Here is a 230,686-nt window from a genome sequence, read left to right as displayed (position 1 = left end):
AAACTTGGTCTATAACTAGCTTCTGGCTGGCGGACTTTCAAATTAATGAAACCCGTTCGCGGGATTGAAACTATTTTGATTCAGCCGGTGGACTGGTTGCTTATGGCCTTTCAAATTAATGAAACCCGTTCGCGGGATTGAAACCGCTATCAGGTATTTGGGATAACATTAATGGGAACTTTCAAATTAATGAAACCCGTTCGCGGGATTGAAACGTACTAGGTAAGGGCGACAAGCATCCCAAAACCAACTTTCAAATTAATGAAACCCGTTCGCGGGATTGAAACAAGAATGTGATTATGAGGGATAACGGGCGGATGCACTTTCAACTTTCAAATTAATGAAACCCGTTCGCGGGATTGAAACCTACAGGCTGTAATTCAACAATTTCATCAGCTTCATCGCTTTCAAATTAATGAAACCCGTTCGCGGGATTGAAACATCCCCAATTACAACCAGCCATACACCCGCATTGTTCTTTCAAATTAATGAAACCCGTTCGCGGGATTGAAACAGTTCCTTAATTCATTGAAGCAATCCCTAAATAGGACTTTCAAATTAATGAAACCCGTTCGCGGGATTGAAACACTTTTTTATCATCGAATATTCTGCTGATAGCAACTTTCAAATTAATGAAACCCGTTCGCGGGATTGAAACAGCATGGCTTTGGCTGTGGCTGATAAATAGTTTCTGCTTTCAAATTAATGAAACCCGTTCGCGGGATTGAAACTCCATATTTTTATTGAATCCCTATAACGGGATTATACTTTCAAATTAATGAAACCCGTTCGCGGGATTGAAACATTCCATAGTGCCGCAGAGTCTTTTCAAAAGCCGAAGACTTTCAAATTAATGAAACCCGTTCGCGGGATTGAAGCTTCCGTCAAACTGATTTATAATTTTTAGATATTCATCTTTCAAATTAACAAAACCCGTTCGCGGGAAACTGCACCCAAGAGTGGGTGGAGAGGGAGAGAAGCCGCCGAGGAGGGGCATAGGGCATACATAGGGCATTGGTTACTCTTCCCCATGCTCGATGCTCTAAAACTCCACCCAAGAGTGGATGGAGTTTTTCATTGACTTTTTGGAGGTAGATAAATGATTCAATCGCTACCAATGACGATTTCTGTTGACCAGTTTCTAGACTGGTATCCTGCTAATTCAACACAGTTGCGTTACGAACTGCATAATCGATTTATCAAACAAATACCACCACCAACAGGTGATCATGAATTACTTATCGCATTCTTAATCCAGCAAATTTTGCAGGAGTGCGCCCGGATTTCAAAACCCTATTTGATTCCTAAAATGGGGTTTGTTCAATCAACTGAAAGTGAATCTACTTTCTTACCTGACATACTGTTGTTGAATCGCCCCAACTTAGTCAATGAGCCAAAGTGGAGAAATAAATCAACAGTTAGTCAACCGTCATCAATCCCATTAGTTATAGAAGTTGTCAGCACGAACTGGCGTGATGATTACTTTACCAAACTTGGTCAGTACGAGGCTATTGGCATCCCAGAATACTGGATTGTAGATTATGCTGCTAGTGGTGGTAGAAAATTCATTGGTAATCCTAAACAACCAACTATCTCGATTTACTCGTTAGTTGAAGGGGAATACCTTGTTAAGCAATTCCGAAATGGCGATCGCATCGAATCCCTAACTTTTCCAGACTTGGCTCTGACTGCTGAACAAATTTTTCAATCCGCCAATCCACTGACATAGCTACGTGATGAACGTTGCGCCCCCGAAGCTCATTGCACCACAATAACCGATTGACACCCATTTTATCCCAATACGGTTCAGTTAAGGAAAATTGTCGTAGGGGCACGGCACGAATAAAATTGTCAATTAGAAGAAAAAATTTTGGATGCCGTGCCCCTACAGTGTATATCATTCGAGCCTAACTGAACTGTATTGCATTTTATCCGCCATGTCAGGATGATTCTCCGTAGGGGCGCAAGGCCTTGCGCCCCCCAAGGCCTTGCGCCCCCGCAAGCCATAGATAGAGTTCGCTTACACCTCAGCCGGCTGTTGTTCCTGTTCCTTCTCCACAAATATCTGCACGCGCTTACGGTAATGTCTTAAAGTCTCATCGACCCAATCGCGCTCATTGCTATTAGCATACAAATGCACTACCGGTTCACTAGCATCGGGTAAAACTAGTAGCCAACTGTCATCGTAGGGCTGACGAATTTTCACCCCATCGATTAATTCTAGATTTTGCGCGGGGTTAGTTTCCACCAAATGACGCATCAGCGCCCCCTTAACACTCCAGGGACAGCGGACTGTATAATTTTTGTGAACCACACGGGGTAATTCTGAGCGCACAGCCGCAAGCGATCGCTCTTGTATTGTTAACATTTCAATGAGCTTGGCGATGCAAAACATCGAATCAAATCCCGGATGCAGTTGTGGGAAAATAAAACCAGTCTCCCCACTACCTGCCAATACCACATTTGGGTATTTTTGGGAAGCCTCCATCAAGGCTGTGGGATTGGCTTTGGTGCGAATTACCTTCCCATCATGGCGACGGGCGACTTGTTCCACCGCACTAGAAGCATGAACTGGCACCACTACAGCCCCTCTGGGGTTAGACATTAAGATCATGTCTACCATCAGGGCGGTGAGGGTTTCCCCCCGAATGGGAATACCAGATTCATCGACTAAAATAAGTTGTTCCCCATTTGCCGATACTTGCACACCAAAATTAGCCTTTAACGCCTCGACTACATGACCAAGTTGAGTCAGCAATGTTTCGCGGTCAGTAGTAGACATCGCCGTTTTATTCAAACTGGCGTTTAGCACCACTGCATCCGCCCCAAATTTATGTAACATTTGGGGTAATACAGCCCCAGACACCGCATAAACATAGTCTATGACGATTTTTGCCCGACTGTTACGCAGGGTGTCAACGTGCAATAGCTTCTCAAACGCCTTGCAATAAATGTCACTAACTTGACTGGGGTAGGCGACATCACCAATTTCATGAATTTGCGATCGCCGCATATCTTCCTTAAAATAAGCCCCCTCAATTTTCTTTTCCTGCCCTTTAGAAATATTAATCCCTTTGGCGTCCATAAATTCAATCAGGATGTAATCAGCACGGTCTGGGTGTACCCGCACATGAATACCGCCAGTTATCCCCATTTTGGGAATAACCGTCCGCGCCATAGGAATCGCCGTAGCATCGAGGTTTTGAATATCAACCCCCACCGACATCAGACCAGCAATCAGCGATCGCGTCACCATGCGCGAGATATTCCGCTGGTCACGGGAAACTGACACTTGAGAACCTGGTTTTAAAGTAGAACCGTAAGCAGCACCCAACTTCACCGCAAATTCTGGGGTGATGTCAATATTAGCTAAACCTTGCACCCCACGCTGTCCAAATAGATTCCGTTGGGCGGTATTCCCCCAAATCAAGTTAATGTTTAAAATCGCACCAGACTCAATCTTTTTACTAGGCCAAACCCGCACACCAGGGCTAATTTTGGCTTCTTCACCCACCGTAGAAAGCGAACCAACTACAGCCGCTTCCAACACATGAGCGCGGCGGTCTACACGGGTGCCACGAGAAATTACACAAGCAGATAAATGGGCTTCTTCGCCAATAATTGCCCCATTCCAAACAATCGGACGCTTGAGATTAGCATCACCAGCAATGGTAACATTATCTCCAATGACGGTACCTGCCTCAATTTGGACTCTAGCCCCGATGCGGCAATTATTGCCAATCACTGCTGGGGTTTCAATCATCGCTGTTGGGTCAATATAAGTGTTTTGTCCCCGCCATAAACCAGGAGAAACTTCATTGTAAGCAACATCGAGGTTTACCTGACGATATAGGGCATCATACTGAGCTTGACGATATGCATCCAAGTGACCCACATCGCACCAGTAACCTTGGGCAATATAGCCATACATTGGCTCATCTTGTTGCAGCAATAACGGGAATAAGTCCTTAGAAAAATCGCATTCTGTGTGTTCTGGTAGGTATTGTAAAACTTCCGGTTCGAGAATGTAAGTACCAGTATTGACGGTATCAGAAAAAATTTCACTAGTAGAAGGTTTTTCTAAAAATCGCCGAATTCGACCTTGTTCATCGGTAATCACCACCCCAAATTCAATAGGATTGGGGACTCTGGTTAAAATTAAAGTAGCTTTGGACTTTTTTTGTTTGTGAAATTCAATGGCTGCAGTCAGGTCAAAATCCGTGACACTATCGCCGCTAATCACTAAAAAAGTTTCATCTAAAAGTTCGGCAATATTTTTTACACAACCCGCCGTCCCCAGGGGTTGGTCTTCCTCCACCGCGTAGGTCATCTGGACACCAAAATCGTCACCATCTTGAAAATAGTCTCGCAAGACATCAGGTAAATAATGCAATGTCGCAATTACTTCCGTAATTTGATGTCGTTTGAGGAGATTAATAATGTGTTCGGCAATTGGGCGATTGAGAATGGGTACCATAGGTTTGGGCAAATCGCAAGTTAACGGGCGAAGCCGCGTTCCCGAACCGCCAGCCATTAGTACTGCACGCATAATTCCTCCTTAGCTGTTTGCAGCATTTGCTGCATCAAGACCCGCAAGATACTTTGTGTTCTTCTTACACGATAGTGCGCCAAGTGAGATAGATTACTATTTAGATTAATAAATTCAGAAAAAATTCAGCGTGTAATATCAAGTCTTCCCTGTAGCAGCTTCCGGCTTCCCTGTAGCAGCTTCCGTCAAGACGTTTCCGTGTTCCGCGCAGTCTGTAGCAGCTTCCGCCTTCCCTGTAGCAGCTTCCGTCAAGACGTTTCCGTGTTCCGCGCAGTCTGTAGCAGCTTCCGCCTTCCCTGTAGCAGCTTCCGTCAAGACGTTTCCGTGTTCCGCGCAGTCTGTAGCAGCTTCCGCCAAGACGTTTTTATGTTCCGCGCAGTCTGTAGCAGCTTCTGCCAAGACGTTTTTATATTTTACGCACTTATTATTTACAGCGATTTTCATTGATTTGAACCACAGATCCTCGTAGGGGCGCAAGGCCTTGCGCCCCTACCGCGTGGTCTATTTACCTGAAAACTGCTGTAAGCTCCGCGTTATACCATTTCACTTTAAGTATGATACAAATACGTTGGTAGGGGCACGGCATTGCCGTGCCCTTACGGGAAACCTTATGTGATCAAGAAACTGTATATAGCGGTTCTTGGTTGAGTCCAATACACTCGTAAGGGCACGGCAGTGCCGTGCCCCTACACGCGACAATATAATTTTGTGTATATAGCGGTTCTTGGTTGAGTCCAATACACTCGTAAGGGCACGGCAGTGCCGTGCCCCTACACGCGACAATATAATTTTGTGTATATAGCGGTTCTCGGTTGAGTCCAATACACTTGTAAGGGCACGGCAGTGCCGTGCCCCTACACGCGACAATATAATTTTGTGTATATAGCGGTTCTCGGTTGAGTCCAATACACTTGTAAGGGCACGGCAGTGCCGTGCCCCTACACGCGACAATATAATTTTGTGTATATAGCGGTTCTCGGTTGAGTTTAATACACTCGTAAGGGCACGGCAGTGCCGTGCCCCTACACGCGACAATATAATTTTGTGTATATAGCGGTTCTCGGTTGAGTCCAATACACTCGTAAGGGCACGGCAGTGCCGTGCCCCTACACGCGACAATATAATTTTGTGTTGCATTCAACTGAGAACCGCTATATTGCCTGTTCCCTGTTTCCTGTTATTCAAATTTTAGGTTTTTTAACAAAAATCAACAATTTTACGTATGACAACTGTTTAAACCATTGTCCACTATAGAGTTATCCAAAATGTGGAGAATGAGTATTAATTATGCCAAGACCAAAACGCAGTTCACGTACTCTCGATAAAGCTCAGATTCGTCTAGCAAGCGTTAAATCTATCAGTCAAACTCTAGATATCGGAGAAGGATTGACAGTTACAGAATATACTGATAAAATAGAAACCCTGCGTAAAATACTGGAAACGTACAATAGCAACCTTTCTAGTATCGATATCTTATTAACCCAGATTATCGAACAAGAACAAGATTTAGCAGATTATTCTGAGAAAATCTTGCGTGGTATTGCTTATAAGTTTGGTCACGATAGCCATGAGTATCAGATGGCTGGAGGTACTCGCAAAAGCAACCGCAAGCGTACTGTGCGTCAAAGTGTAGCTTTGCCTACTACCTAAAGCTACTTACAGGGATTTTCTGGTAAATAGACCACGTGGTAGGGGCGCAAGGCCTTGCGCCCCTACGTTCCCCTTGCGCCCCTACGTTCCGCTTAATTGTGCCTACCTACTTATCACACAATAAATTATTTAGAGTCACCCCACGTCCCTGAGTACCTGCATTTCTCACAAATAGGGTCAGGTTCATAAGGATCATCAATTATTAACGAGGATATCGCGCTCACCCGCCCCTACGAATTCGGGACATAGAGAAAGCAACGGTCAGAAAAATCTGGTGAGAAATCCGAGAGTAGAACTTTTTGCAAATATTTTCTCAATATCCGATATAAATGTTCTATACACATTTCAGAGGATTAACGATGGAACCTATCTCTCTGATTCTTGCTGCATTGGGTGCAGGCGCGATCGCTGCTACTAAAGAGACCGCACAAACAGCAGTTAAAAATGCCTATCAGGGGTTGAAAACCTTGATTAAAAAAAAGTTTGCTGAACAGGGTAAAGAAGATGACAGCGATATTGTAGATAAACATGAGAAAAAGCTGGATTCAGAAGCGTTTAAAGCATTGCTTAAAGAAGAGTTAATCAATTTAGGAGTTGATAAAGATACGGAAATTATTAAGTTAGCGCAGGAGTTATTGAAACAAGAAAAGCCGGAAGAGTCAGCTTGGCAAGAGCGACTGCGTTCAGCCAAGGGACAATGGGAAGCAACGAAGCAAGATTCTGGTTCATTGTTGCGGGGTGCGGCTTTGGCGGAAGCAGAAGAACAACTCAAGGAACGCCCAGAAGACTTAATTGATGAGCAAGAATTTATTGAGCAGAGTATCCAAGAAGGAAATCGCCTCCAACAAGTCGAAGTAGCCAGCAGGAAACGCGAAATTAGAACCGCCTGGGGAATTGCTGCGGGTTCGTTGGTGGCGGTGATGATTAGCGGTGGGTTGGCTTTGACTGCATGGAATCAGACAAAGCAATCGGAACTCAATGGAGCCGAATCTCTTGCTAGATATTCTTTATTATTATTTAATGAACATAAAGAATTGGAGGCTTTTGTCACAGCAATTAAAGCAGGGAAAATCTTCGGGAAACACAACACAACTAACCCACAGCAATTAAATGCTTTGCAGACAGTTCTTACTCAGGGAAAAGAACGCAACCGCTTAGAAGGGCATCAGGGTTATGTCTTTAGTGTGAGTTTCAGCCCCGACGGCAAAACCATCGCTACCGCATCAAATGACAATACAGCGCGGTTGTGGAACTTGCAAGGGCAACTGCTCCAGGAATTTAAGGGGCATCAGGATCGTGTCTTTAGTGTGAGTTTCAGCCCCGACGGCAAAACCATCGCTACCGCATCAAATGACAATACAGCGCGGTTGTGGAACTTGCAGGGGCAACGGCTCCATGAATTTAAGGGGCATCAGGGTTATGTCTCAAGTGTGAGTTTCAGCCCGGACGGCAAAACCATCGCTACCGCATCCTTAGACAATACAGCGCGGTTGTGGAACTTGCAAGGGCAACTGCTCCAGGAATTTAAGGGGCATCAGGGTTGGGTCACGAGTGTGAGTTTCAGCCCGGACGGCAAAACCATCGCTACCGCATCCTTAGACAATACAGCGCGGTTGTGGAACTTGCAAGGGCAACTGCTCCAGGAATTTAAGGGGCATCAGGGTTGGGTCACGAGTGTGAGTTTCAGCCCGGACGGCAAAACCATCGCTACCGCATCATCGGACGGGACAGCGCGGTTGTGGAACTTGCAAGGGCAACTGCTCCAGGAATTTAAGGGGCATCAGGGTTGGGTCACGAGTGTGAGTTTCAGCCCCGACGGCAAAACCATCGCTACCGCATCATATGACAATACAGCGCGGTTGTGGAACTTGCAGGGGCAACTGCTCCAGGAATTTAAGGGGCATCAGGGTGAAGTCTGGGGTGTGAGTTTCAGCCCCGACGGCAAAACCATCGCTACCGCATCAACGGACGGGACAGCGCGGTTGTGGAACTTGCAGGGGCAACTGCTCCAGGAATTTAAGGGGCATCAGGGTGAAGTCTGGGGTGTGAGTTTCAGCCGTGACGGCAAAACCATCGCTACCGCATCATGGGACAAAACAGCGCGGTTGTGGAACTTGCAGGGGCAACTGCTCCAGGAATTTAAGGGGCATCAGGATGATGTCACGAGTGTGAGTTTCAGCCCCGACGGCAAAACCATCGCTACCGCTTCAGGGGACGGAACTATTAAACTCTGGGATATGGATTTCGACTCTTTAATGAGGCGCAGTTGTGATGTGGTACGCGATTATTTAACTTATAATCCTTTAAAAAATAATCCTGATGTCAGCGAGAGTGACAGGCACTTGTGCGACGGTATTGGCAGGGAAAAATGAAGCTGACTTTTTGCGTTATGTGGAAAAACCAACGCGAAACCTAACCCCCCTACCCCCCTTACAAAATTGAATGAATCATGGTATGATTTGACCAGAATAGGTCATTTCAGGCTTTGATTAATCATTGCTTCGACGGTAAATAGATCCGCGCTTTGCGGGTTTAGCGGTAGGGGTTTAGCAATGCTAAACCCCTACGAGAGACTTACGCAACTGGCACAATAATAATCGTAGGGTGCGTGACGCAGCGATAAATATTGTACGTAGTCACAAGACTTGTGGCGTCACGCACCATTCTTTGACGGTAAATATAGCGGTTCTCAATTGAATGCAATACAAAATTATATTGTCGCGTGTAGGGGCACGGCACTGCCGTGCCCTTACGAGTGTATTGGACTCAACCGAGAACCGCTATAGATCCGCGCTTTGCGGGTTTAGCGGTGGGGGTTTAGCACTGCTAAACCCCTACGGGTGCGTCAGACCGAAAAAATTCAAATCAAAGCGCATCAGTTGCGTGTTTCGCTGACGCACCCTACAAAATTTCTATTCGTTAACTAGTAACTAGCGATGATGTGCAAGCCTCATCTACACTGGAATGAGATAATGTATCACCAAGTAACTCAGATGCCGAAGTTTGAGGAATTTAGTCCCAGCTTCTCGGTTTTGGTGATGATGTGCCTAAATGGTGTAGGAATACTCAAAACAAATTCTGTCAGTTACTAACGGAGTCAATAGGAATGGTTAAATTAATTATTTTCGCGTTAATCGCAGCTTACGGGTACGGCGCTTGGAAGTTTTGGAATGGGTTTGAGCGGACTAATTTTAGTCAAACTTTACCCAATCGTATTGGTTTATCCTTGTTATGGCCTGCTTTGTGGATTACTAATAAATCCTATCGTCGCAACTTTCAAAAGGCTTTGAAAGGTCAATAATTAGCATTAAGTTTCGATTTATTACAGTCGCGAAATAGACCAGGCTTTTGGGGCGCAAGGCCTTGCGCCCCTACAAATACGAAATAGACCAGGCTTTTGGGGCGCAAGGCCTTGCGCCCCTACAAGGATCTCTTGACTTTTGTTAAAAAGCTTGAATCCACTCTTTCACAAAATATTCAGTCCAAATCCCATTTTTCCAATATGGGTCAGCTTCAATCAATTCGCGGACAGTGGCTTCATCTTCGGCTTCATAAATGCCAAAAACTTTCGTCACATCTTTGGTAGGTCCAATAGTAATCAACACACCAGATTCTTTCTGTTTTGCTAATCCGTCTAAATGGGCTTGACGGTAAGGTTCGCGTTTTGTTAAAACGTCTTCGCAGTAACTTCCCCAGAGGATGTATTTTGTCATAGTTCAATAATTAAAAATTCAAAAATTCCAGAATGAGTGCTGAGTTCTGAGTTGTGAGTAAAAAATTTGAAGAATATTTTCGACTCCCAACTCCCAACTCCTCACTCCTCACTCATTACTCCTCACTCCTCACTCCTCACTCATTACTCATTACTCATTACTCATTACTCATTACTCATTACTCATTACTCATTACTCCTCACTCATTACTCATTACTCATTACTCCCAACTCCTAACTCCTAACTCCTAACTCCTAACTTCTCAAACTGACACCGAATTTCTCCACCAAAGCTTCGCGGACTTTATTGTGTACTGGTTCAACTTCTGCATCGGTGAGGGTGCGATCGCTCACTCGATAGACTAGGCGAAATGCTAAACTACGTTGTCCGCTTGGGACATTTTCACCGCGATATTCATCAAACAATCCCACTGATTCCAACAAACCTTTACCTGCTTTGGTAATTGCTTTTTCAATTTCGACCACTGAGACTTTCACGGGTGCGAAAAAGGCGAGATCGCGATCAGCCGCTGGATAGGTGGAATAAGGATGGAATACTGGTATGACAACTTCATCTTGATCTAGAGCATCTAAAAGTACATTAGCATCCAATTGGAACAGATAAACTGATTCGGGTAAACCTTTGTCTAGACGCTGTTGGGGATGGAGTTGTCCAAAGATACCGAGTCTGTTACCCCTCGTCCACAGGGAAGCAGTGCGTCCGGGATGTAGGCGTTCGTCGCGGCAATCGGGTTGATATTCTACTTGTAGCCGCAGATTGTGGAATACGCTGTCTAAAATGCCTTTGGCTTCAAACCAAGTCAGGGGTTGTTCGCGTCCGCTTGTAGACCATTTATTCACGCGGGTATCACCACCGATAATTCCAGCGATGACATCTGTTTCTTGTAACCCTTCTTCTTCTTCCCAGAATATGCGCCCAATTTCAAAGCCGTTGAGTGAACCGTTTCCCTGCTCTAAATTATATTGAAAAGCGTCAATCAAACCAGATAGCAAATCGGTTCGCAGGGCAGAATATTCCCCAAATAAGGGATTTGACAGCAATATCTGTCTATCTTCCCCTGGTTTAACTAAGGAGTAGTTGATTAATTCTGTTAATCCTTCCGCCCGCAGGGAAGCACGCAATTTGCGAATTAATTCTTGGTCTAGAGGCAGATAGCCAGCTTCGGCTTTTTGTGGTAATGTATCACAAAAATTGTCGTAGCCATAGAGACGGGCAATTTCTTCAATCAGGTCAATTTCCCGTTCTAAGTCGCGGTAACGATAGGGTGGGACGGAAACTGTCCATTTACCAACGCCAGTAGAAGTTAGCTGACATCCTAATGCAGTTAAAATGCGTTCAATGTCTCGTCCTTGTAGTTCTCCGGTGTCCTCTCCCAAATCGATTGGTCCGAGGACTTGATTCACTCTGTCTAAGCGCAGAGAAATGGAACGACTCCAGGTAGCAGGATCGGGGCGAGTGTCGCCTATTTCTTGTTGGACAATGACGCCATGTGCCAATTCGTTAATCAGAGACAAGGCGCGACGGGCGGCGATTTCTAACTCAGCCCGATTCACGCCCCGTTCGTATCTCCCAGAGGACTCACTTCTTAATCCCACACTCCGGGAAGAACGGCGAATAGCCACGGAATCAAATAAGGCTGCTTCTAAAACTAGGCTTTGAGTTCCTTGATGAACTTCAGTTTCTTCTCCACCCATAACTCCCGCCAGTGCTACGGGTTTCTCGTTAGCGGTGATTAACAAATTTGGGGACCAGAGGGTGCGAGTTTGTCCATCTAGGGTTTTGAGGGTTTCCCCAGCATTGGCAAACCGGACACCGATAGTTAAATTTTCACTCCCACCAACAGATTTTAAGCGATCGCGGTCAAAGGCGTGTAGTGGCTGTCCCCATTCCAACAAAACGTAGTTAGTAATGTCCACGACATTATTTATGGGACGCACTCCTGCAGAGCGCAACCGTTGTTGTAACCATTCAGGTGATGGAGCAATTTTTACTTGTTCAATTACCGTACCAATATAGGCAGGACAAACTTGAGTATCGGCGATTTTTAAACTTAAATTTCCCGTAGCGTTGGGAATCGTCACCTCCGGTGGTGCGGGAATGCTCAACTTAGCATTTGTCAAGGCTGCGACTTCCCGCGCTATACCTACCATACTCAATGCATCAGCGCGATTGGCGGTAGCAGTCAGGTCTAAAATTACATCATTTAGACCCAACAGGGGACGCACATCACTACCCAATGGGAGATTTTCTTGAGTAAAAATATGAATCCCATCGACATCGGTGGGTAAACCGAGTTCCTTTAAAGAACAAATCATCCCCGCAGAAGGGACGCCGCGTAATTTCGCGGGTTTAATCTTCAAATCAATCTGCGGTAGGTAAGTACCTGTAGTAGCCACTGCTACATAAATATCTGCCCGGACGTTAGCCGCACCACAGACAATATTTAAAGTCTGTGATCCACCGATATCGACTTGGCAAACACTTAATTTATCAGCATTGGGGTGGGGTTGACGTTCAAGCACTTTCCCCACCACTACGCCATTTGCCCAAGTGCGGCGATCTTCAATTTCTTCGACTTCAAACCCAGCCATTGTCAGGGTTTCGGCTAGTTCTTCTGGGTTTAATGTAATTTCTACTAGTTCACGCAGCCAATTGAGAGAAATACGCATGGAGTGTGCTGTTTTTAGGACTCGTCTTTTGTTCTAATTTTAGGGCGTCGATCAACAAGCGATGGCGACTCACTGATTCACTTTAACAATCCTACTACGTTGAACTAGCAGAACATCTGATTTTCTGTTTTTTAACAAATATTACTTTGATGGTAAACAGACCCGCGTTGTAAGGGTTTAGCAATGCTAAACCCCTACGACATCTCCGGTTTTTTGGCAGCCCATATTTTGTGTTTTTTGTCAATGCGTAAGTCCTAGCAATGTCTCGCTCCCATGCTCTGCGTGGGAGCGAGATATAGTGGGCTTCCGCCTCAAGGACGGATGAGTTGAGGCAACATTTGGGGGGCTTTGTTGGGTTTCGTTCCTCAACCCAACCTACGATTTTCCTTAACCGAGCAGTATTGGGACGCATGGTCTATTTACCTGACAATAGCTGTAACATAACTAGTTAGAGATTGGCATCTACTCAGTTCCATCACCAAAGTATGCAAGTTAACACTCTGTTATTTAAGTGCTTATGCTATTCTCTTTGATACGTCAACGTTTGCGATCAATTAAGCGTCTGTTACCAATCCTGTTTGCGATATCATTTGCTACCGCGTTACTCCTAGAAAACTTCACTCCTGCAACTGCTCAACTATCGCAACCACTCCGTCAAGAAATTCGCGGGGTTTGGCTGACAAATAATGACTTTGACATTCTTCGGAATCGCGCTAGGGTACAGGACACAATTGCTCAATTGCGGCGATTGAATTTTAACACAATTTATCCCGTGGTTTGGAATGATGGCTACACAAAATACCCCAGTGCCGTAACTCAAAAAATGGGTATCCCTTTTTTCTTCAAAGGTACAGAGGGACAAGATGTGGTTGCAGATATGATTGCTCAGGGCCGCCGTCAAGGGTTGCTTGTGATTCCTTGGTTTGAGTTTGGGTTTATGGCTCCCCTGACTTCAGAACTAGCATCAACCCATCCCGATTGGTTGACACAAAAGCTGGATGGGACGCAAACTTCGATTACTGCTGCAGGTGAGGTGGCGTGGTTGAATCCCTTCCACCCAGAAGTGCAACAGTTTATTACTGACCTTGTAATGGAAATCATCAGCCAATATGACGCTGATGGTATTCAATTTGACGACCATACAAGTTTGCCTGTGGATTTTGGCTACGACAAATACACGATTAACCTATATACTCAGGAAACCGGGAATCCGCCACCGCCTAATCCTCAAGCCCAAGCATGGGTGCGATGGCGAGCAGATAAAATCACAGCCTTTATGGTGCAGCTATACCAAGCTGTGAAAGCAAAAAAACCAAACGCAATTTTTGCGGTATCTCCTAATTACTATGACTTTGCTTACAAATTTCAACTGCAAGACTGGCTCAATTGGGTACGTTTGGGGATTGTAGATGAGCTTGTAGTACAGGTTTACAGAAATGATTTACCAAGTTTTGTTAGTACAATTTCTACACCAGAAATTATAGAAGCACAACAATTAATACCAGTTGGCATAGGTATTATGACAGGGTTGAGAAATCGCCCAGTTTCCCTACAACAAATTCAGTCTCAAGTCCGAACTGCTCAAGAACGAGGTTTAGGTGCGGTCTTTTTCTATTACGAAAGTCTTTGGGACTACGCACCAGAACCAGTAGCGCAGCGACAGGCTGGATTTCAAGAAGTTTTTCCTAATCCATCTGTGCGTGATACTGCCGAAATCATACCCCGAAAACCGAGTTTTGATACGATATCAGTTCCCTTGTATACAAGAGGTGCAGCTAGTCAAAGCGGACGTGCATACTTTCTTGAGGTAGCAGTGGCAGGTGGTCAGCCTAGACGTATTTTAATGGATACAGGTTCTGCAGGGCTAAGAGTTCCTCAAGAGTTTTTGGGAAATGCTCCGATTAATTCAACGGGTCAAGTTGTCAAGGAAGTATTAAGTGATGGCACTATCTTAGAAGGAGAGATAGTTTACGCTAATATCCGCATAGGACTGATTCCCACAGCAGAACCAGTTCCCGTCCAAGTTGTTACCAGTCGCCAATGTCTACCCGATAAACCTAATTGCTCGGCAAAAAATGGGCAGCCGTTTTCTGGTATAATTGGTGTGAACTATTCAGAAGAGACACTCCCCTATAACCCATTGAGAAAACTACCAGGAAACCTGAATAACGGATTTATCGTTACTGGTAATGGCGGTAGTAACAACAGAGGTACCCTGATTCTGGGCTTGACAGCAAAGAATCGAGAAGGATTCAAGCTGGCTTCCCTGACTCCACAACCTGTGATTAATGGTATACCTGGCAATATATGGGACTCTAGACTTAACGGAGTTTGTTTGACTATCTCAGGAAGTGCTATAAAAAATAGCTGTAACGGTAGAATGTTAGCGGATACTGGCACCAGCAATAGTTTTATTCACTTTAAGTCTGCTTCCCTCATGGGTAAACTGAAAGCAGGAAGGTTACGCCCAGAAAATACTGTCAAGGTAACAATTCCGGGGATATTAAATTACAGCCTTGTCCCAGGAAACCGCAATGGGTTTAATTTGTGGAACATCAATGTCTTACCACAAGCAGAGCAACCTGTAATCGTGAACAGTGCGATCGCATTTTTCGACAAGTACAATGTACTCTTTGACCCCATCAATGGGCAACAGGGTTTTCTTCCTCGTACTTAAGTACAGCGTTTCCTAAATTCGTGGCGTTTTGGTTCGTAATTGTCCAAGGCTAACGCCACGCTGTGCGAATACTCCCTTCCCGGTCTAAGATTACCTATAATTTTCCTTCTTCTCTGCGAGACGCTCCGCGAATGCGCCTTCTCTGCGAGACGCTCCGCGAATGCGCCTTTGCGTGAGCTAAAAATTATTTCCCTACGGGACGCTCCGCGAACGGTAATCTTCCAGCGGGAAGGGAGTAGCTACGAACGATAGACTTTATTTTCATTTCGTCACGAATTTGTGCAATCCTGTACTAATACCAATTCAAAAAATCTTTGCAACACATCGATAATTTGTAAGGGCGCAAGGCCTTGCGCCCCTACCGAGTTTTTTCGTTTTTTCGCGTTACCTTAGCTCAACCAACTTCTGAAACTGAAGATATTTCTTGTTGGATGATCTTCAGTAAATGTAAAGATTTTTCGTAGGCGAGTTTGTCTCCCTGATGGACAAATAAATCCGCCGCTTTTTGTAAGTCTGAGATCGCCCCTTGATGATATCCTAAATTATATAGAGCTACTGCCCGGTTAACGTAAGCCATTGCCTGAGTTGGATTCAGCCTGATTACTTCCGAAAAATCACGCACTGTACACAGATCATCCCCATTTCTGCCGCAAATACAACCCCGGTTAAAATAAGCTCTATCATCGTTAACATTGAGACGAATTGCTATACTGAAGTCGTCCATAGCAGCTTCTAGGTCTGACAACTCAAACCTCGCTAAACCTCGGTCATTGTAAATATCTGCAAGCAGTAGACTCATGGTCTGGGGAATTTGAGTTAAGGCGCGATTGTAATCAACAATCGCCTCTAAATAATTACCATTGTCAGCATGGGCTAACCCTCGGTTGTAATGAGCGCGAAAATCAGAGGGTTTGAGTGCAATTACTTGATTATGATCGACAATCGCGGCTTGATAATTCCCTAGTCTGTAGTATGCGATTCCCCGATTTAGGTAAGCCTCAATATTATCTGAGACAAAATTTATGGCTTGAGTACAATCTGCAATCGCTTCATGGTATTGTTGTAATTGGAGATACGCCAGACAGCGATTGCTATAAGCTCCAGCCAAATCCTGTTTGAGTTCAATCGCTTGATTGAAACTCTCGATAGCTGCTTGATAATGCTCATGTCGCATCTTATCTACACCCAATTTCAAGAAATCACTCCCTTTGACTTGGGTGTTTGATGTAGGTGAAGAATGGGCAACAGGTATTGGCAAAAAAGTCAGAATAAAAGCCAGAATCGTAATCAGAACTAATTGCCTAAAATAAGTCATAAGGGAACTCCAAAAAATAACAATAATCTCTTGAAGTTGTTGACTGTTAATTGTTGTGATTTGACAATTTCGGCCTCTACACAATTAGCGGGACAAAAAGCCCCGCTAATTATTAATTGTGCAAATGAGATATAGCTTTACTTCTTCGGCCAGCCTTTATCTGCTTGTTCAAGCACGTAAGCAGCTACATTTTCAATCTGGTCTTTTTTCAACTTCCTACCAAAAGCAGGCATAGCACCTTTACCCTTGGTAACTTGGTAGATAATTTTGTCTGCTGAGTACATGCCATACTTTTCCAAAGCTGCCTTTTTTAAGGTTTTGGCACGGTTAACTATATTACCACCACGTGCATGGCACTGGGCACAATTAGCTGTAAATATAGCCGCTCCCTTAGCAGCCTCTGCAGCCAAAGCTGAATTACTGAAGGAACAAGTAAAGATTGTTACGCACAACAGTAATACTGATAAAAATTTTCTCATTTCGTGTTCCCTCTGCGACAAAAATCAATTCGGTGCAATATCCTCCACAATTGTCAATTGAGCTGTTTACCTTCGTCAAAAGACAGGCTGTCATACTTCGGCGAAACGGCTTACTATCATAGGTTTCCAGGTTTTTAATTTTAATCCAATTTTTTGGGAAAAGGCATCTATCAAAAAAATGTAACTTTTTGTAAAGCTGGATACTAAATAGTCAAAAAATAATAAAATCTTAACGAATCGCGGAAGTCCCCACCCTCAACTCGTGAGTTCGGTGGGGATAGGGAGTGGGGGATGAGAATTACATCTGGAATTGATTTTTTACCTGGTAAAAATAAATTCTGGATGGATGACGAATCCCTAGGATTTTCTGCTAATATATTTAATGTCTTGACCATCAATGCCATAAGCGAAAACCAAGCTAATAGGTATATGTTGCAAGAAGAAGATTTGGGTCTTGGGAATCAGGACTCCTGCCCTTGGAGGGAATGTCAGACCAAGAGAACTGCGGAGTTTTTGAGGCTATTCCTGATGAATTGGGAGAGCTACAGACTTCAGCCGTAGGCAAGTCTGAGTAGTTCACGATGGTTGTCATTTGTCATTTCTCACTACTTTTGACTCTTGACCCTTGACTCTTGACGGAATGGCACTAAGGAAAGCCCAAAGGCTTGTGTCGTCTTCCAGCCTCATGGCTGGGAATGTAATGTCATAGGCTCTGCCTTTTGTCAAGCTACTGGAGGCGGAGCCTCCCAGAATGGTTTCCCAGTCTAGAGTCTGGGAACCAGTGAAACTCCTTACTCCTTACTCCTTACTCCTTACTCATTACTCATTACTCATTACTCCTAACTCCTAACTCCTAACTCCTAACTCCTAACTCCTAACTCCTAACTCCTAACTCCTAACTCCTAACTCCTAACTCCTAACTCCTAACTCCTAACTCCTAACTCCTTACTATTTTGGTCAACCCTGCTTCGGTGACGCGACAAATGCGCCAGTCATCTAAAATTGTGGCTCCCATGCTGCGGTAGAAGGCTTGGGCTGACACGTTCCAATCTAAAACGGACCATTCCAAGCGCCCGCAATCGCGCTCTACAGCTATCTGGGCTAATTTAGTCAGCAGTGCTTTACCAATACCTTGACGCCGATATTCTGGTAAAACAAACAAATCTTCCAGATAAATTCCTGGCTTTGTCAGAAATGTGGAATAATTAGGAAAAAATAGGGCAAAACCTACAGCTTGCCCCGCATACTCTGCTAAAATCGCTTCAACGTATCTTGGTGAGCCAAATAGATGCTCCTTGAGCGCCATAACATTGCCAGTGACGGCATGAGAGAGTTTTTCATACTCTGCAAGCTGCTGAATTAAGTCAAACAGCACGCCACAATCATCTGGTTCAGCAAAACGCAAATTCAAATCCATTAGTCCATAGTCCAACGTCCATAGTCCATAGTCTATAATCAACAGTGCAAAGTTTTTTAACGGATGACTGTTGTCAGTCTTCAGTGGTAACTACTTTTGACCCTTGACCAAGCCAATTTTAGATTTTAGATTTTAGATTTTAGATTTTAGATTTTACATTGTTTCGGTACAACCCCCGCTCCGCAGAACTTTAGATTTTAGATATTAGATTTAATCCAAAATCCCAAATCCAAAATCTAAAATTGTTTGTCCCTTGTGGTCGGGGTCAATCCAAAATCCCAAATCCCAAATCCAAAATCGTTTGACCCCTTAGCTGTTCAAATCAACCAACCCTTCAAGCGTTTGGCTATGTGAGGACGGCGCAATTTCCGCATGGCTTTGCTTTGAATTTGGCGGACTCGTTCACGGGAAAGATTGAACATATTACCGACTTCTTCTAGGGTACAGGGTTCGCTAGTTGTTAGCCCATAACGCAAAGAAATTACGTCTTTTTCTCGCGGGGTTAGGACATCACCCAATACTTCCCAAATCTCCTGGCGCATCATATTTTCGTTCATTTTGGCTTCTGGAGATTGGTTATCTTCATCTTCTAGCAAATCCATCAATTCCGTGTCTTCTTCTTTACCAACGCGGTGGTTAAGAGAAAGTGCTTGACGCCTTAGTTGTTGTAGTTGGCGTAGTTGTTGGACATTAATTTCCAACGCTTCGGCCATTTCGGCTTCCGTAGGATTACGGCAAAGTTTTTGTTTGAGTTCTCGTTGCGCTTTCTTAAGTTTGTTAAGTTTTTCAACAATATGAATGGGTAAGCGGATTGTGCGTGCATCGTTGGCGATCGCCCGTGTTATAGCTTGTCTAATCCACCAATAGGCGTAGGTAGAAAACTTATATCCTTTATCTGGATCGAATTTTTCCGTTGCTCGATTTAAACCCATTGCGCCTTCTTGGATTAAATCCAGAAAAGGGACTCCACGATTAAGATATCGCTTGGCGATGGACACGACTAACCGGAGATTCGAGCGAATCATTTTCCGTTTTGCTACGCGACCTTGATACAATCGGCTTTCGAGTTGCTTATCGGTCATCTCTAGCTGGGCTGCTATTTGTGCCTTGGTCGGTTGATTTCCTAGGGTTGTGTGTAAGGATTCTTGGATTTCCCTCACTTCCTCTAGAAACCTAACTCGCCTTGCTAATTCTACCTCTTCATCGGGTTTGAGTAGAGGATAACGCGCCATTTCCTTAAAAAAGGCGCCTACAGCATCATCATGCTCGGTTTTATTGTATCCCGACGGTCGGGCCGCAGCCATTTCATCTCCATCGCGTTCCTCTGATTCCAGATGATCTGGAATTGGGGAGTCTTCCTCTGCTACTGCTGCTAAACTATCGAGTGATTGTTCTTCATCAGCAGCATTCTTGAGTATTTCCATCGTTCCCAATTCAGCAATATTCATAGTTTCCTCTAGGGATGGTTTTGCTTTGTTTGGTACATAATTCAGTGACAGCTGCTTCTTTGAGGTTTGGTAGTATTCTCGTGAGGACAAATGCACCCGTTTAATAGCAAAATAGAAGTCTCTGCTAATCTCTGATCACAAATAAAAATCCGTCTTATGCTGTCAGTCCTTAATTCCTGCTAGATTTAACTTCTAACCCATACTGGCTTTTGCACCCACAAGCCATTTTCCAGGTTGCTGACCCATATATTCTTCATTTTTTGGTTAATCACGAAATATGTCAAACACCCTCAAACTTTCTCAACCTTAACCAATATAAAATTTCACGCCAGCCATTCCTAGTTCTTAAAGATTCATATATTTTTATAAAGTTTTTGAGGCTTTATCGATTGAGAATCATTTAAGACCTTGGAGTTTTCGTGATTGTGATAGTTTTATGCACCCCTGATAAATTTGGGTAAATGATACAAAATCTGTAGTGTAAAATTCGGAAATATCATGTTTGTATAAAAGCATGTCATAGACATAAAGGATTGAATATCTATCAAGAGACGGAAAAAGGCTACCTCCTATTTAGGAGATGGATGAACCGATGCAAATAAGACCAGTGAAATGATTTTTTTGTGTATAGTAGACATCCAATATTTATGGCACGTATAGTTGTGAGAAGTTTGTCTAGTAGATTACATAAGAGGAAACTTATCAAGTATTATGGGTGATAAAAGTATTGCGAAATACAGTTTAGACCGGAAACCGGAAAAACTTACAAATGAGCCAGGAAGCTGCATTGTGAGTAACTACGTGAAGGAAATAGAAATATCTATCCATTAAATCAGAAAATATGTATATTAATGACGTAAATTTATCCAATTTTGTGGTGAATGAGCCGGGGGAATCCTATCAGTTAGGGACAACAGCCAATCGGTGGATCGAAGTCCTAGTAGACTGTCCAGGAAACTTAGAACTGTTTACATACCGATTACCAAGCCACTTGGAAGTAAAACCAGGTGATATTTTAACTGTACCGTTTGGCACACAACAACTAGGAGCGATCGCTATCCGTCTTTTGGCTCAACCAAGTGACGATTTACCACGTGAAAAAATTCGGGATGTAGAAGATATAGTCAGTGGAGGGTTTTTTCCCACAAGTTATTGGGAATTGCTCAATCGAATATCAGCATACTACTACACGCCTCTAATTCAGGTAATCAGGGTAGCCTTACCACCAGGGTTGCTGGGGCGATCGCAGCGTCGCATCCGCTTGAATTCCCAAGCATTGGAAACAGAGGGAGATCAGATGAGTATCAATTCTCCCAATGCTTCTGCTCCAGATTTCCTCACTCCGGTAGCGCAGCAAATTCTGTCACTTTTACAAGCGCAACCAGCAGGAGACTACAGTTTCGCCTACCTCCAACAAAAAGTCAAATCAGCCTATCGTGGAGTCAGAGAGTTATTGCGATTTGGTTTAGTCGAAAGCTACTTAGAACCTCCCAAATTACCTCGACCAAAATTGCAAAAAGCAGTCACCCTTATTGGGACAATTGACAATGATTTAACCTCTCGCCAAAGAGAAATTCTCGAAGTATTGCGGCGGCGTGGTGGTGAATTGTGGCACAATGAATTATTGCAAATTTGTAACGCTAGTTCCTCTACCCTGAAGACCTTGGCAACCAAAGGCTACATCGTCATTGAAGACCGGGAAGTATTGCGAGCAGAACAAGGCCCTGTATTAGCTGGCGATGGACATAAATCCTTAACTGTAGCCCAAGCTAACGCCTTGGAGACGATACAAGCCCTAAATGGATTTGCTCAAGTTTTGTTGCATGGGGTAACAGGTTCCGGCAAAACAGAAGTATATTTACAAGCGATCGCCCCTTTGCTCCATCAAGGCCAATCCGCCCTCGTCCTAGTCCCAGAAATTGGACTCACACCCCAACTAACAGACAGATTCCGCGCCCGTTTTGGTCAAAAAGTCAGCGTTTATCACAGCGCCCTTTCCGACGGTGAACGGTACGACACCTGGCGCCAAATGCTCACAGGCGAACCCCAAGTAGTGATTGGTACCCGCAGTGCCATTTTCGCCCCATTACCCAGCCTGGGTTTAATTATCTTAGACGAAGAACACGACAGCAGCTTTAAACAAGACTCCCCCATCCCCACCTACCACGCCCGTACCGTCGCCCAATGGCGAGCCGAATTAGAAAATTGTCCCTTAGTTTTAGGTTCAGCGACCCCTTCTTTAGAAAGTTGGGTCAGCGCCGTAACCTCACCCCCTAACCCCCAAGAAGCCAGCACAGAGGGGGAACAGGAGAGAATTTCCACAACTTATTACTTAAGTTTACCAGAACGCATCAACTCTCGCCCCTTACCACCAGTGGAAATAGTGGATATGCGGCTAGAGTTACAGCAGGGAAATCGTTCGATATTTAGTAGATCGCTACAAACAGCTTTGCAACAGCTCTTAGAAAGAGAACAGCAGGGAATATTATTTATCCATCGTCGCGGACATAGTACATTTGTATCTTGCAGAAGTTGCGGATATGTGATGGAATGTCCACACTGTGATGTGTCGCTGGCGTATCATCACACCGAAGCGGGGGCGCCAGAATTATTGCGTTGTCATTACTGTAATTATGGGCGATCGCATCCCCGAAATTGCCCCGAATGCAGTTCGCCTTACCTGAAATTTTTCGGTAGTGGAACCCAGCGAGTCGCCCAAGAATTAACCCGACAGTTCCCCCAATTAAAATACATCCGCTTTGATAGCGATACCACCCGCAACAAAGGCGCACACCGCACCCTACTCACCCAATTTACCAACAAAGAAGCCCATTTATTAGTGGGGACACAAATGCTCACCAAAGGCTTAGATTTACCCCAGGTGACACTAGTTGGTGTTGTCGCTGCTGATGGACTGCTGAATTTATCAGATTATCGCGCCAGTGAACGCGCATTTCAAACCTTAACCCAAGTCGCTGGCCGTGCTGGTAGGGGGGAAGATCCAGGGAGAGTAATTATGCAAACTTACACCCCAGAACATCCGGTAATTGCAGCAGTCAAACATCACGATTATCTATCTTTTTCTCATACCGAATTAGAGCAAAGACAAGCACTTAATTATCCCCCCTATGGTAGGTTAATTTTGTTGCGATTGAGCAGTTTAGATCCCATACAAGTACAAAACACCGCGCAAATCATCGCCACAGCATTAGGTACGGGAGAAGGATTTGAGATATTAGGCCCAGCACCAGCTAGTATTTTACGGGTAGCTAATCGCTATCGTTGGCAAATATTAATTAAACTGGCTCCCGATGCATTACCACAATTACCCGATTGGGAAGATGTGCGATCGCTCTGTGCAAATTCTGTCAGTTTAACGATAGATGTAGACCCCATCAATATTATGTAGACTACTTTCAATTAAAAAAATATCCCATCCTAGGGGCGCAAGGCCTTGCGCCCCTACAAATGTACAAATATGCGGGATAATTTATTTATTTTTCGTCAGTCCCTAAGAGGTTATTTATAAAGTGGGATGTCTACGACGGGTAATGCGTAATTCCTGCTTTTATTTGGGTAATATCGCCCAATACGGTTCAGTTAAGAAAAATTGTAGGTTGGGTTGAGGCAATGCATTACCCAACAAACCCGCCAAATGTTGGGTTTCGTTCCTCAACCCAACCTACATGGGTCAAGGTTTTTGGCTCTAACACCAAGCGTATTGTAACCCACATTCCGCACCCTAGGGTGTCACATAGTTTAATTACTTAAAATATTCTATTTTTACAGCTATAAATTATGCCTTGCAAACATGCTTTATCCGTTAATATAAGGGGAATTAGTATATTATACTACTTTATTTCCTGATAAAAAACAGTAAAATACGATTGTGACAGTTGAGGGTGCGGAATGTGGGTTGTAATATAGCCTGAGAACTTAATCACCATTTAAATAATGAGATTTTTATTCAAGTTGATTGGTTTAGCATTACTACTAGCCGGAGTTTACTTTCTCGGCCAAAATATTTACTTCACTACCAATGTACATCCCTATTGGTGGCGTGGTATAGCTGCTGATGCTTCTATACTCTGTCTAACCTCTGGGATTCTTATGTTATTTTTCCTACACCGTCAGGAGAAGAGTTTAGGTTGGGTGGTGCTGGGAATAGGTATTGTTCTAATTTTTCTCAGCAGCAGCGCTATCCTCAACCCTACAAGTCTCTGGCAATTTTCTCTTTCAATGGCTTGTTTTGTCGGAGGATATCAATTGTTGACTACAGGGCGCCTCAATATTTAACCATTATTTACAGCAATTTTCGGGTCAATGAGGTACACGAGTAAATACAATCTCTGAGTAAGCATATTGTTGACTAATTATGCAATTTGTCAAGTAGCCAAGCCACAGCACTTTTAACATCTGAGACTTGCGCCCCTGGTGGTGTGGCTTTCCGGTTTACCATCACGACTTTAACGCCTAATTCCCGTGCGGCGATAATTTTGGCATAGGTTGCATCACCACCGCTATTTTTGCTCACAATTGTATCAATGTTGTGGTGAATGAGGATTTTTCGCTCATTCTCCAGAAAAAATGGGCCGCGATCGCACAATAGCAAACCTGGGGGTATCAAAGCATCAGGGCTGGGAGGGTCAATCATCCGCATCAAAAACCAGATATCCTCTAAATGGGCGAAGGCTGCAAGTTCTTGTCTACCGACGGTTAAAAATACCCGCTGTGCTTGATTTGGCAGTACCGCTGCTGCAGCTTCCGTGTTCTCAACTTCAATCCAGCGATCGCCTTTTTGCTGCTCCCAAGGCTGGCGAACTAACATGAGATGGGGTATTCCCACTTCATTCGCAGCCATAGCCCCATTGCTGGAAATCTGTTGTGCGAAGGGATGGGTAGCATCAATTAATACATCAATTCTCATCTGACGCAGATAATTAGCCAATCCAGCCGCACCACCAAAGCCCCCAATTCGCAAATCCCCCAAGGGAAGAGATGGTTCACGGGTGCGACCGGCTAAAGACGAAATCACCTCAAAGTGTGGGATAGCAGCAACTCTAGCAGCTAGTTCCCCTGCATCTCCGGTTCCCCCCAAAATCAAAACCCGCACCATCATCCTAGAGCTAAGGGGGGAATTTTGGCTAAAATGCCTTTTTTCAAGGCTTCCGGGCGTGCTGACCAAGGTAGTAAACCCTCAGCTTGAGTGTAGTATTGACTAGCACATTCTAAAACCGCAGATGCACTCTCATCAACGGCTAAATCACCAAAGAGATATGTGATTTTACCAATACCTGCAAAAGCGACCACGCAAGAACGGTTACAAGCACTCATACATTCCACTTCTTGAATGGGGAATTCAGCTTGTAAATCCCAATCTTGTGCCAGGTGCTGAAGCTGTTCTAGTAGTTTTTGACCCCCACTTTCACCGACACGCTTTCCCTGTTCCCAAACGCTGGCACAGGTTTTACAGACAAATAAGGTATGGGAGGCCACATCCAAGGGGCTAGTTATGGAAATATTCGCAGCAGCAGTCATCCGTACCTCGCAGATGTGTAGAATTGATCGGTCAACCTTGGTGGGCGTTCTGACTAACTCAAATTGTAATTTTAGATCACTTAACTCGCGCATCTAAAATTGCAAATTGGCTCACAGTTGCGGGACAGTGCCGGACTTACACCGAGCTTTCCCCGTTACCTCTGATGGCTGTTCCCCACCAGAACCTGATGACTCGTTTGATTATACACTAGCGCGTGTTTTCAAACTATTTGTTTGGCCGGATAAATTTTTAGATACCCCTAAATCCACACGATATGATACCAGATGTAGGGGCACGGCAATGCCGTGCCCCCACTCGCTCCTACATGTGTCAGCGTTTTAGTGGTATTGTATAAGACTTTGAAATCGCGGGACTAGGGGGATACAAAAAAATAGTGTTGGTGATTGATGGACTGGAAGTCTGACCCCACAATAAAAATGGGAAATTTTTTGGGAAGTCCCTGGTTGTTTTCGCCTTGTTCGTAACCCGAAATAGGTGATTTTGTGCCTTAATTTTCAGCACCTGACAAAATCGCACTGCTGCTGTTAATTAATTAGGTGTCTGATTCAGAAAAAAGGTTGTGCTACTGGGAATATAGAAGATCCAAATGAAAAAGCTTGTCTATCGTCATTGAGAATAGTACCTACTCCCCGATCATCAGCTATAGTGGCATTTGTTGCCCCAAATAGATTGACCGAAAATGTCTCGTTCGCTTCAAATTTGTTATCGCCTCTAACGCCAATGCTAATAGTTTTCTGGGTTTCACCAGGATTGAAAATTATTGTCCCTAATCCAGGAATATAATCCAGATCAGAAGTTTTGGCAGTGCCATCACTACTATTGTAATTAACGATAATCTTCTCATAACTGGGGTTGGAGAGAGTGACTGCAAAGTTAGCATTATTATTTATAATGCCTATGTTGCCTTCTTTGACAGAGACATCTGAAATACTAATAGTGGGTAGATTGTCATCGTTTATAATGTCTATATTAGCTTGACTGGTAGTGATTGCGGCAGTTTTAGTAGTAGATGTTTTGCCATTACTCAGGGTAACAGTAATATTTCTGTCAGGTTCAAATGTTTGGTCACCTAAAATATCCACTGTAATTGTCTTTATCCTTTCCCCGGTTTGAAAATTTAAAGTTCCAGATAAAGTACCATCCATAAACTGACCTACGTTACTTGGTGTAGTAAATTCTTCAGTTTTAATTAGTATATTATCATAGTCCTTGCCCAAAATTGCACTACCGCCAAAGGCATAATCAACACTACCCGCTACCTCAGTATTACTACCAATAGGACCACCACTATCACCACCACGGTAGACAGTAAAAGTAACAGTTTGCCTACCACTATTACCTTCATCAATAGTTGGAGTATCTGTAGAAATCGTGTAAATAACATTACGCAAATTTGTAATCCACGTTGTGTTCTTTCCAGGATAACCTGCGCCTGGAGTAGCTAATGTAGATGCAGCATCAGCAGACCAAGCGGGATTTTTAGTATTTTTAGCATCCGCTGCTGAGTCACCAGTATAAGCACTAAATCTGCCGGCGCGTGGAGTCATAGCGCGTGGATAAGCAAATATTGTAGCATCACCAGAATTTCGCAAAACGGGAATATCTTTATCCTGGCTGTTGTTAAAAGCAGCAGCTGTGGTACTCCAGCCTTTTGTACGAGTAACTGCAAATCTACCACTATTATTCAGAGATGATATCTGTAGTACATAATCTCCAGTTAATGGATCGTAATTTAAGTCTTGGGAAAGAATCTTGCCATCGCGATCACCGCCGTTATACAGCACTATTAAAGTTCCAGCTTTCAACGATTTAAAGCCATCACCAGATAAGATGATCTCCAGAGTATTATCACCATCAATTAATTTGACATTTTGCAGATTTAGTTTATCGGTAACAACAAGAATTTCAACCCATTCTTTAGCACCAGTACTACCTTGGGAAAATTCGTTGATAATTAGATCATTGTTTAGCAGATTACTATGAATTAGATCAGTTTCTAGATTACTCATAAGTCCTAGATTTTCAAGCACTAAAGTGTTGACTACGAAACCATCAAAATTAATGAGACGCAGCACTAGAACAAATCTACTATTCTCTTCACAGCGCCTCGGATAATTAGTAGTAATATATATTACGTTACACGAAATTAATACCGTGGTTTCACGCAAAAATATGGAGATGACTCAAGATTGAGACGGAATTTGCTTTTGATAATTTAAGGTAAGCTTTTAAGAACTTCTTTTCTAAAGGTGCAGTCAATCTAATTAATCAACAATTCTGACGCCACTAATCCTTGTTGAATCGCTAAAACTGCAGCTTGAGTGCGATCGCGCACCTCTAACTTCTGTAAAATGGTATGGACATGAACCCGCACGGTACCAGGGGCAATGTAGAGAATTTCCGCAATTTCTTGATTGCTTTTGCCAGCTGCTACCAGCGCCAAAATTTCTTGCTCTCGCTTGGTTAAGGGATTTTCTAAGGCTTCAGTAGTTTTTGTGGGCAACACTGCTGTAGAATTACCCTCAAAAGCTGCCCTAATTTCTGTAGTCGCCGTTTTATCCCACCAAGAAGCCCCAGTCGCCACTGAACGCAAAGCCAATATCAGAGACTCAGGGGCAATACCCTTGAGACAGTATCCTTGGACACCTACAGCAATTAACCGTGCAATCAGGGGCTTTTCTGAACGAGACGTTAAAACTAAAATTGGTAAACTTGGGTGCTGCTGCTTAATTTGGCGACAAGCTTCTATCCCACCAATTCCCGGTAAACCGATATCCAGCAAGACCAAATCCAATGGATAACGATTTGCTAATTCTACAGCTTGTTCCCCATCCTGGGCCTCTGCTAAAATCTCCAAACCCGACTCCTGCTGTAACCGCATCCGCAGTCCCAGACGAAAAAGTTCATCATCTTCAACAAGTAAGATTCTGATTGCAGTAGCAGGTTTTGTCATTTGTCAGTTGTCATTTGTCGTTACTCCCGTTTTCACCCCACAACAACAGAAGCAGCGAGTTTGAAACCAAATAATGCACCGCGTGGGGAACGATTCTCTGCCCAAATTGTACCTCCATGTGCCTCTATGATTTGCCTACTTAAGTAAAGTCCCAATCCAGAGCCAGGAACGTGGCGATCGCTATGGCCTTGATAAAATCGCTCAAATAGGTGGGGTAGCTCTTCTTGAGTAATACCAGGGCCACTATCGAGTATTTTCACAATTTGCTCCCCATAATTACTTTCCAATACTACTTCCACTTTACCGCCACGAGGAGTATGATTAATACCATTAATCAAAAGATTGCTGAAAACTCTCCCAAGTTGCAAAGCATCGCCATTTACCCAAAAAAACCGCCGAAAATCTGATTGGCTATCGTTAAGAGAAACGTATACTTGACGTGTTCTTGCTAGTTCAATTAGGGTGGCAATTACTTCTTCTGCTATACTCACTAAGTTAACAGGCGATCGCTGTAGTGTCAGTCCTTCTGCATCATTGCGGTACACGTCTAACAGAGTTTGTACCAGTTGCAGTGTGTTGCGATGACTGCGAGCCATTGTTTGTAATACTTTTTCTTGCATGGGGGTGACTTCGCCAAATTCCCCATTTTGAAAATATTTTAGGGTTTCAATTGCGCCTAATAGGGGTGTTTTTAAGTCATGAGTCAGAGTAGAAACAAAATCTTCACGCATCAGAGCCAGTTGTGTTTGGGAGCGCAATTGTGATTGCGTATAAGCAATCGCCTCTTCATGGCGACGGTTGCGATCGCTTAACCACCCTGTTACTAATAATGCTATTACTGCTATTAATCGATTTGCCAAAGTAGGCGGATCAGTGACTTCCAAATGTGGAATTAACAAATTTAATAGCGTTAATCCCGCAGATGCTAGGGTGACACCAAACACGGCGGACCGATTTAATCGGTAACTGGCTAACAAAATTGTCCCGGTGTAAAGGTAGCCAAATACATACTGAGGCGGTGTCAAATATTCCAACAATATCACTACAGCAAAGGCAATAGATATTAGCCAGTAGGTCCGCCAATGTTTATCTGGGTTGAAAATACAATTTTCGATAGTCAATAATCCAGTTAATATCCTCATATTTTTCTAAATTATTTGAATTAGATAAGCGAAGGGAATCCATCATTTCAGTGGTAGCTTGAACTCTGCACTGATGTAGGACTACTAAATTAAAAATTTAGTGCTTGCTTCCATTGTTTAATTATAAATTCTCAATCATGAATTGATAATTATATGCTCATCTATATCTGCAAGTATAAGCCCTATATTTTGATGTATATACCTTAGTCATGCATAAAATCGTAAGTTTTGTATGTATCGTTTACCGATAAAATATATCTAAAATGCCATTGATTTTTCAACTTATCTATGTGATATTTATGATTGATTTTCGTCAGCAACAGGAGTATAGCAATCCGGTTTGAAGCTTGAAAATATCGACTGGGGGCTAGAGAAATAGATTTTCACGATTTTTCCCAAAAATCTTAAATATGCAATATAATTCTTTTCTATGTTTAGTTATCGTTAGAGGTGAGTAGATTAAACTGTGTAAAGTTATACTATAAATGAAACCTGGTAAATTTTGTCAGACAATTATCCAACTATTGATATATATTCAAAATTACCAACCTTTCAGTATGTATTGTATAAACAAATCATATTAACAAGTGAGATAGATGGAAAACCGGAAAAATTAAATATTTTTGACAGAAACTTCAAAAAACATCTGGATAATAGCAAAAAAATGATAATAGTAAATCTAGATGAACGAATTGAGGTTATATGAAACATCGCCAAATCCCTTGCAGTCAGATTGCCCAGTAGTTGATCTGTTAGTTGTAAGAACTGGTTATCTAACACTTAAAATTTAATTGAGCGCGAAATAGATGGGACAAGGTATTTTACAAATTGGGTTAACACTGTGTATCGTTATTGCCATGACTCCGGTTTTAGGAAGATATATAGCCCGTGTGTTCTTGGAAGAAAAAACACTGCTTGATACTCTCCTGAACCCTATAGAACGGAGTATTTACGTACTAGCAGGTGTTCGTAGCAAAGACTCTATGACAGGTTGGCAGTATGCACGGGCAATACTATACAGCAACCTCCTCATGGGCATTACAGTATATTTACTGATAATGTTCCAGAGATTCTTCCCCTGGAATCCCAATGGCTTAGGTGCGCCTACCTGGGATACTGTACTACACACCGTCATTTCATTTGTGACGAATACCGACCAACAACATTATGCAGGAGAAACAACCTTAAGTTATTTTAGCCAAGTAGCGGCTTTAGGCTTTTTGATGTTCACCTCAGCAGCCACCGGGTTAGCGGTAGGAATTGCGTTTATTCGCGGGTTGACAGGGCGACAACTGGGGAACTTTTACGTCGATCTCACCCGTGGGATCACGCGGATATTATTGCCCATTTCCGTCATTGGGGCGATCGCTCTACTAATATTAGGTGTACCACAAACCTTAGCCGGAACTCTAGTGGTGAAAACCTTAGAAGGCGGAACACAGTATATTGCCAGAGGACCAGTGGCATCCTTTGAGATAATTAAAATGTTAGGCGAGAACGGCGGCGGTTTTTTTGGCGTTAATTCTGCCCATCCCTTTGAAAATCCCAATGGCGCCTCTAATTTAATCGAAATGATCGCCATGATTTCTATCCCAGCATCCTTAATTTACACCTACGGTGTATTTGCCAACAACATCAAACAGGCTTGGCTACTTTTCTGGATGGTGTTTGTAATTTTTGTGGTATTGGTAGGAGTAACAGCCCTGGGAGAATGGGAAGGTAATACCCTCATTAACCCCATCTTCGGATTAATAGAACAACCCAATTTAGAGGGTAAAGAACTCCGGTTTGGCTGGGCACAAACTGCGCTTTGGGCAGTCATGACTACTGCTACAATGTGTGGTGCCGTCAATGGAATGCACGATTCCTTAATGTCCCAAGGATTATTTTCTACCTTATTTAACTTATTTCTTCAGATTATCTGGGGAGGTCAAGGAACAGGAACAGCTTACCTATTTGTTTACCTAATTCTCACCGTATTCCTGACAGGATTAATGGTAGGACGTACCCCGGAATTTTTAGGGCGCAAAATCGAAAAGCGGGAAATTGTCCTCGCCAGCGTCATCCTGCTAATTCACCCCATAGCAGTTTTAATTCCCAGCGCCATTGCCTTAGCTTACCCCATTTCCCTGTCAGGAATCACCAACCCTGGCTTTCACGGCATTTCCCAGGTAGTTTATGAATATGCCTCCGCTGCAGCTAATAACGGTTCCGGTTTAGCAGGATTAGCCAATACCCAACCCGCACCCACAGCATTGTGGTGGAATCTGAGTACCTTATTCCCCCTGTTAGCAGGACGCTACATCCCAATTATCGCCCTCCTGCTGTTAGCTCAGAGCATGTCTGGCAAACAACCAGTCCCGGAAACCCCAGGTACCCTCAGAACCGATTCTCTGCTATTTACTACTGTGACAGCTGGGATAGTTCTGATTTTGGGAGTCTTAACTTTCTTCCCCGTTTTAGCTTTAGGACCAATAGCCGAAGGTTTTAAACTAGCCTCTAGGAACTAACTCCCTGCACACAAAAATAGTATGAATCGAGTTGCAACTACCAAACAAAAATCCTCGCGTTCACGTCCAGGCGATCGCCGCCAATCAAACAAAAAAGCCAAGGTCAGTACCAAAGGGTTATACTTAAGAGCAGTAGGGGATGCTTTTGTCAAGCTTAATCCTCAATATGCAATCAAAAACCCGGTGATGTTTTTGGTTTGGGTGGGCACAATCATCACCCTGTCGGTAACGATTGATCCCAACCTGTTTGGGACAACTACCCAAAAAAACCCCCAACTGTTCAACGGCTTATTGACGGGGATTTTGTTCTTTACCGTTTGGTTTGCCAATTTTGCTGAAGCAGTCGCCGAAGGACGGGGTAAAGCCCAAGCTGATGCTTTAAGGTCAACCAAATCAGAGACAAACGCTAAAAAACTTGCCCCTGATGGCACAATTACTGACGTTCCTTCTACCAGCCTCAGACAGGGCGATACTGTCTATGTAGTTGCTGGTGATATCATTCCCGCTGATGGCGAAGTGATGATGGGTGTCGCCTCCGTCGATGAATCCGCAATTACTGGCGAATCAGCACCAGTACTGAAGGAATCAGGCTCAGATGTTGCTAGTTCCGTAACAGGTGGCACCCGCATTATCTCTGATGAATTGATCATCCGCATCACAGCCGACCCAGGTAAAGGATTTATTGACCGCATGATTGCCTTAGTGGAAGGCGCAGAACGTACCAAAACACCAAATGAAATTGCCCTGACGGTATTATTGGCAGTTCTTAGCCTAGTGTTTATGTTTGTTGTGGCAACTCTGCCAGCCCTAGCTTACTATGTTAACAGTCCCGTTACTGTGCCAATTTTAGTTGCTTTGTTGGTAGCCCTGATCCCTACCACCATTGGCGGTTTACTCAGTGCCATTGGCATTGCTGGTATGGACCGAGTAGCCCAATTTAACGTTATTGCCACTTCAGGACGAGCCGTAGAAGCCTGTGGTGATATTAACACCCTCATCCTTGACAAAACAGGTACAATTACCCTTGGCAACCGCTTGGCGGAAGAATTTATCCCCATCAACGGTCATTCTTTAGAAGATATTGCGAATGTGGCTTGGGTAGCTAGTATATTTGATGATACTCCTGAAGGCAAATCAATTGTCCGACTGGCAGAAAAATTAGGCGCAAAAGTAGATCTAGACCGTAACCAGTCCCAAGGAGTGGAATTTTCCGCCAAAACCCGGATGAGTGGCACAAACTTACCCGGTGGGCGAGAGGCTCGAAAAGGCGCTGTAGGAGCAATTAAAGGCTTTGTACGTTCCCGCAACGGGCGCGAAACCCCAGAACTAGACACCGCCTACGAACGAGTTTCCTTACTTGGCGGTACACCCCTAGCAGTTTGCTTGGATAACGAAATTTACGGCGTTGTCTATCTCAAAGACATTGTTAAACCAGGTATCCGCGAACGTTTTGACCAGTTGCGCCGCATGGGAGTACGTACCATCATGCTGACTGGAGACAATCGCATTACCGCTGCTGTGATTGCTAAAGAAGCCGGAGTAGATGACTTCATCGCAGAAGCCACACCAGAAGACAAAATCAGGGTCATTCAAGAGGAACAGGCAAAAGGTAAACTGGTAGCCATGACGGGTGACGGGACTAATGATGCACCAGCCCTAGCACAGGCTAATGTAGGCGTAGCTATGAATACGGGTACGCAAGCAGCCAAAGAAGCCGCCAACATGGTCGATTTAGACTCAGACCCCACAAAGCTTATCGATATTGTCAGTATTGGTAAACAATTACTAATTACTCGCGGCGCGTTGACAACATTTTCCCTCGCTAACGATATTGCTAAATATTTTGCAATTATTCCGGTGATATTTGCCTCTGCTAATTTGCAAAGCCTAAATATTATGCAGTTGACCAGCACTAATTCGGCTATTCTATCGGCGCTAATTTACAACGCTTTGATTATTCCAGCCTTAATTCCCCTCGCTTTGAAGGGTGTGGAATTTAGACCCCTGACAGCTAATCAACTTCTCCAACGTAATATCTTAATTTATGGTTTAGGAGGGGTGATTGCGCCGTTTATCGCTATTAAATTGATAGATATGCTAATCACAGTAGTAGGATTGACTTAAGCAATTAAACAAGAGTCAAGAGTCAAGAGTCAAGAGTCAATAGTTAAGAGTTAAAAGTCAAATGAACCAACGAATTGATTTACTAGGAAAGTTTTTACTAATGGATGTGGTGCCGGCAATATCTTTTATTTGGTCAAGATGGCGTAAACAAAAGATACCACTCGCTATTTTTATCATTCTGTGCTTTAATTTGGCAATTTCCCCAGTTGTTTATGCAGCCACTGATGGCATCTTAGAACGCCGTTCTACTTGGGCAATTGGTATCTTGGGATTTGTCACTGTAGCCCTTGTATTTTACTTATTTGTTGTTGTTTTTCAACCAGAGCGCTTCTAACAATTCAAAATTAAAAATTCAAAATTAAATACCTTCCAGTCCAATTTCCAATTTCCAGAGTCAAGAGTCAAGAGTCAAGAGTCAAGAGTCAAGAGTCAAGAGTCAAGAGTCAAGAGTCAAGAGTCAAGAGTCAAGAGTCAAGAGTCAAAATATTAACCCTAATCCCCAATCCCCAATCCCCAATCCCTCATTAAATTCTCAAAAAAAATTGAAAATTATTTATGTCTATATTTAGAGAAATTTCCAGAGCAATTCGCATCACTTTAATTCTCTGGTTGTTAACAGCAATTATCTATCCTTTGTCAATTTTAGTGGTAGGTCAGGCTCCATTTCTTCCCCTCCAAGAAAAGGCTAACGGTAGCATCATCGTGAATATCGATGCACAACCAATTGGTTCGGCTTTAATTGGTCAGTTGTTTACATCTGAAAAGTATTTTCAGGGTCGTCCCAGTACGGTGAGATATAGCCAAGGAAAAAAAGCCAAGCCAACTGGAATATCTGGCGCTAGCAATCTTGCTCCCAGTAATCCAGCACTAAAGAGTCGAATTATCGAGCAAGCAACCCAATTCCGAGACGAAAATATTCAACCTACCCCTGATTTAATCTACACTTCAGGCTCTGGATTAGACCCACATATTTCCTTAAAAGCCGCCTTCCAGCAATTGGAACGGGTTGCGCGTGCCCGTGGTGTCAAAGCGGATGATATACTACCTTTAATTAATAAGTATACTGATGGTCGATTTTTATGGATTTTTGGTGAGCCTGGAGTCAATGTTCTGCGCTTAAATTATGCTCTCGATCTATTAGAGCTTAACCGTCAACAAAATCAATAAAGGGGATGGGGGTATGGGGATTGGGGAATATAATAATTAGCGATGCCCAATGCCCAATGCCCAATGCCCAAAAGCAGTTATGATTATTGACATACCTCCTCGTCCTAAAGGAGCGAGGATTCCTTGACACTTCGCGCTCGTTGCGCCACAAGTGGTCTTACCATCCCTCCATGTCCGTTTAAAGTCTCCCAATGCCCTATGGCGACTATACCTGAATTTTATCATAAAGCCGTCCTAGAAGGACGGGGCTTGAATCCCATTTTTTTGGTTATGATTAGTCAGCATGAGATTTTGAATAAAACTAATACGAATGCAGATGGCACTCAATATTTAACCTCTGCAAGTACTACTATTCATCCGGCGCGACGAGGTAAACACAAAATCTTTATTGGTATGGCTCCTGGTGTGGGTAAAACCTTCAGAATGCTCGAAGAAGGACACGCACTCAAGCATGAAGGTATTGATGTCGTCGTTGGTCTGTTAGAAACCCACGGACGCAAAGAGACAGCACAGAAGTCCGAGGGACTGGAAATTGTACCCCGTCTGCAAATTCCTCACGGTAGCTCATCCCTGACGGAAATGGATACAGATGCAATTTTACAGCGATCGCCCCAATTGGTGTTAATCGATGAACTCGCTCATACTAATGTCCCCGGTTCCCCACGGGAAAAACGCTACGAAGATGTAGAACTCATTTTGGCTGCAGGCTTTGATGTCTACTCTACAATGAATATTCAACATCTCGAAAGTCTCAATGATTTAGTCGCAAGAATTACAGGTGTAGTAGTACGTGAGCGTGTCCCTGATAGGATACTGGAAGAAGCAGACGAGGTAGTGGTAATTGATGTTACACCAGAAACCCTGCAAGAACGGTTGCTAGAAGGCAAAATTTATGCACCAGAAAAAATTCAACAATCCCTAGATAACTTTTTCCAACGCCGCAATCTGATTGCGTTGCGGGAGTTGGCGTTGCGGGAAGTCGCAGACAACATAGAAGAAGGTGCGATCGCCTCTTCACCCAACGGCGAATTCTGTAATATTCACGAACGGGTTTTGGTCTGTGTATCCACTTATCCCAATTCAGTACAGTTGTTACGCCGGGGTGCTAGGCTGGCTAGCTACATGAATGCGCCTTTTTATGTTTTATTTGTCGCCGAGCCAGAACGCTTCCTTAATAAGGAAGAAAGCCTACACATCGACACTTGTCAGAAGTTGTGTAAAGAATTTGACGGTACTTTTATTCGGGTGAGCAACGGTAACATTGCCAAAGCAATCGCCGAAGTCGCCCAAAAATACTATATCACCCAAATAGTCATCGGTGAAAGTCAGCGATCGCGCTGGCAAATACTCTTCAAAGGATCTTTAACTCAAAAATTGGTGCGCTTGGTCAAAAATGTCGATTTACATATCATCGCCAGCGATAAAAAATCCTCGTCTAAGCGCTTATCCTAAAACCTAACAAACAAGCGAAGTATCTCCAAAAAACTTCGCTTGTTTAGCTATGATAAATTGTATAGGAGCTAATTTTTTGACATGGGTGGCAACATGAATTAAACTACCCCATGCAATCAACAAAATTATCTCTGTCAATGTATCCAACTGAACAAACTGCCGTTTCTTTAGGACATCAGAGTATCACCCGTGTGATTGGTTTAATTAGTGGTACCTCTGTAGATGGTATAGATGCTGCTTTAGTAGAGATTTCCGGTACAGATGTAGACCTAAAAGTTGAGTTAGTCGCGGGAGCAACATATCCTTACCCCATCGACCTCAGAGCCAAAATTTTGACAGTTTGTGCTGGTGCTGCCATTTCAATGGCAGAATTGGCTCAAATAGATGATGCGATCGCTCTTGCTTTTGCTCAAGCTGCTCAAAATATTCAAGTTGGTCATCAGCCAGCCACTTTAATTGGTTCCCACGGTCAAACAGTTTACCATCGACCACCTCAGAACCAGGGACTGGGTAATTTTCCCAATTCCCAATCTCTTGGCTACACCCTACAGCTAGGTCGTGGGGCTGTAATTGCCGGTCTGACAGGAATTACAACTGTGAGTAATTTCCGTGTGGCGGATATCGATATTGGTGGTCACGGTGCCCCTCTGGTACCGAGAGTAGATGCCTTTTTGCTTAGTCATCCCCAGGAAGGGCGTTGTATTCAAAATATTGGTGGTATTGGTAATGTTACTTATATTCCTCCCCGTCGTGACAACTGGCTCCAAAAAATTCGCGGCTGGGATACAGGTCCAGGAAATAGCCTCTTGGATCTGGCGGTGCAACATTTAACTGCTGGTGCTAAAACATACGATGCAGCAGGGGAATGGGCTGCAAGTGGTACTCCCTGCGAACCTTTGGTAGAAAAATGGCTCAATCAAGACTATTTTCATCTCCCACCGCCTAAATCAACGGGTCGAGAGTTATTTGGTGTAACTTATCTGCATCAGTGTTTAGAAGACGCCGCAGCATACCAACTTAGTCCCGCTGACCTGCTGGCGACTCTCACCGAACTCACAGCGGCTTCGATTGTTCACAGCTACCGTACTTTTTTGCCACAAATGCCAGATCGCGTATTATTATGTGGTGGTGGCAGTCGCAATCTTTATTTAAAACAACGAATACAGTTATTATTAGCATCAGTGCCGGTTTTAACTACAGATGAAGTTGGCTTGAGTGCAGATTTTAAAGAAGCGATCGCCTTCGCAGTTTTAGCCTATTGGCGACAGATGGGTATTCCTGGTAACTTACCATCTGTCACGGGCGCACCTCAAGAAGTGCTTCTGGGAGTAATCTCCTAGTAGTGCTAGGGGACTTATACCGTCTCACTTTAAGTATGATACAAATACGTTGGTAGGGGCACGGCATTGCCGTGCCCCTACTGGCTTCTATATGTATCATAGTTTTGGTGAAATGGTATTACAGCGATTTTCATTCATATGAACCACAGATCTTCGTAGGGGCGCAAGGCCTTGCGCTCCTACCCTATGGTCTATTTACCTGAAAATGGCTGTAATTTGTAGGGTGCGTCAGCAGCGAGAAAATTTGGGAATAGCAAGAGATTATTGGTATTGACGCACCCTACGGAGTAAAGTAAGGGCGCAAGCCTTGCGCCCCTACAAAGCTTACTGAGGATGCTTTTAACCCATTTCCATAGGTTTAAGCTAAAAGCTAGAAATTTATTTCCCGGCTCAAAATCTACCCAGTATTGCAAATCGATCAAGACAAGGAACATGCTAAGTGGCTCACACTTTTTTGATGGAACCCGGACGCTGGAAAATACAAGGAAATTGGCTTGAAGGTAATGATATGCCAATTAGCGTCAAAGGTATGACCTTGGTAGCTTGGAATCGAGATAACTGGTTCACTATGGCGACAAAGTTAATATTTCCTCAAGGCGATCGCCCCGATATCTCTTTGCAATATAAAGGACGTTTGCATGATGGAGAGCGTCAGTATACCTTCTTAGTTCAGCATAATCTTTTTGGGCAGATTGAAGGAGAGGGCTGGATTGGTTTATCTACGATAGTGCAGCATTACTGGGTACTAGGCGATCGCCAACGTCGTACTGGTTTTGAAACTTTACACCGCATATCCGACGATACATATTATTTAAGTAGCGCGATTTTGGCTGGCCATTTTTTAAACATTATCATAGAAGCCAGCCTAGAGCGTCAGCAAATATAACAGTCAACCGTCAAGGGTCAAGGGTCAAGGGTCAAGGGTCAAGGGTCAAGAGTCAAGGGTCAAGGGTCAAGGGTCAAGAGTCAAGAGTCAAGGGTCAAGAGTCAATATTTTGACTTTGGACTCTTGACTTTGGACTCTTGACTTTGGACTTTGGACTTTGGACTCTTGACTTTAAACTTTTGACTTTTTACTTTAAACTATTTGGCAAAAATTGGGCAAACTAAATCAGAATCAAAGTACAGAATTTTACAAAATATCAGATGACTTTAGCAGTTATCTTTATTTGATTATTGGAGTCGAATTTTCTATGTCAGACCCCAACATTGGGCGCTTACTCTGCAAACGTTACCAGATACAGGAGTTAATTGGTGCTGGAGCAATGGGTCGAGTTTATTGTGCTAAGGATCTTTTGTTGGGTGGTGTACCTGTGGCTATCAAGTTTCTCGCTTTGTCGATCCAAACGCAAAAAATGCGAATGCAAGAACGTTTTGAGCGAGAAGCGAAAACCTGTGCGTTATTAGGTCAAAAAAGTATTCACATTGTCCGGGTCATGGACTATGGGGTAGACGACAATAACACTCCGTTCTACGTAATGGAATACTTAGAAGGAGATAGCCTCAGTAATATTATTCGCCAACAAAATCTATCTGTACCTAGATTCCTGAGTATGGTACGTCAAATCTGTCTGGGGTTACAGTGCGCTCATGATGGTATCTCGGTTGAGGGGAAAATTTGCCCAATTATTCATCGCGATATTAAGCCGAGCAATATCATGGTGATTCAAGACCCCAGTTTTGGTGAGTTGGTCAAGGTTCTAGATTTTGGCATTGCTAAGTTACTACAGTCAAATAGTAATGTTACTAACTATTATTTGGGCACTTTGGCTTATTCTTCTCCTGAACAAATGGAGGGTAAGGAACTAGATAATCGCTCGGATATTTATAGTTTGGGTGTGATGATGTTTGAGATGCTTACTGGGAAAATGCCACTATTACCACAAACTTCATCTTTTGGGGCATGGTATAAAACACATCGTTATCAACAACCACGTTCTATTATGGAGGTTGCACCGCAATTACAATTACCAAAGGATGTGGAAGATTTGGTGATGAGTTGTCTAGCTAAAACACCAAGCGATCGCCCTCAAAGTATCAGTGAAATCCTCAGCGTTTTAGCATCTCTAGAACAGCATTACTATCAGCGGTCAATTCGGCAAGAAAGTCATGTGCTAATTGGTGCGACTACTGGTAAAACTCAGTTTGAACATAATACTCAAGCCGATTTACCGACTTGTATTGTCAATCAGGATACTACTAATAGTATTTCCTGGCCACAAAATAAACCGATAGCCGATATTGTTTTTCCCCAACCCATCCATATTGATGGGGAGATTGTACCAGCTTTGTGGGTGATGCTCCCGCAATCGGAAATTCTCAAGCGCTTAGTCTGTATCCGCTATAATCAATTTCTTTTCCTCACTCTTCCCCACCCCATGCTGCTATGGATAACTGTCATCTACAACCGCAAACATGGACCTAAATGGTTGCCTTACTACCTTGATCTTAAAACCAGTGTCGGTCAAGAAATTGTTAATTTACTGGGACAAGCAGGTTCCTATCGTTTATTATTGTTTGCCAGGGAAACACCAAATCACTGTTCTCATATCCTCATATCCAGTATCGCCCCTGTCCAACGCGAAAAATTCCAGCAGTGGGTCGCCAGCAGTAAAATGTTGGTTTCAACTACCGACGCCCAAATTAGCAAAGGTTTACTCAAAAGCGAGTACGAAAAGATTAAGCCCCTAATTCTTACTAAGCTGGAAACTCTGGATGCAGATTCCCCACACGACCTTTCCGGTGATTCGTGACTATTAGGTTTCTCTACTAGGCTGATTGCCCTTGATTACATGTAGTATTCATCATACAAAAATCAAAGCGGGAAAATTGTAACGTTTTATCAACAAACTTCCCAATCTAGTTGTAAGTTTTATTTATCAAAAATATAATGGTTGACGGTGATGGCTGCAAGACATGCTTTTGCTAGAATCTCCGCAATTGTTCTTCTGTACTCAGTGCAGTAGGCGATAAATTGTGAGCATGTCTGACTATCACGGTAGCCAACAGTAAATCAGTTTGGCTAATGCTGGTAGTGAATATGTTCTCAAGGCTGCAGTACATTAGAAGCACAAAATATCTGTAGCCGAAAGGCTTGTGATGTTGAGGTTTCGAGGTTGAATTGTTTTGTTTTCCATCGCTGATCGAAGTTGACGCCCCAGCATCCCCAGCTCCTTTCCTCCTTGGAACCGAGCAAGAGAAGGAGGTCGCCCACTGCGACAGTAGAACGACTCTATGCCATAGTGGAGCCAGGATCTAAGCCCCACTGGTGCTTGAGCAACTCTTTATAAGTTGCCTCGCGCACTACCATTTGCTCATAGAGTTTGACCAAAAAGTCTTTAGCTTGTTCATGACTCATGTGCTGCACTTGGGCTGCAAATGAGTGTATATTGAACTGCTGTTCTAAGGACAATTGGATTGGTTCGCTCATGGTTAACTCCAAAAAATACAACGTGTAAAAGTTATATCGTCCACAGAAGTCCCAAAGGGATAGTAATTGGACTTATGTTTGTCTGCCAATTGTTCCTCTGTATTAAGAAAGATAACAATTGTTTGACAAATTGCCCATGTCCTTTTGGCTATATTTTGGGTTTTGGCATCTTGTACCTCACCCTACTGGTATAGAACCCAAGTTTGCAGCAGCGCATTCCTAAAAAATTGACACTGTGTCAACCTGAGTTGGCAATAATACCGTTATTTAACCCCTACCTTGATTAATCTCTCTTTTCCAGAGAGATTAATAGTGGCATGGAGCAATGAAGGGTATTTAGTTTGAATTATATTTCCTATACCTCATTATGTGCAAGATGTCAATTTACCAATTTGTGTAAATTTAACCTCCAAAGTTACTTATGGAGGTTAAATTTAGTTGTATCAAGTTGTAAATAGGAAAAATGCTCAGGCTGAACAAATTGCTGAGTATATTTACTAGAAAAAGTTAGGAGTAAGGAGTAAGGAGTAAGGAGTTAGGAGTAAGGAGTAAGGAGTTAGGAGTAAGGAGTAATGAGTAAGGAGTAAGGAGTAAGGAGTAAGGAGTAAGGAGTAAGGAGTAAGGAGTAAGGAGTAAGGAGTAATGAGTAAGGAGTAAGGAGTAAGGAGTAAGGAGTAAGGAGTAAGGAGTAAGGAGTAAGGAGTAAGGAGTAAGGAGTAAGGAGTAAGGAGTAAGGAGTTAGGAGTAAGGAGTAAGGAGTAAGGAGTTAGGAGTAAGGAGTAAGGAGTAAGGAGTAATGAGTAAGGAGTAAGGAGTAAGGAGTAAGGAGTAAGGAGTAAGGAGTAAGGAGTAAGGAGTAAGGAGTAATGAGTAAGGAGTAAGGAGTAAGGAGTAAGGAGTAAGGAGTAAGGAGTAAGGAGTAAGGAGTAAGGAGTAAGGAGTTAGGAGTAAGGAGTAAGGAGTAAGGAGTAAAAAATACTCCCCAGACCCCAGTCCCCAGACCCCAGACCCCAGACCCCAGACCCCAGTCCCCAGACCCCAGTTCCCAGACCCCAGACCCCAGACCCCAGACCCCAGACCCCAGTCCCTAATCCTGGTCTTCGACGGCGATGATCACGACTGTAATGTTATCGTGTCCACCTTCGCTTTTAGCCGCCGCAATGAGGGAGAAGACAGCTTTGTCAACGGAAGGATTGTTTTGCATGATTGCAGAAATCTTGTGATCGACAAGTTCTTCAGTCAGACCATCAGTACATAACAGCAAGCGATCGCCAATTTGCACATCGAGTGGTTGTACGTCTATCTGATGTAAGTCTTCACGTCCCAAACAGCGCGATAACACATGGCGAAAAGGATGAATCCTTGCTTCCTCGACAGTGATATCGCCCAATTTGATTGCTCTGGCGACCCAAGTATGGTCTTCGGTAATTTGTTCTAGTTGCGATTTTCTCAAGCGGTACAGCCTAGAGTCGCCAACATGGGCGCACCAGGGAGACTCTGGTTCGCGAAAAAGTACTACTACAGCCGTTGTTCCCATATCAGCACGTTCTGGATGATTTTGCTGATCGTGCAAAATCCCTTCATTAGCCTTCCACAAAGCTTGGACTAGCAATTCCTGGGAAGATTGAGAGGATTGCCAATTTGCTACTAAATACGCCTGAATTTCGTGAGTAGCAATGCGGCTAGCTTCCTCACCCCCCGCATGACCACCCATACCATCGGCGACGATGAAAAATCGCCCACCAGGGTCGTCGATATAGTGAGCGTCCTGGTTATTAGAACGAATCAGTCCCGGATCGCTAACACCGATGAAGTTAAGTTTCATAAATTTATAAGGCAGCAATTATTACATACGGTCATAACGGTCGAGACGTAAAAGCATCCGGATAAGTATTCCTGAGACTGCGACGGCGATTAAACCAGCTAGCAGTGCTAACCACACATAATGATTAACCAATAAAATTGTGGCTGAAAGCGTAAAACCACTGATGATTAAAGCGTAGCTAATTCCTATCTGTATATTGCCCTGACGGCGTAGCAGACGCTCAGTTTCTACAGAACGAACCCGCAGACGCATGTCTCCCCGCTCTAGTTTTTCTAGTGTATCTTCTAATCTACGTGGTAGACCAAATGCACTAGTACTAACCTGAACTGCTTGGCGACTTAATTCGTTGAGGAAAGTATTCCCCTCAGAACCATTCATATTGCTCATAAGCTGCATTGCATATGGTTGGGCAACTTCCATAAAATTAAATTCGGGATCTAAACCTTTGCCTACCCCCTCAAGAGTGGAAAAGGCTCGCATCACAAAAGTAAAAGTTGCTGGAAATCTAAATGGCTGATTATAAGCTATTTCGTACAAGTCGTCACTGATCGCTGCAACCGATTGGTTCTCAAAAGGCTTATCCATGAAATTATCCAGCATGTACTGGACAGAACGCCGCACAGGTCCGATATCATCGACAGGTGCGATCGCCCCCAAATCTATGAGAGACTGAACAACGCGATCGCCATCTTTTTGGGCAATACCAAACAGCGTTTGCATCAGTCCTTCCCGCACGTTGGACTTAATTCGCCCCATCATGCCAAAATCGTAGAATATTAAGGCACCACTCGGACTGACGGCGAGATTACCTGGATGAGGATCGGCGTGGAAAAAGCCATTATTCAGTAGCTGATGTAGATAGGCTTGAGCGCCATAACGAGCGATCGCCTTGCGGTCTATACCTGCTGCTTCCAAGGCTTCGTATTGGCTAATTTTAATCCCAGGGACATACTCCAAACTCAGCACGCGGGAGGAGGCGTAGCGCCAGTAAACTCGTGGAACTTTCACCCAGTCATATTCGCGAAAATTCCGCCGAAAAGCGTCGGCGTTTCGACCTTCATTCAGATAATCAATTTCTTCCCAAAGAATGCGACAACATTCCTCATAAATACCCATCCAATCCCTTCCCCGTCCCCATTTGGGATGGTTTTGAAAGTAACGGGCTATTCCCTTGAGAATCTTTAAATCAATTTCAAATAACTTTTTCAGTCCCGGACGTTGTACCTTAACAACAATAGATTCCCCAGAATGCAAAACAGCTTTGTGTACTTGTCCTAAACTAGCAGCAGCCAGAGGAATCGGGTCAAAACTATGGAAAAGTTCGGGAATTTTTTTACCTAATTCTTGCTGAACAATTCCTTCTACTTGCTCATAACTAAAAGCTGGTACTCTGTCTTGCAACTTGGCTAATTCTTCTACATATTCACCAGGGAATATATCAGCACGAGTGGAGAACAGTTGCCCAACTTTGATAAAAGTTGGACCCAAATCGAGCAAAGTATTACGAATCCAGACAGCTTGCGCCTTGCGTCTTGCAGCTTGCTGTGTCTCAGTTATACCTCCTGGGTAACTCCAAGACTTGTTATACAGCCAAAGCTTGAACATTAAGGTCAAAACAAAAGACCAAATGTCCACAAACCGCCGTTTACTGGAGTAATTTTCCCGATTCCAACGGTATGCCTGATCTGAATAACCTTTTTCCATATTTTTTGCGTACCGTTGGTTTGTAATCGAATTACCTGGAAGGAAAGACACTCTGATTTCTCATGTTATTTGTCATTTGTCATTTGTCATTTGTCCTTTGTCCTTTGTCACTGGTTCATGACTAATGACTAATGACCAATGACCAATGACCAAATTTAAACTTAATTGCTGCGATACTTTTTTAATTCAGTTCGCAACAGGGCAATTTCTGCACGTAGTTCATCAATAGTGGTTTGCACGTCCCCGGATTCAGAACCGGGTTGTCCTGTAACAGGTTGACCCACATCAGCAGCTTCTGCAGCCCGATTTGCCCGCTGTATCACTTCATCTGTAAACTGGCGCAGTTGCTCTCTAGCTTCAGCGTCAAACTTGCCCAGTTCGCTCAAAGCATCAGTTACAGCGACTTCCAGGCGTTCATTAATCACTTCAGCTACGGCTCTGCCTACGAAAAAGGCTTGTACAAGGGGATTGCTCATAAATTTTTGTTACGTTGCTCCGCAAGAGAATTATAACCTGCCCGTATGCTTTGCGGCTTTTCTTATCGAGTTTGCTGTGGCGTCTACAGGCTAGCTATTTTGTGGCTCGTGATATGGCTATATATCTATATATCTATATAATGATTTTTATCATAAATAAAGATGCTCGGAATTAAGTCAGGACTTTCCCAGATGGGAAAGTCTTAGGGGGATGGAGACTGGGCGTGTGATTTTATACTTGATTTCGAGGCTGTAGAGACGTTGTACATAACATCTTTACATCTATTGGTGAATGAACTAAATTTTTAACCTTTTATACCAATCTTCACGCAATAACCACAGATATTCGTAGGGGCGCAAGGCCTTGCGCCCCTATAGCGTGGTCTATTTACCTGAAAATCACTTCATGAACTGCATACACCAGGAAACATGAAAAAACTTCTTATTCCCCTCCTCGCTTGCGGGGAGGGGCTAGGGCGTGTTTTCAAAGTCTTATACAATACCATCAAAACGCTGATACATGTAGATTTCGCGTAGGGGCACGGCATTGCCGTGCCCCTACAGCTGGTATCATATCGTGTGGATTTAGGGCTATCTAAAAATTTATGCAGCTAAACAAATAGTTTGAAATCGCGGGACTAGGGGTGGGGTCTTATTTTCTCACCTTTCTGACTCGTAAATCAAATTTCTGACTCGTAAATCAAATTTCTGACTCGTAAATCAAGTTTACGACTTGTCAATCAAGTTTCTGACTCGTAAATTAGGTTTACAAGTCATAAATCTCTCACTCTAACCAAATTTCAGCCCTATGATAAAATAAACCTATAACTACTTGATGCCGTATCAATTCTATGACCATTGCCCAAGAATTAGATTCACTAGAAGGCATCTCTCAAGATGTTATCTTTCCCCCTGGTGATTTATTAAGTGACGAGCCTCCCTTGGAAACAGAACTGCATCTGCGACAAATAATCCTACTTTTACAATGTCTGGAATGGCTGTGGCGAGACAGAAATGATTTCTACGCAGCGGGAAACCTGACCATTTACTACAGTCCGCGCCAACGCAAATCAGAAAAGTTTCGCGGTCCAGACTTTTTTGTGGTGCTAGGAACTGAACGCAAAACTCGCAAAAGTTGGGTAGTTTGGGAAGAAGATGGCAAATATCCCAATGTAATTCTCGAAATTTTGTCTGACTCCACAGCTAATACAGACAAAGGTTTGAAAAAAGAAATTTATCAAAATACCTTCCGCACACCAGATTATTTTTGGTTCGATCCATATACACAAGAATTTGCCGGTTTTCATTTAGTAGATGGAGAATATCAACCTCTACAAGCTAATGAAAAAGGACATTTGTGGAGTCATCAACTAGGATTATATCTGGGAATTTATCAAGGATTATTGCGCTTTTTTACAGCAGATGGTCAACTAGTTCCCACACCAGAAGAAACAGCACAACAAGCAGAACAAAAAGCGGAACGTTTAGCAGCAAAATTGCGCGAGTTAAATATTGACCCAGATACAATTTAAATAAATGCGATCACTCTGATAATTTACCCAGATTAAATAAGTGCGATCGCACTATGATAAAATAAACCTATAACTACTTGATGCCGTATCAATTCTATGACCATTGCCCAAGAATTAGATTCACTAGAAGGCATTTCCCAAGATGTTATCTTTCCCCCTGGTGATTTATTAAGTGACGAGCCTCCCTTGGAAACAGAACTGCATCTGCGACAAATAATCCTACTTTTACAATGTCTGGAATGGCTGTGGCGAGACAGAAATGATTTCTACGCAGCGGGAAACCTGACCATTTACTACAGTCCGCGCCAACGCAAATCAGAAAAGTTTCGCGGTCCAGACTTTTTTGTGGTGCTAGGAACTGAACGCAAAACCCGAAAAAGTTGGGTAGTTTGGGAAGAAGATGGCAAATATCCCAATGTAATTCTCGAAATTTTGTCTGACTCCACAGCGAATACAGACAAAGGTTTGAAAAAAGAAATTTATCAAAATACCTTCCGCACACCCGATTATTTTTGGTTCGACCCATATACACAAGAATTTGCCGGTTTTCATTTAGTAGATGGAGAATATCAACCTCTACAAGCTAATGAAAAAGGATATTTGTGGAGTCATCAACTAGGATTATATCTGGGAATTTATCAAGGATTATTGCGGTTTTTTACAGCAGATTGTCAACTAGTTCCCACACCAGAAGAAACAGCAGAACAGGAAGTGCAAAGGGCACAACAAGCAGAACAAAAAGCGGAACGTTTAGCAGCAAAATTGCGGGAGCTAAATATTGATCCAGATACAATTTAGACTAGGGACTGACAATTAAATAAATATCAAATTTGTAGGGTGCTTATAGCGCAACACATTCAGATGCGGCTGAAAATTAATTATATCGTGGGGGAAGGGGCACGGCAATGCCGTGCCCCTACGGGTTTACTCAATAGGTCAGGAATAGCGCAACACATTATATCGTGGGGGAAGGGGCACGGCAATGCCGTGCCCCTACGGGTTTACTCAATAGGTCAGGAAACGCTATATAAGTTATTATTCTTCGCCTAGCTCAAAATTAACTCCTTCATAAATATCATTGAAGGGAATTTCAAATTCTACCGATTTGAGAAATAACACCGCATCCGCTGATTCATACTCGGTTAATACCCATTGACCTTCAGAATTTTTAGCAAACTGCTCAATTAGATATTCATATTGGTCAATCATAATATATTCTTTTAAAGTTGATATAGAGCGATAAAATCTAAATTTATCTGTTCTGTCATAGTTTTTTGTTGAGTTAGACAATACCTCAACAATCATTAAAGGATTTGTCACTGTAGTAGTACCAGTTCCCTCATATATTGGTTCTCCCTCAATTACCATCACATCTGGATAAGTGTAGATGCGATGACGGGGTATCGATAATTTGACACCGCCCATATATATTTTGTAATTTTTACCCCGCATTGTAAATTTAAAATTAGCGGAGAAATTACCAGCAATTTCGTTGTGATTAGTCGTACCGGAATTTATGGCAATAATTTCCCCATCTCGATATTCATTTTTAAATTCTGCTGTTTCTTCTAATTGCAGATATTCCTCTGCGGTGTAATACCTTTGTGGTGTTTGGATTTGCATAAAGACCTCATCTGTAAACTATATTTGTGAACTATAAATTATAGAGGATAATTCTGGGCTAAAAATGCTTGGGCTTGTGTAATATCTTGAATGACTCCATCCAAAGTAGCCTTAAGTAAATCATCGATAATTTTGCGAAATTGAGGACTGGGTTTGTAACCTAATTTCTGCAAATCATTGCCATTTAACAGTGGTTGCACGTGACGCCAAACTGTTAAATATTGCCAAATATAACGCCTAATTCCCCTTGGACTTTGCAAGGCAATTAATATTAACATTTGCCAGTCATATTTTCGCAACAACTCCACCACTTGACTAGGGAGAATATTCTCACCCCTCTCCGCTTGCAAAGAGGGGCTGGGGGTGAGGTTATTCACTTCTGTTTGCGCCTGGGCTAAATTTTTCAATCTCGCAATGCTATCATCTTGTAATTGCAGATTTTTTGCCACTTTCACCCGATATTTAGGTGCAAGGTGGGCAATTAAAGCCTCTAAACGCATTTGCCAATGGATGAGGGTTTGTTGGCTATCAAATCGCCGTAAACAGCGTTCTAGTAACCGGAGTTGTCGCAGCAGTTCCTCATCTAGTTTGAGGGTGACATGGATACACTGTAACGCCCCTAAGTTATCGAGTAATTGTAAAGCAGATTTCCAGTAAGGGGCTTCGAGAATATGTTTTAATTCTGCCTTGAGTCGAGTTTGTAGGGCGGGAGTTTTGCTATTTTCTTGAGCAGTGCGATCATAAATACCACTGTTAATGGCATAACGGATATATGCTTCAGTTTGTGCTTCAATTTCCAAGCCAAAACGCACTGCGAAACGCACACCGCGATAAATGCGGGTGGGGTCTTCAATAAAACTATTAGCGTGTAAAACTCGAATTTGTTTGGCTTGTAAATCTAGTAAACCGCCAAAGAAATCTAATAATTCACCAGCACGGGGTGAAGTTAGACGTAAAGCGAGGGCGTTGATGGTAAAATCTCGACGATACAAATCTTGCCGAATTGAACTCGCCTCTACTTCTGGATTTGCGGCTGGGTAAGGATAAAATTCTGTTCTAGATGTGGCAATATCTACCCATAAAGAATTTAATTCTGGGTCTTTGTGCCACAATAACGCTGCAGTTTGAAAAGCTCCATGAATTTCTAAGCGGGCACTTGGATAAACTTGTTGCAGTTCTTTTGCTAATTCTACACCAGCACCGACAGATGCTGATTTGTGAAAGCCATCAACTACAAGATCAATATCTGTAATCATTAAGGTGCCAGGTACAGCTTCAGCTAATAATAAGTCTCGCACTGCACCGCCGACTAAATAAAGATGCCAACCTCGTTTTTCTGCTGCTTGTGATGCTTTAGTCAGCAATTTCCACAATTGGGGAGTCAGACGATTTTGCAATTCAACTAAGGTCGAGAATTTCTCTTCCCCCTCTCCCCCTTTCTCCCTCTCTCCCTCTCCTTGATGCAGTTCCCGCAAAACATCTGTACGGGTGACAATACCAATTAACTGTCCATTATCCAATACTGGCAAGCGTCCGATATCATAAGTCACCATCAAGCTTTCAATTTGTGGTAATATGGTATCTGGTGTAATTGTTTTCAGATTTGTGGTCATGTAGCCCTTGACTGGGGCATGATTGAACCCGTGATGTAAAGCGATATCGATATCTCTGCGGGAAATAATGCCGACTAATTGCCCTTGAGTATCAACTACAGATAAACCAGAGTGTCCATAGCGTAATAATATCCGCTGTGCTTCGGTAATTGTGGTTTCCGGGCGAATGGTGCGGACGGGAGAGGACATCAAATCTCTGGCTGTGGGAGGATGGGGAATAGTCGCCTTGAAACTGTCTACGAGTTGTTTTAAGATTGCCTGGGAATCAACTTCGCGCAGATTAACAGATGCGGCTTGAGAATGACCACCACCGCCTAAAGGTTGGAATAAAAGGTTAAGATTTGTACCAGAAATTTGCGATCGCCCAATCACTGTTAACCGTTGAGAATTACTTTCACCAAAGGGATATTCATTAGCCAGTAATAAGGCGTCAATTTCCGTTAACTCCAAAATTTGCGACGCTAAACTGGATAACCCAGGGACAAACCCCTCAGTTTGCAACAGTACCCAGGCGATCGCATATCCGCGAATACATATATATTGTAATTTGTCCAGTCCCTGGGTTAATAACTGTTGTAATTTCGGAGATAAACCAGGGTCAAGGTAAGTGGTAATCACTGGTAAACTGGCACCTTGTTGCATTAACCAAGCCAAAGCTAGGGCGTCCCTGGGTGTGGAATGATCATAGGTGAGAGAGCCAGTATCAACATGGATACCCAAAGCCATGACAGTAGCTTGGGCTGGCGTCAGAGAGATTTGCCTCTGTTGCAATTGCTCAACCATTAAAGTTGTCGTCGCCCCCACAGGAGAAACATACAATTGCGTCGCGGGAATATCCAGTGCTTGCCCTAGGTGATGGTCATAAACTATGATGTCTTGAAGATGGGGGAGATCTAACCATTCAGCAGCCTTACCCAGGCGATCGCGCTTTTGGGTATCCACCACAGTCAGAGAACGAATTTTTTCTGGATTGACAGAACGACGTTCAATTAGCGGATACTCATCGCGATGCAACGCCAAAAAATCCCGCACAGGCGGATGAGTTCCCCCAGTCAACACAATTTTACTACCAGGCAGTAGACAAGTTAAGCCTACCGCCGCTCCGAGGGCGTCAAAATCTGCTGTAGTGTGGCAAAGAATTAAATCCATATTTGTCAATGGTCAGTGGTCAGTGGTCTGACTGTTCACGGTATCTGGAAAACCTCGCTTCCATTCCTCTCCCCTACAAGGATACTGGCTTTGAATTCTCCCCCTTACAGCAATTTTCACTCATTTGAACCACAGATCTTCGTAGGGGCGCAAGGCCTTGCGCCCCTACCCTATGGTCTATTTACCTGAAAATGGCTGTAAGAGCAATTTTCAGTTCATTGAACCACATATATATATTGTAGGACGCCGGCAAAACGTGCCCTCACCGCTTTCACAAAGATGGTTGACAAGCTTTACCTATGTAATTATACTAGTTAATGTAGATTTTATTAGTAGTAATTACCTAAGTCAACAAAAAAAAATTCTGCAAAAGCCTTGTCATCAAATCATTTCAAATTCAGATCTAAGTAATATTGTCTATTTAGTTTTTAATCGGTTTTATTTTTGACAAAGAAATAAAAAAGCATTAAGCAATAAAGAATACAATACACGTAGTTCTGGCATCCTGATTTATTACTACCATTCTTGACAAGTTAAGCCGATACAATTTGTCAAACCTCAATAACTGGACTTTGGGCAAATCTAATTTGGTCTTAACTTGTCATGGATAGTGTTAGGGGACTTTTGCAAGAGGTCTTTTGAACGCAACTAATTACCGCCAAGACACAATGCAAACTACTATCGAAAGAATTGAGGCGATAGCCCCAGTCCCTAAAGACGCCTACACCCTTGTCTTGATTGACTCTGGGGTTGATGACTATGAGATGCTACTGCAGGGTATCTTGCCAGATGCCCGTGGCATTGTGCTCAACCGGGAATTGGATGGAATTGAGCAAATTAGCGCGATTTTAGGCAGTCAAAATGTTGACAGTCTCCAGATTATCGCTCATGGTAGCCCTGGTAGCCTGCAACTGGGTAACACTGTACTCAACGCTGAGAATATTCACAAATACCGGCAGCAACTGCAGCAGTGGCAAGTTAGAGACATCTTGATTTATGGTTGTGAAGTGGCAGCCACAGCACAAGGAAAAAGCTTTATCAGTCAAATACAGCAACTGACTGGAGCAAATATTGCCGCATCTGAGCAAAAAGTGGGCAGCAGTCAACAAGGAGGAACCTGGGAATTAACAATCCAGCAAGGGGAAATTTCCTCAACCCTAGCCTTGGAGTCAGCAGTCACACAAGCATACCCCGCCCTTTTAGCTGACGATGTAACTTACGCCTGGGCGAAAAATTTGGGGGGGAGTAGTAGCGACCAAGGCTATGGCATCGCCGTGGATAGTGGGGGCAATGTCTACACCACTGGCTATTTCGTTGAGACAGCCGATTTCGATCCTGGTGCTGGCACCGCTAACCTCACCAGTGCTGGCTCTCAAGACATCTTCATCTCCAAATTGAATAGCGATGGCAGCTTTGCCTGGGCGAAAAAATTGGGGGGGAGTAGTCTCGACCAAGGCCAAGGTATCGCCGTGGATAGTGGGGGCAATGTCTACACCACTGGCTATTTCTTTGGGACAGCCGATTTCGATCCTGGTGCCGGCACCGCTAACCTCACCAGTGCTGGCATTAATGACATCTTCATCTCCAAATTGAATAGCGATGGCACCTTTGCCTGGGCGAAAAAATTCGGGGGGAGTAGTAACGACATTGGCTATGGCATCGCCCTGGATAGTGGGGGCAATGTCTACACCACTGGCTATTTCTATGGGACAGTCGATTTCGATCCTGGTGCTGGCACCGCTAACCTCACCAGTGCTGGCAATAATGACATCTTCATCTCCAAGTTGAATAGCGATGGCACCTTTGCCTGGGCGAAAAATTTGGGGGGGAGTAGTGACGACATTGGCAATAGCATCGCCGTGGATAGTGGGGGCAATGTCTACACCACTGGCTATTTCTTTGGGACAGCCGATTTCGATCCTGGTGCCGGCACCGCTAACCTCACCAGTGCTGGCTCTCAAGACATCTTCATCTCCAAATTGAATAGCGATGGCACCTTTGCCTGGGCGAAAAATTTGGGGGGGAGTAGTACCGACATTGGCAATAGCATCGCCGTGGATAGTGGGGGCAATGTCTACACCACTGGCATTTTCCAGGGGACAGCCGATTTCGATCCTGGTGCTGACACCGCTAACCTCACCAGTGCTGGCAGTTATGACATCTTCATCTCCAAATTGAATAGCGATGGCAGCTTTGCCTGGGCGAAAAATTTGGGGGGGAGTAGTACCGACATTGGCAATAGCATCGCCGTGGATAGTGGGGGCAATGTCTACACCACTGGCTTTTTTAGCTGGATAGTCGATTTCGATCCTGGTGCTGGCACCGCTAACCTCACCAGTGCTGGCTCTCAAGACATCTTCATCTCCAAATTGAATAGCGATGGCACCTTTGCCTGGGCGAAAAATTTGGGGGGGAGTAGTTTCGAGCAAGGCAATAGCATCGTCGTGGATAGTGGGGGCAATGTCTACACCACTGGCTTTTTCTATGGGACAGCCGATTTCGATCCTGGTGCTGGCACCGCTAACCTCACCAGTGCTGGCTCTGATGACATCTTCATCTCCAAATTGAGTCCCACCAACTCATCTCCCACAAACTTGACATTAAGCGCCACCACAGTCAACGAGAATGTCGCCGCTAACACTGTCATTGGCAGTTTCACCACCACTGACCCGGATGCAGGTAACACCTTCACCTACAGTTTAGTCGCTGGTACTGGTGCAGATGACAACAGCGCTTTCACCATCAACGGGAATCAGTTGCAAATCAATGCTTCCCCTGATTTTGAAACCAAGTCCAGTTACAACGTCCGGGTGAGAACAACAGACTCTGGTGGGTTGACGTTTGACAAGGCGTTGACTATCGGAATTAATGATGTCAATGAAGCCCCGACAGACTTGACATTAAGCGCCACCACGGTAAATGAGAATGTCGCCGCTAACACTGTCGTCGGCACCTTCACCACCACTGACCCGGATGCAGGTAACACCTTCACCTACAGCTTAGTCGCTGGTACTGGTGCAGATGACAACAGCGCTTTCACCATCAACGATAATCAGTTGCAAATCAATGCTTCCCCTGATTTTGAAACCAAGTCCAGTTACAACGTCCGGGTGCAGACAACAGACTCTGGTGGGTTTACGGTTGACAAGGAGTTGATTATCTCTGGTGGGTTGACGGTTGACAAGGCGTTGATTATCTTTGGTGGGTTGACGTTTGACAAGGCGTTGACTATCGGAATTAATGATGTCAATGCTTACAGCTTCAGCGTCAGAATAAAAGACTCTGGTGGGTTGACGTTTGACAAGGCGTTGACTATCGGAATTAATGATGTCAATGAAGCCCCGACAAACTTGACATTAAGTGCCACCACAGTCAACGAGAATGTCGCCGCTAACACTGTCATTGGCACCTTCACCACCACTGACCCAGATGCAGGTAACACCTTCACCTACAGCTTAGTCGCTGGTACTGGTGCAACTGACAACAGCGCTTTCACCATCAACGGGAATCAGTTACAAATCAATGCTTCCCCTGATTTTGAAACCAAGTCTAGTTACAACGTCCGGGTGCAGACAGCTGACCAAGGTGGGTTGATTTTTGAGAAAGAATTGACTATCAATATTAATGATGTCAATGAATTGAACGGTAGCAATACTCGTGATCCGTTAACAGGTAGTGCTGGTAATGACTACATTACAGGTAGCGTCGGTGCTAAAACCCTCACAGGTGGTGCTGGTAATGACTACTTTATTTACAACAGCCTCCGAGATGTCGGTCACACCATCACCGATTTTACCGTCGGCTCAGACAAACTTGTTTTCACCCAACTGCTTGATAGCCTAGTCACTGGTGGTTATAACGGCACCAATGCCATTGCTGATGGTTATGTGAAGATAGTTCAAGGTAGTACAGCTAACAGTGCCGTTGTGCAAATTGACCGCGATGGTATTAGCGGTTCTGCTGTGTTCCGAAACTTCATTACGTTGGACAACATTACTTCAACTCAGTTGGACAACGTTACTAACTTCGTTTTCTAGAAATTCGTAGTCAGGATTGTACTCCTGACTACAAAGTTGTTTTTTCTCTACCAACCAGAATAGCAAAAAATTAACATCTCATGCTGACTAACATCAAACACTCTCTTCTAACTGCAGGCGCTACCAGCTTATTAAGTTTCGGCACTTTCGCCGTTGCTAGCCCAACTTATGCTGCTAATATTGAGCTGGGTTCTTGGACTTCAATTGGTGATGCTAGCACTACATCAACCACAGCAACTATCAATTCAGGCACTGATTATACCGCTTTCACTGGCGGTGGTGCTGATTCTGTAGAAGACTTTCTGGGTATTACTCCTGCTAGCCTAACTAACGCAATTCCTAATAACCAGTATGGTTCTGCAATTAAGAATACTTTAGGTGTCAACGCTGGTGATGTTTTCAGCTTCAACTGGAATTTTGCCACTACGGACGCTGACAAAGCTTTTGTCACAATTAATAACGCAGTTACCCAGTTGACAGGAACCTCTCCTTTCACCTACAGCTTTGCCACTGCTGGTAATTATAATATCGGTCTTGGCGTTGTCGATGTAGATGATAGTATTGGCACCTCGACTTTGACTGTCTCTAACGCCAAGATTCAATCAGTTCCCGAACCAGTGAGTATTTTTGGTTCAGTGGTAGCGTTGGGGTTTGGCGTCCAACTCAGGAAGCGCTTTGGGAAGAAAGCTGCTGTGTAAATCATAAAAAACTCCACCCCACCCACAAGGGGATGGAGTTTTAGGACATGGGGGAGCCATTGCGGTGGACGGGTTCCCCGGCATATAGCAAGTGGCGTCATGGCAAAGATTCACCAATGCCCCATGCCCTATGCCCCATGCCCAATGCCCCATGCCCTATAATGAAAAGTCTGGTCAGTGGTCAGTGGAAAATACAAACAACCTAAACCGAGAACTGACCTGACTAAAATGTAGCAATTTCTGCTAGGTTAAAAAATAAGCAAAAAATTAAAGTGTCTTCGGATCGGCATCACGAAGACGTAAATCAGCCTACAACCTACAGATTGCTGTTGGTGTAGAAGATGTCAATATTTAACTGTGTTGGGAGAAAAAAATGACCATAGTATTCCAAATTTCTTTGTTAGCCTTAGTTCTTGTGTCTTTTGTCCTAGTGATTGGCGTCCCCGTTGCCTATGCTACCCCGCAAAATTGGGTTGAATCGAAAAAGTTGTTGTGGGTTGGTTCTGGAGTTTGGATCGGCTTGGTACTTTTAGTAGGTGTGTTAAACTTTTTCGTGGTTTAAGGGACTTCCAAAAAATAAATTATCCTAAATCATCTGTACATTTGTAGGGGCGCAAGGCCTTGCGCCCTTACGAGATGTCACTTATCAGGCGTATGCAGGGGAAAAAGCAGCCCCAGCATACGCTTTTGAGCAATTAACCTGGTGTTTATCGTCAGCAAGCGGCTATATGATAGCTGATAACTCCACTATTTAAGCGTGTCCATGCTGAAAGTAGAGTCGCTTAAAGCTAAATTGCATAAGTCTGACTATATTTGACCATGTGATTTGGAACTATATTGGCTAAGAAGTATAGTGGATTTCAGAGACAGTTATGGCAGTTTTTGAGGGAAATTTTACGCAAACCGAACCTTTGCGGTTTGCATTGGTAATTGGTCGATTCAACGACCTAGTTACCGTAAAGCTGCTAGAGGGATGTCAAGATTGCTTGAAACGTCATGGTGTAGACACCAACCCCCACGGTAGTCAGGTAGACTATGTTTGGGTACCGGGAAGTTTTGAAGTGCCCGTAGTCGCTCGCCAGCTGGCACTTTCTCAACGCTATGATGCCATAATTTGTTTGGGTGCGGTCATTCGGGGACAAACACCTCATTTTGATTATGTCTCGGCTGAAGTCGCCAAAGGCATTGCTGCCGCCAGCTTTCAAACCGGTGTACCTGTAATTTTTGGCGTTTTAACCGTGGACACCATGCAGCAAGCCTTAGAAAGAGCAGGTATTAAAGGCAATCACGGTTGGGAATACGCCATGAACGCCCTAGAAATGGCTAGCCTGATGCGGCAATTGCGCTCTAACCTCTCAGAGCCATACACTCGTAATAGCCAATCTTTGCCAGCCGCTTTTGATGGTGCCAGCATCGGCACTTTTGCTTCTGAGTCAGAAGAAATCAGTTAGGAGTTAGGCGCTAGGCGCGTCATTAGTCAGTGGTCAGTGGAAAATACAAAACAATTCACCACTGACCACTGACAATTGACAAATTCAGGGCTTGACAAACCAATATGGATATGAGAAACTTATATTTAGTTAGAAGATGCGGGTATAGCTCAGTGGTAGAGCGTCACCTTGCCAAGGTGAATGTCGCGCGTTCGAATCGCGTTACCCGCTTAGATAAATTTATAAGTGTGTTTAGCTGAAAACGTTTGATGAGGATGTTTGAAAAGTTTTGTGCGAATATAATTCGTTACTACACTGGCATTGTCCACCGACCTGGACTAACGCAAAATCAAGATTTTCAACCCAGGTCGCTGGGTTTTGTCCGTGTAGCCGCGATTTATAATCGCCAGGGCTGGTATGGTGAATTTAGAATCCCCTCGGCTTTAGCCAGGGGAGTGTGAACAACACGCTCAAGTTATTAGAACGCTTGTGCAACCTCAAAAACCTGAAAAAATCGATTTCGAGACGGAATATAGCTGTCCCTGCCGTCGTCGGGGACGGTTAATTCCCATTACACTCACAGAAGCATTTGGTTGCGATCGCTGTCAACAAATATTCGTGGTGGAAGATAATGGTTATGTTCTAGAGCAGCTTTCTACAACCTATCCCTACAAGCGTGCTTGGCGCTGGACGGGAAATAGTTGGCATGTGGTCCATCCGCGACTAGGAGAAAGCTATTTGCCGATAGCACTGGGCATTATTGTTGTGTTAGTGATTATATGGTTACCATTGGCACTACGATTAGCAAATAATGGTTCCAGCATTATTGCTTGGGCAATGGTGGCGGTGCTATTGGCTATCCTGCCAGCACTTATGGTCTGGCTTACATACAGACGTTAACTCAATGACCTCTGAAGCTATTGATGATTACCCCGAACCAATGAACAGCGCTAAACGCGCTTATCAAGCTTCCCTAAAGTTGGGAATTGCCAAGGGAGTAGACCGCAGTCGTGCTGTTTTGGCAATGGCACGGGGGCTGGAACGTTCATTTGACGACATTCTCGAAGCCAATACCTTGGATTTAGAAGCAAGTCGAGAAATGGCGGTACCAGAGTTAATTTTGGATTGGCTGAAGCTAACTCCCACTAGGCTAGAGACAACAGTAGGAATTCTCCAACGATTGGGGGAATTATCAGATCCGCTGCGGCGAGTAAGAAACGCTGAGTATCAACAGGAAGACTCCCAGAGTTACTCCCAGTTAATGCCTTTGGGAGTAATTGGGTTTATTTATGAGGCGTTTCCCGATTTAGGGGCGATCGCAGCGGGTTTATGTATCAAGACTGGCAATTGTATAATACTCAAAGGTAGTACCGAAGCCAGTCATTCTAACGCGGCGATCGCCGAGGTACTGCAAACCGCTGTGACGGAAGTAGGTTTGCCACCAGGCTGTATCGAATTGATTACAGCAGAACACGGTGCTTCAATTCGGGATTTAGTAGTCCAAGACAAGTACCTAAATTTAGTGATTCCCTACGGACGTTCTAGCTTAGTACAGCAGGTAATGCGACAAGCAACTTGCCCAGTGTTAAAATCAGCAATGGGCAATTGTTACCTTTATTGGTCGCTGAATGCCAGCTTAGAGATGGTGCGCTGGATGATTATCGATAGCCATGAAAGCGAACCTGATCCGGTAAATGCCATTGAAAAAGTCCTAATTCATCGCCAAGCCTTACCATCGTCCTTAGCAGTTTTGTGGAACAGCTTACAGGAGAAAGGCTTTGAAGTCAAAGGAGATGCGGAACTACAAGAAGCTTTTCCCCAATTGCAGCTGGCTAAAGAAGCTGAATGGGGAAACCCTTATTTAACTAAGACAGTAGCTTTTAAACTAGTCGATAGCTTAGAGGCGGCGATCGCCTGGATTAATCAACACAGTAGCGGTCACGCCGACTGCATTGTTACTGAATCATATCAGGAAAGTCGGCAGTTTGCTTTAGGAGTTAACAGCGCCTCTACCTACATCAACGCCTCCCCCCGTTTTTCCCGCAACCCATCGCGGGGAGAAACGGTATTTCTCGGTATGTCTAATCAAAAAGGTCATCGTCGCGGGTTTATTAGTTTGGAAACCTTGACAACAGTCAAGCATATTGTGCAGGGGAATGGTAGGTTTTAGGCGTTAGGGGTGGGAATTAAGACCGGCAGACATTTACAATTATGATTCTAAATATTCCTGAACGTCCTCGCGGTTCATCGCTAATTTAATCACTCAAATACAGCAGTTAGAACCTCCAAGACGACATTCCCAGTTTGGAGACTGGGAACGAGATCATCCTCGCAAAATCAAATCCATAGCTTCTTGAATCACTGCATCTTGATTGACCAAATCTCCTAATTCATCTGCTTTATAGCTTCCTTCAAAAGCCTCCAAAGCAGCCTTTCTTAAAGCCGACTCATAAGCATCTTGTAAGGTTTCCAATAATTCATCTTCCTGTAAATAATAACCCTTACCCTTTGGACGTTGATTAGTGCGTTGAATTTGCTTAACAGAATTAAAAATAGAAGTTTCCCAAGACCTAGTAGAGCGTTTTTCAGCCGCTTGTTTAATCAAGTGCAATAAAACAATAATTCCATAACTAAAAATTTTATTCAATTTATCAGACTTACTCATTTCCTCCAACTCTTCCACCAACTCCAAAGCTTGGGAAATCTTCCCCTCAAGCAATAATTCCTTTAAAGTTAATAACTCTTCCATATTTTCGTTCTCCTTTCTACGCTTCTTCGCCTACTCTACGAGAACGCCTAGCGGCGAATGCACGAAACATAAAAACCTACTCAAATACGGGCGGCCATATTTCAGAAATCGCCACTTCCCAACCAGGTAATAACTCATGAATAGTTAACTTATCATCCCCAGTTAAAATTTGAACATCACCATTAGGACGATATACAGTTACAGTTAACTGGTCTGGATTAATTAATATTCCTACCCTTGCACCTAATTCTAAAAACAGCTTAATTTTCTCTTGCAATTTAGAAATTCTGTCTGTTTTCGATTTTATTTCTACTACCAAATCAGGTACTAACTCGGCAAAATCGCGCACAGTTCGTTTTAGTCTTGACGCCGCTACAAAAGAAACATCAGGGGCGCGTAAATCTGTGTTAGGCATGATAAATCCACCACTTGAGTCAAATATCCGCCCGAGCTTACGAGGATTAACCCAAAGTTTTAATAAGTATATCAACTGAGCGCCGATTTCACTAGACTCAATATCTGATGGACCCATAACTAGAATATTTCCGGCTTGCAGTTCTATTTGGTAATCCTGCTGTTCATCTTGTAGTTTTTGTTGTAGTCTTTCTACATCTTGAATAGTGAGCGTCATAAAACTTTTCAGATATAGTTCATTTTTATCTAGACCTAACAATTTTGACACTCCCCCGACTGAGTAAGTTTCGCTTTGCTCACTTACTCGTAAAGTCGGGGGATTCTTCCTTCATCCTAGTAACTTGCTCTAACAGGCTTACGCCAATTAGAGTAGAGGTTACTAGTCCAGAAGCGTTACTTTGGGTATGCCCTACCCTAGCTTTTGCATCGCGGAGCGTGTCGGAGACAAGATTTAGAATATTTTTTGCAGCATTAACATCCCTCTGCAAACTGCAACCACAACTACATACATGGCTACGAGTTGAGAGGGATTTTTTGACAATTGTTCCACAATCCGAACATTTTTGAGATGTCATTCTAGGATTGACAGCAACAACAGTGCTGTTAAATTTAGCTGCAAAATATTCTAACCAACTGCGGAAAAGTGACCAAGATGCATCATTAATGCTCTTGGCTAGACAGTGATTTTTTACCATGCCTTTAATATTCAAATTTAGCCTTCGGCAACGGCTTCGCCGAACATAGGCTACTAAAGCGTTAGCTTTGCATACGTTACGCGCCAATTTAAGAGCGTGTTCTTTCCGTTGCCTACTTACTTTTAAATGTTTTCGAGCATACCTGTTTCGTGCTTTTCTTCTTTGGTTTTTGCCTTTCTCTTTTTTGTAAATCTGTCTCTGAGCGTGTTTAATTGCTTTCTCAGATTTCCTCAAAAATCTAGGGTTTTCTACATGATTACCATTAGAATCTGAGTAGAAAAACTCTAGACCAACGTCTAGACCTATTTCACCGTCAGCAATTCTAGACTCAGATTCAACATCTACATCAATGCAGAATTGACAATAGAATCCATCGGCTTTTTTGAGCAATCTAACACGCTTAATTTGCTTAACTGGGTAAGTTTCGATATCCCATTTACCAAGTAACTTTACTTCACCAATACCTTTTTTATCAGTAAATATGATGCGTCTTTTAGTTTGATTTAACGACCATCCAGAGGTTTTATATTCCACCGAACGGTTATCTTTTTGAAATCTGGGATAGCCCTTTTTACCTGCTACTACGGCAGTTGCTCCACTTGGGGAGACCCCAAGACCGCACTGCCTCTTCTTCTTACAGTTATGGTAGAACCTATCAATGGCAGACCATGCTCGTTCAGTTGCAGCTTGGCAAGCCATTGAGTTTAATTCCTCAACAAATTTAAACTCTTTGCGTAACGCTGTTGAGTAATTATTTAAAGCAATTTTATTAATTTTGGCTTCTTTTGGGGAATCCATCCAGTAGCGTATAGCTTTATTTCTGATGAATTGAGTTGTACGGATAGCCTCATTAATTGCATCGTATTGATGCTTTTTAGCTTTGACTTTGTACTCTAAAACCAGCATTACTTAATCACCTCCTTGATGATTTTGTTAACTGTATATATGATAGCATGATTGTGTACACATAAACTACATAATATGCCAAAAAAGCAATTACATATACTTTTAAGCGAACGCAGAATTAATAAACTACGCTTATTAGCGGTGGAAAAAGATAAAACTATGACTCAAATCATAGAAGAATTGATTGATTCTTTACCTGAACCAAAAAGAAAAAATCACGTTTAATTTATTCACCGTTGGCGCTACATCCGGAGTCTAAAAGACACAGGGTTTTGCGCCTATCGGGTTACTTCTATAAACCCCGAAACATACAAAAAAAAGTCCGCCTACGCGGACTTCGTTTGTATAGCCACAGACTTCTAGTCTGTGAGAAAAGTTACTTATTATTGGAAGTATAGTAGACCTGTCCGCCAGCATCGGGAACAAAATGACAGCTAATAGCTGAACGCCATAAAGCTTTCCAAATTGGCTCCTGTGACTTGTGGTAATATTCACCCATAATCGGTTTGATTGCCTCAGTTGCCTTGAGCAAATTGTAGTGAGGCATATTCAAGAAGATGTGGTGAGCTACATGAGTACCAATATCGTGATGGATGTGATTGATCAACCCGTAATCACGGTCAATGCTAGAAATCGCACCTTTTAAGAAAGTCCAATCATCTCCACGATACCAGGGAAGTTCTGGTTCAGTATGATGCAAAAATGTCACCAAATCCAACCAAATTACAAACACAATGTAGGGTACAGCGTAATTTTTCAGCAACCACATCCAACCCCATTGGTAGGTGAGGAAACCAAGCAACGCTACCATACCAATCCATAGGGTAGTGCTAGTAATGATATCCCATTTTTCGGATGGTTTGAAGAGTGAGCTATTCGGTGAAAAGTGGGAACCTTCTTTATTGGGAGAACGCTTAAACAAATATATTGGATAAGCCAATAAAAATACATAATATCGGCCTATCTTTTGCAGCGAATCCATTTCGTTATACTGCGATTCCGTCACTGGGTACCAGCTTTCATCATTATCGATATTGCCAGTATTTTTGTGATGAGTTCTGTGACTAATTCGCCAACCGTGATAAGGAACAAGAATCGGTGTATGGGAAAGATGTCCAATCAAATCATTCAGCCATTTATGCTGAGAAAAAGATTGGTGTCCGCAGTCATGTCCGACGACAAACAAAGCCCAAAACATTGTTCCTTGCATGAGCCAGAACACTGGCCAGAAATACCAAGAATCCAAGTAATTAGCAACTGCATAAAGCAGACCGATAATCAAGATATCACGAAAAAAGTAATATAGTGATTTTGCCACATTGGGCTGAAAACATTCAGCAGGTATTGCTGCTTTTAAATCTTGAAGAGTAAAGGGAAGTTTAGTTGCAACTTCAGATGATGGAGAACTCTGGGAATGGTTTAAATTAATGGTATTTGATGACACTGGCGTTCTGCTGTTGGATATAAATCAAACGTTGTTTGAGGTCAGAAAATCTCACCTCTGCGATGCACCGTTGTGGATAGGTTGAAACTCTCACGAATCCGCATGATGATAGTTACTGGCAATTTCTCTCACAAAATTTATAGATAGGAATTGCCAGAATCTATTTGACGGATACGATGATGTCAACAGGATAAAGGACTTAAAAGTACAAGCGGACTAGAAGCAAAGCTCGCAGGTATTTTTCCTGCTTTATACTTAATACTTCATAGTAGTTTATTTTTCAGCGTAATAGTCTTTAAAAGACTGATATCCAACATCAGTTGTGTAAAGTTGACAATGGTCTGCGATGTTCTTCATTAAAGGCCAAGAAAACTGACATTCTTCATGGAGATAATCGCCCCAATTTTCCTTAATACTGCTGTAAGCCATCCGCAAATTATAAGAAGGAATAGCAGTAGAGATGTGATGGGGGACGTGGACATTGATATCGTGGCAGAGGAACTCTACCCAACGGGGGTAATCACAGTGAATTGTACCAAATAGCTGTGCTAGAGCCTCATTCCACTTATTAACTGCGACAAACGGAACATCTGAAGCAGTATGGTGAACGATAGTAAAGGTACTCATCCAGAAATGGTAAACCATCCAGGGTAAGAGCCAAAATTTGACAAATCCCCAGATACCAGTTGTAGCGATGAGAATGGGGAAAGCGATCGCCGCAAAGACCACGACTACAGCCACAGAAAGCTTAATACTTGATTGGTCTTTAGTTTTAAAATTCCGCCAATCAAAATGTACAACAGCCCAATGTCCAATAGAACCAACCCACCATAAGTAGTTACGTATGAACCGTTCAAACGCAAACTTCTTCAGTGGAGTAAAACCTTCAAACACTTCTGGTCTGATAGGGTGCCAAGCGTTGTCCTCATCCAGCTTATTGGTATGAGTATGATGATAATTATGTTTAATTCGCCAGCTGTGAAACGGGTAAATCAAAGGCATCATGAATATGTGTCCTACCAGATCATTCACCCAGGGACGTTTGGCGAACGAACGATGGCCACAATCATGACCAATGACAAAAAAACCTGTTAACGCAGTCCCTGTAAAAATCCAAGCTAGGGGTAAGAGAAACCAAGGTGTAATTGTCAGAATAAAGTAGCCTAAGCCTACCATCACAACACTGGTCAACGCCCTAGTCCAAGCCTTACGAATATCTTGCTGAAAACATTCTTTGGGCAGAGTTTTGACAATATCTGTTAGCCTCAGGTTGGAATCACCCAGGTCATCAGCTGGTTTTTGGTTATTTATTGTTGATGTAGTCATGAAAACCTAAAAAACAACACGGCTTGACACCAAGTCACCAGAAAGTGGCTTGCTGCAAAGTTTCTTAACATTAGCGCTTTGGATTATAGCAACCTAGCATACACCAGCGCAGCTGCTATGAGAATTTTTCAGCTGATTGAGAATTTGCGGGAGAGGGGGAGAGGGGGGAAAGTTATCTCCTTGTCCCCTTGTCCCCTTATCCTCCACTCTGCTTCTTGATCAGCTGACAACCGTCAACCGACTTACTACTTTATGGGCGCCAGCTTGACATTTGTAGCCAAACCGAGTATTTGTAGCAATTGAATCGTCATCCAAGTTAGATCAACTTCCCACCATTGCAAACCATGACGGGCTGAGTATTGAAAAGCATGGTGGTTATTATGCCAGCCTTCACCGAAAACTAGGACGGCGACCCACCAGCAGTTAGTAGAATTATCACCAGATTCATGGCTACGATAGCCGAATTTATGGGTAGCACTATTCACCAACCAGGTGCAGTGGTAAACCCAGACAATCCGCACAAAAACACCCCAAACAAGCATCGACCAGCCACCCAAGAGTAGCAGAGCTAAACCCAGAGCAAACTGAATCAAAATGAAATATTTTTGGAAAAACTGATAAACTGGGTCTTCGGCAATATCTTTAGTAAAACGAGGAACTTCAGGTTGAGTGGGAGATTGGTAAATCAGCCAACCCATGTGGCTCCACCAGAAACCCCGATTAGAATCATGGGGATCTTGCTCAGTATCCGAGTGCAAATGATGCATACGGTGTGTGCCTACCCACTCAATTGGACCGCCTTGACAGGCCAGAGTCCCGAAAAAAACAAAAACATACTCCAGCCACTTAGGTGTTTGAAAACTACGGTGAGTGACAAGACGGTGAAATCCCAGGGTAATACCTAAACCACCAGTCAGCCAGTAGAGAAATAAACCTACACCAAGCCCAGCCCAGCTAAAATTACTAGGAAGCAAGGCAAACAGAGCGCCGATGTGCAGAAAAACGAAAAACAGGGTATTAACCCAGTTAATTTGAGGTTTAGTTGAGGTAGCAATTGTCATGCAGGAACCTGAATACGAGTGGTTAAGCCTAATCTGCGTGATCCGAAAACCCGCATATCTATATTTTTTGTAAACGAGGAACCAATGAACAGCTTGGAACAGCTGCGGCAAGCAGAACAGGCACTGTTAGAGATTTTTTCTGGAATTGACGCTCAGGTCAAGCATAATCTGCAACGAGTACTGAACGCATTTCGTGATCACCGTGTAGGCGCACACCACTTTGCGGGCGTAAGCGGTTATGGTCACGATGATTTAGGCCGAGAAACTTTAGATAAAGTTTTTGCCCAAGTAATGGGTGCCGAAGCAGCAGCGGTGCGGGTACAGTTTGTTTCGGGGACTCACGCGATCGCTTGTGCATTATTTGGTGTACTCCGTCCTGGAGATGAATTGCTAGCAGTGGCTGGTTCTCCCTACGATACGCTAGAAGAAGTAATTGGATTAAGGGGAAAAGGACAAGGCTCCCTAATTGAGTTTGGCATAAAATACCGCCAATTAGAGCTGACTAAAGAAGGAACAATCGATTGGCAAACCTTAAGCCAGAGTATCGGCGATCGCACCCGTTCAGTATTAATTCAGCGTTCCTGCGGGTATTCATGGCGACCTAGCCTATCCATCGACGACATCGCAAAAATCGTCCACCTAGTCAAACAGCAAAATCCCCAGACCATTTGCTTTGTAGACAACTGCTACGGCGAATTCATCGAAACCAAAGAACCCACAGACGTAGGCGCCGACTTAATAGCCGGGTCATTAATTAAAAATCCAGGCGGTACAATAGTCACCGCCGGCGGTTATATAGCCGGTCGCGCCGACTTAGTAGAAGCAGCCGCCTGTCGCCTCACCGCTCCCGGCATCGGTAGTTATGGTGGTGCCACATTTGACCAAAACCGCCTCCTCTTCCAAGGGTTATTTCTGGCACCACAGATGGTAGGCGAAGCCATGAAAGGAACGCACCTCACTGGTTACGTATTTGACAAACTCGGTTATCCAGTCAATCCCCCACCCCTGGCGCCCCGGCGAGATGTGATTCAGGCAATTAAGCTCGGTTCTCCCGAAAGGCTGATAGCCTTCTGCAAAGCCGTACAACAAAATTCCCCCATCGGTTCCTACCTCGACCCCATCCCCGACGAAATGCCAGGCTACGAGAGCCAGGTAGTCATGGCTGGCGGGACATTCATTGAAGGCAGTACCTTAGAGTTTTCCGCCGATGGTCCTTTACGTGAGCCGTATGTCGTATATTGCCAGGGGGGGACTCATTGGACTCATATTGCGATCGCACTAGAGGCGGCGATTGATGCTGTGGGGAGGGCTTAAGATTTTCTCACGCATTCGCGCAGCGTCTGTCTTCGACACGCTACGCGAACGTAGAGAAGGCGCAAAGACGCAAAGGAAAGAGTTAGGGAGTCTTTGCGTCTTTGATGTGAGATGTTTATAGGCCATTCACAACCCGTGAGATACCGTCTTTGATCAAGAAGGCGCCAAAGTTGATGATTGACATACTCCCCAGCCTAAAGGCGTGGGGATTCTGGGGTCAAACAGCAATTGCAGGCATAGCCCGTCTTACATCACCTAGCCCGACAGACAATGCCCTGCCTGTTGCCACTATTTTACCAAAAAGCCGTCTCCGAACGGCGGCTCTAGACCCAAACTTTCGGTAAACAACGGGTATGGGGAGTTCGGCTTCTACCCGCAATCCTCGCTTCCCTAGCTCATATTCCATCACTTTCTGATAAACAGATTCCAACAACCCAGGCCCCAAAGTCGTGTGAACTTTGTAAGCAGCATCAACAATCTCCTTTGCAATTTCATTCTCATTCATCTTTCTTTGCGCCTCTGCGCCTCTGCGTGAGCTATTCCTTTGGTAGCTTATACTGCCCAACAATCCGCTTGGCAAACTCCGGCACATGCGCTGCTAATTTCTCTGGATGATTCCGCTTGACATACAAATAATTCCGCGTAAAGTGAGAATCTATGGAAAACCGCGCATATTCCAAACCCTTGGGGCCAATTTTCTCAATCACGACACCCATGAGTTTTGCTGCCCACATTGGCAAGGTGACGGCTTTATCATAGGCGGGTATGCTTTGCTGTACGGCTTCTTTCCGGTTCCCTTGGGACATGACTGGCTGGGTGTCTAGTTGGTCTTTTACTAAGTCCAGCATTTCTTTGCCTGTATCGTTTCTGACTACAATCCATTGCCAGCCGAAGGGGGCGCCCATATAGCCAACTACTAAATCGGCTAGGGAGTTGACGTAATCGAAGCAACTCATGCAGGAGGGGGCAAAGACATCTTTGAGTTTGTTGGTTTTTAAGCCAAAGAAGGGTACGGTTTCTGTGGAGCCATCTTCATGTTTGAAGTGTACTCGGAAGTCTTGCATGAATTCGTAATGCACTACGGTATCGGGTGAGCGGCTGGTGGTTTCTAGAAATTTTTGCAGTCCGGCGCGGGTGACGTTATCTACGCATGGTGTACCTAAAACGTAGAGTTTTTCTAAGCCTAGTTGTTTTTCTACGGCTCTGAGTGCCTGGATTTGGCAACCAACGCCTATGACTAGTAGCCGCTTCATCCCCGATTTTTCTATCTGTTCTAATACGGAAAGGTTGGGGGATAGGGTTGGTTTGTTTACTCTGGCTGCTAGTATTTCTTCGGGGGTACGGGCGATGACTGGCATGGGACTAAAGCGGTCTTCTTTGGTGTTCTGCACGCAGACAACGCCTTCGACTATGCCGCGATTCAGCATTTCAATGGCTATGCTGCTGACAATTCCTGTCCACTGGGCGCCTTCTATGGGCTGCTGTTTCTGCGCTGCTATCATGTCTTGATGAACACCAAAGTAAAGTTCATCGGGGTTGTCGAGGTTCCGCTTTCGGGTGTGGGTTTGTGTTTCGAGTTCGTCGATTTGTTGATTGATGAAGGCGCAGGCTTCTTTGACGTAGTGGATGTAGTATGTATCGCACAGTCCGCACTCGCTACACAGTTCTTTGGCTGGTCGGCGGCTGGTGGGTTTTAAGGCTCTGGCTTTTTTGTGCTTGCTAGAATTAACTGAGGTCATATCAAATTTCTTGTTTTATCCAGGCTTCGCTTTTATTACCATACCTTTACGAGCTATGAAGTTGACTATTGAGATTGAATAAGAAGAGGACGGAGGCTTTCTGGCTGATTTGGTCGATTTTCCTGGCGTGCTGGCTTATGGGCTGACTAGGGAGGAGGCTGTTGCTAGGGTTCAAGCTTTAGCGCTGCGGGTTTTGGCTGATAAGCTGGAAGATGGGGAGGTCATGCCAATTTAAGATAGCTAAGTACAGCTTTGCGTAAAATCATAATGTTTTTAAACGCAGAGGAACGCAAGGTAAACGCAAAGTAACGCGGAGTTTTGCCTAATTTTATTACCTACGAATTAATCAAATATTGTACTGAGATTTTTCTGAAGTAGGATTAAAAGGAAAGGTCAAGGCTTAAGTAATTTTTACGAAGACGCAAAAGTATTAATTAGTCTATGCTCTGGGTAATAAGGCTACTCAGATAAACTTATGGGACTTTACAGGATGCGCTACACAGGAACAATTGAATGCTAACAACTTCATCAATGTTAATCAATAAATTAACTCACCCTTCGCCAACCTAGGATGCTGGGAACTTTTTTCCATCCCATAGCGTCACTACTGGTTTACCGTGATCAATCTAAAAGCTATCGCCTATGCCAAAATACCTACTACCTTTGACCAAGGCAGAAATTTGTGTATTCAGTTACAGATATTGTCGAAGCAATGTTGAGAATATTATATTCTGCACAAATAAGAGGAGATATTAGCTAATACCCCTAAAGGATGTTATCGCACTCAGCCCTGGTTTCACTAGAGCAATAATACTCAATTTTTCGCCTGCTTGGTTACGATTTTTTAACTACAATTTTTCAGGTTTTGCTATGGTTCCAAATATTACTTTATTTTCACACCTTTTACTTGTTGTTTCTTTGTGAAGCGAGGCACAAAGGCTTTATCGATATTACTCTTGTTTGCTTTTATGGATGCCACTTTACTTCTAAAAGCTCGTGGTTTCAGGAGTGATTAAAGTAAAATATATACCCCTTTAGAGGTCTTGACAGGAAAAATTATCAAAGCATCCATATTGCATATTCTGAGAAAACGTTATAAATTATTAATTTATAGGGGAATAAATTGATTTGAGTTTCGATCACAAATCCGAATTAACTAGAAATACGGCAAATAATTAGGATTTGACACCAAGCATGAACGGTAAGGACGATTTATTGTTTTTGTCATAGCAAAGGTTCCGCACATGAAAGCGGAGCTATGAATAATCCAAAAAATAATAATATATCGGACGAAACTGTTTAGAGAAATTCTGTTATTGCTTGAGGTGGACAACAAGGGTTGTAATTCACTGAGAGAATAATTGGTTAACATCAGATTAACTGTCAATTAAGCTGCGAATAAATTAGCAGCTTGATCTGTTATTTCTGGATGAATTTTCCGCGATATTATATTTGCTAGTTCAAAAATCTTTTTTGATATGATCAGAACAGCAAAAATAATCACTCAGGGCGCATCTACCATAAATGTACAATACTCATGGAGTTATTCTGGCGATGCAACTAAATGAACTGCTGACATCTGAAAAAATAGAAGAGGAAGCTTGGAAAACACTCGAAAAATCCATTCTCTATTATCAAGGGCGTCCTATTGGCACTCTAGCCGCCTATGATGAATCTGTAGAGGCTCTGAATTATGACCAATGCTTTGTCCGGGATTTTGTATCATCTGCTCTAATTTTTCTGATTAAAGGTAGAACAGATATTGTCCGTAATTTTCTAGAAGAAACCCTAAAGTTACAGCCTAAAGAAAGAGCATTAGATGCTTATAAGCCTGGTCGAGGTTTAATCCCCGCTAGCTTTAAAGTGGTATTATCAAATGGTGAAGAATATTTAGAAGCAGATTTTGGTGAACATGCGATCGCCAGAGTTACACCAGTTGATTCTTGTCTCTGGTGGATTATTTTATTGCGTGCTTATGTTGTCGCTACAGATGATTATTCTCTAGCCTATGAACCTGAATTCCAAAATGGTATCAGGTTAATTATGGAAATCTGTTTGGCGAATCGATTTGATATGTACCCAACGCTATTGGTTCCAGATGGCGCTTGTATGATTGACCGTCGGATGGGTATATATGGTCATCCTCTAGAACTTCAGGTTTTATTCTATACGGCATTGCGTGCTTCTCGCGAAATGCTGATTTGTGAAGGTAATCAAGATGTTGTCGCCGCAATTGATAACCGCTTACCTCTTTTATGCGCTCATATTCGTCAACATTATTGGATAGATATTAATCGCCTCAATGCTATTTATCGTTTCAAGAGTGAAGAGTATGGCAAAACGGCTGTTAATCTTTTCAATATATATGCTGATTCCCTTCCTTATTATGAATTGGATAAGTGGCTACCTATAAAAGGTGGTTATCTTGCCGGCAATGTTGGACCATCCCAGCTAGATACTCGCTTCTTTTCTCTGGGAAATTTAATGGCTATTATTTCTGACCTTGCTAGTGAAGAACAGTCACAAGCAATTATGAATCTCATTGATGAAAGATGGGATGATTTGGTAGGAGATATGCCAATGAAAATCTGTTTCCCAGCCTTAGAAAATGAGGAATATAAAATTGTCACTGGATGTGATCCAAAAAATATACCTTGGTCTTATCATAATGGTGGCAGTTGGCCTGTGTTAATGTGGATGTTGGCAGCATCGGCTGTGAAAACTAACAGAACAAATCTCATCCAAAAGGCTATTGAAATTTCTCAAACACGCCTGATTGAAGATGAATGGCCAGAATATTATGATGGTAAAAGAGGGCGATTGATTGGTAAACAAGCTAGAAAATATCAAACCTGGACTATTACTGGTTTCTTATTGGCAAAAGAGTTGATCAAGAACCCCTCTTATTTACCATTAGTCAGTTTTGGTAAATTACCCCCAGAAGTGGTTTCTAGAGCTTGTGAGTTTGAAATCCGCAGTGTAGACTCTTATCTGTCTCGATAGTCAAGATTTTGAGTATACATAAATACCTGGTAAATGTCTTGATGCGTACAGTAATTTAGTAAGTCAAGCCAATTATCGTCGATTAATGCTGATTTAAAAGCCCCCTTGTTGTTATAGGGGGCTTTTGGTATTGTGAAAATCAATGTCAGCCATCAAATAATAATGTATAATTTTATATATCAAGGCGGATGTGAGCCACTCAGATCATGAATAGGCAATTAATCATCCTAGCCACCACAGTCAGGATGCTGCTGGCGATTAGGGGGTAAGACCCAATACAGTTCAGTTAAGGAAAATTGTCGTAGGGGCACGGCATCCAAAATTTTTTCTTCTAATGACAATTTTATTCGTGCCGTGCCCCTACAGTGTATATCATTAGAGCCTAACTGAACTGTATTGGGGTAAGACCCATTTGGCTATGTAGGGGCGCAAGGCCTTGCGCCCCGGAAGATCATCGAACAACGCCAAAAACCCTTAGTTTCCCTTGCTATAGGATTGATATTTGATTTTTGAAATACACGTAGGGTGGGTATTGCCCACCACATCCAGGTTTTGCTTGGCATTGCCTAGCCTACAGATACTTGACTATTTCGTATGATTCGAGACTCAATATTTAGGCGGGTGCGGGAACTAAAAAAGTGAAAAGTTCGTAGTAGTGTTTTAGTGCCTAAGCTGCAATGCGGTAAAGCGGTACTACGAGTATGGGAGCATTCTATATTTACTACCAAATATCTGTATTTCCTTTAGCAAAACTAAGAGTATGGAAGTGTGGGGCATCTACTGCAAAAACCACATCAAAATGGAGTTAGTCTAGCAATGAAACGAGATGAGTTCGCAGTAGTTGATCCAATCGAAACAGAGGCATGGGAATTATTAGAAAAGTCGATTATTTACTATCAAGGTCGTCCAATTGGCACTTTAGCAGCCCGTGATGAATCACAAGATTCGCTGAATTATGACCAGTGCTTTGTCCGAGATTTTGTTTCTGCAGCCTTACTCTTTCTACTCAAAGGTAGAGAAGATATAGTCCGCAATTTTCTAGAAGAGACATTAAAATTACAGTCAAAAGAAAGGCAATTGAATGCTTATAAACTAGGACGAGGTTTAATACCGGCTAGTTTCAAAGTGGTATTCAAATATGGGCAAGAATATTTAGAAGCAGATTTTGGTGAACATGCGATCGCCAGAGTCACACCAGTTGATTCTTGTCTCTGGTGGATTATTTTATTGCACGCTTATGTCAAAGCTACCAAAGATTTAGATTTTGCTTTGCAGCCGGAATTCCAAGAAGGAATCATGTTAATCATGGAACTCTGCTTGGCGACTCGGTTTGATATGAATCCAACATTGTTGGTTCCAGATGGGTCTTGCATGATTGACCGTCGAATGGGTATCTTTGGCTATCCTTTGGAAATTCAAGCTTTATTCTACACAGCATTGCGTGCAGCTCGTGAGTTACTAATTTGTGGAGGTGATCAAGAACTTGTCATCGCCATTGATAAGCGCTTACCGCTTTTGTGCGCTCATATTCGCCAACATTATTGGATAGATATTCAGCGTCTGAATACAATTTATCACTTTAGGGGTGAAGAATATGGAGAGAGTGCAGTTAATCAGTTTAATATCTATCCCGACTCAATTCCCTATTCTACATTAGACAGATGGCTGCCAAAAAAAGGTGGTTATCTAGCAGGTAATGTCGGTCCATCACAACTAGATACTCGCTTTTTTTCACTCGGAAATTTAATGGCGATTATTTCTTCTCTAGTCAGCGCAGAACAATCAGCAGCGATTATGAATTTAATCGATGAAAGATGGGATGATTTGGTGGGAGATATGCCCATGAAAATTTGCTTTCCAGCCTTGGAAAAGCACGAATACAAAATTATTACCGGCTCTGACCCTAAAAATATACCCTGGTCATATCATAACGCCGGCAGCTGGCCAGTGTTGCTGTGGTTTTTAGCTGCTGCGGCTCAAAAAACAGGTAGAAACACTATTTGTAATCTGGCGATTGAAATTGCCGAAATACGTCTGAGTCAGGATAAATGGCCAGAATATTATGATGGTACGCGGGGGCTATTAATTGGCAAACAAGCTAGGAGATATCAAACCTGGAGCATTACGGGATTCTTATTAGCAAAAGAACTCATGCGAAATTCGGCTCATTTAGCTTTAATCAATTTTGACGAATTTATCCCAGAAAATAAACTTATGGCTTGTGAGTTGTTGAGTTAGGTACAAGAACCCCACCCCCCAACCCCCTCCTCGCTTGGGGGGTGGGGGCTATGATATCTATTCTGTGCCAGGCGATCGCACCGTTTACCCAGATTAGGTTTTATCAACCCCCCATTGTACAGTATTTCCCAAGACCAGTCTACTGTTTTTCGCGAAATTACTACAGGGAATACAGATATGATTTTGCAGGCGATCGCATCACAAGCCTCAGTCACTAGTTTCACCTATTACCGCAATTCCTCTCACCAGTGATCTTGATATAGCAAAAAATCACTAACTAATGTCACGATCCCAATAAAGTCTTAAAATATTGTTAATTTCCGCCTACCGGATCTTCACACGAACCACCCTGGAAGAATTATGGCTATTGGCTACGTCGCGCTTGTACTCCATGCACATCTACCCTTCGTCCGTCACCCAGAAAGTGACTATGTGTTGGAGGAAGAATGGCTCTATGAAGCTATTACAGAAACTTACATTCCCTTATTGAAGGTATTCGGGGGTTTAAAGCGAGACGGTATCGACTTTAAAATTACAATGAGTATGACACCGCCTTTGGTGTCAATGCTTCGAGATCCTCTGCTACAAGAACGCTACGACGCACATTTAGCCCAACTAGAAGAACTCATAGAGCTAGAAGCTGAACGTAATATCCATAATGGACATCTTCGTTATTTAGCCGAACATTACACTGCTGAGTTTAACGAGGCGCGTCGATTATGGGAACACTATAAAGGCGATTTGGTAACAGCCTTTAAGCAATACCAAGACAGTAATAACCTAGAAATCATTACTTGCGGTGCTACCCACGGCTACCTACCCCTGATGAAAATGTACCCACAAGCTGTGTGGGCACAAATTCAGGTGGCTTGCGAACACTACGAAGAAACTTTTGGACAAGCACCCAGAGGTATTTGGTTGCCAGAATGCGCCTACTATGAAGGTGTAGAGCGGATGTTGGCTGATGCAGGGTTGCGCTATTTCCTCACTGATGGACATGGTATTTTATACGCCCGTCCTCGTCCTCGGTTTGGCACTTATGCGCCAATTTTTACCGAAACTGGTGTTGCGGCTTTTGGGCGTGACCATGAATCTTCACAGCAGGTATGGTCCTCAGAGGTGGGTTATCCTGGTGCGGCGGAATACCGGGAATTTTACAAAGATTTGGGCTGGGAGGCTGAATATGAGTACATCAAGCCCTACATCATGCCCAATGGTCAGCGGAAAAATACGGGCATTAAGTATCATAAAATTACTGGACGGGGTTTAGGGTTATCTGATAAGGCACTCTATGACCCTTATTGGGCAAAGGAAAAAGCAGCAGAACATGCTGCTAACTTCATGTATAACCGTGAGCGCCAAGCCGAGCATTTACACGGAATTATGGGGCGATCGCCAATTATCGTTTCGCCCTATGATGCAGAGTTATTTGGTCACTGGTGGTATGAAGGTCCTTGGTTCATTGATTACCTGTACCGCAAGTCATGGTATGACCAAGGAACCTATGCTATGACCCACTTAGCTGATTATCTACGGACAAATTCAACACAGCAAGTTTGTCGTCCTTCTCAGTCGAGTTGGGGTTTCAAGGGTTTCCATGAGTATTGGTTGAATGATACAAATGGGTGGATTTACCCACATTTGCACAAAGCAGCTGAACGCATGATTGAACTCTCGCGCCTAGAACCAGAGGATGAATTGCAATGGAAGGCGCTGAATCAAGCAGCGCGGGAACTGCTATTAGCCCAATCTTCTGACTGGGCGTTTATTATGCGGACGGGAACAATGGTACCCTATGCAGTCAGAAGAACGCGATCGCACCTCATGCGGTTTAATAAACTTTACGAAGAGGTGAAAGCTGGTAAAGTCGATAGCGGTTGGCTGGAAAAAGTTGAATTAATGGATAATATTTTCCCCAGTATTAACTATCGCGTCTACCGTCCGGTGTAGATAGGGGTTATATGGGTATAATCCAATACGGTTAAATTGGCGCTAAAAACCTGAAAGAGCGTAGGTTGGGTTGACGAAGGTAGCTTGCTTGCCGTAGGCTAACCCAACTTATGATTCTGATTTTGAACGCACCCCATCTAAATCGGAGATTATAGATGGGGATTCTTACGCTATGCAGCTTTTAGACTACGCAGCGTTCCCAGAGTTACTGGCGTTCTCAGTGTGTCGTTAGAACTTTCGCTGACGAAAACTCTAGAAAAGGTTTTATCTCCCATAGTTAGACAATACCAATATCTAGCACCGATGTTATAAGATGCTGATAAGAAAACACGCCCTAGTCCCGCGATTTCAAACTATTTGTTTAGCCGGATAAATTTTTAGATACCCCTAAATCCACACGATATGATACCAGCTTCCGGGGCACGGCAATGCCGTGCCCCCACTCGCTCCTACATGTGTCAGCGTTTTAGTGGTATTGTATAAGACTTTGAAATCGCGGGACTAGCCCCTCACTTGACAAACTGAGGCATAATTTCAGCAGCGGTAAAGATACCGTAAATACCGCGTTGGTGCAGTTGTTTACCAGCTTTGAGATAACCAAATGCAGGGCCGCAAACGTTGGCTGCCATGCTGGTTTCATCTCCTAAAGTAAAGGTATGGGTGGAAATTTTGCCTTCAAAGGTGCGCCCTGTAACCTTAACGTTGGTGCTGAGTGGTTTTTTAGGATTGCGGGTATCGACTACACCACCAACAGTAACGCGATCGCGTCCCACTATTCCCGCTACCTCTAACATCACATCATCGGCGTGTTCCATATTTTCTAAGGTAAGCACGCCATTAGTTTTATCCAGCAACGCTGCTACTTCGGCGTCAGTCATCGCCCTAGCTGTTTCTACAGTGTATCCTGGCATATGACCTATATCTTCCCGCACCGTGGCGCGGTAAGCTTCCCAATTGGCAATTCCTACACCAAAGGTAATTTCTACTTTGTGAATTTCGGCGTAGCTTTGGGCGGCTAAGGCGGCGGCGGCTGTTAATAATCCTGGTGTTGCACCGCACCCAGTCATATAAGTAATTCCCGCAGCTTCCAATTCTGCTTTCATTGCTAGCAGTTGTTCTACAGCCGTGGTACGCTTAATTGCATCCACCAGCACACCCCGCCAACCAGATTTAATAAACTCTTTGGCTACAGAGGGGATAAAATCATTAGGCAGGTTGGGTAAAGCCAGAAAATAACCATCTACAGATTGTGTAGTGGCGATTAAATCCTGAATACTATTGTTTGTTAAAGTGCCCACAGGCTCTAAATAACCTACTGAACCTTGAGCTTGGTAAGTTGCAATGCAAGCATCTGTTTTTAAACCCTCAGCAGCATAGGCGTAACCCTTTTGATCTGCTGCTGCGACTAAAATCATTTCCCGTTTACCAGCCAGTACCTTGGCTGCTGCTTGTCCGAGTCCGCCAAAACCCAGTACTCCGATGCGTATCGCTGGCGAAATATTTAGAGAACCGTTGACTTGTTCTGGATTCATAGTCAATTAGTTAAGTTGAATCGAAAGCTTTCAGCATCTCAGCTTGTGGCTGAGGGCTTTGAGCTATAGAGGTTAATTATCGTTCATTATCCTGGGTTATTCCATTGGCAGAGTCGTTTTTTTACCGGAAATTCTTTCTGGGAGGTTTGGGCTTGGGTAAATTGTCGCCAGAACTATGAAATACTGGATTTAAGGGATTTTATGAAAAATTAACCAAAAACACCTGCTAGTATAGTCAATAGATGAAGAAATGTATCGAACTGGCAATGTCTATTTATTAGCTGGCTATAGCGAAGAACTGGAGTTTCAAATTCTACCCAACGGGGAGTTTGCTGATGAGCCGCGTTAACTATGATGCCATGTCTAATGCAGAATTGAGAGAGTATTTTCTCAAACATCGTAAAGATGACGCTGCATTTCAGGCGTACTTAAACAGAATTAATCAACGTCCACTCAGAATTATTGCATCTCTCAACGACCCTGATTTTGATGAAAAGGTTCAGCTAGCTATTCGTCAAAAGTTAGAAGCTGGAAGAAATAGTAGTAACCAGTCGTCTAACACAGCATTGGAGTCAAAAGGTCAAGATTGATCTGTGAGATTGATTTGCGTCTAGATGAAATCATTTCCGTGTTTTAGCTGAGTTGATAGCCTGGAAATTGATTCGGCGTTTTCTAGTATTTAAATATGTTGAATATTTATAGGATGGATATAATTGTTTATTAGAAAACAAATGTTTAATGGTAAATTAAATGGCATCCAACAAATATTACGTTGTTTTCAAGGGTCGAAAGACAGGTATATTCACAACCTGGGAAGAATGTGAAAACCAAACCAAAGGTTTTAGTGATGCGCGACATAAATCTTTTAAAACTAGAGAAGAAGCAGAAGCAGCATTTAATCGGCTTCCAAATGCAGAAAATGCAGTAGTTGACATTTGTAAACTAAGTGACTACTGTCTCAATCCAGAACATAATGAAGGAAAAAATAAAACCTGTCTCTTTTCATCAATTCTGGGTATGACAGCAGACTATGCTGAGGAATTACGCCAGATTCTTTTAGAAACAGTCAAAACGCATGAGGTTAAATTGGGACGACGTGATGAATTTGGACAACGCTACATACTAGATTTCACCCTAGAATGGCAAAATAGAAGTGCGACCATTCGCAGTGCTTGGATTATCGAAAATGATTCTGATATCCCAAGATTAACAACCTGCTATCCTCTGTAATATCTGGAAGTGATAGAAATAGAAGATGACTAAAAATACAGTCAAGTTGCTTGATATAGTAGCACTAACAGTTGATCTGCCTGAATATCATCTGTACCGTGGTCAAGTTGGTACAGTAGTAGAATTATTAGCTGGTGGCGCTGCGTTTGAGGTGGAATTTAGCGATCGCAATGGGCGTACTTACGAATCTGTCGGTTTACGTCCAGAGCAAATAATGGTGTTACGTTTTGAACCAGCATCTCCTGATTCAGTACCTGAAATGGTGAAAGTCTAGCTAGAGCGTAACCCAACATTAGATAAGCTGTCTTATATTACTATAAATATGCGCGATCGCCTGTTGTAGTACCAAAACGTGAATAACTACACAAGGAAATTAAAAACGAAATGGAAGACGAATTACGTCCTGAGTATGACTTTGCTCAAATGAAAGGTGGGGTTAGGGGTAAGTATGTTGATCGATATCGTGCAGGGACAAATTTAGTGCTTTTAGATGCTGATGTTGCCCAAGCTTTTCCCAATGATGAAGCAGTAAATACAGCATTGAGATTGTTAATTCAGATTGCCCAGCGCCAACAGTAGCAATATTATTATATATTCTGCCCAACCAGAAAACGCGCATTTTTCAGACACTCTGACATAGAATGATATCTAGAAACATAAGGCAAAATATCCGATTATGGCGATTGTTGTTTCCCTTAGCCCAGAATTAGAAGCACGACTGCGCCAGAAAGCTGCACAGCAAGGACAAGATGTTAGTTTCGTTGCAGCACAGTTGTTAGAGGCTGTCCTAGAGTGGGATCTGCAAGACTCAGAAGCAGCTATTAAGGGTATTCAGCAAGGATTAGAAGATTTTGAAGCTGGTAGATTCCGTTCATTTGATGATTTTGCTGACGAGCAGCGTCGCAAATATAACCTACCAGCCGACGCATGAAATACCATATTGAAATCTCTAGTGTAGCTGAAGCTGAAGCAGACAACGCATTTTTACAGTTGTCTCAAGTTACTTCTCTTGAGAGGGCGAGTCAGTGGTATGCAGGATTACTAAAAGTAATTGAGTCTTTATCGCAAATGCCAAAGCGATGTTCTCTAGCTAGAGAAAATGATTATTTTAGCCAAGAAATTCGCCAGATAATTTACGGTCGAGGGCGCAACTCATACCGAATAATTTTCACGATTTTGGTAGGAGAAGAAATATCGACAGTGCGTGTTCTTCATATCCGTCATGCTGCACAGCAGACCCTTGGTGAAGCACCGGATGACTCTGAGACGACCTGACCAATACGGTTAAGTTAAGGCTAAAATTCAATTGACAAAATCCTGACTTGTAGTTACAATGTAATTACGAATCAGGAAAATTATCCTCATGGGGACAGCAATTAGAACCCGTATCGTGAAAATCGGTAACTCTCAAGGTATCCGCATTCCTAAACTTTTGCTGGAACAAAGCGGTATAGATGAAGAGGTGGAGATTGAAATTCAAGATAGTCACCTAATTGTCCGTCCTGCCTCGCGATCGCGCAAAGGGTGGGAGGCAGCCTTTGCTACAATGGCAAAGAGAGAAGACGATGCTCTGCTTGATGATAATCTAACTACAGAGTGGGAGCATCTAGATTGGCAGTGGTAGTCAATAGATTTGATGTATTTTTGATTAATCTCGACCCGACAATTGGCAGTGAAATTCAGAAGACAAGACCCTGCGTAGTAATTTCACCAGATGAGATGAACAAATATATTGCTACTGTCATTGTTGCTCCGATGACAACTAAACGACAGTCTTATCCAACTCGTGTTGCTTGTCAATTTCAGGGTAAAGATGGGCAAATTGTTCTGGATCAAATTCGTACAGTTGACAAAACTAGATTAGTCAAAAAATTAGGTCAGATTAGTTCTGATGAACAAAAAGCCGTTTTAGATACGTTGGCTGAAATGTTTGCTGAATAAGGCTATAGAGTAGAGAGCAAGGCTGAGTGCTTCAAGAATTTATGCCATACCAGAATAGGGGTAATTCAATGATAATGATAAAGTTTTTCAATTAATTGCATATTTTTGTAACTGACTTTACTGGCTATACTACTCGTAATGCCTGTGGTTAGGACATTCTAGCGCTGATTGTCCTAGGCAACTTTTACCTTGACTAATCCAGGAGATTAAGAGAAACTAACTAGAGACTGATGTGAGCGCTAATTAAAATAATAACTTTTGTAAAGATTCTGAGATATATATTTTGAAATATGGAACATTAGTTAACAAATGGCAAGTTTGTATCTAAGTATAAATGTTCCCAGGGCTATATATTTTTAGCCTCTAGTTACGGGACACAGTTCAAGCGTACTATCGTGGTTGGCGAAGCGCATGGAGACATTAGAGTTCATAATCTATCCAGATGGTCGGGTACAAGAGAAAGTCACTGGGATTGTGGGTGCTTCTTGTGCTGAAGTTACCGCAGCAATAGAAGCACAGCTTGGACTTGTAGTGAGTCATGAACCAACCTCAGAATTTTTCGCCGCTCATCAGGTGCAGCAATCTGTTGTGGCAAATACACAAGCCACGTTCAGCGAATGGTAAGTTTTCAACATAGTAGTTTACTGTCATTGAATTACAATCACCATGTCACACTTTAGCCAAATTAAAACTCAAATCCGTAACCTTGAATCTTTGAAAGATGCTCTGACTGGTTTAGGTATCGATTGGAAGCCCGGTCCACAGGAAGTACGCGGTTATCAAGGTCAAACCCATCCTGCGGAAATTGCAATTGAGCAGGAAAATGGCTATGATATCGGCTTTAGATGGAATGGCAAAGAATACGAACTAGTAGCTGATTTGCAATATTGGCAACAAGACCTCTCAGTAGATGGATTCTTGCGCCAGGTAACGCAGCGGTATGCATACCAAACAGTTGTCAAAGAAACTGCTCGTGTTGGGTTTGAAGTTGCAGAACAACAACAACAAAAAGATGGTTCTATTCGCCTAGTAGTACAGCGCTGGAGTGCGTAATGGCTGAGTTTTTGCCGTCGTGGGAAGCACAAGAAGACAATCGCAGCGGTTTAGAGCCAGAATTAGGTGGTTTTTTACGGGATGACCCCGAACGGTCTGGTTTAGAGCCGGAATTAGGCGGTGTGTTGCGACAAAAGGGTGTTTATGTAGACGAACTCACCTGTATTGGGTGTAAGCACTGCGCCCACGTGGCACGGAACACCTTTTATATTGAACCAGATTATGGGCGATCGCGTGTAGTTCGCCAGGATGGGGATACAGAAGAGGTGATTCAAGAAGCGATCGACACCTGTCCGGTTGATTGCATTCACTGGGTTGATTACACCAACCTGAAACAGTTAGAAGAAGAGCGTAAATATCAGGTAATTCCTGTGGTGGGTTATCCGGTAGATCATGCTGTAGCTTCTGGTGAGCGACGGCGTAAAAGACAAAAATTAAAGAACAAAAAATCCCGTTATTAAAATATAAATTTCAATCAATATAATCAAGAGCTGGTTCTACCAGCTTTTTTATTGCACCATATTGCCGTATTACTAAAGAAATGGGTTTAAAGCCTCGCCCTTCTAGGGCAACTTTGATATAATATTGCCATGATCACACTAAAGTTTAAGTTGTATGAACACAAAAGGAATAGACACCTGAAACGGATGATCAACGCCGCAGGGATAATCTATAACCATTGTATTGCTCTACATAAACGGTACTATCGCATGTGGAGCAAACACTTAAACTGTGCAAAACTCCAGTCTCATATTGCCAAATTAAGAAAACGGCATCAATTTTGGCAATCAATAGGTTCTCAAGCAGTGCAAGATATCTGTCAACGCATAGAGAAAGCCTACCAATTGTTTTTTAAACATAATAAGAAAGGAGTCAGACCACCGAATTTTAAAAAGGTTAAAAAATACAAATCATTCACGCTTAAACAAGCAGGTTATAAACTCTTAAGTGGGAATAGAATTAAAATTGCCAATCGAGTTTATCAATTTTGGAAATCTAGAGAGGTAGAGGGCAAAATCAAAACATTAACCATTAAACGCACTGCACTAGGTGAGTTATTTATGGTGATTGTAGTTAATAATGAATTAAAACCAGAAATTAAATCAACGACTGGTAAAATAGCGGGGTTTGATTTCGGATTGAAGACATTTCTAACTTGCTCTGATGGAACTTTAATTGATTCTCCACAATTTCTCAAGCAATCTTTGAATGCTATTAAGAAAGCTAGTAAAAACCACTCCAAAAAGGTAAAACGGTCAAATAATCGTGAAAGAGCTAGAAAGAATTTAGTTCGTCAACATGAAAATGTTTGTAACCGCAGACGTGATTGGTTCTGGAAATTAGCTCATCAATTGACAGACAAGTTTGATGTTTTATGTTTTGAAACCCTAAACCTCAAAGGTATGCAACGTCTTTGGGGTAGAAAAATATCAGATGTAGCTTTTGGAGAATTTCTCCAAATATTGTCATGGGTAACTAAAAAGAAAAACAAACAACTTGTTTATATAGATCAATGGTATCCATCTAGTAAAACTTGTTCTCATTGTGGGCATATTTTAGAGAATCTAGATTTATCCATAAGACAGTGGCGTTGTCCATCTTGTCAATCAATTAATGGACGTGATGAAAACGCCGCGAGAAATATTCAAATGGTTGGGGCATCAACCATTGGGTTAGGTGATGTTAGACTGGCAAGAGCCAGCAATTGCTGTTTGACTCCAGAATCTGGGACCTTTTAGGGCGGGGAGTATGTCAAATGTATTTTCAGGTAAATAGACCACTGGGTAGGGGCGCAAGGCCTTGCGCCCCTAAAAATATCTCATGACAAATGATAAATGAGGACTTACTGAATAACGCAACTCTTATTTGAGAGGATCGTGCTGTGAGAGTAATTTTTCTACTTTTGCTTCGTCGATTCTAGCGGCTAGTTTTTTCGCTTCATGTAAGTCTCTGCTGGTTTTGGCTAAATTAAAAGTTGAGCCAAGAGAGAAAGCCAAACCCATACCCATAAAGCCTTTCACCCAGCTATCCACAGGTAAGTTAACAATACCAAAGGTGGTCATTGAAATCGAAAGGACAAAAGCAGCCCATGTTTGAATAATCCAAGCTGTACTGTCTTTTTGAGGGCCAAGTGTTTGCATATTCCTAACCTTTTAAAGTGGGGATTTAAATTTTATTGTATAGATTAGTACAGCCAACTATGATAGCGGTATTACCAGTTTTGCAACTGGACTGCAAAAGGCTAGTTCTATAGTTCATAGCCTCTGGTCTCAAATGACAGCTAAGAGGTTAACTTGCTCAAATTACTCAAATTAGCACAGGGGAAAATATATATGCCAGTTTCATAAGTGTCATAAGCATATTCACGGAACTATTCAGTTTCTGGAAATATTTGTACCTTGCCTTCAGGACTAAAAACAGCGCGAATTCTGACATTTTTGCCGTATCTATTCCCAGAAACAAAGGGTTTACCAATGTTAGGCATCCCAGCCATGTCAACGTAGTCTCTTGCTGCCTTATTCAGGGGCAAAATTGCTTCAATGGTGCCGTCAACACCTAGGGTCAAACTATATTCTAGTGTTTGTGCGAAGCCCGTGGGTGGCTGCCAGCGTTTTTGGAAGTATTCTCTAGCCTCTGCTAGTTGGGGTGTATCAAACAAGCTGTTAGTGGAGACTTCTGTGGATGAAGGTGGCTGACTTGCGGTTCTCAATTGATCAGCTAATGAAATCCCCTCAGACACCGGAGAAGAATTATTAATTCCTGGGGAAATTTCCGGGGTTTTTCCTGGCGATAAAGCTAATTTAGGGGGATTGGATATGGTACCAAGAAACGGACTGTCTTTTGGGGGATTGGGGGGGGTGCTGGTTTCAGGAGATAGGTTTGGTGGTAGATTCCGTCTTTTTGGAAGACCATAGTTACCAGGGGGAACTGACGCTGTAGTATTTTGCGGAGGATTTGGTTGAATTGAAATTGGTGGGCTACCGATTGTGGTGGGTGCTGGTATATTCTGTTGTGGAGTGCCAGAAAAGATGGGATTCGTTCCCTGGGGTAGAGTCGGTAAACTGGGAGATGTTGACGAGGCTATGGGGAAATTACTAATAGGTAATTTTGGAGTTGCTATAGAGACAGGAGTTTTAGGTAATTTTGGGGTTGTTCTAGATAAATCGAAACTAGGGGCTGTTAGCGGTACAGTAGGCAAACTACCGTTAGGAGGTGGCGGAGTAGAGCCTAAAATTGGTTGGGATAGTAAAGAAGGGTTGCTATTCTTAGCAAACTGTAAATTATCTGGGGGGGTGAGTCCGGGTTGAGGTGTGGGAATGTTGAGTGAGGCTGAGGGTTCAAGGGCAATTTTTTCTGGTGCTGGTGCAGATTTTTGGGCTATCTGTGGCTGCTTAGTCTTGGCATTACTATTGACATATTGCCAGGTTAATGGTAATAAACCCACACCTAATACCAGCACAGCCGCGACAGATGTCCAAGCAGGCCAGGTAAAACTAGAAGTGGTGTTGTTGAGAGTTGGTAACGCCATGACATCAGCCGAGTATTCATCTAGGGCGGTTGCTAAATCAAAGAGTTGTAGCAGGCTCAGTTGAATTACAGGGCCAGTTGAATGGTTGGCGAGGGAACCAAGGAACAGGTTGTGAGTCAAATAGGTGCTTGGTTCTAAATATATTGTTGTCCTTGGTAAATGGGAGCTAAAGGACTTTAATGTTTGGGTATTAGCTGATAATGAAGGGTTGTGAACAGCTGTGAATTCTGCGCCATCAGTTACTTTGCTCGAATCCTCAGGTTCTGAGAAACTGAGCCAAAAACTTTCTGGCGGTTGTTGCAGAAAATTTTGTACGTAGCTGCTGACCGCATCACACAAGGCTTCGAGCTGGTCGCGATCGCCCCGAATGGGTAATCTACGCTCTTCTGGTAGTCGCGGATCATCAAAGTGTAACTCAAAGCTTAACTGTTTGAGGACTGTTTTCCCCATCCAACGGGACAAAGGTGAACTTTGCGCCAATACTTCTAGTGTACAGGTGGGGGGAGTGTAGCGACGAATGACAGAATTAGATAGAGGCATGGCAGAAATTGCGGGAGAGACAATTTAGGAATTGGGATATTGCGAAAAGTTCTCAGAAAGGTCTCCCGACCTAGCAAACTTTTCCAGATCGATTTTGGATGACAAATCTAGAGTCTAAAATTTAGTCGAACCGTCTATCAGTGCTAACCAGAGACGGCGGTGTCCACCAGGGGCGCTATAGAATAGTAAATCTATCAGTAGTTTTAATGCTAGGTGGGTAAGTAAGTCGGTAGAGATTTCCTGATTTTCTTCCATCCGTTCTTGGTAGGTGTTGCAAAAACTATCGATATAATCTCCAAGTAAAGCAGCCTGATGAGGTTCCCGACGACTTTGGGCCATTTGTTCTAATAGACTAACAGCACGGCGAATCAATTCTTGGTGCTGTTTGGCGAGGAAGCAGGTAATCAGCACAAGCGATCGCGCTTCTTCCACATCTAGTTTTTTTCGCCCTCCTTGACCTTTCCGCAGGGGATTTGACTGGCGTAGTCGCCATAAAGCTACCCGATCTGGCACTCTGGACTCTAAATTCAGATTATTTGCTGCTGTGAGCATTGCTTCCGAACCAATCCCTGTGAAAGTTTCTAGCGCCAATAGCACCAAGTCTAACTGGGTTTTGATATTGTCCCATTGAACTGTGTTTGGGGCTGGGAGCTTAATTAAATCCTCCCATTGGGAATTTGGAGTTGCTGAATCGGCGGCCGAATACATAACTTTTAGCATAGGTGATCGGGCTGATAGGGAATGTTGCTGTTACCCATTTTGAAACAAGACTCTTAAGCAATCCGGTTGGTTTCCCTTGACATCTCCCCTCGCTAGAAGCAAGGGGATTCTAAACTGATGTTGCGAAGTGCGGCTATAAGCCGTACTGGGCTTCGCCCCGCAACGCTTACGCAACGTTTACGATATGATTTATTTAATCGCGTAAACAAATCAATTCGTTGTGGCACTGCCAAAGATGCCCTACCCACCTCGGCTAAGTTTAAACGTAGTTGCTTTATGAGTGGCATCTTTGCGTATATTAGTAATACGTCGATGCAGTTTAGGTATTCTCTATTCAACATAAGCAACGGTGACACCACTACCACCGTCTGCTTGTTCTGCAGGTTCGTAGTGGCTAACTCTGGGATGGTGCTGCAAATAGGCGTGAACACCTTGGCGCAACTTACCAGTTCCATGTCCGTGAATAATCCATACTGGGCCTGTAGCTTCGGAAATTGCTTTGTCTAATATGAATTCGGAGTCAGCTACCCGGTTTCCGCGCAAATCTATGGTATTTTTGGAAGTACGAATTGCTAGGGCTGGTGGTGGTGGTGGTGTAACTGCTACTGGGGCTGGTTTGGCTTTGACCACTGGTTCAGGTTTTTGACCATCCAAAGATTCCACATCTTCCAGCTTCACTGTCATCTTCATGATGCCAAAGCGTACAGTTAACTCACCATCCTCATTGGGGGCGGTTAATACTTCTGCTGTTTGCCCTAATTTGGGGATACGGAGGCGATCGCCCACTTTCGGGATAAAGCCAATTTTTGGTTTGGCTGGTGCTGCGGGCTGATATTGCTGGGAAATTTGATTTAACGCATTGGTGGCTTGTTGGGCATCTTGACCTGTGGGTGTCCCTTGTTGCAAGTGGCGAATTACTTGAGCAATTTCACCTTTTGCTTGGGCGATCGCCTGCTGTACTGCGATTTCTTGGGAAGCCCGCAAAGCCTGTTCTCTTTCTTGTAAAGCTGCGGCTTTTGCGGATACTTCTTTGTATAAACGTTCAGCTTGCTGCAATAAATTTTGGGCTTCAGTGGCTTTAGTTTCCTGGCGTCTGCGTTGGGCTTCTAAGCCAGCAATGACCTGGTTAACTTCATCTGTAGCCCCACCCAGTTGAGTTTTTGCCTGTTCGATGACTTCTGCTTTCAGCCCCAAACGGCCAGCAATTGCCAAAGCGTTAGAACGTCCAGGAATTCCCCACAGTAACCTGTAGGTGGGCGATAGGGTACTTTCATTAAATTCTACAGAGGCATTCTCAAACCGCTCATCTTCGTATTTTAGGGCTTTGAGTTCCCCAAAGTGCGTGGTGGCAATCGTTAATTGGGCGTGGTCAGCCAGATATTGCAACAGGGCGATCGCTAAAGCACTACCCTCAGCGGGGTCAGTACCTGCGCCGACTTCATCGAGTAGGACTAGGGATTGGGGATTGGGGATTGGGGATTGGGGATGAGTAACTTCCCCATCCCCAGTTAAGAGTCCCTGTTCCCCACTTTCCAGTACCTTTTCCCCAGTCCCCAGTTCCCCATCGCCAGTCCCTAAAGCATCCAAAATCCGACTGATGCGACGGATGTGACCGGAAAATGTGGATAAACTTTGCTGTAGGGATTGTTCATCGCCAATATCTGCCAATACCTGGTCAAACCAAGGTATTTCTACTGGTTCACGGGCGGGAACAAATAAACCGACTTTCGCCATTAATGCTGCTAATCCCAGGGTTTTCAAGGTCACGGTTTTCCCCCCGGTATTTGGACCAGTAATTGTCACTACCCGAATCTGGGAATTAATTAGTAAATCTACGGGTACGACTGCTTGACCTTGTTCGTGTTGCTGCTGCCAGACTAACAGCGGATGACGCAAATTGCGTAAGGTGATGGTTTCTTTTTCCGCCCAATCGATAAATCGGGGGGGATTGGCACCTAACCAGAAGCTATAACGGGATTTAGCGGTTGCTAAATCCAAGGTGGTCACAATTGCTAATAATCTTTCTAAATCGGGTTTAACGGCGGCTACTTGCTGCGTCAACAGGCGGCGAATTGCTTCTTCTTCTGCTTGCTCTTTTCTTTGCACCTGGCGTAATTGATTACCCAGGGGCACAACAGAATTAGGCTCTATATAAAGAGTTGCCCCGCTGGTCGATGTATCGTGAACAATGCCGGGGATAACGTCTTTGTGGGTAACTTTCACCGGGATCACAAAGCGATCGCCTCTTTGGGTAATCAGTTGTTCCTGGACTGCCCCAGATTTAGCTTGTAAAATATTTTGCAGTTTCTGACTGATTTGAGTGCGTATTCTCCGCAGGTCTGTGCGAATTTCCCCTAGCTTGACGCTAGCGCGGTCGGTTACTTGACCTCGTTCATCGATACAGCGGTGAATTTCCTGTTCTAGTTCGGGATAAGTCCGTAAATCGGCGACTAACTCCGTCAGGATGGGCAAATCTAACTGGTTGTCAATGACACGCCGTAAATTTCTCGCACCAGCCAGGGTAGTGGCGATCGCTAAGAGTTCATCTCCTAGCAAAATTCCGCTAAGTTCGGCTCGTTCTAGGGAATCACCAATATCTTGAATTCCCTCAAAGGATAGACCTGTAGTGAGACGACTTTCAAGTTGGTAGATTTCCTTGGTGTAATCTAACAATCGAATACTTTCCGTTACCGATGACGGAATTTGCAGATGACGTGAGGCTATAGCTCCCAGCTTAGTGGCGGCAAATGTTGCCAAATGCTGGGAGAGACGATGCCATTCGAGTAGTTCTAGGGTTTCAGATTGGATCAAAGCTTCAATATCTAATCTGAAATTATTTTGACATACTCAGACAAGAGAAAGTTCAGGGATTGTGGATTCAAACACCAACAGGAGGCATAGCCCGTCTTCCATCACTGAGCAACAACAGACAATGCCCTGCATGTTGCCACTATTGTACCAAAAAGCCGCTCCTTTAGGACGGCGGCTCTAGACCCAAATTTTCGGTAACAATTCTATCTCGTCTGCGGCTGACTCTGGGAGGATGTTTAAAAGGATGTTGTTGGTGAATCAAGGGTTAAGAACTGTTCTCAAATTACGCGAATGGCACTAATGTACGCTCAAGAGAAAAATCTGGGCAATAATTCCCATATTTACCCAGATATACACACAATTTATCGAGCAGCCGCTAACCCTAAATTCGCCTGTAGCATCCTTAAACAAGTCGGGGATCTTGTTGTTCACGAATGATTGAGGATTTATATATTATCCAAAATTAACCTTTTATTTAATTTTTTATAAGATTGTTGTGCTTATGCAACAATCTTTGTATCAATGAAAATAAATTTTAATTGAGAGATTTATGTATAGTAGTAGTTTTTTGTTAGATTAGATTTAGCGAAATTACCAGCCATAAATAATTAACTTAATTGTATGCTGTTTAGCACAGCCAACTTGCCCTATTGGATTTTCTTAGGCATGGGAGTCTTGTTGTTCTTATTCGTAATTGTTTCTGGTGGAGGAGACCAAGACATTGATATCGATGCAGATGCCGACTTAGAAGTTGAGACAGAAAGCGAATTTAGCTTTGGACAAGCATTGGCATGGATAGGCATTGGTAAAGCACCTTTTATCTTATTACTGGCAACAGATTTGAGTTTGTGGGGTGTATTGGGGTGGATGTTGAATGTTTGGGTAGGTGGGATTTTAAATGGAGTTCCTAGTGGTTTTTTCGGCAGTATTGTGTTATTTGGTTCGCTAGTTATCAGCTTATTCACAGGCGGGTTGATAGCGCGACCAATTGGGAAAATTTTTGCTGAATTTGGGGAAGATGCAAGCAGTGATCGCTTAATTGGCTGTGTTGGTACTGTGACTTCTGCTTACATTCCTGCCGAAAATTTGGGCAAAATTGGTCAGGTTGATGTGATAGATACAAAACGCAATCTGGTGACGATTAGTGCTGTTTTACCAGAATGGGCAACCGTTGCACCAGAACGTGGGGAAAAAGTTATCGTTATTGAACTCAAGCCACGAATTTACACAGTTATTACTAAAGATAGTCCCGATCAAGAACGTTGGCTAGCTAACACACCTCGGAAAAAATAACTTTACTGATAGGAAAAGATATGTTATTTTGGTTGACTTTTATCCAATCTTTGCCGATTTCTCCAGTAGCTGAAATCTCACAAATCCAGTTAGAACCAAAGACTAATCAAACTACATTAATTTCACAAACACTTCCTGTAAGAGTACAACCCACAATTGCTCAAATCAATAGTGGGGTGGTATTTCCGGGAGTGATTGCTGGTTTAGTTTTATTGCTGCTATTGAGCCTGTTTGCTTATACGCGGGTTTATGTAGTCACACCCAACAACGAAGCTTTCGTGAGAACTGGGGGTCTTTTTATTAAACAAAAATCGGTGATTCTCTATGGTGGCTGCATTGTCATTCCTGGATTTCATCAACTAACCCGTGTACCCCTGCGAGAAATTTCGATAGATGTTGAACGTACAGGAAAACTTGCTGTGCGTACCAAAGATTATTTACGAGCAGATATCCGAGTAACCTTTTATGTATGTATTAACGCTTCAGAAGAAGATGTTTTGACAGCAGCCGCTAGACTATCGCAAAATGGCAAAATCACACCAGAAGATATTAAAAATGCTTTAGATAAACGAGCAGATGATGCTATTCGTGCGGCAGCAAAAACGAAGGATTTAGCAGAGATTGATTCTGATAAATTAGGGTTTGCTCAAGAAGTATTGAATCTAGTTGAACCAGATTTGAAGAAGGTAGGATTAACTCTCAATAACATTGCCATTTCCGAAATATTAGAAAGTCTCACTTATGATCCAGAGAATTTCTTTGATGCTCAAGGTGTGAGATTGCGGACAGAAATTATTCAGCGTTCCATTCAACAAAAGCGAGAAGTTGAGTTAGCAACCCAAGTGGCAATTGAGCAAAAAGAACTAGATGCTCAAAAGCGATCGCTACAAATTACCCAAGAACAAGAAAGTGCTAAACTAGAGCAAAAATTGCAAGTTGAAGCATTAAAAGCGCAGCGAGAACGAGAAATTCAAGAATCGAAAGATCGAGAAGCCGCAACAGTACGCCGTACCAAAATCTTGCAAGAAAAAGCCGTTGAAGAAGAAGAAATCCGCAAAAAACTAGCAGTACAACAAAGCCAAATTGAAGCAGATATTGCTTTAGAAGAGAGAAATAAAGTTTTAAAAGTAGCCCAAGCACTGCAAAAACAAGAAGCGGAAATAGCCGAAATTACCCGCCAACAAACTGTAGAATCGGGTAAACTGCAAGCGCAAGTGCAGATAGTCGAGAGAAAACTAGCAGTACAGCAAAGCCAAATTGAAGCAGATATTGCTTTAGAAGAGAGAAATAAACTGTTAAAGGTAGCCCAAGCACTGCAAAAACAAGAAGCGGAAATAGCCGAAATTACCCGCCAACAAACTGTAGAATCGGGTAAACTGCAAGCGCAAGTGCAGATAGTCGAATCAGAAAGACTAGCAAGATTAGCGCAAGAAGACGTAGCCATTGCGATATCCAACAAAAAACGCGAAAGTTTTCTCGCCCAAGCCGAACAAGCCAAAGCCGAAGAATCAGTCCGCACAGCTGGTGAAGTAGAAAAAGCCGAACGTACCAAACGCTTATCGTTAATTGCTGCAGAAAGAGAAGCCCAAGAACGCAGTATTAGCGATCGCAACGTCGTCGAAATCGATGCTTTCCGCCGTCGCCGTCAAGCAGAAATTGCCCAACAAGCCGCAGAACTCGAAGCCGAAGCCATTCGCATCCTCGCCGAAGCTAAACGAGATCAAGATTTAGCCGAAGCCGCAGGTATTCAAGCGAAAATTGCCGCCGAAAACACTATCAGTAATGCCAACCTAACTGCAAAAATTATCACCAATATTTGGCCAGAATTAGTAGATAAACTGCCAGAAATCGTCACCGCTTTAGCCCCCCAACCAGGAGTTTTAGGCGAAACGCGAATTTACTCATTTCCGGGAACAAATGGTAGCAATGGTGGACAAGATATCAATAAACTGCTTCTATCCACCAGTGGACTTTCCCTGATTAATACCCTACTCGAAGAAGGCAAATTAGGAGAATTAATTGGTCAAATCAGTCAAGTAGTCCGAGGTAATAACCCAGTAATAACTGACACATCAAACGTGATTTCTCAAGCTAACCCACCAACAGGAACCCTGACTTAGCATAATACAGAAATTGGTTAAGTTAAAACACATATTCATCGTTGACAGTCAACCAATTTTGGATTTTAGATTTGCTTTCTTCGCAGCGTAAAGCCTGCGGCCTACCTGCGCTTTACGCGTAGCGTCCCGTAGGGAACGTAGAGAAGTATGTGACACTCCTACACCAATTGCAAGCAATGTGGTGTAGGCTTCCGAGTCCTGTTAAGGATATCAGGAACTTCTTTAGTGGTACTCCATTTTTCCCACCACAGCATTTTATAGTGAGGTACGTGCCCTGCCCCACTCTTGGTCTTAAAAAAATTCCAAGTTCAACCTAGTTTCCTTGAAAATTTTACTTACAGGAGGCAACAACGCATACACGGTTGCATTTCCCTATAAAACCCCATATTTTCAGTTTTCTTGGCGCAGCCTCTCCCTTTGGGAGAAGGTACTATGTTAGACCAGCATTTTAGGCTTTGTCGTCACTGATATATTCTACCAAGAAGTGATTACCTATCTCAAGATATTGATAAAAACTCAACTGCCCTCTAATCTGTTTTACCTGCGGTAAAAAACAATTAGAGGGGGTCTCGTTTTTATCCCGTCATTCATCCCACACCAACTTCGGGTATGGTGTGGGGCTTCTGCCGGGTTAAGCTAAAATTCGGAGGGTCAACACGATTATGGTTCATAAAAAAAACCGCTCCAAGTCCCCCCACAATTTGATACCCTAGCTTAAACAGAATTGAGAAAAGTTAAGCGTGGACATTCAACTTGGGCGGGGAAAAACAGCTCGTAGAGCCTACGGAATTGATGAAATTGCCTTAGTCCCCGGTAACAGAACACTCGATCCGAGTTTAGCCGATACTAAGTGGCGCATCGGTAATATTGAGCGAGAAATCCCCATAATTGCCAGTGCAATGGATGGGGTAGTCGATGTGCGAATGGCTGTGCGCTTGTCGCAGTTAGGCGCATTAGGAGTCCTCAATTTAGAGGGTATCCAGACTCGCTATGTTAACCCAGATCCGATTTTAGATCGGATCGCTGCAGTGGGAAAAGATGAATTTGTCAGCCTGATGCAGGAACTCTATGCCGAACCAATAAAACCCGAATTAATTAGCCAACGTATTCAGGAAATTAAACAACAAGGTGGGATTGCGGCGGTCAGTGCGACCCCAGCAGGAGCAAGCAAATACGGTAAAGCCGTCGCCGAAGCAGGGGCTGATTTATTTTTTATCCAAGCTACCGTAGTTTCTACGGCACACTTGTCACCAGAATCTTTAGTACCACTAAATTTAGCAGAATTTTGCCGTTCCATGCCCATTCCCGTGGTATTGGGGAATTGCGTGACATATGAAGTCACCTTGAATTTGTTGAAAGCTGGCGCCGCTGCGGTACTAGTAGGAATTGGTCCTGGGGCTGCTTGTACATCCCGTGGGGTATTGGGAGTGGGTGTACCCCAAGCAACAGCGATCGCCGACTGTGCCGCCGCCAGAGACGATTATTATCAGGAAACTGGTATTTATATCCCAGTGATAGCCGATGGCGGTTTAATCACTGGCGGCGACATCTGTAAGTGCATAGCCTGCGGTGCCGATGGCGTGATGATAGGTTCTCCCTTTGCCAGAGCCGCCGAAGCACCAGGAAGGGGATATCATTGGGGAATGGCAACTCCCAGCCCTCTATTGCCCCGTGGCACCCGCATCCGCGTCGCCACCACTGGTACACTAGAACAAATACTCATCGGACCTGCCGCACTCGATGACGGTACTCATAATCTGTTGGGAGCCTTAAAGACTAGCATGGGCACCTTGGGAGCTAAAAACATTAAAGAAATGCAGCAAGTTGAAGTAGTGATTGCTCCTTCCCTTTTAACTGAGGGTAAAGTGTACCAAAAAGCTCAACAATTAGGTATGGGTAAGTAAGGGGACTGGAGACTGGGGACTGGGGATTAGGAGTCAAGAGTCAAGAGTCAAGAGTCAAGAGTCAAGAGTCAAGAGTCAAGAGTCAAGAGTCAAGAGTCAAGAGTCAAGAGTCAAGAGTCAAGAGTCAGGAGTCAGGAGTCAAGAGTCAAGAGTCAAGAGTCAAGAGTCAGGACTGCAAACAAAGTTTATTGATTGACCCAATCCCCAATCCCCAATCCCCAATCCCCAATCCCCAATCTCCAATCCCCAATCCCCAATCCCCAATCTCCAATCCCCAATCCCCAATCCCCAATCCCCAATCCCCAATCCCCAATCCCCAATCCTTAAATAAATTTTTCCAGACTCTTAAACAATTTCTGGAAAAATCCTATATCTCACCTACAATAGAGATAGCGGAGACGCATGTTTCCGTTCACTCCTCACACCACACTCCGCCCGGACTACTGTTCGGGCGGTTCCTTATGTTTATTTCTAAGCTGTAGTTTCTGCTATGGTAGAATTTTTACGAAACCCAGAAATACAATTGGCAGAGTATGTAAATTCTAAGCTGTAGTTTTCGCTATGGTAGAATTTTTACGAAACCCAGAAATATAATTGGCAAAGGTTTTTAGGCATGTCAGCAGCCGAACAAGTTACGGATTCCACGTTTAAGCAGGAAGTACTCGACAGCGAAGTACCCGTTTTAGTTGATTTTTGGGCGCCCTGGTGCGGTCCATGCCGAATGGTAGCACCTGTGGTAGACGAAATAGCCACTCAGTACGGTGATCAATTAAAGGTTGTTAAAGTGAATACTGATGAGAATCCTAATGTCGCCAGTCAGTACGGTATCCGCAGTATTCCCACATTAATGATTTTTAAAGATGGGCAAAAAGTTGATATGGTTGTCGGTGCCGTGCCTAAAACTACATTAGCTAACACTTTGGAAAAGTATCTTTAAAACTCAATCCGCAATTAAATGCTTTTGAGTAGCCCATTTGGTCTAGTTTTAGGTAAATATTTGTAAACAAGTTTGAGAGGCGCGAAACCTCGCGCCTCAATAAAACCTTACTTTTCAAGGCATAGCTAAGGACTAGAGTCCCTTGGACTAGGGGCTAGGGGAATCCGGGAATGACATCAAGGGTTTGAGTAATTTAGAATGTCCTAACCACCTTGGCAATTGCTATATGTCCAAAAAGCAATGCCTAATTTCATCCCCCAGCACCATTTCCTCAGAAGCAATACGCATAATTGATAGCCTTTTTCCTTGTAGGAGAGAGGTTTATTTGCGCTGAACTACTTAATCTTTATGAAAAAGTATGATCCTCAGCTTGAGTTATAATTTATATACAGCAAATTGCAGGTAAATGAGATACAAATTTGAAGAACAAAGCCATATACCAAGAGACTTTCAACTTCTTTGTTCCCTGCTGTAATCCTTCGATGACAACTAACCACTGATACGCAACAGTAAAATTTAATGCCATTTTGGCAAAAGTTCTCATGGTCTCATCTGTGTCGTTTGAAACATTAGAGTCTCTTCAAGCGGATATCGCTGAATTAATTGATCGCTTACCGACGTTAAAACATCGGCAGTTAATCATGCAAGCACTTGCTACCATAGTGCGTCTAGCTGATACTGAAATCGAGCGTCTTGATTGGAAAATATTATCGGCTGCTTTAGCAGACATGGAGCGGGGTTTTGAGTTGTTTTATGACTACCGACACGTCCGCAAAGTCACCATTTTTGGTTCGGCTCGGCTAGCTCCAGAAACCTCAGAGTACCATATGGCAGTGGAGTTTGGTCGCGCTATTTCTCAATTGGGCTTCATGGTCATCACAGGCGGTGGTGGCGGGATTATGCAGGCGGGTCACGAAGGTGCGGGACGAGAAAATTCCTTTGGTTTGAATATTCAGTTACCATTTGAGCAACAAGCGAACCCGTTTATTGAAGGCGATCCCAAGCTGATTCACTTTAAGTATTTCTTCACCCGCAAGTTATTTCTGCTTAAAGAAAGTGATGCTGTCGCTTTGTTTCCAGGTGGCTTTGGTACCCAAGACGAAGCTTTTGAGTGCATGACCTTAAGCCAGAACGGGAAATTTGGTCCCGTACCTGTGGTATTAATCGACCCGCCTGGTGGCGATTACTGGCGGTCTTGGAGCGAATATATTGATCAGCAACTAGTACAAAAAGGTCTTGTCAGTCCCGAAGACCCCAGCCTTTATACAGTGACAGACAACCTGGAAATAGCTTGCAATGCCATTACCCGTTTTTACCAAGTTTATCACTCCAGTCGCTATGTAGGTAATCAGTTAGTCATCCGCCTAACGACAGATTTATCCGAGTCAGAATTAGAACAACTCAATGCTGAATTCAGCGACATCCTTGTGAAAGGAACAATTGAAAAAAGTCAGGCATTGCCTCAAGAAGGGCAAGATGAAACAATTGGACTACCCCGCCTGGTTTTGTACTTCAATCAACGAGATTTGGGGCGGTTGTACCAAATGATTGCTGCTATTAACCAGATGGGTACTCATTCACCAGAGGAAACGGGACATCCAGAAAGGAAATAGACATTAACGAATCGCGGAAGTCCCCACCCTCAACTCGTGAGTTCGGTGGGGATAGGGAGTGGGGGATGAGGATTACATCTGGAATTGATTTTTTACCAGGTAAAAACAAATTTTTGATGGATGACGAATCCCTAGGATTTTCTGCTAATATATTTACTGTCTTGACCATCAATGCCATAAGCGAAAACCAAGCTAATAGGTATATGTTGCAAGAAGAAGATTTGGGTCTTGGGAATCAGGACTCCTGCCCTTGGAAGGAATGTAAGACCAAAAAAACTACGGAGTTTTTGAGGCTATTCCTGATGAATTGGGAAGCTCAGACTTCAGCCGTAGGCAAGTCTGAGTAGTTCACACCATATAACCTAAACAAATACTGCATAGCAATTATAATTAGGTTGTGAAAATTGCAAAACTTCAGAACCCCGCTTTTTCAGACAAAGCGGGGTTCTCCACAATATATTGCATATTGCGGAAAATTTAAATCGATTTAAATCGAGAATTTATCCCTAGAGGGCTACAATAGATTCGTCTATTTTTATACAAAAACAATAAGTATTATTGAGTTGTCCACTAAATAACAAAAACAATGTTATCTAACTTACTTCCCAATCGGAAAAACACCAGTTATTATGACTCCATGCTGATGAGCTTAAAAAAAACCTGTATATTAGCACAGTAAAGTACTTCACACATCCTGAGAGAGGAATAAAAAATGCTGGAATTATTTGGATCAGGTTTGGTTTCGCTCTGGTTAGAAATGGCCGGGGTACAGCTTAAGCCTTTAGATGCCTTAGATGCATTGAGTTGGCAAAGTAGCCCTGGCTTGGTGCTGGCGCCTGATCCAAATCCAGCGGGAGCTAAGACAGTCCAGGAATATTTGAAAGGGTTGCTCACCTCAAAACTGGTGCCACAGAATCTGATCGAAAGTCAGGGAATTTGGATGCAGTCTGGGCCGATGCTGATGGCTAATCACCAAGGGACAACGGCTTTACCTGCTGCTTCCTTAACCAAAGTTGCTACCTCACTAGTTGCGTTCAAAACTTGGGGACCAGACCACCAATTTGATACTCTTATTAGTGCCACAGGCCCAGTGGTTAATGGTGTCTTGCAGGGCGATTTGGTGATTGCTGGTGGTGGTGATCCGATGTTTGTATGGGAAGAAGGGATCGCCCTGGGTAATACTCTCAATAAAATGGGGATCAAGCAGGTAAAGGGAAATTTGGTAATTACTGGCACTTTCGCCATGAATTTCCAACGAAATCCCCTACAAGCAGGTCAATTGCTCAAGCAAACCCTGAATTTCGCCACTTGGACTCGCTCGGAAAATTATATTTACTCGATTATGCCCAAGGGCACACCCAAGCCTCAAGTTTTAATAGGGGGTACTATTAAAGTAGAAGCACAGGCAAATCCCCAACAAACCTTGCTGGTGCGTCACCGTTCCTTGCCCTTGAGACAAATTATTAAGGAAATGAACGTTTATAGTAACAATGATATAGCAGAAATGCTGGCAGAGTCTGTAGGGGGATCAACTGTAGTGCAAGCAACCGCTGCCAAGCTTGCTAGGATACAAGACGCCGAAATTCAATTAATCAATGGTTCGGGACTCGGACCTGAAAATCGCATTTCGCCTAGGGCTGTTTGTGCGATGTTTATGGCGATGCAACGGGAAGCCGTCGCCAATGGGCTGACTCTATCTGACTTGTTTCCGATGTCTGGATTCGATCATCGGGGAACAGTGCATTCTAGACACCTCCCTCCAGCCACAGTGATCAAAACTGGCACCCTTCGAGATGTTAGCGCTTTAGCCGGAGTAATGCCAACACGCGATCGCGGTTTAGTCTGGTTTGCGATCATTAACCGTGGTCCGAATGTCTCCGCTTTCCGTACTGGACAAGACCAACTCCTCCAAGGTCTGGTAAAACATTTGCAAGTTGCTTTGCAAGTCCCCACCGCCCTCACACCCCACTCAACCGTCAACTCTTTACCCGAACTAGGTGCAACCAGTCGCAATGAAATTTTGGTCAGACGTTAGTCATTTGTCATTTGTCATTTGTCATTTGTCAGTGGTAACTACTTTTGACCCATGACCCATGACCCATGACCCATGACCTATTGCCTCTTGACTTTCTCTTGAGGAATAATCTCTGTCACTACCCTACCACCCGAACTACCACCGTTAACGACAATATTTTCTGTTTGCAGATTGCCGACGGCTGTTTCTCCGGTAAAATTTAATGGTGGGTCAACTTGCTTATAGACTACATTTCCCTTGGCTTCTACGAACTTTTTGTCGAGATACCAAGTTAGTGTTTGCGATTTAAGGTTCTGGAGGCGTTGTCCAATGGCATTGACATTGCCTGTTAAATAAACGGTTTTTTGGGGGATTTTCATTTCGCCTTGATTGGCGGTAACGGTAACATTTTCGGCACTGTGAAAGACACGCACAGGCGAATTTGTGGTGACAGTTTCTGTATTCATGTTCCAATTCATAGAGTTACTAGCTATTTGCATTGGTGGGTCTAGTAATTCTATTTGGGCATTTTGTTTGACAGTAGCAATTTTAGTTTTTAAGTTAATTTCGGCAGCATTACCCCTACCACGGTCGGTAATTTGGTTATTTTTATAGCGGTTAATTTGTAAAGGGCGATCGCTAATTAACTTTTCTTCTTTGATCTGCCAAAGTAAATGTTCAGTTCGCATTTGCATGAGCATTTGCGGATCGACGGAGGTGGCTACTACGCCTCCAGAAAAATCTATTCGTTGTTCACGGGTTTTAACTCGTGCTTCTTGCGCCACTGCTTGTAGTTGTTTATGAGTTCCGTTAATCTGCTGGCGGACAATTAATAAATCTTCTTTGGGGCGCCATTCTAATTCATTACCTTGTAATACAATGCCGTTGCGGGGGTCTGTAGCAAGAATCTTACCCTTGAGAAACAGCTGTTTTCCGTCCTGTTCAATATCTGCTCGTTCTGCTTTGATTTGGTAAACTACTTTGCCATCTTGATAAAGTTCACCATCAGGACTTTCAGCTTGGCCAATTTGCTTTTCTTTGGTGTATTTTGCCTGTTTAGCACGGACTTTCCAAATCGGTCTCCCGACTTCATCAAACTGTTCAAAAGCAATCCCAAAGAAAGTCAAATTGCTATCCATATCTTGTCCAGGTGAACCTGAAGCATTTGGTTGAGGATCGGTGGGGGATTTACCAGAACAGGCCACCAACCCCATTACCAAGAAAAATATCAAAGGCAGGTGATACCAATTTACTTTTGATTGTAAACAACTAAGATGTTGGCATGAGAAGAATTGGGGGTATTTAGGGCAAATTGCCCCCTTTGTCAATCTCTGCTCCCTTTGTTTCATTCTGCCTTCTTGCTGGTTCATTAATCCTGAATTTCTAGGTGTCCGTCAGCATCTCTTGGGTCATCCAAAAAACCTATACCAGATAATGGTCGATATGGATAGCTTTGGCGCGGAGTTTTTTGGATGTCTTCTTTGATGGCTTCTAAATCAATATAGCGATCGCTAACATTGATTAAGCTATCACTGGTCATTGAGCGTAAACTCACGACCTCTACCCGCACGCCACGATAGCTAACCGAATTTACGGCGTAGGCTAAATCGCCGTCGCCACTGACTAACACTGCCGTATCATATGAGTCTACTAAAGCCATCATATCTACTGCTATTTCTACATCTAGGTTAGCTTTTTTTGAGCCATCTGGCAGTTGTACCAAATCCTTAGCAATTACTCGATAACCGTTGCGTCGCATCCACAACAAAAAACCTTGTTGCTTCTCGTTTGTCCGGTCTACTCCTGTGTAGAAAAAAGCACGTAGCAATCTCGATCCGCCAGTTAATCGACACAGCAACTTCGTGTAATCAATTTCGATTCCTAGTTGCAGAGCAGCATAAAATAAATTTGAACCATCAATAAATATTGCTACCCGACCCCGATTTTCCAAAACCTGTTCTGGCGTGAATATTGAGTCGTTTTCCAAATTATTCAACATTGTTGTCATACCTCGGTTTTTATTCTTGTAATTTTTGATACAAACATTCTACTTTTTACATGCAATTTAGATCGGCTTATGATAAGTTTCCGGGGCTAATTCATACAGCCCCGATAAATCTTTTGAGAAAATTAGAAATTGATCAAAATCAAAAATCGATTGCTAGCACTAAGCGTTTTTAGGGAGTTCTATGCGCTTAAATATTGGTTGGGGTGTCCCCAACTGTTGTTTAGTGGATATAACTCCCCATTTAGCATGGATGTCAAAAGGTGCAGCAATTGCACTCTCTGTCTGCTCGTTAAAGTTGATCCCGAAGCCCAACTGCTGATAAATATCGCTGCTGATATTGGGAATCACTGGTGAGAGCAGATAAGCGCCTAGTCTAACTGATTCTAAAACTGCATACAGCACTTCTTCCAATGCTTGCTGCTGTCCTTGCTTATATAATGACCAAGGGGCTTGTTCATCAATAAACTTATTGCTGGCTTGCACCAGTAATAGCACAGCCTCGCACGCTTGATTGAAAGCTAGCGCTTCGTAGGCTTGTTTTACCTGTTCCCCTAGACGTAAACCAATCGCTTTTAAAGGATTTTCAGGCGAAATGGCTTCATTTGCGATTGGCACTAAATTGCCCTCGCAATATTTCTTCACCATATTCAAAGTGCGATTGAGCAAATTACCTAAATCATTTGCCAAATCTGCATTCAGAACATTAATGAATCTAATTTCATTAAAATCGCCATCTTTGCCAAAATCGATTTCCTTAAGGAAGTAATAACGAACGGCATCACTACCGTAACGCTGAACTAATCCTATGGGATCAAGGGTATTACCCAGACTTTTACCCATTTTCTGACCATCTTTGGTCAAAAAGCCATGTCCAAATACACGGTTCGGTAAGGGTAAGCCTGCTGATAACAGCATTGCAGGCCAATAAACTGCATGGAAGCGTAAAATATCTTTACCAATCAGGTGCAAGTTTATGGGCCACCATGTCCCTAAAGCATTGGCTAAGGTCGGTTCGGCGTCTGGCTCTAATAATGCTGTGACATAACCCAGGAGTGCATCAAACCAAACATAAAGGGTGTGCTTGGGATCAACTGGTACGGGAAAACCCCAATCTAAATTCACCCGTGAAATTGAAAAGTCTTGTAAACCTTGGTTTACAAAGCTTATAACTTCATTACGGCGACTCTCTGGTAGAATAAAATCCGGCTGAGACTGGTAAAACTCTTGCAGCTGGGTTTGATATTTGGATAAGCGGAAGAAGTAGTTTTGCTCGTCGCGCCACTCGACTTCTTTGTTAATGTGAATCGGACAACGCTTTCCCTCTAGTAGTTCCCGTTCTTCTTTAAATTCTTCACAGGACACACAGTACCAGCCTTGTTGTTGTCCCTGGTAGATGTCACCAGATTCCCATACGCGCAAGAAGAATTCTTCGACGATCGCTTGATGGCGAGGCGCGGTAGTCCGACTAAAGCGATCATATTGAATGTTGAGCAATTGCCACAAGCTGGCAAACTTAGGAACTATTTCATCGCAAAACTCTTGCGGTGCTTTAAGTGCAGCCTCCGCTGTCCGTTGTATTTTTTGCCCATGCTCATCTGTACCGGTAATCAGCAGCACCCGATGTCCCAACAGTCTGTGAAACCGCGCTACCACATCGGCGGCTATAGTTGTATAAGCACTGCCTATGTGAGGAACATCGTTTACATAATATAACGGTGTCGTCAGTGCAAATGTTTTTTCTGTTTTATCCACTAGACTCATGCAGAATAAAAAGTAACTTCTTAAAACGTTTTCTATCTAACTTCTGTCGGCAAAACCACGTAATTATATAACATTGCTACCTTTTTTTCAAACAACACCTTAATATTAGCAAATTTATTCTGTCAGAATTGTTTTCTATTAGCTATAAATCGAGGTATTTTCTGCCCAAAAGAGAGAAAATAGCTCCTAACAATCTGGGGAAAACCTTTCGATTGCATTTAAAGTGATTAGGAACACAAAATCCTCAGACGGTGTTTGAAAAGTCCGCTTTCATGTGCCTTGGCGATGAGAAATCGCGGCTATACAAACAAAACCTGCCGACCCAGGTTAGAAAAACGTTGATTTTGTGTTAGTCCACGCAGGCGGACTTCTCTGCGTTAAGAGCGGGACGCTACACAAACGCGGAGCGTGTCGTAGACAGACGCTACGCGAATGTTTGTGTACTAGCGATTTCTAATCGCCGAGAACTTTTCAAACATCCTCTAAACCACTAAAATATCTCATTTTTTGCTCATAAAGACATTTCTACCTGAAGACGGTCATAGGGGTAATAAAGAAATGTAAAAATTAAGTCAAGATAAACTACGATATTTTCCGAAAAATATATTAATTAATTATGAATATGATTAGTTGCGATCAATAGCTGACTTTTCCTTAGCAGCGCTGTCAATGCAAATCTCTCGCTATTACGAAGATCGTATTCCGCGAAATCCCAGTGTTTTAGTAGTCAGCAATCATCGCAGCTTTATGGATGTACTCGTTCTTATGACGGCTCCATCGAGTCCGATTCGTTTTGCTTGTCACCAGGATTTGCTAATTTTGCCAGTGGCGATCGCCTCCCTCCCAAAAATTAACACTGCTGCTTTTCCCTTGCGCCTGTTGAGTTTGTTTGACCCTTCAGAACCGTTGTTTAATCAACCAGGTTGGCATCCCTTAGTTATATATCATCGAGTTGCAGTATTAATTGGTCGCCCTTATTGCGTCAACGTTGTTATGAGTGAGGAATTAGGAGTGAGGAGTAAAATCCGTTTTTTTTCGGCGCTGTCTGCATCCTCTGCGGTTAAAAAGTCATTTATTTAACCACCCAGACACAGAGGACACAGAGACAAGAGATGAAAAGGGGATTTGTTGAGCAAAGTTTTTACACACCTTGAAAGGGCTAGTCCTATCCCTAGTTCCTAATCCCTCATGAACATTTAAAGCCTTATAAGAATACAGGCTGAAAACCCTTGAGTATGTGTATCGGAGCGTGGCGAAGATACACATACGTGCTTTAGACAAGGGATGAAAGCCGTTTAAGCGGTTTACCGCTCTGTGGCGCTAGACTTTTTCGGCTCTGGTAGCGTGTCTATTAAGTCTTCAACTATTTGGGTAATAGTCTTGTCCTTTTCAACTGCTAATAAGCGTAACTTATTGAGCCTGCGTTGACTTATCCGAATAAATAAACCTTTTTTCATCACATAAATATACGATAGATATACATTAATGATAATATATATTCAGCTAAAGAAACAAGGAGGTGATTCAATCTTGCTGACAAACTATGTGTACAAACTCAGACCTAACACTAAACAATCATCAACAATGAGTAACTGGGTAGATATGCTTAGAAGCCATTACAACTGGTGTTTGAATGACCGAATAACTCAATACGCCCAACAATTCATTCAGGGAGATTACTGTGATATTAGAACCAAGGCTGAAGCTTGCCCTATAACTTGTTTTGTTAGCAAGAACGGTGCTACAGGTGAACCCTGGAAAGATGATAAAAAAGCCAATCCTAGACGTGTTGCTGGTGATATCCAAATTACAGCCTTGCCTACATTAAAAAAGGCTAGACCTTGGTTTGCTGGCATTGATTCAACCGTATTGCAGCAGAATGTAAAACGATTAGATAGAGCATACGAAAATTTCTTTAATGGTAGAGGATTCCCTAAATTCAAAAATCGCTCTAACTTCACATCTTTTACTTACCAAATGGGTATTAAGGTGCAGAAAAATAAAATCTACCTACCCAAACTAGGGTGGATGAGATTTTACAATTCTCGCTCAATACCTGATGGATTCACGATTAAATATGCTACCTTACGCAAGCGTCAAGATGGCTGGTATGTTTCTATCCGAATAGAAGATAAAGCAGTACCAGACTACAGTGCTAGACCATTGACTGATTTCAATAAAATAGTTGGGTGTGATTTAGGTATAACTAAACTTGTACATCTATCTGATGGATACCAGATAGAAAATCCTAAATTCTTGACCAATAAAAAAACTAAACACATTCTCAAAAACAGGCAGCGTCAAATTAATCGGAAAGTAAAAGGTAGCAACAATCGTAAAAAAGCCGCTAAAAAAGTAGGCAGATTTCACAAAAAAATTGCTGATAAGCGTCAAGCATATCAATGGTATGTAGCTAACAAGATTGTTTTGAGGAATGTTGATGCTATTGCTGTTGAGAACTTGAATGTCTCCGCAATGAAGAAACGATGCCAACCAAAAATAGATGATCCAGCACTGAAGACGGGTTTCCCGTCGCAGGCGACTGGCGGTGAAGAGACTGGTAGATTTTTAAAGAATGGACAGTCCAGAAAAAGAGGTTTAAATCGTTCAATCTCTGATAGCGAAGCGTTAGCGAGTCTTCGAGCGTCTGCAAGCTGGAGTGATTTGGTATTGAAAATCGAGTATCTTGCTGCGAAGCATGGAAAGGTTGTCATCAAGGTCAATCCAAAACACACTAGTCAAAAGTGTCAAAATTGTGGTCATGTAGATGCATCAAATCGTGATGTTCGCGGAGCGTCACGAAGTGAAGAAAAGTTCATCTGCACAAGTTGCGGACATATCACCCACGCTGACATTAACGCTGCAAAAAACATCAGAGATAGAGCGTCAAGCATGGTACGCGAGGACTTCGCGAAACCTGAGCCGAAAGGTTCTAAACGCCCAAAACACTGTAAGGAGACATCAACACGCTCATCAGAGCAAACGTGTTGAGCCTGGGAACCTGTGTAAACAGGATATTAAGGCTGTGAAGTCTTAAGAATCCCCTCACCTTTAGGCAGGGGAGTGTCAATGATACCATAAATACATAACTTCGGTTGACATAGGGCAAAATTCATATATAACAACAAAAAATTCAAATGCCAGAAGTTGAGTTAAAGCCGTGTTTCCTTGCTCCTACGCGAGTACAGCCAGAGTATCCACTGTTTGTATATTTGCCTGGAATGGATGGAACGGGTCAATTATTGCGATCGCAAACCAGTGGATTAGAAGTGGCCTTTGATGTCCGCTGTTTCGCGATCCCACGGAAAGACCTCACCTCCTGGGATGTACTAAGTGATAGTGTATTAGATTTAATCCACGCGGAATTAGAAAAAAGTTCCCAGCGACCTGTTTACCTGTGTGGTGAGTCCTTTGGGGGTTGTTTAGCAATGAAAGTGGCTATCAAAGCGCCCCAGCTGTTTGAGCGAATTATCCTGATTAACCCGGCCTCTAGCTTTCAGTTGCTTCCTTGGTTGAATTGGGCTTCCCTTGTAACTCAATGGGTACATCCATGCCTTTATGATCTTGGGGCACTGGCATTATTACCCTTTTTAGCATCTCTACCACGTATTTCTCGGAGCGATCGCCAAGAATTACTCAAAAACATGCGTTCTGTACCACCAGAAACTGTTCTTTGGCGGTTGTCTTTAATCAAGGAGTTTAATGTTGATCCACAACATTTACGTAGCCTGACTCAACCAGTTCTGCTGCTTGGGAGTGCTAGCGATCAGCTTTTACCTTCTGTGAGTGAAGTCACTCGTCTAGCAAATATTTTACCCAATGCCAAGACGCTGGTGCTTCCCTATAGTGGACATGCTTGTTTACTAGAGAAGGAAATCAATCTCTACGAGATTATAGCAAAACACGACTTTTTGGATAGTAGCGGCGCAAAAATTAAAGAATTAGTCTGACTTTCTTAAATACTAGGACTACCCCTTTCAAGGTGACTCGTAAAATCCGGTTTTTTCTCTGCGATCTCTAGGGGTGTGAGGCTTCTGCTGATCTAGCTAAAATTGAGCGCAAATATTATTTTTTTGCTTTCAGATTTTAATTGGTGCAAGGCTGAAAGCCTGATTAAATCGTTAGTACAAATGTTCACCTTAACAGGGGTACTCCTAACTTCTAACTCCTAACTCCTAACTCCTCACTCCTCACTGAATTTTAAGCAATACTGGTACAAGCAGATTTACACAAAATACAAAAATGGCAATTCTAGCAAGTGATACGCCGCTTTTACAGTGGGCTGGTGATACATTGGCAATTGGATTATTTGAAGATGCCGTAGAATTATCTGGAGATTTGGGGACTTTAGATGAAAAGTTTGGCGGAATCTTGAAAGAATTGATTACCGAAGAGGAATTTAAGGGTAAAGCCAATAGCACCATCGCCACACGGGTGGGTGTTGGTGGTGCGATTCGTAAAGTTATTTTCGTGGGTTTGGGAAAAGCGGAAGGCTTGAAACTAGATTCACTGCGCCGGGCTGCTGCGGCTGTAGCCAGAACAGCCAAAAAGCAAAAAACCAAAACCCTGGGAATTAGTTTACCAGTGTGGAATAATGATCCGGCAGCCACAGCCCAAGCGATCGCTGAAGGTGTAGAACTGGCGCTTTACCAGGATACTCGCTTTAAGTCGGAATTAGAGGATAAAAGCCCACCAATAGAAACAGTAGATTTACTAGGATTACCTGGACAGGAAGTAGCGATAACCCGCGCTAATCAGATTGTTTCTGGAGTAATTTTAGCGCGGCAGTTGGTAGCAGCACCAGCGAATGCGGTAACACCGATTACATTAGCAGAAACTGCTCAAGCGATCGCTACTGACTATGGTGTACAAGTGGAAATCCTCGAACGAGAAGACTGCGAAAAGCTGGGTATGGGTGCTTTTTTGGGAGTCGCCCAAGCCTCTGACTTACCGCCTAAATTCATTCACCTAACTTACAAGCCAGAAGGCACACCCACACGGAAATTAGCAATTATCGGTAAAGGTTTAACCTTCGACTCCGGCGGACTCAACATCAAAGGTGTTGGTAGCGGTATTGAAACCATGAAAATTGATATGGGCGGTGCAGCAGCGACCTTGGGTGCTGCAAAAGCCATTGCTCAGATTAAGCCCAGTGTTGAGGTGCATTTTATCTCCGCTGCCACAGAAAACATGATCAGCGGTCACGCCATGCACCCAGGCGACATTCTCACAGCATCTAACGGCAAAACCATAGAAGTCAACAACACCGACGCTGAAGGCCGTTTGACCCTAGCAGACGCCTTAGTATTTGCCGATAAACTGGGAGTAGATGCGATCGTTGATTTAGCAACCCTGACAGGCGCTTGTGTCGTGGCCTTGGGCGAAGATATTGCCGGTTTATTTACAACCGATGATGCTGTAGCCTCTCAACTAGAAAAAGCAGCAGCAGGCGCCGGTGAAAAGATTTGGCGGCTACCAATAGAAGAAAAATATTTAGAAGGACTAAAATCTGGTATAGCCGATTTGAAAAATACTGGTCCGCGTGCAGGTGGGTCTATTACTGCTGCCTTATTCCTCAAGCAATTCGTCAAAGAAACCCCCTGGGCACACTTGGACATTGCAGGGCCAGTCTGGACAGATAAAGACAATGGCTATAACAGTTCTGGTGCCACAGGCTTCGGCGTTCGCACTCTAGTTAACTGGGTGCTGAGTTCAGTAGACTAGTGGGGATTGGGGCATGGGGCATGGGGCATGGGAAAATTACTTCCTTATCTCTCTTATCCTCCCCAGTCCCCAGTCCCCAATGCCCAATGCCCAGTCCCCAATGCCCAATGCCCAATGCCCAATGCCCAATGCCCGTGAGGATATTGACAGAGTTGTAACTTTCTGATAATTTTTCTTTAGTGCCGAAAACCAAGGCCAAAAATTATCTGGTTTGTAAACCACAGTCGCTTTCATTACTAGCCAGCCTGTCAAAAGGTCGAACAGGATGCCGTGATTCGTTAAATAGGTGAAAAATGTTGAAAAACGGCTAAAAGCTTCAAAACAATAATTGACAGCCAAAAAAATAGGCTCGGGTAGAGCCGAATTTACGCTTGTGGACTGTTGGAGCCGACTCCCTTGGTTGTTCGCTCTTAGCGTTCCCGTTCGCGTAGCGTCTCCGAAGGAGAAGGGTAGCAAGAAGCAGACCCTCTAGAAATTACTTCTAGTTGAATGGCGAAGCTTAGATAAGTTTAGCCAAGTTTTGTATGGCAGAAAAGTGAGTTAGCAATGCAAAAGTTACAATTTTTAAGCAAAGCCATCTGGTAAAATTTGTAAGGTTTCTATAAGCTTTAAGCAATGGGATCGACTTGCGTACGGATCGCAATTGACGCAATGGGAGGGGATCACGCACCTGCTGAAATCGTTGCTGGCGCAGTGCGGGCACGAGAAGAATTAGGTGTGAAAGTCTTGTTGGTAGGTGATCCCCAACAAATTGAAGCTGCGCTGCCACCAAAAACTAATTTGGAGCAGATAGAGATCGTTCCTGCTGAGGATGCGATCACTATGGATGAGGAGCCTTTAAGCGCGATTAGACGCAAACCCAAAGCTTCCATCAACGTGGCGATGGATTTAGTCAAGGAACAGCAGGCAGATGCTGTGTTTTCTGCTGGTCACTCAGGGGCAGCTATGGCTGCTGCTTTGCTGCGCTTAGGACGATTGCCGGGAATTGACCGCCCAGCTATTGGAACAGTGTTTCCGACAATCGTCGCGGGTAAGCCAGTGCTAATACTTGATGTCGGCGCAAATGTAGACTGCCGTCCCAAGTTTTTAGAGCAGTTTGCTGTTATGGGGTCGGTTTACAGTCAGTATGTGTTGGGTACAGCTGAACCCAAAGTAGGTTTGTTGAATATCGGTGAAGAAGACTCTAAAGGCAATGATGCCGCAGTCCGCGCTCACCAACTGCTCAAAGACAATTCTCACATCTCCTTTATTGGGAACGCCGAAGGGCGGGATGTGCTTTCCGGTCACTTTGATGTGATTGTCTGTGATGGTTTTGTCGGTAATGTGTTGTTAAAGTTTGCCGAAGCAGTCGGACAAGTGATTTTGCAAATCTTGCGGGAAGAATTGCCCCAAGGATTGCATGGTCAAATCGGTACGGCGCTTTTAAAACCCAACCTCAAGCGCATTAAACAGCGAATGGATCACGCCGAACATGGTGGTGCTTTGCTTTTAGGTGTAGCAGGAATTTGTTTGATCGGTCACGGTAGCTCACAAGCACCTTCGATTTTTAATGCAATTCGCATGGCCAAAGAAGCTGTAGACAACCAGGTGCTAGAACGAATTAAGTCCCAATATCAAAGCCTACAGCGAGAAAGTGGTTAACAATCAGTCATTTGTCGTTTGTCATTTGTCCTTTATCATTTGCAAGGACAAAGGATAAAGGGCAACGAACAAAAGACAAAAAGCTGATAACTGGGGAGAGTAGGAGTGCAAAAGTTAGGTATAGCAATTACAGGAAGTGGCTCGGCAGTTCCAGAAACTTCCCTCCACAACCAGGATCTGACTGAACTCGTGGAAACATCAGATGATTGGATTACCACAAGAACGGGAATTCGTCAACGGCGATTGGCGCTGCCAACTGAGTCTTTAAGTCAAATAGCTGCTGCTGCCAGCCATCAGGCGATCGCCGCTGCTGGAATTACAGCACAAGACTTAGATCTGATTCTGCTGGCAACCTCAACCCCTGATGACCTATTTGGTAGTGCTTGTCAAATTCAGGCGGAAATCGGAGCTATCAACGCCGTAGCTTTTGATTTAACAGCTGCCTGCTCAGGCTTTGTATTTGGACTTGTAACGGCTGCCCAATACATTAGAACAGGTGTTTATCAAAATGTACTATTGATAGGAGCGGATATCCTCTCCCGTTGGGTAGATTGGCAAGACAGACGCACATGTGTTCTGTTTGGCGATGGAGCCGGAGCAGTTGTATTGCAAGCCAACCAGAGCGATCGCTTATTAGGATTTACCCTCAAAAGCGATGGCACTCAAAACCACTACCTCAATCTCGGCTATAAAGGCTCTTCCCACGAACTGATTCCCGGTGTAAATGTCAGCAAAGGGACTTACCAGCCAATTACCATGAACGGCAAAGAAGTGTATCGGTTTGCCGTCCAAAAAGTGCCCGAAGTCATCGATAAAGCCTTATTTCAGGCTAACCTGACTGTCGAGCAAATCGATTGGTTACTATTACATCAGGCTAATCAGCGCATACTCGATGCCGTTGCCCAACGCCTAAATATTCCCAATCATAAAGTTATCAGTAATCTTGCCAATTATGGCAACACCTCAGCCGCCTCCATCCCAATTGCCCTAGATGAAGCAGTACGGCAAGGAAAAATTCAACCTAACGACATCATTGTTACATCAGGTTTTGGCGCCGGACTCACCTGGGGCGCGGCAATTTTTCAATGGGGAAGATAAATATTTTGTCCTTTGTCCTTTGTCATTAGTCATTTGTCCTTTGTTTATGACCAATGACCAATGACCAATGACCAATGACCAATGACCAATGACCAATGACCAATGACCAATGACCAATGACCAATGACAAAAACTGCATGGGTTTTTCCCGGACAAGGTTCCCAAGTACACAATATGGGAATAGACTTATTAAGTATACCCGCCGCTCAAGATAAATTTGCTCAAGCTGAGGCAATTTTGGGCTGGTCTGTCACACAAATCTGTCAAAGTGATATTGAAAACTTATCAAGGACGCTTTACACCCAGCCCAGTCTTTATGTGGTAGAAAGTATTCTGGTCGATATTATTCGAGAACGGGGGCATAAACCAGATTTAGTTGCTGGTCACAGTTTGGGAGAATATATTGCCCTTTATGTCGCTGGTGTGTTTGACTGGTCTACCGGTTTACAGTTGGTCAAGCGGCGTGCTGAACTCATGGATAGTGCTGCGGATGGGGTGATGGCAGCTTTGATGAACTTTGACCGCGAAAAGTTAGAAGCAGTTATTGCTCAAACACCTGACGTAGTTCTGGCTAATGATAACAGTCCAGCTCAGGTGATTATTTCGGGTACTGCTGACGGTGTACATACGGTAATGTCTCAAGTTAAAGCCAAGCGTGCTATCCCTTTAAAAGTTTCGGGAGCATTTCACTCACCCTTAATAGCAGATGCGGCTGCAGAATTCCAAGCAGTTTTAGATTCTGTAGAATTTCAGCCAGCGCTGGTGCCAGTATTGTCTAATGTCGAACCACTTCCATCAGTGGATGCCGATGTTTTAAAGCAGCGCTTGAGCAAACAAATGACAGGTTCGGTGCGGTGGCGAGAAATTTCTCTCCAATTACCTGAGCATGGCATTGAGCGAGTAGTGGAAATTGGTCCTGGTAATGTCCTCACTGGTTTGATTAAACGTACTAGCCCTGGTTTAATCTTACAAAACATTCGTAATGTAGCTGAGTTGCCAGAATAGGGAGTGTCAAAAACGCCCTATGGTGGTGAAAGCATTATTATAGGGAAAGAGAACTTAGTATCGCTGTTTATGAATCTTCTCGCCGTTACAAGTTTGAATAGGCTGTCTCTTCATGTTCTGGTTGAAGAGGCATCATCGGGGCGTTTTATAGCATCAGTGCCAGAGTTGCCTGATTGTGCGGCCGAAGCTGAAACCCGTGACAAAGCGATCACAGATGTACAACAGAAGGTGAAAGCTAGACTAGCTAATACTGAGGTGCTAACTCTAGAAGTTGCAAATAATCCCTGGACAGATTTTATTGGCATGTTTGAGGGAGATGAGGACTTTGCTTCCCTGGCTCAGGAACTGCGTAGTGAGCGTGAGTTGGATACAAATAGCACGATATGAGCCTTTGGGTGTTAGATACGGATCATGTGTCCTTGTTATTAGAGCGACATCCACAGGTGAGTCGGCGGGTGGCACAGATGGGAGCAGAGGTGGCGATTTCTATTGTCACGGTTCAGGAATTGTTTAATGGTTGGGTAGTGCGAATTAATGCTGCGAGGGAAGTTAAAGATGTTGTACGACTGTATGGAAAGTTGAACCGAACAGTTGGTCTCTTTGGACGAGTGCGGGTGTTGGATTTTAATGAGAAAGCAGGTGAAATGTTTCAGCGCTTGGTGACAGAAAACCCAACGTTATCGAAACAGCGATTGCAGAAGGATATGCGAATTGCAGCAATTGCCTTAGTGAATGGTGCAGTCGTAGTGACGCGAAGCTATCGAGATTTTTCTCAAGTGTCTTCTTTAACAATTGAGGATTGGTCACGACAGGATGGATCAGGTGATTTCCCCATTGTTTATTGCCTTTCATCCATTTCAATCGATTTAAGCTAAAAGCTAGAAATTTATTTCGCGGCTCAAAACCTACGCAGTATTGGGGTTTAGGACTTAGGAAAATTTTTTCATGGCTTTTGAAGACCATTTTTCATAAAACCTGCGATGGAGCCTGTTGTATTAACATGAAGCACTACGTCAGAAAGACGATAGGTAATCTTGTAACAGGAAGGGAGTAATTGATGATGATTTAGTCTGATAAATTAGACTTTGATTAATTTCAGGTCAACCTTAATAATTGTTCCTTAAATAGGATTTAAATTTCACATAACCAATTCTTTACTTTGTTAAGTAATGTGAAATTTATCTTATTGAAATGTATCTATTTAACCTTGGAAAAACTCAGATTTTATCATAAGGTAAATTATGATAAAAACTATTAGTGGATTGTCTTAAAACACCAAAATCTTACACAACAGACTCATTTGAAAATTTAAGTGGGAACTATGAAAAAAGCCATTTACTGGTTAATGGGAGACAGGGCAGGAAGAACTATAGTTGGTACTTGGAACTGGCTATGGGGAATGCCCGTAGAATCTGGCGGAAAGGTAGCCGTAGCCGTTGCCGAAGAATCCCTAGAATCGATGCAAGAAGCCGTGCAAAAGCTCGCTCAAGCAGTGGCTATGCAAGAAGGTTCTTACAAAACTGCTAAAAATAAATACGAGACAAAAGTTAAAGAATTACAAACCTTTGAGCAGCAAGCGGGGATTGCTAATCGTAGTGGTAATCAAGAAGCAGCGCGGATGGCAATGACAAAGGTAATCCAAACAGAGCAAATATTGCCAAAACTGGAAGAGATGGTTCTACAGGCTGAACAAGCAGTGAAAGCTTCTAAAGACAAACTCAACCGGGAACGGATGAAGTTAGAAGCCTACAAAGCTGATATGCAAAATATGAAAGATATGTCAGAGGTCAATGCAGCCCTAGAGCAAATAGCCAAAGTCAATAATGAATTTGACATTGGTTCGGCTAAAAGTGACTTTGAAAACGCTAAAAATGCTGTTGAGCGTCGGAATATGGGCGCTAAGGCTTTAGCAGAAATTTCTGAAAATCCAGCTGAAAAGCTGCAAGCAGAAATAGAAAACATGACTTTAGACGACGAAGTTGCTCGTCGTTTGGAGAGAATGAACAATCCTAGTCCTAAACAACTACCAGAGTAAATAAATTCACTATGAGTCAGAAAAGCGGACCACCTCCCATTGTTTTTGTCCTGGGATTTTTGTTACTGTTGGCTGGTGGCTGCTGGTGGTTTTTCTTGCGAACCCCAGCACCAAATACTCCAATCGCACAACCAGGTACTGTTCCTACTGGTAATAATGCTCCAGCTTTTTCAGCGCCAACTTCAGTTTCCAGTGGCACCACTGTGAGGATTGATGGTGCTACCAGCATGGTGAACATTAACCAAAATCTTAAAAGAGGTTTTGAGGCACAATTTCCGGGTACAAGGGTAGAAGCAGTTGGCAATGGTACCGACAGGGGAATTCAGGATCTCTTGGTTGGTAAAGTTGACTTTGCAGCTGTATCTCGACCTTTGACTGCACAAGAACAAGGTCAAGGATTGACAGCGGTTCCTGTCACCACAGATGCGATCGCCGTCGTCGTTACCAAAGCAAATCCTTTCCAAGAAGGATTAACTAGCACCCAACTCGCAGATATATTTCAGGGAAAAATTAATAATTGGTCTGCAGTTGGTGGCTCATCAGCAACTATCCGCGTAATTAACAGACCCGTAATTAGTGGAACCAATAAATCGTTTCAGGAATTGGTGCTGAAGGGGGCTAATTTTGGTACTACCCCAAACATTACCACACTGCAACGGGATGCAACAACTCCCCTACTCCAAGCTTTGGGAACTGATGGCATAGGCTATGCTACCTTTGCTCAGGTCGCTACACAGCAAACAGTAAGAGTTGTTCCCGTTGATGGGTTGACCCCAGATGCAAGTGCTTATCCCTACCAACGTCAACTATTTTACGTCTATAAAAACCCTGCTAGCCCTGCAGTGCAAGCATTCTTAGGCTACGCTACTTCGGCTCAAGGACAGCAAGCGTTAGCATTGGGGAATTGATTAAGGGAACTGTTGACGGTTGACTGTTGAGTTAACTATCTAGAGACGCGAAGTTTCGCGTCTCTACGGTTTGATGAAAAGTGATGGCGATCGCTTATGCTAAATTTAGTCTGATTTGAATTATATTCTGTGGGTAAAAGCCGTGAACCGTTGATTAGTCTGACAGTTTATCACACTTTGAAGTGGTCGGTTGTCAGCCCCATGCTTCACACTTACTTTCGGATTCGGATTGATGGTGCTGAAAATGTCCCCCAATCTGGCCCATTAGTGGTAGTGAGCAATCATGCTAGTTACTTTGATCCGCTGATTGTCTCTAATTGCGTACGTCGTCCGGTGGCGTATATGGCTAAAGAAGAGTTGTTTCAAGTCCCAATTCTGGCACAAGTGATTAAATTTTACGGTGCTTACCCCGTCAATCGAGGCACCGCCGATCGCACTGCCATTCGTTCTGCTTTAGAATGCATTGAGAATGGTTGGGCTGTGGGTGTTTTCTTGGAAGGTACTCGCACTAGTGATGGTCGAATTACAGACCCCAAAAGAGGCGCAACCTTACTGGCCGCGAAAGCCAAAGTACCAATTTTACCAGTGAGTTTATGGGGTACTGAGAAGATTTTACAAAAAGGCTTGGTGATACCCCAAGCAGTTCCCATCACTGTTAGAATGGGGAAGTTGATTGATGCGCCCAGTTCTACTAATAAAGAGGAATTGCAGGCCGTGACACAAAAGTGTGCTGCAATAATTAACGAGATGCATGATTTAGGACGTTAACTGATCAAAGCTGGAAAATATACTCTTGGGAGGTAGCCAGGTGTGATCTGTTTCTGTAAGTTTAAGGTCAACAATTGAATTTAGTAGTGGCGCAAGGCCTTGCGCCACTACAGGAACCCACTAGGCGCAATTCACAATTATTCACCTTTCCCTTTACAGCATATGAGCGGCTTTGAAGCCAAGAACTTTTGGCAACGATTAAATAATCTGGCATTAGTCCGTTTTTTGGTGTTCTTTGCTGCAGGTTGGGCAATTGTACAACTTTTAGCTTACTTTGAAACGGTAATTGTGATTTTCACATTTGCCGCAATTTTGGCTTTTTTACTCAGTTATCCTGTAGAATGGCTGCGGCGTTTTTTACCCCATGATGCCGCAGTTTTTGTGGTTTTCTTGTTTAGCATTGTGATTCTTGGGAGTCTCATCATCACTGTGGGTTTGGCTGTTCTATCTCAAGGAGAACAGTTAATTGATACTATCACTGTTTTTTTGAACTCTTTAGTACCTTTAATAGACAGATTTGAAGAGTTTTTGCGTAACCGAAATATTCAAATAGATTTAGGTTTTCTTGAAGAGCAATTACGCAATCAAGCTATATCAACTGTTGTCAATGCCTTATCTATTTTACAACAAGCTCTAACTAATTTTATTACATTTACATTAATTGCTGTAGTAGCTTTTTTTATGCTTTTAGATGGCGAAAAACTTTGGAATTTGATTATAAAAATAATTCCGAGTAATCGCCGCGATAGATTTACAAATATAATGAAACGAAACTTTCTCGGCTTTTTTCGAGGTCAGTTATTATTAAGCTTATTCTTGACCAATTCCAGCTTAATAATTTTTTTAATATTAAAAGTACCTTTTGCCTTACTCTTAGCAACTATAGTTGGGATACTTGATGTCATACCCGGCATAGGAGCGACATTAGGAGTTAGCATCATTACTTTCATTGTATTATCTCAAGATGTTTGGTTAGCATTAAAAGTATTGGTAGCTTGCATTGTCCTCCAGCAAATACAAGACAATTTAATTGCGCCGCGCATTATGCAAGGTTCACTCAATCTTAATCCTGTAGTTGTATTTTTTGCTTTGCTAGTAGGTGCGAGAGTCGCAGGTTTACTAGGTGTTTTTATCTCTATTCCTATTGCTGGTGTAATTGTATCTCTGTTTGAAATTGAGGAAATGAAATCTGAGATTTAGTCATTGGTCATTACTCATGAGTTAGAGAGCAGGAATTCAGGTAAAATCAGGTGTAGATGCTAAAAAATGGGGAGTTATGCCAGATTTAAGAGCAGAAATAACAGCAAGCCTGGATGAGTCCGAGTGGGAATGGTTAATTCCCCATGTCAAACGGGATGCGGTGATTTTGGTGACGAAGGGGCTAAATTTGGTAGATGTAGGCGTAGCGATCGCCAGCGATAATATTCCCGAAGTGCAACAATGGATTAATGCACAATTAATTGCCAAACCTACACCAGCACAGTTGGGAGAATGGAATGAAAATCCCACTAAGCGCTTTGACACTCTCATTGTACAGCCTTATGTTCTGGTACAAGAAATAGCAGCCGCCTAAGCTTTATCTCTGGGCGCAAAGCCTTGCATCTGTGGGCGCAAAGCCTTGCATCTGTGGGCGCAAAGCCTTGCATCTGTGGGCGCAAAGCCTTGCATCTGTGGGCGCAAAGCCTTGCGCCCCTACAGAATAAAACCGTTATTTTTTTGGCTCATCTGCACCAGTGTAACCAGTAGCTACCCAAATTATGGCTCTAGCGCCATCCCGAAGAGATTTTTCGATAGGTTCAGCCTGTTTTTGTGAAGGAACTGGAACTGCTTTAAACTCAATACCCCGACTCCCCAAAACAATATCGGCGATGATACAAGCACGGCGCATATGGAAATCTGAAGTAATTAAATAAACACTCTTGATCCCACGAGCTTGCAAATCATCTACCAACGTGGTAAAATTTGTAACTGTATCCACTGCCTCGTAATCAAGGTGTAGACGCTTGGGATCAACTCCCGCTTTGGCAAACACCTGTTGCGTCGATCTCGGTGGACTACCCCCAGTAATCCAGATGGGTAATTTGGGATTTTCACGCGCAAATTCGGCTGTAAATTTCTCTCGCTCTAAATTTTTTGTAGAACCGCCTAGCACTAATACAGCTTGCGGTTGCACAAATTGGTTTAGCGCTTCTTTGTATCCCCACCACATGAACAACGGTAGGGAAAAAGCCATAAATTTCAAAGATTTACCTGTAAAAAATAGCTTATTCAAGGCTCTATTACTTTGTCTGCTGAGACTAAAATTTTCTCTACCAGATTGACACTCCCCACCCTATAAGGGTGGAGATTCTACATTCACTGACTCGCCGTTAGACAGCAGGCTTGCGCCAACCGCCCAAGAGGGTAAATCTCCTGTAGCGTAAGTTCCGGTGTGCCCCACCGTACTGAGTCCCAATCTCAAAATGTTGATAGCCGCATTGATATCTCTGTCTTCTGAAAATCCACAATGAGGACAAACATGAGTCCTGGTAGACAGAGATTTTTTTACTTTCTGACCACAGTTAGAACAATTTTGGCTCGTGTTATGAGGCGGAACTGCAACAGTTACCTTCCCATATTTATGACCAAAATATTCCAACCAACTGCGGAAAGTATACCAACCAGCATCAGATATTGATTTAGCTAAATGTCGATTACGTACCAGCCCTTTCACATTTAAATCTTCATAGGCTACCAAATCGTTAGATTGGATGACGGAGTATGCTAATCTCTTGCAATACTCTTTTCGCTGCCTACTTACCCTTAAATGTTTACGGGCATATCTATTTCTAGCTTTGTGGTAATTGTTTGATTGTCGTTGTTTGGCTTTTTTTCTATCCTTGCTGAACTTCTGAGATTTTTTGCGATTAGCTCGGCTTAACTGTTTTTCCGACTTACGGTAGAACTGGGGTGAAGGCTCTACATTACCTTTGTTGTCAGCAATAAAGTACTTCAATCCCAAGTCAATACCGACAATCTGATTAGTAGGTTGACTTTCTACCTTAACATCAATGTCTATTGCAAACTGGGCGTAATACCCATCAGCACGACGCACCAATCGCACTCGCTTAATCTGTTTAATGTCATAGTAACCAAGGTCGTATGTTCCCTTTAGCTTCAGGGTTCCAATACCTTTCTTGTCTGAAAAAGTTATAGCCTTCCTATTTTCAGAAAGCTTCCATCCAGATGACTTGTATTCAACTGATCGGCAGTTTTTCTTGAATTTGGGAAACCCTTTCTTGCCCTTAGTCTTCTTCTTGCAATTATCGTAAAACCGAGCTATTGCGCTCCAAGTGCGTTCAGCAGCAGATTGCCTTGCCATTGAGTTGAGTTCATCAGCAAAAGGAAACTCAGCAGCCAATACCGCACAGTATTTATTCAGATCATATCTTCCTATTTTTTCGTTATCCATCCAGTAGCGCAAGCACTTGTTTTGGATGAATTGCGATGTGCGGATAGCTTCATCTATAGCTTGATATTGCCTGTCTTTTCCTTTAAGCTTGAACTCGTAAACAATCATGGATATCGACCAATTAACCACAGTCTTATGTTAGCACAAAATACATAAAGCCGTCGGAGAACGACGGGGTTTTAGACCGAGTTTTTTGATAACTGTTTTGAAAGGACGGGACTGGCCAGGCTCGAACCGGCGACCTAGCGCTTAGGAGGCGCTCGCTCTATCCATCTGAGCTACAGCCCCAAATACGAAGCATATACAATCATAGCAGTACTGTTAGCGCGATCGCCAACAATTGTCCCAAGAACCGCCGCCTACTTCTAATCCACAAAGAAAACTTTGTGCTTTCAGGATTATTGCGGATTTTTGTCCACTTCGTTTTCGTAACTCTAAATTTAACTCACCTTGCATACTGTCTCGACAACAGAAATTTAAACCATTTACCATCGGCGCACGTAGGGGTGTACCCGGTAGATGGGTAGTTCCTGTTAATTCAACCTCATATTCTAAGTTACAAGCTCGCATTTGCCATCTACCCCAAGGCTGAATATCCCAATCAACTTGTGAGTTCCAGGGGACGAATTCATAAAACTTACCTTGATAGTGCAAACCAATCATCGCTACTGATTCCATCCACCACAGTACACCACGCCGTCCACCGCCGGCGGTTAATGCTAAATCGGGAACGCTGACGAAGCTATTACAATTGAGCCAAAACCATTTTTGAGGAAAAGCGCCGCCCCAATTTTTCTCACTATAAGCCGGGGCGTTGGTGAATTCATAAATTTTACCATTCCAGTCAATCCAGCCACTAGCCAAACCGTGAGCCATTAAAATTTGCCAACCGGGTTCAAAAAGCTGTAAAAACGACAGCCAGCCAGCGGTTGACTGCTGTAGGCTATTTTGATTACCCCAGGCGTACACTGGTTGAATTTCGTACTCCCAACGGCAATAATTACCACTAGCAGGATCAGCAATCACTCCCTGATTCAACGTAGCTGTAGCTTGATAGCCTTGTTGAATATGACGTTCAAACTCTACAGGTAGGAGATATAATGGTGGGGTGGCTAGGTTTGTTTTGCCCCAATGACCCAAACCTAAGACATCGCGACTAGCCCAAAATTTCTGCACATCTGGAAAAGTCCGGCATAAATACTCATCATCCGGTCCGAGGATTTGGGCTGCACCCCCGCTGTGGGGTTTACCGCCGATAGGGTCTTCGATAGAGTACATGAAAGCAAAGGTTTGACCACAGTCAGGTAAAGTCACGCGGTAATACCACCCTTCAAAGAAGCGGCGGTTACTACCATCCCAGTGATAACCAGCATGGGGCGTTTGGGTTGTGTTTAGGAAATTTTTGGGAATACTAACCATAGATTTTTGAAATATACGTAGTATGGCTATGCTGACTACATCTAGCTTTTGCTTGGCATTGCCTAGCCTAGCCTACAGATATTTAGCTTAACCCGGCAGAAGCCCCACACCATACCCGAAGTTGGTGTGGGATGAATGACGGGATAAAAACGAGACGCCCTCTAATCTGTTTTACCTGCGGTAAAAAACAATTAGAGGGCAGTTGAGTTTTTATCAATATCTTGAGATAGGTAATCACTTCTTGCTAGAATATATCAGTGACGACAAAGCCTAAAATGCTGGTCTAACATAGTACCAAGAAAACTGAAAATATGGGGTTTTATAGGGAAATGCAATCGTGTATGCGTTGCTGCCTCCTGTAAGTAAAATTTTCAAGGAAACTAGGTTGAACTTGGAATTTTTTTTAAGACCAAGAGTGGGGCAGGGCACGTACCTCACTATAAAATGCTGTAGTGGGAAAAATGGAGTACCACATTCGCGTAGCGTCCCGCAGGGAAAGAAGTTCCTGATATCCTTAACAGGACTCGGAAGCCTACACCACATTGCTTGCAATTGGTGTAGGAGTGTCACATTTTTTCACAAATCCGACTCCTCATCGCACGGGCAAATCAGGGTTTTGGGCGTAGTTCGATATTATTGCAACAAATTAATGATAATAAAGTTTCGTAAATATATTGTTCAGCCGCAAATAAATGATGCTAGATTAAGAGCAAGGTACGAAAAGGTTAAAAGTTCATTCCAAATCGAGATTTAAATGCGTCTAAAAATCTCGAAAAATATGCACGTCAGGCTTTAGCGTGTCTGGACGTTAAGGGATAGTCGCTCCCATGCTCCCGTTGAAACGTCAAGTAATGTCTGGATTTGTCCAGATTTTATGTAGCAGCCTGTACCTCCTGCTCTAATGTACATCGCAACCACTGCTGATTTGTCGCATCCATTGTACGTGTTTTCGCCTTAGATTCTATTGAGTTCTTGTGGAGGTGATAGAATACACAGCCAAAGATGCCTGCCTAGTGGGAATCCAGGATGCGTAGTTCCCAAGATAACGGTTGCGAAGATCATCCACATTAGTTGAGTTAATTTCCTCTGATTTCTCCAATTTTCTCAAATTACAGATTTTATAAACCGCCAAAAGCTGCTGATATGTATCCATCGTAGCTTGAGGCGGTTTAAGTTTTAAGGTTAGTTGTCAGTTGTCAGTTGTCATTTGTCATTTGTCATTTGTCAGTTGTCAGTTGTCATTTGTCATTTGTCATTTGTCATTTGTCATTTGTCAGTTGTCATTTGTAACTACTCTTGACCCTTGACCCTTGACTCTTGACCCTTGACCCTTGACCCTTGACCCTTGACCCTTGCCTAAATTAAGGTAATGACAGTAACTTCAGGTGGGCAAAATAGGCGTCCTGGTCGATAAGTTCCTAAGCCGCGATTGACATATAATTGGTTGTTTTCTACATTATGAAACCCCTGGGACCATTCCCAATATCGGACGACTTTGTAAGAGTCTCCTAGGAGAAATGGCACCCAACGCCGCAGTTTTATGGGAAGTTTTTTCAGGAATCTTTTATAATAAAGTACCGCAGGGCCAATCCCTGGAATGACGATGTGACCTCCGTGGGTATGGCCAGATAGCTGCAAATCTACTCGCCATTTTTGCAATATCTTGGCTGTGTCTGGGTTGTGGGATAATACAATCCTGGGTGTGGCGGAGTCTAGTTGCTTCATCACTGGTGCGGGGTTAAATTCTTGGGACCAATAATCAGCTAGTCCTACCAATGGTAATTCTTTTCCTAGTGGATAGGCGATTTCATTCCAAAGCACATGAACCCCAATGTTAGTAAACGCGCCTGTAACTTCTGCTTTGGAGTGTCCGTAATATATATCGTGATTGCCGAGTACAGCATAAATACCACAGCGGCTTTCCAGATGCTTGAGTCGGTGTGCCAGTTGATGTATTGGGCTGGGATCGTCGGTTACATAGTCGCCTGTTAATAGAACTAAATCAGGTTCAGCTTCGTTACTAAATGCGATCGCCTGTTTTAACATATCTTCTGACAGCCGCACACCATCGTAATGAAAATCTGATAGTTGTACTAACTTTGTACCTTGCAAAGACGCAGGTAAATCTGCAATCTTAACCGTGATTTTATCTACTCTTAAATGTCCCGTAAATAACCAATGCATAGCGCAACAGACACTCCTCATAGCAGCGCTTTCAGCTTACCAAAAATCAAAATGTATCTTGCGTTTCTACAATAACTTATGTCATTAAATTAAAATTAAATTATCAACTTGTGTTGAATATCATGCTAGACTACTGTATTTCTAGGGTAATGATAGTGACTTCTGGTGGGCAAAATAAACGTCCTGGGGAATAAGTTCCCAAGCCACGATTGACATATAGTTGATTTTGTCCGACTTGATATAAACCCTGTGACCATTCCCAATTGCGAGTTAGAGCGTACTGTCTGATTAAACAGGGAAGCAAATACCTGATCGTTCTGGGTATTTTTTTCACAATCTTTTTGTAACAAAGCACCGCAGGACCGATTCCGGGGATGACGATTTGGCCCCCGTGGGTATGACCAGATAATTGCAAATCAACTCGCCATGTTTGCAATATCTTTGCAGTCTCAGGGTTGTGAGATAACACAATTCGGGGTGTGGTGGGGTCTAGCTGGTTCATCACGGGCGCAGGATTGAATTCTTGTGAGCGCACATCCGCTAGTCCCACCAATGGTAATTCATTTCCTAGTGGATAGGCGATTTGATTCCAAAGAACGTGAACTCCAATTCTCGTCAAAGCTTCTGTAATTACTGCTTTTGAGCTTCTGTAACATATATCGTGGTTCCCCAGCACAGCATAGATACCAGCGCGACTTTGAAGATTTTTGAGTCGCAGCACTAACCTGTAAATCGGTTCAGGAGTTGTGGTTACGTAGTCCCCGGTCAGTAGAACTAAATCTGGATTAGCTTGATTGCTAACGGCGATCGCTTGTTCTAACATCTCTTCTGACAAGCCGAAACCATCATAATGAAAATCAGACATCTGCACCAGCTTCTTACCTTGTAGAGACGTGGGCAAACCTGCAATCTTAACCGTCAACGTCTCTGTACTCAACGGCCCAGATAACAACCAGTGCATAAGACGCTTAATATTCCTTAATCATAGCGCTTTTAGCTTAACCAAAAAATTATCCGCTTGCCTGTAGGAATCGGCACAACTTTTTGATAATTTCATGAAATCTGGAGGTTTTTTATGTATTTGTACTTGGGGACTTACGATTAAGGTCTTCGGATATTATCTGTAGGCGGAGGGATCAACGTTATTACCGAGTCTAGGGGGAGTAAGTTCAAAAAACCACAAGGTCAAAAGGCTTGTGTCGATTAAACCAGAGAGTTTACATTTACGATCAGGAAAGCGCTAGGCTATATTCAGCAGATTTTATTATGTTTCACTATGCTACTTTTGTCGAGGATGTAGTAAATGCAACTAGCACCAACTGAAACCAGGATGTGGGAAGAATCACCCTCTGCAAACCGCATCCAAATGTCTGATAATGATATCAACGCTAAGTATGAATCTGGGGAGCAAAGAATACTCACTGAGATGAATCGAGAAAAGCTACCAAGCTTTGTTGAAGCATTAAAGAAGCCTGGGTATATGGATGTTCGCCCTTTTTACCAAAGAAGAGATCGATGGGATACAAAGAAGCAATCGCGATTGATCGAATCTTTTTTGATCAACATTCCTGTTCCGCCAATCATTCTTTACGAAAAAGAGTTTAATTTTTATGAAGTAATGGATGGTCAACAAAGAATTACCGCTTTGCGGGATTTTTATGAAAACCGTCTTAAATTAACAGGACTCGAACTCTGGACAGAACTTAATGGACGTACCTATGCTACGCTTCCTACGAAAATTAAAGCCGGGATTGATCGTCGCTCTATCTCATCTATAGTTCTGATTACAGAGTCAAAATCAAATCTTGATGAGGAGTTTCTTTTAAAGCAACTTGCATTTGAGCGTCTGAATACTGGTGGTGTCGCTCTAAGTCGGCAGGAGGTACGTAACTGTTTATATTATGGTAAGTTTAATCAACTATTACTGGACTTGACAACTAATTCCATTTTTGCAGAAGCTTGGGGAATTCCCATAGGAAATAATGAAGAAATTGCTGAAAATAACCTATATAAAAAGATGGAAGATGTGGAATTAGTTCTTCGCTTTTTTGCATTACGCCATGTGGAGGATTTTCGTAGGGGTATGGAAGGATTTCTTGACCTCTATATGGTAAAAAGTCTCAAGTTTTCAGATGAAGATATTGATATACTGAAGAATATTTTTATTCAGACTATAAATTTAGCACACCAAGTCTACGCAGAGAAATTATTTAAACCTTTTGATCCTCATGCAGACACCTGGAAAGATAAATCTTATAAAGCTTATTATGATGCTGTTATGGTTGGATTTAGTAGACAATTGGCAAATAAGGATATTTTAGTTGGGCGACAGTCACGAATAATTGAGGAAACACAGAGGCTGTTTAGACAAGATACTTCAAAACTATTTACAGGTGGTGGAAAAACTAAGACGGATATTCAGGAGCGAATCCAACAGTTCGATAATATGCTCTCGCAAATCATCGCCGAGTAAACAGCGATGTTTCAAAATCTTCTCTTGACAGCGGCGGGTAATATCTCTGCTATCCGTTCCATTATTAAAACCAACGATAGGCTGAGAGAAATTGCTTTTGGATCTAGTGCTTTAACAAAGTATCAATGGCAAGAAGAGACGAAATTCATCCTGAATACTTTAATGCAAGATATCCCTAAAGTAAGAGAGTGGCGAGTGTATGATCACTGTGCTGTAGTCACACGACTATATGCTATTTATGAGCGTTTTGTTGAAGACTTAGTGAGCGATTGGTTATTACTTCTACCAGGATTATTTCCAAACTATTTAGACCTGGAAGAAAAAATCCGAAATACTCACCAGAGAGGGGTGGGCAGATTGTTGCTTGATTTGAATAAAAATAGATATAAACACCTATCTATTGAAGAAGTTATTCGCGGGTTATTTAATGGAAGTATTGGTAAACAAGAATATGAGTTATTGCGAGATGCATTTCTCCTACATGAAGAAAATTTACGCAAAGACACTTTAGATAAATTATTGGCTGATGCTGGTATACCAAATGCTTGGATATGGGTTGAAAAGCATAGAGCGATGCAGTATTTTGTCAAAGAAATTAGGGCAAATGAAAACACTGCGGAAGGAGAATTGAATGAATTAATTAGTTATCGTAATGACGCTGCTCACGGAGCAGTCATAGACGATTTCCTTAGTTCTAGTGCTTTGATAGAACTGTGCGATTTTATTGAGACTTTGTGTCAAGCACTTGCGGAGTTGGTAACTTATAAGGTGATTGAGCGGAAAAAATCAATAGATGAGCTTAGGGATATAGGTCGCATTACAGAATGGTTTAAGAGTCCTAAAGCTGGAGTTGCAAAGGTTGAAAAAACTATGTTATCCGTAGGAGAAAGCATTTATTTGGTAAACGAAAAGCTTGCTTACTGTCAGTTGGTAAAAATTGAGAGTATTAAGACAACTGAGGACGGAAAAGATCTTGATAAAGACCAGGTAGAAATAATTGGTGAAAGTGAGATTGGTTTGAAGTTTGATGTAGACGCCAGAAAAGATTTGTGCTTATATCAATACAAAACTGACTTATAAAATGTCGCTGTGATTTTAATATGGTAGGGGCGCAAGGCCTTGCGCCCCTACTATCAATTGTCCAAAGTCATTCGTCAGTCATTGGAATATGCAGGTATTTACAACTTAATTGTCACAGTTTTGACTTCAGTATATTGCTGCAAGCCATACTCACCGAGTTCCCGACCAATACCCGATTGCTTAAATCCGCCGAAGGGTGCAGCGGCGTCGAATACGTCGTAGCAGTTTACCCAAATAGTACCAGCGCGGACATTGTTAGCGATCGCGTGGGCTTTTGTGATATCCTGAGTCCAGACAGCGGCGGCGAGTCCGTACATTGTGGCATTCGCTCGTTGAATCACCTCATCAATGTCTTTAAATTTGATGATGCTGATCACCGGACCGAAGATTTCTTCTTGGGCAATTTTCATATTGTCCTGGACATCGGCAAAGACTGTCGGTGCAATGAAGAAACCACGTTCCCCAACCCGATTACCTCCAGATAGCATCTGGGCACCTTCCCGTATCCCGGACTCTATATAACTCATCACCCTATCAAATTGGTCTTGATCTACCTGGGGACCTTGTTCCGTCTCGGGATCAAAAGGATTGCCAACAACGCGCTGCTTAGTTCGTTCTACTACCTTAGCAACAAAATCGTCATAGAATTTTTCCTCAACGAACAACCGCGAACCCGCGCAGCAGCACTGACCTTGGTTAAAGAATATCCCATCGTATGCACCTGTAATTGCCGCATCGATATCAGCATCAGCAAAGACAATATTGGGACTCTTACCACCAAGTTCTAAAGTGACACGCTTGAGGTTACTTTTAGCAGCGGCTTCCATAATCAGATGTCCGACCTCAGTCGAACCAGTAAAAGCCACTTTGTCAATATCCATGTGACGAGCGATCGCCGCCCCAGCTGTTGGGCCATATCCTGATAAAATATTCACCACACCAGGGGGGAAACCAGCCTCAATAATTAACTCACCCACCCGCAGGGCTGACAAAGGCGTCTGTTCAGCCGTTTTCATCACCACAGTATTACCTGTTGCTAAAGCTGGTGCTAGCTTCCAAGCCTGCATCAATAAGGGGAAATTCCACGGGATAATCTGACCAACCACACCCACAGGTTCATGGCGCGTATAACAGAAGTAAGGCCCGTTAATGGGAATAGTTTTACCCTGTACCTTATCAGCCCAGCCAGCATAGTAGCGATAGCAGCCAATAACTAATCCTAAATCACCTAAAGAATCTTGCAGTGGTTTACCATTATCTAAAGTTTCCAGGCGCGCTAACTCATCAATATTCGCCTCGATTAGGTCTGCCAATTTGGGTTCTTGGGTACTTAGCGTGCTAAAATGTTAAGATATTTTTTAATAATGTTTAATAAAATAAATTATGAAACGAATAATGACTCAACTCCTAAATTTGCCTGAAGTATTAGTAGAATCAAGCCTACAAGAGGGTCAAGTCCTAATTCTATCAGTAGGTAAAAAAGCGAAAAGTGCATCGTGCCCACACTGTGGTCAAAACTCAAGACATTTACATCAAAATCAAAAATGTTTAGTGAAAGATTTACCGATGGGGGATTTTGAAGTAATACTGAATGTCAATAGACGAAGATTCAAGTGTAAAAAATGCCGAAAAACATTTAATGAAAAGCTAGATTTTCTAGGAGCAAGAAAGAGGTATACATACCGATATGCGGAATATATTATCAAACAAGTGATTAATAGTAATGTAAGTAATGTGGCAAGAAATAATGGACTAACTAATGAATAAGTCATATCAATGCTTGAAGATGTAGCTAAAAATGTGATGCCAATAGATGTCAAAGATTTAAGAAGATTAGGAATAGATGAAATTAGTTTGGTCAAAGGACAAGGAAAATTTATTGTCGTGCTAGTAGATATAGATTCAGGTAAATTGATAGGTTTAGTAAAAGAAAGAAAACAAATTGAAATCAAAAAAACCATGAGAATGTGGGGAGAAAAAGTTTTGTCACAAATAGAAGAAGTAAGTATTGATATGACAGGCAATTATAAATCTTTAATTGAGAAGATTTGTCCAAACGCCCTTGTAACGGTAGATAGGTTCCATGTTACTAAATTAGTACATGAAGAATTAAATCGAGCTAGGATAGCAGAAAATAAAATAGCATCTGAGTTAAATGCCCCGGAAAGAAAAAAAGTATTTGAAAGTTTAAAAGGAAATAAATTTACAATTCTAAAAGCCGAGAATAAGCTCACCGAAAAGCAAAAAGATAAATTAAATAGAATTAAACAAGCTTCTCCTTTAATAGCTAGAATGCATTCATTAAAAGAAGATTTTCACAATTTATTTGAAGACAATAAAAATGTGGTAACGGGAACGCTAGAATTAATCAATTGGTTAAAAAAAGCTGAACCATATTATCAAAGAAGTGTGCAGACAATTAAACGGTGGTTTGGAGAAATAGTCGGATATTTTGAACGAAGGACTACCAGTGGAGTAGTAGAAGGAATAAATAATAAACTGAAGTTAATAAAGCGAAGTGGATTTGGATTTAGAAACTTTCGTAATTTTGAGATTAGAGCTTTACTTTCTTGGCATTATCCTATCAATTTAGCACGCTAAGTACGCAAGAGCCGTTTACTTTACAAGCAAATAGGAAAACCTCTCACCGTTTGGTCTGGGGTTGGAGGAGAGTAAGGAGTAATACCGTTTCACTTTAAGTATGATACAAATACGTTGGTAGGGGCACGGCAATGCCGTGCCCCTACTGGCTTCTATATGTATCAGAGTTTTGGTGAAATGGTATAAGGTGCGTCAGATTTGAGTTTTTCATGATGAACCACAGATTTTTGGCATCTGACACACCCTACAAATGTGCTGAGTGGGGGATTTTCAAGTTCCGAAGCTGAAGTTTCAAGTTCCAAACTCGAAGTTTCAAGTTCCGAAGCTGAAGTTTCAAGTTCCAAACTCGAAGTTTCAAGTTCCAAACTTGTAATTCCCATTTTCCTCAAAGATCAACTTTGGGGGCTACTAATTGCTCATCAGTGTACCCACACTCGCCAATGGACTAGCTGGGAAGTTGAACTTTTGCAATCCCTATCTGACCAAATAGGTATTGCTTTAGCCCAAGCCAAGCTACTGGAAGCAGAAACTCGTCAGCGACAAGAACTAGAAAGCGCCCGTCGCCAAGCCGAATTAGCTTCTCAATCCAAAAGCAATTTTTTGGCGAACATGAGTCATGAAATTCGTACGCCGATGAACGCTGTATTGGGGATGACTGGCTTACTTTTAGAAACTCCCCTGAACCCAGAACAACGAGATTTTTTAGAAACAATTCGCGTGAGTGGAGATGCTCTTTTATATTTAATTAACGAAATTTTGGATCTTTCTAAGCTAGAAGCTGGGGAAATGATGCTGGAAACTCTAGATTTTGACTTATCCACTTGTGTGGAAGAAATTTTAGAATTGTTGGCTCCCCAAGCTCATAATAAAGGATTAGAACTTGCCGCCTTGATTGATCGCAATGTTCCTACTTACCTCCAAGGTGATGGTAGTCGCCTACGACAAGTATTAATGAATCTGATAGGTAACGCCATCAAATTTACCAGCACCGGAGAGGTAGTTCTGCGAGCTGAACTGAAATCAGAAACCCATAATCAAGCTACCATCCACTTTGCTGTTACAGATACGGGTATTGGTATTAATCTTGAAGATCAAAAGAAACTATTTCAAGCATTTACCCAAGTAGATGCTTCGATAAAGCGTAAATATGGTGGCACCGGTTTAGGATTAGCTATCTGTCAACAATTGGTCACTTTGATGGGTGGAGAAATCGGGGTGAACAGCAACATGGGTCAAGGATCTCAATTTTGGTTTGAGCTACCTTTTGTCAAGCAATCTCCGCCTATTTCCCCTGCTAAAGAACCCGAAACGCTCACTCATCGACGCTTGTTAGTGGTGGATGATAATAGTACTAATCGCAAAATTATCTACCACCAGGCTACCCGTTGGGGAATGCACGTGGATGAGGCTGCTTGTGCGGCTACTGCTCTCAAAGCTTTAGAACAATCTGCCAATCAGGGAATACCTTATGATATTGCTTTGATTGATATGCAAATGCCAGATGTAGATGGACTGACCCTAGGAGAACAAATTAAGGCAAATTCTGCTATTGCTGATGTCCCTTTAATTATGTTGACCTCTACTAATCAAAGAGAAGAAGTACAAAGGGCGCTGAAAATAGGATTTGCTAGTTATTTGGTCAAGCCAGTCAAGCTATCTAGACTATTCGAGACCATAATCAATATTTTAGGAAGCCAAGCGAAATTAGATAATTTTGATGTCATCCCAATTGAGAAACTTTCTATGCAACTAGAACAGATAACTACTTCTGGTAAATCGAAGTTAAAATTGCTGATAGCAGAAGATAATCTAGTAAATCAAAAAGTTCTTCTGAAGCAGATCCATAACTTAGGTTACGATGCTGATGCAGTAGCCAATGGTCAAGAAGTTTTAGAGCTATTAGATAAAATTCCCTATGATTTGATTCTCATGGATTGTCAAATGCCAATTTTGGATGGTTTAGAGACTACAAAAGAAATTCGTCGTCGGACAGCAAGCTCATTTGCTAGTAGCCAGCAACCTGTTGTCATTGCTATCACAGCTAATGCGATGAAAGAAGACCAACAAAGCTGTTTAGAAGCAGGTATGGATGACTATCTGAGCAAGCCGGTAGCTAAAGATAAATTAGCAGCGTTGCTAGAGCATTGGAGTCAGATAATACATACACCAGAGCTAATAACTATTTCCAGTCCAACAGTTTCTACTACAGATAGCAATTTGCTCGAACTCCCACTTAATTGGGAACACTTACATCAACTATCAGAAAACAACCAAGAATTTGAGTTAGAATTATTAGCAATATTCGTTGAAGATAGCAAGTCTCATGTAGAAGCAACCAAAGCCGCGATCGCATCTTATGATTTTGATAAACTTGGACGCGAAGCCCATCATATCAAGGGTTCCAGTGGTAATATCGGAGCTACAACTATGCAGCAAGCCGGAGAAAAACTAGAACGACTAAGCCGTCAACAGCAGTTAGTTGGTACATCTGATTTAGTCGCCGAGTTAGAAGCATTTATCAACCGCATTCAAGTATTTTTAAGTAATTCGTAATTCGTAATGGGATACGCCCCGCTACGCCCCGCTACGCTAACGTAATTTGTAATTCCGAATTTTTGGGTTTAATTTCAATACGGTTCCAGTACGCTTGGTGCTTGCGCGTAGCGTCTGTCTACGACACGCTCCGAACCTAGAGAAGGAGAATTAATTTTTAAGTTTTTTAGGCTTAACCAAGCAATATTGAGGGTATTAGGACATGATATGACCAATGACCAATGACCAATGACCAATGACCAATAACAAATAACAAATGACAAATGACAAATGACAAATGACCAATGACCAATGACCAATGACCAATGACCAATGACCAATGACCAATGACCAATGACCAATGACCAATGACCAATGACCAATGACCAATGACCAATGACCAATGACCAATGACCAATGACCAATGACCAATGACCAATGACCAATGACCAATGACCAATGACCAATGACCAATGACCAATAACAAAAATTAATATTTTTTACTAATAAATAAACAATAACGGTTATCGCCTGTTGGCTCATAACTCAACTTGTCTACAAGTTTAGACATAATTTTTAAACCCCGCCCCCGCTCTTGATAATTATCTTCTAATTCGAGAGTTTGTTGTAATTGTTGAGTTAAATCAAAGGCTGGTCCATAAGACCAAATACGTATTTCGATATGTTCACTGAATCTTAAAGCCTCTAATTCTATCGGCGTTTCTACGGACAAATTCTTGTGAGCATGTTCAACAATGTTAATAAAGCCCTCTACCAGTAGTGTTTGCAATTGCCACCAAATTGTATTGTCAGCAAAAGGTGGTTGATTCACCTGCTCAAACCAAGATAAAATCTCATCTTCAGCATTGATATCTGTATTAACTTTGAGATAAATTTTCTTGGTCATTATTAACTCCTAATTTTTATAATCAGTGTATAATCGAAAGAATTGAAAATGACTGGCTCAGTTTTTATATCAGGGAAATACAAAAAATAACAAACCAGAAGCATTTAACAAAAAATTAACTATTAAATAATTGTAACATACAATTATTTAATAGTTAATTAATAATCATGTGATTTTATTACGATTTATGTTGAAAATTCTGATTATTGATGATGATCCGATATTGCGATTCGCACTCAAAAGAGCGCTGGAAAATCAAGGTTATGATACCACCATAGTCAGTAACGGAGAAGATGGACTATTAGAAGCAAAAAGATTACGTCCCGCGCTGATTATTTGTGATTGGGTAATGGCGCAGATGGATGGTTTAGAAGTGTGTCGCCGCATAAAGACTGATCCAGAGTTAGCAACAACTTTTTTTATTCTACTGACTGCAAAAGGAGCAGCGCCAGGAGAAGAAGGAGACAGGGTTAGAGGACTAGATGCAGGAGCAGATGAATTTGTTTCTAAACCGGTAGAAATTAATGAATTGAAGGCTAGGGTAAGAGCAGGGATAAGGTTACATCAGTTAAACCAAGATTTGCAGGCTCAAAAGCAAGCTTTAGAAGAACTAAACCAAAATCTACACCAGCAAAAGCAAATTTTAGAAGCTGAACTAGCAGAAGCGGCTGATTATGTGAGATCACTTTTACCACTTCCATTGGTAGGAACAATAAGTATAGACGCTTTATTTGTTCCCTCAGCGCAGTTGGGGGGTGATTGCTTTGACTACTACTGGATTGATGATGATAATTTAGCAATTTATTTATTAGATGTATCAGGGCATGGAGTTGGTTCAGCGCTACTGTCTGTATCTGTGTTGAATATCTTGCGATCGCAGTCTTTACCCAATACTAATTTTTGTCAACCTAGTGAAGTTTTAAATGCCCTCAATACCGCGTTTCAAATGAGTAATCACAGTGACAAGTACTTTACCATTTGGTATGGAGTTTATCATCGCGTTAAACAACAACTAGTTTATGCCAATGCTGGACATCCAGCACCTTTACTACTATCTGCCAAAAATCCCCCAAGCATCGACATACAAAAACTAAATTCTCTGGATATTCCCATAGGCTTTGTGCCAGATATTGAATTTAAAAATGCTGTTTTAGAAATACAAACAAACAGCAGCTTATTTATTTTTAGTGATGGCGCTTACGAAATCCCTGTACCAAATGGCAAAATTTGGGGTTTCGAGGCTCTGGAGAATTTGCTCTTCAACTGTCAACAGACAAACACTACTCATCTCAATGAAGTATTGGCTCAGATTATGACCTTGAGCCACAACGATAATCTTGATGATGATTTGTCTTTACTACGAGTTAAATTTGATTGATACAAATAGAATACAGAACTTAAGCAACCATAGGATTCCTATTTTAGTTTTTCAAATAATACGTATGGTGGGCAATACCCACCATATCCCAATACGCTTAGTGTTAGCGCCAAAAACCTTGATATACGTCAAACGATTTTGGATTTTGGATTTTGGATACTTCTCTACGTTCGCGTAGCGTGTCGCAGACAGAGGCTACGCCAACGACTTCCCTGCGGGACGCTGCGCGAACGCTCAGTACAAGTTTTGGATACTTCGACTTCGCTCAGTACAAGTTTTGGATTGACCCCGACCACAAGGGGCAAACAATTTTAGATTTTGGATTAAATCTAAAATCTAAAATTCTGCGGGGCCTGCAAGGAACCGAAACAATCTAAAATCTAAAATTGGCTTGGTAAGCTAAAAGCTTACTAGACAGGCTTTTAACCCATTTCAACGCTCAAAATTTAGCTTATAAGAACATGACTATTCAATTCTTCTCTATTTTTAACTACTTGCTCAAGTTTCTCAAATTCTTCTCTATCTTTAAGGATTTGCATAATTCGATCCATTTTAGTTAGCTCAAATAACATTTGAACTTGATTATTCACAGAACAGATATAGAGTTTTTTATTGCTTTTTCTGACAAATTGCATCGTTGAAACTAAAGCACCTAAACCAGAACTATCGATCAACTGAACATTTTTGAGATCAATCAATACAATATCGATACCACTAGTCATAACATATTCAATTTCGCGCCTAATTTCATTACCTTTGGCTGCATTTAAGGTTCCTATTGGTTCAAGTATTTGAAAATTATCGTTCATAGTTTTTGCTCAGTGATGGATGGTCTAATTTTATTCTTTATTCGGTATTTTTCCCAATCACAATGACAGTTTTGTAACTGTCATTGAGTGTTATTTATTTATCATCTAAAATATCTGGAGATGGCTGCCAGATAGATGCATAAATTACTGCCCAAAGTAAGGATAAAATATAGATAGCCCATGCGCCGTTGATTAGGTAAACCCAAGGTGTCTCTAGCTGACCAATAGCAAAGCGGTAAAGGCTCCATAATATGCCTAAAATCGTCAAAATAAAGAAAAATAATTGTGGCACAATTAGCTGAAAATAGAGGGTCTTGCGTACTTAGCGTGCTAAATTTTTTGAAAAATAAGCTTGCGCCCCTATGTTCCACGGTTGTTAAAAAGTTTTCTAGTTATAACTAGGTTACTTCTTTATACATAAAAAAATCTAATTTACACCATGTAAAAGACACTGAATCCACAAAGAGGCGATCGCATTCTCATCTATGCAAACTTACGCAGACAAATCCCCCAACCCGCTCACCAGCAGATTGGAGAAAAGGGACTGACGACTGGAAAACAATTCCCCAGTCCCCAGTCCCCAGTCCCCAGTCCCCAGCCCCCAGTCCCCAGTCCTCTGTTAACCTGGACGTTGCTCGGTTAACACTTGATAGGCATAATTAAAATCATCAGTTGTAATCTTGATATCAGCAGGGTCTGTCAGACCTTGAGTGCGGAAACGGCGAATTGCTTCGACAGCGGCTTGATTACACAGCAATGTCAAATCAGCACCATTCCAACCCTTAGTCATTTGTGCCCAATATTGCAAATCCACATCTTGTAATGGTCGTCCTTGGCTATGGACTTGCAAAATCGCCAACCGGCTGGCTAAATCTGGTAAATCGACCTTCATCTGTAAATCTAAGCGTCCGGCTCGCAATAAAGCTGGGTCGAGTGCATCAGGTCGATTTGTCGCGCCGATTACTAAGATAGTGCTGCCCACCTGTAACCCATCTAACTCAGTGAGTAATTGCCCAACGACGCGATCGCTCACTCCCGAATCACCATTGTAACTGCCTCGCGCCGGGGCTAAGGTATCAATTTCATCAATAAATACGACGCAGGGGTCGGCTTGTCGCGCTTTGGCGAATAATTCCCGTACAGCTTGTTCACTGGCGCCCACCCAACGACTGAGTAACTCTGGCCCGTTGACACCGATAAAATTAGCTCTGGCTTGGGAAGCTACAGCTTTTGCCAATAAAGTTTTACCAGTTCCCGGTGGTCCCCACAATAAAATCCCCTTGGGCGCTAGTGCTTTGGTCTGGAGGTAAAGTTCTGGATACAGTAACGCCCCTTCTACTGATTCCCGCAAAGTTTGCTTAATGCTATCCAAACCGCCAATATCTTCCCAAGCGATATGGGGAACTTCCACTTCCACACTCCGCAGCACCGCTGGTTTGATTTCTTTGAGGGCTTGTAAGAAATCAGTTTGGTTAACTGTCATGTTGTCGGGAATTTGCCCATCTATCGAAGGAATCTGGCGACGCAAAGCTGTATAAGCCGCTTTTTGACAGACAGCTTTCAAATCGGCACCCACAAATCCTACAGCCCGTTCCGCGATAAAATCGAGGTCAACTGTATCATCCAAGGGCATAGCACGGGAGAGAATTTGCAAAATTTCTTTACGTCCATTGCAGTCTGGGATGCGAAACTGAACTTCGCGGTCAAATCTTCCGGGACGGCGCAGGGCGGGATCGAGATGGTCGGGGCGATTTGTCGCAGCCAGAACAATCACACCTTGGCTGTGAGAGAAACCATCCATTAAGCTCAACAGTTGAGCCACCAGACGTTTTTCCACTTCCCCTTCTACAGCACTACGGTCTGGGGCTAAACTATCTATTTCATCAATAAAGATAATACAGGGTGCATTTTTTGCAGCTTTTTCAAAAATCCCCCGCAGCCTTTGTTCAGCCTCACCGTAGTATTTACTGATGACTTCAGGCCCCACCAGCGCAATATAGTTAACACCGAGTTCATCAGCCAAAGCGCGAGCGGTCAAAGTTTTGCCCGTACCAGGCGGTCCCACTAATAATACGCCTCTTGTGGCTTCTAGTCCCAATTTAGCCAGCAAATCAGGGCGTTTTAAAGGAATAGCAATCAGTTCCTTAAGTTCCTTCAGAACCTCACCCAGTCCCCCAACATCCTTGAGAGAATGATCTGAAGACCCAGCAGGTGGTGTGATGGGGGGGTCAGATGCACCTCCATTTCCACCACCAGAACCAGAATTAGCAGGTGGTTGAGTGCGGAAGCGACTTGTACCCACATCATTACCCATATTATTAGGACGCGGCATATTCCCATGACGAGGAATACTACTCAAGGGACGGGAGTTAATTTGCACATCTGTCTTGATTTCTCCCTTTTCCATCTTTTCTTCTAAAGTCTTCACCAATTCGACTAACTGCTCAAAACCCTTAAATAACTCACTCATAAAATCATCCCTCTACCTTCGCGTCCTTTGCGTCCTTTGCGGTTAAAAAAGTAATTTTCAGCAATCAAATTTATGATTGTTTTATTACTCTATTTATCTCGTATTTGCAGTTAATTCCCCAACTTAAAACAAAAGATTGGCAGCACCTTGAATCCGGGCTAACGGCTCCACAGATCTGGGTAATCGCGGTAAGCGAACAACTGTTTGGTCTGGAAACAAACTGCCATCAATTTCCACCTCTGGACTGTAGCGATTTTGGACGACATAACGCTGATTAACTCCCATATTTTTCAGAGATTCTGTTAAACGTATGTGTTCAGCCACAATAGCAGTTTCCGCCTGAATTACCCCAACAAATTGAGTATGGCGAGGATTTTTTAACTTCTTTTGTGCCAGTACAACTTGTTGGCGTAAATGCCGCAATCGCCCAATGAAATCAACGCGCCCCAAAATATCTTGATATTTCATCCACAGCTTAAATATCCACGATAACCAATCTCCTAAAGCAGCTGGCATTTCTAAAAAGCTCAGGAGATGACCTGTGGGAGCCGTATCTAAAATAATTAAATCTTCCTGATTACTGTCTAATAAATCCATCACAGTAATCAGAGATAACATCTCATCAATTCCAGGTAAAGCCTGAGACATAATCTGTCGCCAAGCCTCTGGAAGATAGGCAACATTCACTGTTGAATCTGTGTTTGAACCTTCACCACTAATCATATCCGCTAATTCCCAAAGATAATCTGAGCGGAATTGTTCTATAACTCTATCTGCATCAATTTCTTGACCGCTTAAATTAGCAGATAACATTACAGGTTCATGACCTAAAGTTCTGCCAAAAGCATCGCCTAAAGAATGAGCCGGATCTATAGAAATTATGCGAATATTTTTATGGGGATAACGCTGAGAACAAGCCCAACCGATAGCGGCTGCTACTGTGGTTTTGCCCACACCTCCTTTACCTCCGACTATAATCAATTGACACCCTTCTGCCAAAAAATCATTGAAACTGGGTAGGACTTTAACAGGCCATTGAATCAGTGGTGGTGGTACCAGTTCCACACTATCAATTTTTTGAATTTGGGAAGCTAGAGAATCTAAAGCTACTCCACCCAATGGTTCTACTCTCTGTTGTGAGACGGTGAAAACAGGTTGGTTAGGTGCTAATGTTAAAAATTTATTGATGAGATTTTGCTGTTCAGCATAACGGTCTAGTTCCATATCTGAATTTATCAACACTCGATTGATGAATAATCCAGCATAGGGAATTTCTAGGGTTTTTAAACTTTGTAGGAATCGTTCAGTTTCTAATAAACACATGGGTTCAGAAACTGCGACAACTACACAACCAGTAAATTCCTCATCTTGCAGTAAGCGTCTACTTTCTGCTAATTGAAATTTCATGTCTACCAAGAATTTATCTACTTCATCAGCCTTATAACTACCTGTAAAACTTTGTGTAATTACTCGATGTTTTTCTTGAAATAGTTCTAAAGATTGGAAAATAACATCCAAAAAATCTTTCAATCCCAACAAGTTTAATGTATGCCCAGAGGGCGCCATATCAACTATTACACGGTCTACCTGTTTTTCAGATAGTAACCGTTGAATTTCTAGCAATCCCATTAATTCATTTAAACCTGGCCAGTTTAAATCCCAAACAGGGGCTAAATCTTCTCCGTCTGCTAAACTACCCCTCTCCACCAGTAATTCTAAAAAGTAACTATATTTGGCTTTAAATTCCAATAACAATTTTTGAGCATCCAAGGCTTGAACGCTCAAATTAGGTAAATCCGCTATTGGTAAGGCATTATCTTTCACATCTACCTGCAATACATCTCCTAAAGAATGTGCCGGATCTGTGGAAATTAACAAGATTTTATCTTCAGGAAACTTTCTCGCCCAATAACGCGCAAAGCTGCAAGAAATGGTAGTTTTACCTACCCCTCCTTTGCCGCTAAACATGATTAGATGTAGTGAGTCGTAGTGGTTCATAATAAAGTTAAAAAACCAGAAATATTTGTAACTAAGAAGGTCGGCGGAAATAAAGCTTACTGGAAATGGTCAGGTTTCGTAATATAATTTTTTATTTCCACCGAGTTTATTGTTAAATAAATTGATAAGGAGGAAGCCCTTCTCCCAAGAATAAATCCCACCGAGGACAAGCTTCTTGCCAAGTTAAAAATTGCTTTGAAAGTAAAGACTTATCTTGGTAACTTACCAAAAGATAAATTCGGACTTCTTCCGCTTGATGTTGCACAATAACGGATGATTTATACAGTTCTGTAATTAAATGAATTAGACTGTATTTTTCGTCAGCTTGTGCGATTTGAAATATTTTTTGATTTTCATAATATTGTTTTTTGGCTAAAAAATAATCTCTTCCTCCTGCTACTGAGGCCTTGACTGGCTCTGGTAAAGTTCGGGGGATTAGTTTTAAAAGATATTCGTTTTTACCGTGAAACTGATTGATTTTTTCTTGGTATTCTTTGGCATTAGTTTCTATATGATCTAGTAAGGCTTCTTGGGAAATAAAATAAGTGCCAAACCGCAAAGGTAAAACTGTGATTTGGTCAAATAGTTCACAAATTACTCGATCATGAGCTAAAACCATTTTGATGACTTCTTCGTCATTTTTTTGGACTGACTCTATAGTTGTCCCAGATTCGACAATAGCCGAAATACCTCCGCCATTAATTAATCGTACTTGACCAGTATTACCATCTGGTAAATCTAAGGGAAAATCAGGAGTCTTTACAAATGCATAGGTGTAGATATTGTGCGTTTTCATGATGAAAAACAGATAAAAAATACTTTTTGCTTGTCTATTGTTGAGATTTCTTGTCTTCTCATTGAAGAGAATTTAATCCGATTTTTGATTAAGCCTTTACAAGATAATTTTCTTGGTTATAATACTAGCAATCGCTCAGGTATTTAAGATGAAAACATTTCGTAATCGGGGTAATATTAGACCTAAAATTACTACAATGCCTCGGAATAAATGTGAGGCTTCTAGTCAATTAGAACTTTACAAGCTAGTAACAGAACAGCAACGAATTAAACAAGAATTACAATTTATTGAGCAGCGTACCGCTATGCTGAAACAACGCTTAAGTAACCTCAAAACCCAGATAGCAGAGACTGAGGCAACTATTAATAACTTACGTAGTCCTGAAGCAAAAATGCCTCAAATTTTAGCCCGTCCACCTATCTGTTTTGAATCTAATTATCAAACTTTTGAGATTGAATATTAACCTCTAAAGGTTTGATAAACAAAAAACTCCGAAAAGAAATTAAACTAATAACCCGCAGTTGCGGGTTTTTATTTGTTAATTTCACATGAAAACCGAGGTGATTGGCTAGTAATATTAAGGTAACAGAACTAGATTTTCCTCCTTTTCATATTCTAGGAAATGCTGGTATTGGTCTTCAAAGATTTCATCTGCTTGAGTTTCTGCTTATTCTAGCCTGGCTTGTTCTTCCAAAGCTTGAATTTTCAGGAGAAGTTCTTCTTCTTGCTCCTCAAAGTCCTCCTCGGAAATTTCGCCTATATCAAAAGAAAGTTGCAGACTTAATAATTGTTTATGCAAATTTTCTTGAGCATCAAATTCAGTATTAGTCCGCTCTTGAATTTGTTCTCCAATCCATACAAGTCCACTGATAGGTCCCATAACTGGAAATAGTAAAATTTTACCTAGCATATATTTATTACTGTGATGTTTGTTACTAAATTTGAGCAAAGGTATAGGGAGCAGTAAAATTGTTGTAGCGAATACGTAAGCGATCGCCAAATGTTTGGTCAATGGCTTCGACACGTTGGCTAAACACAGATTCGGTATCCCAAGGAATTAAAAAAGCAGCGTTGTAAATCATTTCTTCCATCATGGGATCACTTTCAATAATCTCTTCGGCTAAGGGATTTAGCTCATTAAAGAAAACTTGGATTACAGATTCTTTCCGAATTGCCAAATTATTTTCAATTAATTGTCCAATTTCAATTACTTGCTCCATACTCAACGCCTTTCCTTCCATTTGGTCGCGCTTCTGTTTCAAGTCTTGATTAGACTCCATCATTGCTTGTAATTCGGACTTAGAATCCCAAAGAATCTTAACGCTAACCTCTCGCATTCCTGCCAATTTTTGAAATAGTTCTTGCAATTCCTGTTTATGCGGTTTTGTTAGTTGTGTGATCACTGTTTCCCAATCTTTGACAACTAATCCAAAACGCAAGGGTAAAAGAGTCCGAAACCCTTCGTGCATTGCTTGTTCTAAAACCTTTTCATGGCTGATTAAATTACGACGAGATGCCAAATATTTTTCTTGTTTTGCATCTGAATATAAAAAAGTAAATCCGTCAATTACTTGACTAGAAACAGGTTGCGAATCCAATCCTTTCAGAGCAATTTTTTCTGGGATTGGGTCAGCAAAAATACCGTAAAGATAAAGACCAACATCCATAAGCTAAAAAATCTTAAACCTATATTAACGACTGATAACTTTGTAATGACTAAGTTTTTTGGGGTGAGTCAGTAAACGAGTGGACTGACGCAACAAGTAGGGGCGGGTTCATAAAGATTATCAACTATTAATGAGGATATCTCTGAACCAGCCCCTAGGACTTTGGGACAAAGAGAAAGCAACGCGAAGAAAAATCTGGTGAGAAACCTGGGTACTGTAATTAGATCGGTTTTGAGGTCAAAACTAAGCGTAACTTAGCGTGAATAAGATTGATTTGAGCTACACCTAAATCTATTTCGCCGTCTACAACAATTCCCGTGTTTAAAAGACGATCTAGTAGTTCTAGTATCGAAGGTTGACTTCCAGTTTCTCCGGGATAATAAGACCCTGGTGCTGGTAAAAGAGTACCAAACTCTCCTAATTTGACATTCAAATCTGCTGGATCAATTTCAAAAATCCGACACAAATTTAAAACTTGCTCCTCTAATTTTTGCAAGCTTTCGGCTGCTCGCTCTAAGTCGGATTCACTGAGACACTCCTGTTCCATGCGCCGAATTACCTGAGCTTCCATCAGCTGGCGTATTAGTTCTACTACGGTTAACAGTAAAGGAACTAAACCCGCTTGGCTGTTAGCTTTAGAAGTGGTAGGTGGTAAATCGTGGGAATTTTCAACAGAAGTGCAAATAATTTCCATGATTCCATCTACCTTTTCTAAATTTATTCGACAAGATTGAATCTTTCAAAATTTAACAAATTCAGTCTTTATGTTGGTTAGAGAATGAATTAAAATTGAATTCTGCTTACTCATAATATTCCACTATATTGACTATGAATCTAGTGAAAAATTATTGATAAATCCACTATTTTATTCAGCAACATTAGGGGAGTTATCTTCCGAATTTTCTTCGGATTGCTCTGTGTGATTCCCATTTATAGCTGTGAATAAACGTAGCTGTTCTTCCAGGCTATTTAGGCGATGCTGAAATTGTTTATTTTCCTCAATTAATTGTTTATTTTCCTCAATTAACAGTTGAGTTTTACTGCTCAAATAAGGGTCATTTTCCCACCAATTAATACCCATTTCCTTTGCTTTATCAACTGAGGCAATTAACAATCGAATTCGGATATGTATCAGTTCAGTAGAGGCAATAGATACGGAAATATCACCAGCAATTACAATTCCTTTATCGAGAACTCTTTCGAGAATATCCGCTAAAGTTGAACCCTGAGTAGATGTAGTAATTGCTCGACTTGAGTTAGTTGGAGAACGTGTTGGCAGTATAGGGGTAGTAGTCATGGTTGATTACACTCTTCAATGGGTTAAACACGGTCCTTTTGCTCTCAAGCCAAAAGAGCATTTACCGTTAGATTATATCTAGTTTTCAGGCTTTTATTTATGCACTTATTTGGTGCGTGCTGTCGGAAAAATGTTACTCTTACAAGGTAACATAATCATCAAACAATGTGGGTCGCGAAAGCGATGTTTCGCTGCTAATCATAAAAATTATTCACCAATGTATCTTCTGGTATGTCGTCCTGAACTAATTGTTCTGCTGTTTCCCGTTTTAAGTGGTTAAGTAGTTCTAGAAAAATAGTTGTGGATTCGCTAGGAGATAACTTTGTCCGATTGAACAATATATCTGCACAAATTTCCCGAAAATCTGAATCTTCTGGTGCTACTAGAATATCATGTTCCGAACAGACTTTAGCAATCATCAGACAAGACCGTAATCCAGAGGTCTTTTCACCACCTGTAAGTTGGCGAAAGGCTTTCACTAAGCGGACGATTAAATGAGAATATTCTTGATTTATCCCTGTTTTTTGGATTAATATTTCGCTTTGAGTTAGCTCATCTGGTTCTGGCATATTAATAGTTACCAGCCGATCCATTAAAGCATCCTGAGTCGCGTGGACTCCGCAATATTCTTCAGGATTGGAGGTAAAAATTGCCCGGAATTGGGGATTAACATGCAGGTATTCTGGCTGATTGCTGCTGGGAGGAAGCGTCAGAATTTTTTCTTCTAAAGCTGACAGCAAGACATTATTAACTTCAGGCCGTGAACGGTTAAATTCGTCGTAGACCAAGGTGAAGCCTTCCCGACAAGCTAAAGTTAGTCTGGAGTCGACCCAATTTTGTTTGAATTCGTCTTCGATTTTGACGACACTGTGAATGTAATTGTCTAGTAGTTTTTTGTGAGTGTAACCGGATTCACTACCAATTAAATCAGAACTTTTAAATTCGTCATCTCCAAAAATCAACATAATTGGTCTGTCCAAACAGTTGGCCAGATGCATTGCTAAAGTTGTTTTCCCCGTACCAGCAGGACCGCGTAAATGAATAGCGAAGCCTGATGTGAGATAACGCAACGCCCGTAGCGCTACCCGTTCGATAGCAGGTGTTACCACAAACTGTCCAGGACGGACACGAAGAACAGCTCTTTTTTTATTGTTGGTAGTGATAGTCATAAGTTAATGTGATGAGCAACAATTTTTGCACAATTTAAAAAAACAGATGCCATTTGTGCATCGAGGTGTTATGATAGCTAGATAGGCTCTAAGCAACCTCTCATGAATGTCTGACATCCTGAAAGATAGTTGGAGCCATTCATTAGTAGCTGGTAACAAACAAGGTGGAATAAGCAATTAAAATATTTTACTTATGCTTTGTAGTTACAGCGGAAGCTTTTCAAGTCTCACACTAAAACTCATTGTTGAATTTGATTAGCCCCCTGGTCTTACCAGTTTTTTACCTGGAAGATTAGGGGGTTTTACTCTTTAGCCCTGTTCTTCAACAGATACACTCCGTTTCTTGGGAGTGTTGATTAAGGACTAAATGTGGGTGCCAAAAATACTTGCAAACAAATCCTTGCGGAATTGGCGCAGTTCTTGTCCTTGTTGTTTAGCTTGAGCCGTTCTTTCTTTAGCAGTTTCTGTTAAGAATTGGTGGCTGGTTTGCTCAAGTTGCTGACGGAATTCGTGCAGTTGTTGTGCTTGCTGTTTAGCTTGAGCCGTTCTTTCTTTAGCAGTTTCTGTTAAGAATTGGTGGCTGGTTTGCTCAAGTTGCTGACGGAATTCGTGCAGTTGTTGTGCTTGCTGTTTAGCTTGAGCCGTTCTTTCTTTAGCAGTTTCTGTTAAGAATTGGTGGCTGGTTTGCTCAAGTTGCTGACGGAATTCGTGCAGTTGTTGTGCTTGCTGTTTAGCTTGCGCTTGTCTTTGGGCTGTTGTAGCGGACAAGAATTCGTGAGTCTCATTAAATAGTTGAGTTACTTCCTCAGCTATTGACCGATGCTCTTGCCGGATTTTTTCCATTAAAGCCGTCATGAGTTTCTCCGCAATTATACTAAATAATGGTGATTTAAACACATTCACAGGATAATTAATATCCGGTGAATGTAGCTCTAGTAATTTCTGATTTTTTCCTTTTATCCTTGGATATATATTGATTGAAGTATATCGGGATAATCAGATTAAAGCAGAATTAGCATCAGAATTACAAACTAAGTAATTCTGATTTTTCTGAACTCGGCTCAATTATTAAGCAGGGACTGCGGCTGATTGAGTTAGACCAACAGCTTCAGCATATTTCAGGTAGGTTTCCACAGAAGCGATGACAATACGAGCTTCGATAGCTAGTAATTCAATACCTACTAAGGAAACACGTACCCAAGCATCGACTACGATACCTTTGTCGAGGATACGATCTATAACTTCGGCCAAGCTGGAAGAGGAATTAGTTTTTTCTACTGCCATGATTTTACTCCTTCACTTGTTGTTGATTTGAACTTTATCTGGTCAGAAATCACACTCAGAATTGCCGATTGTGCAATTCTGATTTTTAGAAATTCTACCTAATAATTAAGCAGGGACTGCGGCCTGACTGAGTTAAACCAACAGCTTCGGCATATTTCAGGTATGTTTCAACAGAAGCTATAACGATACGAGCTTCGATAGCTAGTAGTTCAATACCTACTAGAGAAACACGAACCCAAGCATCTACCACGATACCTTTGTCGAGGATACGATCTATAACTTCGGCCAAGCTGGAAGAGGAATTAGTTTTTTCTACTGCCATGATTTTACTCCTTCACTTGTTGTTGATTTGAACTTTATCTGGTCAGAAATCACACTCAGAATTGCCGATTGTGCAATTCTGATTTTTAGAAATTCTACCTAATAATTAAGCAGGGACTGCGGCTGACTGAGTTAAACCAACAGCTTCGGCATATTTCAGGTATGTTTCAACAGAAGCTATAACGATACGAGCTTCGATAGCTAGTAGTTCAATACCTACTAGAGAAACACGAACCCAAGCATCTACCACGATACCTTTGTCGAGGATACGATCTATAACTTCGGCCAAGCTGGAAGAGGAATTAGTTTTTTCTACTGCCATGATTTTACTCCTTAACTACTTGTTGTTGATTTGAACTTTATCTGGTCAGAAATCACACTCAGAATTGCCGATTGTGCAATTCTGATTTTTAGAAATTCTACCTAATAATTAAGCAGGGACTGCGGCTGACTGAGTTAAACCAACAGCTTCGGCATATTTCAGGTATGTTTCAACAGAAGCTATAACGATACGAGCTTCGATAGCTAGTAGTTCAATACCTACTAGAGAAACACGAACCCAAGCATCTACCACGATACCTTTGTCGAGGATACGATCTATAACTTCAGCCAAGCTGGAAGAGGAATTAGTTTTTTCTACTGCCATGATTTTACTCCTTAACTACTTGTTGTTGATTTGAACTTTATCTGAATCAGGAATGTCTTCGAGAATTACAAAGTTAGTAATTTCGATTTTTTCAACTCTGCCTAATAATTAAGCAGGGACTGCGGCTGACTGAGTTAAACCAACAGCTTCGGCATATTTCAGGTATGTTTCAACAGAAGCGATAACGATACGAGCTTCGATAGCTAGTATTTCAATACCTACTAGAGAAACACGTACCCAAGCATCGACTACGATACCTTTATCGAGGATACGATCAATAACTTCGGCCAAGCTTGAGGAGGAATTAGTTTTTTCTACTGCCATGATATTATACCTTAACTCATTGTTGTTGTTTAGCGCTGGCTGGGCTTTTGCGTTACCGAAGCGCTTAATCAATTATACTCATAGGTTTTCGTGAATGTAAAGAGGGTAGCAATACGATTTTGTGGGATGAGTCCAAAAATGGGCGATGCCAACGGCTGGCGCAGCCATCGCCACCACCTAGTCCTCAGTACTAAAAATTTTTATTACATACTTTCTAGACATGGATACTTAAAATATTTACGGGGAATTTGTATTGATTTTCGCGCCTAACTTCCTTGTAATAAAAAAGGTAGGATTCCCAAGTAACAATATTTTTGGCGATTGGGAGTTCCAGCCTTTATGAAAAAAAACATACATGCAAATCTAGATTTAACCAAATCATTTTTGGACTCATCCCACAAAATCGCATTGCTCCCTGTAAAGAGATTAACAAACAAAAGCTGTAAACAAATATAAATGAATTCTAAGATAAACAACACAATGTATACGTATTTAGTGTTAATTGTATGTGTTGAAATAGTTTTTAGTTTAAGTTGTATATAAACATTTTTCTTGTGTTTGATTTGTATAACTTTAGGGTTAATTTGAATAAAAAATATTTGTTGGACTACTATCTGCAATTACGTAATGGTACGGATGCAAAAGGCTTGCCAAAATGAAATAGGATAATTTCAACAATTATCAGTGTTCATAAATCATGTCTATAGAAGCGACTTCTGATCCAATCCGCCAGCAAGCCCTAAATGGCCTAACGGCTAGTTTTGTTCAGCAAGGTCATCCGCCTCAATATGCTCAAGTGATTGCAGCTTCGATTATTTTTCAGACTGACCTAGATTTAAGAAATGCCCAGCTTTCTCGCATCTTAACTTGGCTGAAACAGGAACACTATGGGATCTATGAGTCTGCTGTGGATATAGTTGAAACCACCCGTGAGGAATTTGAACGCCGAGTGCGGCACGGTTAATTCGATATAGTATAGTGGTAATTTGGAATTATAGATGCACACAGATAATTCATCTGTGTGCATGTTTTTATGTAGGTCGGCTATTGAACCGTACTGGCTTTGGTCGTCATTTGTCATTGGTCATTGGTCAAAGGTTGATAGGATGGGGGAAAAGTAAATTCTTGTTTGCTATGACAATTGCCCAAACGACTTCTCCCCTAATTGCGATCGCCCAAAAAACCCGCCAAGCGGCCAGTCATCTGGCGGTTCTCTCGACTGAGGCAAAAAACCACGCTATTGAAGCGATCGCTCTAGCTTTAGAATCAGCTAAGGATGAAATTTTGCTAGCAAATATTGCTGATTGTCAAGCTGCTGCGACTGATGGGATTACTAAAGCACTATATAAGCGCTTGCAGTTGGATGAACATAAATTAAGAGATGCGATCGCGGGGATTACAGATGTGGGGAAGTTAGCCGATCCCGTCGGTCAAGTGCAAATTCACCGGGAAATCGATACCAACTTAATCCTCAAACGCATTACTTGTCCTTTAGGCGTTTTGGGGATTATTTTTGAAGCGCGTCCAGAAGCAACGATGCAAATTGTTTCTCTCGCTATCAAGTCTGGTAATGGCGTTATCCTCAAGGGTGGTAAGGAAGCTGTACGTTCTTGCGAAGCCATAGTCAAGGCGATTAAGCAGGGTTTATCTGGGACTGCTGTTAACCCCGACGCGGTACAATTACTCACTACTAGGGAAGAAATTGTAGAACTGTTGCAGTTAGATAAATATGTGGATTTAATTATTCCCAGAGGTTCTAATTCTTTTGTGCGGTTTGTTCAGAATCATACCCGGATTCCAGTATTAGGTCATGCAGATGGAATTTGTCATATATATATAGATATAGCTGCTGATATTGAGAAAGCTGTTACCATTACAGTAGATGCGAAAATTCAATATCCTGCTGCGTGCAATGCGATTGAAACTTTATTGGTTCATCAGTCAATTGCTTGTGAGTTTTTACCTAGAGTTGCTGAAGCGTTGCAAGCTGTTAATGTGGAATTAAGAGGAGATAAACGCACCCTAGAAATTTTACCTAATATCGCCAGTGCCACAGATGCAGACTGGGAAACCGAATACAGTGATTTGATTTTGGCGATTAAAATTGTCGATTCTTTAGAAGAGGCGATCGCCCATATTACAGATTATGGTTCTCGTCATACAGAGGCGATAGTTACTGAGGATTTAGCAGTAGCTGAAACTTTCCTCGGACTGGTGAACGCAGCGGGAGTTTACCACAATTGTTCAACTCGCTTTGCTGACGGTTTCCGCTACGGTTTCGGGGCTGAAGTAGGCATTAGTACTCAACAAATGCCTCCTCGTGGACCGGTTGGTTTAGAAGGATTGGTAACATATAAATATCAAATGATTGGTGATGGTCAAATTGTCGCTACCTACACTGGGGCGAATGCAAAGTCTTTTATTCACCGAGATTTGGTGTAAAACAATCTCACATCATCCGTTCTAAAGACGCTAGAATTGCACCGGATTTGTTGGTGTATTCTTGCAAATAAATGTGGGTAGGTAGCATGACTGTAGACACAGTTAGTTGGTTTCGCATGGCTTTCCAATTAAAAGGTTCGGTAGTCCCTACTATTTTTCCACGAGTTTTGTTATGTAGTGGATTGGGTTTTGTGATTTCCCTAATTCACTACTATGGCTATGCGCTACCAGAGGATATTTTTGGTAGTGTAATTACCAATGTTGCCTACAATCTTGTCTTAGGTTTATTAGTAGTATTTCGGACAAATACTGCTTATGACAGGTATTGGGAAGGGCGGAAAACTTGGGGCGGTATAGTTATCAATAGTCTGAATTTAGGGCGAAAGATTCAGTTAGGAGTTTTGACAGATACAGCTTTAAATAAAGAAAAAAAAGCGGCTATATTCAAGCTATTGGCTGCTTTTGCCATTGCGACTAAATTACAACTTCGTCACTTACCTGTCAACAACGAACTAGAAGTTTTACTTACCCAATCCCAATATTTACAACTCCAAGAGGTGAAAAATCCTTCTTTAAAGATTATTTTATGGATTGGTGATTATCTCAAACAGCAGCAGGTTGAAAATCGCCTGAGTATGGATGAATTTGTGATAATGAATAACTCTCTAGATAATATGGTAGAGGCTTTGATAGGTTGCGAACGTATTTTGAATACACCTATGCCGATAGCTTATGCAATTTATTTGAAGCGATTATTATTAATATATTGCTTTGTTTTGCCTTTGCAACTTGTCCATGATTTGAATTTGTGGACTGCGCCAATTGTCGGTTTAATTAGTTTTATTTTGCTTGGTATTGAAGAAATCGGTAATCAGATAGAAGACCCTTTTGGTAGTGATCCAAATGATTTACCTGTGGATGAAATTTGTCATAATTTAGTTATAAATCTAGAAGATTTGACTATACTCAGTCCTGAGTCGTGAGTAAGTTTAAAAAAATACTCAACACTTATATCCTGAGTTCGACGTAAGCCCCTAACCGGCGCTCTTTACACCCGTTAGAGGCTTAGATCGAACTCAGTTTACATAATACTCACAGGAAATTAAAAATTTAAAATCCCAAGTGGAACATATGCTCTTGTATCTACAAAAGTGTCCTAATTATTGCGGTTGGCGACCAGATTTAAGCTAATACCAATTAATTAATCTTTTCAAAGGGTACTAGCTATTATAAGCTTGCTAAACAGAGGTGATCTGAAAATTTGATTTCTGGGAGTAAAATAATTTTACACCAAAGCCTTGAGAATTTAGAGTTTTTTAACCGCCAATGGACGACATTACCTGTCTATATCGGCGGTTAATTATGATTAAACTAATGCTTTCAACAACGCCTGCAGTTTAAGTTGTACTTCGGCAAATTCTTTTTCAGGATCGGAACCGGCGACGATACCAGCACCAGCATACAATCTGGCGCGATCGCCATTGATCAATGCTGAACGAATTCCCACAATAAATTCACAGTTACCTTCAGAGTCTACCCAACCCAAGGGTGCAGCATATAAACCCCTCTCAAATTTTTCGTAACGCCGAATTTCTCCACAGGCGACATCTCTGGTTGCACCGGCAACAGCTGGTGTAGGATGCAATTGAGCGACAATCTGTAAGGGGTGGACGTTAGCAGGTACTATGGCGTTGATTGGTGTCCATAAATGTTGAATATTAGATAATTGTCGCAGGCGTGGTGGTAGTAACTGGGGTAATAAACCGAGTTGGATGAGGCGTTTAGTAATGAAGTCAATTACTAGTGAATGTTCGTGTCTTTCTTTTTCATTATTTAGTAAGCGATTTGCATTGGCTGCATCTTCAGTAGGTGTTTTACCTCTTGGCGCGGAACCAGCTAAAGCGTCAGTGATTAACTGTTGCTGGTGAATACTAATTAGGCGTTCTGGACTGGCGCCAATAAAGTTCTGCCCTTTGCCATTACTCGTTGAAAAAATATAACAATTAGGATGTATTTGTCGGAGATTATTTAAGGATTTAAATAAGTTAAAATTATTGCTTGAGATAACATCTAATGCATCTGCAAGAACAACTTTACTTAAATGACCAGACTGGATTTTTTCTAAAACTGATAATACTGAATTTTGAAAATGCGTAGCATTTTTTACTGATTTCTTGCGGGCATTTGCCGGAAAAAATTCAAGCTTCCCAGAATAATCGAAGGAATTGATAATTTCGATTTTGCTCCGCAAGGTTTGCAATATTCTGGGAATATTGGCGCTAGCATTGATAATTGTATTTGCGACTAATATACACCGCTTATTTTTCACTGCTATTTGCCAACGTGGTAGAAAAATAGTAGCTGAGGAAAATGGGTAATCTGCTTGGCTATTTTGGTCAAAAAAGCTGAAGTAACAAAAAAAGTGCGCCCCTGAAAAAGGTTGATTGACGTTGCCAAAATTAATGATATTTTTTAGACAATTTTTGATAAAATATTCAGCTTTACTAAAACGCTCTGTGCCATCAATGTGTAATTCGGCTATAGCATCAATGGCTGCGATCGCCTCCCCTTTGCTCTTGTTCTCAAAGTAAAAATTTATTTCATTTGCTTGACCAAGTTTATCTAATACCACTAAGGGGTCTACCAAGTCAATCTCCAGGGAAATACTCACAATTTGCCTGCTATTATTTTGGAGGCAATTTTCCTGAACCGTTGATAAAAATTGGTAGAGGTCTTTGTGTTCTGCAAAGGAGTTAGTCCGACATTGAGAAACTGTCATGGATCTAGTAATAGTAAATTTTTTTTAAGTTATCTTCCTAAAGTGTAATTAAATATGGTCGTATTTCTACAGGTAGCATATTCAGTCGCCATTTCACCAGAGTATGGTTTGTCTTGTTTTTGGTGTTCCAAAATTCTGACAAGCCATGCCCAGTTTTGTCCTGCAATATCAAGATGAATATTACCACGAGCAGATTAAGTAGCCACGGCAAAATCAACAATTTTTTGTCTATCACCTGTATTTGGTGTCTCTGAAAATAATAAAATTTAACTTATAACTAAGATGCCAACAATTTAACCAATCACAACTGATGACTACCAAGCAGATTTTGTATCCCAAACAGAAGTTATGGATGGCAGCGATTAAACCGCCGATGTACAGCGTTGCCATTATGCCCATTTGGATAGGGACAGCAGTAGCATTTGGGGAAACCAAAATCTTTAATGCAGCAGTATTTTATACTTTTTTAGCCTCTGCAATTTTAATTTTGGCGTGGGAAAATATCAGTAATGATGTGTTTGATTCCGAAACAGGCATTGATAAAAATAAACACCATTCTCTGGTGAACTTAACTGGTAAAAAATCATTAATATTTTGGTTAGGAAATTTGTGTTTAGCTTTGGGTTTGCTAGGAATAGTAGCGATCGCAATTTGGCAACAAGACCTAACTGTCATCGGGATAATTATACTTTGCTGTGGTTTGGGCTATACATACCAAGGGCCTCCGTTTCGTTTAGGATACCAGGGATTAGGCGAGATTCTTTGCTTTTTTGCCTTTGGTCCGTTGGCAGTGGGGGCTGCATACTATAGCCAAAGCCAAACTTGGTCAATCACGAGTTTAGCAGCTTCAGTGATCGTCGGCATAGTCACTAGTTTAATTTTGTTTTGCTCACACTTTCACCAAGTTAACGATGACATAGCCGCAGGTAAGCGATCGCCCATTGTCCGACTAGGAACCGAAAAAGCAGCCCAAATCCTGACTTGGTTTACCGCGAGTATTTATCCCCTCACCTTGGTGTTTGTGCTATTAGGCACTTTCCCCCTTTGGACGCTGCTAAGTTGGGTAAGTTTACCCTTTGCCTTCAAATTATGCCGCCATGTGCAAGAAAATCATCACCAGCCCGACAAAGTTAATAATTGTAAATTTATCGCCGTCGCCGTCCATTTTTGGAGTTGCTTACTGTTGGGTGTAGGATTCATGCTGTAGACTACGTTTTTTTAAGTCCCGAATCAAAACCGCAACTAGTAGTCTGTCAATTTTGTTTTGAGGGATTTTTGGTAGTGTGAGCGTCTCGCTCACGCGGGCAAGATGCCCGCACTACAGTCCATCATTTTTATCTTGACAGAGTACTAGTAGGGGCGCAAGGCCTTGCGCCCCTCCCCTACTTGACCCTTGATTCAAATAATTTCCTCTCTGGACTTTCTTCTCTCTGCTTCCTCCGTCTCTCTGCGGTTTGTGTCCAACCAGTGAATAATCTCCTCAGTCAATTCCTGCTTAATTCTACTATTCATATCAATACAAACATGGCGGGTAATTGCCTTAGTAACAACCACCTCAGCTACAGAAATCTCATAAGTAATTTCAAACTTATCAACACCTAGTTTGTGGGGATTCAAGCTAATAAGCAACTTGTCTGCACAAAACATCGGGCGAAAGAAATCTACACTAGCATGAACAATAGGAAAAGCCACAGATTGATTACTAAAAAAAACTTTGAGATTAATACCTGATGCGCCTAGAGATGCTTCATAAGCCTCGTGACAAATACTTAAAATATTAGCAAAATAAACTACGCCAGCAGCATCAGTATCTGGAAAGCGAATGGTACGATTATAAGTAAAAGACATCTTTGATCATTCACAATTTGAAATTCAAAATTCCCAAACAAAAAAGCAGGTTATAAACCTGCCATACCAAATAATATTACCGCACGGGCAAAAATTATTAGTTTAGGGGATAATATATATCCTCAGAGCTAGGATTGAGGTAGGGACGCTGCAAATCAATTAAATGCTGTGTAAAATGTTGGTTGATAGCGTTCATCCGATCATCGAGGGCATTTTTACCTTTTTGCCAAGCTTCTAACATCGCATTAGCGACAATTTGGCAACGGTTCATACCAAAACTTTCCTGTGGAGCAAATTTGCGCGTTGGTTCTTCAGCTAAACCCAACCCTGGCGCCAAAAACTTGGTAAACAAGGGGATTTCGGGATGGAAATGGGATTCATGTTCTGCATACGCAGCCTGAAGAATGTTGCGAATTTCTGGATAGTTGTGACGCTCAAAATAAAGTACCCCTGAGTCGTAACGTCCGTATCCAGAGGGATTGTAGAGAACCTGAAAGCTAAAGGGAATAGCTGCAGCGTTGAGGTCTAGTGTCAGACTATCCATGAGAGCGATCGCACCAAATGGGCTGACATTACAATAGATTCGACCCGTTCCCAAATCAGCATCTGGATTACCTAGTCGTTCCTGTCCAGAGTTGCTAACTGCGACATAACAACCATTTTGCAGTCGATTTTTCGGCATCCAGATAGATACCAACTCGCCAACTGTGGCAAATTTAGAAGTAGGTTTGAGATGGCACTCAGGCTCAATATATAATGTCAAACCGCCTTTGAACACCGCCATACTACCATCAGGTTCGCGCCGCAACACTTCCCAACTAGGGTCATAATAGCCGGTGCCATGATTACAATTGTGCAGTCGTTCGTAAAATTCCCCATCCATCCCCAAGGTGGAATTGTTTTCTAAATTTTGGTGTGGTGAACAATTAGCGGCTTCACCATTGACAGCCAAAATGTTTTGCAGGGAGCCATTGTAATAGATACCGTAGAGGAAATTTCGCAGCAGTAGGGTCAGATATTTGTGTTGTAGATCTGTCGAGTTTTGCTGAAATCTGTCTGCTATTTTTGTCGGCAGGGCAAAGGGTTGATAATTGGGATGGTGAATCCTAAAGTTTGACTCAATCTGGATATTGCTGGCAATGTCAAACAGAGTATTCAGGGGGTGATTCGCATTCGCAGTAGAATTTAGCATTTATTTCTTACAAATAGAATAGATTTGTCATTATTCATTGGTCATTGGTCATCAGTCATTAGTCCTTTATCATTTGACAAAGGACAACTAACAAATGACAAATTTCGGGAATTAACAACCGCGCAGGCGGGTTTTTTCGTAATAAAGCCGGACTAATTGTTTCTCCCTTGCTGGTTGCGGGAGTTGATGAACTTTAGCCACAGGTTTGACAATTTCTGACTCCGAGATGCCGAAAACTGTCAACACAGCTTGCTCTGGCATCGTCAGGAGATTTTTGGCCACTTGTAGCATACAAATGTCGGCATTATCAAAGTATTTGCGGCAGTTTATCGTCTCCTGAATTTGATGAATCAGTGCCAGACCTGCAAACTGAATAACGCGCAAAATAAAATCAGGACGGTACTCCAGAATCATGGGAAAAGCGTTGAGATAAGAGCGAATCAAAGCCAGTATTGAAGGTTGAAGAACCTCTAGCGGTGTTACCGCCAGGCGCAGAGATTCTTCCAACTCAATAGTCGGGTCTACTACCAGGCTCGATAGCCAAATTCCTAAGTAGCTGGCGACTAAAGTACCCAAATCAAAGGCTGGATCTCCCCAAGAACATGCTTCCCAGTCAATCAGTCTTACTAGGCAATTGTCTAGCTGCTCCCACCTGGAATGAACCAAAATGTTGTTCAATTTCAGGTCGTTGTGTGTCAAGCAGCAAGGCTTCCATTCGTATGCCAAATCTGCAATTGCTGATTCTAAACTTTCATAACGCTGATAAAGAACATAGAATTTCAGCGCTTGGGAGGGAACCATAGCAAAAATCTCAGGGCTAATTGTCCCGATCCCTTGGGCTGGATTGTAGAAATTATAGCGAAACTGTCCTTGGGGGGCGGTGGCCATAAAATCACGATATTCCTTACGGTTGAAGGTAGCACGGTGTAGTCCTGCTAAAGTCGTGCCAATAGCGATCGCAATTTCTTCGGGAAAAATATCCTTAGTTTGGTAAAAATTTCCCAGATCCTGATAATCATTTAAGTAGTTCCGGACAAGGATAGAATTTTCCTCGTCAAAATGTAGCACTAATGATGCGATCGCAGAAATATTCCCTATCACCGGAAACTGCTGCAGCAATTGGTGAAATAGCCACTCATTGAAAAATTCATGGGGCGTTCCATCATGATTATTGCTACGTTCTTGTTTAACCAGCAGTTTGCGATTATCTGCCAGATTTACCAGTAAATTCAGATTTTTGCTACTGTCTGGCAACTCAGAGTCGTCTGATGCTCCATCTTCTGAGCTACACAGACCTGCTTCCTGCAGATACTGGATAACGTTGTGAGAAGACAGTGATAATACCATGTATTATAATTTCCTAGTACGTGAAATTGCGGACAGAATCACCTATGTCAGGACTAGCCTAGCTCTAGCACTTTTCGGTAGATAGCAACTAGATGTGCGAATATCAATAACTATCGGTACAATCTACTAATACCTCATCTATCAGAGAAAAACCTGCCAAAATGGCAATCTGCACTTTACTATTTTTTTAAAATCTGCTTGATTACACCGACAAATGTTTACACTCCTCAGCAGAGTTACGTAGATATATTTAGATGCCAGGGTTTGTGTCTTTTGCTCTAACGATTTTTCCAGGGTTGGGGGTAATAAAAAAAAATCATAATTTTCATGATGCTACAACCTGACTGTGACAAAGTACTTAGGGACTATGAAATAAAAATCTAACAATCATCAGTTAACAGTCAACTATCAACAAATTCAATGAAAATAAATTTTTGTAGTTGATGCAACATTTTGAGTCCCATCGCAGCACAACAATTGAGTTAAAATTTTTTACTGCTTTTGAGACTTAGAACACATTTTTGATGCAATCAATAACAAGCAACAACACTTCGGTGGTGGTGGTTGTTTGATACTAAGCATTGATTGCTCGATTAAGGTTGTTTGCCTCTGTGGTGATGAGTCGGAAAATGTATGATTCATCACTTTACTTTCATCATCTACACAGCGCCGACGCCCTTTGCTCTGCTTGCCGTATCCTTTAGGGTAGAGTAGAATCTCGGAGAATTATCGATAGGCGAAAAATGACATTCAAGCAGTATTATTTTTATTTATCATCACAAACCCAGGAAAACCGGATGTTTTAGCTGGGTATACTTTATTTTATTTTGTTAAATTTTAATCATATGATACCGAAATATTACGATTTGTTGTAAGATTTGTTGCTAAATAACCCAGCCTTCCGGAGACAGACTACGTAGAAGCTAGATTTTTGGACGAAAACAAAAGATGACTCTTGGTTCCGAACCCAGGTTGGTTTCGGATCTTAGGGTCAGTATTGTATCCCTTGAGCTAATGCCTAGTAGGGGGTAGAGTGGGCATCATACCATTTTGGATGATAAAAATGTTGCCTGTAAAAGGTTTGATTAGTTCAATTGTTACAGGATTCAAAAAAAAATACGTCAGTTTTTATACCAATTATCAATAATATTGCTCTTGAGTCTATTCCCTGTAGTCTTCCCGCAAGCAAGGGGTACAATCAGCAAGCATCTTTACAAATAGGGAGTAATAGTAGTTAAGCATTGATAATTATAATACATGTTTCAGAAATTAACTACGGACTTCACAAACATTATCTCTACGGTAATATAAATGTACTAAATACAATTACTTAAGATAGGGAGAGAAAGTTGATCAGCATCCCTGATGATCGGTCTTTTAACTCAGCACACAGCACACAGCACACTTTATGGGCGACTAAGTGCCGGATATAAGTTGATTTATCATCACAGTCAAGGCCAGCATACCCAAAATAGTCATCAATCCCGCAGGCATGAACTTGCGTGTTTTAGCTAGTCTTAAGGCAAAGAAAACTACTAAACTGGCAGTAACAAAAGCTGCTACAATCAAACCCCAGTTTTGTCCTTGTAATTGAATAAAAGCAGCCAAAATTAACAATAAACCACTTATAGCACCACTTAGAAGCGAAACTTTACTACCAGCTTGGATGTAGCCTATGATGCCACCGAGCAACGCTAATACGCCGTATAGAATAGCAGCAATTATACCTAAATTCATTGTTAAAACCTATGTAGATTTTGATTTTGCAGCCAGGGTCGGCAGACAATTTACCATAGCTACTTAGCTACATCATCCAATTAATTGATGGATAATCAAGCAATGTCTACGGGAAGTACTTCATCCTATGCCAAGGTTCAATTCCTCCAGCGCCAAGCAGCGTCACTTTTACTTTATCAATCAGTCCTCAAAAGCGAAGTGGGGATCGCATTTCTTGACCTGTTACAAGCCATACGTTACACTGATGCCGATGCACTAGGTTGCCTCCAAGCCTACGGCATTTACTTTCACGCCTTGGCTTTGCGACATCAAAATTGGGAGGACTACCTGATTACTCAAATTCTCATTTCCGAGAATCCCTTTAGCAAGCTCGCTCAACAGGGAAAATTTGGGAAAATTCCCCCAGCTTTAGTCGCCGCTGCACAACATGATTTACAAGTGTTGCAGAGTTTATATGAATGTAGTAGCGCAACTTTGAGCGAGTGGGTACAAGCTGCAGCCCATCTACCCATGTCACCAGTTGTGTGGTATAGGGAGGCGGATGAGGTAGGGGTAGAGACAAAATTTATTACCTCTTTACAACAGTTAGAAAATTGGGCTGATGGTGTCGAAGATTTAGCAGCTGATTATGAGAAATTCGGCACTGGTTTATTTGCAGAATATCGCGCTTTACGCTGGGAAGCTGGACAATTTGTTGGTATTCGCTATCCCGATCCAATTCAACTGAATGCACTGGTAGGTTACGAGTCACAGCGGGATGCTTTGTTAAAAAATACCGAGTTTTTATTGTCAGGAGAAACAGCACTGCATGTATTACTGTATGGTAGTCGCGGTTCCGGGAAATCTTCTTTAGTCAAAGCTTTATTAAATGAGTATAGCGACCGTAATCTCCGCTTGCTGGAAGTAGCAAAATCAGAGTTACAAAATTTACCAAAAATTGTGGAACACTTGCGGGGAGTGCCACAAAAATTTATTATTTTTGTCGATGACCTTTCTTTTGAAGAAGATGATGATGCATTTAAATCATTGAAAGTAGTTTTAGAAGGCAATGTAACAGCCCGTCCTCAAAACGTAGTTGTGTATGCTACTTCTAATCGTCGCCACTTGATTCGAGAGTTTTTTGCCGATAGACCTGCTCCCAAAGATCAAGAAGAAATCAATGTTTGGGATACCATGCAAGAGAAGCTTTCATTTAGCGATCGCTTTGGTTTAACCTTAACCTTTGAGGGGGCAGATCAGAAAACTTATTTAAAAATTGTCAAGCATCTAGCGACACAATTTGAAATTAATATTGGACAAGAAAAGTTGGAATATCAAGCCTTACAGTGGGCTACTCGCCATAATGGTCGTTCTGGACGCACAGCGCGACAGTTTATTGATTTCTTGAAAGCTGATTTGTCACTTTTTGGTATAACTAACAATACATCTAATGACAAATCACAAATGATAAATGACAACTGTGAGGGTAAATGATCATCAAAAGTACTGATTCTGACAACTTGGCTAGACAAAAAACAAGTAATATGCAATCAGCAATCCTAAGCAATCGAGTTTTTCTAGGAATAGTTGCCTTTAGTGTAAGCTTTGGTCTTAGTCTCGTCCCAAACTGGGATTTTTCTAAAGCCTTCTTTACAGGTATCATTACTTTAATAGCGACCTATGCAGCAGCGTTCTGTGTAGATAAACGCCGCAAAAAGTCGGAAATGTTTGTATTAGGTTCGCTGCACAAGCGCATCAAAGAACTTGAAGGACTGAAATCTCGAATTGTCAGAGAGGTTACACAAATAGAAGAACATCGTAGTTTATTATATGCAGAGTCACAGCAGCTGCAAAACCAAGTAGCAGAATGCCGTAAGCAAAGGGATATTCTCCATCGAGATTTAGGCAATTTTGCTGGACAAAAAAAACAATTAGAATCGGAAATTAGTAGCCTAAAAACTGAATTTAATAGTTTAGAAAAAAATCAATCAGACTTGAATAATTCTTTGTCTATGCTGACAGCAGAAAAACGTCGTCTAGAATTGAATTTTAATTCATCTCGTGCGGAAATTAATCAGTTGCAAACTCAAATTTGCGAACTTTTACAAGAAAAACACGATATTGAAAGCAATTTAACCTTGCTAGCCAGAATCAAACCCCAAATTGAGGAAAAAATGTACGAATTACGAATGCAATTACAAGATTTAGAAATGGAGGTAACTCAGCAAAATAAATTACTGAGAAACACAACAGACGAAAGAGAAAATCTAGAATCCCTCCTCAAGTCTTTGCAAAACCAAGTGGTAGAACAAAAAGCTGAACTAGAGCAGCTACAAGGGCAAATTTCATTATTACAAGAAGAACGTGACTTGTTACAAAGCCAAGTTTGGGAATTACTCCAACAAATAGAAACATTCAATCCAGAATCTGCGCCTGACCACGAACAGGATGATGAGCTAGAATTGTTTCCATTCTCAGAATTGCTTGATAGCTTAGAAACTACAGATTCTCAAGCTGAGATATCGGCAAATCTACCCGAAGAATGGACTAATTTTTTGGAGCAATTACCAGGATATGAAATTCAAGTTTTAAAAGCTATAGTAGAGCAAGAAAATCCCAAAGCTGTCATTAAACAAATTGCCGAAGCTAACATCACAATGCCAAATCTCTTAATCGATTCTATAAATGAACGTGCCAATCACAGTTTAGGTGAACTGATAATCAATCCTGGGGCGGAAACTCCAGAAATTTATGACGAGCATAAAACCAATCTCAGAAAAATGATGGACTTATATCAAGACCTGATGACTAGACAAACTTCATCAAATTAATTAAAGTATGCTTGCCGTTGTAAGATTATTGATATGTATGGCATTTGCCTTACTTACTGGCTGCGCCTCTGCATTGAAAATCAAGTGAGGTGAATTACATGGTAAAGCTGAAAATGTTGAAAAAAATCTCCACTGCTTTAATCAATTCCCTGGGTGCGGGAGTAGTACCAAGAATAGGAGTTGAACATATAGCAGTTGGTCGAGAACCAGAACTAAAAAGCCTCTTACAAAATCTCGATGACATTGCAGAAGGTGTAGCAGCTTTTCGTTTTATAATTGGTAACTATGGTTCGGGAAAAAGCTTCATGCTGCAACTGCTTCGTAACCGTGCTTTAGAGCAAGGTTTTGTAGTAGCTGATGCTGATTTATCCTCGGAACGCCGACTAGCAGGAAGCAATCATGAAGGTTTAGCAACCTATCGAGAATTGATGAGCCGCTTGTCTACAAAAACTCGTCCTGATGGTGGTGCTTTAGTCTCAATTTTGGAAGGCTGGATTAATAAAATTCAACAAGAAGTAGCCAAAGAAACTGAAATGCGCCCTCATGATGATGGTTTTGATGACCAAGTTGAAGCCAAAATCAGAGAAGTAGTTCAGTATATAGAAGACTTGGTTCATGGATTTGATTTTGGTAGCGTCATTATCGCTTATTGGCGTGGCTACCGATTGGATGATGATGATTTAAAAAATGCTGCAATGCGCTGGTTGCGGGGAGAATTTAACACTAAAACTGAAGCCAAGGCTGCTTTGGGAGTGCGCGTAATTATTGATGATGATAGCTGGTACGATTATATCAAGCTATTAGCTAAGTTTGTGGCTGAAATTGGTTATAAAGGATTGTTAATTTTAGTTGATGAAGCTGTAAATCTATACCAAATATCCACTACAGTTACACGAGAAAAGAACTATAACAGACTGCTAACAATGTTTAACGACACCATGCAGTGCAAAGCTGAACATCTTGGTATTATTATTGGTGGTACAACCAAGTTTTTAGAAGATCCAAATCGGGGACTATTTGCAGACCAAGCTTGGCGAAGACGGACAAAAGAAAGCCGTTTTGTTGCACAGAATGGAGTTCAGGAATATTTGGGGCCAGTTATCCGCCTCAACCCCTTGAGTCAAGAAGAAATTCTCACACTTTTACAACGTTTAACTGAAATTCATGCAGTTAATTTTGGTTATGAAAAGGCTTTGACAAATCGTGAGTTGCAAGAATTTGTCCAAGAAATTGTTAATCGCTTAGGTGCAGAAGCATTGTTGACACCAGGCGAGATTGTGCGGGATTTTATTAGTGTGTTGAATATCCTGCTACAAAACCCAAAAATTTCTTTTAGTCAATTGATTCATGGTACTAATTTTAAACCCACTGCTGTTGGTAAAGCTGTAGGTGTGGATGACGATGATGCTGCAGAATTTAATTTGTGATGAACCGTCAAAATTTATAGCGCTTTCTGGTTGATTGAAATATGAAAATCAAAAATTAACCTACTTTCATGCTTGTAGTAGCGGTAAAGAAGCGTAAAAATTCACTTAAGGCGCTAAAGCGCTACTACAAACGTTTAATTAATAAAATATGAGCGATACCTTCAGTAGACTTGCACCATTTATTCAAGAATATATTTATCATCAAAATTGGACTGAATTACGCCCAGTTCAAATCGCTGCTTGTGAAGTTATTTTTGACACAAATGCTCATTTACTTGTGGCTGCGGGTACAGCTTCGGGGAAGACAGAAGCGGCGTTTTTACCAGTTATAACTCTATTATATCAAAACCCAGCCGCTAGTATTGGTGCATTATATATAGGTCCGATTAAAGCTTTAATTAATGACCAATTTGAACGCCTTAACGACTTGTTAAAAGCAGCGAATATACCAGTTTGGCATTTGCATGGTGATGTCTCTCAAAGTCATAAAAATAAGCTCTTTAAGAACCCTAAAGGTATTCTCCAAATTACGCCAGAATCTCTAGAAAGTTTGTTAATTAACAAAAATAATGACCTGGTTCGCCTATTTGGTGATTTGCGATTTGTCATCATTGATGAAATTCACGCTTTCATGGGTTCAGAAAGGGGTTATCAAATTATTTGTCAATTGCAGCGTTTGGCACAATTGACACCAAAACAACCCCGCCGTATTGGTTTATCAGCTACTCTTGGTGATTACTCAATGGCGGAAGATTGGTTACGTTCGGGAACTGAAAACCCAGTAATTACTCCTAAAATTGTAGCAGGAAAACGTCAAATTAAACTGGCTGTAGAACATTTTTATCATCAGGATGATGAGTCAGAGATAACAGCCTACGACAAATATATTTTTAACCTCAGCAAATCTCGTAAATGTCTCATTTTTGCAAATAATCGCACCGAAACAGAATCTGTAATTGCTTCTTTAAGACAAATTGCGACAGAAGAATCACTACCAGATATCTATCATGTGCATCACGGTAGTATATCTCCTAGCTTGCGACAAGCAGCAGAAAATGCGATGCGCGAACCTCACAATCCTGCAGTTACCGCTGCCACACTTACTCTAGAATTAGGTATAGATATTGGTTATTTAGAAAGAGTTATTCAGTTAGAATCTCCCTTGTCTGTAGCCAGCTTTTTACAAAGATTGGGACGCACCGGTAGAAGAGGCGAAGCGGCTGATATGCGCTTTGTTTGTGCTGAAGAGAAACCCTCACTAGAAGCATCTTTACCAGAGCAAATTCCTTGGCAATTATTGCAGTGTATCGCCATTATCCAACTTTATTTAGAAGAGCGTTGGATTGAACCCATTAAGCCGATTAAATATCCTTTGAGTTTGCTGTATCATCAAACCATGAGTATTTTAGCAGCAACAGGCGAAATATCACCTGCTACCTTGGCTAAACAAATTTTAAATTTACCGCCCTTTGCAGCTATTGCTCAAGCAGATTTACTGCTATTATTGCGTTATTTAATTGATATTGATCATATTCAAAAAACTGAACAAGATAAATTGATTTTGGGGTTGACTGGGGAGAGGGTAGTCAGAAAATTTCAGTTTTATGCTGTATTTGCTGATAGTCAAGGGTATGTTGTTAAGCAAGGTACAACGGAAATTGGCACTATCCCTATGCCATTTTCTATTGGTCATCAATTTTCTTTAGCTGGGAGAACCTGGGAAGTTTTAGAAATAGAATTCAAAAAAAAGTTAATTTCTGTGAAGCAAGTAGAAGCAAAAGCTACTATTTATTGGCGGGGTAGCGGTGGGATTATTCATACAAGAATTTTGCAAAGAATGCGGCAGGTTTTGCTAGAAGATGTAGAATATACTTACTTACAAGAAAATGCTTGGCACCGTTTACAAACAGTTCGGGAATTAGTGCAAAATTCTGGATTAGATAAACAAAATATAGTACCATTAGCAAAAGATAAATGCTGTATCTTTCCTTGGATGGGTACAATCGCCTACCGCACCTTAGAAAGGTTCCTTAACTCCTGCTGTCGAGAATCTTTGGAAATCAAAAGTATTGGTGGTGTTAATCCTTATTATTTGACCCTAAAATTAGGTAAGGATAAATTATCATCCCTTAAACAAGAAATTCTGGCTTTGTCTACAGAAAGAATTACACCAGAATATTTAGTTAGTGAAACAGAAGCACCGGAAATCCACAAATTTGATCAATTTATTCCTTACCCTCTTTTACGCAAAGCTTTTATCAACGATTATTTGGACATTGACGAATTAAAGCAGCAAATAGCCTGTTGGTAGAGGGAAAAGCTTTAGTAATCAGTATTTTCTTGAGCAATTTGGGCTTTTGCCTGTTGCCAGAGATTTTCTAACTCCTCTAAACTATAATCTGAAAGGGGACGATCTGTAACAGCTTCCATTTTTTGTAATCTCTGGATAAATCGCTCATTTGTACCTTGTAAACCGGCGCTAGGGTCGAGGTGATACCAACGGGCTAGCTGAATTGTCGCAAACAGTAAATCCCCTAATTCTGCTTGTTGGGCTTCTGGACTTTCTTCAGCTAAAGCCTGTTGAAATTCCCCTAATTCCTCGTGAAACTTGTCCCACACACCAGCAATATTTTCCCACTCAAACCCCACATCTGCAGCCTTTTGAGAAATTTTCATCGCCGCTGTTAAGGGGGGGAGGGTACGCCGATAACGGCTGAGTTTCGTGCTGAGATTTTGAGCATCGGGCGGTGCTTCCCCTTTTTCAGCAGCTTTGATTTGTTCCCAATTTTGCCGTACCTCATCCACACTAGCCACCGAAACATCACCAAATACATGGGGATGACGGCGAATCAACTTTTGAGAAATCCCCTCAACTACTTCCTGCAAAGAAAAATCCCCAGATTCACCAGCAATTTGGGCTTGTAGAACCACCTGTAATAATAAATCGCCGAGTTCTTCCGCGATCGCCTTTTTATCCCCACTCTTAATTGCATCCACCACCTCATAAGCTTCCTCAATCACATAGGGCGTCAACGTTTGGGACGTTTGCGCCAAATCCCAAGGACAACCACCATCAGGCGATCGCAATTTTGCCACTATATCAATTAACTCTTGTAACGCCGCTAAAGTCTGATTTTTAGTCATTTCTTTTTCTTACCGTCTTCGTCCCCACAGTTCGACGACGCCCCGTAACTTTACGTTTCTTGATTTTCTCACGAGGTAGTAACCCCTGAATACCCTGCTTTTTGAACCGCTTGTAAGCCGAACCCCCCCAATCACTCAGAGAATGACTCATCGCACCGAGTTCCAATCCCAAGAATAGGGCGAGAAATTCACTGTTGTAAACCATGAGCGATCGCCCCACATTATTCCCCATATTCTGCCAATTTAAAGCAAAATTACCCAACTTTTCACCAATCACCAGCAATATAATTACCAAAATTGCCAAAATACAGGTAAGATAAACCACCCGCAGAGTTGTGCCAATAATCGGACCGTGGGATAAAAAAGAACGATGTCTGAGACTTTTTTGATAAGGTAACCAAATCCAGCGCAAAAAGCCCCAGCGTTGGAATTGCACAGAGTAAATATCCAAATCCGGGCCGAACATCAGCCCCCCAAAGATAAACCCACCAGCAACCAACAAAGTCAGATTCCCACTGCGAGTCTGCCAGAAAGTGACACCAGTCACCAACGGTAGAGCATACATAGTAATGCGATCGTGCGTCTGACCAGAGGGCATTATACAGTCCTGAGTGAGGAGTGAGGAGTTAAGAGTTAAGAGTTAAGAGTTAAGAGTTAAGAGTTAAGAGTTAAGAGTTAGGAAAATGAGGAAGTAATTTTCCCCGTCCCCAATCCCCAGCGATGCACTGAGCTTGCCGAAGTGTCCCCAATCCCCAGTCCCCAATCCCCAGTCCCTCTTGCTCAAAAATATTTTCTCAAAAATACTAGCGCGATAGGAAATATTTTGCTATAGTTAGATAGTGAAACAAACGGGCGGTTAGCTCAGTTGGTAGAGCGCCTGCCTTACAAGCAGGATGTCATCAGTTCGAGTCTGGTACTGCCCATATCCCAAAAGCCGCCCCTGTGGCGGTTTTTTAATTTTAAGTCCGCTCTTGCTACACGATTTACTGTAATATTATTGTCTGTAATTACCTGATATCAGCCGCAATCGCAGAATAATTTTAGCTCAGATTTAGCTCAGATTTAGCTCATGAAATTAACTATTGAGGTAATCAATCAGCTATTAAAAGCGGGGAAGGTAGAGGTAAGGGCGATCGCTCTTTTACCCTGAGTAATCGCACCCAAAGAAATAACTTTAGGACTTACGCATTGACAAAAACTACTAAATATGTTTTTCAGGAAAATTACATCTGTCGTAGGGGTTTAGCACTGCTAAACCCCAAAAGCGCGGATCTATAGCGGTTCTCGGTTGAGTCCAATACACTCGTAAGGGCACGGCAGTGCTGTGCTACTACACGCGACAATATAATTTTGTATTGCATTCAATTGAGAACCGCTATATTTACCATCAAGCAATTATTCATCAAAGCTGGAAATGACCTATTTTGGTGACAGCATATCATGATTTATTTGTACAGTGCGTAAGTCCTATATTTTTGAGGATTACACAGATGACTGAAACAGCAACTCTAATACCACTAGGCACAGTTATTCCAGTTTTTACGGCTATTAGCGATCGCAATTGGTTGCGCTTCAAAGAGCTTGAATTAGAATTTGCCAATAATCACGGGGTAGAAACTTGGGCAGATATTTTTAATTTCCGCATCATACCTGCCTTAGAGCCAGAAGCTAAAAAGTGGGTGCTAGTTCAGAAATGCAGCCAAGGCATCAAATCAGTGAAAGTTTTGGAGTGAAAGCGCTGGAATATGGCAAGTTTTGTATGTGACCAAATCATAGATTTTGAAGCCACCAATGCTTACGAACTATGACCAAACCGAATTTTAAGGCAATGAGTAAAGCCGAGTTGCGGGCTTTTGACACTCCCCACGCATAAATGCGGGGGATTCCAGCGTCACTGACGTTCCTTGCTTTTGCAGGTCCTGCGACCAACAGAAGTAGAGGGCACATCTCTACTGGCGTTACTTCCCGGATGCCCTCCGGTAGCGTTTGCACGAACGCCAGTTGCCTCAAGTCGGGAAACCCGCCCACGGCACTGGCTCCTTAAAATTACTTTGGCAGCATTCACATCACGTTGTTCAACATATCCGCAGTGTGGGCACGAATGGGTACGGGTGCTTAAAGATTTTTGCACTCTAGCACCACAATTAGAACATTCCTGGCTTGTGAAGTGGGGAGGAACGGCAATAATTTCCCGTCCAAATTTTGCACCAAAGTATTCGAGCCACTGACGGAAGTTGTACCAAGAAGCATCAGAAATGCTCAAGGCTAGTTTGTGGTTTCTTACCAAGCCGGAAATATTTAAATCTTCCAAGACCACCTTAGCGTTAGCCAGGGTTAAGTTACGCGCCATTCTAAGAGCGTGTTCATTCCTTTGTCTTGTTACTTTTAAATGTTTACGAGCATAAATACCACGCGCTTTTCTTCTACCAGATGACCCTTTTTTCTTCTTGTAAATGTTACGTTGAACCCGCTTAATATCTTTCTCTGCCTTGCGGAGAAATCGCGGATTCTCCTGATGATTACCATTGCTATCAGAGTAGAAATATTCCAGTCCGACATCAATTCCGATTTCTGATGTAGTTGGTGGTGCCTCCTGTTGATTATCAATCTTGACGCAGAATTGAACATAGTATCCATCCGCTCTACGCACAATCCTAACCCGTTTGATTAGTTCAACAGGGTATTGATGAATATCCCATTTACCTAATAGCTTGAGTTCGCCAATACCTTTTTTATCAGTGAAAGTTATACGGCGTTTTGTTGGGTGCAACTTCCATCCAGACACCTTATATTCAACTGAACGGCTATGTTTTTTGAACCGGGGATAACCCTTTTTTCCAGGTTTGTTTTTCTTGCAGTTATCAAAAAATCTATTGATAGCACGTTCTACATTTTCTACTGATGCTTGACAAGCATGACTGTTTAAATCATTAACAAATTTAAATTCTGCTCTTAATTGAGTGTTGTACTGATATAGTTCTTTTTTGCCGCATTTTAATGCCGAAGGCTTAACGCCTCTATTATCCATCCAATATCTAAGCACTTTATTTCGCACAAATTGACTTGTACGAATAGCTTCATCTATGGCTTTTGATGTGGCTATTTTGACAACTGCTTTATATTCCAATACCAACACTCTTGCATCACCTCCTGGCATCTGTTAATCTCTATCTAGTATAGCATTTGGTTATTATGATAACAACTAAAAAAGGGATAAAAGGATGAAAAAGCAACCAGTTTATCACGACGAAATAAAAGGCAAAAGGACTATTTTTTAACTCAAACATCTTGGGAGAACATTAAAAAATGAAGCTGCAAACAGAGGAATTAGCGCCAGTACTTGTTGAGGAATGGGGACGGCATAAAGCCTGCGGCATAGCTACGCTTAACGCGCAGCGTCTCGTAGAGATTAAAATCGCCCGCGCCTAGCCCCCATAAATAAAATTTAGGGGCTTGCCCGGCGCGGATAACTCGGTCATTTTTTTGGATGATATTCAATATCATATCGCTAAATATCAAAAGTTAAGTGTCGCGTAATTTGTCGCCTCAATTTTGTTAATAAAAAAGCCCTCCTCAAAATGGAGGGTTTATTTTTGCGTTTCCAACTAATCCGAATTAACCCAATCGGTGGGGGTAAGTCTGAATGTTAAAAGTGATTTTCAAATCGTTTCCAATTATTCCGAATTAACCCAATCGGTGGGGTAGGAGTAACTTCATTGGTTGCTCTGTTGTTAAAAAATGTTTCCAATTATTCCGAATTAACCCAATCGGTGGGGCAAAGAGCGGAATCTTGCTTTTCTATCTTTAGTGATAGCAAAGGGTTTCCAATTATTCCGAATTAACCCAATCGGTGGGGTCGCCACATCTAGTGAGATTAGTAGTCCCTACGACTCCCGTCGTGTTTCCAATTATTCCGAATTAACCCAATCGGTGGGGATTCTGTTACGGTGGTTTGATAGGATGCACAGTTGTTTTGGTTTCCAATTATTCCGAATTAACCCAATCGGTGGGGTCTAGCCCTCGCTACCAGCCCAATAAGAGATAAAGTTTCCAATTATTCCGAATTAACCCAATCGGTGGGGAAACAGGGCGAAAGCCCAAACGAGCGTGCTATTCGCGTTTCCAATTATTCCGAATTAACCCAATCGGTGGGGACTAAAATTGCTGGTTTTTTCTTAACAGTTGTTATCGTTTCCAATTATTCCGAATTAACCCAATCGGTGGGGATATATACTGTTGTGTTGGATTGTCAAGATCTTGAATGTTTCCAATTATTCCGAATTAACCCAATCGGTGGGGAGTTCGTCTAGCAGCCCAAGCCCCGTAAGGGTTTGGGCCTGCAAATCGACACCACTCTAAAAAACATTATATATGTTGTGCGAAATTTAGCAAGACACATACCTCAAATCCTTACTGTGTAAGCAATCGACACCACTCAACGAAAAATATAGGGTTGAGTGCGATTTGGCGAGTGGTGTCGATGACGTTGATACAAAACTTCCCAAACCTAGATAACATAATACTTTGGCGGTGTTTGGGGTGGTTCCCCACCAATAATTAACACCCTCGTAACGGCCTCCTGGGATATCCAATAAAACCGCACATTATCCTCCACCGGCGATGTCACCACGGTAAAAATCAGAAATTTAATCAACCCAGTTTATCTATCTCATTGTAGTGGGGTTAACCTAGTTTTTAACCAGAATTGTATATCTTAGTATTAGTCAGTCAATCTGTATCATGAGATAGCGAATAAGGCTGAAACAGTAGAATTTTACAGCCAAATTTGGCTTGTTGGCTTGTTGTTTGTGCTTCCGCTTGGGAACAAAAGTAGGCAAATTTTCCCCTCGACTAGAGAAAAATTTAGCTTCTGTGAAGCCTGGTAAGTCATGAGGAAAAATATTTTTTAGCTAAGTATAGTCTGGGTCTGAACTATTTGTCATCCAATGTGTAGTGAGGGTAACAATCTATGGTTAATAATAATCAAAGGAAAAATACAGATTTTGCTAGAAAGCTAGCTTCCTTACTAGTGTTAGTAGGGTTAGTAGGGTTCGGAGGGTTAGTTGTCGCCGCAATTATCTTTATCAAAGGATATATTTCACCACCTTATCCCCAGTCTATTATTCGTTTAAGTTGGGGAGAAGAAATTCTGATTCCTGGAAAAAATGACGATGAGAAAAACAAAGGAGCAGATGCATTTAAAAACAAGGATTATAAACAAGCTATTCAGCACTTTGAACAAGCGCGTAAATCTAACATTCTTGATCCAGAGGCACTAATTTATCTCAATAATGCTAAAGCTGCTCTGACTGATAACCCCGTCAGTATTGCAGTTGCTGTGCCAATTTCCAACGGGAATGGTAATAACCCTTTACAAGGCCCTGCGGAAGAAATTCTCCGTGGAGTTGCTCTTTTTCAGAATTACATTAACGATGACAATAACCCAAGCAGTAAAATTAACGGGCGACTTTTACAAGTTGAAATCGCCGATGATTTCAATGATAAAGACAGAGCTAAAGATGTAGCCGAAACCCTGGTAAAACAGGAAAATATATTAGGTGTTATCGGTCACTATAGCAGCAAAATTACCTCACCTATTGGCGATATTTATGGAGATCCAAAACTCAATGACAACAGACTAGTTATCATTTCTCCCACAAGTACAGTGCTGAGGAAGTCTGGTCCTGATTCGCCTGATTATGCGCTTCCTTTTAATAATTACGTTTTCCGTATAGCTTCCACAGACTCCACCGCAGCTTCTGACCTAGTTTACTATATTTTTTCCCAAGGTCAAAACACAGCAGCTATTATCAAAAAGACAGAAAACCCTTTCAGCAAGTCTCTAACAGGAGAATTTAAAAGGATATTTGAACAGCAGCAGGGACAAGTTGTTGATGAGTGTGATTTAGATGATCAGAACCGTCTGATAACAACTTGCATTAACAAAGTAAAAAACAAAGTAAATTTCATCGTGCTAGCTCTCCCACGTGATTACTTAGAAGAACACGCCAAAGAGGCTTTTATCGATAATCAAATGGTGAAGTTAGGTGGAGATACTCTGTATGGACCAAACTTACTAGCAGTTGGTACTAACGCCATCAAAAAACTAGTGATTGCTGTTCCTTGGCATAGAAATAACACTAATGAACCGCCGTCGCCTTTTGAGCAAAATTCTCAGGAGATTTGGCAAGGACAAGTGAATTGGCGAACTGCTACTGCTTATGATGCAACCAAAATATTAATTGAAGGGCTGAAAAATACTCCTTCTCGAATTGGTTTGTACAAGGAGTTAAAGAGTGATTTGTCAGTAGAAGGTGCTACTGGTAAGGTGGAATTTGACCAATTGGGCGATCGCAAAATCATGACTGGTATTGGAGTTATAGTTGGCGTTCAACTTTCTAGTTCCGACCCTAATCAAATTGAGTTTTTTCTTCTGGAAAAACCACATAGGAATCCGGCTTGATTTTTTAAAAGATGCGTAGGGTGCGTTAGCGACAGCGTAACGCACCAAATCCTTGATGATGGTGCGTTACGGATTTCATCCTAACGCACCCTACAATACCTAATTTTATTCAAAAACCAAATAGGAGTCCTATAGAAACTTCGAGTTCTCAGGCTGAAGTTTCGAGTTCGGAACGTGAAACTTGGAGTTCTGAGGCTGAAGCTTTGAGTTGGGAACGTGAAACTTGGAGTTCTGAGGCTGAAGTTTCGAGTTCGGAACGTGAAACTTCGAGTTCTCAGGCTGAAGTTTCGAGTTGCGAACGTGAAACTTGGAGTTCTGAGGCTGAAGCTTTGAGTTCGGAATGTGAAACTTGGAGTTCTGACAATACGGTTCGGTTAAGAATATTCGTAGGTTGGGTTGAGGAACGAAACCCAACCTACACATTTTTATTTTTTAGCCTTAACCGAACCGTATTGGGAGTTCTGAGGCTGAAGCTTTGAGTTCGGAATGTGAAACTTCGAGTTCTGAGGCTGAAGTTTCGAGTTCGGAACGTGAAACTTCGAGTTCTGAGGCTGAGGCTTCTTTTTGTTTAAGCTAAACTGTTTTTTGATACGATAGATAACTTGACTCCTTAAAAATTAATTGCAATGAGCAAAGGTACCCTGTTTGACAAAGTTTGGGACTTACATACCGTTGGTACACTTCCATCAGGGCTAACGCAACTATTTATCGGGCTACATTTAATTCACGAAGTCACCAGTCCACAGGCCTTTGCCATGCTCAGGGAACGGGGTCTGAAGGTATTATTTCCAGAGCGGACTGTAGCGACAGTAGATCATATTGTCCCTACAGATAATCAGGCGCGTCCTTTTGTCGATCAATTGGCAGAGTCGATGATTGAAGCCCTAGAGCAGAATTGTCAAGAAAACGGAATTACATTTTATAACATTGGTTCTGGCAATCAGGGCATTGTCCACGTTATCGCCCCAGAATTAGGACTCACCCAACCAGGAATGACTATCGCTTGTGGAGATAGCCATACATCCAGTCATGGTGCTTTTGGGGCGATCGCCTTTGGTATCGGTACCAGCCAAGTACGCGATATTCTCGCCTCCCAAACCCTGGCTTTATCAAAATTGAAAGTCCGCAAAATCGAAGTAAACGGTACCCTCAATCCTGGCGTCTACGCTAAAGATGTCATCCTCCATATCATCCGCACCCTGGGCGTCAAAGGTGGAGTAGGTTACGCCTACGAATACGCAGGTACAACCTTTGAGCAAATGAACATGGAAGAGAGGATGACCGTTTGCAATATGGCGATTGAAGGCGGTGCAAGATGCGGTTACGTCAATCCCGATCAAGTTACCTACGACTACCTCAAAACTAGAGACTTCGCCCCCAAAGGCGCAGATTGGGAAACAGCGATCGCTTGGTGGGAATCAATCCACAGTGACACCGACGCCGAATATGATGATGTCGTAGTATTCAACGCCGCTGATATACCCCCCACAGTCACTTGGGGAATTACCCCAGGTCAAGGTATCGGCGTCAACCAATTGGTGCCCAAACCAGAAGAACTGCTAGAAGAAGACCGATTTATTGCCGAAGAAGCTTATAGCTACATGGATTTATTTCCTGGTCAACCGATCAAAGGCACTAAAATCGATGTTTGTTTCATTGGTAGCTGTACAAATGGCAGAATTAGCGACTTACGGGAAGCAGCGAAAATCGCCAAAGGACGCCATATAGCTGAAGGAATCAAAGCCTTCGTGGTTCCAGGTTCCGAAAGAGTCAAAAAAGAAGCCGAAGCCGAAGGATTAGACAAAATCTTCCAAGATGCTGGATTTGAATGGCGCGAACCCGGATGTTCCATGTGCCTAGCCATGAACCCCGACAAACTCCAAGCAAGACAAATCAGCGCCTCCTCCTCCAACCGTAACTTTAAAGGTAGACAAGGTTCAGCCTCTGGACGCACCTTACTCATGAGTCCGGCGATGGTCGCAACCGCTGCAATTAAGGGCGAAGTCGCCGACGTGCGCGACTTACTTTAACCCATCTCTAACCACATCAAGAAATCAGTCAGTAGGGTGCGTCAGTTCCAGCCATCTCTTGGCAATTAGGGGTTTCTCGCTCCTGACGCACCCTACAAACTAACCGAATGGAGAAATCATCACAATTTAGGTAAGAACTTAAAAATATGGTCAGTGAAGTTAAAACAGTTTCCGGTCGTGGTGTACCCTTAGTGGGCAATGATATAGATACCGATCGCATCATCCCCGCTCGTTATTTAAAAGCCATCACCTTTGATGGATTAGGAGAAGGCGTCTTTATCGATGACCGCAAAGCATTAAACGGTCAACATCCCTTCGACCAACCCCAATACCAAGGCGCCAAAATCTTAGTAGTTAACCGTAACTTCGGCTGTGGTTCATCAAGAGAACACGCACCCCAAGCACTGGCGAAATGGGGAATTCAAGCCTTGATTGGTGAAAGCTTCGCCGAAATCTTCTTTGGTAACTGCGTCGCGATGGGGATTCCCTGCGTCAGTGCCGATCCAGCCACGGTCAAACAACTGCAAGAACTCATAGTAGCCAATCCCCAAGCCGAACTGACAGTCAATCTGGAAACCTTGGAAGTGCAAATTGCTAATTACACAGCCCCAATTACCATGAGCCAAGGCACCAGAAGCACATTTATATCTGGAACCTGGGACGCTTGCGGTCAGTTAGTCGCCAACACCGACCAAGTTCGCACAACTGCAGCCAAATTACCCTACATAGCTTGGGCTTTAGCGACTTCCAGATAAAAAAATATCCAAAATGTAGGGTGCGTCAGTGCGAAAAAACCTAACTACACCAAGAAATTATTCCTACTGACGCACCTCAGATCTTGCACATTTACGTATAAACTATGAATCCAGAAAAAACATGTAATTTATATTACTAAATCACAATATAGTTTTTAGTCCTCTTATAGAGGACTTAAGCTATGAGACAGGGACTGTAAGTCAGTGTCGGATCTGTTAGGACAGCGAAAATCTATCAATACTTGGTGATTTTTATCCCACATTCCGCACCCACAACTGTCACACTTCAACGAAACGGATATATTTAGTACATAAGAACTATTTGTTAGGTGAGTTTATTAGAGGTAAATAAGAATAATTACTATTAAGCTGGACGTGCAATAACTGTGATATGTAGAGCATAAAAATAATAATCATTCTATTTTGTCGCCCCCTCAGGTAATTCCGACTAAAACAGCTAACTCTTTACCCTGAACACCACACCGATCCATTGCCTTCTTAAACAATTGGTAAACTTGACCGGGGCAGAATTCAAACCTATTGAGATAGGAAGTTGTTAGCACTCAGGGTCGTAGATGTAATACCCACCAATGACACCAACTCAGTCGCTCCAGATCTCACCAAAGTATCACTACCTTGTTGCACCAGTGTCAGGTCACTAAACTTAGTAGCTGTACCAATACCACCAATTCCAATCAAGTCAAGTCCTACAGTGAAGTCAGTGACAATATTTTTGCTGGTTGGTAGACTCGCATTTGCAATCCAGAATTGGTCACTGGAGTTTAGACTAAGCTATGCAAAACGACCCAGCAGGGCTGAGTTAATCAGAGACTTAGCGAAATTATGAATAATCTTTAGTATTAAACCGCAACTGATGGCTCTTTACGTGGTCGTGTTACGGTTTTTTTACAATCGGGCATCGGTTTTTACGGTGGCGCTTTTTTCCTGCTTCCCAACCAGGGGACTTTCCGCGAGGTTTGGGTGGAAGGGCTGGAGTACCAATCACCGCAAAAACTCCACCCATAGCTTGAGCGACTCGTCCAGGAGTCAAATTATCGAGTGACTTCTGCCAAGGTAAAGGATTATCAGTCACGATATCACGGGCTAACCACAATTCCCAAGTCATTAGAGGCATTAGGTCACTCCAGCGCTCACACTGCTTAGGAGTACTTAACTTGGGCGCAGTCCAATGTAAGCGTTGTTTCAAAAAACGATACCAGTGGTCAACGGTAAAGCGACGCAAGTAAAGACACCAAACTTCCTCTAGTGGTGGCATTTCTTCTCCAACCCAAGCTAACCACAAAGGTTTGGACACTCGTTCATTGCCTTGTGCGTCGAGACGTTCAACCCTAATGAGTAACATCGGACGCGCTGCCGCTTTACGAAAATGTAAATTCTTCCAGAGGCTAACCCTTACTCGTTGTAGTTTCGGATCATCCAATTCTAAAACAGATTCTGCATCACTCCATGTCGTGGATTCATTAAGTTTGAATTTAGACCCGTGTTTCTTGGGACGTCCCTTACCCGAATAAGCTTCAGGCTCACCCCATAAACAAAGATTTGAGCGCAATCGTACCAAAATATCTGCGGGAATACTGGCAGTTTTTAAGACAAAAGGCGCACACCCATATTCACTATCCCAAACTGAAATCGCTCTGGTGGGTAAATATTTACACACCTGTTTTAGTTGCCAAATCGCTTTTGAGATTGGACTTTCCCCACTTGTGATCCGTTCATGTCTCAAAGGTAATGCCCAACTACCGGAATCCTCTGGTATCCAAGCAATTGTACTGTATCCTTGACCAATGGTAATCGGTTTATTTCCTGCTATGGATGTGCCACTATGCTCATAAGTTCTCTCTTGCAGTGTTACGGCATCCGGACGCGACCAGTTAGTATGATCTCCAGCCAAAAGTGGACGCCCCTCTACTGGCATTTGTTTGATGTATAACTGCATTAATTTCTGTCGCTGCGGTCGGCTATCTTGTAGCGCCTCATAGATACTTGACCACTTGCGTCTAAATACTGGTGATAAAGATAAGTCGGCTAAGGAGTAAACATTCCGGGTCAGCAATATGGCATCTGTTAATTCAAATGTCGCGTCTTTGGCTCTACCTAAATGTTTGTAAGCTAATTGACGAAACTCTTCAAGTCTGGCACGTTTCATATTGGCAGGTGAGTAATGGTAGTTCGTTATCTCAGCTTCTGCCTTCATGGGGACTGTGTTCAATCAGACTCCCCTTTTTTTCTTGATCATTCCCCATCTAATCTCCAGCGTGTTGATAATGATAATCAAATAAGGGGGGGGGTGGGAGAGAAACGAGCATTGCTCGTTTCTCTCCCACCCTTTCCATGATTATCATTATTGTTTTATTTTTTAAACATGCATACTACATAATTATTAAAGATTGCGGATGCTTTGAGGCTGACTTCTCGAATATTTTTAACCGCTAATTCCATTTGGTTTGCGTTCTATCATATCGCTTTTAGTCTAAACTCCAGTAAATAAGCTGTTATCTGTGTCACCTATTCCTGCAACTAGACTGTAGGTGAAAGTGTTACTGATATTGGGGTCTGTGGTGGTGAAATCACCTACAGTTGTTCCAATGGCTTGATTTTCGGGAATGTTGTTGGTAGCGAGAGAAAGATCTGTAGGAGCTAAGTTAGGTGTAATCTCGATGCTAACTGTGGCTGTATCAGTTCCTCCATTGCCGTCACTAATGGTATAAGTGAAAGTATCAGCAGCTGTTTGACCTACAGTTAAGGAATCAAATTGACCATTGGGATTGTAGGAAACAGTACCATCAGAATTCAAAGTAACCAGGGCACCGGAAGTTAAACTAATCTGGTTCCCTGGTGTTATATCTTGATTCTGGATTTTCGTGATCGTTAGAGGGTCTCCGTTGGGGTCGCTATCATTAGCGAGTACGTCAATGGTAAGTATTGTTGTATTATCAGTGTTGATAATATCTCCCACCGCAATCGGTGTCTGTGTTACTTCATTAATAGCATCTAAGATTACAGAGACAATTTCTCCTGCATCTGCAGCATTAAAAGTCTTACCGCCAGTTTCAGTAGCGAGGCTGGTGAAGTCAGCAACCGTCGTCGGCTCGCCACCGATGATGATAGTGAAGATTTTAACTGGAAATGTTACCGCAGTATCCTCAGCATCCACGGCTGATAAGGCAAAACTTGTGACAGCGAGACTGTCTGTAATACTATTAGTTTCTATGTCCCCTGCAATGGACATTGCCCTGAATCCACGGTTCTTGGGTACTTAGCGTGCTAAAATGTTAAGATATTTTTTAATAATGTTTAATAAAATAAATTATGAAACGAATAATGACTCAACTCCTAAATTTGCCTGAAGTATTAGTAGAATCAAGCCTACAAGAGGGTCAAGTCCTAATTCTATCAGTAGGTAAAAAAGCGAAAAGTGCATCGTGCCCACACTGTGGTCAAAACTCAAGACATTTACATCAAAATCAAAAATGTTTAGTGAAAGATTTACCGATGGGGGATTTTGAAGTAATACTGAATGTCAATAGACGAAGATTCAAGTGTAAAAAATGCCGAAAAACATTTAATGAAAAGCTAGATTTTCTAGGAGCAAGAAAGAGGTATACATACCGATATGCGGAATATATTATCAAACAAGTGATTAATAGTAATGTAAGTAATGTGGCAAGAAATAATGGACTAACTAATGAAGAAGTCATATCAATGCTTGAAGATGTAGCTAAAAATGTGATGCCAATAGATGTCAAAGATTTAAGAAGATTAGGAATAGATGAAATTAGTTTGGTCAAAGGACAAGGAAAATTTATTGTCGTGCTAGTAGATATAGATTCAGGTAAATTGATAGGTTTAGTAAAAGAAAGAAAACAAATTGAAATCAAAAAAACCATGAGAATGTGGGGAGAAAAAGTTTTGTCACAAATAGAAGAAGTAAGTATTGATATGACAGGCAATTATAAATCTTTAATTGAGAAGATTTGTCCAAACGCCCTTGTAACGGTAGATAGGTTCCATGTTACTAAATTAGTACATGAAGAATTAAATCGAGCTAGGATAGCAGAAAATAAAATAGCATCTGAGTTAAATGCCCCGGAAAGAAAAAAAGTATTTGAAAGTTTAAAAGGAAATAAATTTACAATTCTAAAAGCCGAGAATAAGCTCACCGAAAAGCAAAAAGATAAATTAAATAGAATTAAACAAGCTTCTCCTTTAATAGCTAGAATGCATTCATTAAAAGAAGATTTTCACAATTTATTTGAAGACAATAAAAATGTGGTAACGGGAACGCTAGAATTAATCAATTGGTTAAAAAAAGCTGAACCATATTATCAAAGAAGTGTGCAGACAATTAAACGGTGGTTTGGAGAAATAGTCGGATATTTTGAACGAAGGACTACCAGTGGAGTAGTAGAAGGAATAAATAATAAACTGAAGTTAATAAAGCGAAGTGGATTTGGATTTAGAAACTTTCGTAATTTTGAGATTAGAGCTTTACTTTCTTGGCATTATCTTATCAATTTAGCACGCTAAGTACGCAAGAGCCCGCAGTATTGACAGTTATTGCACGTCCAGCTTAATAGTAATTATTCTTATTTACCTCTAATAAACTCACCTAACAAATAGTTCTTATGTACTAAATATATCCGTTTCGTTGAAGTGTGACAGTTGTCGGTGCGGAATGTGGGCTATAACTATAGATTCAGGCGATGGCTACGCTCGCTCCAAGCATCGCAGATAGGTCTACTGATATCTATAAAATCCTCTATCCAGAGGAAATACGGACTTTATTATTTTTCTTTGTAATATATATCTAGCATCCTTAAAGAGTCATTAGGGGATGTAGTAGCTGGCTCTTGAGTGTAGTTGGTTGATTCATATTTTGATTCAGCAACGCAGTCTAATTTTAGAGGATGAATAAGATGAAACATAAGTTAAGCAGATTCTGCCTACACACTGCTATCGCGTTACTATTGACCTTATCCGGCATTAGTCATCTATATATTCCTCTTGTTGAACCATTAAAGGCCGCAGTGGCTATCAGCACATCGAGCATTCCGTCGAGCGCACTGGCACCTTGGCCTGTATTTAAACGTATAGATGCTCTGAGTTCTTCGTCTCGAGTTGGTCTAAATACGGTTTGGGGGGATTATTGGGAACGTAGCGAAAATCCTGTTTCTATTGGGTATACTGAGCAGTCCCAAGAGCTGTCTAACACTGCAAATGGTAACTATGCGGTGTACAACAACCTTGACTTAGGTAGTGGGGTAGAGGCACTAATGCTGCGTATCGCTTTGCCTTCTGGGAAAAACAGCGTTGAAGTGCGCTTAGGCTCGGTTAACGGGTCAGTGGTGGGTAACTGTACTATCGACAGCACAGGTTCTGGATCAACCTACCATACGGTTCCGTGTCCCTTGAATAGCAAACTTGCAAAGGGAAAACAAAACCTTGTCATTAGGTTTACAGGGACTAAAAGCACTATGCGCTTTAATTGGTTTGCCTTCTGGGCGAAGGATACGGTGCAAAAAATTGACGAGATACAAAAAATCCAATCTGATCGTGTGAACAAAGGTGCGCCTGTTATTCCGATTTCCGGCACACCGATACGGACACAAAACCTACTGCCAGCCAGTTCCGATATTCTGGCCAAATCCTATGGGCTGTGGTCTCCTGGCAAAACATGGGAATGCCCGAAATGGATGCACGATACTTATTGGACCAAGGCCGAGGATGGCAAAGTGTACCCTACATGGCATTCACCTGTGGATTTCAACCCGCAAACAAATCAGTATTGTACCTATGGTCACGAGCATGGCGATGATCCGCGCAGCTCAGAGGTATTTAATATTGCGGGTATGCCAGCTTTTGGCTATGTAAACGAGCAACTAGCAACTAATAATCCATCTAATCCGTCTGTTCATAGACATGAAGATCACTTTGGGCATAAGGTTCTGGTTGCTAATAACTGGCGTATGTACAATGCGAACAACACCAGTTTGACCAAAACCTGTGATGTGAGCTTAAAACTGCACATGGGTACACATTCGCCGGATGCGCTAGCAAATACAGCCCATGAAATGTTTGCGTCTGGTAAATGCGATGGGCTTCAACCCTTCAACTTAAAACGCTTTGCTTTGTTTGGTGCTGCTGGAGCATTTAAAGAAAGTGAAACTTCTTTGTGTGGTTTAGCGGTAAATCCTGGTATTACTCCCTCCTCTACGAATCAACCGACTGACGGTGTTCATCGCGCTATTCCTACTGCTGACTGTTACAAACGTGGGACAGTGGCTCAACAAACAGCAGATGCAAATACAAGAACCACTGAATTTTGGCTTACTGGCTTTGCTGGAAAAGATTTTTACTTCAATATCACAAATCCTTCCCGTTTTTATGATCCATTGTCCTCCACGAAAATCAATAGGACTGTGAATACTTGTTACAATTCAGCACATCCTTTATCTAAAACTCTACTTTGCCAGGAAACATTAGCTGCTGGTAGTAAAGTAGAGTGGGACGATCCTCGCTCGCCCTTCCGAGGAACAACCCAGATACAAACTCACTTTTCCGGTCTTGCATTTAGCAATTCTCCAAATTCAGTAATCTATACAGATGCTTATGGGAAAAACCCCAAAACATCACCCGCTCCTGCTCAGGGTATTACGTTCAAGCAAATTGTTCCTGTCCAAGGATTTGAATATAGGGTAGATGGACATGCCAGTCTCTTCGCAGATAGAGACTATTCTGCATTGGGACAAAATGGTGTAAGAGCGCCTAACTAAAAAGCGCGCAGCCCAATCGCTATACGGATAAGGGAGATGGGAGAGTAGTGACTCATCCCCCTCATCTACTAACCTTCAAGAGCTTATCCGAACCGTATTGGGATTACTTGGGGAATCGGGACAGCACTGATGGAGAAGACACAGCAGATAAATTTTTATAACTAATCACCCACATATTTATACAAATCCCTTATCTCACCAAAATTCACCAACAACCGATTAAGTTTTGTAAAGTTTATGCAAAATATTCTCAACTATTTCACGAATTTACTGCCTTTCAGGGCTTGACAAACAATATACACTTTTGATACACTTAAAAAGCTCGCTAAGATTAGGGCATATTGTAACTCATAATTACTCTCTACTCCTCCTTTGCGACTCTGCGCCTTTGCGTGAAACTAACTCTTAATTAACCGCTCCAAAGCAGTTTGTAAATCCTGAGTCAAATCACTCACCCCTTGCCGAGCCATGAGGCGATGGACTGAAGAACTTACCCAACGTTCAGTCACCGAAATTGGATCACCCACAGTAATTTTCGCCTGACGCCAACCCAAGCGGGGACGTACTGGCGATTTACCCCCAATCCGAGAAACCATATCGAAAATAATTAACGCCGTTTCCGCAAAATGTTCGACTTGAGGCGGTTTTAGGAGATAATTTTCGGTAACTGCCACAAAACTTTCCACCAGCCGCATATGACGCATCCTTAAATCAGCTTCCTGGGCTATCCAATCTGCAAGTCCGCGTTTGAGGGGTGATAAAGCCTGGATATCAGACACATCTTCCCGGTAAATATAACTCCAACCGGCTTCTTCCAAACGACGACAGCGATCGATAAAATTTCCCACAGACTGTAAACCAAAATATTGTTCAGCAACGAGTAGCCCTGTATCTAGTAACCGATGGAGTCGGTCAATTATTGGCTGATGGGAGATATCTGGCAGATTTTGATGATAGAAGCGACGATAAAACTCTTCCATTTCACCTATGAGATATTCAGCTAGGCGACAGAGGCGTTGATAGTAAATCTCTTGTTGTCCATCAATCTCTGGAACTGATTGCACTGGTAAACCGCTTTCAATTTCTAGTTGACTCAACAGCCAATCGAGTTTTTTCCAAGGAGGCGCAACATAACTATATTGAATAGCAATCGGGACAATAAAAACAGTTTCGTCACGATTAGCTTTTACCAAATCTTCCACACACCAGAAACCCATTTGCGCCACACCAGGTTCCAAGGGACTAACAATCCCACTATGTCCATTAGTACCACCTTCCGGTGCGATCGCTATTGGCATTTTGCCATTAACAAACAATTCGCGTACCGTTTGGATCGCAATTCGATCTATTCGCTTACCGCGACGAATCGGAAAACCGCCTAAGCGAGAGAAAAACTCAGCCAATAAGTTACCCGCCCAGATAGTCATACCCCGGTCATAAACAAAGTGACTGTGAACCGGGTATTTTAGTGGGATACCTTGCTCACGGGCGACTTTTGGGAGAATTCGCGAGAGGAAATAGAACATACACAGAGGATCATCCACCTCTGGGTGACGAAATGCGAGTAAAAGGCGAATTTTCCCAGCTTGGAATTGTTGATAAAGTTGAGCTAATACCTCGGCATTTTCGGCTTCAACCTTAACGATACCCGCAGGTAACCACGGACGAGTCCGGAATTTCAGCAATATCGGAATCAACCACCGGGTTATCTGGACGACGAAGGGATTAAACCGTTGGGGAATAAATTTCAGCGGTGGTTGAATCGATTGAATCGTTTTCGGCAATTTGTTCTCCAGAGTTGGTGGCGCAGAAGTTGATTGACGGGAAATTTAGCTTTTTAAACGCAGAGGGGCGCTAAGGAAACGCAGAGGGACGCTGAGGATATTCGCGAGGAGATAACTTCTTGTAAAGTCATCATAGAATCTCCCCATTAAGTAAACTCTACCGTTACTAACTCTATTTTAATCTCTAAATCCAAAGCCTCAGCCTCTTATCAAATAAATTCTGATTCGTTAGCTTTTCAAAAATTTCATAAATTCAGCAAGTTCCACTTGATTGGAATAGTCAACTCGTTTTTTATCTCTTAGCAAAAGTGGGATATCGTTATCCTTGCAGTTCTCTAGTTTTAGAGGAATAGTAACTCGTTCTGAATTACCGCTAAACTCGGCATTGAGAATTGCGCTATACTCTCCTTTTGTCCAGCCAGACTGTTTGAGATTTTCGCTCAAACATGGCATGACATATTTGCTTTTTTGTAAACCCTCTTCTATTTTTTGAGTGACTGGATCTCCAAACTTAATTTGTTCTGCATCAAACCAGTAAGTTATTCCTTGTCGTTTAAATTCTGGAATAATATTTTCTATAATAAACGGCTTATCTTGAGATGAATGACAGATAAAGACTTCATACTCAAAGTTATTCTTCATTTTACGATTAAGCTTTTCTTCAAAAGGAAGTTCGGTCTTTTCAATTCTTACATTTTTTACAGAAACGCCAGTTCCATAAAATTTGACTAATCCTACATATCCCGGAAATGGGATATGCGGACAGGTGTAGGTAAGTTCGTAGATTTTTCGTGAAGTTTTTATTTCACCTCTGACTTTACCAGAAAAAAATTCTAAGGAAAATTGATTGAAGCCATCCTCCAAATATACTTCCTCAGTGGAAGCAAATATCTCAGAAAGCACTCCTTGCTTAAATAGACTAATTCTTGCTAAAGTAAAATCACCTCCATTAGCACTAGGTGCGGTATGAAAGGCAAGGAAAGTCCAAAAGTCATCGGCTCGACAGATTAGTCCTGCACCTGTTGAGTAACAATTTGATATGTTTAAATCAGCAGAAATTTTACCATTTAGAATAAGCCCCCTCTCTTGGTTAATGGCGTAGGAGGTTTTGTAAGCACCAATTCCACCGCCATATCCTACAATTAGCTTTTTTCCAAATGTCCAAGAGTGTCTATTGATATCGCGCCAAGTTCTCACGAATTTTCCTCTGATAATTTAATAACTCATTTGCCTTATCTGGAAATCTCTGTATCAAAGTATCCGCTAATTCAATAAATTCTTCTAGTATAGACACTTGGAAATCTTCATCAAATTTGTCTATATCACTAAAATTTACTTGATTATCCAATCTCATTTTCCCTTTTTGGTTTTCAGAACTAATAAATTTTCGCAATCGTGTTATAAAATATTGAAATTCTTGAAATTCTCGAAATTCTTGATTTTCTCTAAAGTTTTCTAATATTTCAGTAATCAATAGTGCATTCTCTTTGCCGAATAATCGCCTCTGATTATCTATAATTTCTTGCATCACTCTTTCATTTTTTCTCTGCTCTTCAAGAGCATCTCTTACTTTCCGCATTCCCTTAACATCTTCTACAAGCATTTTTCTCATCAATTCCAAACCACTTTCTGGCATCTTTTCCAATAATGTTTCATTTGTAAGAATAGCTTGGAATTGTTGAACAACACTTTGAACAATCGGATTTATCTTGCTAGAAACATATTCTTGATAGGATTTAATAAGAACTACGGTTTGAGTCCGAACAACGCTTTCTTCACCATCAAATAAGATAGCCTCCAAATTCAAATCATTTGTTTCAGTATTCTCTGGGTTAACCTCAACTCGAACAGCAAAATTGAATTGATCTTTACCTTTAATAGGTCTATTTACTCGATATTTATTATCACCTATCTTGGTGAGATCGTTTAATTTCTTACTAATTGCTACCCCTTTAGGAAGGTTTAACTGGATTCTTGGCCTGTCTATAATAACAGACATAGCCCCTTTAAACTCTTCATTGATAATGTATTCAATCCGTGATTCCTGTATGTACCAAAATCTACCACCAGACTCTGTAGCTATTGCGGCTAAAATATCTTCTTGAAAGTCATCTCCTATACCAATAGTCGATGTAGTAATCCCAAGCTCTCTTGATTTAGAGGCTTCTTGGGCTAAAATAGTGACTTTTGTTTCGCCTTGATTTGCTTGTCCATCAGACAAGAGAAAGAGTCTATTATTGTGGTTTTCAGTCATGTAAGTTTGCAATTCCAGCAAACCTAAATACCAACCTAATGAAAGGTTAGTTGAACCAGCCGTGTTTATTTTATTTATTTTTTCGATAACTTCAGATTTGGGAACTTGAGGATTAACAACTACCTCAGCATCGTCATCAAATACTACGACAGTAAATAAATCCTTCTCGTCTAACTGTTTATAGATATCAATGCAACTTTTTTTAGCAGTTTCTAGCTTTTCTCCGCTCATACTCCCACTTCTGTCTATGACGATGCATAGATTCAAAGCCTTTTTTCTGTCGAGTTCATTGGTTAATTGTTGAGAATTAACTTCTATTACAAGATCCAACTCGGATATTGCATCATTTCTAACTATTGGTCTTTCCGTTAAAATATCAAGCTTGATCTGACCTTTTTTCATTTTTTGAGGCTCCTAAATGTATTGGCAATTACAACAAACAATTCTGTATTCTCTCCCAGAATTGTTTATGCGATATCTTGTTGTATATGCCCCTGGAAACAAGGTGGACTGACAGAAGTATCACCTGCACATCTGTAGATACAAAATTTATCTTTACTGTTCCTGAAATCTAATAAAATATTTGCAAAATTGCTATTAATATTTTGAGTCAGGTGATACCAAGCGAGAAATGTAGAGTTTTAGCCTTCAGAGTGGGACACTATTATGAGCCAAGAACACATTGAATTTTGAGTGTCAGTCATCTAGAAGCTTCTCTTGTTATTCACTCACACCAGCAATCTGCGCTAAGGCATTAGCATATTGCTCCAAGTCTTTTCTGAGCGATTCCAGTTCATCCCGCAATTTTGCTTCCTCAGACCAATTGCGCTCGTGTTCTTTAGAGCTGAGATGAGGAGGACGCTGTGCTTCCCATGTTTGTAACAGCGGATGCCACTTTGCTAGGAAAGGGCGTAAACCATTATTCAGTACTGCGATCGCAATACCCCCAACTGAATCACGGGACGCTCCCACATCTGGCCCAGCCTCTTTGAGGATTTGCCGTGTTACAGGAAACAAGTTGTACAGAGAAGTCAAAGCTTCTCGCAGAAGTCCTTGGTCAGCTTCCAAAGGCTGAACAGCTATGCGGGTAACAAGTTCAATGTAAAGTGACCAAGCTGCTTTACGTTCCGTTGGATCAGCTTCCCATTCAGCAGAACCAATGCCAAATGGAAGGCTTACAGATACTTTTTTTAATTTTGCGGGGTCGAATTTAGCCATTATTTTTTCGCAATTACTTTGTAAAAGCCGCTATCTTACCTTTTAATTAACATATCTTGCGGGGTGTATCTTAGCATTTTTGTCCTTATTATCCCTCAAAGTGCATCTGAACGGGTTTACGAATGTAAAAAATGTCAGCATACCTCAGACCGAGATTTAAATGCGTCTAAAAATCTCGAAAAATATGCACGGAGGGCTTTACCGTGTCTGGACGTTAAGGGATAGTCTCCCAAACACTCCCGTTGAAACTTCAAGTAATGTCTGGATTTGTCCAGCTTTTATGTAGCAGTGTACTAGGGCAATTGTAGGGGGAAGGCGTTCATAATATCCCGGTTCAGAAGATAATTTTAATTAATGTCGCTGAAATTTCTGCAGACTACATATATATAGATGAACATAACCGAAGACGAGCGCAAATACGCACCCGCAACCCAACGCAATCGCGAACCGATTTTAGAGATCCTTTTACAAGTCTTACCCGCAAATGGTACTATCCTCGAAATAGCCAGTGGGACTGGTGAACACGCTGTATTTTTTGCCCCGCGCCTTAGTCCTCGTAAATGGCTACCTTCTGATCCAAATCCTGAATTACGCGCCAGTATTACTGCTTGGGCGGAATATTTACCTGCGGATAATCTTTATCCACCGCTGGAACTGAATGCTCAGGAGCGAGTTTGGTCAGTGGAAAACACCACCTTAACTGAATCACCCATTGTTGCCATAGTCAACATCAATATGATTCACATTTCCCCTTGGTCAGCCTGTTTAGGACTAATGGCTGGTGCTGGTAGAATTTTACCACCTGGTGGTATCCTCTATTTGTATGGACCTTACAAACAAGGTGGAGAACATAGCGCCCCCAGCAATGCCGCATTTGATGATTCTTTACGCGATCAAAATGCTGCGTGGGGTGTGCGGAATTTAGAAGATGTGGTGTCAGCAGCGAAAGCACAAAACCTTAGCTTGGTGAAAACTTACCAAATGCCAGCCAATAATCTTTCCGCAGTTTTCCAGCATAATTAACATGGAGGTTAGCGGACTCGAACCGCTGACATCCTGCTTGCAAAGCAGGCGCTCTACCAACTGAGCTAAACCCCCATAAAATTAAAATAGCAGGTAATTCAACCGGCTCTCGTTATTCTACCTTATATTGCGATTTTGGATCGGATGAAGCCAGAAAATATTTTAGTTGTGGTAGCTCTATATAAATTCGTCAGTTTGCCAGATTTTACCGAAATGCAAGACCCCTTGCTGTCTTACTGTCAAACACAAGGCATTAAGGGAACAATTCTCCTCGCACCCGAAGGAATTAACGGTACAATTGCAGGTGTTCGTCAGGCGGTGGACTCGGTTCTCTATTTCCTACGTTCTGACCCTCGGTTGGTAGACTTAGAACATAAAGAGTCTTATACTGATATTCCGCCCTTTGAACGGATGAAGGTGCGGCTAAAATCAGAAATTGTCACCTTGGGTTTACCAGAAGTTGACCCCAATGAGCAAGTTGGTACTTATGTCAATCCTCAAGAATGGAATGACCTGATTTCTGACCCTGAAGTCACCGTGATTGACACCCGCAACGATTATGAGATAAATATCGGTACTTTCAGAAGGGCGCAAAATCCCCAAACTCAATCATTCCGAGAATTTCCTGAATACGTGCGGCAAAATCTCGACCCGAATCAACATAAAAAAGTCGCCATGTTTTGTACTGGCGGTATTCGCTGCGAAAAAGCCTCAGCCTTCATGTTGTCCCAAGGCTTTACTGAAGTTTATCACCTCAAGGGCGGAATTCTCAAGTATTTAGAAGAAGTTCCCGCCCAAGAAAGTTTATGGGAAGGGGAATGTTTTGTCTTTGATGAACGGGTAGCTGTGCGTCACGGTTTGGAATCGGGTAGTTATCAGATGTGTCACAGTTGTGGACGACCGATTTCACCAGAAGATAAAGCCTCTCCCAAATATGAGGAAGGGATTTCTTGCGCTTACTGTTTTGACAGTTTGACCCAGGAGAAAAGAACCCGTCAGCAGGAAAAATGGCGTCAGTTACAGTTAAAAATGCAGCGTGAACCATAGGCGATTTGCGAAGGTTTGATTTGGGTGGAGATTTCACAAATTTTAGCGGTTTAATTTCCCGCTACCATCTGACTTGATAGTTTAGTTTTGAGATATTTATCAAAATCTTCACCTACTTCCTGAATTTGAAGGTCTGATTGTTGTAATGACCTGATGACAAGTGTTTCGGTTAGTCCATCATCAATTTGAATATAAAGTTCTAATAATCGCCTATATTCTTCATCTGTACCATTTGTTAATAGAGGTTCAGCATAAGTGTCAATCTGATCGATTAGCCATATTTTATCAAATGAAAGAATAGTATTTCGGACTAATTCAATATCTGAATGGCCGACACTAGCTAACTTAATTAATTCAGCAAATAAACTCTGACGTTCCTCTAAAGTTAGATAATTAATGATTTGCAGTGCAGTTGCTCTTTCTGTAGGATTTTGCAAGGCTTCTCTAATCAAAGATACTCTTGAATTGCAACTGTTGAGAAAATTTTGCCGAGTTTCTAAATAGGCTTTTTCTAATTCAATTAATTGATGCCAAAGTTTTGTTTCTTGTTGATAGGATTTTGTTTCAGCCATAGCTTTTATGGATTATCTAATTTCTTTTTTACCTGCATAAACCCAGCCACAATTCAGAAATTTTTCTACAAATTCTGAAAAGGGCATTTCTCGACAAGGATAGATAGTATGATGGGTGGGGGAATGAGTTCCACCAACCTCTTTACCATCTGCTATCACCCCCAAACCTACTGGTAATAGTGTCCCTTTATCTAGTTTATAGTAATGTCCTGTCAGAGGAGCATACTGAATATCCGCAAACGTGGAAGCACCCGTTGGCGGTTGGGTAGGTTTTACCAAATCCTTCTCAACGAGAATATCTATACTGAGACGAGGTGGACGAGGAGATATTCTGTTACCAAAAGCGTAGAGAGTTATAGTTAAAATAACTGGTTCGACTAAATCAGATGAATTGATAGGATTTTGTCCTAAATTTTCCACACTTGTGAGTTTGATTGTTAGCTCATACTGAACTTGAGCATTTCAACATTTCATATCTTCTTGACATATTTTGACGCTGTTTCTTCATCAAAGAGTCAAACGCCCCACCCACAAGGGGATGGGGCTTGTAACTAACCGAGAGACTCGGCTGAAACATGCGGCATATTGACTGATGCCTGCTCCTCTGTCCCTTGGGTAGAGGAGAGAATATAGTCATCCCTGACATTTTTTGCAGCATTGAGATCCGCGTGTGTCCGATGACCACAATTTTTGCAGTGGAACTTGGACTTGGTGCGGTAAGTCCTGCGAATGTGCTTGCAGATATTGCATTTCTGGGAAGTGTAGCGAGGGTCTTGGTGGACTACCCGCTTACCCAATGCTTCTGCCTTGTAAGTCAGAAATTGTTCTTGTTGGTAAAAAGCCCAACTACCCAACCATTTATTCATTTTCTTGCCCCTTCGCTGTGTGCGAATGCTGGACAAATCCTCTAGTACAAAGACGGCTACCCCTGGTTGGTTGGCTAACTTTTTACTTACACAATGATTCGTGTCCTTCATGAACCGCTTCTCACGGCCAGACATCGCGTTCATTCGACGCTTGGCACTGCGAGTACCTTTTTGTTGGAGTTGGCGACGATTGTATAAGTAACGTCTTTGCACTTTTCTGATGTTAGAAGAACTGAAGAATTGACCATCGCTAGTAACAGCTTGGTGATACAAACCTCGGTCAATTCCTTGAATTTTTCCTTCTATGTGTTGCGGATCTCCTGTCTCAAAAACCAATCTTACCCAGAATTGCTTGGTCTTACTGGTGTAAGTGAGAGTCGCCCCACAAAATTCCCAAGTCTCAAAAACTTCTCTGAAATATTCAGGTACATCAAGAATCAAGGTAACTCGCTTACCAATGCAGCTAAGAGTTAATTGCTTCCCTCTCAGTGTCATTGTGCGTTTGTCATACCTTAATCCTGATGTTGGTTTTTTCTTGGGAACGCTTTTAAACTTTGTGGCTTTGATTGCCTCAAGTGCGTTATCGCGAACTGTTTGTAATAACGCAGAAGGCACGCTCGGATACTGAACCCTTAACAGATGATACAGTTCCTTGTGTGCCTTGTTTTTGTTGTAGGTACTGTTAGCAATAGCCCAGTCAACGTGTGCATTAAATATTTCTGCACACTGATTCATCAGAGGTAAAAACCTTTCTGATGGTAAATCAACTGGGACGCTAACAGTACGTTTCATTACGCTGTTTGCCTCTGCTCAAACTGCTTAAATGTTGCCAGTTTTTGCAACTGAGGAGTTATTACAGAGATAGCGTTTACTGGTATGTTTGCCGACTGCAAGACGCCTATAGTTTCCAGCAATTCACCGTATGAATGACATACTTTAGCTAAGTAAACAAGATTAGCGGCTCTTGGGTTTTTAGGATCATTTTCTCCTAAATAATAGTAGTGTGATACTATTCCTAACGAATCCAAGGACTGTTCTAGCTGTGACTGAGATATTCCGCTTTTAACGTTAATAGTTACGGCTATTTGATTTGCTTCAAGCACAGGAAGTGGCTCACATACCCATCCTTGATTTTTGTTCCAAATTGATGTTCCTGGTAATCTGTCAGTAATTCTCATATTTTGCTCCTACTGAAAGTGACAATCGTAATTGTTCCCGCCTTGATAAGTTACATCCGTTAATTCGACGTTGTAATCATTGGCTAATTCTTGGCAGGTTTCCTCTGCCGATCGGTCGTCTTCAGCTTGAATAGGTTCTGTCCAAGGTTCGCTTTCTTCTTCTGGATCGTTTAAATATCTTGGATCTGGCATAATTGATTTGCTCCTGCTTAGTTTAATCGGCTTCAGGAGTAGCCTGTGTGGTGTGTCAGCACTACGCAGGCATTTTATTTCCTGAGCCAGTGTGGTCTTGGGGGTTTCCCCCATGAACAACTGGCGGTGGTAAACTGAGTATATCACAAGGTTTATATATTTTGTCGATATACACTAAAAATGGAAATACTATCAAGCTCACAAAGCTTACATTGTCTGGGATACCACATTATTTTTTGCCCCAAATACCGTCATCAAATCCTTGAAGGCGCTGTAGAGGTGGAGTTAAAACGCATCATCGGGGAAACCTGTAAAACCTATGGATGGATACTTCACGCATTGGAAATAATGCCTGACCACGTTCATGTATTTGTACAGGCAGACCACACCACCGCACCAGTAGAAATCGCTAAAACCATGAAATCAATTTCGGCTGTGCATATATTTAATACGTTTAAAGACCTTAAAAAACGTCGCTTTTGGGGTTCAGGGATGTGGAGTGATGGCACGTTTTACTCATCTGTTGGCGGAGTCTCCCAAGAAGCAGTGAAGCGGTACATTGAGACTCAGAAAGACAGAGGTTAACTCGCTTACCCGAAGGGAGAGTGTTAATTGAAGGGGTATCGAACCCCTTCAATTAACCGTGCTTACATCCACAGACACCTGGGGATGGGGTTTTACGCACGATCAATAAATTTGCGGTACGTTACTATTGAGGACTAACTGAAGTTAATTTTTTGAATTCTTCCGCGCTAATGTCAAACCATCGGCAATGGGTAGCAAACTCAGGGTGATTCGTTCATCTTGATGCAGCTTCTGATTAAAGGCGCGAATCTGGTTAGTTCTATTATCCTGTACTTCGGGATCGGCGACCCTACCTGACCAGAGAACATTATCGATCGCAATTAGTCCACCCGGACGCACTAACTGTAGCGATCGCTCATAATAACCATCATAATTACTCTTGTCGGCATCGATGAAGGCAAAATCAAAGCTTTCTGCTTCTCCATCTGCCAAGAATTTATCTAAGGTCTCTAGGGCAGGTCCGATGTGCAAGTCAATTTTATCTCCTACCCCTGCTTGCTGCCAATAACGCCGAGCGATCGCCGTAAATTCTTCACTGACATCACAGGCGACAACTTTACCATCTTTCGGTAACGCCAAGGCAACTACTAGCGTACTATAGCCAGTAAATACACCTAACTCTAGAGTTTTTTTCGCACCTAACAACTGCACCAACAACGCCATAAACTGACCCTGTTCCGGTGCAATTTGCATTATCGCCATTGGATGCTGGGCTGTTTCTTGGCGTAATTGGGTTAAGATTTCCGGTTCTCGCAGGGATACAGATAGGAGATAATTATATAAGTCTTTTTCTAGTCCCAGGGTTTGATTTGCCATAATTTGTTAACAATAGACCTGTGTCACACAGCTGATAATGCTCAACCGCAGGGTCGGGTTAGGATAATGTAATCTAACCTTGTGGTTTGGAATAGATACATTTTACCGTGTACAGATAATGGAAATTCATGAACTTGTGATTGAGATGAAACTGCTGGAGCGCCGATTGACTCTCTATGAGGAAAAATATGGTGTTCTGAGCGAGGATTTCTACAAAGCGCTCTTTGCTGGTACCCTCGCCCGCTATGATGAATATGACGAAACCCGTACTGACTTTAGTCGCTGGAAGGGTATATATGAAACATGGCTTCGCCGAAAGCAGTCATATACGGAGCAGATAAATCAACGCGAGTTAGCTGAAACCCTTCGTTTTCAGCCAATTTATTAGAGTATGAGCGAAAACCCTCTGCAATCTTTGTCAGAATACAGTCGCTTTGTGTCGCAAATTCTTATTCGTCCAGATGTTGAACGCTCTACAGTAGTGGTTTGGTCTAATAGCCAATACACAGGCACAGCAGAGGGTGAAGTGTGGTTCAAGGGAAACGCATCTCATTTTTAAAATCCTTATCTGATAAACGCGATCGCACTAGCTATCAAATTGCCCAATTCTTACAGCTGACGCACCCTAAAAGTCTATATTTGTGGTTCTTGCGTACTTAACGTGCTAAATTTTTAATTACAGTCGATAACTTTGTTTTAAAATCAAGGCTTACAGGCGCTTATAGCCAAAATTTTAATCATCAGACCTAAAAGGCAGTAAATAATGGCTGTCATCTTATCCCAGCAAGGAGTTCAAGCTTATTTTTCAACATATTTAGCACGCTAAGTACGCAAGAACCTAGTTTTCCTGATGGTTCCGTCAATGGCGTTGCGTTGTGCGACAAAAAACTCATTTCTTGAAACAATAAATATCTTTGCACACTTTAAATTTATATTGCGAAATTTAGGTGACTATGTGTTAGCAAAAATAGGTGTGTTAGTGATGCTATTTTTGTTTTCGTTGCTTGCGTCAGTAGTTGGCGGGATTACGTTTTTTATTGTTGGCTTTGGTGGGTGGTTTGTGCTATCGTTGGGACGTTTTTGGGGAAGAATGATGTGGGCATATTATTTAGCGCAAATGGAGATTTCTAATAGACATCTTGGAACATGAATGTAGAGACTGTATTTTACAATCTTTACAAGGGGTTACAGCAGTTTTCAGGTATTTAGACCACACGCCGATATCTATATCTGTATTTCTTTGTTACTTCCCTACGGCACGCTCCGCTCATGCGCCTTCTCTACGAACACGTTTGCGTGAGATATAAAAATGTGGTTCATTTACCTGAAAATAGCTGTAAGCTAACAAATGATTAACCCATTTCAATGGGTTAAAATAATGAATGTGTAATATCCGGGTTGACAAAATTACGTATAAAAATGCTGTATAAATACTCTTTGTATATGGGAAACTCCTTACCATGACACCACAACTCGAAGCTGCGCTGACTCTCATCCAATCGCTCTCACCTAAAGAGCGCCAACAACTCCTCCAAATCCTCATACTTGGTGATTCATCCTTGAATTCCCAAACTTACCTGAAAATGCTCAATGACCAGTTTCGCCACGGGATCACAATCAAGCAGTTGCTTACCACCCAAAACCCTACAACGGTTGAGAATATCAAGGATCTCGCCGCTGACTTTTGGCCTCAAGAAGATTCCATTGAAGACTTTCTCTCCTTCCTGCAGGAACAACGCCAAGAGTTAATTTAAGGAAACTTCCATGAGTCTTTTGGTAATCGATACCGACATTGCCTCCTTCATCTTCAAAGGCAGCGACTATGCCGATCCTTACATCCCACTTTTAACAGGTAATGAATTGGCACTTTCATTCATGACCGTTGCCGAACTTTTTCAATGGGCAATCCTGCGTAAGTGGGGCGCTCGTCGCCTCGCACAACTAGAGCAATACTTGTCGGATTATATCATCATTCCAGTTGATCAACCCCTCTGTCGGGAATGGGCACAGATTCGTGCCGATCAACAAAGTGCAGGACGGGTCATTTCTCCTCAAGATGCCTGGATTGCAGCAACAGCTATCCGCCATAACTTATCGCTAGTTACTCACAATATCAAAGATTTTCGAGAAATTTCCAATTTACGTCTTATTACCCCTTCGCTCTAACAACGCAGCATTTGCCGACAGGGTTCAAAAGTTGACCTTTACGGGTGAACTATGATAAAATCAACCAGCGACTAATTCCTCTACTGCACTTGGATGATTTGGTAATGCAGCCGTTAACACTTCACTACCCTCTGCTGTCACTAAAACATCATCTTCGATGCGGATTCCTCGGACATCGGCAAATTGAGATAAGCGTTCCCAATTGACGACATTATAATATTTTGAGCGCAGTTCACCATCATTTAAAATGGCAGGAACTTGATAAAACCCCGGTTCAATTGTCACCAGCATTCCTGGACGCAGGGGACGATTTAAACGTAGATAGCCTAAACCAAAGCGATCGCTTCTTTGGCGTCCCTCTTCATACCCAGCTAAATCGCCTAAATCTTCCATATCATGGACATCTAAACCGAGTAAATGCCCAATACCGTGGGGAAAAAACAATGCATGGGCATCCATTGCCACTAAATCTTGGGGATTTCCTTGTAAAATACCTAAATCTACTAATCCTTCCGCAATGACTGTGCAAGCCAAAAGATGAATCTCTTCATACTCCACCCCAGGAAAGATTTTGGCAATGCACGCATCATGAGCCGCCAGTACAATATTATATATATCTCTTTGGGTAGATGAAAATTTACCAGAAACTGGCCAAGTACGGGTGACATCGCCAGCCCAACCCATCTCTGTTTCGGCGCCGACATCAGCTAGGAGTAAATCTCCTGGTTGTAGGGGGTGGTGATATTGGTTATTATGCAAAACTTCGCCGTGAACTGTGACAATACTGTTGTAAGATGTTGTCATATTGTGAGCGATAATTATTCCTTCCATCGCTGCCCTAATTTCTGATTCTCGTTTGGCTTTAGCTGTTGCAGCCATCCCCGTTTTGTGAGCTTCTACAGTCACCACCGCAGCTTGGCGTAACTCAGTTAATGCTTCGGTATCATGGGTGAGGCGCAGGGAGATAATCGCCTTGGCTAATTCTAAGTCAATTCCTTGGGGCGGATTTGGGGGTAAAATCCATCTATTTAATAGCTGGGTTTGCTGTGTCCAAGTAGCCGCATCTTGTACAGCTATTGTCGCTGCACCTTCTATTGATGACTCTAATTCTGCCATTGGTCTTGCTGCATCAGCGCCAATTATCTCGGCGATTTTTTCCCGATTTGGTGTTTGTCCATGCCAAAGGGCGCTGCTGGGATGAGGATCATCTATGAATAATTCTAGTTTACCTGCTTCTAGGCGAATAGCGGCGTTTAGTAATGGCAATCCGGCAAAGTAAAGGAAATGACTGCTAGCGCGAAAGGGAAAATTATTAGCCGCAAAGTTACGCGGACTGCTGTTTCCTGACCACAGAATTGCGGGAAAATCAATCAGGCTAGCTAGTTTTTGTCTGCGGTGACGGAGGGTGTCGATGAGGGAGGTGGGGGGATTTTGGGTTAGCATAACAATATTTTACCCTGCAATGCGATTGCATCGACTCGCAATTGAATTGCATCGACTTGCAATTGAATTGCATCGACTCGCAATTGAATTGCATCGACTCGCAATTGAATTGCATCGACTCGCAATTGAATTGCATCGACTCGCAATTGAATTGCATCGACTTGCAATTGAATTGCATCGACTCGCAATTGAATTGCATCGACTTGCAATAGGAGTTCATGCAGAGGCAGAAATTAGGTAATCTAAATGATGGGAGAAGTCGCAATACTACTCGGTTAACGAATGTAGAGACGTTACATGTAACGTCTCTACAAAGGTTTCACGCTTTGCGATTTTCAAAACCTACGCAGTATTGGGAGAAGTCGTCATTGAACCTATGGGACAAATTATTACTCAGGTTGATGCTTTCACGAATCGGGCTTTCGCTGGGAATCCTGCTGCTGTATGTGTTTTGTCTGCACCCCAAGATGATGCTTGGATGCAGAATGTCGCCCAGGAGATGAATTTATCGGAGACGGCTTTTATTGTCAGACAGGATGATGGCTTTGGTTTGCGGTGGTTTACACCGACGGTGGAAGTACCTCTTTGTGGTCATGCTACCTTAGCCAGTGCCCATGTGCTATGGTTGGAGGGTCATTTGTCTGTTGATGAAGTGGTGCGGTTTTTTACTAAAAGCGGGGTACTAACAGCCAAGCTTCAAGGTGACTGGATTGAGTTAGATTTTCCGGTGAATGTTTCTTGTGCAACTGTCGCACCGTCAGAACTCAGCAAAGCTTTGGGTGTAGCTTACAAATCTGTCTTTGAGAATTCTCTGGGTTATTTGGTAGAGTTGGAATCGGAAGATTTGGTGCGAGAACTACAGCCGAATTTCCAGTTACTCAAAACATTGCCTGTGTCTGATATCATTGTAACTAGCATTACTCATCCTGGTTCAGACTACGATTTTATTTCTCGCTTCTTTGCTCCAGGATTGGGGATAAATGAAGACCCGGTGACTGGCGCTGCTCATTGTTGTCTTGCTCCTTTCTGGCGCGATCGCCTGCAAAAAGATCAGTTCTTGGCTTATCAGGCATCTAGTCGCGGTGGGGTAGTCAAGGTATATTATCCTGGGGGCGATCGCGTTTATCTGGGTGGACAAGCAGTTACAGTCCTGCGCGGAGAGTTGACATGACCCCTAAACATACAGATAATCCTCATCCTATCAAGTCTTGTGACTGGCCGATTGAGCAATTACCTGGATTGAGTCAAGATGAACAATCGCAACTACAAAATTGTGGCATTAAAACCACAGCAGCGCTAGTTAAACTAGGGAAGACTCTAGAACAAAGAGTGGCGTTAGCAAGTCAATTACAAGTCCATCTTCAGTATGTCAATAAATGGGTGGCTTTGGCAGATTTGGCGCGGATTCCTGGTGTGGGGACACAATATTGTGGTTTATTGTTACATGCAGGTGTGGGTTCGGTGGCGCAGTTGGCTGAGGTTCCGGCTCACAGATTGCACCTGCAAATTTTACGTCTACAGGTTGCCACAATGCAACGCCGCGATTTATGTCCGGCGGTGGAGCAAGTGCGACAATGGAGTCAACAAGCTCGGCGAATCAATTTTAAGTAGTTTTCAGGCAATAATCACAAATGTCGTAAGGCTAAAATTTGCGGCAAAACAGAAATATACGTACTAAAATTAAGCTATAGTTAAATTAACTTTAAATTTATTGATTATTTATTTGTTTTTATACAAAACAGGACTTACGCACTCAGATTCAGCCCTCGACGCTCAACCAGTGGGTTGAGCGGAGTCGAAACCCACGCTCCTGGATATCAGGTACGTTATTTCCATGCACATCGCTTTCACTTCGCTAGTTAAAGAGTGTTCCCTTCGACTTCGCTCAGGGAACACTTTTTATAAGTAACTAGACAGCGCTAGTTAAAGAGTGTTCCCTTCGACTTCGCTCAGGGAACACTTTTTATAAGTAACTAGACAGCGAGCGATCGCACAAATCAACTTATGGCTTATATCTACATTCTTGAGTGTGTTGATGGTAGTTACTACACGGGTAGTACAACAGATTTAGAGCGGCGTCTATGGCAACATCAAGAGGGAGAGGGTGCAAACTACACGGCGAAACGGTTGCCTGTGAAGCTGGTTTTCTGTGAGTATTATAAGCGCGTGGCTGATGCTTTTGAGCGTGAGAAGCAGGTACAGGGCTGGAATCGGAAGAAAAAGCAAGCTTTGATTGCAGGGGATACAAATTTGTTGCATCAGTTGGCTGAATGTCAAAATGAAACTCATTACAGTAGGTTGGCTGGCTTCGGTGGTGAGCAAAGTCGCTCCCTTCGACTTCGCTCAGGGAACCTAGTCGAAGGGAACCAAGTTGAAGGGAACCTAGTCGAAGGGAACCTAGTCGAAGGGAACCTAGTCGAAGGGAACCTAGTCGAAGGGAACCTAGTCGAAGGGAACCTAGTCGAAGGGAACCTAGTCGAAGGGAACCTAGTCGAAGGGAACCTAGTCGAAGGGAACCTAGTCGCTCCCTGAGCGAAGTCGAAGGGAGCCTAGTCGAAGGGAGCCTAGTCGCTCCCTGAGCGAAGTCGAAGGGAGCCTAGTCGAAGGGAACCAAGTCGCTCCCTGAGCGAAGTCGAAGGGAGCTTAGTCGAAGGGAGCATACAACGGACAAATGACGACAACCAGCCTGTAATGTTCAATAACCGACCTAATTAAGCTAATTTTGCCAAACAGGTAGAGGGACAACAAATTTCACTCTTTCGCTAACACGCCATTGAGAAAAATATCAGCCAATCCTTCAGCCATTTGCTGCATTTCTTGGGGGGAAGCGTTGGGTTCGATTAAGGTGTTGTCAGAAAAACCAGCGATCGCAAACATTCCTAAGAAAACCTTAGCCACTAATTTCGCATCCGTTTGGCGATAAACACCTCTATCCATCGCCGTTTGAAAGAAAGCTTCCGCGACATCGGTCATTTTGCTAATGACTTCTAGTTGAATGCGATCGCGCAAATCTGGATGAAATTGTACCTCCATGAAACAGACCTTCATCAATTCGGCATTTTTTTGTAAATTCCACATCCGTCGGCGCATTACTTGGGCGATCGCTTTATAGCTACCCATTTCACTCAATTCTGTAAGTAAATCTGTGAGAATCTCCACCCAACCACCAGTAGCCACCTCTACCAAAATTGCCTTTTTATTGGGAAAATGACGAAATAGGGTGCCCTCAGCTACACCTGCTGCTTGTGCTAAGTCGCGGGTGGTTGTCCCATCAAATCCCTGGGAGGCAAATAATCGCAACGCGGCCTGTAAAATACGGTTACGTGTCTGTGCTTCTGAGGGTGGGGGAGAATTAAAAACTCGCATAGTGGTTATAGTGATCTCTTTGGAACACTGGTTGTCGCAATATTGTCTAACGTCAGGTACAAAAAGCACCAAAAGCTTAATACTAGATTAACGCCCAATGGCTCGTAGTCTGTTTCTGAGATAGTAGAACTTTACTTTTATTGACGCTTATGCTTAAACTGAGTCGCTCAATTTTCAAATGGGACTGGGGACTGGGAATCAAATCTGCTCTCAATTCCCGTTGTTTTTACCAGAATCTATCCCCCTTCAAATTGCGCCGATTTTTGGCAATTTTGCTGGTTATTGCCATGTTTACCTGGGGAATAGTTCCAGAAGCTGCTCTAGCTCAAACTCCTCAAACTTCGATTCAACCTTATCTGGATCGGGTTATTAAGCAGTTGACTGAGTTTCGCCTGGACAATGGGATGAAGTTCATTGTTTTGGAACGCCATCAAGCACCTGTAGTTTCTTTTCTTACCTACGCTGATGTCGGTGGTGTGGATGAGCCGGATGGCAAAACTGGTGTAGCCCACTTTTTGGAGCATTTGGCTTTTAAAGGTACGCAACGTATTGGTACGAAAGACTACAAGTCAGAACAACCACTGCTTAACCGTTTGCAACAATTGGATACAGAAATTAAAACAGCTAAGGCTGGTGGTAAAAAAGATCAAGTCGCCAAGTTGCAAGCTGAGTTTAAGCAAGTAGAATCACAAGCAGGTAAGTTTGTCAAGCAAAATGAACTAGGGCAAATTGTCGAACAAGCGGGAGGGGTGGGTTTAAACGCGAATACCTCTGTGGAAGCCACCCGTTATTTTTACAGCTTTCCGGCGAATAAGTTGGAACTGTGGATGTCCCTAGAATCAGAGAGATTTCTTGACCCAGTATTTCGCGAGTTTTATAAAGAAAAAGATGTAATTTTGGAGGAAAGACGCCTGCGGGTAGAAAATTCGCCCATTGGACAAATGGTGGAAAAGTTTCTCGATGCTGCTTACAAAACCCATGCTTACAGGCGTCCGGTCATTGGTTATGACGAAGATATCCGCAACCTCACACCGGAAGATGTGAAGCAGTTTTTTGATACGTATTATGTAGCGAGTAATTTAACCATTGCAGTTGTGGGAGATGTCAACCCGAATCAGGTGAAAAAACTGGCGCAAATTTATTTTGGACGCTTTCCTAAAAAACCAAAAGCTACTGCATCCATCCCAGCGGAACCACCGCAAACACAAACGCGGGAAGTTACTTTACAGCTACCTTCTCAACCTTGGTATTTAGAAGGTTATCACCGTCCGTCTGTAACTGACCGAGATAATGCGGTTTATGACATTATTGCTAGTTTATTGAGTGATGGACGTACTTCACGATTGTATAAATCTTTGGTTGAACAACAGCGAGTGGCGTTGAATGCCCAAGGTTCTAGTGGGTTTCCTGGGGATAAGTACCCAAATTTGATGTTATTTTATGCTCTGACTGCTCCTGGTCGCACGGTTGATGAGTTGGCGGTGGCTTTGCGTCAACAAATTGACAAATTGAAAACGGAATCTGTGACGACGACTGAGTTACAGCGGGTGAAGACCCAAGCGCGGGCGGGTTTATTGCGAAGTTTGGATTCCAATATGGGTATGGCGAAGCAGCTGTTGGAATATGAGGTGAAAACTGGTTCTTGGCGCAATTTGTTTAAGCAGTTGGATGATATTGCGTCGGTGACTCCGGCTGATATTCAGCGGGTGGCTCAGGATAGGTTTACGCCGGAAAATCGCACAATTGGTAAGTTGTTGTCGAAACAGGGGTAGGAATTGAACCGCAGAGGAACAGAAAAATGCAGAGATATCAGGTGAAGGGTAAAAGGCGGATGGGTGGGAAAATTAAAAGTAGTCGGCGACTGGTTTATGCTTTGGTTGCGGCTTTTGGGTTTTTACTGTTAAGTTTTAATTTTTCTTGGGCGGCGACGGGGGCGGTAAAGCATTACAATGAGTTGCAGTTTCCACCGTTGTCTGAGGTGAAGTTACCGAAGTATGAGCGGTATGTGTTGCAAAATGGTTTGGTTGTGTATTTGATGGAGGATCACGATCTGCCTTTGGTGAATGGTACTGCTTTGTTGCGGACTGGCGATCGCCTGGAAACTTCAGATAAGGTCGGTTTGGCTGGGTTTGTGGGAACGGTGATGCGAACTGGGGGAACTAAGCAGCATTCGTCGGATGAAATTAATGATATTTTGGAGGAACGAGCGGCTTCGGTGGAAACTAGTATTGGGGAAAGTTCTGCTGGTGCTAGTTTTGACACGCTGAGTGAAAATCTGGAAACGGTTTTTGGGTTGTTTGCTGAGGTGTTGCGTGAGCCGGTTTTTGCTCAAGAAAAGCTGGATTTGGCTAAGACGCAAGAGAAGGGTAGTATTGCGCGACGCAATGATGATCCAAATGATATTGCTAGTCGGGAATTTCGCAAGTTAATCTATGGACAAGATAGTCCTTATGCTCGCACGACAGAATATGCAACGCTGGATCGGATTTCTCGTCAGGATTTGGTGCAATTTTACCAGCAATATTTTTATCCCAATAATATGATTTTGGGAATTGTGGGGGATTTTGATGCTAAAAAAATGCGATCGCTCATTCAAAGCAAGTTCGGCGATTGGAAGCCTAACCGGAATCTAGCTAAACCCCAGTTACCGAAGGTGTCTCAAGCTAAGGGTGGTGGTGTATTTTTTGTGAATCAACCGCAGTTGACTCAAAGTAATATTCTGATTGGGCATTTAGGCGGACAATTTAATAATCCCGACTATGCGGCGTTGAATGTATTGAATGGGGTGTTGAATGGGTTTGGTGGTCGGTTATTTAATGAAGTGCGATCGCGTCAAGGGATAGCTTATTCGGTATACGGTTACTGGAATCCCCGTTTTGATTATCCTGGGTTGTTCATTGCTGGTGGACAAACGCGATCAGATGCGACTGTTCAGTTTATTAAGTCTTTGCGGGTTGAAATTAAGCGCATCCAAAACCAAAGAGTCACAGCTAAGGAATTGGCTTTTGCAAAAGAGTCTACCCTGAATTCTTTTGTGTTCAATTTTCAAGACCCCTCCCAAACTCTATCGCGCTTGATGCGCTACGAATATTTCGGCTATCCGGCTGATTTTTTGTTTCGCTATCAAAAAGCTGTAGCTTCCACCACAGCAGCTGATGTCCAGCGGGTCGCAAAGCAATACCTTAAGCCAGAAAAGCTGGTAACTCTGGTGGTGGGGAATCAAATAGCCATTCAACCACCATTGACGCAACTAGCATCACAGGTAACGCCAATAGATGTGACAATTCCCCCCTCCCAACCACAGGCGAAAAATTAACCAGTCCAGCAAGCTAACAATGCTGGGTAACTTGTTGTTCGTAGTTGCGCTTTAGCGCTCCCACAATACATGATATAACCCTTCACCGCACAGGAAAATCTCTTTTTTTTGGCGTCGTTGGATGATCTGTAGGGGCGCAACCATGATTTGTAGGGTCGCAACCATGATTTGTAGGGGCGCAACCATGATCTGTAGGGGCGCAAGGCCTTGCGCCCCTACCCGAACCACGTGTGTTCAGCCGGAGATGATATGACACCCGAGAGTAAATCATCATCTTTCCAGACAAAAATCCTTTACTTGTGTCTATAAAATTAACTTGCAAAACTTGACTTTACAGGTGAAATCACAAAATATAAGATCAGGATTTTGGATTTTGCGCCTAATTATATCCAAAGCTGTTTTACTGACAATCAATATCTTGAAGGGGGCAACAAAATGGTTAAGATAACTATCTCTGACCTGTATCATATTCCTGACAAAAGTCTTCTTGATGAACCAACTCCTAGGGAAATGAATACTATAGTAGGAGGTTACAGACAAAAAAACACAAAATACAAGGATGTTGCCGCAGAATTTTACCAGAAATTCGATAAAACTATCGATAAATGGTTGGAGCAAATAGATAAGAAAATGGCGGCTTGGCAAGATAATCTTGATGTTTAAATCAACTTTATAGGGCAGGTAAATTATTGAATAAAGGCGTACATTTTGAGGATTTAAAATCTTCAAAATGTACGCTTTTTTGCAATAACTTGCAATATTGCAATACGCTAATTGTAGGATGTTGCTACCCGTGGGTAAACCCAACAAACCCCCGTAAATTTTGGGTTAGCCTCCGCCAAGCCCCTATGGGTCTAAGTTCCTCAAGCTAACCTACGCAGCTTAGAGTTTTTGGCTCTAACTGAACCGTATTGCTCGATATTCATATCAGTTAATATGATTCTTTAGATAGATAATATAAGTAAATTATATGAAAAATCAAAAAAGACAAAATACATATATTTATGTCTTTTTAACTAATTGAAAAACATTGACTTTGGAAAAGTTTGTAAATAAAAATAGGATTAACAGTTAAGCAATTCACAGCTTAATTGCACCCCAATAATAGTCACTGTAAACAAGTGCTTTAGGAGAAAATCATGGCTACTATTACTCTTACCGAACTGCGTCAAAGTGGTGCTGAACTGTTCCAAGACTCTGAAAGCTTCCTCAATGACTTGAACGATATGGATTCCATATCAGTTCATGGTGGTGAAGGCTCCGGATTTCAAAAACTCTTGGAATTTGGTTTGATAGGCTTTGCAATCAATAACATTGTATCCCTTGCTAAGTCATTCAGCGACCACGGTGTTAGTGATCACTGGCATTAAGTCGTTGATAATTTGTAGTTTCCTACTGCACTAGATAGCTCTCTTGGAATTAAATGTAAAAGCAACCTATACGTTGAAAATTCAAGATTCAAAACAATTCAAAGGTAAATTTAAACGCTGCGTGGAATAAAATCTACGTTGTGTAGACTTAAGCCTGAGACATTACCGAATGTTAGGAATTGCAACCATTAATTCAAAATTAATGGCGAATTATGAATTGTGAATTGATAAAACGGAGGTTTCTTTATCATCCAAAAAATAAGAGAGTCAGCCAAATTAAGTAATGTCATGCTTAATTTGGCTGAAATGTACCAAGTTTTTAATAATGGGTTTGGAAATCAAGTACATGGCAAAAATTACAATTTCTGAACTGCGTATTGCTGATTCAGAAAGATTCATCAATGACCTGACCGATATCGATTCTATGTATGTGTATGGTGGTGAAGGCTATCAATTTTATCAGCTTCTTAGTTTTAGCCTCAAAACTCTTGAGTTCGTTTTCTTAGCGTTTGCAATCGATACTATTTCATCGCTAGCCAAGTTATTTGTCACGAACAATCGCAGTTTTTATAACCGTTGACGTTTGATTGTTTACTGTTGACTGTTGACGGTCAACAGTTAAAAATAAAGCAAGATTGTTTTTATTGGAAAATTCCTTACCTTAATAAATTATGCCATTGCTATTAAGCCATCAAAATGTTTTTGAATACCTAATTTCCTCTGGTCTGTGTACTCAACAAGAGGAGTCATTGATCAATATTGAACTAAAACCTGCCAAAAATTTTAACTTGTTAGTCAGCTTCCCAGAGGGGCGAAAACTCCTGATTAAGCAAGAGCGTCGCCACCAAAAAGGCAAAACTGCGGGTGAGTTTGTCAAAGAATGGCAAATTCACGAGTTTTTGCAGAAATTCACAGCAATAAACCACATTCGACCGATTTTTTCGGAGGCGATGCATTTTGATGCTGAAAATTCCATCATTGTTTTTAATTATCTCAATGATTATCGCGATTTAGCAGAATTTTACATGAATGAGAATTTTTTTCATACTGAAATAGCAACAGCAATTGGAACTACTTTAGCATCAATTCATCGCCTAACTTTTGACAATCCAAAGTATGGGGAATTCTTGCAAAATGCTGAGGGTGGATCTAGTCAAAAAACTCCGAAGCTGATTCGTGATTTGGACAGAATTACTCCAGAAGTTTTTGGTACTGTTCCTGCTAATGGACTGAAATTCTTTGCACTCTATCAACGTTACGAGAGTCTAGCAAAAGCCATTGCTGATTTGAGTAATGCTTTCACCCCCTGCTGTCTCACTCATAATGACCTAAAGCTAAACAATATTCTCCTCTCCCTTAATTGGGAAGAAGCGGTTAAGAATGAATCGAATGATAGAAACAGCATCATTCGATTCATTGACTGGGAACGTAGTGCTTGGGGAGATCCAGCTAATGATTTAGGAACCCTAATTTCCAGCTACTTACAAATCTGGTTGTATAGCATGATTAGCGGTAAAACAATAGCGATAGAAGAGTCTTTACGCCTTGCTACCACTCCCCTACAATTACTCCAACCTTCAATTGCGGCGCTGTTTACTGCTTATTTAGCTCATTTCCCCGAAATTTTAGAACGGCGCCCTGATTTTTTGGAGCGAGTTGTACAATTTTGCGGTTTATCTTTAATTAGAGCTATTCAAGCAACACTCCAGCACGAAAAAGCCTTTGGTAATTCTAATATCTGTATGCTCCAAGTTGCCAAGAGTTTATTGTGCAGTCCGCAAGCATCCATTTCCACGGTTTGTGGTATGCAAGCTTCAGATATCACCCCTATCAGTTTATCTCCCGTTTAGAACCAATAGCACTAAATCTAGGCTCCGATGAGGAGGATATTGCTTCTCTCTCCCTCCCCTCTCCCCAGCAGACAAACACTTATGCAACTATTAAATTCTCTACCAACTCAACTGTCAGATCTTCCCGATTCATTGCAGACATCTCTGCAAGACATCATTAATCGGCTTGTGATTCAGTCCCAGCATTCTATTAGACACCCAGACTACAAAGCCTTAGAATTACCAGAGTCAGCAGTCTCTCGCTTTGAGCAATTACCCTCGGATCTGCAAGATAAGTTGTTGAAACTGCAACTATCTACTTTTCTGTACGGTATATATTATAACGGCTCCTTGAAAAATATCCTTGCCCTCGATGGGGAGGGAACAAATCTAAGATTGAACCAAAATCTTGAAAATAATACCTTCTTGGGCGTGAATATAGACTTTTACGAACGCTTACATGAAAACAACACTAGTGGAGGTTACTTAAGCCCAGATTGGCGTGTGGTAAAAGAAGAAACAGATGGCAGTTTGGCAGTACATAAGGGTGGTTTGACACTGCACATTGAACGCGATATCCATCTACAACCACAAGACCAAGTTGTGAGTGTTGGTAATTCAGTATCGATCAAAATGCCCAAAAATCTGGTACAAAATGGATTTTATCTCGCTGTGGGTAATGCCGGTACTGCCAACAATCATCAGGATTTAGTGCGCGTTTACTTCAATTTAACTCCAGATGGTGCTGTTGCAGTTATGAATAGCTTAACTACGCAACTCAACGCGATACCTATTTCTTTCACATTTAAAGCTCTATACAACCCTTCAGATTATGGGCGTTACGACTCAGCGGTATTGTACTTTAATAAAAGCAACTATGAAGCTGTCAGTCCAGTATTAGAAAGGGTGTATATACAAAACCAATCTCATTTTTATGAACAAGTACCTTTGTTTACAAAATTACTTGCACCGGGGTTGGCTTGCGCGGAAGAACCAAACCATAAATTTAGCGATCAAGAAAGTTTTGGTATGAACAGATGCCACATTATTGCCAATGCTTTACTCGATGCTTGGCAGCATGGAAATGATACACCAATAGGACGGATGACATCAATTTTACACCATTTTTCTTTACAGAAAATACAGTTACAATGTCCTTATCTCAACAATAACTCCAAGGATATCTATACCCCATTAAATTACTGACCAAAAATCACAATTCACTCTAGACTATTTTGCATAAAAGCCATAGAAGCAATCAATTTTATGAGTCAAAAAATGTCCGAATCAAATAAAGATTTATATGACGCCACTGCATCTGAACAAATAGAGCAGATTATCAAAGCTATTCTCAGTGGCAAGTATTCATGGGCTTGTGTTTTATTTCTCAATTATGCTTGCTATAATCCAATAGATTATATACCTTATCGAACGTACATTCGATTACTCAAAAACAACTACTTATTGGGTAAATCACACCAGAATAAAAGTAGGCAGAACAATTTAGAACTTGTGCATATTCAATCAACATGGATAAATGTTGGTAGCGGTCAGCATAGAGCAAACTAAAGTTTTGTATTCAAATTTGTAGGGGCGCAAGGCTTTGCGCCCTAGAGTCCTGGTCTATTTACAGGGCGGTCAGCATAGAGCAAACTAAAGTTTTGTATTCAAATTTGTAGGGGCGCAAGGCTTTGCGCCCCAGAGTCCTGGTCTATTTACAGGAAGGTGCTGTAACAGGAATAAATGGTTAACTAGTGACTTCAGTTGCAGTTAGTATTGCAGGCGAAGCTGGAGAATTTACATCCAGATCAAGCTGCGCTACTGTTTCTACATCTGCAACTTGTTGCTTTAACCAATCCGTGAAAAAATCTCCTATAATTGTGAGGCGTATCTGGTTATCTAGTTCTGGTTTTATGATTTCCTCAACCATAATTATATGTACTCCTTTTGGTGTAACTATGGGCTTGAGAATTTGAGGTGGAGTAGCAGCAAATACCGCTGCTGCAATCTCCGGTCTAAAATCTGTACGACGGCGGATTCCTTGATAGCCTCCACTACGGCGAATTTCTGGATTTTGGATGTGTTGGCGGGCAATTTCTTGGAAACTAATTTCACCTTCTTTTAAGGCATAAAACAGTTCTAAAGCTAAATCTTCATCATCCAAAATGACTTCATAGGTTACTGCTCCAGTATAATCTAGTTGATGAGCAAAAAAGAACGGTTCAACTTTATCTGCAAATAAATGATTTGCCAACTTGGCAGCTAGTAGATTGCTTGCGGCTATTTCTTCCAAGTCATCTAGAGAAATATGATGTTTCTCTAACCATGTCCAGGTATCTTCCGCTTTGATGAGTTGGTGGTTTAGACGCAAATTATCTGCAGCCTGTTGAAGTTCTTCTGTTTCAATTTTAATCCCTGCTTTTTTAGCTGCATCACTAATGATTTTTCTACTGGTTATCGCTTCCAATATGCTAGGGATTTGACAAGATAGTTTGATGTATTCAAGAATGTCTTTCAGGGTAACATGTAAAAGTTGTGGCATGACATAAATCCTCCGATTATCAACAAAAGTTCAGTTTAATACTTGGGATTGTTTAGATGGAATTAGCGTACCTTAATATTTAACTCATTCGATATATATCGTCTCTATCTAATGGCAGTTTTAATAATTTACAAGTTGAGCATTATCAATAAAATATAAATATTCAAGTTTTATCTTTAGGACTTATACAAGTGTCATATATAGAACAATACGCTTCAGTTAAGGAAAATTGTAGGTTGGGTTTCGTTCCTCAATCCAACAAATCCCGAATAATGTTGGGTTTCTCCACGGTAAACCCAACCTACGCACCTTAGCGCGAAATATACAATTTAAATGCATAACAGCTTATGTGTAGGTAGGGCTATACATTACAAAACCTGGATTTCTAAAGCATAGCTCTACCTACATGTATTTTAAAAATCAAAGAGACTACTTATTGCTAAAGGTCAAGACCGCCTTTTTGCAATTTCTTAAACGGATCTAAAATAAAGTCAACCACTCGACGCTGGCGAATAATTACCTCGGCTGTTGCTGTTTGACCAGGTGTTAAGGTAATATGTTTGTTTCCAGTTTGGATATAAGGCTGATCCAAGGAAATTTCCAACTCAAAAGTTTCGATTTTACCTTGGTTAGTATCCTGAATTTTTGAGTTAGGGGAAATCCAGGTAACACGGCCCGGTAGTACGCCATAATCTTGGTATGAATAAGCATCAAACTTGATTTTAACCGGCATTCCTATTTTCAAAAAACCACTTTGTTCGCTTGGCATGTATGCTTTGAGAATTACGGAAGTATTGTGGGGAGCAATTTGGGCAATCATCTGTCCCTGTTGGACTACAGATCCTGGCTTTTCGATAGGTAATTCAAAAATTGTTCCATCAATTGGTGATCGCATTACTCGTTGCTGTAACTGGATATTTAAGGATAATATCTGGCTTTTAGTTTGAGCAATTTCCGATTGCAAGCTGGTGATTTGTGTTTGCAGGTCTTTGAGTTGTTCCTGATTTTTTAGCACCGCCAGTTTACCTGCTTGCACTACGCTTTGATAGCTGCTTTGTTGTTCTAGGAAGTGCAATTTTGCTTGTTCAATATCTGCTTTACTTTGAGTCATAATCCCCTGATAGCGATTCAATTCTTCTTTGAAGCGCAGCTGGGCTTGTGTGATGGCTGATTTCGCTTGTTGCTGCATCCGTTGGCTTTCTTCGGCCGTCTTTTCCAATTCCACAACTTTGATTTGAGGAATTGCACCCATCTGCAAAAGTTCACGATAGCGTGTGACTTCTACTAAATCTCTGTTGAAACGACTGTTAACTAATATTTGCTCAGTCTCGGTAGAGGTAATGTTTTGTCTTGCTTGCTCAACTAGAGCCAGTTTTTCTAATTTTTGTAAGTTATACGTACTCTGTTTAGCATCCAAGTTTTGCTGCGCTTGATTAACTTGGGCTATTTTTTCCATTTCTTGAGATTTGTTTTGTTGTTGTTGAATATTAATCGCTAGCAGCAATTGGTTTTTGAGTAATTCCAATTGGCTGCGTCGATTGACTAACCCTTCCAGTTTTGCTTGTGTTTGTTGCAAATCTGTTCGCAGCACATTAGACTCTAATTCAACTAAAACCTGGCCGGCTTTTACTATCCCTCCTTCTTTGATATTGACACTAGTGACACTACCGCTAACTGGACTATCTAATTTTTGTGTTGATCCTTTGGGTTCTATACGCCCTCTGGCGCTTCCTGTTTCATCGACCTTGGTCAGCATCGCCCAAGGTAAACTAATAGCAGCGAAAGTGAGGAGTACATACAGCATTGAGCGTGTCCAAGCCTTTGGTAAGGCGTCTAACAGTTCCTCGGTGCCATAATACCAATCATTAGTTTCGGTTGCTGCTACCTTGATTTTATGATTTACAACAGCGGTAGAGTCCTCAACTAGGGGAGGTTCATTCTTTTGTGGTTTGATGATAACTGATGATGAATGCTGAGATAAGTTGGGCATGGAATTTTGAGTTATGAGTTATGAGTTATGAGTTATGAGTTATGAGCTATGAATTAACTCCTCATTCCTCAATCAAAAAATTCTCAACCTACTTGAGTCATTTGTTGTTGGTTGAGATAAAAATAATGACCTTTTTTAGCAATTAATTCATCGTGAGTACCGCTTTCTACTAATAACGCGTGATCTAAAACTAAAATCAGGTCAGCATGGCGTACAGTGGAAAGGCGATGAGCAATGATCACACTTGTACGCCCTTGCAAAATTGTTTTGAGGTTGTGTTGAATAATCCGCTCAGATTCAGTGTCTAGGTGACTGGTGGCTTCATCAAAAATCAAGAGGCGGGGATTACCTAGCAATGCACGGGCGATCGCTAGGCGTTGGCGTTGTCCACCAGACAACATCCCACCACCTTCACCAATTTGGGTTTCGTAGCCCATTGGTAGTTGTTTAATAAATTCATCGGCTCCTGCTAAATGTGCCGCCTCTACAATCTCTTCTAGGGTGGCTTCTGGGTGAGCAATGCTGATGTTTTCGCGCACTGTACCGCCGAATAAAAACGTATCTTGATCGACTACTCCAATTTGAGAACGGAGCGATCGCAGGGAAACACTAGTCACATCTTGGGAGTCAATTAAAATTTTTCCATCTGTCGGTGGATATAATCCTAAAATCAGCTTGGAGAGGGTGGTTTTCCCAGAACCGCTGCGCCCTACAACGGCTACTATCTGCTCTGGCTTAATTTCAAAACTGATGTTTTCGAGAACGTTAATATCACTCTCTGGATGATAGCGAAATGTGACATTTTCAAAGCGAATTCCACCACGCAGTTTTGGTAAAATCTGCCGGGGTTGATGTTGTAAATCTTCTTCTGGTTCAGCTTCTAATACATCATTAATCCGCTCTGTAGAAATGATCACCTCTTGTAATTGATTCCACAACACCACCAGCCTTTGAAAAGGGCGAATGATGTTTCCTAGTAACATATTAAAGGCAACTAATTGTCCAATTGTTAGTTGATTTTGAATCACCTGCCATGCACCAAACCACAGTAATCCTGTGGTTATTAGTGATTCGATAGTGGAACTAAACATTTGCAGTTGGTTCCCAATTACCTCACCTTTAAATGTTTTTTTAGTCAAATCATTTAACAGTTCTTCCCAATGCCAACGTACTGTCTGTTCAATCGCCATTGAGCGAATTGAGCGAATCCCTGTGAGAGATTGAATTAGATAACTATTCTCGTTGGCTAAGGCGCTAAAAACTTCCCGACTGATGCGGCGCAGAAAAGGGGTGGCGAAGATAGCTAGTAGGAAAAATGGCGGTATAATTGCTAAACTCAGCCATGCCATTGCCGAACTGTACCAAAACATCAGGCTTACATAGATAAACACTGTCAATAAATCCAAGGTAATTGATAGTGCTTCGCCGGTTAAAAAACGCTGAATTTTTTGATTTTCTTGCACCCGTGAGACAATATCGCCGACGTAACGCGACTCAAAGTAGGCTAAGGGTAAGCGGAATGTATGTTTGATAAAACCTACCATCAGCGCTATACCGATACGGTTTGCTGTATGATCTAATAAATATTGCCGTAGTCCATTAATGGCGACGCGGAATAAACTAAAAATTACCAAACCGAAACCAACGGTGTTTAAAGTCAGGGTGCTACCTTGGACAATTACTCTGTCTAATAGTAGTTGGGTAAATAGGGGTGTAATTAATCCAAATACCTGAATTAATACTGAAGCAATGAATACTTCTATTAACACGCGGGCGTGAGGTTTAACTAACTCAAAAAACTGCCAAAATGGCGTACTTTTTATCTCGATTTCTTTCAGCAGGGCTGTAGGTTGTAATAACAACGCATAACCAGTCCAACTATCTTTGAATTCTCTCAGGGTGAGGGTGCGTTGACCGATGGCGGGATCACCAACAATCACGTGTTTTTTGGTGATTTCATAGACAACGATGTAGTGCTTTCCTTCCCAATGTGCGATCGCCGGTAGGGGTTGTTGTGCTAATTTATCTAGGCTAGCTTTCACCGGACGGCTAGCAAAGCCGATGCTTTCTGCAGCGGCGGTTAAACCCCTCAATGATGCGCCGCTACGATTAACGTTGGCGAGTTCCCGTAGCCGATTCACACTTAGACGCTTACCCCAATAGCGACTAATCATCACTAAGCAAGCTGCACCACAGTCAGCCGCGCTCTGTTGTTCAAACCACGGATAGCGCTTACTAATCCTTCCCCACCAATGACCCACAGTCACCTTCGGACTGGGAAAATACGCCCGCCGTCGCTGGGATTTTGGTTTTGCTTCTACAGTAGACTGGGGAAATGGAATGACCTTGGCGATTGGTGATTGAGTAGCTCTGTTTCCACTCTCGAAGGTAGCTTGGCGCTCTTGAAAATCAATCAATTCTGCTAATTTTGGCCAATATATTAGCGCACTTTCCCAATCAACGTTTTTCAGTCTGTAAATTATTGTTGGTTGCGTTGCTTGCCAATTTCCTGCCTTTGTCAAATCATAGATATTGCCCGGTGTCAATATTTGCCCATCAGAATGCAGCAATTCTCCCTGACGCAATAACCACAGCTTGGTATCTTTGGATAGCTTAGGACTGACGGAACCACTCTCTAGATGATGGCGATCAAATAAAGATAAGGCTTTGAGTATCTCTTCTACAGATCCATTATCAGGAAGTAGGGAATTCTGACAACATAACACCAACAAATCCCAAGTTTCTGCCCTTGCTTTGAGGCGGTTACTGATATTGGGATATTTGCTCATCACTTCTTGCAAGACTTCTGAGGGAAGATAGCACAACTTTAAATTCACAGAAGCTCTCGCCATGTAAGGACTAAAGTTTTCTTCTGGAAATAGTGTTAATTCACCAAATGAGCCTCCCGCTGAAAGCGTGGTGATTAAGTTAAGAGAGCTATCCAGTAATCTGACTTTGCCTACTAGGATAATATAAATTCCCGCCGCCGCTGCTGTTGCTTCCCAGAACTGTTTTGCTACTGCAGGTTCGACGATTTCCACCGCTTTAACGCAGGTTTCCAGTTCTTTCTCTGATAGGGACTCACCTAATGTTTGGGTGAGTTGTTGCGCTAACTGTTGCGCCTGAAACGCTGATGGCATTTTGTCACCTCCAACACATATCAGTTTCATCGCACAGAACTAAATACTTTCCCAAAATATTCCCCAAACCCTTACCAATGACCAATGACCAATGACCAATGACCAATGACCAATGACCAATGACCAATGACCAATGACCAATGACCAATGACCAATGACCAATGACCAATGACCAATGACCAATGACCAATTTTCATAAAGTTAACTTGGACAATAGGTCTAATGACAAATCGAAATTAGGTTCAAAATTAGATTGCAAGTCACTAATCCTAATACCAGCATCTTGAGTGTGGTCAATTTCTACTTGTTCGGAGTTTTTGCGCTTGGTGGAAAGTCCCATTTGTTTCAGCAAGCGGTTAATATGGCGATCGCTAATCTCAATGCTAAATTCAGTTGCTAGATGTTTGCTTAACCATTGCGCTGTCCAGGAGCTAAATGCATAGCCATACTCACGCGGACTATGTTTTACTAATTCTTTCAGGCGTTCAATATATTCATGATTAACAGTCTTTGGTCTACCGATTGGTCGCTGATTCCATTTGTGTGCCAATCCGGCTTCTGCTACACCAATCCAGTACCGCGCCATTTCCTGAGAACAACCTAATATTTCACAGATTTGGGTTTGAGATTTACCCAAATCCGCCAGCAGCATAATTTCAATTCGCCGCCGATATTCTGGCTGTAAATTAGCTTGCAGATGTTTCAGCAAAGCCTTGCGTTGAAAAGGCGTTAAAAACTTGCTTGTTTGTGTATCGTAGCTTTCAAATTTCTTGTCTTGACTAGAATAGTGTGACATAATTATTACCAGTTGCCGTCAATTGTAAAATGTGGGCAAGTGTGTCTATTGCATCTGCTATCAAAAATTTGTACTTAAGGTTTAACAGATGCAAAATTAATTAGTTTAATCAAACTAATTAAGTATTTACATGATGTGCAACTAATGCTGGGTATTACCCCCTTAGTGTTTTGAGCCTCTAGGGGGATTATTCCCGCATTTCCTCAACTTTTAATCGCTCATCTCGCCTTCATGGGCTTCGCCATTCGCAGAGGAGAAATTAAAAAATTGTCAGTAAATCATGCAATTTTTGTATGTTGTATGTTTACGAAAATCTTGATTAAATACCCTCCACTGCGTTTCGCTTAGTACATCTCACCATTAATCAGGGTTGGAAATACTAACTATAGCTTGGGTTCCCTTTCTCCTAGTGAGACACTATGCATAGCTTGCTTGCGCGTCTACGTTCCTCAACCGAGCTTACAAAAAATCATATTCCCAATCTTGCTGTTATTTCGGTTGCTAAACAGCAATGTCTGGCAAAATACCTAAAACCAGCGAGTAATAATTGCAGGACTTACGCAAGTGGCACATAATATGTTCTGTCATGTTTGTCATCGCGCAGCGTGTCGGAGACAAGAGTCAAGGGTCAAGGGTCAATGGTCCGGGTTTTTAGACTCTTGACTCTTGACCGGAGGGGGAGCGTCTCCGGCTCCGCTCTTGACAACTTCCACGAAAAAATATGACAGTTGCGTAAGTCCTAAATTAGACAGACTTTCCTGAAGTTTGGTCAACACTTGTATCGAATTTTGCCAGTTATCTGGCTTAATGATTCCAGGAAAGCGGTTTGGAGTCTAATGGCAACTCTTTTGTTGAGTATGTTATTACATCCTACAATACTGGTTCATAGGTCAAACCCCAGATATTTAAAGTTGAAGGTTGACCGTTGACTGTCAACAGTTAACAGTCAACACCCACCACTAATATTTTTCACAACCTATTTAGGATCGCTGTATCTGTTAAAGACCTTCAATGAAAAAGTGACAGTTTCTCACTTTAAGTCTTTATCCACTATTATTTATTTAAATAATTTCCTGCATTTAGTCAAGGTTTTTTCTGAAAAAATTTAAATCTTTATTAAAAGTTTATAATTATCCAATCAAATCTATACAATTTTTTATCAAACCAAAATAATGGATTAAAGCTTAACTTTTGTGTTATGTAAACACTGAAAGTTAAATTTTATTATCCACCAGAATCAAACCATGTTTAATTTGATGATTAACATGCCAACTTCAATAAAAAATCATATTTTTTCAGAATTAATATTAATTAATCATCTATCCATAGGAGGAAAATCATATATTACTTAATAGTATTCTATTATATAGCAACCGCCAAAGTGCTTAGGACATTAACTGATGATAAAACCTAGACACAATCAGACTTGTAACCCAGTCCCCAGCGATGCACTGAGCGGTCGTTGTGTCCCCAGTCCCCTGCTATATCTATAATTTTGGGATCTATCTTTAGTATGAGAATTATATTTATTAGCATGAATCGCTATTCATCCCCACCCTAGGAGTAAGCTGAGGGTAGGGACTTTCGCGTATCGTTAATGTTGTGGAATTTTCAAAACTCCTAGTTCTTGCTGTGTAGGCAAAACATCTAAAATATCGGTTTGAGAACAATATTTTAGATCTTCATCACATTCCATGCGTAACAACCGTTGGCCGTGGCTAGCTTGGTGTAAAAGCCCCAACAAGTTATCTTCCCACTGAGAGTAAAGAGCGATCGCGCTAATTACTTCATCATTACCAGCTAATTCATGTTGTGACAACTGAGAGTGTTGCACAAGACTATGGGCGATCGCACCTGCACAAACTGTATCCTCCAGAGAAAAACTGCCTTCCCAACCTGAACCGACAATCCAGACCGTCTCTGGTTGCTTTTCTAGGAGAAATCGCACCACCGCAGCCCGGTTAATTAAAGCTGCAGCTAAGACAATTGGGGCGGATTGTACCCTTTGTAAGGCACGAGTACCATTGGTGGTACTGATGAATAAGCGACGCCCCTGGACAACTTCTGGTGTGCAGTCGAGGGGAGAGTTACCCAACTCAAAGCCAGCTACTTTCGCGCCGCCCCGTTCTCCAGCTCGTAGCCGTTTTTCAGGGGGCCATTGTTCACTAACTAGGATGAGTTTTTCTAAATCGCTAAAGACTTGTACAGCTTCGCCGCCAGCAGCCAAGACAGTTGCCATTGTGCTAGTGGCTCGCAGAACATCGACTGCGATCGCACATTCTGGGGCTTGATCTGTTGGAGTCAATTCCGGGGTGTGGTAAACAAATAGCTTCACGTGTTAGATACGCCTGATCTAATGCTGCCGAAATTACATTGTGAACTACTCCGCCGTAAGACGGACTGAGCTTCCCAATTCATCGGGAACAGCCAAGATAACTCCGCAGTTCTCTTGGTCTGACATTCCCTCCAAGGGCACGAGTCCTGATTCCCAGGACCCAAATCTTCTTCTTGCGACATATACCTATTAGCTTGGTTTTCGCTTATGGCATTTATGCTCAAGACCAAATAATTGTATCAGAAAATCCTGGGGACTCGTCATACATCCAGAATTTGTTTTTAGTGACGTACTCCACACACTCCCTTTCAGGTGAGTGTGGGCTTCTGTGCGACTCTTCTATGAAGACATTGACTGAGCTTTTTGACTGTGCTACCCACGGTTCTTTGGTTAAGCCAAACAATTAGCTTTTATTTTAATAGGCTGCTTTTCAGCATTTAATTGGATTACACCTACTGGTTAAAATTATAACAAGTATTTAGAAAAAAAACAAGAAAGTGTTCATTCCTCACCGACCAACATTGCTGATTTCGCTATGCTCAATTTCGCTCGTTGGTCAATTCGTCACTCACGCGCCATTCATCCCACGCTCATTCGAGTGAGCGTGGGGCTTCTGTCGGGAAAGCTAAAAAATAACAGGGGCAGAGAATGAACAGACTCTAAGTAGGTCGGCGGGAAAATTGACAACTATGTAACGAGATATTAAGCTGTATTCCTAGAGTTAAATTTAGTACGTTGTGTACTGTAGTTTCCTTTTTCTGCTCTAACTTCAACCCCATTAATTACGGCATAGGCAAGCTCCAATTCATCATCAAACATTTGTCCCGCTAGTTCATCTTTTTTTAAATGCTGCCACTCCAATTCAATTGGGTTCATCTCAGAGCAATATTTAGGTAAAAAGAAAATGTATAAACCCTGGCTTTCCCACTTTGACCATAACTCTTGAACTTCCTTGCATCTATGTATTGGACCGTTATCTTGTACTATTACTCGGATGCGCCTAACAGTTTCGGTTTCTTTCGCTTCTTGCTCCATCATCTGGATATAAGATTTTCTGTCAACACCGCCAATAACCAAACCGTAAACAAAACTAATTAAAGGTTGAAGAAATCCGATGATACTTAATCTACGACCACGTCGCTGTGTTTGCTCTAAGCGTTTTTGCTCACCTCGTTGGTAATAGGTATAACTTGGCTCACTCCATAGACAAAACCCTGATTCATCCAAATACTTCAGGTCTATTTCTCCAGTGGCTGCCGCCAATTCCAACATCTCTAGGTCAGCTTGCTTTATTTCTTTGACTTTCGAGTCCTGTTTACCTTTGTGACTTTTCCTTGCTCGTTTCCAAATGATCCCCTTTTTTTGAGTACCCGTCTTAATCTGTCGGGACTCAGTTTTATTTGGCGGTAAGCGTTCGCGAAGCGTCTCGTAGAGAAGCTATGCCGAAGGCTTATCGCAATAAAGTTTTTGCGCTAGTTGAAGACTGTTGTATGTGCGTGGTTCTGTTTTGAGGCATTCTTCCAAAAATACTATGTCTTCTTCGGTGTATTTGGTTTTGCCCCCTCGACCCGATTTATCCCAAAGCCCTTCTAGACCAAGTTTTTGCCATTTGTGTAAAACATCCCTTACTGTTTGTGGACTCCAGTTAAAGTGAGCCGCTATTTTCTCGACATGCCAACCATGTGCGTTTAACCTGATTACCTCTGCTCGGTCTTTAACTTTCTGTGGTACGTCCGCAGTTCTAAGGTTTAATAGGGTTCCGTCTTGCTCACGAGTCAGAAACACCCTTAAACGAGCGCCCATATCTTACATTACCTCGGTAGATGCATTTTCCGTATTTACTTATCTTTACATACTTTGGTTTTTTCACGCCGACTTACTTATATAATGCCGCAGTATCAAACAGAATTACTTCATATAAAAGGTTCGGCAAATCTGTTTCTTACTTTGAGCAGCAGAATTGTTTGCCTGATTTCAAGGAAGTCTGGTATGAATATAAAGTTTGTAATTCTCAAACATTACAAGCAACATTAAAACGTGTTGACTTCGCTTTTCAAAGATTTTTCAATGGGCTTGGAGGATACCCTAAATTCAAATCAATTCGTCATTATTCAGGTTGGACTTACCCATCATTTACTGGATGGAAAGCCCATAGCACTGGTGACAATGGTTATTTGGAATTAGCAAAAATTGGTCAAATTCAGATGAGAGGGAAAGCTAGAGTTTGGGGGCACCCTAAAGCTTTAGACATCCTTTATCGGAATGGAAAATGGTACGCTTCCATAGTTTTAGACATTGAAGAAACAATCTTAAAAAACAGTCGCAAGACTGATGACGGCATTATTGCTATTGACCTGGGTTGTAACGATGCAATTGCTTGGACAAATGGACAAGAAAATGGTTTAGTTCCTGCCCCTAGGTTTTTTCGTAAAGCAGAGCAAAAAAATAAACAATTAAGCAAAAAAAAGCGTCGCAAACGCTCGCCTAATTTCAAAAAGAAGATCAACAGTTCGGCTTCGCTCACTGTTGACCCTGAGCGCAGTCGTTCGCGTAGCGTCTCGCAGAGAAGGGTCAAGGCTTCTAGAAGGTGGAAGAAAACACAAAAGTTGATTAGCAAGCTTTCGAGAAAAGTTGCTAATCAACGCCAGAATTTCGTTCACCAGGAAACTACACGGATAATCAGCGGTAATAGCACGGTAGTGTCCGAGAAACTAGAGGTCAAAAAAATGAGTGCCAAAGCCAAAAAGGGCAAACGTAAAAAACAAAAAACTGGTCTAAATAAATCAATTCCTGATGTGGGAATGGGAATGATAAAAGATGCTCTAAAAGCAAAATTATCAGATGTTGGTGGGTTATTTGTAGAAGTGCCTACACGTCAGGTAAAACCATCCCAAACTTGCCCTAAATGTGGGCATCAAGAAAAGAAAACTTTAGACCAGCGAGAACATATTTGCCGGAATTGTGGATACACCCAACAAAGGGATATAGCATCAGCAGAAGTGATGTTACTTTGGCATTCAAAGAATCTACAGGGGCTAGGAACTAACCTCAAAGACGTAGATGATTCTGGCTCTACTTCAGATACCAAAAAGCGAAAGCAGACTGGAAGTCTAAAGCAACTAGGTCAAAAGAAACGTCAAAAATCTTGCTCTACGGGTGGGGATGTAGAAACCCCGCCCTCAACGTTCGCGTAGCGTCACGAAGTGAAGTAGGGCGGGGTAGTTCATGGATTTTGTGCTTTTACACTAAAATGTCGATACTGTAGGGTGGCAAATGCCCACCCTACCATACTAAAGGTGCTTGCTAATGAGACACTTAATCGTGAGTCACATGAATTCCTTAGTAAGCTAGACCCAAGCTGCGAGTTGTTTCAGCGCCCAAGTAAACCCGGATGCTCAAAAAGTCTGTAGGACAAGCAGTTTCACAGCGTTTGCATCCTACGCAGTCTTCTGTGCGGGGAGAAGAGGCGATTTGAGCAGCTTTACAGCCATCCCAAGGTACCATCTCCAGTACGTCAGTTGGGCAAGCGCGGACGCATTGAGTGCAGCCAATGCAGGTATCGTAGATTTTTACGGTATGAGACATTGAAAAAGGCTCCTTTCGAGTGTTCTTCTCTGCTAAGGAATTATAATCAAGGCATAGTTTACCGCAGTGGCTGAGGTCGCGTAATCAAAAGGCTACATAACTTTAAACAATGTAATAGACGCTCAAAAAAGTTTGCCTTGGCGATCGCTCCCCTATAGCCTGATTCCCCTATCAATCAACAATATCACCGTGGGGCTTCTCACACCAGACTATCTAGCTCTAGGTCGCAATTGTAAAGATTTTTAACAGATAAATTTTTAGTTACTCCCAAACATCGCCAGAACCAACAATACTAGCCTCCCATTGTCAGGTGTCATAAAATCTGGTCAAACAATAATTGTAACCTAAATCCTGTAAACTAAAGCAAGTGATTGCGATACCATGCTTAATAATGTAAATCAAATCACATAACCTTATGGAGCCAGACTCTTTACCCACCGAGGTGATTTTAACCCATCCGCGTCAAAGCCTTGGTAAAGCGCAACTTGATTGGACACCCCAACCGGGAAATTATCTCGATTTTGCAGGAAAAACCTATGTGGTTTTAGAGCGCCGCCATAGATATCAACTAAAAGCCGGGCGCTACCGTTTGCATAATATAGCCCTTTACGTGCAGTCAGCTCAAAGACCATCTGAAAAAACATTGGTAGCTGGACGTTGGGTAATCGGCGATGCTAGTTGTAGATACAATGCCCATTCAGAAATCATCCGTTGTGCAGTCAACCCCAATGGCCCTTGTAATTCTTGCCATCTTTATGAAAACTTAACGGAATCACGGAAGTCCCCACCTTCAACGAAGTAAGGTGGGGATGGACAGTGGACGATGACGAAAACATCTTGAGCCGACATCAACCGCCTGGTTGATTAGAGATCGGGATGGTTGAGGAATCGTCAATGTTTGTGAGACAATATTGGTGGTTGTTGACCCACCCGAATGACTAAGAGGCCACCCTTGGGGTATAAAGTATGTACTCGGCAGAGATCGCTTAAGCTGAAAACCTAGCTGGTTGACCATTGTCGTAAATCCAAGGCGAGTAAGACGAAAAGTAATTAAACTGTCGATAGAAGGCGGATAGCTGCGCGGGTTCTTTCTTGAGAAGATAAAGGTAGAAATACCAGAGACGCTGTGTAAGACTTAGACCGGATTTGGTTCCGCTTCCTCAGTAATGAGTACGCCCAACAGAGCAACGGCGAACGAGACGCGAAACGATGATGGTTGTTTCTTTTGAAGCTCCTGCTTCAGCGGATATTGCCGGAGTACTTCACCACTCAAGAGTTAGGATTTGTCATTTGTCATTTGTCATTTGTCATTTGTGATTTGTCATTTGTCATTTGTCATTTGTCACTACTCCCAATCCCCAATCCCCTAGGGACCGATGTCAAACACTTCTCCTACAGTTAAACGAGTTCCATTGACAAAATCCCATCCCGATTGGGGACGTTTACCTGCTGGTTGCACTTCTCGCAACACCAATAAGCCGTCGCCAGTTTGAACAATTGGACCAATTCCCTTGGCAATGCTTACCACTTCTCCAGGACTACCAGATATAGTTGACAATTGTGGTAATTTATGTGTTATTTCTTGTAATTTTATTGGTAGTTCTTGGCTATAATCAGAACCAAGGGGAGCGGTAGCGGTGATTTTTAGGGGTTGGTTGCGAAAGGTGGTAATACAGTTGGGGTAAAAGCCTCTAATTTGATTATGTAATTGAATGGCGCTGTTTGACCAATCTAGGTCATAGTCCTCTTTTTTAATCAATGGTGCATAAGTCGCCTCCAAGTTATTTTGGGGAATGGGTTCAAGTTCTTGGCGTTCTAGCTTGACCAAGGTTTCGACTAATAAATCTGCACCCATAACAGCTAACCTCGTGGCTAAATCTTGAGCATTATCGAGTAATGCAATCGGTGTAGTTGCTTTGAGCAGCATTGCGCCGGTATCCATACCTGCATCCATTAACATTGTCGTGATCCCCGTTTCCTGTTCGCCATTATGCAGACACCATTGAATGGGAGCTGCGCCCCGATATTGGGGTAAAATTGAACCATGCACATTAATGCAGCCCAACTTCGGCATATCTAAGATTTTTTGGGACAAAATTTGTCCATAGGCGATGACGACAAACACATCTGCTGCTAATTGTTTGAGTTGTGTTAAGGTTTCAGGATGTTTTTTCAGGCGTGACGGTTGCCAAACTGGTAGATTGGCAGAGGTGGCTAGGGTTTTTACAGGTGTTGGTGTAAGTTTATTCCCCCGTTCTCGGCGTTTATCTGGTTGTGTTATTACAGCCAATACTTCAAAATCAGGGTGATGGAGCAATTTTTCCAAAGTGGGGACAGCAAACTGTGGAGTACCAAAAAATACAATTTTCATGTCAATTAATAGTTAATATCAACATTTTAGAGTCAGCACCAAAGCCAAAAACCCTTGGACTGGGGTCACTATAACGGAACATCAGACCAAGCGCCATAGTCTAAATCACTTGGAGATCAACTAATCCTACCCTTATGGTAAAACCACTCATCGCACGGTTAAATCAGGTTTTTTGGAGTCGTTTCAGGGGCTTGGGCGACGCAATTCCCAGCTTTACCCGCTTTGACCAAAAAAATGGGATTCAAGCCCCGTCCTTCTAGGACGGCTTTATGATAAAATTCAGGTTATAGTCGCCATAGGGCATTGGGAGACTTTAAACGGACATGGAGGGATGGTAAGACCACTTGTGGCGCAAACCAGCGAAGTGTCAAGGAATCCTCGCTCCTTTAGGACGAGGAGGTATGTCAAAGTTCGACCAATTTATTGATGTAGAATATAGCTGCCCCATGCCCCATGCCCCATGCCCCATGCCCCATGCCCATTTTAGTGTGTCCTAGTGTAGGGGGTTACTTATGTATTTTTCTCAACAATTTTTCAATAAATTGGTTTTTTGGTGCTAAAGTGTTTTGGTATTGGTGAAACCCAAGGTTCCTTGATAGACTTATAGTAAGTTAGCCAGCAGATAAGCTACTAACAACTGGTAGTACTGCTAGCAAGCGTAGTTTTTTGGCAATGTCTGGCGACAAGCCACTGTGCTTCTACCTGTTCAATGTCCTTGCTATTTGTTCCCTAGAATTCGGTTTTCGGTGTATTTACATCTAGAAGATAGCGTTGCGTTCTGGAAATTCTTGCAGAACAAATTTTAATTTCTGTTTGGGGGTAGATGCCACTAGTTGTGATCGCTTAGTATATGTTTTCCGTCAGCTTTGTCATGTTTTCCAGTAACGCCTCATTTCTCCCGTAATTGAGATTCGCGCTGTTGTAGCAGCTTATATAGTGGTGAGACTCCTATAGGTTAGCTCTCGCTAACAGTCCTGGTAACAGCTTACGTATAAGTCGGTATTAATAGCCTGAGTACTAATTTAATACTTTTTGACCTAACCTCTATTTTGGTCTGGTTGAGTTTTAAATGCGGTAGCAGTCTGTTGTATCGCGTAATTTCTCAATTCATCTGCATCGCCTTGATGATAGCAGCTAATTTGTTAGTCGTAGGGTTTTCTCGCAGCAAGGTGTAAACAATGATACTAAAGTTTTGTAAAAATCTGCTAACTTTGAAGAAATTATCTCGTTAAAGCTTTTAGTTTCTTGTTATACATATAATCATACCCCTGCCCCCTTTGCTGTATAGGCATTGCTCCTCACATAGCAACCGCCCCTCTAGAGAGTCAACACATGCTTAAACCTCTTTTGCTGTCAGGATGGTTCCGCGTACAACCATTCTTGAAATATGTTGTCCTTGTGATTCTCATCGCTCCTTTAGTGGCAACCTCGGCTCACTCTACTTCAGCGAACCAATCACAAATCAGTAATAATACGGATAATACCAGAGAATCTGACTCTGAGTCAAAAAAAATCGCTGCTGTTAGAGAACTTGATTTAGCTGAAGCAGTCAAAGCAGCTCAAATCAACTCCTTGACAGCAAAAGTTGACTCTGTTCCACCTGTCACGGCGGTCGTTGGGGAAAAGCAGGGATTATCATCAGTACAGAAAATGGAGTCTGTGGGAGGAGAAGTCCACTTCTTTACAGCTCATTCTCTATCAAAGAGCAATTTGCCTTTTACTGATCCCTTAGCAGCAGTGGAACTCGCACCATCTACAGACCAGCCTTTGAGTCAACTTATTTTGGTGCAAAAATTAAAAGCTGCTCGAGTTCAATCATTGAGAGATGCTAATAATTATTTGCCAAATCAGGGTGCTGATGTCGAATCATTGGCAGCAACTCAAATTACACCAAATTTGATACAATCACAACCAAACCCCAATCCGGAAGTACCGGTTTCGGAACAACCATTAACAGAACAAGCAGAACAAACCGATCCCATAGGTAGTCCTCATCCAATTCCTTGGAAATGGATCACAGCTACTCAGGAGGCTATTGGTTCTCAAGGTGGTTCGGGAGTGCGCTACTATCGTAGTGCGCCTGTGGTTTCTCCCGATGGGAAGTATGTGGTTTATAGCAGGGTGAAACTCGAAGTCAGACCGGAATTGTATAATAGCCGTGTCACCAGCGTTTTGTTTATAGAGGATAGACAAAACAAGATTTTGCGGGTGATGGCTACAACTTCTACGGCTAGTGATCCCCTATTAAAGACCCAGTTATCCTCGCCAGAACAAAGCCAGAACAGCGGGACAATTGGTGTATTAGTTCCAGTTAGCTGGTCCGAGAAAGGCGATCGCTTCTTAGCACGCAAATTCCAAGCCATATTCAACACCGCTGATGCTACAGATTATGCAGTGATTTGGGATCGCCAAAAGAATAATACCAACACTGTAACTCCACTTCAACAGGAAGATGAGCATGAAAAAATTGCCATTTTGTTGGGTTGGAGTAAGAGTCAACCAGATCATGTGTTGTTCCGTGCTGGGGAATTAGGCGACGAAAATTGGCCTTTGGTGAAAGTTGCTAGTGATGGTAAGACTGTCACCACAACCACAGATGCTGATCAACCGATTACTTTTGGTGACAAGGTTACAGAACTTTGGGCAGATCCACAAGTCGCTTCGCGATAGTGTTCATCACATTTGATTAAGTCCCGTTGTCGGATGACAACGGGTTATTTTTTTATTTGTCATTAGACATCTGGGGAAATTAATTATGCTTTGCTCGAAAGTCTTGCTAGGGGCGCAAGGCCTTGCGCCCTTACCTCATTTCCCCAGATTGGGTAGGTTTTGCCCAAAAAACCCAAAACATACCCAGTATGCCTTAGCAATGGGGGGAGAAGATAAAATTCATAAAAATTAACATTGAAAAAGAGAATTGGACACTGTAAAATTATGTTGATTGTTCACTACTTTCCAATTCTAGTGGATTTTCCTTTACCCGACGGATGGGTAAATTGGCAATTAAAGCGGTGGTGCGTTGGTTGCTTTCTAGAGAAAATTCTAAACCATCGGTATCAATTTCCACATAACGGCAGACGATTTCCAGGATTTCTTGCCGCATTTTGTCTAGAGTTTGAGGGTCTAAGTCGGCGCGGTCGTGGGCAATCACAAGTTGTAACCTACGTTTAACTTGAGTACGACTGTTGTCAGGTGAGCGAAAAAAAAGTCGTTCTAGAATTTCGAGAATCATTGCAAATAGGTCTGTGGAGACGGAAAAATGAGTTAAACAATCTTAGTCCACAACAACTTTCTCAGACGGGCGAAAATGTTGTCATTGGGTGAGTCAAGCTCAAGAAATTCGACAGTCTCCCCTTCCAATCTACGAGCAATGTTCTCAAAGGCTGTGGCAGCTAAAGAGGGATTTTCTGATAGTACTAAAGGTTCGCCGCGATTGGTAGAGACAATCACACGCTCATCGTCAGGGATGACCCCAATTAGAGGGATGGCAAGAAGTTCTTGGACATCCTGCACAGACATCATATCATTTGCCCGTACCATTGCGGGTCTAATCCGGTTAATTATTAGATGAATTCGCTTAATGCCTTGTGCTTCTAGTAACCCGACTACACGGTCAGCATCCCGAACGGCGGAAATTTCGGGAGTGGTGACAATTAAAGCTTCTTTGGCTGGGGCGATCGCATTTTTAAACCCCATTTCAATTCCCGCTGGACTATCAATAATCACATACTGATATTTTTGGGCGAGTGCATTCACCAATAACTTCATCTGGTCGGGGGTGACAGATTCTTTGGTGCGATTTTGGGCTGCTGGTAGGAGTACCAGATTGGTTTGGCGCTTATCTTTGACTAAAGCTTGTTCTAAGCGACATTCTCTAGCTAGGACTTCTACTGCAGTATAAACAATGCGGTTTTCTAGCCCTAGCAGCAGGTCTAAATTTCTCAGACCAAAATCCGCATCAACTAAAGCAACTTGACGCCCAATTTTGGCTATAGCCATGCCCAGATTTGCCGAAACTGTGGTTTTACCCACCCCTCCCTTACCGGAGGTAATCACAATAATGCGAGTCATGATAGAAACGCGCTCGATGAGGGTTCAGGAATTATATTGACATACTCCCCGCCCTTTAAGGGCGGGGATTCTGGAGTCAAATAGCAATTGCTGGCTCTTGCCAGTCTAACATCACCTAACCCAATGGTTGATGCCCCAACCATTTGAATATTTCTCGCGGCGTTTTCATCACGTCCATTAATTGATTGACAAGACGGACAACGCCACTGTCTTATGGATAAATCTAGATTTTCTAAAATATGCCCACAATGAGAACAAGTTTTACTAGATGGATACCATTGATCTATATAAACAAGTTGTTTGTTTTTCTTTTTAGTTACCCATGACAATATTTGGAGAAATTCTCCAAAAGCCACGTCTGATATTTTTCTACCCCAAAGACGTTGCATACCTTTGAGGTTTAGGGTTTCAAAACATAAAACATCAAACTTGTCTGTCAATTCATGAGCTAATTTCCAGAACCAATCACGTCGGCGGTTACAAACATTTTCATGTTGACGAACTAAATTTTTTCTAGCTCTTTCACGATTATTTGACCGTTTTACCTTTTTGGAGTGGTTTTTACTAGCTTTCTTAATAGCATTCAGAGATTGCTTGAGAAATTGTGGAGAATCAATTAAAGTTCCATCAGAGCAAGTTAGAAATGTCTTCAATCCGAAATCAAACCCCGCTATTTTACCAGTCGTTGATTTAATTTCTGGTTCTAACTCATTATCAACTACAATCACCATAAATAACTCACCTAGTGCAGTGCGTTTAATGGTTAATGTTTTGATTTTGCCCTCTACTTCTCTAGATTTCCAAAATTGATAAACTCGATTGGCAATTTTAATTCTATTCCCACTTAAAAGTTTATAACCTGCTTGTTTAAGCGTGAATGATTTGTATTTTTTAACCTTTTTAAAATTCGGTGGTCTGACTCCTTTCTTATTATGTTTAAAAAATAATTGGTAGGCTTTCTCTATGCGTTGACAGATATCTTGCACTGCTTTATAACCTATTGATTGCCAAAATTGATGACGTTTTCTTAATTTGGCAATATGAGACTGGAGTTTTGCACAGTTTAAGTGTTTGCCCCACATGCGATAGTACCGTTTATGTAGAGAAATACAATGGTTATAGATCACCCCTGCGGCGTTGATCATCCGTTTCAGGTGTCTATTCCTTTTGTGTTCGTACAGCTTAAACTTTAGTGTTTTCATGACAATATTATATCAAAGTCGCCCTAGAAGGGCGAGGCTTTAAACCCATTTCTTTGGTAAATATTCATATATCTTGATTGATCCGATTTAATTGACTGCGGGAAAAATCAATCGCTCTGGCAATGCGAATGCCTTCTGGCATAATATGCGCCACTTCTGGCGAAAATTGCATTGGCGATTTTTCAGGTGCCCTAGCGACAGCATCTGCGATCCGCAATTGGGTTGGTTCCATTTGCAGGGCCATGATGAGACAATCGCGATTGCCCCTGGCACCGGCATGGGCAACACCACGTAGACGACCCCACACTAAAATATCTCCATCTGCAACTACGATACCACCTGGATTTAAATCTCCCAAAATAATTACACTTCCAGGATGACGAATTTCTACTCCAGAACGGACAGTCATTTCCAGATAGAGGGCGTCGGCTGGGGCTTTTGGGGTGGCTTTGGACTCAGAACTTAGGGAAGTTTCTGGCTGTAGTTGTTCTACAGAATAGCCTGATGTTACCGCAGCGATCGCTGTTTGACGACGACTCGTGGCTACAGATTTGAGTTGGAGTTGAATTTCGCTTAAAGTCTCAGAGAGTTCTTGCAGTTGTCTACTATCCAACAAGCGATCTTGTGCTATCAGATGCACCATTGTATTCGGTGTACGGAAGCGATCGCCACCATTGAGCCGTTGTCTCATTTGTTGCCAGATTTGAGACCAGGTGAGGTCTGAGGCAGGTACTTGAGATTCAGTAGGTAAAATTAATAATAGTCGTCCCTCCTCAGTTTTCAACTGGACTTGGAAAGGGTGATTTAGGCTATTTTCTGGTATTGGTGTTTCCAGAGAATATAAATCAGAAAGGGAAAAAATTGCATCTATTTCCCCAATACCAGGATTTGACCTGACATTCGCAGGTGCAGGATTTGACACGACCTCCGCAGGTGCAGGATTGGCATGTAAATATTGGAGGACAGAATTTACCTCCGTTTCCGGCACAATAGAATTTGACTCTGCTGGTAAAACAGCAGAATCTGATTCTAGATCAGCAACGGGAGAATTGACCTTTACTTCAGAAAGGTTAGATATTGACTCTGCATCAGAAAGTGCAGAATTTGACTCTAAATCGGGGAAAGCAGAATCAGAAGTCATAGCAGCACCAGCCAAAATCCAAGGAACACTTGTAGTAATTACCTATAATAGATTAGTTGCTTTTAGCCGTAAAAACCTAATCAAAGAAAGTGCTGAGTGCTGCAAAAGGCAAGAGCTACGCCTCGCTATGCTAACATTACTCAGCACAGGCTACGCCCCCCAATACTGCGTAGGATTTGCAGGGGAG

General features: G+C 42.1%; 210 protein-coding genes, 4 tRNA genes, 2 pseudogenes, 2 CRISPR repeat arrays and 1 riboswitch. Of the genes and pseudogenes, 112 read left to right on the top strand and 104 right to left on the bottom strand.

What is annotated here, in order from left to right; translation table 11 throughout:
* Nucleotides 1–34: 34 nt before the first annotated feature.
* Nucleotides 35–952: direct repeats of the CRISPR family, unit length 37 nt; unit sequence CTTTCAAATTAATGAAACCCGTTCGCGGGATTGAAAC.
* A 147-nt stretch (nucleotides 953–1,099) separates the two neighbouring features.
* Nucleotides 1,100–1,729 (top strand): Uma2 family endonuclease, encoded by a 630-nt coding sequence (locus tag HEQ19_11300; GenBank protein WYM00022.1) that lies wholly within the window; start codon nucleotides 1,100–1,102, stop codon nucleotides 1,727–1,729.
* Nucleotides 1,730–2,020: 291 nt separating this feature from the next.
* Here the strand turns inward: HEQ19_11300 and HEQ19_11295 are convergent, their stop codons facing one another.
* Nucleotides 2,021–4,549, bottom strand: a complete 2,529-nt coding sequence (locus tag HEQ19_11295) for a mannose-1-phosphate guanyltransferase (protein ID WYM00021.1) — start codon at nucleotides 4,547–4,549, stop codon at nucleotides 2,021–2,023.
* Between the two features lie 138 nt (nucleotides 4,550–4,687).
* Nucleotides 4,688–4,993 (bottom strand): hypothetical protein, encoded by a 306-nt coding sequence (locus tag HEQ19_11290; protein WYM00020.1) that lies wholly within the window; start codon nucleotides 4,991–4,993, stop codon nucleotides 4,688–4,690.
* An 843-nt stretch (nucleotides 4,994–5,836) separates the two neighbouring features.
* Between HEQ19_11290 and HEQ19_11285 the strand changes: the two genes are divergently transcribed.
* The 3 genes from HEQ19_11285 (at nucleotide 5,837) to HEQ19_11275 (ending at nucleotide 9,500) form a co-directional block, all read left to right on the top strand.
* A complete protein-coding gene (locus HEQ19_11285; protein ID WYM00019.1) occupies nucleotides 5,837–6,199 on the top strand; it encodes a hypothetical protein in 363 nt (120 codons plus the stop codon).
* Between the two features lie 359 nt (nucleotides 6,200–6,558).
* Nucleotides 6,559–8,571, top strand: coding sequence for a hypothetical protein (locus HEQ19_11280; GenBank protein ID WZI67181.1), 2,013 nt, complete (start codon nucleotides 6,559–6,561; stop codon nucleotides 8,569–8,571).
* Between the two features lie 734 nt (nucleotides 8,572–9,305).
* Nucleotides 9,306–9,500 carry a hypothetical protein gene (locus HEQ19_11275; GenBank protein WYM00018.1) on the top strand — a complete coding sequence of 65 codons (195 nt, stop codon included), beginning with the start codon at nucleotides 9,306–9,308 and terminating at the stop codon, nucleotides 9,498–9,500.
* Between the two features lie 142 nt (nucleotides 9,501–9,642).
* Here the strand turns inward: HEQ19_11275 and HEQ19_11270 are convergent, their stop codons facing one another.
* Nucleotides 9,643–9,912, bottom strand: a complete 270-nt coding sequence (locus HEQ19_11270; protein ID WYM00017.1) for a YciI family protein — start codon at nucleotides 9,910–9,912, stop codon at nucleotides 9,643–9,645.
* A gap of 53 nt (nucleotides 9,913–9,965) precedes the next feature.
* Between HEQ19_11270 and HEQ19_11265 the strand changes: the two genes are divergently transcribed.
* Entirely contained in the window at nucleotides 9,966–10,163 is a 198-nt protein-coding gene (locus tag HEQ19_11265; GenBank protein WYM00016.1) for a hypothetical protein, read from the top strand.
* A gap of 3 nt (nucleotides 10,164–10,166) precedes the next feature.
* Here the strand turns inward: HEQ19_11265 and pheT are convergent, their stop codons facing one another.
* Nucleotides 10,167–12,602: a phenylalanine--tRNA ligase subunit beta gene (gene pheT, locus HEQ19_11260; protein ID WYM00015.1), complete on the bottom strand. Its 2,436-nt coding sequence runs from the start codon at nucleotides 12,600–12,602 to the stop codon at nucleotides 10,167–10,169.
* A 517-nt stretch (nucleotides 12,603–13,119) separates the two neighbouring features.
* Between pheT and HEQ19_11255 the strand changes: the two genes are divergently transcribed.
* A complete protein-coding gene (locus tag HEQ19_11255) occupies nucleotides 13,120–15,279 on the top strand; it encodes a family 10 glycosylhydrolase (GenBank protein ID WYM00014.1) in 2,160 nt (719 codons plus the stop codon).
* A 394-nt stretch (nucleotides 15,280–15,673) separates the two neighbouring features.
* On the opposite strand, the gene HEQ19_11250 is transcribed toward HEQ19_11255, so the two are convergent.
* Together HEQ19_11250 and HEQ19_11245 are read right to left on the bottom strand one after the other, a co-directional pair.
* On the bottom strand, nucleotides 15,674–16,594 hold the full coding sequence (locus HEQ19_11250) for a tetratricopeptide repeat protein (protein ID WYM00013.1): 921 nt from the start codon (nucleotides 16,592–16,594) through the stop codon (nucleotides 15,674–15,676).
* A 137-nt stretch (nucleotides 16,595–16,731) separates the two neighbouring features.
* A complete protein-coding gene (locus HEQ19_11245; protein ID WYM00012.1) occupies nucleotides 16,732–17,073 on the bottom strand; it encodes a c-type cytochrome in 342 nt (113 codons plus the stop codon).
* A 291-nt stretch (nucleotides 17,074–17,364) separates the two neighbouring features.
* Here HEQ19_11245 and HEQ19_11240 point away from each other — a divergent pair, with 291 nt between their 5' ends.
* On the top strand, nucleotides 17,365–17,634 hold the full coding sequence (locus tag HEQ19_11240; protein ID WYM00011.1) for a hypothetical protein: 270 nt from the start codon (nucleotides 17,365–17,367) through the stop codon (nucleotides 17,632–17,634).
* A gap of 376 nt (nucleotides 17,635–18,010) precedes the next feature.
* Here HEQ19_11240 and HEQ19_11235 read toward each other — a convergent pair whose 3' ends face one another.
* Both HEQ19_11235 and HEQ19_11230 read right to left on the bottom strand, forming a co-directional pair.
* Nucleotides 18,011–18,490, bottom strand: a complete 480-nt coding sequence (locus tag HEQ19_11235; GenBank protein ID WYM00010.2) for a GNAT family N-acetyltransferase — start codon at nucleotides 18,488–18,490, stop codon at nucleotides 18,011–18,013.
* A 317-nt stretch (nucleotides 18,491–18,807) separates the two neighbouring features.
* Nucleotides 18,808–19,938 carry an RpoD/SigA family RNA polymerase sigma factor gene (locus tag HEQ19_11230; protein ID WYM00009.1) on the bottom strand — a complete coding sequence of 377 codons (1,131 nt, stop codon included), beginning with the start codon at nucleotides 19,936–19,938 and terminating at the stop codon, nucleotides 18,808–18,810.
* 841 nt (nucleotides 19,939–20,779) lie between these two features.
* On the opposite strand from HEQ19_11230, the gene priA reads away from it, so the two are divergent.
* A complete protein-coding gene (gene priA / locus HEQ19_11225; protein WYM00008.1) occupies nucleotides 20,780–23,347 on the top strand; it encodes a primosomal protein N' in 2,568 nt (855 codons plus the stop codon).
* A gap of 545 nt (nucleotides 23,348–23,892) precedes the next feature.
* A complete protein-coding gene (locus HEQ19_11220) occupies nucleotides 23,893–24,234 on the top strand; it encodes a hypothetical protein (GenBank protein ID WYM00007.1) in 342 nt (113 codons plus the stop codon).
* Between the two features lie 73 nt (nucleotides 24,235–24,307).
* Here the strand turns inward: HEQ19_11220 and HEQ19_11215 are convergent, their stop codons facing one another.
* From HEQ19_11215 to HEQ19_11195, 5 genes are all read right to left on the bottom strand, one after another.
* Nucleotides 24,308–25,054 (bottom strand): cobalt-precorrin-6A reductase, encoded by a 747-nt coding sequence (locus HEQ19_11215; GenBank protein ID WYM03356.1) that lies wholly within the window; start codon nucleotides 25,052–25,054, stop codon nucleotides 24,308–24,310.
* Nucleotides 25,054–25,476: a DUF1636 family protein gene (locus tag HEQ19_11210; protein ID WYM00006.1), complete on the bottom strand. Its 423-nt coding sequence runs from the start codon at nucleotides 25,474–25,476 to the stop codon at nucleotides 25,054–25,056. Before HEQ19_11210 ends, HEQ19_11215 begins: the two co-directional genes overlap by 1 nt.
* A gap of 21 nt (nucleotides 25,477–25,497) precedes the next feature.
* Nucleotides 25,498–25,680: riboswitch (cobalamin riboswitch) on the bottom strand.
* 363 nt (nucleotides 25,681–26,043) lie between these two features.
* The gene (locus tag HEQ19_11205) at nucleotides 26,044–27,507 is read right to left on the bottom strand and encodes a Calx-beta domain-containing protein (protein WYM00005.1); all 1,464 of its coding nucleotides are present in this window, start codon (nucleotides 27,505–27,507) and stop codon (nucleotides 26,044–26,046) included.
* A gap of 251 nt (nucleotides 27,508–27,758) precedes the next feature.
* Nucleotides 27,759–28,451 (bottom strand): response regulator transcription factor, encoded by a 693-nt coding sequence (locus HEQ19_11200; GenBank protein ID WYM00004.1) that lies wholly within the window; start codon nucleotides 28,449–28,451, stop codon nucleotides 27,759–27,761.
* Between the two features lie 32 nt (nucleotides 28,452–28,483).
* Nucleotides 28,484–29,593: a HAMP domain-containing sensor histidine kinase gene (locus HEQ19_11195; GenBank protein ID WYM00003.1), complete on the bottom strand. Its 1,110-nt coding sequence runs from the start codon at nucleotides 29,591–29,593 to the stop codon at nucleotides 28,484–28,486.
* A gap of 806 nt (nucleotides 29,594–30,399) precedes the next feature.
* Between HEQ19_11195 and kdpA the strand changes: the two genes are divergently transcribed.
* From kdpA to HEQ19_11155, 8 genes are all read left to right on the top strand, one after another.
* A complete protein-coding gene (gene kdpA / locus HEQ19_11190; GenBank protein ID WYM00002.1) occupies nucleotides 30,400–32,103 on the top strand; it encodes a potassium-transporting ATPase subunit KdpA in 1,704 nt (567 codons plus the stop codon).
* A 21-nt stretch (nucleotides 32,104–32,124) separates the two neighbouring features.
* Nucleotides 32,125–34,227, top strand: coding sequence for a potassium-transporting ATPase subunit KdpB (gene kdpB, locus HEQ19_11185; protein ID WYM00001.1), 2,103 nt, complete (start codon nucleotides 32,125–32,127; stop codon nucleotides 34,225–34,227).
* A 61-nt stretch (nucleotides 34,228–34,288) separates the two neighbouring features.
* Entirely contained in the window at nucleotides 34,289–34,561 is a 273-nt protein-coding gene (locus HEQ19_11180) for a potassium-transporting ATPase subunit F (GenBank protein WYL99999.1), read from the top strand.
* Nucleotides 34,562–34,782: 221 nt separating this feature from the next.
* A complete protein-coding gene (gene kdpC / locus HEQ19_11175; GenBank protein ID WYL99998.1) occupies nucleotides 34,783–35,394 on the top strand; it encodes a K(+)-transporting ATPase subunit C in 612 nt (203 codons plus the stop codon).
* 270 nt (nucleotides 35,395–35,664) lie between these two features.
* Complete coding sequence (locus HEQ19_11170) at nucleotides 35,665–36,846, top strand: universal stress protein (GenBank protein ID WYM03355.1); 1,182 nt, start codon at nucleotides 35,665–35,667, stop codon at nucleotides 36,844–36,846.
* A gap of 137 nt (nucleotides 36,847–36,983) precedes the next feature.
* On the top strand, nucleotides 36,984–38,186 hold the full coding sequence (locus tag HEQ19_11165; GenBank protein WYM03354.1) for an anhydro-N-acetylmuramic acid kinase: 1,203 nt from the start codon (nucleotides 36,984–36,986) through the stop codon (nucleotides 38,184–38,186).
* Nucleotides 38,187–38,625: 439 nt separating this feature from the next.
* Nucleotides 38,626–39,072, top strand: coding sequence for a hypothetical protein (locus HEQ19_11160; GenBank protein WYL99997.1), 447 nt, complete (start codon nucleotides 38,626–38,628; stop codon nucleotides 39,070–39,072).
* Nucleotides 39,073–39,379: 307 nt separating this feature from the next.
* Nucleotides 39,380–40,939 carry a serine/threonine-protein kinase gene (locus tag HEQ19_11155; GenBank protein ID WYL99996.1) on the top strand — a complete coding sequence of 520 codons (1,560 nt, stop codon included), beginning with the start codon at nucleotides 39,380–39,382 and terminating at the stop codon, nucleotides 40,937–40,939.
* A gap of 479 nt (nucleotides 40,940–41,418) precedes the next feature.
* Here HEQ19_11155 and HEQ19_11150 read toward each other — a convergent pair whose 3' ends face one another.
* The 4 genes from HEQ19_11150 to HEQ19_11135 form a co-directional block, all read right to left on the bottom strand.
* On the bottom strand, nucleotides 41,419–41,616 hold the full coding sequence (locus tag HEQ19_11150; protein WYL99995.1) for an NblA/ycf18 family protein: 198 nt from the start codon (nucleotides 41,614–41,616) through the stop codon (nucleotides 41,419–41,421).
* Nucleotides 41,617–42,703: 1,087 nt separating this feature from the next.
* Entirely contained in the window at nucleotides 42,704–43,441 is a 738-nt protein-coding gene (locus HEQ19_11145) for a Stp1/IreP family PP2C-type Ser/Thr phosphatase (GenBank protein WYL99994.1), read from the bottom strand.
* Nucleotides 43,442–43,462: 21 nt separating this feature from the next.
* Complete coding sequence (locus HEQ19_11140) at nucleotides 43,463–45,145, bottom strand: AarF/ABC1/UbiB kinase family protein (protein WYL99993.1); 1,683 nt, start codon at nucleotides 45,143–45,145, stop codon at nucleotides 43,463–43,465.
* Nucleotides 45,146–45,306: 161 nt separating this feature from the next.
* Nucleotides 45,307–45,621 (bottom strand): DUF6825 family protein, encoded by a 315-nt coding sequence (locus HEQ19_11135; GenBank protein ID WYL99992.1) that lies wholly within the window; start codon nucleotides 45,619–45,621, stop codon nucleotides 45,307–45,309.
* An 851-nt stretch (nucleotides 45,622–46,472) separates the two neighbouring features.
* Here HEQ19_11135 and HEQ19_11130 point away from each other — a divergent pair.
* Together HEQ19_11130 and HEQ19_11125 are read left to right on the top strand one after the other, a co-directional pair.
* Nucleotides 46,473–47,153 (top strand): Uma2 family endonuclease, encoded by a 681-nt coding sequence (locus tag HEQ19_11130; GenBank protein ID WYL99991.1) that lies wholly within the window; start codon nucleotides 46,473–46,475, stop codon nucleotides 47,151–47,153.
* 96 nt (nucleotides 47,154–47,249) lie between these two features.
* Nucleotides 47,250–47,951, top strand: a complete 702-nt coding sequence (locus HEQ19_11125; GenBank protein WYL99990.1) for a Uma2 family endonuclease — start codon at nucleotides 47,250–47,252, stop codon at nucleotides 47,949–47,951.
* A 237-nt stretch (nucleotides 47,952–48,188) separates the two neighbouring features.
* On the opposite strand, the gene HEQ19_11120 is transcribed toward HEQ19_11125, so the two are convergent.
* A complete protein-coding gene (locus tag HEQ19_11120) occupies nucleotides 48,189–48,776 on the bottom strand; it encodes a Uma2 family endonuclease (protein WYL99989.1) in 588 nt (195 codons plus the stop codon).
* A 38-nt stretch (nucleotides 48,777–48,814) separates the two neighbouring features.
* Nucleotides 48,815–51,538, bottom strand: coding sequence for a CBS domain-containing protein (locus HEQ19_11115; GenBank protein WYL99988.1), 2,724 nt, complete (start codon nucleotides 51,536–51,538; stop codon nucleotides 48,815–48,817).
* A 638-nt stretch (nucleotides 51,539–52,176) separates the two neighbouring features.
* Between HEQ19_11115 and HEQ19_11110 the strand changes: the two genes are divergently transcribed.
* The 8 genes from HEQ19_11110 (at nucleotide 52,177) to HEQ19_11075 (ending at nucleotide 59,873) form a co-directional block, all read left to right on the top strand.
* Nucleotides 52,177–55,575: a DUF4347 domain-containing protein gene (locus HEQ19_11110; protein ID WYL99987.1), complete on the top strand. Its 3,399-nt coding sequence runs from the start codon at nucleotides 52,177–52,179 to the stop codon at nucleotides 55,573–55,575.
* Between the two features lie 80 nt (nucleotides 55,576–55,655).
* Nucleotides 55,656–56,273, top strand: coding sequence for a PEP-CTERM sorting domain-containing protein (locus tag HEQ19_11105; protein ID WYL99986.1), 618 nt, complete (start codon nucleotides 55,656–55,658; stop codon nucleotides 56,271–56,273).
* Nucleotides 56,274–56,646: 373 nt separating this feature from the next.
* On the top strand, nucleotides 56,647–56,835 hold the full coding sequence (psbZ, locus tag HEQ19_11100; GenBank protein ID WYL99985.1) for a photosystem II reaction center protein PsbZ: 189 nt from the start codon (nucleotides 56,647–56,649) through the stop codon (nucleotides 56,833–56,835).
* Between the two features lie 310 nt (nucleotides 56,836–57,145).
* Nucleotides 57,146–57,724, top strand: a complete 579-nt coding sequence (gene ribH / locus HEQ19_11095; GenBank protein WYL99984.1) for a 6,7-dimethyl-8-ribityllumazine synthase — start codon at nucleotides 57,146–57,148, stop codon at nucleotides 57,722–57,724.
* A 138-nt stretch (nucleotides 57,725–57,862) separates the two neighbouring features.
* A tRNA-Gly gene (locus tag HEQ19_11090) sits at nucleotides 57,863–57,934 on the top strand.
* A gap of 44 nt (nucleotides 57,935–57,978) precedes the next feature.
* Nucleotides 57,979–58,164: a hypothetical protein gene (locus HEQ19_11085; GenBank protein ID WYL99983.1), complete on the top strand. Its 186-nt coding sequence runs from the start codon at nucleotides 57,979–57,981 to the stop codon at nucleotides 58,162–58,164.
* 28 nt (nucleotides 58,165–58,192) lie between these two features.
* The gene (locus HEQ19_11080; protein ID WYL99982.1) at nucleotides 58,193–58,603 is read left to right on the top strand and encodes a hypothetical protein; all 411 of its coding nucleotides are present in this window, start codon (nucleotides 58,193–58,195) and stop codon (nucleotides 58,601–58,603) included.
* Between the two features lie 4 nt (nucleotides 58,604–58,607).
* Nucleotides 58,608–59,873 (top strand): glutamate-5-semialdehyde dehydrogenase, encoded by a 1,266-nt coding sequence (locus HEQ19_11075; GenBank protein WYL99981.1) that lies wholly within the window; start codon nucleotides 58,608–58,610, stop codon nucleotides 59,871–59,873.
* Nucleotides 59,874–60,026: 153 nt separating this feature from the next.
* On the opposite strand, the gene HEQ19_11070 is transcribed toward HEQ19_11075, so the two are convergent.
* The 3 genes from HEQ19_11070 to HEQ19_11060 form a co-directional block, all read right to left on the bottom strand.
* Entirely contained in the window at nucleotides 60,027–60,452 is a 426-nt protein-coding gene (locus tag HEQ19_11070; protein WYL99980.1) for a DUF29 family protein, read from the bottom strand.
* 76 nt (nucleotides 60,453–60,528) lie between these two features.
* Nucleotides 60,529–61,083: a Uma2 family endonuclease gene (locus tag HEQ19_11065; GenBank protein ID WYM03353.1), complete on the bottom strand. Its 555-nt coding sequence runs from the start codon at nucleotides 61,081–61,083 to the stop codon at nucleotides 60,529–60,531.
* A gap of 79 nt (nucleotides 61,084–61,162) precedes the next feature.
* A complete protein-coding gene (locus tag HEQ19_11060) occupies nucleotides 61,163–62,467 on the bottom strand; it encodes an RNA-guided endonuclease TnpB family protein (GenBank protein WYL99979.1) in 1,305 nt (434 codons plus the stop codon).
* Nucleotides 62,468–62,542: 75 nt separating this feature from the next.
* Between HEQ19_11060 and HEQ19_11055 the strand changes: the two genes are divergently transcribed.
* Complete coding sequence (locus tag HEQ19_11055) at nucleotides 62,543–62,692, top strand: hypothetical protein (protein ID WYL99978.1); 150 nt, start codon at nucleotides 62,543–62,545, stop codon at nucleotides 62,690–62,692.
* Between the two features lie 151 nt (nucleotides 62,693–62,843).
* On the opposite strand, the gene HEQ19_11050 is transcribed toward HEQ19_11055, so the two are convergent.
* From HEQ19_11050 to HEQ19_11040, 3 genes are all read right to left on the bottom strand, one after another.
* Nucleotides 62,844–63,911 carry a fatty acid desaturase gene (locus tag HEQ19_11050; GenBank protein ID WYL99977.1) on the bottom strand — a complete coding sequence of 356 codons (1,068 nt, stop codon included), beginning with the start codon at nucleotides 63,909–63,911 and terminating at the stop codon, nucleotides 62,844–62,846.
* 273 nt (nucleotides 63,912–64,184) lie between these two features.
* Nucleotides 64,185–65,237 (bottom strand): fatty acid desaturase, encoded by a 1,053-nt coding sequence (locus HEQ19_11045; GenBank protein ID WYL99976.1) that lies wholly within the window; start codon nucleotides 65,235–65,237, stop codon nucleotides 64,185–64,187.
* A gap of 245 nt (nucleotides 65,238–65,482) precedes the next feature.
* Nucleotides 65,483–66,298, bottom strand: coding sequence for an acyl-CoA desaturase (locus HEQ19_11040; protein WYL99975.1), 816 nt, complete (start codon nucleotides 66,296–66,298; stop codon nucleotides 65,483–65,485).
* An 84-nt stretch (nucleotides 66,299–66,382) separates the two neighbouring features.
* Between HEQ19_11040 and HEQ19_11035 the strand changes: the two genes are divergently transcribed.
* Nucleotides 66,383–67,612: a methionine gamma-lyase family protein gene (locus HEQ19_11035; GenBank protein ID WYL99974.1), complete on the top strand. Its 1,230-nt coding sequence runs from the start codon at nucleotides 66,383–66,385 to the stop codon at nucleotides 67,610–67,612.
* A gap of 217 nt (nucleotides 67,613–67,829) precedes the next feature.
* On the opposite strand, the gene HEQ19_11030 is transcribed toward HEQ19_11035, so the two are convergent.
* Entirely contained in the window at nucleotides 67,830–68,117 is a 288-nt protein-coding gene (locus HEQ19_11030) for a GxxExxY protein (protein ID WYL99973.1), read from the bottom strand.
* A 31-nt stretch (nucleotides 68,118–68,148) separates the two neighbouring features.
* Nucleotides 68,149–69,351: a Coenzyme F420 hydrogenase/dehydrogenase, beta subunit C-terminal domain gene (locus HEQ19_11025; GenBank protein ID WYL99972.1), complete on the bottom strand. Its 1,203-nt coding sequence runs from the start codon at nucleotides 69,349–69,351 to the stop codon at nucleotides 68,149–68,151.
* A gap of 109 nt (nucleotides 69,352–69,460) precedes the next feature.
* On the opposite strand from HEQ19_11025, the gene HEQ19_11020 reads away from it, so the two are divergent.
* The 3 genes from HEQ19_11020 to HEQ19_11010 all read left to right on the top strand — a co-directional run bounded on the left by HEQ19_11020 (nucleotide 69,461) and on the right by HEQ19_11010 (nucleotide 74,592).
* Nucleotides 69,461–69,586, top strand: a complete 126-nt coding sequence (locus HEQ19_11020) for a hypothetical protein (GenBank protein ID WZI67180.1) — start codon at nucleotides 69,461–69,463, stop codon at nucleotides 69,584–69,586.
* A 1,319-nt stretch (nucleotides 69,587–70,905) separates the two neighbouring features.
* Nucleotides 70,906–72,354, top strand: coding sequence for a glycoside hydrolase 100 family protein (locus HEQ19_11015; protein ID WYM03352.1), 1,449 nt, complete (start codon nucleotides 70,906–70,908; stop codon nucleotides 72,352–72,354).
* Between the two features lie 816 nt (nucleotides 72,355–73,170).
* A complete protein-coding gene (locus HEQ19_11010) occupies nucleotides 73,171–74,592 on the top strand; it encodes a glycoside hydrolase 100 family protein (GenBank protein ID WYL99971.1) in 1,422 nt (473 codons plus the stop codon).
* Here HEQ19_11010 and HEQ19_11005 read toward each other — a convergent pair.
* The gene (locus HEQ19_11005) at nucleotides 74,589–74,816 is read right to left on the bottom strand and encodes a hypothetical protein (protein WYL99970.1); all 228 of its coding nucleotides are present in this window, start codon (nucleotides 74,814–74,816) and stop codon (nucleotides 74,589–74,591) included. The genes HEQ19_11010 and HEQ19_11005 overlap by 4 nt on opposite strands.
* 136 nt (nucleotides 74,817–74,952) lie before the next feature.
* Here HEQ19_11005 and HEQ19_11000 point away from each other — a divergent pair, with 136 nt between their 5' ends.
* Nucleotides 74,953–76,542, top strand: a complete 1,590-nt coding sequence (locus HEQ19_11000; GenBank protein ID WYL99969.1) for a glycoside hydrolase family 57 protein — start codon at nucleotides 74,953–74,955, stop codon at nucleotides 76,540–76,542.
* A 509-nt stretch (nucleotides 76,543–77,051) separates the two neighbouring features.
* Here HEQ19_11000 and HEQ19_10990 read toward each other — a convergent pair.
* Nucleotides 77,052–78,074: a saccharopine dehydrogenase-like oxidoreductase gene (locus HEQ19_10990; GenBank protein WYL99968.1), complete on the bottom strand. Its 1,023-nt coding sequence runs from the start codon at nucleotides 78,072–78,074 to the stop codon at nucleotides 77,052–77,054.
* Between the two features lie 335 nt (nucleotides 78,075–78,409).
* Here HEQ19_10990 and HEQ19_10985 point away from each other — a divergent pair, with 335 nt between their 5' ends.
* The 12 genes from HEQ19_10985 to HEQ19_10930 all read left to right on the top strand — a co-directional run bounded on the left by HEQ19_10985 (nucleotide 78,410) and on the right by HEQ19_10930 (nucleotide 84,037).
* Complete coding sequence (locus tag HEQ19_10985; GenBank protein WYL99967.1) at nucleotides 78,410–78,664, top strand: hypothetical protein; 255 nt, start codon at nucleotides 78,410–78,412, stop codon at nucleotides 78,662–78,664.
* A 160-nt stretch (nucleotides 78,665–78,824) separates the two neighbouring features.
* Complete coding sequence (locus HEQ19_10980; GenBank protein WYL99966.1) at nucleotides 78,825–79,304, top strand: RNase H1/viroplasmin domain-containing protein; 480 nt, start codon at nucleotides 78,825–78,827, stop codon at nucleotides 79,302–79,304.
* 25 nt (nucleotides 79,305–79,329) lie between these two features.
* On the top strand, nucleotides 79,330–79,578 hold the full coding sequence (locus HEQ19_10975; GenBank protein WYL99965.1) for a DUF4926 domain-containing protein: 249 nt from the start codon (nucleotides 79,330–79,332) through the stop codon (nucleotides 79,576–79,578).
* Nucleotides 79,579–79,688: 110 nt separating this feature from the next.
* Nucleotides 79,689–79,883: a hypothetical protein gene (locus HEQ19_10970; GenBank protein ID WYL99964.1), complete on the top strand. Its 195-nt coding sequence runs from the start codon at nucleotides 79,689–79,691 to the stop codon at nucleotides 79,881–79,883.
* 97 nt (nucleotides 79,884–79,980) lie between these two features.
* Nucleotides 79,981–80,235 carry a hypothetical protein gene (locus tag HEQ19_10965; protein WYL99963.1) on the top strand — a complete coding sequence of 85 codons (255 nt, stop codon included), beginning with the start codon at nucleotides 79,981–79,983 and terminating at the stop codon, nucleotides 80,233–80,235.
* Entirely contained in the window at nucleotides 80,232–80,579 is a 348-nt protein-coding gene (locus tag HEQ19_10960) for a type II toxin-antitoxin system RelE/ParE family toxin (protein WYL99962.1), read from the top strand. Before HEQ19_10965 ends, HEQ19_10960 begins: the two co-directional genes overlap by 4 nt.
* Nucleotides 80,580–80,667: 88 nt before the next feature.
* Entirely contained in the window at nucleotides 80,668–80,928 is a 261-nt protein-coding gene (locus tag HEQ19_10955) for an AbrB/MazE/SpoVT family DNA-binding domain-containing protein (GenBank protein WYL99961.1), read from the top strand.
* Complete coding sequence (locus HEQ19_10950; GenBank protein WYL99960.2) at nucleotides 80,922–81,245, top strand: type II toxin-antitoxin system PemK/MazF family toxin; 324 nt, start codon at nucleotides 80,922–80,924, stop codon at nucleotides 81,243–81,245. The genes HEQ19_10955 and HEQ19_10950 overlap by 7 nt, the downstream gene beginning before the upstream one ends.
* Before the next feature lie 411 nt (nucleotides 81,246–81,656).
* A complete protein-coding gene (locus tag HEQ19_10945; GenBank protein WYL99959.1) occupies nucleotides 81,657–81,869 on the top strand; it encodes a DUF2997 domain-containing protein in 213 nt (70 codons plus the stop codon).
* Nucleotides 81,870–81,911: 42 nt separating this feature from the next.
* Nucleotides 81,912–82,298: a DUF1257 domain-containing protein gene (locus tag HEQ19_10940; protein WYL99958.1), complete on the top strand. Its 387-nt coding sequence runs from the start codon at nucleotides 81,912–81,914 to the stop codon at nucleotides 82,296–82,298.
* A complete protein-coding gene (locus HEQ19_10935; GenBank protein WYL99957.1) occupies nucleotides 82,298–82,759 on the top strand; it encodes a ferredoxin in 462 nt (153 codons plus the stop codon). The genes HEQ19_10940 and HEQ19_10935 overlap by 1 nt, the downstream gene beginning before the upstream one ends.
* Nucleotides 82,760–82,888: 129 nt before the next feature.
* Nucleotides 82,889–84,037 (top strand): transposase, encoded by a 1,149-nt coding sequence (locus tag HEQ19_10930; protein WYL99956.1) that lies wholly within the window; start codon nucleotides 82,889–82,891, stop codon nucleotides 84,035–84,037.
* A 123-nt stretch (nucleotides 84,038–84,160) separates the two neighbouring features.
* On the opposite strand, the gene HEQ19_10925 is transcribed toward HEQ19_10930, so the two are convergent.
* The 4 genes from HEQ19_10925 to HEQ19_10910 form a co-directional block, all read right to left on the bottom strand.
* A complete protein-coding gene (locus HEQ19_10925; protein ID WYL99955.1) occupies nucleotides 84,161–84,439 on the bottom strand; it encodes a YiaA/YiaB family inner membrane protein in 279 nt (92 codons plus the stop codon).
* Nucleotides 84,440–84,669: 230 nt separating this feature from the next.
* Nucleotides 84,670–86,367, bottom strand: a complete 1,698-nt coding sequence (locus HEQ19_10920; GenBank protein WYL99954.1) for a DUF4335 domain-containing protein — start codon at nucleotides 86,365–86,367, stop codon at nucleotides 84,670–84,672.
* 114 nt (nucleotides 86,368–86,481) lie between these two features.
* Nucleotides 86,482–87,087, bottom strand: coding sequence for a DUF3038 domain-containing protein (locus HEQ19_10915; protein ID WYL99953.1), 606 nt, complete (start codon nucleotides 87,085–87,087; stop codon nucleotides 86,482–86,484).
* Nucleotides 87,088–87,417: 330 nt separating this feature from the next.
* Nucleotides 87,418–89,898: an endonuclease MutS2 gene (locus HEQ19_10910; GenBank protein ID WYL99952.1), complete on the bottom strand. Its 2,481-nt coding sequence runs from the start codon at nucleotides 89,896–89,898 to the stop codon at nucleotides 87,418–87,420.
* Nucleotides 89,899–90,519: 621 nt separating this feature from the next.
* Here HEQ19_10910 and HEQ19_10905 point away from each other — a divergent pair.
* The 3 genes from HEQ19_10905 (at nucleotide 90,520) to HEQ19_10895 (ending at nucleotide 95,215) form a co-directional block, all read left to right on the top strand.
* Entirely contained in the window at nucleotides 90,520–91,191 is a 672-nt protein-coding gene (locus tag HEQ19_10905; protein ID WYL99951.1) for a DUF1449 domain-containing protein, read from the top strand.
* A gap of 20 nt (nucleotides 91,192–91,211) precedes the next feature.
* Nucleotides 91,212–93,311: a flotillin domain-containing protein gene (locus tag HEQ19_10900; protein WYL99950.1), complete on the top strand. Its 2,100-nt coding sequence runs from the start codon at nucleotides 91,212–91,214 to the stop codon at nucleotides 93,309–93,311.
* A 740-nt stretch (nucleotides 93,312–94,051) separates the two neighbouring features.
* Complete coding sequence (locus HEQ19_10895; GenBank protein ID WYL99949.1) at nucleotides 94,052–95,215, top strand: GuaB3 family IMP dehydrogenase-related protein; 1,164 nt, start codon at nucleotides 94,052–94,054, stop codon at nucleotides 95,213–95,215.
* A gap of 185 nt (nucleotides 95,216–95,400) precedes the next feature.
* On the opposite strand, the gene HEQ19_30885 is transcribed toward HEQ19_10895, so the two are convergent.
* Nucleotides 95,401–95,535 (bottom strand): hypothetical protein, encoded by a 135-nt coding sequence (locus HEQ19_30885; GenBank protein ID WZI67179.1) that lies wholly within the window; start codon nucleotides 95,533–95,535, stop codon nucleotides 95,401–95,403.
* A 293-nt stretch (nucleotides 95,536–95,828) separates the two neighbouring features.
* On the opposite strand from HEQ19_30885, the gene trxA reads away from it, so the two are divergent.
* The 4 genes from trxA (at nucleotide 95,829) to HEQ19_10875 (ending at nucleotide 99,800) form a co-directional block, all read left to right on the top strand.
* Nucleotides 95,829–96,152: a thioredoxin gene (gene trxA / locus HEQ19_10890; protein ID WYL99948.1), complete on the top strand. Its 324-nt coding sequence runs from the start codon at nucleotides 95,829–95,831 to the stop codon at nucleotides 96,150–96,152.
* Nucleotides 96,153–96,694: 542 nt separating this feature from the next.
* Nucleotides 96,695–97,765 (top strand): LOG family protein, encoded by a 1,071-nt coding sequence (locus HEQ19_10885; GenBank protein WYL99947.1) that lies wholly within the window; start codon nucleotides 96,695–96,697, stop codon nucleotides 97,763–97,765.
* A 65-nt stretch (nucleotides 97,766–97,830) separates the two neighbouring features.
* A complete protein-coding gene (locus HEQ19_10880; GenBank protein WYL99946.1) occupies nucleotides 97,831–98,112 on the top strand; it encodes a hypothetical protein in 282 nt (93 codons plus the stop codon).
* A gap of 365 nt (nucleotides 98,113–98,477) precedes the next feature.
* Nucleotides 98,478–99,800 (top strand): D-alanyl-D-alanine carboxypeptidase, encoded by a 1,323-nt coding sequence (locus tag HEQ19_10875; GenBank protein ID WYL99945.1) that lies wholly within the window; start codon nucleotides 98,478–98,480, stop codon nucleotides 99,798–99,800.
* A gap of 77 nt (nucleotides 99,801–99,877) precedes the next feature.
* Here the strand turns inward: HEQ19_10875 and lptC are convergent, their stop codons facing one another.
* From lptC to metG, 3 genes are all read right to left on the bottom strand, one after another.
* Entirely contained in the window at nucleotides 99,878–101,128 is a 1,251-nt protein-coding gene (gene lptC / locus HEQ19_10870) for an LPS export ABC transporter periplasmic protein LptC (protein ID WYM03351.1), read from the bottom strand.
* A gap of 20 nt (nucleotides 101,129–101,148) precedes the next feature.
* Nucleotides 101,149–101,778 (bottom strand): NYN domain-containing protein, encoded by a 630-nt coding sequence (locus HEQ19_10865; GenBank protein WYL99944.1) that lies wholly within the window; start codon nucleotides 101,776–101,778, stop codon nucleotides 101,149–101,151.
* A 168-nt stretch (nucleotides 101,779–101,946) separates the two neighbouring features.
* On the bottom strand, nucleotides 101,947–103,548 hold the full coding sequence (gene metG / locus HEQ19_10860) for a methionine--tRNA ligase (protein ID WYL99943.1): 1,602 nt from the start codon (nucleotides 103,546–103,548) through the stop codon (nucleotides 101,947–101,949).
* Nucleotides 103,549–104,217: 669 nt separating this feature from the next.
* Between metG and HEQ19_10855 the strand changes: the two genes are divergently transcribed.
* Entirely contained in the window at nucleotides 104,218–104,628 is a 411-nt protein-coding gene (locus HEQ19_10855) for a 1-acyl-sn-glycerol-3-phosphate acyltransferase (protein WYL99942.1), read from the top strand.
* Nucleotides 104,629–104,852: 224 nt separating this feature from the next.
* Here HEQ19_10855 and HEQ19_30880 read toward each other — a convergent pair whose 3' ends face one another.
* A complete protein-coding gene (locus tag HEQ19_30880; protein WZI67178.1) occupies nucleotides 104,853–105,005 on the bottom strand; it encodes a hypothetical protein in 153 nt (50 codons plus the stop codon).
* A 127-nt stretch (nucleotides 105,006–105,132) separates the two neighbouring features.
* Here HEQ19_30880 and HEQ19_10850 point away from each other — a divergent pair, with 127 nt between their 5' ends.
* The 3 genes from HEQ19_10850 (at nucleotide 105,133) to HEQ19_10840 (ending at nucleotide 109,272) form a co-directional block, all read left to right on the top strand.
* Nucleotides 105,133–106,539 (top strand): transposase, encoded by a 1,407-nt coding sequence (locus HEQ19_10850; protein WYL99941.1) that lies wholly within the window; start codon nucleotides 105,133–105,135, stop codon nucleotides 106,537–106,539.
* A 146-nt stretch (nucleotides 106,540–106,685) separates the two neighbouring features.
* Complete coding sequence (locus HEQ19_10845) at nucleotides 106,686–107,498, top strand: alpha/beta hydrolase (GenBank protein WYL99940.1); 813 nt, start codon at nucleotides 106,686–106,688, stop codon at nucleotides 107,496–107,498.
* A gap of 292 nt (nucleotides 107,499–107,790) precedes the next feature.
* The gene (locus HEQ19_10840; protein WYL99939.1) at nucleotides 107,791–109,272 is read left to right on the top strand and encodes a leucyl aminopeptidase; all 1,482 of its coding nucleotides are present in this window, start codon (nucleotides 107,791–107,793) and stop codon (nucleotides 109,270–109,272) included.
* Between the two features lie 36 nt (nucleotides 109,273–109,308).
* On the opposite strand, the gene HEQ19_10835 is transcribed toward HEQ19_10840, so the two are convergent.
* The gene (locus HEQ19_10835) at nucleotides 109,309–109,611 is read right to left on the bottom strand and encodes a hypothetical protein (GenBank protein WYL98105.1); all 303 of its coding nucleotides are present in this window, start codon (nucleotides 109,609–109,611) and stop codon (nucleotides 109,309–109,311) included.
* 276 nt (nucleotides 109,612–109,887) lie between these two features.
* Between HEQ19_10835 and plsX the strand changes: the two genes are divergently transcribed.
* The 10 genes from plsX (at nucleotide 109,888) to HEQ19_10785 (ending at nucleotide 118,300) form a co-directional block, all read left to right on the top strand.
* The gene (plsX, locus tag HEQ19_10830; GenBank protein WYL99938.1) at nucleotides 109,888–110,913 is read left to right on the top strand and encodes a phosphate acyltransferase PlsX; all 1,026 of its coding nucleotides are present in this window, start codon (nucleotides 109,888–109,890) and stop codon (nucleotides 110,911–110,913) included.
* 105 nt (nucleotides 110,914–111,018) lie between these two features.
* Nucleotides 111,019–112,011, top strand: a complete 993-nt coding sequence (locus HEQ19_10825; protein WYL99937.1) for a beta-ketoacyl-ACP synthase 3 — start codon at nucleotides 111,019–111,021, stop codon at nucleotides 112,009–112,011.
* Between the two features lie 123 nt (nucleotides 112,012–112,134).
* A complete protein-coding gene (gene fabD, locus HEQ19_10820) occupies nucleotides 112,135–113,016 on the top strand; it encodes an ACP S-malonyltransferase (protein WYL99936.1) in 882 nt (293 codons plus the stop codon).
* Nucleotides 113,017–113,019: 3 nt separating this feature from the next.
* A complete protein-coding gene (locus HEQ19_10815; GenBank protein ID WYM03350.2) occupies nucleotides 113,020–113,403 on the top strand; it encodes a type II toxin-antitoxin system HicB family antitoxin in 384 nt (127 codons plus the stop codon).
* Nucleotides 113,400–113,891, top strand: coding sequence for a type II toxin-antitoxin system VapC family toxin (locus tag HEQ19_10810; protein ID WYL99935.1), 492 nt, complete (start codon nucleotides 113,400–113,402; stop codon nucleotides 113,889–113,891). Before HEQ19_10815 ends, HEQ19_10810 begins: the two co-directional genes overlap by 4 nt.
* 446 nt (nucleotides 113,892–114,337) lie before the next feature.
* Nucleotides 114,338–115,051, top strand: a complete 714-nt coding sequence (locus tag HEQ19_10805) for a PspA/IM30 family protein (protein WYL99934.1) — start codon at nucleotides 114,338–114,340, stop codon at nucleotides 115,049–115,051.
* An 11-nt stretch (nucleotides 115,052–115,062) separates the two neighbouring features.
* Nucleotides 115,063–115,959, top strand: a complete 897-nt coding sequence (locus HEQ19_10800; GenBank protein WYL99933.1) for a phosphate ABC transporter substrate-binding protein — start codon at nucleotides 115,063–115,065, stop codon at nucleotides 115,957–115,959.
* Nucleotides 115,960–116,088: 129 nt separating this feature from the next.
* Nucleotides 116,089–116,727 (top strand): lysophospholipid acyltransferase family protein, encoded by a 639-nt coding sequence (locus HEQ19_10795; protein WYL99932.1) that lies wholly within the window; start codon nucleotides 116,089–116,091, stop codon nucleotides 116,725–116,727.
* A 162-nt stretch (nucleotides 116,728–116,889) separates the two neighbouring features.
* Nucleotides 116,890–117,927, top strand: coding sequence for an AI-2E family transporter (locus HEQ19_10790; protein ID WYL99931.1), 1,038 nt, complete (start codon nucleotides 116,890–116,892; stop codon nucleotides 117,925–117,927).
* A 76-nt stretch (nucleotides 117,928–118,003) separates the two neighbouring features.
* Entirely contained in the window at nucleotides 118,004–118,300 is a 297-nt protein-coding gene (locus HEQ19_10785; GenBank protein WYL99930.1) for a DUF2288 domain-containing protein, read from the top strand.
* Between the two features lie 135 nt (nucleotides 118,301–118,435).
* Here the strand turns inward: HEQ19_10785 and HEQ19_10780 are convergent, their stop codons facing one another.
* From HEQ19_10780 to HEQ19_10755, 6 genes are all read right to left on the bottom strand, one after another.
* Nucleotides 118,436–118,960 (bottom strand): YdcF family protein, encoded by a 525-nt coding sequence (locus HEQ19_10780; GenBank protein WYM03349.1) that lies wholly within the window; start codon nucleotides 118,958–118,960, stop codon nucleotides 118,436–118,438.
* A gap of 99 nt (nucleotides 118,961–119,059) precedes the next feature.
* Nucleotides 119,060–120,286 carry a transposase gene (locus HEQ19_10775; GenBank protein WYM03348.1) on the bottom strand — a complete coding sequence of 409 codons (1,227 nt, stop codon included), beginning with the start codon at nucleotides 120,284–120,286 and terminating at the stop codon, nucleotides 119,060–119,062.
* Nucleotides 120,287–120,392: 106 nt separating this feature from the next.
* Nucleotides 120,393–120,466, bottom strand: a tRNA-Arg gene (locus tag HEQ19_10770).
* 33 nt (nucleotides 120,467–120,499) lie between these two features.
* Nucleotides 120,500–121,597 carry a tocopherol cyclase family protein gene (locus tag HEQ19_10765; protein WYL99929.1) on the bottom strand — a complete coding sequence of 366 codons (1,098 nt, stop codon included), beginning with the start codon at nucleotides 121,595–121,597 and terminating at the stop codon, nucleotides 120,500–120,502.
* 1,356 nt (nucleotides 121,598–122,953) lie between these two features.
* Nucleotides 122,954–123,781 carry a metallophosphoesterase gene (locus tag HEQ19_10760; GenBank protein WYL99928.1) on the bottom strand — a complete coding sequence of 276 codons (828 nt, stop codon included), beginning with the start codon at nucleotides 123,779–123,781 and terminating at the stop codon, nucleotides 122,954–122,956.
* A 130-nt stretch (nucleotides 123,782–123,911) separates the two neighbouring features.
* A complete protein-coding gene (locus tag HEQ19_10755; protein WYL99927.1) occupies nucleotides 123,912–124,742 on the bottom strand; it encodes a metallophosphoesterase in 831 nt (276 codons plus the stop codon).
* A gap of 342 nt (nucleotides 124,743–125,084) precedes the next feature.
* Between HEQ19_10755 and HEQ19_10750 the strand changes: the two genes are divergently transcribed.
* Both HEQ19_10750 and HEQ19_10745 read left to right on the top strand, forming a co-directional pair.
* Nucleotides 125,085–126,254, top strand: a complete 1,170-nt coding sequence (locus tag HEQ19_10750) for a DUF262 domain-containing protein (protein WYL99926.1) — start codon at nucleotides 125,085–125,087, stop codon at nucleotides 126,252–126,254.
* Between the two features lie 6 nt (nucleotides 126,255–126,260).
* Nucleotides 126,261–127,334 (top strand): MAE_28990/MAE_18760 family HEPN-like nuclease, encoded by a 1,074-nt coding sequence (locus HEQ19_10745; protein ID WYL99925.1) that lies wholly within the window; start codon nucleotides 126,261–126,263, stop codon nucleotides 127,332–127,334.
* 98 nt (nucleotides 127,335–127,432) lie between these two features.
* On the opposite strand, the gene HEQ19_10740 is transcribed toward HEQ19_10745, so the two are convergent.
* Nucleotides 127,433–128,647, bottom strand: a complete 1,215-nt coding sequence (locus HEQ19_10740) for an aldehyde dehydrogenase family protein (protein ID WYL99924.1) — start codon at nucleotides 128,645–128,647, stop codon at nucleotides 127,433–127,435.
* An 82-nt stretch (nucleotides 128,648–128,729) separates the two neighbouring features.
* On the opposite strand from HEQ19_10740, the gene HEQ19_30875 reads away from it, so the two are divergent.
* The 3 genes and pseudogenes from HEQ19_30875 to HEQ19_10730 all read left to right on the top strand — a co-directional run bounded on the left by HEQ19_30875 (nucleotide 128,730) and on the right by HEQ19_10730 (nucleotide 132,488).
* Nucleotides 128,730–129,101, top strand: a complete 372-nt coding sequence (locus HEQ19_30875) for a transposase family protein (GenBank protein ID WZI67177.1) — start codon at nucleotides 128,730–128,732, stop codon at nucleotides 129,099–129,101.
* A 9-nt stretch (nucleotides 129,102–129,110) separates the two neighbouring features.
* Nucleotides 129,111–129,935 (top strand): ISL3 family transposase, encoded by an 825-nt coding sequence (locus HEQ19_10735; protein ID WZI67176.1) that lies wholly within the window; start codon nucleotides 129,111–129,113, stop codon nucleotides 129,933–129,935.
* Between the two features lie 351 nt (nucleotides 129,936–130,286).
* Nucleotides 130,287–132,488 (top strand): annotated as a pseudogene (locus tag HEQ19_10730) (response regulator).
* A gap of 172 nt (nucleotides 132,489–132,660) precedes the next feature.
* Here HEQ19_10730 and HEQ19_10725 read toward each other — a convergent pair.
* On the bottom strand, nucleotides 132,661–132,954 hold the full coding sequence (locus HEQ19_10725) for a hypothetical protein (GenBank protein ID WZI67175.1): 294 nt from the start codon (nucleotides 132,952–132,954) through the stop codon (nucleotides 132,661–132,663).
* A gap of 3 nt (nucleotides 132,955–132,957) precedes the next feature.
* Nucleotides 132,958–133,374, bottom strand: a complete 417-nt coding sequence (locus HEQ19_10720) for an anti-sigma regulatory factor (GenBank protein ID WYL99923.1) — start codon at nucleotides 133,372–133,374, stop codon at nucleotides 132,958–132,960.
* Between the two features lie 187 nt (nucleotides 133,375–133,561).
* Here HEQ19_10720 and HEQ19_10715 point away from each other — a divergent pair, with 187 nt between their 5' ends.
* Entirely contained in the window at nucleotides 133,562–134,752 is a 1,191-nt protein-coding gene (locus HEQ19_10715) for a SpoIIE family protein phosphatase (GenBank protein ID WYL99922.1), read from the top strand.
* Nucleotides 134,753–135,198: 446 nt separating this feature from the next.
* Here HEQ19_10715 and HEQ19_10710 read toward each other — a convergent pair whose 3' ends face one another.
* The 5 genes from HEQ19_10710 to HEQ19_10690 all read right to left on the bottom strand — a co-directional run bounded on the left by HEQ19_10710 (nucleotide 135,199) and on the right by HEQ19_10690 (nucleotide 140,825).
* The gene (locus HEQ19_10710; GenBank protein WYL99921.1) at nucleotides 135,199–135,561 is read right to left on the bottom strand and encodes an STAS domain-containing protein; all 363 of its coding nucleotides are present in this window, start codon (nucleotides 135,559–135,561) and stop codon (nucleotides 135,199–135,201) included.
* A gap of 94 nt (nucleotides 135,562–135,655) precedes the next feature.
* Nucleotides 135,656–135,853: a hypothetical protein gene (locus HEQ19_10705; protein ID WYL99920.1), complete on the bottom strand. Its 198-nt coding sequence runs from the start codon at nucleotides 135,851–135,853 to the stop codon at nucleotides 135,656–135,658.
* A gap of 327 nt (nucleotides 135,854–136,180) precedes the next feature.
* Nucleotides 136,181–138,031: an AAA family ATPase gene (locus tag HEQ19_10700; protein ID WYL99919.1), complete on the bottom strand. Its 1,851-nt coding sequence runs from the start codon at nucleotides 138,029–138,031 to the stop codon at nucleotides 136,181–136,183.
* 123 nt (nucleotides 138,032–138,154) lie between these two features.
* Nucleotides 138,155–140,029 carry an ArsA family ATPase gene (locus HEQ19_10695; protein WYM03346.2) on the bottom strand — a complete coding sequence of 625 codons (1,875 nt, stop codon included), beginning with the start codon at nucleotides 140,027–140,029 and terminating at the stop codon, nucleotides 138,155–138,157.
* A gap of 112 nt (nucleotides 140,030–140,141) precedes the next feature.
* Complete coding sequence (locus HEQ19_10690) at nucleotides 140,142–140,825, bottom strand: GvpL/GvpF family gas vesicle protein (protein WYL99918.1); 684 nt, start codon at nucleotides 140,823–140,825, stop codon at nucleotides 140,142–140,144.
* Between the two features lie 148 nt (nucleotides 140,826–140,973).
* Between HEQ19_10690 and HEQ19_10685 the strand changes: the two genes are divergently transcribed.
* Complete coding sequence (locus HEQ19_10685; GenBank protein WYL99917.1) at nucleotides 140,974–141,288, top strand: gas vesicle protein; 315 nt, start codon at nucleotides 140,974–140,976, stop codon at nucleotides 141,286–141,288.
* A 204-nt stretch (nucleotides 141,289–141,492) separates the two neighbouring features.
* On the opposite strand, the gene HEQ19_10680 is transcribed toward HEQ19_10685, so the two are convergent.
* From HEQ19_10680 to gvpA (HEQ19_10630), 11 genes are all read right to left on the bottom strand, one after another.
* The gene (locus HEQ19_10680; protein WYL99916.1) at nucleotides 141,493–141,735 is read right to left on the bottom strand and encodes a gas vesicle protein GvpG; all 243 of its coding nucleotides are present in this window, start codon (nucleotides 141,733–141,735) and stop codon (nucleotides 141,493–141,495) included.
* Between the two features lie 25 nt (nucleotides 141,736–141,760).
* On the bottom strand, nucleotides 141,761–142,492 hold the full coding sequence (locus HEQ19_10675) for a GvpL/GvpF family gas vesicle protein (GenBank protein WYL99915.1): 732 nt from the start codon (nucleotides 142,490–142,492) through the stop codon (nucleotides 141,761–141,763).
* Between the two features lie 220 nt (nucleotides 142,493–142,712).
* Entirely contained in the window at nucleotides 142,713–143,186 is a 474-nt protein-coding gene (locus HEQ19_10670) for a gas vesicle protein K (GenBank protein WYL99914.1), read from the bottom strand.
* 171 nt (nucleotides 143,187–143,357) lie between these two features.
* Entirely contained in the window at nucleotides 143,358–143,789 is a 432-nt protein-coding gene (locus HEQ19_10665; GenBank protein ID WYL99913.1) for a gas vesicle protein, read from the bottom strand.
* Nucleotides 143,790–143,983: 194 nt separating this feature from the next.
* The gene (gvpN, locus tag HEQ19_10660) at nucleotides 143,984–144,958 is read right to left on the bottom strand and encodes a gas vesicle protein GvpN (GenBank protein WZI67174.1); all 975 of its coding nucleotides are present in this window, start codon (nucleotides 144,956–144,958) and stop codon (nucleotides 143,984–143,986) included.
* Between the two features lie 363 nt (nucleotides 144,959–145,321).
* The gene (gvpC, locus tag HEQ19_10655) at nucleotides 145,322–145,813 is read right to left on the bottom strand and encodes a gas vesicle protein GvpC (protein WYL99912.1); all 492 of its coding nucleotides are present in this window, start codon (nucleotides 145,811–145,813) and stop codon (nucleotides 145,322–145,324) included.
* 213 nt (nucleotides 145,814–146,026) lie between these two features.
* Nucleotides 146,027–146,242: a gas vesicle structural protein GvpA gene (gvpA, locus tag HEQ19_10650; GenBank protein WYL99911.1), complete on the bottom strand. Its 216-nt coding sequence runs from the start codon at nucleotides 146,240–146,242 to the stop codon at nucleotides 146,027–146,029.
* A gap of 94 nt (nucleotides 146,243–146,336) precedes the next feature.
* Nucleotides 146,337–146,564 carry a gas vesicle structural protein GvpA gene (gene gvpA / locus HEQ19_10645; protein WYL99910.1) on the bottom strand — a complete coding sequence of 76 codons (228 nt, stop codon included), beginning with the start codon at nucleotides 146,562–146,564 and terminating at the stop codon, nucleotides 146,337–146,339.
* Nucleotides 146,565–146,669: 105 nt separating this feature from the next.
* The gene (gene gvpA / locus HEQ19_10640) at nucleotides 146,670–146,885 is read right to left on the bottom strand and encodes a gas vesicle structural protein GvpA (protein WYL99909.1); all 216 of its coding nucleotides are present in this window, start codon (nucleotides 146,883–146,885) and stop codon (nucleotides 146,670–146,672) included.
* Between the two features lie 108 nt (nucleotides 146,886–146,993).
* On the bottom strand, nucleotides 146,994–147,209 hold the full coding sequence (gene gvpA, locus HEQ19_10635) for a gas vesicle structural protein GvpA (GenBank protein WYL99908.1): 216 nt from the start codon (nucleotides 147,207–147,209) through the stop codon (nucleotides 146,994–146,996).
* Nucleotides 147,210–147,317: 108 nt separating this feature from the next.
* Nucleotides 147,318–147,533: a gas vesicle structural protein GvpA gene (gene gvpA, locus HEQ19_10630; GenBank protein WYL99907.1), complete on the bottom strand. Its 216-nt coding sequence runs from the start codon at nucleotides 147,531–147,533 to the stop codon at nucleotides 147,318–147,320.
* 697 nt (nucleotides 147,534–148,230) lie between these two features.
* Between gvpA (HEQ19_10630) and HEQ19_10625 the strand changes: the two genes are divergently transcribed.
* From HEQ19_10625 to HEQ19_10615, 3 genes are all read left to right on the top strand, one after another.
* The gene (locus HEQ19_10625; protein WYL99906.1) at nucleotides 148,231–148,497 is read left to right on the top strand and encodes a hypothetical protein; all 267 of its coding nucleotides are present in this window, start codon (nucleotides 148,231–148,233) and stop codon (nucleotides 148,495–148,497) included.
* A gap of 170 nt (nucleotides 148,498–148,667) precedes the next feature.
* Complete coding sequence (locus HEQ19_10620; protein ID WYM03345.1) at nucleotides 148,668–149,975, top strand: glutamate-5-semialdehyde dehydrogenase; 1,308 nt, start codon at nucleotides 148,668–148,670, stop codon at nucleotides 149,973–149,975.
* An 86-nt stretch (nucleotides 149,976–150,061) separates the two neighbouring features.
* Entirely contained in the window at nucleotides 150,062–150,958 is an 897-nt protein-coding gene (locus HEQ19_10615) for a bestrophin family ion channel (GenBank protein ID WYL99905.1), read from the top strand.
* A gap of 383 nt (nucleotides 150,959–151,341) precedes the next feature.
* Here HEQ19_10615 and HEQ19_10610 read toward each other — a convergent pair whose 3' ends face one another.
* Complete coding sequence (locus tag HEQ19_10610) at nucleotides 151,342–152,754, bottom strand: isochorismate synthase (protein ID WYL99904.1); 1,413 nt, start codon at nucleotides 152,752–152,754, stop codon at nucleotides 151,342–151,344.
* A 310-nt stretch (nucleotides 152,755–153,064) separates the two neighbouring features.
* On the opposite strand from HEQ19_10610, the gene menA reads away from it, so the two are divergent.
* The gene (gene menA / locus HEQ19_10605; protein WYL99903.1) at nucleotides 153,065–153,961 is read left to right on the top strand and encodes a 2-carboxy-1,4-naphthoquinone phytyltransferase; all 897 of its coding nucleotides are present in this window, start codon (nucleotides 153,065–153,067) and stop codon (nucleotides 153,959–153,961) included.
* A gap of 191 nt (nucleotides 153,962–154,152) precedes the next feature.
* On the opposite strand, the gene HEQ19_10600 is transcribed toward menA, so the two are convergent.
* From HEQ19_10600 to HEQ19_10585, 4 genes are all read right to left on the bottom strand, one after another.
* Nucleotides 154,153–154,602 (bottom strand): thioesterase family protein, encoded by a 450-nt coding sequence (locus HEQ19_10600; GenBank protein WYL99902.1) that lies wholly within the window; start codon nucleotides 154,600–154,602, stop codon nucleotides 154,153–154,155.
* 97 nt (nucleotides 154,603–154,699) lie between these two features.
* On the bottom strand, nucleotides 154,700–155,794 hold the full coding sequence (locus HEQ19_10595) for a T3SS effector HopA1 family protein (GenBank protein ID WYL99901.1): 1,095 nt from the start codon (nucleotides 155,792–155,794) through the stop codon (nucleotides 154,700–154,702).
* Between the two features lie 111 nt (nucleotides 155,795–155,905).
* Nucleotides 155,906–157,141 (bottom strand): phosphotransferase, encoded by a 1,236-nt coding sequence (locus tag HEQ19_10590; protein ID WYL99900.1) that lies wholly within the window; start codon nucleotides 157,139–157,141, stop codon nucleotides 155,906–155,908.
* 1,416 nt (nucleotides 157,142–158,557) lie between these two features.
* Nucleotides 158,558–158,878, bottom strand: coding sequence for a TMEM14 family protein (locus HEQ19_10585; protein ID WYL99899.1), 321 nt, complete (start codon nucleotides 158,876–158,878; stop codon nucleotides 158,558–158,560).
* Nucleotides 158,879–158,965: 87 nt separating this feature from the next.
* Here HEQ19_10585 and HEQ19_10580 point away from each other — a divergent pair, with 87 nt between their 5' ends.
* The 4 genes from HEQ19_10580 (at nucleotide 158,966) to HEQ19_10565 (ending at nucleotide 165,426) form a co-directional block, all read left to right on the top strand.
* A complete protein-coding gene (locus HEQ19_10580; GenBank protein ID WYL99898.1) occupies nucleotides 158,966–160,351 on the top strand; it encodes an ATP-binding protein in 1,386 nt (461 codons plus the stop codon).
* A gap of 50 nt (nucleotides 160,352–160,401) precedes the next feature.
* Complete coding sequence (locus HEQ19_10575) at nucleotides 160,402–161,688, top strand: tellurite resistance TerB C-terminal domain-containing protein (protein WYL99897.1); 1,287 nt, start codon at nucleotides 160,402–160,404, stop codon at nucleotides 161,686–161,688.
* Nucleotides 161,689–161,786: 98 nt separating this feature from the next.
* Nucleotides 161,787–163,115: an ATP-binding protein gene (locus tag HEQ19_10570; GenBank protein ID WYL99896.1), complete on the top strand. Its 1,329-nt coding sequence runs from the start codon at nucleotides 161,787–161,789 to the stop codon at nucleotides 163,113–163,115.
* 148 nt (nucleotides 163,116–163,263) lie between these two features.
* On the top strand, nucleotides 163,264–165,426 hold the full coding sequence (locus HEQ19_10565; protein ID WYL99895.1) for a DEAD/DEAH box helicase: 2,163 nt from the start codon (nucleotides 163,264–163,266) through the stop codon (nucleotides 165,424–165,426).
* 11 nt (nucleotides 165,427–165,437) lie between these two features.
* Here the strand turns inward: HEQ19_10565 and mazG are convergent, their stop codons facing one another.
* The 3 genes from mazG to HEQ19_30870 form a co-directional block, all read right to left on the bottom strand.
* Complete coding sequence (gene mazG / locus HEQ19_10560) at nucleotides 165,438–166,259, bottom strand: nucleoside triphosphate pyrophosphohydrolase (protein WYL99894.1); 822 nt, start codon at nucleotides 166,257–166,259, stop codon at nucleotides 165,438–165,440.
* Nucleotides 166,252–166,857: a metal-binding protein gene (locus HEQ19_10555; GenBank protein ID WYL99893.1), complete on the bottom strand. Its 606-nt coding sequence runs from the start codon at nucleotides 166,855–166,857 to the stop codon at nucleotides 166,252–166,254. The genes mazG and HEQ19_10555 overlap by 8 nt, the downstream gene beginning before the upstream one ends.
* Nucleotides 166,858–166,920: 63 nt before the next feature.
* A complete protein-coding gene (locus HEQ19_30870) occupies nucleotides 166,921–167,043 on the bottom strand; it encodes a hypothetical protein (protein ID WZI67173.1) in 123 nt (40 codons plus the stop codon).
* 66 nt (nucleotides 167,044–167,109) lie between these two features.
* Here HEQ19_30870 and HEQ19_10550 point away from each other — a divergent pair.
* Both HEQ19_10550 and HEQ19_10545 read left to right on the top strand, forming a co-directional pair.
* Nucleotides 167,110–167,182, top strand: a tRNA-Val gene (locus tag HEQ19_10550).
* A gap of 567 nt (nucleotides 167,183–167,749) precedes the next feature.
* Complete coding sequence (locus HEQ19_10545; GenBank protein ID WYL99892.1) at nucleotides 167,750–167,992, top strand: hypothetical protein; 243 nt, start codon at nucleotides 167,750–167,752, stop codon at nucleotides 167,990–167,992.
* Nucleotides 167,993–168,150: 158 nt separating this feature from the next.
* On the opposite strand, the gene HEQ19_10540 is transcribed toward HEQ19_10545, so the two are convergent.
* A complete protein-coding gene (locus HEQ19_10540; GenBank protein ID WYM03344.1) occupies nucleotides 168,151–169,395 on the bottom strand; it encodes a transposase in 1,245 nt (414 codons plus the stop codon).
* 170 nt (nucleotides 169,396–169,565) lie between these two features.
* Here HEQ19_10540 and HEQ19_30865 point away from each other — a divergent pair, with 170 nt between their 5' ends.
* The 5 genes from HEQ19_30865 to leuD all read left to right on the top strand — a co-directional run bounded on the left by HEQ19_30865 (nucleotide 169,566) and on the right by leuD (nucleotide 175,507).
* Complete coding sequence (locus tag HEQ19_30865; GenBank protein WZI67172.1) at nucleotides 169,566–169,688, top strand: hypothetical protein; 123 nt, start codon at nucleotides 169,566–169,568, stop codon at nucleotides 169,686–169,688.
* A gap of 168 nt (nucleotides 169,689–169,856) precedes the next feature.
* Nucleotides 169,857–170,558: direct repeats of the CRISPR family, unit length 36 nt; unit sequence GTTTCCAATTATTCCGAATTAACCCAATCGGTGGGG.
* A gap of 670 nt (nucleotides 170,559–171,228) precedes the next feature.
* Nucleotides 171,229–172,722 (top strand): ABC transporter substrate-binding protein, encoded by a 1,494-nt coding sequence (locus tag HEQ19_10535; protein ID WYL99891.1) that lies wholly within the window; start codon nucleotides 171,229–171,231, stop codon nucleotides 172,720–172,722.
* Between the two features lie 203 nt (nucleotides 172,723–172,925).
* Entirely contained in the window at nucleotides 172,926–173,201 is a 276-nt protein-coding gene (locus tag HEQ19_10530; protein WYL99890.1) for a hypothetical protein, read from the top strand.
* 147 nt (nucleotides 173,202–173,348) lie between these two features.
* Nucleotides 173,349–174,752 (top strand): 3-isopropylmalate dehydratase large subunit, encoded by a 1,404-nt coding sequence (gene leuC, locus HEQ19_10525; GenBank protein WYL99889.1) that lies wholly within the window; start codon nucleotides 173,349–173,351, stop codon nucleotides 174,750–174,752.
* A gap of 146 nt (nucleotides 174,753–174,898) precedes the next feature.
* Nucleotides 174,899–175,507: a 3-isopropylmalate dehydratase small subunit gene (gene leuD / locus HEQ19_10520; GenBank protein ID WYL99888.1), complete on the top strand. Its 609-nt coding sequence runs from the start codon at nucleotides 174,899–174,901 to the stop codon at nucleotides 175,505–175,507.
* A 537-nt stretch (nucleotides 175,508–176,044) separates the two neighbouring features.
* Here leuD and HEQ19_10515 read toward each other — a convergent pair.
* From HEQ19_10515 to HEQ19_10505, 3 genes are all read right to left on the bottom strand, one after another.
* Nucleotides 176,045–176,206 carry a hypothetical protein gene (locus HEQ19_10515; protein WZI67171.1) on the bottom strand — a complete coding sequence of 54 codons (162 nt, stop codon included), beginning with the start codon at nucleotides 176,204–176,206 and terminating at the stop codon, nucleotides 176,045–176,047.
* A gap of 196 nt (nucleotides 176,207–176,402) precedes the next feature.
* The gene (locus HEQ19_10510; GenBank protein ID WYM03343.2) at nucleotides 176,403–177,737 is read right to left on the bottom strand and encodes an NF041680 family putative transposase; all 1,335 of its coding nucleotides are present in this window, start codon (nucleotides 177,735–177,737) and stop codon (nucleotides 176,403–176,405) included.
* 261 nt (nucleotides 177,738–177,998) lie between these two features.
* Nucleotides 177,999–178,757 carry an Ig-like domain-containing protein gene (locus HEQ19_10505; GenBank protein WYL99887.1) on the bottom strand — a complete coding sequence of 253 codons (759 nt, stop codon included), beginning with the start codon at nucleotides 178,755–178,757 and terminating at the stop codon, nucleotides 177,999–178,001.
* A gap of 92 nt (nucleotides 178,758–178,849) precedes the next feature.
* Between HEQ19_10505 and HEQ19_10500 the strand changes: the two genes are divergently transcribed.
* Together HEQ19_10500 and HEQ19_10495 are read left to right on the top strand one after the other, a co-directional pair.
* Nucleotides 178,850–180,055 (top strand): ISL3 family transposase, encoded by a 1,206-nt coding sequence (locus tag HEQ19_10500; protein ID WYL99886.1) that lies wholly within the window; start codon nucleotides 178,850–178,852, stop codon nucleotides 180,053–180,055.
* A 389-nt stretch (nucleotides 180,056–180,444) separates the two neighbouring features.
* Complete coding sequence (locus HEQ19_10495) at nucleotides 180,445–182,301, top strand: carbohydrate-binding protein (GenBank protein WYL99885.1); 1,857 nt, start codon at nucleotides 180,445–180,447, stop codon at nucleotides 182,299–182,301.
* A 398-nt stretch (nucleotides 182,302–182,699) separates the two neighbouring features.
* Here HEQ19_10495 and HEQ19_10490 read toward each other — a convergent pair whose 3' ends face one another.
* The 4 genes from HEQ19_10490 to HEQ19_10475 form a co-directional block, all read right to left on the bottom strand.
* The gene (locus HEQ19_10490) at nucleotides 182,700–184,085 is read right to left on the bottom strand and encodes a 1-acyl-sn-glycerol-3-phosphate acyltransferase (GenBank protein WYL99884.1); all 1,386 of its coding nucleotides are present in this window, start codon (nucleotides 184,083–184,085) and stop codon (nucleotides 182,700–182,702) included.
* Between the two features lie 228 nt (nucleotides 184,086–184,313).
* On the bottom strand, nucleotides 184,314–185,282 hold the full coding sequence (locus HEQ19_10485) for a toll/interleukin-1 receptor domain-containing protein (GenBank protein WYL99883.1): 969 nt from the start codon (nucleotides 185,280–185,282) through the stop codon (nucleotides 184,314–184,316).
* A complete protein-coding gene (locus tag HEQ19_30860) occupies nucleotides 185,257–186,741 on the bottom strand; it encodes a VWA domain-containing protein (protein ID WZI67170.1) in 1,485 nt (494 codons plus the stop codon). Before HEQ19_30860 ends, HEQ19_10485 begins: the two co-directional genes overlap by 26 nt.
* Nucleotides 186,742–187,059: 318 nt before the next feature.
* Nucleotides 187,060–187,557 carry a hypothetical protein gene (locus HEQ19_10475; protein ID WYL99882.1) on the bottom strand — a complete coding sequence of 166 codons (498 nt, stop codon included), beginning with the start codon at nucleotides 187,555–187,557 and terminating at the stop codon, nucleotides 187,060–187,062.
* A gap of 390 nt (nucleotides 187,558–187,947) precedes the next feature.
* Here HEQ19_10475 and HEQ19_10465 point away from each other — a divergent pair, with 390 nt between their 5' ends.
* Complete coding sequence (locus tag HEQ19_10465) at nucleotides 187,948–188,580, top strand: DUF938 domain-containing protein (GenBank protein ID WYL99880.1); 633 nt, start codon at nucleotides 187,948–187,950, stop codon at nucleotides 188,578–188,580.
* Nucleotides 188,581–188,582: 2 nt separating this feature from the next.
* Here HEQ19_10465 and HEQ19_10460 read toward each other — a convergent pair.
* A tRNA-Ala gene (locus HEQ19_10460) sits at nucleotides 188,583–188,655 on the bottom strand.
* Nucleotides 188,656–188,724: 69 nt separating this feature from the next.
* Between HEQ19_10460 and HEQ19_10455 the strand changes: the two genes are divergently transcribed.
* The gene (locus HEQ19_10455) at nucleotides 188,725–189,627 is read left to right on the top strand and encodes a rhodanese-related sulfurtransferase (GenBank protein ID WYL99879.1); all 903 of its coding nucleotides are present in this window, start codon (nucleotides 188,725–188,727) and stop codon (nucleotides 189,625–189,627) included.
* Between the two features lie 50 nt (nucleotides 189,628–189,677).
* On the opposite strand, the gene HEQ19_10450 is transcribed toward HEQ19_10455, so the two are convergent.
* From HEQ19_10450 to HEQ19_10430, 5 genes are all read right to left on the bottom strand, one after another.
* Nucleotides 189,678–190,199: a hypothetical protein gene (locus tag HEQ19_10450; protein ID WYL99878.1), complete on the bottom strand. Its 522-nt coding sequence runs from the start codon at nucleotides 190,197–190,199 to the stop codon at nucleotides 189,678–189,680.
* Between the two features lie 12 nt (nucleotides 190,200–190,211).
* Nucleotides 190,212–190,619 carry a hypothetical protein gene (locus tag HEQ19_10445; protein ID WYL99877.1) on the bottom strand — a complete coding sequence of 136 codons (408 nt, stop codon included), beginning with the start codon at nucleotides 190,617–190,619 and terminating at the stop codon, nucleotides 190,212–190,214.
* A 131-nt stretch (nucleotides 190,620–190,750) separates the two neighbouring features.
* On the bottom strand, nucleotides 190,751–191,857 hold the full coding sequence (locus HEQ19_10440; GenBank protein ID WYL99876.1) for a transposase: 1,107 nt from the start codon (nucleotides 191,855–191,857) through the stop codon (nucleotides 190,751–190,753).
* The gene (locus HEQ19_10435; protein WYL99875.1) at nucleotides 191,857–192,243 is read right to left on the bottom strand and encodes a hypothetical protein; all 387 of its coding nucleotides are present in this window, start codon (nucleotides 192,241–192,243) and stop codon (nucleotides 191,857–191,859) included. Before HEQ19_10435 ends, HEQ19_10440 begins: the two co-directional genes overlap by 1 nt.
* A 9-nt stretch (nucleotides 192,244–192,252) precedes the next feature.
* Complete coding sequence (locus HEQ19_10430; protein ID WYL99874.1) at nucleotides 192,253–192,435, bottom strand: hypothetical protein; 183 nt, start codon at nucleotides 192,433–192,435, stop codon at nucleotides 192,253–192,255.
* A gap of 180 nt (nucleotides 192,436–192,615) precedes the next feature.
* On the opposite strand from HEQ19_10430, the gene tnpA reads away from it, so the two are divergent.
* Nucleotides 192,616–193,020 carry an IS200/IS605 family transposase gene (gene tnpA / locus HEQ19_10425; protein ID WYL99873.1) on the top strand — a complete coding sequence of 135 codons (405 nt, stop codon included), beginning with the start codon at nucleotides 192,616–192,618 and terminating at the stop codon, nucleotides 193,018–193,020.
* 144 nt (nucleotides 193,021–193,164) lie between these two features.
* Here the strand turns inward: tnpA and HEQ19_10420 are convergent, their stop codons facing one another.
* Nucleotides 193,165–193,836: a class I SAM-dependent methyltransferase gene (locus HEQ19_10420; protein ID WYL99872.1), complete on the bottom strand. Its 672-nt coding sequence runs from the start codon at nucleotides 193,834–193,836 to the stop codon at nucleotides 193,165–193,167.
* Between the two features lie 118 nt (nucleotides 193,837–193,954).
* On the opposite strand from HEQ19_10420, the gene HEQ19_10415 reads away from it, so the two are divergent.
* The 5 genes from HEQ19_10415 to HEQ19_10395 all read left to right on the top strand — a co-directional run bounded on the left by HEQ19_10415 (nucleotide 193,955) and on the right by HEQ19_10395 (nucleotide 196,002).
* Nucleotides 193,955–194,224 carry a hypothetical protein gene (locus tag HEQ19_10415; protein WYL99871.1) on the top strand — a complete coding sequence of 90 codons (270 nt, stop codon included), beginning with the start codon at nucleotides 193,955–193,957 and terminating at the stop codon, nucleotides 194,222–194,224.
* A gap of 3 nt (nucleotides 194,225–194,227) precedes the next feature.
* The gene (locus tag HEQ19_10410; protein WYL99870.1) at nucleotides 194,228–194,395 is read left to right on the top strand and encodes a hypothetical protein; all 168 of its coding nucleotides are present in this window, start codon (nucleotides 194,228–194,230) and stop codon (nucleotides 194,393–194,395) included.
* 303 nt (nucleotides 194,396–194,698) lie between these two features.
* Complete coding sequence (locus HEQ19_10405) at nucleotides 194,699–194,986, top strand: hypothetical protein (GenBank protein ID WYL99869.1); 288 nt, start codon at nucleotides 194,699–194,701, stop codon at nucleotides 194,984–194,986.
* Between the two features lie 310 nt (nucleotides 194,987–195,296).
* Nucleotides 195,297–195,590 carry a hypothetical protein gene (locus HEQ19_10400; GenBank protein ID WYL99868.1) on the top strand — a complete coding sequence of 98 codons (294 nt, stop codon included), beginning with the start codon at nucleotides 195,297–195,299 and terminating at the stop codon, nucleotides 195,588–195,590.
* Nucleotides 195,591–195,600: 10 nt separating this feature from the next.
* Nucleotides 195,601–196,002, top strand: a complete 402-nt coding sequence (locus HEQ19_10395) for a type II toxin-antitoxin system VapC family toxin (GenBank protein ID WYL99867.1) — start codon at nucleotides 195,601–195,603, stop codon at nucleotides 196,000–196,002.
* Nucleotides 196,003–196,062: 60 nt separating this feature from the next.
* Here the strand turns inward: HEQ19_10395 and HEQ19_10390 are convergent, their stop codons facing one another.
* Both HEQ19_10390 and HEQ19_10385 read right to left on the bottom strand, forming a co-directional pair.
* The gene (locus HEQ19_10390; protein ID WYL99866.1) at nucleotides 196,063–197,445 is read right to left on the bottom strand and encodes an aminopeptidase P family protein; all 1,383 of its coding nucleotides are present in this window, start codon (nucleotides 197,443–197,445) and stop codon (nucleotides 196,063–196,065) included.
* Nucleotides 197,439–197,654, bottom strand: coding sequence for a hypothetical protein (locus tag HEQ19_10385; GenBank protein WYL99865.1), 216 nt, complete (start codon nucleotides 197,652–197,654; stop codon nucleotides 197,439–197,441). The genes HEQ19_10390 and HEQ19_10385 overlap by 7 nt, the downstream gene beginning before the upstream one ends.
* 167 nt (nucleotides 197,655–197,821) lie before the next feature.
* Between HEQ19_10385 and HEQ19_10380 the strand changes: the two genes are divergently transcribed.
* The 3 genes from HEQ19_10380 (at nucleotide 197,822) to HEQ19_30855 (ending at nucleotide 199,977) form a co-directional block, all read left to right on the top strand.
* Nucleotides 197,822–198,616 carry a PhzF family phenazine biosynthesis protein gene (locus HEQ19_10380; GenBank protein WYL99864.1) on the top strand — a complete coding sequence of 265 codons (795 nt, stop codon included), beginning with the start codon at nucleotides 197,822–197,824 and terminating at the stop codon, nucleotides 198,614–198,616.
* Nucleotides 198,613–199,056, top strand: coding sequence for a DUF4332 domain-containing protein (locus HEQ19_10375; GenBank protein WYL99863.1), 444 nt, complete (start codon nucleotides 198,613–198,615; stop codon nucleotides 199,054–199,056). The genes HEQ19_10380 and HEQ19_10375 overlap by 4 nt, the downstream gene beginning before the upstream one ends.
* Before the next feature lie 393 nt (nucleotides 199,057–199,449).
* The gene (locus tag HEQ19_30855) at nucleotides 199,450–199,977 is read left to right on the top strand and encodes a GIY-YIG nuclease family protein (GenBank protein WZI67169.1); all 528 of its coding nucleotides are present in this window, start codon (nucleotides 199,450–199,452) and stop codon (nucleotides 199,975–199,977) included.
* Nucleotides 199,978–200,196: 219 nt separating this feature from the next.
* On the opposite strand, the gene HEQ19_10365 is transcribed toward HEQ19_30855, so the two are convergent.
* The gene (locus tag HEQ19_10365; GenBank protein ID WYL99862.1) at nucleotides 200,197–200,811 is read right to left on the bottom strand and encodes a TetR/AcrR family transcriptional regulator; all 615 of its coding nucleotides are present in this window, start codon (nucleotides 200,809–200,811) and stop codon (nucleotides 200,197–200,199) included.
* A gap of 287 nt (nucleotides 200,812–201,098) precedes the next feature.
* Between HEQ19_10365 and HEQ19_10360 the strand changes: the two genes are divergently transcribed.
* The 8 genes from HEQ19_10360 to HEQ19_10325 all read left to right on the top strand — a co-directional run bounded on the left by HEQ19_10360 (nucleotide 201,099) and on the right by HEQ19_10325 (nucleotide 208,895).
* Nucleotides 201,099–202,583 (top strand): pitrilysin family protein, encoded by a 1,485-nt coding sequence (locus tag HEQ19_10360; GenBank protein WYL99861.2) that lies wholly within the window; start codon nucleotides 201,099–201,101, stop codon nucleotides 202,581–202,583.
* 26 nt (nucleotides 202,584–202,609) lie between these two features.
* Nucleotides 202,610–204,127, top strand: coding sequence for a pitrilysin family protein (locus HEQ19_10355; GenBank protein ID WYL99860.1), 1,518 nt, complete (start codon nucleotides 202,610–202,612; stop codon nucleotides 204,125–204,127).
* Between the two features lie 366 nt (nucleotides 204,128–204,493).
* A complete protein-coding gene (locus HEQ19_10350; GenBank protein ID WYL99859.1) occupies nucleotides 204,494–204,790 on the top strand; it encodes a hypothetical protein in 297 nt (98 codons plus the stop codon).
* A 476-nt stretch (nucleotides 204,791–205,266) separates the two neighbouring features.
* On the top strand, nucleotides 205,267–205,497 hold the full coding sequence (locus HEQ19_10345; GenBank protein WYL99858.1) for a hypothetical protein: 231 nt from the start codon (nucleotides 205,267–205,269) through the stop codon (nucleotides 205,495–205,497).
* Between the two features lie 346 nt (nucleotides 205,498–205,843).
* Nucleotides 205,844–206,077: a hypothetical protein gene (locus tag HEQ19_10340; protein ID WYL99857.1), complete on the top strand. Its 234-nt coding sequence runs from the start codon at nucleotides 205,844–205,846 to the stop codon at nucleotides 206,075–206,077.
* Nucleotides 206,078–206,168: 91 nt separating this feature from the next.
* The gene (locus HEQ19_10335) at nucleotides 206,169–207,347 is read left to right on the top strand and encodes an aminoglycoside phosphotransferase family protein (protein WYL99856.1); all 1,179 of its coding nucleotides are present in this window, start codon (nucleotides 206,169–206,171) and stop codon (nucleotides 207,345–207,347) included.
* An 81-nt stretch (nucleotides 207,348–207,428) separates the two neighbouring features.
* Nucleotides 207,429–208,532 (top strand): T3SS effector HopA1 family protein, encoded by a 1,104-nt coding sequence (locus tag HEQ19_10330; protein ID WYL99855.1) that lies wholly within the window; start codon nucleotides 207,429–207,431, stop codon nucleotides 208,530–208,532.
* Nucleotides 208,533–208,604: 72 nt separating this feature from the next.
* Nucleotides 208,605–208,895: a HetP family heterocyst commitment protein gene (locus tag HEQ19_10325; GenBank protein ID WYL99854.2), complete on the top strand. Its 291-nt coding sequence runs from the start codon at nucleotides 208,605–208,607 to the stop codon at nucleotides 208,893–208,895.
* A 178-nt stretch (nucleotides 208,896–209,073) separates the two neighbouring features.
* Here HEQ19_10325 and HEQ19_10320 read toward each other — a convergent pair whose 3' ends face one another.
* From HEQ19_10320 to HEQ19_10295, 8 genes and pseudogenes are all read right to left on the bottom strand, one after another.
* On the bottom strand, nucleotides 209,074–209,868 hold the full coding sequence (locus HEQ19_10320) for a peptidylprolyl isomerase (GenBank protein ID WYL99853.1): 795 nt from the start codon (nucleotides 209,866–209,868) through the stop codon (nucleotides 209,074–209,076).
* 439 nt (nucleotides 209,869–210,307) lie between these two features.
* Nucleotides 210,308–211,858, bottom strand: coding sequence for an HlyD family efflux transporter periplasmic adaptor subunit (locus tag HEQ19_10315; protein ID WYL99852.1), 1,551 nt, complete (start codon nucleotides 211,856–211,858; stop codon nucleotides 210,308–210,310).
* 83 nt (nucleotides 211,859–211,941) lie between these two features.
* Nucleotides 211,942–214,998: a peptidase domain-containing ABC transporter gene (locus HEQ19_10310; protein WYL99851.1), complete on the bottom strand. Its 3,057-nt coding sequence runs from the start codon at nucleotides 214,996–214,998 to the stop codon at nucleotides 211,942–211,944.
* Nucleotides 214,999–215,069: 71 nt separating this feature from the next.
* A complete protein-coding gene (locus HEQ19_30850) occupies nucleotides 215,070–215,195 on the bottom strand; it encodes a hypothetical protein (protein WZI67168.1) in 126 nt (41 codons plus the stop codon).
* On the bottom strand, nucleotides 215,192–215,794 hold the full coding sequence (locus tag HEQ19_10305) for a helix-turn-helix domain-containing protein (protein WYL99850.1): 603 nt from the start codon (nucleotides 215,792–215,794) through the stop codon (nucleotides 215,192–215,194). The genes HEQ19_30850 and HEQ19_10305 overlap by 4 nt, the downstream gene beginning before the upstream one ends.
* Nucleotides 215,795–217,204: 1,410 nt before the next feature.
* Nucleotides 217,205–217,330: a hypothetical protein gene (locus HEQ19_30845; GenBank protein WZI67167.1), complete on the bottom strand. Its 126-nt coding sequence runs from the start codon at nucleotides 217,328–217,330 to the stop codon at nucleotides 217,205–217,207.
* A 58-nt stretch (nucleotides 217,331–217,388) separates the two neighbouring features.
* Complete coding sequence (locus HEQ19_10300) at nucleotides 217,389–218,129, bottom strand: 2-phosphosulfolactate phosphatase family protein (protein ID WYL99849.1); 741 nt, start codon at nucleotides 218,127–218,129, stop codon at nucleotides 217,389–217,391.
* A gap of 702 nt (nucleotides 218,130–218,831) precedes the next feature.
* Nucleotides 218,832–219,932: pseudogene (locus HEQ19_10295) on the bottom strand (IS630 family transposase).
* 20 nt (nucleotides 219,933–219,952) lie between these two features.
* Between HEQ19_10295 and HEQ19_10290 the strand changes: the two are divergent.
* A complete protein-coding gene (locus tag HEQ19_10290; protein ID WYL99848.1) occupies nucleotides 219,953–221,323 on the top strand; it encodes a transposase in 1,371 nt (456 codons plus the stop codon).
* Between the two features lie 145 nt (nucleotides 221,324–221,468).
* Here HEQ19_10290 and psaC read toward each other — a convergent pair whose 3' ends face one another.
* The gene (psaC, locus tag HEQ19_10285) at nucleotides 221,469–221,714 is read right to left on the bottom strand and encodes a photosystem I iron-sulfur center protein PsaC (GenBank protein ID WYL99847.1); all 246 of its coding nucleotides are present in this window, start codon (nucleotides 221,712–221,714) and stop codon (nucleotides 221,469–221,471) included.
* A 415-nt stretch (nucleotides 221,715–222,129) separates the two neighbouring features.
* Here psaC and HEQ19_10280 point away from each other — a divergent pair, with 415 nt between their 5' ends.
* Nucleotides 222,130–222,516: a DUF6464 family protein gene (locus tag HEQ19_10280; GenBank protein ID WYL99846.1), complete on the top strand. Its 387-nt coding sequence runs from the start codon at nucleotides 222,130–222,132 to the stop codon at nucleotides 222,514–222,516.
* 564 nt (nucleotides 222,517–223,080) lie between these two features.
* On the opposite strand, the gene fmt is transcribed toward HEQ19_10280, so the two are convergent.
* Complete coding sequence (fmt, locus tag HEQ19_10270) at nucleotides 223,081–224,085, bottom strand: methionyl-tRNA formyltransferase (GenBank protein WYL99844.1); 1,005 nt, start codon at nucleotides 224,083–224,085, stop codon at nucleotides 223,081–223,083.
* Nucleotides 224,086–225,417: 1,332 nt separating this feature from the next.
* Here fmt and HEQ19_10265 point away from each other — a divergent pair.
* Nucleotides 225,418–226,755 (top strand): hypothetical protein, encoded by a 1,338-nt coding sequence (locus HEQ19_10265; protein ID WYL99843.1) that lies wholly within the window; start codon nucleotides 225,418–225,420, stop codon nucleotides 226,753–226,755.
* Nucleotides 226,756–227,017: 262 nt separating this feature from the next.
* On the opposite strand, the gene minE is transcribed toward HEQ19_10265, so the two are convergent.
* The 4 genes from minE to minC all read right to left on the bottom strand — a co-directional run bounded on the left by minE (nucleotide 227,018) and on the right by minC (nucleotide 230,499).
* Nucleotides 227,018–227,317: a cell division topological specificity factor MinE gene (gene minE / locus HEQ19_10260; GenBank protein ID WYL99842.1), complete on the bottom strand. Its 300-nt coding sequence runs from the start codon at nucleotides 227,315–227,317 to the stop codon at nucleotides 227,018–227,020.
* A gap of 32 nt (nucleotides 227,318–227,349) precedes the next feature.
* Nucleotides 227,350–228,156 carry a septum site-determining protein MinD gene (gene minD / locus HEQ19_10255; GenBank protein ID WYL99841.1) on the bottom strand — a complete coding sequence of 269 codons (807 nt, stop codon included), beginning with the start codon at nucleotides 228,154–228,156 and terminating at the stop codon, nucleotides 227,350–227,352.
* On the bottom strand, nucleotides 228,153–229,358 hold the full coding sequence (locus HEQ19_10250) for a transposase (GenBank protein WZI67166.1): 1,206 nt from the start codon (nucleotides 229,356–229,358) through the stop codon (nucleotides 228,153–228,155). The genes minD and HEQ19_10250 overlap by 4 nt, the downstream gene beginning before the upstream one ends.
* Before the next feature lie 64 nt (nucleotides 229,359–229,422).
* A complete protein-coding gene (minC, locus tag HEQ19_10245; protein ID WYL99840.1) occupies nucleotides 229,423–230,499 on the bottom strand; it encodes a septum site-determining protein MinC in 1,077 nt (358 codons plus the stop codon).
* Between the last annotated feature and the right edge of the window lie 187 nt (nucleotides 230,500–230,686).

Origin of the sequence: Gloeotrichia echinulata CP02 (assembly GCA_038087035.1) — a bacterium.
Classification (GTDB): Bacteria; Cyanobacteriota; Cyanobacteriia; order Cyanobacteriales; family Nostocaceae; genus Gloeotrichia; species Gloeotrichia echinulata.
The sequence above is the reverse complement of the archived record's forward strand: the minus strand, read 5'-3'. Positions and strand labels throughout refer to the sequence as shown.

Excerpts from the sequence above, each read along its gene's own strand:
- HEQ19_11055 (WYL99978.1), top strand. The coding sequence starts at position 62,543 with ATGCCAAAAAAGCAATTACATATACTTTTAAGCGAACGCAGAATTAAT.
- HEQ19_11040 (WYL99975.1), bottom strand. The coding sequence starts at position 66,298 with ATGACAATTGCTACCTCAACTAAACCTCAAATTAACTGGGTTAATACC.
- HEQ19_11045 (WYL99976.1), bottom strand. The coding sequence starts at position 65,237 with ATGACTACATCAACAATAAATAACCAAAAACCAGCTGATGACCTGGGT.
- HEQ19_10695 (WYM03346.2), bottom strand. The coding sequence starts at position 140,029 with ATGAACCACTACGACTCACTACATCTAATCATGTTTAGCGGCAAAGGA.
- HEQ19_10765 (WYL99929.1), bottom strand. The coding sequence starts at position 121,597 with ATGGTTAGTATTCCCAAAAATTTCCTAAACACAACCCAAACGCCCCAT.
- HEQ19_11015 (WYM03352.1), top strand. The coding sequence starts at position 70,906 with ATGCAACTAAATGAACTGCTGACATCTGAAAAAATAGAAGAGGAAGCT.
- HEQ19_11025 (WYL99972.1), bottom strand. The coding sequence starts at position 69,351 with ATGACCTCAGTTAATTCTAGCAAGCACAAAAAAGCCAGAGCCTTAAAA.
- HEQ19_10290 (WYL99848.1), top strand. The coding sequence starts at position 219,953 with ATGCATTTTCCGTATTTACTTATCTTTACATACTTTGGTTTTTTCACG.
- HEQ19_10250 (WZI67166.1), bottom strand. The coding sequence starts at position 229,358 with ATGAAAACACTAAAGTTTAAGCTGTACGAACACAAAAGGAATAGACAC.
- HEQ19_10440 (WYL99876.1), bottom strand. The coding sequence starts at position 191,857 with ATGAAACGTACTGTTAGCGTCCCAGTTGATTTACCATCAGAAAGGTTT.
- HEQ19_11295 (WYM00021.1), bottom strand. The coding sequence starts at position 4,549 with ATGCGTGCAGTACTAATGGCTGGCGGTTCGGGAACGCGGCTTCGCCCG.
- HEQ19_10475 (WYL99882.1), bottom strand. The coding sequence starts at position 187,557 with ATGGCTAAATTCGACCCCGCAAAATTAAAAAAAGTATCTGTAAGCCTT.
- HEQ19_11180 (WYL99999.1), top strand. The coding sequence starts at position 34,289 with ATGAACCAACGAATTGATTTACTAGGAAAGTTTTTACTAATGGATGTG.
- HEQ19_10710 (WYL99921.1), bottom strand. The coding sequence starts at position 135,561 with ATGAACGATAATTTTCAAATACTTGAACCAATAGGAACCTTAAATGCA.
- gvpA (WYL99911.1), bottom strand. The coding sequence starts at position 146,242 with ATGGCAGTAGAAAAAACTAATTCCTCTTCCAGCTTGGCCGAAGTTATA.
- HEQ19_10585 (WYL99899.1), bottom strand. The coding sequence starts at position 158,878 with ATGAATTTAGGTATAATTGCTGCTATTCTATACGGCGTATTAGCGTTG.
- HEQ19_10590 (WYL99900.1), bottom strand. The coding sequence starts at position 157,141 with ATGGTATTATCACTGTCTTCTCACAACGTTATCCAGTATCTGCAGGAA.
- HEQ19_10380 (WYL99864.1), top strand. The coding sequence starts at position 197,822 with ATGGGACAAATTATTACTCAGGTTGATGCTTTCACGAATCGGGCTTTC.
- gvpA (WYL99910.1), bottom strand. The coding sequence starts at position 146,564 with ATGGCAGTAGAAAAAACTAATTCCTCTTCCAGCTTGGCCGAAGTTATA.
- gvpA (WYL99908.1), bottom strand. The coding sequence starts at position 147,209 with ATGGCAGTAGAAAAAACTAATTCCTCTTCCAGCTTGGCTGAAGTTATA.
- HEQ19_11135 (WYL99992.1), bottom strand. The coding sequence starts at position 45,621 with ATGAGCAATCCCCTTGTACAAGCCTTTTTCGTAGGCAGAGCCGTAGCT.
- fmt (WYL99844.1), bottom strand. The coding sequence starts at position 224,085 with ATGAAAATTGTATTTTTTGGTACTCCACAGTTTGCTGTCCCCACTTTG.
- HEQ19_10375 (WYL99863.1), top strand. The coding sequence starts at position 198,613 with ATGACCCCTAAACATACAGATAATCCTCATCCTATCAAGTCTTGTGAC.
- minD (WYL99841.1), bottom strand. The coding sequence starts at position 228,156 with ATGACTCGCATTATTGTGATTACCTCCGGTAAGGGAGGGGTGGGTAAA.
- HEQ19_11130 (WYL99991.1), top strand. The coding sequence starts at position 46,473 with ATGACCATTGCCCAAGAATTAGATTCACTAGAAGGCATCTCTCAAGAT.
- HEQ19_10925 (WYL99955.1), bottom strand. The coding sequence starts at position 84,439 with ATGCAAACACTTGGCCCTCAAAAAGACAGTACAGCTTGGATTATTCAA.
- HEQ19_10945 (WYL99959.1), top strand. The coding sequence starts at position 81,657 with ATGGAGACATTAGAGTTCATAATCTATCCAGATGGTCGGGTACAAGAG.
- HEQ19_10465 (WYL99880.1), top strand. The coding sequence starts at position 187,948 with ATGAACATAACCGAAGACGAGCGCAAATACGCACCCGCAACCCAACGC.
- HEQ19_11165 (WYM03354.1), top strand. The coding sequence starts at position 36,984 with ATGTATCCAACTGAACAAACTGCCGTTTCTTTAGGACATCAGAGTATC.
- HEQ19_10620 (WYM03345.1), top strand. The coding sequence starts at position 148,668 with ATGACAATTGCCCAAACGACTTCTCCCCTAATTGCGATCGCCCAAAAA.
- HEQ19_11215 (WYM03356.1), bottom strand. The coding sequence starts at position 25,054 with ATGGTGCGGGTTTTGATTTTGGGGGGAACCGGAGATGCAGGGGAACTA.
- HEQ19_10310 (WYL99851.1), bottom strand. The coding sequence starts at position 214,998 with ATGCCATCAGCGTTTCAGGCGCAACAGTTAGCGCAACAACTCACCCAA.
- HEQ19_10430 (WYL99874.1), bottom strand. The coding sequence starts at position 192,435 with ATGCCAGATCCAAGATATTTAAACGATCCAGAAGAAGAAAGCGAACCT.
- HEQ19_30845 (WZI67167.1), bottom strand. The coding sequence starts at position 217,330 with ATGCTAATAAATATAATTCTCATACTAAAGATAGATCCCAAAATTATA.
- HEQ19_11030 (WYL99973.1), bottom strand. The coding sequence starts at position 68,117 with ATGAATGAGAATGAAATTGCAAAGGAGATTGTTGATGCTGCTTACAAA.
- HEQ19_10575 (WYL99897.1), top strand. The coding sequence starts at position 160,402 with ATGCAATCAGCAATCCTAAGCAATCGAGTTTTTCTAGGAATAGTTGCC.
- HEQ19_11285 (WYM00019.1), top strand. The coding sequence starts at position 5,837 with ATGCCAAGACCAAAACGCAGTTCACGTACTCTCGATAAAGCTCAGATT.
- HEQ19_10780 (WYM03349.1), bottom strand. The coding sequence starts at position 118,960 with ATGGCTTTTTCCCTACCGTTGTTCATGTGGTGGGGATACAAAGAAGCG.
- HEQ19_10845 (WYL99940.1), top strand. The coding sequence starts at position 106,686 with ATGCCAGAAGTTGAGTTAAAGCCGTGTTTCCTTGCTCCTACGCGAGTA.
- HEQ19_11000 (WYL99969.1), top strand. The coding sequence starts at position 74,953 with ATGGCTATTGGCTACGTCGCGCTTGTACTCCATGCACATCTACCCTTC.
- HEQ19_11115 (WYL99988.1), bottom strand. The coding sequence starts at position 51,538 with ATGGATTTAATTCTTTGCCACACTACAGCAGATTTTGACGCCCTCGGA.
- HEQ19_10715 (WYL99922.1), top strand. The coding sequence starts at position 133,562 with ATGTTGAAAATTCTGATTATTGATGATGATCCGATATTGCGATTCGCA.
- HEQ19_10500 (WYL99886.1), top strand. The coding sequence starts at position 178,850 with ATGACTCAACTCCTAAATTTGCCTGAAGTATTAGTAGAATCAAGCCTA.
- HEQ19_11125 (WYL99990.1), top strand. The coding sequence starts at position 47,250 with ATGACCATTGCCCAAGAATTAGATTCACTAGAAGGCATTTCCCAAGAT.
- HEQ19_10615 (WYL99905.1), top strand. The coding sequence starts at position 150,062 with ATGACTGTAGACACAGTTAGTTGGTTTCGCATGGCTTTCCAATTAAAA.
- kdpB (WYM00001.1), top strand. The coding sequence starts at position 32,125 with ATGAATCGAGTTGCAACTACCAAACAAAAATCCTCGCGTTCACGTCCA.
- HEQ19_11035 (WYL99974.1), top strand. The coding sequence starts at position 66,383 with ATGAACAGCTTGGAACAGCTGCGGCAAGCAGAACAGGCACTGTTAGAG.
- HEQ19_10680 (WYL99916.1), bottom strand. The coding sequence starts at position 141,735 with ATGCTAGGTAAAATTTTACTATTTCCAGTTATGGGACCTATCAGTGGA.
- psaC (WYL99847.1), bottom strand. The coding sequence starts at position 221,714 with ATGTCTCATACCGTAAAAATCTACGATACCTGCATTGGCTGCACTCAA.
- HEQ19_10805 (WYL99934.1), top strand. The coding sequence starts at position 114,338 with ATGAAAAAAGCCATTTACTGGTTAATGGGAGACAGGGCAGGAAGAACT.
- HEQ19_10840 (WYL99939.1), top strand. The coding sequence starts at position 107,791 with ATGGCAATTCTAGCAAGTGATACGCCGCTTTTACAGTGGGCTGGTGAT.
- minE (WYL99842.1), bottom strand. The coding sequence starts at position 227,317 with ATGATTCTCGAAATTCTAGAACGACTTTTTTTTCGCTCACCTGACAAC.
- HEQ19_10670 (WYL99914.1), bottom strand. The coding sequence starts at position 143,186 with ATGGAAATTATTTGCACTTCTGTTGAAAATTCCCACGATTTACCACCT.
- HEQ19_10990 (WYL99968.1), bottom strand. The coding sequence starts at position 78,074 with ATGAATCCAGAACAAGTCAACGGTTCTCTAAATATTTCGCCAGCGATA.
- HEQ19_10600 (WYL99902.1), bottom strand. The coding sequence starts at position 154,602 with ATGTCTTTTACTTATAATCGTACCATTCGCTTTCCAGATACTGATGCT.
- HEQ19_10355 (WYL99860.1), top strand. The coding sequence starts at position 202,610 with ATGCAGAGATATCAGGTGAAGGGTAAAAGGCGGATGGGTGGGAAAATT.
- HEQ19_10505 (WYL99887.1), bottom strand. The coding sequence starts at position 178,757 with ATGTCCATTGCAGGGGACATAGAAACTAATAGTATTACAGACAGTCTC.
- HEQ19_11240 (WYM00011.1), top strand. The coding sequence starts at position 17,365 with ATGAGAATTACATCTGGAATTGATTTTTTACCTGGTAAAAATAAATTC.
- HEQ19_10625 (WYL99906.1), top strand. The coding sequence starts at position 148,231 with ATGTCTATAGAAGCGACTTCTGATCCAATCCGCCAGCAAGCCCTAAAT.
- HEQ19_10800 (WYL99933.1), top strand. The coding sequence starts at position 115,063 with ATGAGTCAGAAAAGCGGACCACCTCCCATTGTTTTTGTCCTGGGATTT.
- HEQ19_10410 (WYL99870.1), top strand. The coding sequence starts at position 194,228 with ATGAGCGAAAACCCTCTGCAATCTTTGTCAGAATACAGTCGCTTTGTG.
- HEQ19_10915 (WYL99953.1), bottom strand. The coding sequence starts at position 87,087 with ATGCTAAAAGTTATGTATTCGGCCGCCGATTCAGCAACTCCAAATTCC.
- HEQ19_10610 (WYL99904.1), bottom strand. The coding sequence starts at position 152,754 with ATGACAGTTTCTCAATGTCGGACTAACTCCTTTGCAGAACACAAAGAC.
- HEQ19_11140 (WYL99993.1), bottom strand. The coding sequence starts at position 45,145 with ATGGAAAAAGGTTATTCAGATCAGGCATACCGTTGGAATCGGGAAAAT.
- gvpN (WZI67174.1), bottom strand. The coding sequence starts at position 144,958 with ATGACTATCACTACCAACAATAAAAAAAGAGCTGTTCTTCGTGTCCGT.
- HEQ19_10675 (WYL99915.1), bottom strand. The coding sequence starts at position 142,492 with ATGGATGTTGGTCTTTATCTTTACGGTATTTTTGCTGACCCAATCCCA.
- HEQ19_10720 (WYL99923.1), bottom strand. The coding sequence starts at position 133,374 with ATGACCAAGAAAATTTATCTCAAAGTTAATACAGATATCAATGCTGAA.
- HEQ19_11280 (WZI67181.1), top strand. The coding sequence starts at position 6,559 with ATGGAACCTATCTCTCTGATTCTTGCTGCATTGGGTGCAGGCGCGATC.
- HEQ19_10875 (WYL99945.1), top strand. The coding sequence starts at position 98,478 with ATGCTGGAATTATTTGGATCAGGTTTGGTTTCGCTCTGGTTAGAAATG.
- HEQ19_10865 (WYL99944.1), bottom strand. The coding sequence starts at position 101,778 with ATGTTGAATAATTTGGAAAACGACTCAATATTCACGCCAGAACAGGTT.
- gvpC (WYL99912.1), bottom strand. The coding sequence starts at position 145,813 with ATGACGGCTTTAATGGAAAAAATCCGGCAAGAGCATCGGTCAATAGCT.
- HEQ19_11070 (WYL99980.1), bottom strand. The coding sequence starts at position 60,452 with ATGGAAGAGTTATTAACTTTAAAGGAATTATTGCTTGAGGGGAAGATT.
- HEQ19_10305 (WYL99850.1), bottom strand. The coding sequence starts at position 215,794 with ATGTCACACTATTCTAGTCAAGACAAGAAATTTGAAAGCTACGATACA.
- HEQ19_10885 (WYL99947.1), top strand. The coding sequence starts at position 96,695 with ATGGTCTCATCTGTGTCGTTTGAAACATTAGAGTCTCTTCAAGCGGAT.
- HEQ19_10880 (WYL99946.1), top strand. The coding sequence starts at position 97,831 with ATGAGGATTACATCTGGAATTGATTTTTTACCAGGTAAAAACAAATTT.
- HEQ19_10320 (WYL99853.1), bottom strand. The coding sequence starts at position 209,868 with ATGCCACAACTTTTACATGTTACCCTGAAAGACATTCTTGAATACATC.
- HEQ19_10360 (WYL99861.2), top strand. The coding sequence starts at position 201,099 with ATGTTTACCTGGGGAATAGTTCCAGAAGCTGCTCTAGCTCAAACTCCT.
- menA (WYL99903.1), top strand. The coding sequence starts at position 153,065 with ATGACTACCAAGCAGATTTTGTATCCCAAACAGAAGTTATGGATGGCA.
- HEQ19_10690 (WYL99918.1), bottom strand. The coding sequence starts at position 140,825 with ATGAAAACGCACAATATCTACACCTATGCATTTGTAAAGACTCCTGAT.
- HEQ19_30850 (WZI67168.1), bottom strand. The coding sequence starts at position 215,195 with ATGAAAATTGGTCATTGGTCATTGGTCATTGGTCATTGGTCATTGGTC.
- HEQ19_10735 (WZI67176.1), top strand. The coding sequence starts at position 129,111 with ATGCTTGAAGATGTAGCTAAAAATGTGATGCCAATAGATGTCAAAGAT.
- HEQ19_11155 (WYL99996.1), top strand. The coding sequence starts at position 39,380 with ATGTCAGACCCCAACATTGGGCGCTTACTCTGCAAACGTTACCAGATA.
- HEQ19_30855 (WZI67169.1), top strand. The coding sequence starts at position 199,450 with ATGGCTTATATCTACATTCTTGAGTGTGTTGATGGTAGTTACTACACG.
- ribH (WYL99984.1), top strand. The coding sequence starts at position 57,146 with ATGGCAGTTTTTGAGGGAAATTTTACGCAAACCGAACCTTTGCGGTTT.
- HEQ19_30865 (WZI67172.1), top strand. The coding sequence starts at position 169,566 with ATGAAGCTGCAAACAGAGGAATTAGCGCCAGTACTTGTTGAGGAATGG.
- minC (WYL99840.1), bottom strand. The coding sequence starts at position 230,499 with ATGACTTCTGATTCTGCTTTCCCCGATTTAGAGTCAAATTCTGCACTT.
- HEQ19_10495 (WYL99885.1), top strand. The coding sequence starts at position 180,445 with ATGAAACATAAGTTAAGCAGATTCTGCCTACACACTGCTATCGCGTTA.
- HEQ19_10345 (WYL99858.1), top strand. The coding sequence starts at position 205,267 with ATGGCTACTATTACTCTTACCGAACTGCGTCAAAGTGGTGCTGAACTG.
- HEQ19_10785 (WYL99930.1), top strand. The coding sequence starts at position 118,004 with ATGCCAGATTTAAGAGCAGAAATAACAGCAAGCCTGGATGAGTCCGAG.
- HEQ19_10335 (WYL99856.1), top strand. The coding sequence starts at position 206,169 with ATGCCATTGCTATTAAGCCATCAAAATGTTTTTGAATACCTAATTTCC.
- psbZ (WYL99985.1), top strand. The coding sequence starts at position 56,647 with ATGACCATAGTATTCCAAATTTCTTTGTTAGCCTTAGTTCTTGTGTCT.
- HEQ19_11270 (WYM00017.1), bottom strand. The coding sequence starts at position 9,912 with ATGACAAAATACATCCTCTGGGGAAGTTACTGCGAAGACGTTTTAACA.
- HEQ19_10280 (WYL99846.1), top strand. The coding sequence starts at position 222,130 with ATGGAGCCAGACTCTTTACCCACCGAGGTGATTTTAACCCATCCGCGT.
- HEQ19_10315 (WYL99852.1), bottom strand. The coding sequence starts at position 211,858 with ATGCCCAACTTATCTCAGCATTCATCATCAGTTATCATCAAACCACAA.
- HEQ19_10965 (WYL99963.1), top strand. The coding sequence starts at position 79,981 with ATGGCGATTGTTGTTTCCCTTAGCCCAGAATTAGAAGCACGACTGCGC.
- HEQ19_10850 (WYL99941.1), top strand. The coding sequence starts at position 105,133 with ATGAGTAACTGGGTAGATATGCTTAGAAGCCATTACAACTGGTGTTTG.
- HEQ19_10980 (WYL99966.1), top strand. The coding sequence starts at position 78,825 with ATGGCATCCAACAAATATTACGTTGTTTTCAAGGGTCGAAAGACAGGT.
- HEQ19_11210 (WYM00006.1), bottom strand. The coding sequence starts at position 25,476 with ATGACTGCTGCTGCGAATATTTCCATAACTAGCCCCTTGGATGTGGCC.
- HEQ19_10400 (WYL99868.1), top strand. The coding sequence starts at position 195,297 with ATGACACCACAACTCGAAGCTGCGCTGACTCTCATCCAATCGCTCTCA.
- HEQ19_30860 (WZI67170.1), bottom strand. The coding sequence starts at position 186,741 with ATGAAAAAAGGTCAGATCAAGCTTGATATTTTAACGGAAAGACCAATA.
- HEQ19_10960 (WYL99962.1), top strand. The coding sequence starts at position 80,232 with ATGAAATACCATATTGAAATCTCTAGTGTAGCTGAAGCTGAAGCAGAC.
- HEQ19_10855 (WYL99942.1), top strand. The coding sequence starts at position 104,218 with ATGCAAATCTCTCGCTATTACGAAGATCGTATTCCGCGAAATCCCAGT.
- HEQ19_30875 (WZI67177.1), top strand. The coding sequence starts at position 128,730 with ATGACTCAACTCCTAAATTTGCCTGAAGTATTAGTAGAATCAAGCCTA.
- HEQ19_10665 (WYL99913.1), bottom strand. The coding sequence starts at position 143,789 with ATGACTACTACCCCTATACTGCCAACACGTTCTCCAACTAACTCAAGT.
- HEQ19_10700 (WYL99919.1), bottom strand. The coding sequence starts at position 138,031 with ATGAGTGAGTTATTTAAGGGTTTTGAGCAGTTAGTCGAATTGGTGAAG.
- HEQ19_10325 (WYL99854.2), top strand. The coding sequence starts at position 208,605 with ATGTCCGAATCAAATAAAGATTTATATGACGCCACTGCATCTGAACAA.
- HEQ19_10955 (WYL99961.1), top strand. The coding sequence starts at position 80,668 with ATGGGGACAGCAATTAGAACCCGTATCGTGAAAATCGGTAACTCTCAA.
- HEQ19_10340 (WYL99857.1), top strand. The coding sequence starts at position 205,844 with ATGGCAAAAATTACAATTTCTGAACTGCGTATTGCTGATTCAGAAAGA.
- HEQ19_10930 (WYL99956.1), top strand. The coding sequence starts at position 82,889 with ATGATCACACTAAAGTTTAAGTTGTATGAACACAAAAGGAATAGACAC.
- HEQ19_10570 (WYL99896.1), top strand. The coding sequence starts at position 161,787 with ATGGTAAAGCTGAAAATGTTGAAAAAAATCTCCACTGCTTTAATCAAT.
- HEQ19_11010 (WYL99971.1), top strand. The coding sequence starts at position 73,171 with ATGAAACGAGATGAGTTCGCAGTAGTTGATCCAATCGAAACAGAGGCA.
- trxA (WYL99948.1), top strand. The coding sequence starts at position 95,829 with ATGTCAGCAGCCGAACAAGTTACGGATTCCACGTTTAAGCAGGAAGTA.
- leuC (WYL99889.1), top strand. The coding sequence starts at position 173,349 with ATGAGCAAAGGTACCCTGTTTGACAAAGTTTGGGACTTACATACCGTT.
- HEQ19_11230 (WYM00009.1), bottom strand. The coding sequence starts at position 19,938 with ATGAATATTGCTGAATTGGGAACGATGGAAATACTCAAGAATGCTGCT.
- HEQ19_10745 (WYL99925.1), top strand. The coding sequence starts at position 126,261 with ATGTTTCAAAATCTTCTCTTGACAGCGGCGGGTAATATCTCTGCTATC.
- HEQ19_10545 (WYL99892.1), top strand. The coding sequence starts at position 167,750 with ATGACTGAAACAGCAACTCTAATACCACTAGGCACAGTTATTCCAGTT.
- HEQ19_10435 (WYL99875.1), bottom strand. The coding sequence starts at position 192,243 with ATGAGAATTACTGACAGATTACCAGGAACATCAATTTGGAACAAAAAT.
- HEQ19_10790 (WYL99931.1), top strand. The coding sequence starts at position 116,890 with ATGAGCGGCTTTGAAGCCAAGAACTTTTGGCAACGATTAAATAATCTG.
- HEQ19_11060 (WYL99979.1), bottom strand. The coding sequence starts at position 62,467 with ATGCTGGTTTTAGAGTACAAAGTCAAAGCTAAAAAGCATCAATACGAT.
- HEQ19_10970 (WYL99964.1), top strand. The coding sequence starts at position 79,689 with ATGGAAGACGAATTACGTCCTGAGTATGACTTTGCTCAAATGAAAGGT.
- HEQ19_10900 (WYL99950.1), top strand. The coding sequence starts at position 91,212 with ATGTTATTTTGGTTGACTTTTATCCAATCTTTGCCGATTTCTCCAGTA.
- HEQ19_11235 (WYM00010.2), bottom strand. The coding sequence starts at position 18,490 with ATGGATTTGAATTTGCGTTTTGCTGAACCAGATGATTGTGGCGTGCTG.
- HEQ19_10420 (WYL99872.1), bottom strand. The coding sequence starts at position 193,836 with ATGGCAAATCAAACCCTGGGACTAGAAAAAGACTTATATAATTATCTC.
- leuD (WYL99888.1), top strand. The coding sequence starts at position 174,899 with ATGGTCAGTGAAGTTAAAACAGTTTCCGGTCGTGGTGTACCCTTAGTG.
- HEQ19_10330 (WYL99855.1), top strand. The coding sequence starts at position 207,429 with ATGCAACTATTAAATTCTCTACCAACTCAACTGTCAGATCTTCCCGAT.
- HEQ19_10750 (WYL99926.1), top strand. The coding sequence starts at position 125,085 with ATGCAACTAGCACCAACTGAAACCAGGATGTGGGAAGAATCACCCTCT.
- HEQ19_10555 (WYL99893.1), bottom strand. The coding sequence starts at position 166,857 with ATGCCCTCTGGTCAGACGCACGATCGCATTACTATGTATGCTCTACCG.
- HEQ19_10450 (WYL99878.1), bottom strand. The coding sequence starts at position 190,199 with ATGGCTGAAACAAAATCCTATCAACAAGAAACAAAACTTTGGCATCAA.
- kdpC (WYL99998.1), top strand. The coding sequence starts at position 34,783 with ATGTCTATATTTAGAGAAATTTCCAGAGCAATTCGCATCACTTTAATT.
- tnpA (WYL99873.1), top strand. The coding sequence starts at position 192,616 with ATGGAAATACTATCAAGCTCACAAAGCTTACATTGTCTGGGATACCAC.
- HEQ19_11245 (WYM00012.1), bottom strand. The coding sequence starts at position 17,073 with ATGAGAAAATTTTTATCAGTATTACTGTTGTGCGTAACAATCTTTACT.
- HEQ19_10810 (WYL99935.1), top strand. The coding sequence starts at position 113,400 with ATGAGCCTTTGGGTGTTAGATACGGATCATGTGTCCTTGTTATTAGAG.
- HEQ19_10395 (WYL99867.1), top strand. The coding sequence starts at position 195,601 with ATGAGTCTTTTGGTAATCGATACCGACATTGCCTCCTTCATCTTCAAA.
- HEQ19_11290 (WYM00020.1), bottom strand. The coding sequence starts at position 4,993 with ATGAAAATCGCTGTAAATAATAAGTGCGTAAAATATAAAAACGTCTTG.
- HEQ19_10940 (WYL99958.1), top strand. The coding sequence starts at position 81,912 with ATGTCACACTTTAGCCAAATTAAAACTCAAATCCGTAACCTTGAATCT.
- HEQ19_10415 (WYL99871.1), top strand. The coding sequence starts at position 193,955 with ATGGAAATTCATGAACTTGTGATTGAGATGAAACTGCTGGAGCGCCGA.
- HEQ19_11065 (WYM03353.1), bottom strand. The coding sequence starts at position 61,083 with ATGACGCTCACTATTCAAGATGTAGAAAGACTACAACAAAAACTACAA.
- HEQ19_10405 (WYL99869.1), top strand. The coding sequence starts at position 194,699 with ATGGCGTTGCGTTGTGCGACAAAAAACTCATTTCTTGAAACAATAAAT.
- HEQ19_10595 (WYL99901.1), bottom strand. The coding sequence starts at position 155,794 with ATGCTAAATTCTACTGCGAATGCGAATCACCCCCTGAATACTCTGTTT.
- HEQ19_11255 (WYM00014.1), top strand. The coding sequence starts at position 13,120 with ATGCTATTCTCTTTGATACGTCAACGTTTGCGATCAATTAAGCGTCTG.
- HEQ19_10920 (WYL99954.1), bottom strand. The coding sequence starts at position 86,367 with ATGCCTCTATCTAATTCTGTCATTCGTCGCTACACTCCCCCCACCTGT.
- HEQ19_11075 (WYL99981.1), top strand. The coding sequence starts at position 58,608 with ATGACCTCTGAAGCTATTGATGATTACCCCGAACCAATGAACAGCGCT.
- HEQ19_11145 (WYL99994.1), bottom strand. The coding sequence starts at position 43,441 with ATGAAACTTAACTTCATCGGTGTTAGCGATCCGGGACTGATTCGTTCT.
- HEQ19_11120 (WYL99989.1), bottom strand. The coding sequence starts at position 48,776 with ATGCAAATCCAAACACCACAAAGGTATTACACCGCAGAGGAATATCTG.
- HEQ19_10565 (WYL99895.1), top strand. The coding sequence starts at position 163,264 with ATGAGCGATACCTTCAGTAGACTTGCACCATTTATTCAAGAATATATT.
- HEQ19_10685 (WYL99917.1), top strand. The coding sequence starts at position 140,974 with ATGAAAACATTTCGTAATCGGGGTAATATTAGACCTAAAATTACTACA.
- mazG (WYL99894.1), bottom strand. The coding sequence starts at position 166,259 with ATGACTAAAAATCAGACTTTAGCGGCGTTACAAGAGTTAATTGATATA.
- HEQ19_10390 (WYL99866.1), bottom strand. The coding sequence starts at position 197,445 with ATGCTAACCCAAAATCCCCCCACCTCCCTCATCGACACCCTCCGTCAC.
- HEQ19_11275 (WYM00018.1), top strand. The coding sequence starts at position 9,306 with ATGGTTAAATTAATTATTTTCGCGTTAATCGCAGCTTACGGGTACGGC.
- HEQ19_11170 (WYM03355.1), top strand. The coding sequence starts at position 35,665 with ATGATTAGTCAGCATGAGATTTTGAATAAAACTAATACGAATGCAGAT.
- HEQ19_10775 (WYM03348.1), bottom strand. The coding sequence starts at position 120,286 with ATGATTGTTTACGAGTTCAAGCTTAAAGGAAAAGACAGGCAATATCAA.
- gvpA (WYL99909.1), bottom strand. The coding sequence starts at position 146,885 with ATGGCAGTAGAAAAAACTAATTCCTCTTCCAGCTTGGCCGAAGTTATA.
- gvpA (WYL99907.1), bottom strand. The coding sequence starts at position 147,533 with ATGGCAGTAGAAAAAACTAATTCCTCCTCAAGCTTGGCCGAAGTTATT.
- HEQ19_11220 (WYM00007.1), top strand. The coding sequence starts at position 23,893 with ATGAGATTTTTATTCAAGTTGATTGGTTTAGCATTACTACTAGCCGGA.
- HEQ19_10905 (WYL99951.1), top strand. The coding sequence starts at position 90,520 with ATGCTGTTTAGCACAGCCAACTTGCCCTATTGGATTTTCTTAGGCATG.
- HEQ19_11085 (WYL99983.1), top strand. The coding sequence starts at position 57,979 with ATGTTTGAAAAGTTTTGTGCGAATATAATTCGTTACTACACTGGCATT.
- kdpA (WYM00002.1), top strand. The coding sequence starts at position 30,400 with ATGGGACAAGGTATTTTACAAATTGGGTTAACACTGTGTATCGTTATT.
- HEQ19_10365 (WYL99862.1), bottom strand. The coding sequence starts at position 200,811 with ATGCGAGTTTTTAATTCTCCCCCACCCTCAGAAGCACAGACACGTAAC.
- plsX (WYL99938.1), top strand. The coding sequence starts at position 109,888 with ATGGGATCGACTTGCGTACGGATCGCAATTGACGCAATGGGAGGGGAT.
- HEQ19_10975 (WYL99965.1), top strand. The coding sequence starts at position 79,330 with ATGACTAAAAATACAGTCAAGTTGCTTGATATAGTAGCACTAACAGTT.
- metG (WYL99943.1), bottom strand. The coding sequence starts at position 103,548 with ATGAGTCTAGTGGATAAAACAGAAAAAACATTTGCACTGACGACACCG.
- HEQ19_11300 (WYM00022.1), top strand. The coding sequence starts at position 1,100 with ATGATTCAATCGCTACCAATGACGATTTCTGTTGACCAGTTTCTAGAC.
- HEQ19_10580 (WYL99898.1), top strand. The coding sequence starts at position 158,966 with ATGGATAATCAAGCAATGTCTACGGGAAGTACTTCATCCTATGCCAAG.
- HEQ19_10455 (WYL99879.1), top strand. The coding sequence starts at position 188,725 with ATGAAGCCAGAAAATATTTTAGTTGTGGTAGCTCTATATAAATTCGTC.
- HEQ19_11200 (WYM00004.1), bottom strand. The coding sequence starts at position 28,451 with ATGACAAAACCTGCTACTGCAATCAGAATCTTACTTGTTGAAGATGAT.
- HEQ19_10985 (WYL99967.1), top strand. The coding sequence starts at position 78,410 with ATGAGCCGCGTTAACTATGATGCCATGTCTAATGCAGAATTGAGAGAG.
- HEQ19_30880 (WZI67178.1), bottom strand. The coding sequence starts at position 105,005 with ATGAAAAAAGGTTTATTTATTCGGATAAGTCAACGCAGGCTCAATAAG.
- priA (WYM00008.1), top strand. The coding sequence starts at position 20,780 with ATGTATATTAATGACGTAAATTTATCCAATTTTGTGGTGAATGAGCCG.
- lptC (WYM03351.1), bottom strand. The coding sequence starts at position 101,128 with ATGAAACAAAGGGAGCAGAGATTGACAAAGGGGGCAATTTGCCCTAAA.
- HEQ19_11150 (WYL99995.1), bottom strand. The coding sequence starts at position 41,616 with ATGAGCGAACCAATCCAATTGTCCTTAGAACAGCAGTTCAATATACAC.
- fabD (WYL99936.1), top strand. The coding sequence starts at position 112,135 with ATGACAAAAACTGCATGGGTTTTTCCCGGACAAGGTTCCCAAGTACAC.
- HEQ19_10755 (WYL99927.1), bottom strand. The coding sequence starts at position 124,742 with ATGCACTGGTTGTTATCTGGGCCGTTGAGTACAGAGACGTTGACGGTT.
- HEQ19_11250 (WYM00013.1), bottom strand. The coding sequence starts at position 16,594 with ATGACTTATTTTAGGCAATTAGTTCTGATTACGATTCTGGCTTTTATT.
- HEQ19_11105 (WYL99986.1), top strand. The coding sequence starts at position 55,656 with ATGCTGACTAACATCAAACACTCTCTTCTAACTGCAGGCGCTACCAGC.
- pheT (WYM00015.1), bottom strand. The coding sequence starts at position 12,602 with ATGCGTATTTCTCTCAATTGGCTGCGTGAACTAGTAGAAATTACATTA.
- HEQ19_10265 (WYL99843.1), top strand. The coding sequence starts at position 225,418 with ATGCTTAAACCTCTTTTGCTGTCAGGATGGTTCCGCGTACAACCATTC.
- HEQ19_11205 (WYM00005.1), bottom strand. The coding sequence starts at position 27,507 with ATGAGTAATCTAGAAACTGATCTAATTCATAGTAATCTGCTAAACAAT.
- HEQ19_10760 (WYL99928.1), bottom strand. The coding sequence starts at position 123,781 with ATGCATTGGTTATTTACGGGACATTTAAGAGTAGATAAAATCACGGTT.
- HEQ19_10935 (WYL99957.1), top strand. The coding sequence starts at position 82,298 with ATGGCTGAGTTTTTGCCGTCGTGGGAAGCACAAGAAGACAATCGCAGC.
- HEQ19_10535 (WYL99891.1), top strand. The coding sequence starts at position 171,229 with ATGGTTAATAATAATCAAAGGAAAAATACAGATTTTGCTAGAAAGCTA.
- HEQ19_11195 (WYM00003.1), bottom strand. The coding sequence starts at position 29,593 with ATGAGGATATTAACTGGATTATTGACTATCGAAAATTGTATTTTCAAC.